The following is a 230,686-nucleotide window of genomic DNA, read 5'->3' as shown; positions in this document are numbered from 1 at the left end:
TCGCGAACATGGCGTAAATTTGCAGCGCTCGTGCACTGGTCGAACTGAAACGCTATTCCTCCCCTTCCATCTGGTATCGACATTGCAATCGGATTAGTTCCAAGAACGGGCTTTGAGCCGCCAGGCGCGGCAACACTTGCCGATGCATTGGTGAATGCGATCCCAATGAACCCGTGCTCGGAAATTCTTTCCGGAAAGTATCCAAGAGCGGTGCAAGTGTAGGCCCTGCTGATAGCCAATACCGCGACGCCTAGAGACTCAACGCCGTTCAACGCCTCGGGCAAGCCGAGGGCGAATGCTGGTTGTGCGAAGCCATCGTCTGCGTTGACTTGAATCAGGCCAGGCCGAATGCGACTCATTTTTGGCACCGCCTTCCCCACTACCCTGCCGCTGAGCAGCTGCGCACAGTCACGTTCGAGGTGGCCGAGTCCGCAGTGAGTGTTTCCTAGCTGCTCCGCACGCCTTAACGCCTTGGCGACTTCGTATGCCGCGAACTTGGAAGCCCCGTGGCGTCGCAGCGCGATGGCCATGACCCTCTCCAGAGTTTCAATAGAAACTGTTGTTGTGTTCATTGGTACAGATTCCAATAGTGCGAGAGTGTGATGATGAATCGACTTACGGTTCACCTCATTCCGTGGGTATGATGAATGAACTGAAACCAAGTGCCTATGAACGACGATATAAGTTTCCACTGCCGAAAACAAAATCTTTTTCTTCTTTTAAATCCAAGGTATGTCAGTCGAATTTAATCTTTTCCGTTTGAATCACATTCGCCCAACGTTTTGTATCTTCAGCCATGAAGCCTGCCATTGCCTGTGGGGTTCCCGGTGTCGCCTCCATTCCGGCTACTGACAATCTCGCTCGAACTTCGGGGTCGAACAGCGCCTGATTCATGGCCCGGTTCAAGAGCGCGACAATCGGCGTGGGGGTGGCTGTTGGGGTCAAAATTCCGAACCAGCTTTGATAGTTGAAGCCAGGTACGCCGGCTTCCGCCACGGTTGGAACGTCAGGGATAGCCTTACTTCGAGTGGAGGAACCGACTGCAATTGCACGGATCTTGCCGGATCTAATTAGTGGCAGTGCGCTCGCGTCGACAAAGGTAAGATCAACCTCTCCGCGAATGAGGCTAGGCATGATCACAGGGGTACCGTGAAATGGGACATGCAGCATATCAATACCGGCCATTTGTTTAAGCATCTCCGTCGCTAGATGCTGTGAGTTACCAATACCCCCGGACCCGTAGATTAACTTGCCAGGCCGCGCCTTCGCCATGGCGATCAATGTCTTGACGTCCGAAATCTGTGACTTACCGCTGGTCACGAGCACCGGAGACATGTAGACGCCCATTGAGATAGGCTGCAGGTCCTTAACGGGGTTGAAGTTCAGCTTTCGATTTGAGGCTGCCAGAATCGTCGTCGATGGTGTTGCGACGAGAAGTGTGTACCCATCAGCAGACGCGTGTGCCACCAACTCTGTCCCAATGATGCTGCTTGCACCGGGCTTGTTCTCGACAATCAATGGCTTCCCTACTATGGTCGACATCTTGTCCGCGAGCACTCGCGCGAAGACATCTGGCGCACTGCCGGGAACAAACGGTACGACGATCCGAATCGGCTTTGATGGAAACGTGTCTTGCGCGTAGGAAACCCCAAAGAGATGCGATGCAGATGCGAGTAGTCCGGCGCAGAGGGCATGGCGGCGGTTCATAAGGCAGCTCCGAATAGTTGGAAAGCTTGAATGATGTGTGCCGTGCAGCAATCCTTACTGCCGCCAACACTTGTCCTCGAGTAGGCACAGCGATCCGCGCCAAGTCTGGCGCGGAAGTCGCGGTACGGTTCCTGCATTGATGCGAATGACATCACCTGCCTTCAACCAGGTTGCCGATGGGAAGCGTTTGGGTTACCGACCTTGCACCGAGGCGGTTTTAGACGAACTAAGCCTCTGGAAGGGAATTGGCCGGCTGATTTGTGTGCCCATAATTGGAACAGTGTTCCGATTAATAAATTATGATGCTTATGAACGCTGGGCGTCAAGGAGCCTGAGGGTGCGGGACGTCCGTGCGCGTGTTGCTGAAGGTGCTGAAGGGAGTGTTCGGCATGGCGACCGAGCGCCTGCGGGCGTGCGGACCCGATTGGGAGGCGCAGGCCGCAGTGCTGGCGAGCGCCTCGGCCCACTGGCTACGCCACACCGCCGGTTCGCACGTGACGGACCTGCAGATCGACCTGCGCTTTGTTCACGACAACTTTGGCCACAACTCCCAGTCGACAACGAGCGGCTACTTGCGCGGCGAAGAGAATGCACGGCACCAGGCAACACAGGAACGGCATCGGATCGGCTGGACTGGGAAGATGTAAAGCGCATCCGCGTGGCAAGCCGCGCGCTCATGCACATGGATATGAGCCGCACATGCGACTCAGCAATTGGGATGTGGCTGCTAAAATCGCCCCACGCAATCGCCACTAGGCACAACTGACAGAGCAGGCAGCAAAGGTCGAAACGGCTGCCAAGCCTCCGAAGAGGTCCAGACCGCCCCGCGCCCGGGAAGCCACGCCAGCCGATCCGGCAAAGCCGGTCGATCCGGTCGTCCACGCGATAGCCCGGCTGCAGCGGCGTTTTCCCCTAACCTTTCCGAAGAAACCGGCACCCAAGGTGCTGCTCAAGATTGGCATCTTCGAGGATCTCGTCCCATGCGCGCAGGACCTCTCCCTGAGCGAAGCCGACTTGCGCGAGGCGATCCGAACATGATGCCACAGCACCCGCTATTGGGAGTGCCTCATCGAAGGCGCATCGCGGGTGGATCTGGCCGGCCAGGATGCAGGGCACGTCCGAGCGGAGGATGCAAAACGTGCGCAGCAACTGCAAACGAGGCGTGCGCCGTGGGCACCATCCAAATCGGCGAAGGCGTCGCACGCCGTTGATGCGGCTCGATAGGTTGAAGTTTTGGCATGGGGGCGCGCTTCTCTTCGTGCACCAAGGTGCATGCGCCTTGGGCACGAAAAGCGGTCAAACCCAGTCTGTCTCGCACACGCAAGGCGTGCTCGAGATTAGTGACGACCTTGCCGTTCCCGAGCTTGAACAGCATGCCGGCAGAGACACCACAATGCCTCGCCGCCTCGCGCCTGGTCTATGGGCATTCCTTCGCCTGCCCGGGTGGCTCGAATGCGGTCACCCAGTTGGTGAATGGTGCAAATCGTCGCGCTCGAAGGTGTCGTCGGATCAGGTAGTGGTCGCGGCATGGAGGCCCGTCCCGTGAAGAAGCCAAACCAGCAGCGCGGGGGCCGCGGGCCATATTATTTCATGATCGTGAAATAATAATCGGAAACGAGATTGGCTTCCTTTCCATGCCGAGGGGGGCTGCCTCATGCCAGTCAGCGCTTGATGGTTGCACGTGCATCTTGCGTGGCACCTAGCATTGCGCAAGATAACAAATGTATTGGGGCCATCCTCTCGCACGTAGGTACTCGCTATATATTTTTTCCGGCATGCTACGGTGCCTGATATGACAAATCATTCTAAGTCATGACGCCTCCACGCATCTATACACTATCGTCACGCGTCGGCCGAGCACGAAGCCGCCCGACGAGAGTGCCGCCCTCCCCGACTGGGAGGCTTCGGTGGTGACCGCCCCATTGGTCGGCTTGATACGGCAGCGATGGGGGGATACTGGTCTCTGTGGGGGAAAGAGTTGAGACGACCAGCACGCGGGCGAAGATAGCGCGTGGCTCGAATGACTGTCGGAGCCATCCAAGCTATGGATGGTAGAAGGATTCCTGCAATATGCTTGCGGGGGCCTTCGGCATGGCCTTCTACCCTAAAGGGAGGATATGCCTGCTGAAACAGTGTGGATATGCTCGATTGAGGATAGAAGGGTTATTCCTGAGCATACGCAAGGGTATGCATCTCGAACCGGAATAACCAGATGCATACCTGCGCTTTTGCGCGGATGAGGGGTGAGCCTATTAATACGTGTGCATGTAGACCGCTTCGCGGTCAGGCAGCCAGGGTGGACGGTATGGAGCGTAGCGCTGCTCAAGCCCGCTTCTAGGGAAGGCGTGTGGGGTGGCGATCTGCGATTCGGTTCTCGCCCCTCCCTACGGAGCCCCTCCCTAAAGGTTTGGTCGCCTGAGGGTCGCCCCTCTCAATACGTTTTACCAATACGTTGCCGGACCGGAGCCCGTGCTCGACATAATCCTCCGAATCCTGCGGCTCCGAGTCCTGGCGAGCTTGAGCGAATAGCGCGCGGTGCCATATGCCCCTCGACCGACTTTCTGGCGCCTCTCCACGCGGACCAGAGCCCGTCCCGACCTCTCGACACACAGTCGGACCGGATCGCCCCTTCCCTATTCCTCGACTGCGATGGCCGCTAGAATCCGGTCATGCCCATATCGGGATGGTGATTTGCTCCGCTGCTGGTCGGGTTGCTGAGGCCATATCCATCCGTGCAGATCGTCCGCGCCACCTCCTGGCTGCAAAGTCTTGCCATCGACAAGGTCATTGCCTATCTGCCCGCAGAGCTTGCCCAGCGGGTGGGCGACCACAAAGGACATCAAGCCACGGTTTGGTGACTTGCAAAGCGGAATCGCTAGTCCATTGCGTCATTGAAAAAGCACCCGTTTGTGATTGAATTAGGTGCATGGAAAAGATGAACTTGACCGAGTCTGAGCGTGAACAGTTGCAGGCGGCGACTCGGAGCCGCACCGTACGTGCGGCAGATGCGCGTCGAGCGAGGCTGATCCTGCTGCTTGACGAAGGCATCGCGTGAGGCGATCATGCAACGGCTCGGTTGCGACTCGCGCTTCATTTCGCGATGGTCGAGTCGGTTGTTGGCCGAGCGACTGTCCGGCTTGTACGCGCGCCACCCTGGACGAGCACCGCTGCAGCCGCCCGAGAAGCTTGAAGCGCGCGTGCTGAACTACACGCTCAAGCGCAAGCCTGCGGATGGGTCCACGCATTGGAGTAGCTACAAGCTTGCGGCGGAATTGGGGGACGTGTCCGTCACGGCCGTACAGCGCATCTGGCGAAAACATGGCGTGCGCCTGCATCGATTGGACAAGCACATGATCTCCAACGATCCGGACTTCGAGATCAAGGCCGCGGACGTCATCGGCCTGTATCTGAACCCGCCAGCGCATGCAGTGGTGTTCTGCGTGGACGAGAAGACCGCAATTCAAACCCTGGATCGCAAGGACCGGATGTTGCCGCTGTCGCCAGGGCGCGCCGAGAGCCACGGCTTTGAATACAAGCGTAACGGCACGCTCAGCCTGTTTGCCGCACTCAATACGACAAACGGGCAGGTGATCGGCAAGACCGCGCCCCGCCATACCAGCGAGCAATTCGTGGCGTTCCTCACTGACGTTGTCGCCAGCCAGGGGCCGAAGCAGGAAATCCATTTGATCTGCGACAACGTAAGCAGCCACAAGACGGATCTCGTACGCACCTTCCTCAGTGAGCATCCCAACGTCCGGTTGCACTACACGCCGACTTACACGTCTTGGCTCAATCAAGTGGAGAACTGGTTCGCGCGCATTCAGCGCAATGTCATCACACGTGGGATCTTCACCTCGGTGAAGGATCTGGCTCGCAAGCTCATGCGCTATATCCATCAACACAACAAGGATCCCAAGCCAATCAAGTGGAAGTACGACGATCCATCGCGACGAATTCGTCCGGTGCCATTTCAATGACGCAGTGGACTAGCGCCGCGATGCGCCCCTCCAGCGCGCGAATGGCGGCTGGCTGCCGCCGCGAGCAGGTCGAGGCGTAATAGCCGCCCCTGGCGGAACTCGCCGCCCAGGGCTAATGCCGTGGCCAGTTCCATGTGCATCCAATTGGTCATGCGGTGCACGGCGCCGCGTGTCGTCAAATACGCCGGCGTCGGGCATGTAGCGCTCCCAGACCGCGCGCGGAGCGAGACCCTGCGCCACGGCACGCAGGTGCGCGAAATGTCCGCCGTGCAACGAAGCGCGCCGGCTGGCCTTTTAACTGATTAAACGGGACCTCAAGCGCGAATGTGGCGTCCATGCCGGCGCTGGACGCGTCCTCTGGTCCGGAGAAAAGATCTGCAATTGGCTGCGGATTTCGGCAAAAGCCGGCATCGCAACGCGCATATACCTTTGGCGGTAACTGAAAGCCCCGAAGCTCCTATGCATGAAGAGCGCCCCCGAAACGTGCGCGTCTAGTCATGTGCTGTATGGTGGGGCGGCGACGGCACATGCCAACTGATGAAGCGCTGTCAATACCCGGCCATTACATAGCTAGCCGGTCGCCACCCTCGCGGGTCAACCAGCATCCCTAGCCAAATTCCTGCGGCAAGTCGGGGCACGGCGGAATTCACGCAGTCAATGGCTGATGCGCTTGACTGAATCGACGAACGAAAGTCTTAAAGCGGTCTGTTACGGGATTCGCGAAGATATCTCTGGGATTTCCATCCTCCAGAATCTTCCCCTGATAAAAAAACAGCAATCTGTCTGCGACGTCACGAGCAAACTGCATCTCATGCGTGACGATAATCATCGTCATCCCCTCTTTGCTCAGGTCTCGAATCGTACGAAGCACTTCCTCCACCAGCTCCGGGTCGAGCGCCGACGTCACCTCGTCGAACAGGATTACCTTCGGATGCATCGCAAGAGACCGTGCGATGGCGATTCGCTGCTGCTGCCCGCCAGAGAGTCTGGAGGGAAAGCTACTGGCCTTGTCCGCAAGCCCCACCTTTTCGAGCAACGCCATACACTCGTCGCGAATCTCGGATTTGCTACGACTGTGGAACATCAAAGGTCCCATCATCACATTATCGAGTGCAGTTCGGTGTGGGAAAAGATTGTAGTTCTGGAACACCATTCCCGCAGTCGTGCGCAGCCGGGAAATCTCTGCCTCGGACTGGCGCCTGCGCACATCAGTCCCATCAACGTGAACGTCCCGATACCCAACCAACTTTCCATCGACGTAGATGTTCCCTTCCTGGAACTCCTCGAGAAAGTTGATACACCTCAGCAGTGTTGACTTTCCTGAGCCACTGGGACCAACCATAACGACAACCTCTCCCTCATTGACATCAAATGATATTTCATCGAGTACCTTGAGGCTTCCGAACCACTTTGATACGTTCTGCACTTGTATCATGGGGCGATTATCATCTTTCAAATCCATGCTTTCTCCTAAAAACCCTGCTTACCATAACTGCATGCTTAGTCTATTAATCAAATTTAAGCTTGTGCTGTAAGTGACTCGCAAACAGAGAGATTGGGTAACAGATGGCAAAGTAAATCAGCATTACACCAAAGAACACCTCGAATGCAGCAAGCGTTCTCTCCACAACTTCGCGAGAGGCGTACGTCAACTCCCAAACACCGACAATCGATGCGTAAGAGGTGCTCTTCACCGCAATAGATGCATTTGTCACCAGCGGCGGGGCAGCCAGCCTGAGGGCCAGTGGTAGCTGAACCTTCCGAAGAATCTGGCCGGGCATCATGCCGATACTCTTAGCCGCCTCGACCTGCAGCTTTGGCACCGCCAGAATTGCACCCCTGACAATATCCGTGACGAAGGCCGCGAAATATAGCGCCAGTGCAATCGCGGCGGCGAATGTTGGCGGCAATGTTACGCCAAGCTTTGGCAAGGCAAAGTAGGCCAGAAATATCAGTACCAGCACCGGTACTCCGCGGACGACGTAGATGTACGGCGTGATAATCCTCGAAGCGAACCGGGGCCCGACCGCTGCGATTGCGCCGAGTACCGTTCCCAGCCCAAAGCTAGCGACTACCGTGAAGACCGCCAACTGCAGGGTGACGGCGGCCCCCTGGAGAAGGTAAGGCAGTGACTCAACTAATGCCGACATTGCCATCACATCTTCTCCCGATAATGAGCTTCCAGTGCACGAAACACCAGACTCACCGTTGTCGTCATAAGTAGGTAGAACAGCGCCACGACGAGGAAGACCTCATACGAAACCGCCGTGCGTTCCATCGTTAGCTTCCCCGTAAGGGTCAGGTCTACAACACCGATGCCGGCAACCAGCGACGTGTCCTTGATAAGCACTGCAACTTGATTTCCAAGGCTCGGGATAACCTTCAATAGCGCCTGTGGAAGAATAGCTCGCAAAAAAACCGCCAACGGCCGCATCCCGATCGCTCGCGCGGCATCCCACTGCGTTCTCGGGATGGATTGAACCCCGCCACGCAGCACCTCCGCGAAGTAGGCACCGCTTTGGATGGCGATAGCCAACGCGCCACAGTAGATCCCGTCCAGGCGCCACCCCAGGAGCGGCAGCCCGTAATACGCAACTAGGATGAGAACAAAAGTCGGCGTATTTCGTAGAAACTCAATGGCGGCATACACCGGCGCGCGCAGCATGACATGCTTAGAGAGCCTCGGGATGAGAGCCAGCGCGCCTACCACCAGCGCCAGCGGCAGGCTTAGTGCAACTATCGACAGCGTAGTGACAAAGCCCTCGCCGAACGGGCCGAGTATTGCCTCTAAAGAACTCATCAACGGAGAGAACATCGGTCGGCCTCGTGATAGATACTTACTTTACGTAGTACTTGGCGTTCGGTGGAGCCTTGCCAAACCACTTCTCGTAAATCGTCGTGTATTCCGGGTAAAGCGAGCCACCACGCATTTCACCGACGTAAGTATCCAAAGCAAGCCACCAAGCAAAGTCGCCGGGCTTCATGAACACAGCGTTGTTAGTTGCGGCGGTCATCTTCTGCGTCAGAAGGCGTACGTCAGGATTCTGCTTCACGTACCAGAGTGCAACGGGTTCGTCCAGTTGCGCCGCATCCACCCGGTTCGCCTTGACCGCCGTGAACTGAGCGCCAGTGGAGTCCAGAACCACTGCCTTGGCCTTAGGGAAAAACTGCTTGGCACGTGCAGCCTGCACAGGGGTCGACAGAATAGCGGTAGAGTACTTAGGATTGTCGAGGTCAGCGAACGTTTTGATGGGAGAGTCCTTCTTAACCACCACGACAATTCCGGAGTCGATATAGCCCTGTGTGAACGCAACGCGAGCAACTCGGTCGGGAAGGATTGTGGCCACGTGGATGCCGAAGTCCACCTTCCCACTATTGACGTTTTCCCACCTGGCGGCTGAACTCTGCTTCACGAACTCGATGCGATTCGGATTGTCATCGCCAAAGAGGGACTTGGCGATAAGCTTGGCGATATCGATATCGAACCCGGTAAGGGCACCCTTCTCGTCGACGAATCCAAACGGTGGAGACTCGCTCGACACACCAACCACGACCTTCCCTTTCGAGAGCACCGCGTCCAGCTTGGAACTCTGCGCGTGGGCCCACCGAGGCGATAGCAGCGCGGTGAATGCGCAGACAATGGTTACAGCAATCAGTTTGAGTACAGATACCATGGCCATACGCTTGCCAGGTGAGACGTCTGTAGCAAAGGTGGCCGTCTTGATTCCGTTCATTGCATTTACTCCGTTGGTAGCTTCCGTCTTGAGCAAGCACCGCACGTCCGCGACAGTTGCGTTGGTGCAGTTCCGAAGGTACAAATACCTGTAGCGCAGTCTCGGTATCCAGCCGACGTGCGCAAAGCAAGGCAGGTCGCTGCATTGGGCGGCCTTGTCCTCTACCAGCTAAATATCGCAACACTCAGTTGTAGCCAAGCACGGCGATGCTCTTCAAGTCCTCATCATCAGTTCCGCAATCCAGCGGACACTGAACGGCGAACGGACGCTGCTTCCTTTCTGACTGCTCGTGCCTTATCGGCATTCGCTCATTACTTTCGAGTTTGCTTCGATCAAAGCTCTCGTTGTTCGAGTTCATTTCTGTTCTACCTATTAAGATGACAATATCAATGCATCTATCGCACTACGGGTCGAACGATTGCGCGAAGCATCTCAACCATCGCAAGATGACTAGAGACGGGAATACCGTCGACATTTGGGTCGATGATGCCGACGACGGAGTTAATCAACCCGACATCGACCCCGCGGCGCAGTAGTTCTGCCTCCAGTTCCGGGGTGTGGAGCAAACGTGCGTCTCCTTGCCGCATGGCCAACGCGGCGGCAATTGCGTAGCAGCCCCAGTTGGAACAAGCAGCGGTCACTAGGACATCCGCACCGGTTACGGCTCCGATTCCGGCGCCGCACTCACATGCACATTTGTCGCCGAATTTCACGTGCTTGCGGACCGCTTCCGCAATGAGGCCCATCCCAATCTCATTGCCACCATCGCCGACGGCAACGGTCGGGATGCCCCTCTTAATGGCTTCATCGAAGACGAAATCAATACGAGCTCTCTTCATGCCATAGTCGATTCCGCGCATGCTGTGATAAATGCCTTGCTCGTTACGGCCGACGCGTTCCGTTGAGAAAAACAAGACAGGTTTCAACTCGTCCAGGACCTGCGTGGCTGCGACCTTTGCTTCGTCGTCCTCAACCGGGAATGCCTGAAGTGACACGACTGCGAGACTGCCATCCTTACTCGCAATCCTCGCTTGCTCAATCGGCAGCACCGTGAGGCCTGCAGACGTCAACACTGCGCCCAGGCTATCCAGCAGTGTCGCTTCTGCCAGTACAACGCACAGGGCTTGCTTCGCGAGCGAGAGGGCGCGCACGATGGCTGCTGCGCCAGCGGGCCCGTCGTTCTCACCAACACTGGGAGAAATCCAGGCGCGGGATACGGAGCCCGTTGTCACCAGCACGGTAGAACCCTTTGGCACTGCCGCCAGTGCATCCGCCGCGGCTCCGACCAGGGGCTTACCAATCAGCGAACGCGCCGCAGCATGTAGGTGCTCAACCCCGCGCCCGCCGATGTCGAGTGAAACCAACTTGTCGAGGCGGTCATCGAACGCAGCGAGGTCAACTTTGGACGTGCTCGTGGTCATTGGGTGCCTCCCAAAATCAGTTTTGCCACTGCGTCCCTGTCGTGAATAATCTTGGCTATGGTGTCTAGCGACTTGTCCAAAGCGTCGATGACGGCTTCGACGCCGCCGACCCGCCGCAGCGCATCCAGCGTCGGCTTCAAGCGAACCGACACGCGGGCGCCCGGCTGACCATGCGTGTTTACGGTCAGCACACCGTGGTCACGGAGCAGGACCATACCCAACGCCGAAGTGGCCTCACACGGAACTACGACGGGCTTCTCATCCGTACGGCCTGCGCGCTCCATGAGAATCGCGAGGATGTCATTCTCGTCGACCATCGGTCCAAGGTCACTACGCTTGACACGCTCGTTCCCGAGTCGCTGCTGCAATGCAGTGACAAGCAGTTGGCCCGATTGCGATTCCTTCTGCAGGTCCTCTGCCGAGTACTTCTGAAGTGAACGCAGGACTGCTGCCGCGATGGGCGCGCGCGCCTCCATACCGAACTCGGACGCCTTGGCGCTGGCAGCGGTGACCAGGTCGGCGCGCCCAACCAGCACGCCAGCACGCGGCCCGGAGAGGCCTGCCTTGTCGCAATTGGTAATCGAGATGTCTGCACCGAGCTGGAGACTGAGCGCCCCCCCATGCAGGACTGGGCGAAGGCGAGCGCCGTAGGCCTCGTCGAGGAGAACAGTCGCATTACGGCGCTTTGAGAAATCCACCACTTGAGTGGTTACGTCGTCGTCCATCCGTTCAAGGCTGCTGGTGACCGTCGTCACGACAACAAGGCCCGGGCCTTCTGCTTCGATAGCCGAGCGCCAGTCCTTATCCCCCTGCACCTCCACGAGCTTCACCTGGGCGATACGCGCACCGCGTAAAACAGACGCATGTGAGCGCCCGCCGGCTGGCACAACTGATACGACGGTCTTGCCTGCGCTGTTCGCCGCGATGGCCGCGATAATGCCGGCGCTGGTCCGGTTGAAGACGGCCACGGTGTCTTCTGGCTTCCCACCCATATGGGCGATAGCGACTCTCCGTAGGTCGTTCGCGGCCAAGCCAGGGCCCACCCACTCCTCGCACAGCGTCAGCAGGTCGTCCGGCGACACGGGGAAGTCACGCTGGTTGCCAGTAAAAATGCCAACCGACTCGGGCCCAAGTTCACGTACGCGCTCCGCCGCTACGGCCTGCCCCTGCTGCAGGCGCCGTGCCTCATCCACGCTTGAGCGAATGATGGTGCCTCGTGCGAACCCCACTACGGGGTCAATAGGGTTTCCGAAACTATCTTTCGCCAGGCTATCGACGTCGGGGCGCTTGCCAGAAGAATTCTGCATACTCAATCCTGTTGTTTCCGATTCCACTGCCGGCATTCGTGCCGGCGAGTTCCGCTTTTCATCTGCTGAGGGGTCGTAGAGGTACACGCCCATAATCGAGAATCCATCCATTACTTCGACACTTTCACGATGCTGTTGAGAATGCCTACAAAGGCTGCATGTCCCTTCCAGTCGATGCCATCGACGGCGTCCTCTGCCAACGACGTGGCGCCATCTCGCGCACCTGATTCCACTGTTGCAGTGATGAGCTCTTTCTCAAGTTCGGGGGTATGAATCAGGTCTGGCATTTCGAGCGCTGAAGCCAGCGCCGCCGCTACCGCATAAGCACCCCAGTTCGACACGGATGCGCTGACAACGACATCCGTCGCAGTCGTTGTGACTACACCTGACGCGCATCCTCGCAGGCACTTTGCACCCAGCGGATGGACCGCGGTGATTTCGTCCCGGACGGCGCCAAATCCGACCTCGTTCCCACCGTCGCCGATCCCGACGGTGAGGATGTGACGGTTGCGAGCCACATTTGCTAGTTGATACACGTGGGCCACAGATTCGGGTTCGCGGCAGTCGCCTCGTACACCGTGGAAATAGCCCTCCACATTGGGGCCATCCCGCTCCACGAACAGGACAGCCGAGGGCTTTGTCTCGCGCACCATCAGTTCGGCAGCCATGCGCCCCATTTGCACGCCTTTGGGGAAGGCCTGCACTTCCACACTTCCCTTGCCCTTGAGTGTTCTGCGCACAACGTCCGCCACGGCAGCGACCGGGGACATATGCGCATCCTCTGTAATGAGTACGGCGCGCGCCCCGAATCCCAATGCAAAGGCCCGGGCGAGTACTGCTGCCCCCGGGGGGCCATCCGTTTCACCCAACGGGAGCTTGGGCGGGACACCAGCCCCGGTAGCAATCAACACCGTGTCGCCAGGTTTGACTGCTGCCAGCAGCTTTCTTGCGGCCAATGTCGTCAGCGGTAACCCGTGGTGCCGACGACATGCTGCATACATAGGCGCAACGTAGCCCGCGGGCAGGCCACCAGTTAAGGGGCGGATTTCGACCGTCATCAACCTGTCAAGGCGCTCGCCGACAATCTCATCATTGGGGGTATTCACAGCAGCATCCTCAAGCGTCAATCGGGTCGCGATACGTTTCTTTCGCGAGGAAGATGCAAATCATCGAAATGACAGCAGCCACCACAACGAACCACGACACGGCATGGGAGCTACCCGTTTGCGCAACCAACCAAGCGGCGATAAGCGGAGTGGGAGCGCTGGAGATAATCCCCGACAGTTGATAGGCCGTTGAGGCACCACTGAAGCGATACCGTGTCGGATACTGCTCCGCGTAGATGACCCCGTGCAGCGAGCCCGTAGCGGCGTGACCGATGCCGAGCCCGAGCGTAATGGCGAGAACAATCAGTACCGGATTGCCAGTGTTCAGGAGCCAGAACAGAGGAAACGCGTAGACACCAAGGAAGAGCGTACCGAAGCCGTACACCTTCAGCCGACCGATTTTGTCCGAGAGCGCACCGAAGACGGGCTGCATGAACAGGTCGACAGCGGCGCCGACCAAAAGCGCCGTGGAAGCGAGGCTCCGAGGCAGGTGCAACGTTTGCGTTATGTAGGTCAGCGCATAAACCGTGATAAGGAAGTAGCCGACGTTTGCTACGCTCTGGAAGAAGACCATTACAAGGGTCTTCTTCTTCTCATTCGCCCAGACTTCCTTAAGCGGCACTTTGCAGACTTCGCCTTTTTCAGCGAGTTTCTCGAATGCCGGCGGCTCGCTTACCTGAAGCCGGATGTACATGCCAACAACGAGGAGTGCGAGACTGAACAGAAACGGCAGGCGCCATCCCCAGGCGTAAAACTGCGCATCTGGCAAAGACGAGACCAGGGCGAATGCGCCAGAGGAAACAAGCAGGCCCGCTGGGACGCCCATCTGCATAGTGCTGCCAAAGAGTCCGCGACGCCCCTCCGGTGCGTGTTCGACGGACATCAGTGCTGCACCACCCCACTCACCGCCGAGCGCGAAGCCTTGCAGGACTCGCAGGAGAATGAGGAGACCCGGGCCCCAGTAGCCGGCTGACTCGAAAGACGGCAGCACACCAATGGCGGCGGTGCACAGGCCCATCAGCACCAACGTGAACACAAGCAGCTTCTTGCGACCCATTTGGTCGCCAAAGTGGCCAATGACCATGCCGCCCAGCGGACGGATGATGAAGGCAACTGCAAACGACGCCATCGAGGCGAAGGTCGCAAATTCTGGGGAAAGCCCATTGAAGAAGACTTTGGGGAAGACCAGCGCCGCCGCAGTCCCGTACAGGAAATAGTCGTACCATTCGACAGTCGTGCCGATGAACGAGCCGAGGGCCGCCTTAGTCGAGGCCGATCGTTCCTTTCGGCTTCCGACGTGAGGCGATGCAGTTGAAATGTGTGCAGTCATACCAAACTCCGCTTCGTGGACTTTCTTTATGCTCGTTGGCCGGCGTTGTAATGGCAGAACACCGGCCAACGGCTACTACGGTTAAACGTTGATGGTCACGCTCTTACGTGCGGTGTAGCTTTCCAGCGCACCCTCAATCGAGTACTCAGCGCCAATGCCGCTTTGCTTGGCACCGCCATACGACATCCCAGGAATCTGGCCACCGGCGCGGTTGACCTGGAGCCAACCCGCGTCAATCTTCTCGGTAACGCGCAGGGCTGTTGTCAGGTCGTTGGTGAATACGTAGGCTGCCAGGCCATACACCGTGTCATTGGCCCACGTCAGAACCTCCTCTTCTGTTGACCAAGGAATGGCGACCAAGACCGGGCCGAACACTTCCTCGCGTGCCACGCGCCAGCTGTTGTCCACACCAGTGAAGATGACAGGGCCAGGGAAGAAGCCCTTCGCGTCCTCGACCGTCGGCGGAACCGAGCCCGTCAGCGTCGTGGCGCCTGCATCAACGGCCTCCAGGATGAAGCTCCGGACTTCTCGGTAGCGCTCCGCATTGATGATTGCCCCGATGTCGGTGCTCTCGTCCAGCGCGTCACCGATGCGCAGGTCATTGACCTTCTGCACGACCTTGCCCATGACCGACTCGAACACGTCCTTGTGGACGTAGAGGCGGGAGCCGGCGGTGCAAGACTGCCCTTGGCGCGCGAATCGCATGGCGGCGATGATGCCGTTCACGGTGGCATCAATGTGTTCAGGCGTGGCAGCGTCCGGGTACACGATGCAAGGGCTCTTGCCGCCGAGTTCCAGGGTGGCGTGTCCAATGCGGTCTGCGACAGCGTGAGCCACCAACTGACCGACTTCCAGCGACCCAGTGAAGGAGACTTTCGCCACGTTAGGATGTGCCGACAAGGGTGCGCCAGCTTCAATGCCGGTGCCGGTCACCACATTGAAGACGCCCACCGGGAACAGGTCGGCGGCGAGTTCCGCAACCTTCAGCACGGCCAGGGGTGCGTCTTCCGCGGGCTTCAGCACCAGCGTGTTGCCGGTGCCCAGCGCCATGCCAATCTTCACTGCGGCCAAGACCAGCGGCGAGTTCCATGGGATGATTGCGCCGACGACACCCAGCGGTTCGCGCGTCGTGTAGCTGAACAGGCCAGGGCCCAGAGGCAAGGTCTCGCCTTTTTGCTCGGCGACCACGCCTCCATAGTATCGGAGTACTTCGGCTGCGCTTTGAACTTCAGGGCGGCTCTGCGTGCGCAGCGCGTTGCCGGTCTCAGCCGCCAGAACGCGGGCGATTTCTTCCACGTTGGCGGTAATACGATTGCCCAGCTCGGTGAGCAAGGCGCCACGCGAGCGCGATGCCAGCCGACGCCACTTCGGGAACGCGGCTGCGGCTGCGGCCACAGCGAAATTTACGTCCTCGGCGTCGCTTGCGCCGATGGTGGCGATAACGGTGCGGCGGCACGGATTCTCAACATCCAGCGTGCGGCCTTTTGCCGGGGTAGTCCATTCACCATTTACCAGGAGGCCGGTCTTGCCGGCAGCCGGAATGACGATTTCGGGTTGATTCGTTGCAGCGGGGCTATTCACGGGAATCCTCGTTCACTTGACAGTGCTTATTGGTTGGCTGCGGGCAGGCTCAGGCGCACGCCCAGCAGCTCTTCATAGAGTTCGTTGACGCTAGTGGAATCCTTGCCGCCCAGGCCCTTGGCTCGCGCGGCGTTGTACGTCTGGCGTACGAGCTGTCCGAGGGGCATCGGGAGGTTCGAGAACTCCTCCAGGCACAGAGTGATGTCCTTGTGCATGAGGTCAATGGCGAAGTTCGCCGGACGCTCTTCGGTGAACAGCGTCTTGGGCAAGTAGTCCAGCATCTTGCTGCCGGCCAGGCCTGCGCCAAACACATCACACAACACTGCGAGGTTGGCCCCAGCCTTCACGCTCGCGGCCAGCACTTCGCCCAAGGCGACGGTGTTGATTGCGGTCAGCAGGTTGTGGCTGAGCTTCGTCAATTGGCCGGCGCCGGTGTCGCCGCAGTGCACGATGCGAGTAGCCAGCACGTCCAGCACGGGGCGCGCCTGCTCAATGACGTCAGCTTTGCCGCCAATCATGATGACTAGCTTGCCATTCGCCGCACCAAGGACCCCGCCGCTCACAGGTGCATCGAGGAATTCAACGTTCTGCTTCGCACAAGTGGCGGCGATGTGTTTCGTCGTAGCCGGGTCGACCGTACTGAAATCGATGATGATGGCGCCGCTCGGAATCGTCTTGAGAACACCTGTGCCTCCGGTCACCGCGTCACGCAGGGTCTTTGGGCTGGGCAGGCTTAGCAGCACCCGTTCCGCGCCTTCCGCTGCTTCAGCGGGCTTGCTGGCTGCAATGGCGCCCTTGGCGACAAGCTCCTGTACCGCTTGCTGATTCGGGTCGAAGACGTGAACCTCATGGCCGGCGTCGATAAGACGATTTGCCATACGCGAGCCCATGCGACCCACACCGATGAAAGCGACCTTCATTTGTTGAAACCTCCGAAAAACTTGAGAGACCGAACTCCAGACTCATAAGCGCAGCAGGCCGGTCCAAGCACCCGCGTGTCGCAGCATTTCGTCGTTCGCCTATGAGTTTTCTGCCTGGTGAACAAACTATAGTTTTCTGGAAAAGGAAAAAAAAGACGACTATATTTGACGCCAAGCGTAATTTTTGATTACTCTTTTACTTGCACATTTTTGGACTGCTGGAATGCCCAGCCTGGGTGCAAGAATTGATGCGTCGCATGAACTTGCCTCTGGAGCACGGTCCGCTCGGGCGGGATGGAACGCGTTACGGTATGCGCTGCATAGGCTTGCTGGCTGTGGGTTTCTGGGGAACACTTTGTCGCGGCGCAGCAAAAACGGGGAAAACTGCGAACGGGATGTGCGTGTTTCGATGCTGGACAGACGCACCAAAGTGGACCGTTTTAACGCGAAAATTTTTTTGTCGTATTCGTCTTCCTAGGGTAAACGTTAGTTACCCAGGGCCTCGCATCCTCTGAGAGAACCATGCTTCACCTTGGCCGCTTGCATCTTCTTCACGAGCTATCAGTGCTCGGAACGATTTCCGCCGTCGCTGATGCCATGCAACTAACCCGTCCTGCAGTTTCACAACAGCTAGCGCTGCTTGAGCAAGAGCTCGCTACGACTCTTTTCGAACGATCCGGACGCAGTGTTGAATTGACGCCGGCAGGCCGGCGTCTAGTTGCCCGAGCGGCAGAACTCTTCGAAATGGTCGAGGACATCGAAGCGGAACTGGCCGCGGCCAACTCGCAAGTGACCGGTGAAATACGATTGGCTGCGTTCGGTTCACTGGCATCCAGCGTGGTGCCACAGGCCATAGCCAGCCTGGCCAAAGAGCACCCTCAACTGAGTGTGACCATCCTTGAACTCGAGCCTGCCGATGGTCTGAAGGCAGCCGCATCCAAGAAAATGGACCTCGCTGTCGTGGACGACCTGGTCAGTGCCGGCAACCTCGCTGCGCTACTCGAGTTCCACCCGTTATGCACGGACCATTTCGAGGCGGTGGTGGCCGCTGACCACAAGTTTGCTGGGAAGCGTTCCATCCAGCTCTCTGAACTCGCGCATGAACGCTGGGCATTGAACCAGTCTGCTGTGACGTATCATACGTTCCTGCTTAACGCGTTCCACGCTGCCGGCTTTTCGCCGCGTGTCATGAGCAGTTGCAGGAATATGGCAGCAACCCTTGAGATGGTCCGCACCGGTTACGCGGTGTCGGTGCTTCCTCAACTCGCCCTAAAAACGATAAGAAATGACCCAGAATTCTCCACGATTCCCATCCGGCCAATTCTCAACCGACGAATCTTCGTCGCATTACCAAAGGGAGCAGCTCAACGTCCGGCGGTCAGAGCAGTACTGACAGCTCTCGAGGCAGCAGTCCCGCCGGAAGCGGCCCTGACGGCACCCTAGTGTCGTTGGAATAAATGGCGACAGAGCGAACGTGGCCATTCGACGATGAGTTGAACTTCGTTAACACCACCATCTATCGTAAGATTTAATTACCCTTACAGTCAGAAATTATCGTCTTTTTCTTTCCTGAAGCCCTCTCTACTATTCCTTAGGAATGAAGCAGGAGGTGTCGTAGCCCTCGTTCGGGACCGACAGCCCGCACATTCCCACGGAGAGCAGCATGAGAGCACTAGTCAAAAGAATTCTTCCCGCCGCCTTGATGGGAATTGCGGGCCTAGCTGTGGCCCAGGATAGCTGGCCGAGCAAGCCCATTCGCCTTGTCGTCCCCTTCCCGCCCGGTGGTGCCGCTGACGCCGTAGCTCGTACGATTTCGGAGAAGCTTTCCAAGGAGTTGGGGCAAGCCGTCGTCATCGACAACAAGGCCGGCGGTGCAACAACAATTGCCTCTACCTTCATTGCACGCGCGACCCCGGATGGCTACACGCTCTACCTGGGCGGCATGAACCTGCATGGCTTAGATAAAGTACTGTATCCGGACATCTCATATGATGGAAATAAGGACTTCACGCCCGTCACGCGATGGGTTAGTTCGCCGCTGGTCATCGTCGCCAATAAGAGCTCTGGCATCAACACCATCGCCGACCTAATCAAGAAGGCTAAGGCGGCCCCCGATAAGGTCGCCTACGCGTCTGCCGGCAACGGCACCGTAACGCACCAAGCCGCGGTGTACTTCGACAGCGTAACCGGGGCGAAGCTCTTTCACGTGCCATATAGAGGTGGCGCACCCGGTGTTCTAGCGACTCTATCGGGCGATACGGCCGTGACGTTTGCAACGCCGCCTTCCGTTCTGCCAATGATTAAGGCGGGAAAACTACAGCCGCTGGCGGTCACCTCATCGCGGCGGTCGAGCCTCTACCCGGAAATCCCTTCGGTCCAAGAAGCTGGCATCAAGGGCTATAGCTACACGTTCTGGTACGGGCTCTATGGCCCGGCGAACCTACCAACCGCCATTGTCAACAAGCTGTTCCACGCAAGCCAGCGTGCTTTGGCCGACCCGAACGTGAAGCAGCAACTTGCGACACAAGGCATGGAGCCCGCACCCTCAGCCTCAATAGCTGAATTCAAGAAATTGATTGCAGAGGACGGTCCCAAAGTCGCCCACATTGCAAGCCTGAAGGGCAGCAAGGATTGACCTGATTGGAGCTGGATTGCCCCAACCAGGAGACTGTGTTCAGTGAAGCTTCACCCGCGGTGCCAAGAAGCGTCGCAACCGGTGGGCCATCAGGTCCAAGAGCATGCGCCGATATCCGGAAATGGTGGATAGATGCATCCGGTACAGCGACGCATACATTGCCCTGGCCATCAATCCTTCCACCAGCATGCTCCGGCCGACGAGGCCGCCCATGAGATTGCCAACCGCTCCGGAGCTGCCAACCGACACGAGTGAACCGAGGTCCCGATAACTGAACGTAGGCAGCGCGTCCCCACGAATCCTGCACTTAATGGCATTCACCATAAACGAAGCCTGTTGATGGGCAGCCTGCGCTCTGGGTGGAACGAACCGCCCCTTTTCCCACAAGCAGCTCGCGCAATCGCCAAGGGCGAATACGTTCGGATCGGTTTCGCTCTGAAGCGATGTGGTGACGTTCAGTTGTACTAGTCGGTTCAACGCAAGACCGTCCAGGAGTTCCATGACAGCTGGACCCTTGATACCGGCAGCCCACACCGTGATGTCAGCGGGAAACGTTGCCCCACCCCGTGTTGAGACGCGGTCTCCATGAACCTCCATCACAGAATCGCCGGTCATGATGTCAACACCAAGTCCGCGCAACAGGCGCGCCGTCGCCTCCGATACGCGTTCGGACAGGGCTGGCAATATCCGCGTCCCGGCCTCGACCAGGGTAATGTGGATGTCGCATCTTTCGTCCGCGCCATGCAGCCTGAAGTCGCGAAAGGCCTTTGCCGTTTTCTTGAGCTCCGCAGCGAGTTCCACACCCGTCGCGCCAGCGCCGATGATGACGACCTTGACCGGGCTTACTACACCTCGTGCCCTGCTGTCACTCTTCTGCGCGCACTTCCGCAACAGCCGACGTCGGAAGCGCTCCGCCTGCCACACAGAATCGAGAGAGATGGCATGCTCCTCAGCACCGGCAATGCCAAAGAAATGTGTCGTGCTACCTACGGCCAAAACCAGAGTGTCATATTCGAGCTCTCGTGCTGGAAAGAGAGGCTCATCGCCACCGTCCACGTCGGGCACCGCCGCGAGACGAATCGAACGCCTGCCTCGGTCAAGGCCAACGAGTTCCCAGCGAGCGAAGGTGAAGTTGTGCCAGTGCGCCTGCGCCGCGTATTCGAGGTGATTGGTCGCGGGGTCGAGACTTCCGGCCGCAACTTCATGGAGCAAAGGCTTCCAAACGTGCGTAGGGCACTTGTCCACCAATGTGATATGCGCTTGCCGCCGTTTGCCAAGTGTATCGCCCAATTTTGTCGCAAGCTCCAGACCTCCTGCGCCGCCGCCAACTATTACAACTCGATGCATGAATTCACCTCTGATTGCAGAAAATTCTTCGCGCCTGGCATTCTTGATGCCACGAGGAGAGCAACACAGATCTTCTGCTCCGCCCCATCATTTTGCGAATCTATAGCCTCATTAAAGAGGCCCCAGCGCGGGGCGTCCAGTTATAAAAAGTTAGGCAGCAGTGAAGCTAATCTTAAGCGTTTCGCCAAATTGGGGGATACGTATTCACACACCGAGTGCGCACGCACCGCCATGGAGCCTGAAAATGCTTGATGTTGGAAAGCTACGGCTTCTGCGTGAGCTATCGCAACGCCAGACCATGAGTGCCGTGGCGGACGCTGTCTGCATCACGGCATCGGCAGTTTCGCAGCAACTTTCAAATCTCGAGCACGAAGCAGGAGTGGCGCTAATAGAGCGTTACGGCAGAGGCGTTCGACTAACGCCTGCAGGAAAGAATCTGGTCGCGTACGCCGATCGTGTCTTCGCGGTATTGGAGGAGGCCGATGCAGAGCTCTCACGCATGCATGGGGTCCTTTCAGGCACTGTCAAGATTGCAGCATTCTCGTCGACGGCCGTTTCGCTGATGCCGCGTATCGTCACTGACCTAAGGGATAAGCATCCCGCTTTAAACATACATCTGCATGACTTCGAGCCTGCCGAAGGACTAGCGGCACTGCGTTCATGGCGCATAGACTTGGCACTCATCGACGATATGTTCATGTCAGCCCCTACCGACGTAGGTAGCATTGAGCGGCACTATCTCTTTACTGATGAGCTCTACGCGATTCTACCTTCTGGCCACAGACTCTCGACATCGCGTACGGTCCAACTTTGCGACCTCGCCTCGGAGAACTGGGCACTCAACGCTCACACGAGCGCCTACTACCAAGCGATTGTCACTGCATGTAGAGCCGCAGGTTTCGAGCCGTCGGTGAACAGCAGCTGTCGCAATGTCGAAGTCACCCTTGCCATGGTAGCGAGTGGCTGTTCTGTTTCTGTCCTGCCGCGACTCCTCACCCAACGGCGACGTGGAGAACTCTGTGTCAAGAGGCTATCCCCCACAATGACGCGGAAGGTCGATGCCGCCATCCGCGCAGGTAGCAGCAGCGACCCTGCCATCTCAACCGTCCTTGAGTCACTACGACATGCAAGCCGGGAGGTCTACGGGTAAACCGGTCAACAGTTTCCCGATTCTTCGCCCGAAGACGCGCAAATTCCGAACACACCGGACACCTCCTATGAAGAACGCATATCGAAAGGCGAAATCCTCACGGCGGAAGCCATTTACAAATGCAAATCTCCCCTCCGTACTCCTTGTTCGTGCGACAAGAAAGCTGCATGAAGTAACGCATCCTATCCATTAAATATCGAGAATGTGACCATGACCAATCAATTCGACCTTTCCAACGTTCGGGGCGAGTTTCCCATTACAAAGCGGATGCTCTACCTAGATTCTGCACACCAAACACCACTGGCAACCAGCGTACGCGCCGCGTTACACGACTTCTACTCGGAAGGCCACGACACGGCAGGTCCGAAGCCGGTGTGGCTTAAGCGCGCCGAACAGACGCGCCAACATGTTGCCAAGTTTCTGAACGCGCTCCCTAGCGAAATAGCGTTCACAAAGAATACATCTGAAGGTCTGAACATCGCGGCGAACGCTGTACCGCTATCCGCCGGCGACAATGTCCTGATGATTGAAGGCGATCACCCGAATAATGCCTATGCGTGGCTAAATCTGAAGCGCAAAGGTGTTGAGGTACGTTTCATCAAGTTGACGGCAGAGGTTGCGACAGCTGAGACGTTCGCACCGCATGTCGACGCACGAACCAAGGTCATCTCGCTGTCTCATGTGACGTTCCATGCCGGACATCGACATGACATTGCCAGCATTGGCGAGCTATGCAAGCAACGCGGCATCTACCTGGTCGTGGATGCCATGCAGTCAGTCGGTGTTATTCCAGTGGATGTAAAGAAGCTTGGCATCTCCGTACTGGCAGCAGGCACCCACAAGGGTCTACTCGTGCCGCAAGGCCTCGGTATCATGTATGTCAAGAGTGGTCTCGACGAACTGCAACCCGCCTACTTGGCAATGTCCGGGTTGGCCAACCCACCTGCCGACTACATCGCACGTACTGAAGACCTGGAGCTTCGCAAGGATGCTGGTCGATTTGAGATAGGCAACCTGAACCTGCCGGACCTGCATGCATTGAGTGCAGCCATCGACCTCATCGGCGGTGTCGGTGTCGCAAAAATTGAAGAGCACGTTCTGTCGCTGGGCGACCGCCTGATTGGACACCTCGACGAGCTTGGTATCCGGCTTGTCGGGCCGCGCACACGTCAGCACCGAACGCATATCTATGTGTTGGACCTGCCGGTCGACGAGTGGGTGGACTACCTTGCCCGTAACCAAGTACGCGTATCGCCAGAACGCGACGGCATTCGTATCTCATTCGCTATGTTCAATACTCTCGAGGACGTTGACCAGGTAGCGGAAATCATCCGGCGCGGCCTGAGCGCCAAGCGGACGCCGGTAGCGGCACAGGCTGGCTAATAAGCTGTTTCAAGTGCGACACGAGTCGCCGTCCGCCGCACGTCAAGCGGCATGCTGTAGAGGATGGCAAGCTCTTTCTTGCCTTGTCACATTCGACAACAATCTGAGTTGAGTATTTGAGGTTGAAGCCGTGACCTGCCGTGCGACCGGCAGTTGCCTACTGGCCACGTCATCTATACGAGTTCGTCGGGAAGCTGGCACCGAGACTCACGCCCGCGGCAACCGAGGGGGCTCTGCTCAATGCCACACCACATAACTGATGGTTAGAACGCGGCCTCGAATCCGCCAGAGCGTCGCTTCCACGTCTCTCCCAGAGTCGCGCAGAAGTGGCGGGAACAGGTTCCCAAACTGCGCAGCCAGCCGGGCTTCGAGGCCGTGTTTCTCCCCGGCGGCGCAGCGCCCGTGGCCGGGGCGCTGTTCCTGCAGCCGACCCTTGCGCAGACGCTCGAACGCGTGGCGCGCACCAACGGCAAGGACTTCTACACCGGCGAGACCGCCAGGCGATTCACCGCGTTCGCCCGCGAAACAGGCGGTGTACTTAGCGCCGAAGACTTACGCCTGCACGCACCCGAGTGGGTCGATGCCATACAGGCGCTGTACGGCGCGCTACAGGTAAGCGAGTTGCCGCCAAACGGCCAGGGCGCGGTGGCGCTTTTTGCGCCGGGCGTGCTCGCGCATCACGATGTCGCGCGCATTCCGGCCGACTGGGCGGCCTCGCTGCATCTCCAGATCGAGGCCATCAAACTGGCGTTTGCCGAAGTCGGGCCGTTGATCGGCGATACGGACTGCGCAATCGGCCACGTCCAGATGATGGTGCGCCTGGACGACTACGCGCAGAGCCCGCAGGCCATCGTCGACGCACCCCGCTTCAAGGTCGGGCCGGGGCGGCAGTTGGTGCTGGAACCCGGTTTTCCTGCCGATACCATCTCGCGCCTCGCCGCCCTGGGCCACGACGTGGTCGCCAGGACCGACAGCACCTGGATCTGCGCTGCGCCCTTCGTGACGGAGTGCTTTTCAACAGCCTGCTAGGGAGGGTGCTAACTCATTCGCCTGCGGGGACGCATCATGAACGTAGTTTCCAGCGACAATAGGTGCATGAAACAAACCGACCTTGGCCTGGACCTGAGCAATCGCCGTACGCGCAAGCGCATGTTTCTTGACGAGATCGAACGCGCGGTGAGCGCAACCGGTACAGCGTGCCGGCCTTGTTTGCCAACCGACCCATCAGCCTGCGCGTGTATGCCTCGCGCCTGGTGTTCGTGGCCGAGGGCCAGGTGATTGCGGAGCATAGTCGACACATCAACCGCAGCCACTGCCCGGGCCGAACCCTCTACGACTGGCGCCACTACCTGGCGGTGCTGCAGCGCAAGCCGGGGGCCTTGCGCAATGGCGCGCCGTTCGCCGAGCTGCCGGAGGGCTTCCGGCGCTTGCAGTCCATCTTGCTCAAGCGGGTCGGTGGTGACCGGGAGATGGTCGAGATCCTGGCACTGGTGCTGCTGCACGATGAGCAGGCAGCATCGTCAAATCCAGCCCGTCCATCACACGCAGGGCGTGCTCGAATGCGGTCACCCAGTTGGTGAATGGTGCGAATCGTCGCGCGCGACGGTGGCGTCGGATCAGGTAGTGGTCGCGGCATGGAAGTCCGCCCCATAAAGCAGGCAAGCTAGCGTGGAGGCTGCTGGCCAGATTATTTCATGATGGCGAAATTATTATCCGAATGCAATTGGCTGTCTTCTATACCTATGGGAAACAGCCTCATACCAAGTCAGCGCTTGATGGTTACACGCAAAGCTCGCGTGGCACCTAGCATTACGCAATGCTAGCAAACGTATTGGGACCATCCTCTCGCACGTAGGTACTCGCTTTATATTTCTTCTGGCGTACTACGGCGCTTGATATGACAAAGCAAGCTAAGCCATGACGCCTCCGCTACCCTATACACTCATGTCACACGTCGGCTGAGCACGAGCCGCCCGACGCTAGGGCCGCCCTCCCCGCCTGGGAGGCTTCGGTGGTGACCGCTCCATTGGTCGGCTAGATACGACAGCGATGGGGGGATACTGGTCTCTGTGGGGGAAGAGTTGAGACGACCAGCACGCGGGCGAAGATAGCGCGTGGCTCGAATGACTGTCGGAATTGCTGCAGTTTTGGCGATGGAAGGCTCCCTGAGCTATGCGTGCCAGGGGGCCTTCGGCTGTCCCTAGCAACTCTAAAGGGAGGATATGTTTCCTTAAAAAATGTTTGGAGATCCTCAATTGAGGATAGTAGGTTATTCCAAAGCTTACACATATGTATACCTCTATCCCCCGGAATAACCAAATGCTTACTTCGGTATTTGTTTGCAATGAAGGATGAGGCTAACTATACGTGTGCGTGAGGACCGCTTCGCGGTCGGGCAGCCAGGGCGGAGTATTGCTATTGTGATGCCGCCCGATATTCCCGCCGATTGCGTTGTGTGTTGCTTGCCCGTGCAGCGGTCCCTGGTAAGCACATAGGTCCGTCAGTCTACAGCTCCGTCGCCCCTCTTCGCCCCCCTTCTCCTTGTCGCCCCGTCCGTGCCCCCCCCCCGCCCCGGCCTGTTGCCAGTTCTCGGCCAAAGCCGCCGGTCGCTTCCTGCCTGCAGGCCGGGGAGACCGCGCGCCGGGCTGACGCCATAGGGTGAATCCGGGCACTTCGCTCGGGTGTGGCAAAGTAACATACCGTAGATGCCAAATTCCACCCAATTCCGAGCCGTTTGTACATGTGGCAAGTTGATCCTACCTCTCTTCGCCTTTTTATCGCGGTTTGCGAAGAGGGCACCATCGCCCGCGCCAGCGAGCGAGAATTTATCGCCCCCTCCGCGGTCAGCAAACGCATCGCCGATATTGAAGACGGCTTTCACACCCCTTTGCTAATCCGCAGTCAACGCGGCGTAACGCCAACGCCGGCGGGAGAAGCATTGCTGCGCCATGCACGCCAGATCATGCGCGACATTGAACGCCTGCATGCCGAGTTGGGCGAGTACGCCGATGGTGTGCGTGGTCATGTCCGCATGCTCGCCAACGTTTCTTCCATGGTTGAATTCCTGCCGGAGGAACTGAACAGCTTCCTCCAGCAGAACCCCGGCATCCAGGTGGACCTCGAAGAGCGCATCAGCCCTGATGTCGTCCGCAGCGTAGCGGAGGGTAATGCCGACCTCGGGATCTGCCGCAGTTATGTGGCAACCGGTGATCTCGAGACTATCCCCTATCGCGCAGATCATCTCGCCGTAGTGGTCAATGCGCATCATCCGCTGACCGCCAGCCACACATTGTGCTTTGAGGACACCCTTGATTACGATCAGCTTGGTCTCTCATCGACTACCTCGCTGCACACGTTGATGACCCGCCTCGCAGCCGAGAAAGGCCGCACCCTCCGAATCCGTACCCATGTATCGACGATAGACGGCGCCTACCGCCTAATCCAAGCCGGGCTGGGACTCGGCATCCTGCCGATTGAAGCCGTAGGGCGTTATGCCGAAATGTATGGCCTGCGCGCCATTCCCCTTAGCGACGCTTGGGCAACCGGCCAATTCGTGATATGCGTGCGCAATACAGATTCACTCTCGCTGGCAGCGCGCAAGCTTTTTGATCATTTGCTGGCACGCGTCCCCGCGCCTTCCTCCCCCACCCCCTCCTTGCCCTGACCGGGCGGGATAGCCACCATCGCGAACCGCGATGGACTCGCTCGCCAACCACGTCTTTCCCCTAGTAGGCACGCCCGGTTAGCCTCGAGTCTCAAAGAAATGCATCAGGAGACTAGGCATGGCCGTTCAAGGAAACACCGTTGTCGTGAATGAAGTTGGTCTGCGCGACGGCTTGCAGGCTGTCGTGCGGACCATGCCGACGATTGGCAAGCAAAAGTGGATTGACGCCGCCTACGACGCAGGCGTACGGCATATGGAGGTGGCTTCCTTTGTATCGCCGAGGCTTCTGCCGCAGATGGCGGACGCAGCTGAAGTGATCGCGCACGCGCGCTCCCTGCCAGGGCTGGTGATTACGGCGCTCGTGCCCAATTTGCGCGGCGCAGAAATGGCAGTGACGGCTGGAGCGCACCGCATCGTTGTCCCGATCTCCGTCAGTATCGAACACAGCTTGGCCAATGTCCGCAAGACACCCCGGCAAATGATCGACGAATTCCGCAGCATACGTGAGTTGCTGGACGGCGATCCTCGCGGCGCTACAACGACTTTAATCGCCGGCTTGTCGACCGCATTTGGCTGCACGCGCCAGGGTCACGTCCCGACTGCCGACGTGTGCGAGATCACGCGGCTGTCGGTCGCAGCCGGATGCGACATGCTCTCCCTGGGCGACACCACCGGCTACGCTACGCCGGGCCAGGTGGGGAGGCTCATCGACGCCGTGCGGGCAGTGGTGGGCGAGATGCCCATGGCCCTGCATTTCCACGACACGCTCGGCATGGGCCTGGCCAACACCATTGTTGCGATGCAGCACGGCATTCGCGAATTTGACGCCTCGCTCGCGGGGCTTGGCGGCTGCCCGGCTGCGCCGGGCGCATCGGGCAATGTCACGACCGAAGATCTGGTCTTCATGTTGGAAAGTATGGGGTATTCCACTGGGATCGACATTAGCCGGCTGGTCGCTTCTCGCGCTCTTCTGGAGGAGTACCTGCCAGGCGAGCCGTTGCACGGCCACATCGCGCGCAGCGGTCTTCCGAAGAACTTCGCAGACGTGCTGCACGACGGGGTAGCAAGCGAGCCCGCGCCTAAACCGGTGGTCGACACTGAGGCCGATCCCGCCAGGCTGCCGCTTGAGGGAATCCGTGTGGTTGAGATGTCGCACATGGTGATGGGACCCACTTGCGGGATGATCCTGGGCGACCTCGGTGCCGAGGTCATCAAGATCGAGCCGCCGCGGGGCGACGGTACGCGCCGCCTGCTTGGCGCCGGCGCGGGCTTCTTCCGCACCTTCAATCGCAACAAGAAAAGCTTGTCGCTCGACCTAGATCAGCCGGCCGGTCGCGAGGCGCTGCAGCGACTTGTGGCTACCGCCGACGTCTTTATCGAGAACTTTAAGCCCGGCCGCATGGCCGAGTTGGGGCTTGACTACGCCACGCTACATCAAGAGAACCCGCGTTTGATCCATGTGTCGCACAAGGGATTCCTTAGCGGCCCTTACGAGGATAGGCTGGCGCTTGACGAGGTGGTGCAGATGATGGCCGGCCTAGCCTACATGACTGGACCAGTGGGCCGGCCGTTGCGTGCAGGCAGCTCGGTCAATGACATCATGGGTGGCATGTTCGGCGCCATTGGTGCCCTAGCCGCGCTCTACGCGCGCGAGCACAGCGGTGTCGGCAAGGAAGTCCAGAGCGCGCTGTTCGAGAACTGCGTTTTGCTATGCGCCCAGCATATGCAGCAGTTCGCCGTAACTGGCCGGCCCGCGGCGCCGATGCCGGAGCGTATCAACGCTTGGGCCGTGTACGACGTATTCCAGTTGGCCGGCGGCGAGCAAATGTTCTTGGCGGCGACTGGCGATGGCCAGTGGAAGTCGCTATGCGACTTGCTCGGACTCGGCGCTTTGCTGGCCGACGGGACCCTGGCGACCAACAATCAGCGTGTCCTAGCCCGTGAGCGCATCTTGCCCATCGTGGCAGGAGCCTTACGTGAGACCGATGTCACCACGCTGGCCTCGCGACTTGAGGCCGCCAAGATACCCTTTGCTGCCATCCGCCGGCCCGAGGAACTCTTTAACGATCCGCATCTACTCACCAGTGGCGGCCTCGCAGACCTGATGCTAGACGATGGCTCCACTACGCCGATGCCGCTACTGCCGTTCTCCCTAGATGGCAGTCGTTTGCTGCCACGCCGGGCAATCCCGACGATTGGTGAGAACACCGGCGAGGTTCTACTCGGCCTCGGCTATAGCGAAGCGCAACTGCGCGAGCTTGTTGCTTCCGGTGTGGCAAAGCTGGGCGACGCGTCGGCTTACACTGCCGATGCTGCCTGAGTTCACCATCCAGCCAAAGGCAAGGAGACGAGCATGACAATCTACCGTTATGGCAACCACACGCCGACCATCCACGAAGGCTGCTACGTGGCCGACGCCGCTACAGTCCTCGGCAAGGTTACTCTACGCGAAGACAGCAGCATTTGGCCGCAAGCCGTGCTACGCGGAGACAACGAAATCATCGATATTGGCCCGGGCAGTAATGTACAGGAAGGCGCAGTTCTGCACACCGACACAGGCTTTCCACTCACACTAGGAAGCCATGTGACAGTGGGGCATCAGGCCATGCTCCACGGCTGCACGGTGGGTGACGGCACCCTGATCGGCATCCAGGCCGTAGTGCTGAACGGAGTGGTTTTCGGCCGCAACTGCCTAGTTGGCGCTGGCGCGGTTGTCACCGAGGGGAAGGTCTTTCCGGACAACTCGCTAATACTGGGCGCCCCGGCCAAGGCCGTGAGGCAGCTTAGCGAGGCCGATATCGCAGGGCTGCGAGCGAATGCCCTCGACTACGTACAACGCGCCCGGCAGCACAAGACTAGCCTTGAGCGCATCGGCTAAACGATCGAACAACGCGGTGCAAACAGCTAGCGCTTTCCCTGGTGCTAGTACGGCAAGGGCAGCAGACCCTCATCAGCCTACAACAACTGCAAATGGAGACAACCATGCATCCCATCCTACTGCGAGCCACTGCTCGCGTTGCCGTCGCCTTTGCGTTGGCCTGCTGCACCTTGCCATCTCACGCCGCGGACAATTACCCAAGCAAGCCAATCAAGATGATCGTGCCGCATTCACCGGGCTCGACCGCAGACATGGTGGCCCGTACCGTTGCAGAGGGGCTGGGCAAGCGGCTGGGCCAACCCATCTATGTGGAGAACAACGCGGGCGCTGCTGGCATCCCCGGCACACGGCAGCTAGCCACTGCCGCCCCGGACGGATACACCATCGCCATCGTATCCTCGAACCACGCCACGAACCCTGGCCTCTATAAGCATCTTCCCTATGACTCGATCAAGGACATCACCCCGATATCCATCGTAGGTACCTCCCCAATGGTCATGGTGGTAGGTGGCAACTCCCCCTACAAAGCCGTGCAGGATCTCGTGGCTGCGGCTAAAGCCAAGCCTGGCGGTATCAGCTTCGGTTCTTCCGGTAAGGGCACCATATTGCATCTGGCCGCGGAGATGTTCCTCGACAAGACCGGGGTAAGAATGCTTCATGTGCCGTACCGTGGCGTCAGCACCATGATGACTGACCTGATGGGCGGGCAGATCCAGATGGCGTTCCTAGGTATTCCTTCCGCACTGCCGCAGATCAAGGCAGGTAAGCTGGTTGCGCTGGGCGTCACCACCACGCGCCGCGCCGAGAGCTTACCAAACGTGCCGACGCTGGGGGAGGCCGGCGTCACAGACTACGACTATGAAGCCTGGGTGGCCTTAATCGGGCCAGCCGGCCTGCCTCCTGCAATCACCGAAAAACTACAAGCCGAAGTCGGAAAAGTGCTCGCGACACCTTCCGCCCGGGAAGTACTTAGTGCACAGGGCTTCGTGCCGGTAGGCAGCACACCTGCGGTTGCTTCGCAAGCAATCAAAAGCGAGATCAGCAAAAGTCTCATCCTGATCAAGCGCGCCTCCATTTCCGCCGAATAGTCCCGACGGGACGGGATCTAGTCTCAGCCTCAGTACATCCCGCTGGCGATGCAGGGATGCGGGGCCCCGTCAAAGCATAACCGTAACTATTCAGCAGCCGGGGATAGGCGAAGTTGGGCAGCCAAAGAAGGTGCAGGTCAACGCCGTGAAGAGCTCACGCTGCTGCTTGCGCAGCGTGGCGAGGTAAGAGCGGATGGTGCAAAACGCCTGCAGCCCATGTATGACGCGGAAGCCTCCGGAGATCTTCTGTTTGAGCTTGGGCATGCGGATATCCCGTGCTTATCCACGTGACAGAATATGGGAGCACTCGCCCGTTACCCGGTAACTGGCGAGCCTACCGGCTCGCCTTGAATTAGAGATCCCATTGCTCCGAATCCGGATCGAGCCGGCGCACGATGGCGTCGTCGGCTCGACCGTGGCTCTTACGCTGAAGCCGGCTTCCCACTTTCTCTTTCATCCTCTGGTCAACTCGGCGACTGTCTCGATCTGCAGCAACGGGCTTTCACGATTTCTGGACGCCATAGACCATCCCCCAGAGTTTGTGGCAGTTCCTCGACGCGCCCTCGAGGTCAGCTAGTCGAGAAAATTGATGGCGCTATGCGCTAGACCTCACCGCGGCGCTCTTCGAGGTCTAGCGCAAGAGCGCTTCAGAACTTCACATAGCCGTTCAACCAGACCGTGTCGGTGCTTGCGGCATTTCGGCTGTAAACGCTACGTTGCCAACTCAGGAAAGCGCCCCATTGCGGGGTGCCGAATCCGACTTGGGGACCTACGGTGATCGACTTGGTGCGATGGCCATCGCCAAACGCCGCAGCCCCATTCTGTTTGTCGTCGGTTAGCTGTGTCGCCAGATAGCCGCCAATTCCGACCAGCCATATCTTGCCGATGTGGTAGTTGATGCCGTAGTCAGCGACTAATTGAACCCCAGACCGATAATCGGTCGCGGGGTTTTCCCCGCTGATGTTCAGGTTGATCTTGGAACTCACTTCAAGCTCTCTGACGGGGAACCACGTAAACGAGTACGCCAGGTAGACGGTGTTTGCATTGTTCCCCGGGTTAAACGCCCGATTCTTGTCGTAGGATCCCGTGCGCGGCACAAGATCAAGCTCAACTGTCTGGAACAGTGCCGGAGACTTCCAGCCAAGCAGTACACCAAACATCGGATCACCGACCCCCCGCCCGCCGCTCGAGAACCCGAACGACGAAAAATTCAGTGTTCCGTCGACATATGGAATTGCGGCCTGCAGGGCCAGATTGCCCCCCAATACGGGTTCCTCAAAAACATGGACCATGCGAATCGCGTGGGCCTGAAGGCTCCCGTCAACACCGGGAGGCGATGCCTCTCCATTCCCGCCGCGTAAGGAGCGGATGCTCTGAAATTTGTTGTAGCTGTATGCGTAGGTCCCCGGATCTCCGAGCAGGCCACTCATTACCGTCATGAGTCCGCTCGGGTAGCTTGTCGTGCCGTTTTCAAGCGCACTCGCGGTATGGGTGTAACAGCATGCCGCGACTGTGCACGCCAGACTGATGCCTTTGATCTTCATGGTTGTCTCCTCCGAATATGTCTTGTTTTGCGCAGCCAGGCAGTCCGGCCACGACACACCAACACCTAAAAGTATTTTATACGTACCGTATCGTATTTAATTTATGCAAAGTGCGACACGCCCATAGTGGCTCCCTAGCTGCCCGGCCGTTCAAAAAGCGCTCGTTGCAGCAAAACGCAGATTCGATCCCCTTCCAGTCTCAACGGTAGCGCAGTCAGCCGCATGCCGACGCACGGTCCCGCGACGCACAGACCGTCGCTGATGTTGAACCGTGCGCCATGACCATGACATGCGATGAACCGCCTGGCGGCATCCAAGTACTCATCCTTCCGCCAGGGCAATGGCGACATCGGCCAGTGCGGGCATGAATTGACATAGGCGTACAAGCCGCTGTCTGCGCGCACGACGAATGCTTGATCTTGCCCCTTGTCCTCGCCCCCTACACCACGAGCGCCACCAACCTGCAAGTCGCTGAGCCGGCAGACAAAGGTCCAGGTGCCCGCGTCATATCCCATCGATTTCTCCGTGGTCTAGTCGATCGGTGCAAAGCTCGCCAAACACCTCACAAACTTCAATTTCGAAACGAAACGTATAGCATCATATTATTTCCATCTCGCAGCAACTACAAGGGTAAGCCCACAGCCAGTCGCGTAGGGACAAACCCTGCCTATTGACAAACGATACGTATCGTATAGATTATAGACCTATCCCCATCCGGCGCAGCGCACCTACTTTGCGCAAAGCGCCTACACCATCCTCTAGGAGTCTGAAGAATGAAGCTTGGCCGAATTGGTGTTCAAGGTCCTGACGGCAATGTGGCCCGTCTCGTACTTGTCCTTCCCGAAGAAGGACGCGTGATTGATCTGAAGAAGGCAAAGAGCCTGGCTTTACGCAGCAACGGCGCAACGCTGGAGGCGGCGAATCGCCTCGCCGAGGCACTTTTTCCCCAGAGCATGTCGGCTGCGATCGCTCTGGGCGATACGTTCCTGCAAGCGGCGCGAGCCGTCGATGCCGAGCGCAGGGACGAGGCGTCGGTCGATTTGGGAAGTGTAAGCTGGCTGCCGGCATCGGACCCCTCGGTCGTCCGCGACGGCCTCACCTTTATTGGTCACATCAAGGGCTTCCACGAGAAGATCGGCCATGCGCCGACCCCAAGCCTTCTGCAAGTTCCGGGCTACTTCAAGGGCACCCCTCACACTGTCATTGGTCATGAGGCCGAAGTTCCGTGGCCTGGCTATATTGAGCACATGGACTACGAGCTGGAACTGGGCTACGTCATTGGCCGCCGAGGCGGCAATCTGCGACCCGAAAGTGCGCGCGATTACCTGTTCGGCATCACGATCTTCAACGATTTCAGCGCCCGAGACCGACAGGCTATCGAGATGCCAATCCAGATGGGGCCGACCAAATGCAAGGACTTCGCCTATGGTATCGGCCCGTGGATTACCACAATTGATGAATTCCCAGATCTCGATGCCATCCCGATGGAAGTCCGGGTCAACGGAGAAATTTGGGGGAAAGGCACCAGCGCCAACAAGCTTTGGACCGTCGAAGAACTGATAGCCTGGTCGAGCCTTGGGGAACAGCTGGAGCCGGGCGATGTCATCGGCTCTGGCACGATGGGCGGCGGATCCGCCCTGGAACTTGGGCGCAAGCTTCAGCCGGGCGACGTTGTCGAGCTTGAGGTTGGTGGCATCGGTACGTTGCGTAACCGCTTTGGTCAGCCCCAACCGGACCTCTGGTGGCCGGAAGAGCGCAAGCCGTTCATGTAACAAGCTGAACGTTCGGAGCGTAGCGGGGGAGCTTTCAGCGGCCCTGGCGCTCCGGACCAAGCTCCGCACTAAGCCGATGCCGTGCATCCCTCGCCAGGGACGCACGGCGGCAACGTATTATGAGACGACTTGACTTATAATTGCCGAATATCTACGACACGACGTGCTCCAGGGACACCCCAATCATGACCGCATCCGCAACCATCGTTCGAAGAAGCGTGGGTCGACCGCGAAGTGAAGCGACGCGCACGGAGATTCTCGCAGCGACAATCCGTCTGCTCGAAACGCAAAGCGTCCAGTCCATTACCATCGAAGGTATTGCGCGTGAAGCGGGGGTTGGCAAGGCAACAATCTACCGCTGGTGGGATTCAAAGGCTTTGGTGGTCATCGACGCCTTCATGGAGCATCACATCGTCAAGACGCCTATGCGCCGCGATCTACCGCCCGGTGCAGCAATCGCGCAGCATCTTCGCTCGCTGATTCACGAGTACGCTGGCTGGTCGGGAAGGATCGTTGCACAGATCATTGGCGAGGGGCAATCGGACCCGTCGGTACTCAGGGAGTTTCGAGAGCGGTTTCACTATGGACGCCGCGCAGTCGTCCGTGAAACGCTCGAGGCTTGGCGCCAGGAATCAAGTATCCCTGTCCCCACGCATATCGAGACCTTGAGCGATCTGCTGTACGGTCCCGTCTACATGCGCCTGCTCCTCGGCCATGGCCCACTTGATGACGATTTCGCCAACGACCACATCAGCTACGCATTTTCGCTTCTTGGCGTAGATCTGAAGCTCCTTGAGGATGGCGCGAAGCGGGCGACACGACCTCGCACGTCGCACAAGGCGACCTCGAAGCGGCCGGCAGCCTGAATCCTACTTCAATTGCCTGACGAGCCAAGGCGGTGCATGCGCCGCCTTGGCTCTCCCGACTCCCTTAGAAGTTCACATCATTGGGACCTTTCAGTCCCAGCATTTCGCGGACGTCGTCAGGCGCTGCTATCTCCATCCCGAGTTCCTCGAGGATACGCCGGATCTTCCGGACCTGATCTGTATTGGATTGCGCGAGCTGGCCACGGCCGATGTAGAGGCTATCCTCCAACCCGACTCGTACATTCCCGCCCATCAAGCTCGACATCGTTGCGATGGGCATCTGATGCCGCCCCGCGGCCAACACCGACCAGTGGTATGCATCCCCGAACAGTCTGTCGGCGGTCCGCTTCTGATGAAGCAAATCTTCCGCGTGCGCGCCAATGCCACCACGCAAACCAAATACCGATTGAATGAATAGCGGTGGCTTTACCAACCCACGCTCCAGGAAGTACTGCAGCGTGTAGAGGTGCCCGATGTCATAGCATTCGAACTCGAACCGGGTGCCGCCTGTATTTCCGATCTTCTCAAGAATCCATTCGATATCGTCGTACGTGTTGCGGAAGACGAGACCTTTCGTGCCGCGCAGGAACGGCTCCTCCCAATCGTACTTCCACTCGCGCTTGCGCTCTGCCATTTCAGACAGAACGAGGTTCAGAGAACCCATATTGAGCGAACACATCTCCGGGCGCAGCTCCACCCCAGCCTGCGCTCGCTCCTCGATCGGCATGGTGGGACCGCCACCTCCTGTCGAAATGTTGATGACCGCATCAGATGCGTCTTTGATCGCTCCGACGAACTGGCGGAAGATTGCCGGATCCCCGGTGGGACGGCCATTTTCCGGATTCCGCGCGTGCAAATGCACAATGGACGCCCCGGCTTCGATTGCCTCCAGCGATTGAGACGCAATCTGCCCCGGGGTGACAGGCAGATAATCGGACATCGACGGTGTATGAGCGCCACCCGTGACCGCACACGTGATAATGACCTTCTTCATAGCGGCTCCCCTTCTACCAGGTCCAGCAGCACGAACGCCATACGGCACGGCCTGTCGGAGCGGTTAGCCCAACTGTGATTTGTGGCACGCTGGATGAGGACGTCGCCTGCCACCATGAGCTTTTCGCCGTCATCCATCAGTGCCCAGATCTCGCCCTCAAGAACGAAAGCGTAGTCAAGCGATGCCGTCTTATGGAACCAGATGTGGCGTGCATTTTCGTCCTTATCTCGCACACCATTCTTGTCCAGGAACTGGCGCAGCTCATTCTCGTCGTACGTGGCGTCAGGCGGAAAGTCGACGATACGCAGCAGCGAGCCGCCCTTCGAATGAAAGCCGCAGTCGTGCCCAGGAGGCGCCGGCTCCTCGCCAGGCGCCCGCCCCTCTCCCGTGATCCATACCACCTGAGCGATCGGTAGACCCGGTCTCATCACAACATTCGGGGTTGGCCCGTCTGAAATGAAACACGACTTACCTTGTGCGTTCTCGCCCGTCACAATCCGACGCACGGGTTGGGCGTGTTGACGTTGCGACACTGCTTCCATATCCGACATTGAGTTCATCATCAATCCTTTACGAGTCGTATCGTATTGTATGATGGTCGCTCAGATGGATCGCTGTCAACCTCTGGATTTCACGGAGTCGCCACCAAGAGCGTGTATCCTCATCTTGACAAAACGATACGCATCGTCCTTTAATGTGCAGGAGTTCAGAACAAAGAGGATGCGATGGAGACACAAACCTTGCGAGCCATGTGGTTCGTTACGCCGGCGCTTGCAGCCATCGCTGCCGCCATGCCGGCGGCCCAGCAGAGCACATTGCAGGCCATTCGAAACACTTCATCGGACGCTCAGTACGACGCGCTAGTGGCTGGCGAAGTGGACGTCGTTGTCACCGCCATGGACAACGTTCTAGCCTGGAACCAGCGCCCGGGTCCGCGTGACTTCTGCATCGTCGCGCAGATTGAATCAACGACGCCCCTTACGCTCGTGGCTCAACCGAACATCAACCAGATCGGCGCATTGGCCGGCTCCAACATACTCGTCGACTCGCCGGACAATGGTTTTGTGGTCGCCCTCAGAGCGATGCTGAAGGACCATGGGCTGGATGAATCCGACTACCGGCTCACCCCCGTTGGCGGCGTGAAGGAGCGGTTTGATGCGTTACTGGAGCGTCAGGGCGAAGCAACGCTCCTGGGTCCGCCATTCGATTCCGTCGCGGTCACCAAAGGGCTGTCGGCTGTGGCAGCGATTCAGCAGCACTACCCGGTTTTCCCGGGCCAGGGTGTCGTCATTCGCCGCGGCAACAAGGCGGCACGCCCGCATGTCGCGGTCTGGCTGCAAGATATTGAGAAGGCACGTATTGCCCTCGTCCAGAACACCGGGTGGGCCCGCGAGGTGCTGACAACCTCTGGCCTCCCCGAGGCTGCCGCCCAAGCCATGGTTGATGCAGTGCCCACGACGCTGCGCCCGGCCGAAACCGGTGTCGCCCTCTTGATCGCACATCGAAAGTCTCTCGGTCTGCCTGGTTCGCACGAGTCGTATGAAACCATGGTGGACGAGTCTCTGTTGCCAAACTCCTCGCAGGACAACGCATGAAAAATTACGCGCTTGGGACGTTCTCTCATGATCAAGGGCCCCGTTTCGCTGGCGTAGTGGTAAACCAGCGAGTTCTGCCGCTCAGTGAGCTGTCCAGATACAACGCATCGGCAAACGTGTTCGCAGGAAGAAGCGTACTCGGCTTACTGGACGACTGGGACACACTGCTGCCTGTCCTGAATAGCGTCGTCTCCGATCTGCCAGAGACCGCGCCATGGCTGTCGCTAGACAATGTCGAGACATGGGCTCCGGTCGACTTGCCCCGTCAGATCTTCTGTACTGGTGCGAACTATCGCAAGCACGTGGTGGATCTGACCATCGACATGAAAGTGGGTCCGGAAGGCCTAGACGAAGCAGGCTTGCGTGCCTGGGCAGAAAAGATGATGGACGACCGTCTGGCCAACGGCGAACCCTATGTCTTCACCAAGCCGGTTTCGGCCGTATCCGGCCCCTTTGACGACCTGATGCTGCCGCGGACAACCAGCCAACCCGACTGGGAACTAGAACTGGCGGTTGTCATCGGCCGCGGCGGTTACCGCATTCCGTTGGAACGCACTTGGGAACACGTCGCAGGGTTCACGATCGTCAATGACATCTCAGCACGGGATCTGATTGCCCGCACCGACTACAAGATGCTTGGCACCGACTGGCTTCGGTCCAAGGGGCAGCCAGGCTTTCTCCCTATGGGGCCCTACCTGGTACCACGCCACTGCGTGCCCGACCCACATCAGCTCTCCATGCGCCTGACGGTCTCCGGCAAAGTCATGCAAGACGAGACGACGGCAGACATGCTTTTCGGGATCGAGCGTCAGATCGAGTACATTTCCCGGTACACTAGGCTGCTTCCAGGGGACATTATTTGTACTGGTTCCCCTGCAGGCAACGGCACGCACCACAACCGGTTCCTCCAGGAGGGTGACGTCATGGAAGCCAGCATCGAAGGGCTGGGTTCGCAACGCCAACGCTGTGTCGCCCAACGTGACCACGATGCTTGATACCGAGGTGGTCACGGACAATGCGGACCGCGTTCTGATTCACGAACTCATTGCGTCCGCACGACGCAACGTTCCGCTGCGGACCAATCCTGCACTGGACGCACTGCAGACGGTGTTTGCTCATGGCAGCCCAGGCGCCGTCACGCTACGTTTCTCCGCTAGCGTCCATTCCGTCCAGGGAAATGGCGTCATTGCGGGTGGAACGCTCACGTCAATGCTGGACTTTGGCATGGCGTTTGCCGTCCTGTCCAAGCTGCCGCCGGCAAAGACATGCGCCACAATCAGCCTCACTGTAAACATGCAGGCGCCGGCGCGGGTCGGAGACTTTCTGGTTGAAGCGAATGTATCCCGGGTTGGCGGCCGTGTGGCGTTCGTTCGCGCTGAACTCTATGACACCGAAAGGACACGGCTGATCGCGGAGGCTGTCGCGTCTTTCGCGGTCCTCGATGTCCTCGGATAGCCTCGCCCAGCACTTTGGCACACCCTTTGGTCGGCCGCGGCTCCCTTCTGGTGCCGCGGCCAGACGCGTCTTCAGCGCAAACCGAACAGATGCATTCTGACGGACTGCAAATGCTCGCGCATCGCCTGCTCCGCCCGTGAAGGGTTGTGACCGCGAATTGCGTCAGTGATTTGCACATGCTCGCAGTCCGTGGTCGCTTTGGGACTGGACGCTTGACCGAAGACCTCCTCCACCCTGCTGTCCAGGCTTGCCTTTACCTGCGCACGCAGCATGTCATACAGCATCACCAACAGCACATTGTGGGTCGCCTCGGCAATGATCCGATGAAGGCGCTCGTCCAGCCGCTTCCACTGCGGGAATGACACGGTTTCTGCCATCTGAGCAAGACACGCATCCATCTTTGCCACGTCCGCCGGCGTAGCATGAATCGCCGCTTGCGCAGCGAGCTGCGGCTCGAACAGCAAGCGGGCATTCATGATGTCATCGACGCTAATTGAAGTTGCCAGGCTTTGTTCACCTGGCGTGGCTTCTCGCGGCCCCACGAATGTTCCCTTTCCCACGTGCCGCCAAATCACCCCTTCCTCCTCCAGGTGCTTCAACATCGTTCGGAGACGCCCTCTGGACACGCCAAGAAGCTCACTGAGTTTTGGTTCAGGCGGCAAACGCAAATCGTCGCCTTGAGATACCACATGTTCGACGTATTCGCGCAGCCGCGTCACTTCGTCCTCGATCATTGCATTCCTCGTCTTGGATAGCTGCCAGTTGTGCAGAATTGTATCGCCAGCGTCGCAGTGTGCGCCACCACAATCCGACTCAATCAGAGCATTGATGCAATCAATTGTACATTGATGAATCGGCATGACCAAGCCCATCAAGAGGCTCGGCATGGACGCCGCACCGGCAGATTAAGTGCTTTTAACGCCGCAACCCTGCCATTCAACGATCCCAACCACGAGCAGAGTCACCGGTCACCCACCGCGTCCACCTCCCCCACCTGCTTCCCTGAGCAACTCATTTTTCGTATTGACATGCATCAATTTCGCGCTATGATTCACATCAATGCTGAACATATACGTCCCCCATCTTAGGGATGACGCAGCAGTGCTCAACTAAGGAGACAGGCCAATGACAACATCCATTGAAGGCCCCGTATTCGTGTCCAGCGACGCCGCCCGCAGCGTATTTCGTTGGGAAGACGCCATTCGGGCGGTTCAGGCAGCCTATGCAATGCCCATTGCCGCATCGGCAACGCCGCCACGGACGATTGCCACCGCCAATAAGACGTGGCTACGCACCCTTCCTGCGATTCCCACGGGCGGCCGCTACTACGGCGCCAAGCTGATGGGCATGGCCGCTGGAGCGCCGGCCCCCGGCGTGGAGTACGTCATCGTGCTGTTTGACCAGGAGACAAGCCGAATTGCAGCGTTCGTCGATGGCAATCTGGTGACTGGGTTTCGCACGGCTGCAACGTCGGCTGCAGCCCTCGACCGCCTCGCGTCTCCCGGACCAGCCCGCCTGGCAGTACTCGGAAGCGGTCTCGAGGCAACGATGCACACTCGGGCCATCGCCAGTATTCGCCCACTTACCGAGGTCACCGTATTCAGCCCGACTCAAGAACGGCGCGACGCCTTTGCGAACGACGTCTACAAACAACTCGGCATCAAGGCCACGGGCGCGTCCTCCGCACAGGCAGCGGTCGAAGGCGCCGATATTGTCCTGGCTGCAGCCCGCTCACGTGGTGAGCAACCCATCCTGTACGGAGATTGGCTTGCGCCGCATGCCTCGGTGGTGTCCATCGGCTCCACCATCCCGCAGCAACGCGAAATCGATGTGTCTGTCGTTGAACGAAGCGATCTGATTGTTTGCGACACGCTCGAAGAGGTCCTTGAAGAAACCGGCGACATGATTGCAGCCCGAGAAGCGGGCATCGACTTTCATCACAAAGCAATCAGCCTCAGCGACTTGATGCGCGAAACCCGCAGCGATCAAGTGAGGGCAGCGAAGGCCCCCTTATTCAAATCTGTGGGTGGCGGACTCCAGGACATTGTCGTCGCCGGGATGATCCTCGAGAAGGCCCTTCAGGCGGGCCTGGCGATGCCGCTGCCGTTCACTTTTGAAACCAAACACTAAGAGAAAGGAGTTCCAGATGGCTAGCTATAGCAAAAAGGAAGCAAGGGAGTGGGGCCGACAGCATCTCGTCGGCGTTGCTAACGTGACGACGCCCACCATGACCGCTGATTTCAAGCGGATCAACGAAAAGGCAATCCGTCATGATGTGGAGATGAGCATCTCGCACGGATTCGTCGGTTCTCTTGCTTGCTCCGAACTCGCGATTTCGCTCGAACAGTACCGGCAGGTTTGCGAAATCATGGTAGACCAGGCGGCGGGTCGCCTCATCACAATCCATCATGCAGTGTTCAACACACTCGAGGAAAACATTGAGGCAGTGAAACTGGCTGAAGACGCCGGCGCCGAGCTTGTATTGGCGGGCTATCCCCCGTTCTTTCACCCGAAGTCGCTCGACGAAGTGTATGACTACACAAAGGCGTTGTGCGATGCAACCAATCTCGCGGTGATGTTGTTCCCCGTTCCCGCCTGGGGTTTCTCGCGTCTGCATCCGGCGGACATGCCAGTTCCGCTGCTGCGCCGCCTTGTGGACGATTGCCCCAACGTCGCTGCGATCAAGGCCGAGGGTGGCATGCCGTACATCATGTCGGCCATCGAAGTGCATCGGGAGTTCCACAAGGAAGTCGTCATCTCGTCGCCCATCGAATACGAATACGTGCCCCTTGCACAGGTGATCCCAATCCCGTTCTGCGGCACAAACTACTCCGCCTACTACGGCCCCTACCTGCCGCGCATTCACAAGCTGATTCAGGAAGGCAATTTTGATGAGGCTACCCGTCTGTGGTACCAGCTGGATCCGGCCCGTAAAGCGTTCGCCGGTGTGCCAATGGCATCCAGCGGCCTGATTAACCGCACGATCTGGAAGTATCAGTCCTGGCTGCAAGGGTACAACGGCGGTCCCATTCCCCATCCAACCCCACGTATCTACAGTCGCGACATGGCTGCACTCCGACGCGGGCTTGAAGCGGCAGGGCTGAATCCGACCAGCGATCCGGACGAGGCGTTCTTCGTGGGACGCAATCCCGATTGAGGGCATCATCATGAGCGAACCGACCAAACTTCCTTTAAAAGACCCGAGCCTACTTCGCCAGGCCATGCTAATTGATGGCGCCTGGATCCAGGCCGACAGCGGCGAAACCATCGAGATTCGCAACCCTGCGACGGGCGCATTGATTGCACGCGTACCGAATGGGGGCGCTGCCGAGACAAAGCGCGCCATCGCGGCTGCCGAACGTGCCATGCAGGCGTGGCGCAACGCCTTGCCAGCCGAACGCGCCAAGGTTCTGCGTCGTCTCTATGAACTCATGCTCGAGCACATCGATGACCTCGCGACCATCATGACCGCCGAGCAGGGAAAACCTCTCTCGGAATCGCGCGGTGAAATCCTCTACGCAGCAGGATTCATCGAGTGGTTCTCCGAAGAGGCAAAGCGCATCTATGGTGACATCGTTCCGCACAATGTGGCTGGCCGGCGCATCCTTGTCCAGAAAGCGCCAATTGGCGTTTTTGCTGCCATCACGCCCTGGAACTTCCCATCGGCAATGATCACGCGCAAGGCGGGGCCGGGTTGGGCCGTTGGCTGCGCCGGCGTGATCAAACCAGCGAGCCAGACACCACTGTCCGCCCTGGCTCTTGGCGTTCTCGCCGAACGAGCAGGTTTGCCGCCAGGTGTCTGCAATATCGTCACCGGTTCGGCGAGGGCAATCGGGGGGGAACTGACAAGCAGCCCGGTTGTGCGCAAGCTTTCGTTTACCGGCTCCACAGAGGTGGGGGCTCAGCTCCTGGCACAATGCGCACCCACCATAAAGAAGACGAGCATGGAACTCGGCGGGAATGCGCCCTTTATCGTGTTCGACGATGCGGATGTGCATGCCGCCGTGCGCGGCGCACTGATGGCGAAATATCGCAACACAGGCCAAGCGTGTGTTGCGGCTAACCGCTTTCTCGTGCAGTCCGGGATCTACGATGCCTTCGCCCAGAAGTTGGCCGATGAATCGGCACGCCTTCGAGTCGGAGACGGCATGGAAGCCGGCGTCGTGCAGGGCCCGCTCATCAATGAGGAGGCGGTCATTAAGGTGGAAGAGCACATCGCCGACGCAGTGGCCAAAGGGGCTCAGGTGGCAGCGGGCGGCCGGCGCCACCCGCTCGGGGGGACTTTCTTCGAACCCACGGTACTAACTAACGTTCCCCACGAGGCCTTGGTCTTTAGCGAAGAGACGTTCGGGCCAGTGGCTCCGCTCTTCAGGTTTGAGACGGAAGAGGAAGCGATCTCCCTCGCCAACGACACACCGTTCGGCCTGGCTGCCTACGCCTACACCCGAGACATTGGACGGATCTTTCGCGTAGTGGAAGGGTTGGAGTTCGGGATGGTTGGCGTCAATGAGGGACTTATCTCAACGGAGGTTGCCCCCTTCGGAGGTGTGAAGACGTCTGGCCTGGGTAGGGAAGGTTCGAAGTATGGAACCGACGAGTACCTCGAAATCAAGTACGTGGCATTGGGCGGTCTCTAATCGAGAGTGACATCAATGCGGAAAGCGAGGTGTATGGCACATGCATACACCTCGCTTACCAATTCTTGAATACACGAGTCTGCTGAGCTACCGAGATCCCCCTAGCCTCCCGAATCGGCATAGGGAGCGGCCCATCAGGGCTGCATCCCCTGCCACACCTCCCGGCATGCGGGTCCGCACCGGGCGGTTCGAGAGGTTGAGGTCAGGCGAGTCGGGGTAGTCCCAGGCTGTCGAAGTAGGCAGTGGTCCGTATCCGGTGAATCGCCGATAGGCTGCCACCAGCGACGGCTTAACGCCGCCGCCGACTGCGCCACCCGTGGTGGAGCCCCCAGGCGAAGCAGTTCGCGGTAGATCGTCCTGCCCCTGCGCCACTGTTTGAGTTGCAAGGCCCGAAGCCGACGCCTCAACCATTCGTCCAGCGAACGCCAGATTCTGGAGGTTTGCGCCAGTCCGAAGTGAGCTTTCCAACCCATCAGCCAGGGATGCAACTGATCGACCACGGCCTGTAGACTACGTCCGCCGCTGCGGCGCGTCAGTTTCCTGCGCTTCACTTCATTCGCTGTTATCAACTTACGGCGGGACTTGCACCCGCAGGAGTGCGCCCTGCCGGGCGCACCACAAAAAAGGCCCACAGATGCGGGCCACCTACTTCGTTAGGCTCTGTCCAGTTGCGACACTGGACTTCAGAATGGCTGCGCGAGAATGCCGTAACCTTCCATCAGAAGCTCGACGGCACGGGTTCCATCGGCATGCGGGTCTTGCTCTGCCTGGCAAATGGCAAGCGACGTTTCGTAGATGCGTTGGACACGATCGAACCGTCGCGCGCTGTACGCAGCAAGTGCCTCGTCAATATCTGCACGGACTGAAAGCTCTTCGGACAAAACTACCGCATCCTCGATGGCCATCCCGCCACCTGAGGTCAACTGCGGCGTGACGGCATGCGCGGCATCGCCCAATAACGCGACTCGCCCCTTGTACCAGGGCGCCGGCATAAGCAAGATGTCGAAAGGTCGATAGCTGACGTAGCGGCTACCGTCGCAGCGCGCAATCGCTTCGCGAAGCTCTGGCGCCGAGAAGCCCTCCAGGCGTTGCCTGAACATGCCGCTCAGCTCCGCTTCAGGCATGTGCATGTGTTCCTTCGCATTCTCCAGGAAGAAGTAGTAGCACAGCTCTTCTGACAACGGCAGGCAGCCAACTGTTCGACCATCGTTGTGCTTGTACAGTGCAAATCCATCGAATGACGTCAAACGCTCGACGGTAAAGCGCCACGCACCCTGGCCAGCATAGGTGGGCTTGAATTCGTCACCAAATACTTGGGTGCGGGTCTTGGAATAGGTTCCATCGGCTGCGACCAGAAGGTCGCAGCGCCCGGTCTCGCCGCTCGACAACCGGTATGACACGCCGTCCGGGACCTGCTCAAAGTCTTCTACGGTGGTATGGTAGTCGATCTGCACTCCGCCGGCCAAAGCGTGCGACTCCAATACTTCAGCCAGCTTCGGACGCATGACGCCGATGGCGCCAGGTGCATCCGGACGAAAGGTGCGCGGTGGTCGCTGAACTTTTGTCTCGTGCCCTGCTTCGTTGCGCACACTGACGGTATCCCATCCCGTCCCGACTGCGATGCAGGCATCCGCGAGTCCGAGCTTGTCCAGAGCGCGTAGGGAATTCCCAAGGAGGAAGATGCCAGTGCCCTGCTGCTCACACCTTCGGCTCGCCTCGATCACTCGCACTTGCATCCCCGCTTGCGCCAGGCCATGTGCAAGTGTCATACCGCCGATGCCACCGCCAACTACCAACACACTGTATTGAGATTTCACATTGTCTCCATGTTTTCTATTCGCCCCGAGAAGCGCCGATGGCGTCCTCAAGGCCTGGCTGTTCCCGCGCCTCGCAGCAGCGCCACATCCATGACGTAGATACCTATAATATACGCCGCGTATCGTTTTTATGATCAGGGTTTCCACCCATGATTGGCAAGCAAAATCGGAGCAGGTACCGTCTTGATTGCGTCGGTCTTCGGTCGTATTATGATACTTCACGTATCGGTATTGTTAGGCACCGGTATCATGTGACCAAATCTACCCACAGGACATGAAGCGATGAAGATTCTTGGACCAGACACTCTCGTATTCGGCGTCGAAGACGTCGCGAGCTGCACGCAGTTTCTGACTGACTATGGGCTGACGCCTACGGGCGACGGACGATTCGAAGCATTGGATGGCACCGGCGTCCTCATTGCTTCAAAGGATGACCCTTCGCTGCCCTCGTGGCCGTTCGAGACGGCCAACCAATTGCGCAAGACGGTGTATGGCGTCCAGGACCAAGCCACGCTGGAAGCCATCGCGACGGAACTGAGCCGTGACCGCGAAGTAAAGCCGCTCCCAGATGGCTCCATCGAGTCCGTCGATGACGTCGGCTTTGCTCTCGGTTTTCAGGTGACTGTGCGCCGGCCGCTGGATTTGCCAGCGGAAGCCGTCAATGCACCTGGCGATTCGCGACGCGGCGTCAACGTGCCCGGCGCGCCGGCGGACAAGGGCTCGCCCGCGCCTCGGCCACGGTCACTGTCGCACGTCGTTTACTTCGTCCCCGACGCCGAGAAGGCGGAGGCGTTTTATGTCAATCGCCTCGGCTTTCGCATCAGTGATCGCTTCATCAACATGGGGCCGTTTCTCCGCCCCGCCGGTACGCTGGACCACCATACCCTCTTCTTGATTCAGACTCCCGCTGTCATGCAAGGGTGTGATCATTTCACTTTTCATATGGGAGGCCCCTCCGAAGTCCTTCAGGCAGGTTACGCGTTCGCTGAAAAGGGCTACGAAACGTTCTGGGGTCCGGGCCGACACCGCTTCGGTTCCAATTATTTCTGGTACTTCAACTCGCCAATGGGCTGCCACATCGAGTACGACGCGGACATGGACCAACACGACGACTCATGGGTACCGCGGGTGGCTCCGGCAGTTGCAGACAACGCTCAGGTCTATCTCTTCAACCGACGCGAAATCTGGGCACCTGGCGGCCCGCCCCCCGCAAAGGTGCCCCTGTAAGCCTTCATACGGTTTCGATGACCGGCCAGCGGCCGCAACGCGTGCCGGTTGCAGCCACTTCTCCCACCTTGCTGCGGAAGTAGGCATCTTCGCCAGAAGACCGTTCGGCAAATCGCGTCGCACTACCGCAGCAGGTCTCCGACATTTGGGGTATATGGCGGACGTCCCGACTAACGCCACCTTCTGAGTGAAGCTGATCCGATCTCCACCGCTTCCTACTCAAGGCGCGGCGCCACAACCCTCCAAAGCACGCTCACGACGCGTACGTGCCTGACCGTTCCAGCTTCGGCCACTAAGCATTTGCCGTTCATGCATCTGGCGACGGTCTAACGTCCCCCTCCCGCATAGCACTGCCTCAACACACCCGGCTCGCTACACCGGGTTTCACCCAATACGTAGTTTGCGACAGCCATCTATCATTAGATTTAATTACGAAACACAACGTTTCGTATTATTTTGGATGGAGGCAACGGTGAATAGATCTGCTGATAGTCTGGGTGGCCGCGCAGCGCTCGTAGTGGGACATTGTGCTGGAATGATAGACATTGTTGCCCTGCCGGTATGGGTGGGGATCGTCCTGATCGGACAATATGGGCTTGACCCCCAAGGCGCTGGCACATTGGCCACACTCTTTCTTGGCGCAGTGGTAGCCAGTAGTCTGTTCTTCTCACCTCGCATCAGGAGCATGCGCGGCACGGTAGCCGCACCTGTCGGCTTCGCGATTGCGGCCGCAGGCTTCCTCGCGTTGTCCACAACGAGAGACTACGGCGCAATGGTTGCGCTGCATCTGCTATGTGGACTGGCGGTCGGCTGCAGCCTTTCATTCACGCATTCAACAATCGGGGCGAGCGCCAATCCGCATCGCCTCATCGCGGTAGGATTCACCGCTCTTAGCGTCGTTTCGCTGGGCTTTCTGGGCGGTGTGCCACGCTTGGTAAACGCCACGGGCGGCGCATCGCTGTTCCTCGTTCTGGCCGCCATCATGCTTGTCGCAGCTCTAGTCGCAGCCTTGGGTTTTCCGACTCAGCGCGGTTCAGGCTCACACGGAGGCGGCTTCGCCGTGCATGCCCCTCTAACGCGTGGGGTGTGGTTCGCCATGGTTGGCACGAGCTTCATGACGATGAACAACGCGATGATGCTCAGCTTTCTCGAACCGGTTGGCGCCGCGCGCGGCTTCGGTCAGGGGCAGGTCATGGCGGTACTGCTTGCTGTCGGCCTCGTGAATCTCTTTCCGGGCATGCTCGCCGCCATCTTCGAAAGCCGTATCTCTGCTCGGGCCGTGATGCTTACCGGCCCTGTTCTGCAGGGCGCGCTAGGCGTACTGCTGACGCATTCGACCCTGTTTCCCGCATATGCAGTCGCCGGTGCACTTTGCCCGGCGGTGCTGATCTTTGCCCACACCTTTGTGTTCGCCTTCCTGGCGCGCAATGATCCGTCGACACGGGCAGTAGCAGCGACACCGGTGATGGCCATGGCGGGATCAGCGCTTGGACCCATTGTTGGCGGCGTCGCGGCACAACATTTGGGGTACGAGAGCATCGGCATGGTGGCTGCCGCTGCCGCTGCCCTGGGGACAGTATGCTTCTGGCAAGCTTGGCGCAGCACGCCGGCCACGCTGCCTACCACCACGCCGGCAGTGTGATCTCTTCACGCTCGACCATTTATCCTGACCGCTGAATTCTGAAGCCTAGGAGTCCCCTTCCCCACCGGAGAACTATGCTGCAGTACAAATGCGATGACGTTGCGGCTCAGTGTTTGCAGCTTAACATCTCGCAGTCGGAGGCCTTTAGGCCGGAGAACTTCAAGCCACTGGCGCGCAACCCTTCGCCTGCAGCTACCGGCTACGGCTCCGAGACTTGCGTTGCACCAGTCGGTGCCGCAGCAGGCGAGTGGTTCGAGGAAGTCGAGGAAGCGTGTTCCACCCAGACCTGCTCGAGCCGCGGTTCGCCCACGGCGCCGAAAAGTGTCGCAGGTCTTCGGATAAGAGGATGGAAATGCGGCGCATGCGGAACGGTCCACAACCGCGACGTCAACGCCGCCAAGAACATCCTCGCCCGCGGACGCGCGGGTCTGGCAGCAGGAATCCCTGTCCTTCCCGCGCTCAGCGCCGCAGCCGTGGACCGAGGGCAGGGAGGCAATGCTGCGGAAGGCGTTGTCCCTGATTGGCGAAGCCAGCCGCCAGGGCGCCCAGTCGATCGCGTTTCCCGAGTCGTTCAATCCCGGCTTTCCCGTCTGGGCCGCTCTGTGGTCGCCCATCTACAACCATGACTGGTTGCGTAACGCTCTCAAGCGAGCCACGACGGATGGCTTTGTCGGAAATCAGTGCAAAGAAGCGCTCGACGGAAGTCCACGACAGCTCAGAGTCCTTTGAGGGCGTGACGCACCAGCAGAGCCGACAGGACGAACATGGTCGTACCGATAAGACCATCCAGCACCTGCCAGGCCCTCGGTCGGGCGAACCACGGCGCCAGCCAGCGCGCGCCAAAGCCCAGAAGCCCGAACCAGAACAGGCTAGCTGAACTCGCTCCCGCCACGAACCAGCCCCGTAGCGCTGCTGGTTGCTGGGCACCGATGCTGCCCACCAGCAGCACAGTATCCAAGTAGACATGGGGGTTCAGCAGCGTGAAAGCCGCCGCCTGCGCCAATGCGGCACCCCGGCTGAGACCCTTCCCACCGTCAGATGCTTTCAACTGGTGAGCATGCCGCGCACGGCGCAGTGCCTGCCATCCATATACCGCCAGGAAGACGGCACCGGCCAGTGCCAGGACACGCGCGAGGCCGGGGCGCTCCCCCAGTGCCTGGGCCATGCCCATGACACCCGCTGCAATCAGCAACGCGTCCGCCATGGCGCACAACAGCACCACGCTGCCCACATGCTCACGACGCAGGCCCTGGCGCAGTACGAATGCATTCTGTGCGCCGATGGCCACGATGAGCCCCAGGCTCAGGGCCAGGCCTTGGAGGGAAACAGATAAGGCAAGCGAAGTATTCATGCATCCAGCTTGCCTGCATTGGCGGATGAAGACAAACTACCTTTTCTTCATTCAATTTAGCCAAACTTATCTGATGCTTGACTACTCCGCCCTATCCGCATTGGCTGCCGTGGTTCGGGAGGGCAGCTTCGAGCGTGCAGCCCGCGCTCTCCATGTGACGCCGTCGGCAATTTCGCAGCGCGTTCGGGTGCTGGAGGAGCGCGTAGGCTGCGCGCTGGTGGTGCGCGATCAGCCCTGCCGGGCCACGGAGACGGGCCGCCGGCTTTGCCAACACATTGACCGTGTGCGGCTGCTCGAGCAGGAATTGCAAGGGGCTCTGCCGGCGCTTGCCCCGGAGGGCATGGCACGGGTAGCGCTGCCCATTGCGGTGAATGCCGACAGCCTGGCCACCTGGGTAGCGCCGGCCATCGCCGCCTTCGCTGCAGAAAGTCCCGTGCTGATGGAGGTGGCCGTGGATGACCAGGACCACACTACGGAGTGGCTGCGCAGCGGCGCGGTGCTCGCCGCCGTAACGGCCACAGCCCGTCCTGCCGCTGGCTGCAACAGCCATCCGCTGGGCTCCATGCGCTACCTGGCGGCCGCCAGCCCGGCTTTCAGCCAACGCCATTTCGGCGATGGAGTGGGCGCTGGCAGCCTGGCGCTGGCGCCCAGCCTAGTGTTCAACACCAAAGACGAGTTGCAGGCGCGGTGGGTGCGGCGTTTGTGCCATCGGCACGTGGAGCTTCCCCGGCACACGCTGCCTTCGTCCCACGCCTTCGTGACCGCGGCATTGGCTGGCATGGGCTGGGGCTTGCATCCGGAGGCACTGATCGCCCCTCATCTCGAGGACGGTTCGCTCGTCGAGTTGGTGCCGAACACCCCGCTTGATGTACCGCTTCACTGGCAACACGTACGTGCGGCGTCAGGATTGCTCGAAGGTTTGAATCGCGAAGTTCTCGCCGCCGCCCGCGCCGCGCTGTTACCGCCCTGAGTTGCGTCGGGTCAAACGCGCGTTGTCTGAATGGGATATATGCCCGCTTTTGGCTGAACTCGTCCGAATTGCAGGCGCGGGCTGTCTTGGAGCGCAGTCAAGCGGACTAGCCAGCGCCACTCGACGACGAAATTGCACTCATCCGAGCTGAACAGGGCTGAGCGCAGTCGTGGCGGGAAACCGTGGACGGCTTCATAAGGAAGAGCCTGAACCGCCTGCCAGAATTGAGCAACGTGAAGAATTGTGCACCTCTGCAGACACTCCCAATGGACACAGAGCATCATTTTGGTCCATCACGTCGGTAGGTGCCCCGACTCTTGGCCTGCGCTCACGCATTTCCACGCGCCGGTGCTTTTGCTGCCGAGAGCACGCCAGCCCAGAGCTTCCGTGGCGCTCGCGCGCGCTTAGGCCGGTTCGCTAGCCCTTCCCCGCGCTGATAAGATCTAGTAGTTAAGTCTTCCAGATCCTGGAAGGGATAAGCCCCATGCGCTGCGCAAGCTGCGGGTTCGAGAATCCGGCAAGCGTCAAATTCTGTGAGGAATGTGGCGCAAAGCTTGTTCGCGTCTGCCCGGCCTGTGGGCAAAAGGCCAGTGCCAGAGCCAAATTCTGCAGCGAATGCGGCGCGCCAATGAGCGCGACGTCCCCTATCACGGCACCTGCGCCGAGCGCCCCCATCGACTACACACCCCCATACTTGGCCGAGCGCATTCGAGCGGCACAGACGGGCATGGAAGCTCGTGGCGCGGCGGATGGCGAGCGCAAGACGGTAACGGCCCTGTTCGCCGACATGGCCGGCTCGACCGCGCTGATCCACGACCTCGATCCGGAAGACGCACGGCGACTGATTGACCCTGTGCTAGCGCTGATGATGAACGCCGTGCATCACTATGAAGGCTATGTAGCCAAGTCGATGGGCGATGGCATCCTGGCGCTGTTTGGCGCGCCAATCGCGAACGAAGACCATCCGCAGCGCGCTCTGCTTGCGGCGCTACGCATGCAGGAAGCGATGCGTCGGTACGCCGACGAGGTGCGTCTCACCCAAGGGATCGCGCTGCAGATCCGCGTCGGCATCAATTCCGGTGAAGTGGTAGTGCGCACAATTCGCATCAAGGATTTGCACACCGACTACGATCCTGTTGGCAAATCGATCCATATTGCTTCGCGGATGGAGAGCATCGCGTTGCCCGGCTCAATTGTTGCGAGCGAACACACCCACAACCTGACCGAAGGCTATTTCGCGTTCAAGGCCCTCGGCGCGACGCCAATCAAGGGGCTGCCCGAGCCGCTCGCGGTCTTCGAAGTCCTCGGCCTCGGCCCGCTGCGCACCCGGCTGCAGGTGTCGGCCAGCCGCGGGCTGGCGCGCTTTGTCGGCCGCACGCGTGAACTCGAGCGGTTGCGCGAAGCGCGGGCGGGGGCGCAGGCCGGCCATGGTCAGATCGTCAGCGTGGTCGGTGAGCCGGGAGTCGGCAAGTCGCGGCTATGCCACGAGTTTAAGCTTCTTGCGCCTCGCGCTTGCCTCGTGCTGGAAACCTTTTCGGTTTCTCACGGCAAAGCTTATCCGTATCTACCATTAATCGAGTTGCTGAGGAACTACTGCCAGATCACGGCGCAGGACGATGAGCGCCGGCGGCGTGAAAAGCTCACCGGCAAGGTCCTGACCCTTGACCGCGCGCTGGAAGACAACCTGCCCTATCTGCTTTACCTGCTGGGAGCCGCCGAGCCGGGCTCGGCGCTGGCTCAGATGGATGCCCAGATCCGCCAGCAGCATACATTCGAGGCTGTCAAGCGGCTGCTGGTGCGTGAGAGCCAAGCCCAGCCGCTGGAGCTGATCGTTGAGGATTTGCCGTGGCTCGACAGCGAAACCGAGGCTTTCCTAGACTTTCTCGGCGAAAGCCTGGCTGGCGCTCGCATCCTGCTGCTAGTGAATTGCCGCCCCGAGTATCGGCACCATTGGAGCTCCAAGAGCTATTACACCGAGTTGCGGCTATATCCTCTGCGCGAAGCCGAAGCTCAAGAACTACTGCGAGCCCTGCTGGGCGACGCAGCCGGGCTCGCCCCCCTCGAGCACCTAATCTTGGAGCAGACCCAGGGCAATCCGTTTTTCATCGAGGAGGTGGTGCAGACGCTGGTCGAGGAACAGGTTCTACGTGGTGAGCGTGGCCATTACCGTCTAGAACGTATCCCCGGAAAACTGCACATCCCGCCCACCGTGCAGGGGGTGCTCGCAGCCCGCATCGACCGCCTGCGGCCAGCCGAGAAGGCACTCCTGCAGACCCTGGCCGTGATCGGCAAGGTGTTTCCCTGGAGCCTGCTCGCGCGAGTCGTCGGGCAGCCCGAAGACACGACGAAGAGACTGCTGACGCGGCTGCAAGAGGGGGAATTCATTTACGAGCAGCCAGCATTTCCAGAGGTGGAATACAGCTTTAAGCATGCATTAGCACAGGAAGTAACCTATGGCTTGCTGCTGAGTGAGCAGCGTCAGGCACTGCATGAGCGCATCGCTCAGGCGATTGAGGCTCTCTTTGGCGCCCAGATAGAGGAGCACTGCAGCGAGCTGGCGCATCATTTCAGCCGCAGCGGCAACGCGCCGAAGGCGGTGGAATACTTGCACTGCGCCGGGCGCCAAGCAGTGCAACGTTCCGCCGATGCCGAAGCTGTCACCCACCTCACCATGGCACTGGCCTTGCTCGCAACGCTGCCTGATACTCCTGAGCGCGCACGGCACGAACTCGTCATTCAAATCACCCTCGGCCCGGCCTGGATGGCTACCAAGGGATTCGCTGCCCCGGAAGTGGAGGCGACTTACACGCGCGCTCTGGCGCTATGTCACCAACTCGGGGAGACGATCCAGCTCTTCCCCGCCCTACTGGGGCTGCGCACGTTTTACATAGTCCGCGCGGAACTCCAGACCGCGCGCGAGTTGGCGGAGCAACTGCTGGCGCTAGCCGAAAAGGCGCGGGACCCCGCATTGCTCGTACAAGCGCGGCGGGCGTTAGCGGCCAGCTTATTCTGTCTCGGCGAGCTGAACCCCGCCCGCGCACAGTTAGAGGAAGCCATTGCGCTCTACAACCCCGGGAAACATCGGTCACACGGCTTTTTTTATGGACTCGAACCCGGTGTGCAGGGGCTGGCCCTCGTAGTCATGGACCTGTGGCTTCTCGGCTATCCGGACCAAGCTCTCGCACGCAGCCATGAGGCGCTCGCCTTGGCCCTGACCCCATCCCATCCTCCTGACTCGGCTGATGCCCTTATCTTCGCCGCTGAGGTCCGTCTGTTCCGCCGCGAAGTGCAGCCTGTACATGATCTGGCGCAGGCACTCCTCACCCTCGCAACCGATTACGGCTTACCGTTCGGCTCGGCTTGTGGGACCATCCTCTCAGGCTGGGCACTGGCTCACCTGGGCCGTGCAGCGGAAGGCGTTGACATGATACAGCGGGGATTGAGCGCGTACCGCGCCACCGGAGCCGAGCTTTGGCGGACCCATTTCTTAGCCCTGTTGGCCGAAGCTTGCACAAGAGCAGGACAAGCCAAGCTAGGCCTTGCGGCGCTGGCCGAAGCATTGGCGCTGGCGGACCGGACCGAGGAACGTGTGTACGAAGCGGAACTGTACCGGCTCAAGGGGGAATTAACGCTTCTGGTGCCAAGCTACGGAGGCCAAGGGAACAACGGCCGGCCCGACGCCGAAGTCTGCTTCCTTCAGGCTATCGCGATTGCCCGCCGCCAAGGCGCCCGATCTCTGGAGTTGCGTGCGGTGGTCGCTTTGAGCCGGCTGTGGCAGCAGCTGGGCAAATCCCCTGACGCCCGCCAGATGCTGGCTGAGTGCTATGGCTGGTTCACCGAAGGTTTTGACACGGTGGACCTGCGGGCAGCTAGGGCTCTGCTCGTCGAGTTCGATTGAAAACAGCGGCGCGCTGCGTTTACTGCACTGCCGTAATGACAGTAGCACTGACGAAGTGGGAATGGTTAACCCTCCACAGCCTCAACATCCAGCCCACCTCGGCGGATGGAGCAATGAATGGCGCCTCTCGCCAGACCTAGTTCACGAATGCAGACCCATGATCCAACGCATCCGACCCAGTTTGACCGTATGCTGCCTACGTAGTCGGATAATGCGTAGACAGAGCGAAAGCTCGGTTCCGGCATAGACCCTTACTTTACTAAAATAAAAACCATGCCCTACAAGCGAGGGCATGGTCACTTCTCTCGGCGTCACGCAGCAGCTTTCAACATTCCGTGAGGATCGATAACGAACTTCTTGGCCACACCTGCATCGAATTGTGTGTAGCCTTGTGGTGCGTCCTCCAATGAGATCACCTGCACATTGACGACATTGGCGATATCAATCCGGTCCCAGAGAATCGCCTGCATGAGGTTTTTGTTGTATTTCATAACCGGCGTCTGCCCAGTAAAAAAGCTGTGCGATTTTGCCCAGCCCTGCCCCAGACGCAGAGACAGGCTGCCGCGCTGGGCAGCAACGTCAACTGCACCAGGGTCGTCAGTCACGTACAGCCCCGGGATACCGATCTGTCCGGCCACACGCGTGACTTCCATCAGTGAATTGAGAACGGCAGCTGGCGCCTCCCGCTGGGAGCCGCTATGTCCGTGGCCGCGAGCCTCAAACCCAACGCAGTCGATAGCGCAATCCACCTCCGGTTCGCCTACGATCGCTGCAATCTGCTCCGAAAGGGAGACATCAAGCGACAGGTCAACCGTCTCGAAGCCGACCTTACGAGCATGTTCGAGTCTAGCCTTGTTGACGTCCCCAATGATTGTGACCGCCGCGCCCAGCAATCGCGCCGACGCAGCCGCTGCCAGTCCGACGGGACCAGCACCGGCGACATAGACCGTCGTCCCTGGCTTCACTCCCGCGGTGACTGCGCCATGATAGCCGGTTGGAAGAATATCCGAGAGGCAGGTCAGGTCACGTATCTTCTCCATTGCCTGGTCATGGTCCGGAAACTTCAGCAAGTTGAAGTCCGCGTACGGCACCATGACGTACTCGGCCTGCCCGCCGATCCAGCCACCCATGTCGACATATCCATAGGCACCACCGGGACGTGCAAGGTTGACGGTCAAGCAAACCCCCGTGTTCATTGACTTGCACATCGGGCATCGACCGCACGCAACATTGAACGGAACCGACACCAAATCTCCCTTCTTGAGGGTAACAACATCGGAGCCAACCTCGATCACCTCCCCCGTAATCTCGTGACCGAGGACAAGTCCAGCGGGAGCAGTCGTTCTACCACGAACCATATGCTGGTCAGAACCGCAGATATTCGTGGAGACTACACGAAGGATCGCCCCGTGATTGGCCTTCCTTCCATTAGGTTCAACCAAATCTGGGAAGGGAATACTCTGAATTTCGACGATTCCCGGCCCCACATAGACCACCCCACGGTTATTCGACATATGTTTCTCCTAATGTGACTAAAGATCCAAGACCAGGTGTCGCCCCTTGCACCCGGAAACGCAAACCATCATTATCCTGTTGGAGTCGCGTTCGCTCTGGCTCAAAACGCTGTCGCGATGGTCGGGACAGCCTTCGAGTACCGCCGTCTCGCACGACCCGCATACGCCCTCCCGACACGAGTATTCAACCTGCACTTCGGCTTCTAATAGTGCATCCAGTAACGATTTTCCCGAGGGCACAAGTACGCTTTTTCCAGAACGCCCCAGCGCGACGCTGTACTCACCTTCCTGCACTGCCTCAGTGGCGGGATCAGCGGCAAAGCGCTCAACATGTACGTTGGGATAACCATGCTCCTTGCATGCGTCCTCGAATGCGCTCAGCATTGGCCCCGGACCGCAGCAGTAGAAATGCGTGTCGACGTGCCTGCCGGCCAACATGGTCTTGATATCTGGGGGAACCCCTTCTTCTTCATCGAAGTGGAAGCGTACGGCGTCACCGTAACCGGCCAACTGCTCCACAAATGCAGCCTCGGCGCGGAATCGCGCACAGTACAACAGCGTGAACGTGCGACCACGCTCGGCCAGGCGTCGCGCCATGCAAAGGATGGGGGTCACTCCGATACCACCCGCCACTAGTACCGACTGCATGGCGTCCTCATCCAGAGCAAAGTGGTTGCGCGGCGGCGCTACCTGCAGCATTTGCCCAACAAGCAATTCCTCATGAACGAAGCGGGAGCCACCGCGGCTGTTGCGGTCCAGCAGTACCCCTACCGTGTAGCGATCGCGGTCTTCTGGCGCGCCACACAGGGAATAGCTGCGGGTCAAGCCATTGGCAAGATGCAAGTCGATATGTGCGCCGGGACTGAACTCGGGCAATGTCTCTCCACCGGCACCCTGCAGTTCCAGGCTAACGACGCCACGTGCCTCGTAGCGGATCGCCTGCACCCTCATCATCAATAAGCTGCCTTGCTTCATCTTTGTATTTCCCTTCTTACAACCCTATTCCTCGGGCGCGTGTCTTCTATACGGCCCCACCGTTTGCGCCCACATGCCTGGAATCGAAGTCCCGTTCGTCAACTAAGCAAGATAAGTCTGCGGCTGCTTCTCGCATCTTGGCAGTCAGGCGCTCCATCTCTTCGCCGTTCGGACACGTCGGCTTGACAATGACGCCCAAGGCCGCAACTATTGTTCCCAGCGAATCCCGGACCGGAACGGCGACCGCCGCAACGTCTACTTCGAACCCGTTTTCATGCATCACATAGCCGCGCTGATAGTCCCGTCGCACTTCTTCAAAAAGATCCATGACAGTTTGCGACGCTTGACCGGTCCGCGCCCGCAGTTCCGTCTCGGGGTAGAGTGAACGCAATTGGGATAGCGACAATTCTCCAAGCAGAACGCGACCTGGCATAGTGGCGTATGCGGGCAAACTGGTGCCAACGGCAACGTTGCCGAAAAGCCAGCTATTGGGATCGGCTTTCGCCACATACACTATCCACGGCCCATCGCGTACCGCCAGGTGGCAAGGGTATCCAACCTCGTCGCTTAGTCGTTTCAGCAAAGGACTGCCCAGCTCGGTAAGGTCCATCGATGCAAGTTGACCGAAGCCAAGCCGAAGCACCCCCACGCCAGCTCGGTACCCACGGCCCACACCGGCACGTTCGACGAAGCCTGTGGCTTCCAGCGTGGCGAGCAAACGGAACACCGCAATGCGCGACAGATTCAGCCGTCGCGAGATTTCTGGTGCCGTCATTGGCGCACGATGCCTGACCAATTCCATGAGAAGACGAAGGCCACGTTCCAGGCTAGGGGCCGGCCCTTCGCCCTTTGCATATCTGGCAGTACTAATGTCAACAATCATATTTTTCGACTTGACGTCTTCGTCACAGATTCCTACGATCGTTACCTGCACTGGTTGTTGACGTAGTATCGTTGTACCTCAACAGCGTCTCGTTATATGTCAGCCAATTCTCGCTGTAGATTGAGGCAACGAACTTTCAATCTGCAAATTGGATACGGCAAGGCGAAATCGCGAGCAACGGACTCCGCCTTACCATTCCACATAGCCTTTAGAAGCGATGTCTCATCCCGACCCGCACCGCGGTCTGGCTGGATCCGGACGACGGCCCACCAATTGCCGCCACCACCTGCGAGCCGAAGCCACGATCGCGCCCATACGCACCCACCAGATACACATCCGTCCGCTTGGAAAGCTGGTAGTCAAGACTCAGCGTAAGCTGTTGAGCGTCGCCGACATCATTATTCCGGCTTTGGTACTGGTAGCCGAGACCAATCGACAGCGGCTGTGTCACCGTATATACAGCACCAAGCTCATAGGTCGTGGCTCTGGGCCGCACAGCGCTTGAGATGCGAACGTCGGAGACTAGTCCAAATAGTCGTACGGACTTGAAGCTATACGCCGCACCACCGATGATGATGCGCTTTGTGTCACTGTCTACAGCATTCTTCTGCGTGTAGTAAGAGACCGACGCACCAAATGGACCATTGTTGTAGTTCGCAATAACGCTGGTGGTGGCGCTCTTCCCGAGTGAGCCGGCTACTTCGCCAAAGCCGTACATCGCGCCGAAATCGAATCCCCCGAAATTCGGAGAGACATACTTGACCGAGTTATCGACCCAATCGCCCCAAACCCGGTTGTCCAGCGAATATCCTCCGGCGCTATACGAAGGCAGACTCCAGGCAAGCAGGCCCGCCGGTGTATTGGAAGCGACCGCATAAGCCGGGAAGTACCAGCCAATGAAATCATATTGCCGGCCCATGGTCAGGGTCCCCCATCCTCCCTGAGCTCCCACATAAGATCCGTAGCCGAAAAGACGTCCACCAGCGCTGAGCACGCCGGTGTCCAACTGGAATCCACTCTCCAACTGGAAAATGATCTTGTTGCCCCCACCGATGTCTTCGGTGCCTCGCATCCCCCAGCGACTACCTTGCGCTACACCTGTCATGAGCTCTACTGACGAACCCTGCACTCCGTTCTTAACGACATCATTGGTGTACGTCAGACCGGCATCGAGCAACCCGTAGAGCGTCACGGACGATTGTGCGAATGCGGTTCCTGTCAATAGCGACAGCCCTACAAGAAAAAATTTCTTACGTCCCACAACTCCTCCCCTACCATCGAATATTATGAATCAGCAAGTTGCGACTAGATTGCAATTTGCTTTTCTATTCCTTTATCACCGGCTATGGTTGATCTCGCCCTGGCTACTGCTTTAGACCAGAATGTTTGCCATGTTTGGCAGCATTCCGTCAGAAAAGTCAGCGTGACCCGTACAGCGCCTTACGCGCATCCGGCGAAATCCACTGTTCGATCGTCTTCTTGTTCTCAGTGATGTAGGTTCGTGCCGCCGTGCGTGCGGGGACTTTCTTATCGGCCATCTCTGCGATGACACGATTGATATCTTCCATGGGAACGCTGACATTGCGCATGAAAGCTACAATCGTCGGAGCGCCATTTGCAAAATCCTTGGACACTGCAGTCGTCAGATTCGTAGCTGGGGAAGCCGACCCACAGGGGTTCGCGGCGGGATTTTCATGGATAGTCTTCCAGCATTCGGCGTTGAACTCCGGCTCCTGGAGCTGGATCGACCGATACTTGCCAAGGATGTTCGAAGGCCCCCAGTATGTGAAGAGGATCGGCTTTCCTCGCTGAAACGCCGACGCAATGGCAGCATCGAAAGCGGCACCCGTTCCGGGTCGGAAGTTGTTGTAGGCAGCTGCCAACTTGTAGGCTTTCAGGCGTTGCGTGTTATCTTTTTCGCAGGCCCAGCCCGTCGGGCAATTGTAGAATCGTCCCTTCGTGGGATCCTCGTCATCACGGAATACTTCTGCGTAGGCTGCGAGGTCTGAGACTGACTTGAGGTTGGGGGCGATCGGTTTGATTCCTCGTGCCGCATCGCCGCGAACAACATATTCAGGCACGAACCAGCCTTCCCGACCACCTCCCTTGACGAGTGAGCCTACAAGTTGAATGCTGCCACGTTCGGCCGCGCGCTCGAACGATTCTGTGCGACCCTGCCAATATTCAACAAATACCTGGAGATCATTGTTCAACAATGCCGCCTGGGTGATTGGGCTAGACCCGACCACCGCTTCAGTTTTGCAGCCATAGCCTTTTTCGATGATCTCACGCATCAGCTCCGAAAAGAACTTTCCGCTATCCCAGCCAATCTCTGCGAACTTGATGGGGCGACTGGCGTCACACCATGCCGTGTCGCTCGCCATTGCGGCGTGCGCAAAAAGAAGCGACGCGGCAGCAACCACGGCTCGTGCCGTTTTTTTAGCTTTGCCTTTCATTATTTCCTCCAGTTAATCTGACGTACCCTGCTGGGGTGGGGCGATTTAATTAGGCTGATACGCGCTTACTTCTTCGTCGCGCGTGGCATTTGCAGAACAGCGACTTCGCCGTGCAAGATCGAAGTCTGCAGCACGGGCCAACAGTCACGTTGGTAAGTCATATGTTTATGTGGGCACGTACATTTGACTCAATCAATCCTATGTCGCAGCGCAACATAGGCGCGCGAAAGGACAGTTCGGAGGGTACGGCCGCTCATCAGGCGGCACGCTGTGCGGAGGAATGCACCAAATCGGAACGTCGAGGTGGCGCTAGAGGCTGGTGGATAAGTCCAAACCGGACTATCGCGTGAACCCCGTGGCTGGGTCAGATGTTCGTCCGTCGGTCAGGCAGATCGCCTTTCGAACGCGGCGCCAGGGTGCATCGCGACTATCCTGAGATCGCACGTAAAGGTGCATATCTTGGCCTGGGCGCGCGCACGCTCGAAAGTCGCGCGAACAATGGCGCGTCGGGATGCTGCCTGCCTGATCAGCTTCTGGGCTTCGCGTTGCGGAGCACCACCTCGAGTGGCGAGCCGTCTCCCTTGAACTCTTCCAGCACGATGTTCGATTTCACTTCCAGCACTCCAGAGGTCTTATAAAGACGGCCAATCACGAAATCAGCGTATTCCCTGAGCGAGCGCGCACGCACCAGCAGGATGTAGTTGCTTGACCCCGTGATCACGTACGCATAGGCGACTTCCGGCCAATCAGCCACCATCATCTTGAAAGCTTCGTGCCAGCCCTCGCCGTCCGGGCGCATGGTGACCTGCACGATCGCCTGCACCTCTAAACCAAGGTTAGTCGGATCCAACTGCACCTTGTACGCCTTGATGATCCCGCTATGTTCAAGGAGCTTCACTCGGCGCAGGCAAGCAGACTGTGAAAGGCCTACCTGTTTTGCCAGGTCCAGGTTTGTGATCCTCCCGTCCAATTCCAGTGTGCGAAGAATTGCGATGTCGATTGAGTCCAGATCGAGTTGCATAAAGTTATAAAAATTCCTTGTTTCATCGAAACTTCTTGCGCCACGATGCGGCGACGTCGCAGCAAAACGAAGCACATTTCGCAACTAGCCGCGTAATATTCTCCGCAGATCGTATCGGAACGGAGGCCTCATGCAAAGTCATCGTTATGCCGCGGCAGGCATCTGGGACATCTCACCATTGATACATGCGGGAACGCCGGTGTGGCCGGGTGACACAACCTTCAGTCATGAGCACATCTGGCGCATGGAAGCAGGCAGCCCTGTCAATGTTGGCCGCATTACGCTATCCCCGCATACAGGCGCACATGCCGACGCGCCGGTCCACTATGAACGTGAAGGGCTCGGGATCGCGGCAGTGGACTTGACCAGATATATCGGGCCGTGCCGCCTTGTCCGGGTATCGGATCACGGTGGCTTTATTGAGCCAGAGTGCCTTCCGAGATCATTCTGGGAGGGGCCATTGCCTTCCCGCGTCTTGTTTCGTACTTACGAGACGTCTCCCGTCGCCTGGGATCCGCACTTTGTCGCCGTGGCCCCCGCAACCGTCAACCGACTGGCTGCGCTGGGGGTCCAACTGTTGGGCATTGATACACCATCACTCGATCCCCAAGAGTCAAAAACGATGGATGCGCATCGGCGCATTGCGGCGCACGATATGGCCATCCTGGAAGGCCTAGTGCTCGACGACATCCTCGACGGCGATTACGAACTGATCGCTTTACCGCTGAAACTGGCTGCGCTCGACGCCAGCCCTGTGCGCGCCATCCTACGGCAAGCGCCACACCCCCCACAACATTCTTAATTGGAGTATGACGATGAGCTGCCCAATGTCCGCCGGTCGCACCGCGACCGAAACCGCCGGGGCTGATCAATGGCACGGTGCACAGATGAATTTTGCCAAGGACATGAGCTACGGCGACTATCTCAGCCTGGCGCCAATTCTGTCAGCACAGCATCCACTGTCCCCCGACCACAATGAGACGCTGTTCATCATTCAGCATCAGACTTCTGAGCTCTGGATGAAGCTGATGCTTCACGAGCTCCACGCGGCCCGAACTGAGGTACGCACCGATAAACTGGCGCCGGCGTTCAAGAAACTCGCTCGCGTATCCCGCATCATGGATCAGCTGGTGCAGGCATGGAGCGTATTGGCCACCATGACACCGTCCGAGTACTCGGCGATGCGACCGTACCTGGGAATGTCCTCGGGGTTCCAGTCGTTCCAGTACCGCGAGATTGAGTTTCTGCTTGGCAATAAGAACGCAGCGATGCTACGTCCACATGCACATCGCGAGGACCTCCTCGTGCCTTTGGAGGCAGTTCTCAATAGCCCTTCGATCTATGATGAAGCGTTGAAACTCATGGCACGAAAAGGGCTGTCCGTTGATCCGGCGTGCCTGGAACGGGATTGGACACAGCCACTGTCTTATCAGCCTTCGGTTGAAGCTGCCTGGGCCGTCGTCTATCGCGATCCCGAAGGGTACTGGGATCTGTACCAGCTCGGAGAGAAGCTCGTCGATATTGAGGACTCTTTCCGCCAATGGCGCTTCCGCCACGCTACCACTGTTGAGCGCGTCATCGGCTTCAAGCGCGGCACCGGTGGCACGGAAGGAGTTTCCTACCTTCGCAAGATGCTCGATGTCGAGCTCTTCCCTGAACTGTGGCGTGTCCGCACTGCGTTGTAAAAAACACCCCACCTGACAAATTCATAGCCCACCATGTTTCATAACGTCGAGGCCTACCCAGGCGACCCCATCCTTTCATTGCTCGAAGGATTCCTTGCTGACCCCCGCGAACAGAAGACCAACCTGAGCATCGGTCTCTACTACGACGAACATGGGCGTATTCCCATTCTTGAAAGCGTCCAGGAAGCCAAAGCGCAGCTCCAAGCCAACCCTACGCCGCATACCTATCTGCCGATGGAGGGGGTTGCTGCTTACCGGGAGGCAGTTCAACACCTGGTTTTTGGCCCTGACGCTCCTCAGGTCACCAGCGGTCAGATCGCAACGATCCAAACCATTGGTGGGTCGGGGGCAATTCATGTCGCCGCGCACTTCATCAAGCAATACCTGCCGGGCAGCGCCGTGTGGATCTCTAACCCCACGTGGGACAATCATCGCACCCTGCTGGAGTCCGCTGGACTGACAGTCCACACGTATCCCTATCTAAATGCGGCGGGAAATGGGGTCGACTTCGACGCAATGCTGAGTACGCTGCAGACGCTCCCGCCGCACAGCGTAGTGCTCTTGCAGCCCTCGTGTCACAACCCTACTGGGTGTGACTTGACTCCTGAGCAATTCGATGAAGTGATTGCGATTCTTGAGACACGCAAGCTGGTTCCGTTCATGGACATGGCATATCAGGGCTTCGGCAGAGGGCTCGACGAAGATGCCGCGCCAATCCGAAAGATTCTTAAGAAAGGCCTGCCACTGTTTGTGAGCAACTCCTTCTCGAAGAACTTCTCCCTGTATGGCGAGCGCGTGGGAGGTCTTTCTATCGTTTGCGATAGCAAGCAAGTTGGCGACAATGTTTTGGGCCAGCTCAAGGCCATCGTCCGCAAGATCTACTCGAGCCCCCCGGCTTTCGGCGGCCAACTTGCGGCCACGGTTTTGTCGTCATCCGGACTCAAGGCCAAATGGGAAGATGAGGTCGCGTCCATGCGAGCACGAATGGTCTTGATGCGACTTGCCCTGCGCAGCGCGCTTGAGACCCAGGCTGACTACCCGGCCGAGTTCCTGACCCGTCAAGCGGGTATGTTTAGCTATACCGGGCTAAGCGCCGGCGAAGTCGACTATATGCGTGAAGCGCACGGTATCTATCTGGTTCGTTCGGGTCGCATCTGCATCGCTGGGCTGAACTCCGGCAACGTTGACGCGGTCGCGAGCGGCCTCGCGGACGTCATCGCGCGCCGACGCCGCGGCTAACCCACATCGCTCAGCCGGCCAAGTGTCGGCTGGAAGAAGATTTCAAGGATACTTTGATGGTTGAAGTCATCGATACCGGTCTGAAGTCAATGGCTCAGCCATTCTCGTGGGCCACCCGCGCGAATGGCATCATATTCACGGCCCACGGACCGGTGGACAGTACAGGAAGCATCGCTGGCGAGGATATCGAGCAGCAAGCCCATCTGACGTTCAGCAACCTCAAGCAAGCCCTGGCAGCCACGGGCTCGACCTCTTCTGACGTTGCTCAAGTGCTGATCTACATGAAAGAAGCGACACATATGGCCTGCATTGACAATGTGTACCGCAAATTCTTCACGGCGCCGTACCCGAATCGCTCCAGCGTGGTCGTGAAGGATTTCGTGCATCCGGACATGCTGATCGAGATCGTGGCCTACGTGGCCACGAACGCTCCTTAACAGGGCAAGCGTTGCGCCGGCCCGCGGGGCGTGAGAAGAACAGTCTCGCGGCACCGGCGCCGCCGATTCGTTTCCTATTGCGGTGTTGATGCAAACACCGCCGGTATCGCGCTACAGGCGACTGCGGCAGTAGGCCGGCCCGATCTCCTCTCCACCGCGACAATTCAGCCGTCAATCCGCTCCCCGCAATGCCCAACCGCGGCATTTTCAGACCATCGATCCTGCCCGACTCAAAGGTGTAAGATCCAGGGCAATAGTCGCGGCGTTCCCGCCTGAGTCCAGTCAATACGCGCCAGATCATCGTGACACGCGTCGTCCGCGCTGATTTTACGTATCGCATACCAAGGCTTGTTGCCAATGAGCTCGCTTCATCTACGCTTGCCCTCGCTGAACACAATCGCTGCGTTCGAAGCATCCGCGAGGCATTTGAGTTTCACCCGCGCTGCTGAAGAACTGCATCTTTCCCAAGCCGCGGTCAGTCGCCAGGTGCAGTCACTTGAGGCAAGGCTGGGCACACCGTTGTTTGTCCGCCGCCACAAGGAGATCATCCTGACACCCGCAGGCCTGGAATTCCAGGAAGCCATCGCCGAGGGACTACTGGCTTTGCGCAGTGCCATTGCCAGAATACGGAACCTGAGCGACAAGTCCGTTACCGTGTCCGCCAGCCTTGCCATGTCCAGCTTCTGGCTGATGCCCGCTATTCTGGATTTTCAAACCGCGCATCCGGACATCCCTATTCGCGTATTGGCCAGTGACAGTGTCATAGAACCGGGAGCCGCCTCAGGGGACCTCGCCATTCGCTACGGCAATGGGGCGTGGGAGGGTGTCAGCGCCATCAAACTGTTTGATGAGGTGATACTGCCGGTGTGTTCCCCGGCATTCATATCGGGCCGTTCCCCCCTGGATACTGCGGGCCTGGCTAATGAGCCACTCATCGAACTAGATAGTTCGATCACCACAAACTCCACTTGGAGAACCTGGTTCCGAAATCGGGGAATCGCTCAGGATTCCCTGAATATCGCGTTGCAGCTAACAAATCACGATCTCGTGCATCGCGCGGTTTGCGCCGGCAAGGGCATCGCGTTGGGATGGTCGTATGGTGTGTTGCGAGATCTTCGGGATGGTACGCTCATTAGACCTGTGCTTGACCAGGTGACCACCGGCAACGGGGAATTCCTAGTCCACACAAACGACTCCCCTTTGAGTGAATCCGCTGAACTCTTCAAAGCATGGATCCTCGACTACGCAGCCAGCGAGCGCTTGGAAATCGATACCTTTCTTGGCGGACAGCACGCAGTCTGATGTCCGACCCGCGGTCAAGCGCGTCGGACACGCCTTCTTTAAGGACGGCGCGCGGACATGACAGCTGTCGGGAACGATACAGCGCCAGCTTGTCCGGTTCGCATGTAGCGTGCAGCCACATGAAAGTGCCACGCCGCCCACAGGCCCGTCAGGGATACCGCCATCAGGACATAACGAAGCGACTCGGCTGGATTTGCGGTACGCGATGCGATGATATCCGAGAAAAAACCGACAACCTGCGGTGCTATGACGAGGTTTGCAACGTTCGTGGCAAACACAATAATACCGACGACCTGCCCTCGCATCGCCGCAGGCGTGAGATTCTGCGCCATGGAAGCGGAAGGACCAATGTACACATAGATCGTCGGTATGAAGACCCAGAGCATCACGTGAGTCAGCGTCAGTGAAGATGACGCGTAAGCAACGAACGAAGGCACTGTTGCTACTGCCGTAATCAGTGCCACAAGCCGGGCCTGAGCGAAGTCCGACCTTGCGAAAGGCCGGCTCAGCACATACGCAGTGCACAGCATCGCAATGATCCCTCCGATGCCATGAATCGCGCCTAGAGTTTCTCCTGCGCCCCCGACACTCAAATGGAAGCTCCGCGCAAGGAACGAAGGCGTCCACCAGACCAGTCCCCATCCCCAGAACGTAAGAACGGTTGTTCCCGCAATCACGTGCAGGAGTGCCTTGCAATGTCGAATGTGATGCAAGGTTTCCCGGAAGGTCGAACGAATTGCTTCGCTTCCTGACTTATCGAACACGCCACGTCTTGGCTCTTTAAAGCCCAGCATCACGATGACTGCCAGCGGAAGTCCGATGGCCCCGAATGCGAGCAGCACTGCGCGCCACCCATGGTGTTCCGCAATCCATCCTCCACCGGCCGAACCCATCAATGCGCCTATCGCGGCTCCGACAGAGAACAGGCTCATTGCCGTCCCGCGTAAAGACGGACGGAACTTGTCCGCCAGCAACGAGACTGCCGGCGGCATACAGCCTGCTTCGCCCACGCCCACGCCGAGCCGGGAGATGAAAAATGTTAGCGCGGTACTACTCGCTCCACACAACATGGTGAAGCCAGACCAGACCGCCAACGCAATGCCGATCATCCGCTTACGGTTCACCCTGTCCGCCAGAATACCTAACGGCAAGCTTAGCGTGACATAAAACAATGCGACGGCGGTGCCCGTCATGAAACCCACCTCGCTATCGGTGAGCTTGAACTCATGCTTGATCGGTTCGATGAGGGTCGATACCACGTAGCGGTCTGCGATGTTGACGGCGTAAACCATCGTCAGAAGGAACAGTACCCACCACTTCGTGATGCCGCTACCTGCGTCCTTCCCTGTTCCTTGATAGTGTGTCTCGCTGCTCATAATTATGTTTTGTCTCACCCACGTATTTTCTACTTCTCGGACCGGCCCGCCCACTTCTGGGCGGCCAGATAGGTTCGCACTCCGACATCCAGGAACGGACGACGCGGCAGCATATCTGGCGATCCCAGCGCCATCATGTCGCTAATCAATGGGTGGCCGGTGTCGCATGCCAGTTCAGCTATAAGCGCGCCTGCGGCGGTTTGTTTCGCGATCCCTACACCATTGCAATTGACTGCAGCATAGACGTCTTTCGACAGTTGGCCCCAGCCTGGCGCGCCATTCTGACTTAACGACAGATAGCCGGCCCAGAAGTGCTCTAGCTTTACCTGATCCAGCATTGGGAAACGAGCCTTGAATAGCACTTCGTGGGAACGCTTCATACGCTCGCGCAACGAATCCGAACAACGCAACGTCGGCGCGAATTGAAATCCGTAGCGGAACAGGATGCGGAAATCCTGGGTGTACCGCAATGTGGCGCCGGCAATTCCGTGCGCAGGCGTGATGCCCCAATCGAGAGTGCCGCCGAGCTGCTTTCGCTCCTCGAGCGTCAAAGGCCGCGAAAGGCTCGCAAACAGCACAAAGGGCAGAAGCTGCCTCTTGAAGCACCCGAAGCGGCTGATGAACGCATTGTTTGTCAGCACAGCCTTCCGCGCGGATATGCGCACACCACCCGGCAGGGTAGCCGCGACCGTAGGTTCGGCCTCCAGTTCCAGCACGGGGGAATTCTCGAACAAGTGCACGTTCGAAGGCAGCGTATCGGCAAGACCCCGCGACAAGGCGGCTGGATTCACAAGTCGCGTCCCGGGCGTATAGACCGCCGAATCGTAGTATCGGGTGCCGATCCGCTCATGGAGCGCCTCCCCGCGCACGATCTCATAGGGTTCCCCTAGTGCGTCCAGCTCAGCTGCAGTGGCACCAAGAAGCCGGCGTGAAATCTCAGGCGAAACCGCACAGTCATATCGACCGCTTCTGCTCCACTGGCAATCTATGGCGTGGGCACGGACCAGCTCATCGAGAGAATCGATCCCATAGCGACTCAGCCGGATGTGCCGAAAACCCTTCTCCGTATTGTCCGGATTGTGATCGTTGTTGTGCGGAAGATCGATGGCAAAGCCTGCGTTTCGCCCTTGCGCGCCTTCCCCTGCCTGCTGGGCCTCGAGTAGCGCAATGGATTGGGACGGGTTCAGCATCGCCAGTCGTCTGGCGGCAGACACGCCGGCGTAGCCTGCGCCGACCACAAGCCAGTCGAAGCTGGCTGATTTTTGCGCCGGCGCGCGAGGATTCCGCCTCGGAAGGATCGCCGACCAGCCATTCGTCTTGTCGTCCGCCGGAAGCAATTTGTCCGAGTGTAGTGGAGCGTTCATGCTGCAGCCTGGTTCATGAGGTTCGTATGCGTGCATCATGCGGCTGTCACGACAAAGAAGAACTCTGCGTCGCTACCGAAATAGGCCACGGTCGAGCCCCGGTTGATGGATAGAACTCCCCCAGCCTCGGCAACCACCTCGGCGCCGTTGCAAATGACACCGAATGCACCTTTAAGCACATAGATAACTTCATCGTAGTCCAGCGTCTTTGGCGGTGTACGGCCAATCCTCAGACGGCCAAATCCCGACGCAAGCGAGTTCCTCGCTGAGCGGGACACCCAGGCGATGCCGCCGCCACTGTCTTCGGCTCCATCACGCAGTTCCCAGACAACGTCCCCAGAGCGGGTCAGCGCAATCGTTTCTGATTCATTCATACAGATACACCGCGAATGGCTATTGGAGTCGGAATTCTAGGAAGCGCGACCTGCGGGCGAAAGCGGGAATCTCGCATGCATTGCATGCAGAAATGTCAGGCACTCCAATGCGGGGCCCAATTGGCACATCCGGGGTCTAGGGTTTCCCCCTAGCCCCCCATGAATTGACTGAATCAATCGTGGATCCCGCGATTAATGTGCCACCAGAGGTCGAGCGAGAGCGGAACTAGCACTCTCCCTCGCCTAAGTCGGACCCCACTGGAGACCATAATGTCTGGAGCTATTACCCTGCACCGCGACGCCTTAGGCGCAGAGGTCAGGGAACTATTGGATATCTATCGCCCCGGCGTCGGGCTTCAACAAGGCTTCTATACGAGTGAGTCGATCTTCGAGGCTGAGATGGAAGCCATCTGGTATAAGACCTGGCTTTTCGCTGGAATGACTTGCGACTTGCCCGAGGCGGGTAGCTGGTTCACCGTGAATATTGGCCGCGCTTCCGTGGTCGTCGTTCGAAGCAACGACGGCGAGATCAACGCATTTCACAACACCTGCCGTCATCGCGGCTCGAAAATCTGCCTAACAGAACGCGGCAAGTCTCGAAATCTGGTCTGTCCATACCATCATTGGACGTATAACACCAAGGGCACACTGATCCATGCGCGCGACATGGGCGATTCCTTCGACAAGGAAGCCCATTCCCTGCGGCCGATCAAGGTGGGCGAAGTAGCTGGCTATATCTTCATTTGCCTATCCGAGGACGGGCCGGACTTCACGGAATTCCAGCAAACCATGTCGCCCTACCTCCTGCCGCATGGTTTGCAGGACGCGAAGGTCGCCTACGAGTCCACGCTCATCGAACAAGCCAACTGGAAGCTTGTCATCGAGAACAACCGTGAGTGTTACCACTGCAAGTCCGGTCACCCGGAACTTATGCGGACCATCGCAGACGTAGAAGCGACGGACGATCCTCGTTGTTCGCCTGAGTTTGTCCAGAAAGCACAAGACGACAAAACGCGTTGGGACACACAAAGCCTGCCTTACGCTCATCAAACCAAGCCGAAGGAGGGTTGGCAGATTATCCGCGTGCCAATGACCCACGGGCTTTCTTTCACCATGACCGGAGAGCCTGCCTCCCGTCGCCTCATGGGTTCATTGCCAGACTTCGACGTCGGCTCGGTCCGTCTCCTGCGCTTCCCAAGCACCTGGAATCATGCGCTTAGCGATCACGCTATTTCATTCCGTGTCACGCCAATCGACGCCAAAACCACTGCAGTCACAACAAAATGGCTCGTCCACAAGGATGCAGAGGAAGGGGTAGATTACGACCTCGACGCTCTGACAACGGTATGGAAGGCGACAAACGACCAGGACAGGACGCTAGCCGAAAACAACCAACGTGGCATTAACTCGCCGGCATACCAGCCAGGCCCGCTGTCGCCGTCCATGGAGTATGGCGTCGTGGCCTTCCTAGACTGGTATATCGATTCAATGCGATCCCATTTCGGCAAGTAACGTTTGACAAGAACAATGGCAGGTGCCGCATCGCAATGCAGCCCTGCCAGAATATGTAAGCGGACAGTGATTCGCGGCGTCTTCGCACCCATGTAGCATGGGTCGGAAGCATCGCATCCGAACGCCCGCGCGGTGAACTCCCACTCTTGACCCTTTGTACTCATCAGCAGGCCCCTTGAGCTGAAGGCCAAATATCCATCGCTGACCGGTGAAATCGCTCGCCCCTCAGCCTGCTTGCGAGGGCGTCTCCTCGCAGCGCATCGCCCATACGGGATGCTTACTCCCGCGCACTTACGAAAAATGTAAGTACCTCGCGCCGACCGTGGGTTCCCAAGGCACGCCATCACGCACTAATCGCGTCCTGCAACACCTGACGTTCTGCATCGGTTAGTGCTAGACGCCCGACCTGGCCGCTTCCTGACTCCGCTGATGCTCGATTTGCTCACACGCCCAATTGACTTCAGTGAATTGACCATGCGCATGGTCACAGTCATCGGGTCAACTCCCCGGAACCGGTGTGATAAAGGACGCCATCTTGCTGACACTTTCGACATCCACATCCCCGGCTATCATTCCATCCGGCAGACAATTTATGCCGACGTCAATGACGACTAACCCGGTCTTGACCATCGTACCGACAATCATCCCCGGCGCCCCCCGCGGCCACGATGAGGATATCGGCCAGAATGGTGACTTGGCCGAGGCATCGTGTTCTGCCATGACACACCGTCACTGTCGCCTTATCCCGCCTCAGCATGAGCGCCATGGGCTTTTCGGAATGAGAATATCGCGAGCCGTTATGCTTTCAGATTCGCACGCCTTTTTAGAAACAAACGCCCGCTTGACCGGCGGGCGTTTATACCTACGTTGGAATGCAGGTGACTTTAATTCAGGGAACTCCAACGGCACGATGTTCCACAAATTTCCTCACATAGTCATTGGCCGGCGATTCGATAATCTCTTGAGGCCTACCTTCCTGCATCACCATACCGTCCTTCATGATGACAATGCGGGTACCTATCTTCAACGCCTCATCAAGATCATGAGTAATGAAAACAATCGTCTTCTTCATTTCCCGTTGGATTTGCAAAAGGAGATCCTGCATTTCACAGCGAATCAAGGGATCCAGCGCGCTGAACGCTTCATCGAGGAGAACGATGTCGGTTTCCGCGACAAGTGCCCGAGCTAGCCCAACGCGTTGGCGCATACCACCGGAAAGTTCGTCGGGATACTTTTCCCCGAAACCTTTCAGGCCCATCTTTCCACTGACCCACGCGGACGCCTTCTCGCGGCTGGTCTTTGGATCGTCGCCGCGCAATAGAAGTCCAAAGGCGATATTCTCGCACACCGTCTTGTGCGGAAGAAGAGCAAAGCTCTGAAATACCATGCTGATCTGCCGTCGCCTGACTTCACGAAGCTCATTGTCGCGTAGCTTTACGATATCCCGATTGTTAATCAAAATCTCGCCTGCTGTTGGCTCGATCAGCCTGTTGAAATGTCGGACCAACGTGGATTTGCCGGAGCCTGACAGCCCCATGATGACAAAGATCTCACCCTTTTCAACCCGAAGAGAAACATCGTTGACGCCTAAAGTACAACCGGTCCGCGACAGAATCTCGCCTTTCGCATGTCCGCTTCGTGCAAGCTGAAGTGCTTCGTCAATGGACTTCTTGTTCGGACCGAATATCTTGTAGACGTTCTTCACATGTAGTGCAGCAGCCATCTCCTGTCTCCCTCCCCTATCACGCGAGCGCAACGCGCTTGCTTCTTTTTGCCATCACAGCTCGATGACGCCGCCCTTTGCCAAATGCCTGGCTGATTCGGTCGATGACGATTGCAAGAATGACGATGGCCATCCCCGCCTGAAGGCCCCTTCCGATGTCCAGATTGTTGATGCCTGCCAACACGTCTTCGCCGAGCCCGCGAGCGCCGATCATCGATGCGATGACAATCATGCCGAGCGCCATCATCACGGATTGATTGATACCAGCCATGATGCTTGGCCGGGCAAGCGGCAACTGAACCTTCAGAAGAAGTTGCGTCTGCGTGCAACCGAAAGACTTTCCCGCTTCAACGATATCCTCGGAAACCTGCCTGATACCCAGGTCGGTAAGACGAACGAGAGGCGGCAAAGCGTAAATGACTGTAGCGATGATTGCCGGCACCTTGCCAAGTCCAAACAGCATCAGTACGGGAATCATATAAACGAAGGTCGGCAAGGTTTGCATCATGTCCAATACCGGACTGACTCCGCTCCTTAGCCAGGCGCTTCGCGACATCAGTATCCCCATCGGCAATCCCAGAACGACGGCCAGGGTAGTCGACACCAACATGATTGCGAGCGTTTGTAGCAGCTTGTCCCAGAGGCCGAAGCTGCCGATGAGATAAAGCAGTGCGACCAGGATAGCTGACGTCGTCAACTTCTTCGATCCCACCCACGCGAGCCAGCCGACGATCCCAAGAATCACAATCGCCGGGGTGCCTTTCAGGCCCGTTTCGATCGGCACCAGCACCCATCTCAGAACGAAAGCGCTGAAGCCCTGAAAATAATCTCCGTATCTTTGCACCAGATCGTTGAAGAAAACGTTTATCGCGTTTTCAATCGACAGATGAAGAAAGATGTCCATGTTAATTCCAACCACTGCCATATAGTTTCACAAGTGCACACAGGTCCGGTCAGCTATACCCGTAATTGCGCGCCGCCACGGATTGCATCAGGGCAAGGGCCTTGGTCCGGTGAACTTGTCGGGCTGGCATTCCCTGATTACGATGCAGAATCAGCATAGTCATGGTCAGGAGAGTTGACTAAATCAATCGTTGGCCAGAAGCAGAAAACCTTTCGCACAGACGGCTTCCACAGACGATTTACTTCACGTTTTCACATTGGAACGACAAAAGGGCACCGAAGTGCCCTGATTTTCCAATGGAATTTCAAGATGGAGAGGCCTTGACCTTACATCATTGATTAATCAATGATTTTTCCCGAATGAATTCGCAGCAGCCCTTAATTTGTTGATTATCTTGTCCAACTGCTGGATTTCCTCTACCGTCAGGGCGTCGACCAAAGCAAGGTTCATCTCGCGATAACGAATAAGGATTTTGTCGTACAGTTCGCGCCCCTTATCCGTGAACACGATTTTTGCAAAACGAGCATTGTCGGGATTGGAGAGCCGCTTCAACAAACCTTCCCTGACCATCGTGCCCACCGTCCTGGATGCTTGCGCCTTGTCCAATTCTGCATGCTCCGCGATATCGGACAGTGTTGCCCCCTCCATGTCGTGGACGGTGGCAATGAGACGCCAGCGCCTCCGGTTAATCCCAAATTCGTTGTTCAGCATGCGCTCGTGATGGTCCCCGAACTCCCGATACACCAGATACAGGCGGTAATCGAGCATGTCCTTCAGATTTCGGGGGTCCAGCGATGGCGTGCGTGGAGAATCGTCCACTTTAGGAGTGACAACACTGGGGTCAAAAGGGCGCATGACGGGGTTCCTTCTTCCTTACCGGAGCCATCAGCAAGCCCTACGCTGGCCCCCAAAATGTCCCCGGCGCATAGTTTGCGCACTAGGCCCAGCCATTGCTAGTCGGGAAGACCCGGCCCTCGCCCCCGCTAGGGTGGATTGCCTCGGGCGTTTGGGTCACCTGACGACGATTGATTATCTCAAGTTTGGCTCCGGCTGCTATGCTTGCAGACGCCCAAGAAATACCGGTCCCGCTACGAGAGGCGTTGTCGGATCCATAGGGCAAAGCTCACACTCCGGAATGCCGCCAGTGCAAGTTCTGCCTGTCGCGCAAGACCGACCTGTGCCAGGCGATTCGCGCCACGCAGGGCACGTGGCCGATGCCGGACGGCACCCCGCGCTTCTAGCTCGAAAAGCCGATCTCTACTACATGGGCACATCGACCTTTGCCAACCACATCGTGGTGCCTGAGAGCGCGCTGGCTAAGATGCGTTGACACGCGACCTCACGATGCGGTTGGTGGGCTGCATACGCGAACAATGGTCTCGACCAAGGCCTGCAGTTCCTCGCCTCGCGCCGACGGGCGCGACATTGCACAGTTCAAGCACCCCAGCCCCGCCTAATGATGCAAATACCAGCCAGGTCACGCCTTTTGGATACGGATGGTGCTCGGCCACCTCAGGAAAGACTTCGAGGAACCGAGCAAAGAACGCCTCGTCCTCATTCGCCCGCGTGGCCCCGATACGACTGAAGATCGATGGTGTCGTTTTGCATCCAAAGAAAAGGCTCCACGCTGTCAGGTAGTTTTCGGCCCCGAAAATCTGGTTCCATGCCTGCATAACGAACGTCTCGACCCACTCCCGCAACTGCAATGTCCGGGTCTGGCCATATACGGCCCTAGTCGCGGCGCGTGTCGAGGGGAACTGCCATCCAGACAGCCAGCTTAAAGATCATGGCACCTGGCATTACGCAAGCTAACAAACGTATTGGAGGCATCCTCTCTCACGTAAGTACTCGCTTTATATTTCTTCCGGCGTACTACGAGGTTTGACATGACGAATGATTCTAGTCCATGACATGCTCGCGAACGTATACTGTCTTGTCACTCGTCGGCCGCGCACGAAGCCGCCCGACGATAGGGCCGCCCTCCCCGCCTGGGAGGCTTCGGTGGTGACCGCTCCCTTGGTCGGCTAGATACGGCAGCGATGGGGGGATACTGGTCTCTGTGGGGGAAGAGTTGAGACGACTAGCACGCGGGCGAAGATAGCGCGTGACTCGAATGACTGTCGGAGCTATCCGAGCTGGATAGCAGAAGGCTCCCTGCTCTATGAGTGCCAGGGGGCTGCGGCATTCCCTAGCATATCTAAAGCGAGGATATGCTTACTAAAGAATAGTGTGGAGATCCTCGATTGAGGATAGAAGGTTATTCCAGCTTCTACACAAAGGTGTGCATCTTCATCCGGAATAACCAGATGCATACTCCACATTTGTGAGGATGAAGAACGAGAGTATCAATACGTGTAGATGTGGACCGCTTCGCGGTCGGGCAGCCAGGGCGGACAGGTATGAAGGCGAACCTTTTCTCGTTCCCGGTAGCGATTGCTCCCGAAGCTGCACGGCCCCCTGCTCGGGTAAGGACATCCACAGAAATCCAGTGGCTGCCCCGGCCTGATTGGGTCGCTTGATGTCTGAGTTGCTACGGCGTGCTCAGCCCAGCGTTTTCACCCCTGGTTTCTGCCGGCGAACAGCCGGTTCAGCGAGCAACGGTCAGGCTTGTTTCACAACTCCGCGGCGGTCGCCAACGGGGGGGTGAAATTGCGAGGATTTCGCCTGGTACTGCTCCGTAGTCCTCGGGTGAGAGATTCCACCGAAATTCAGCGTCTGCTGCCTTGGGGGCCATTGGGACGGTCGATGCCGCTACGGCTTCCTCCGGCAAGTTCCTTCATTCCTGGTTGCCGCCGGCGAAAGGCCTGTTCGAAGGGAGGCGATGTCGGCATAGTTTCGCGTGGCACCCGACCATACCCAGATCGTCTTGTCTACCCGCGCTCACCCGCCGCCCTACGTCCGTTACTGGTCACCGAGACCACGCCGTCGTCGAAAGGCCCGCACGGCCTCAGTCCTCAACGCTCGCTTGGCCGCCATGTTGTTGATCCTCGAGCGAACATCCTCGGCAGCAAGTATTGCTAACAGATGAGGATCGCTGCGCCGCGCAGAGCGATGACCTCGGCATCGGGCCATCCCTTGGCAAAGGTGCGCATAGCCATCAAGTGGTAGCGCGACTGCCTGCTCATCTGAGGCATCGGGTAGTGAGGATCCGAGAGGTCCGACTCAGTATCGAGAAGCACCGCATCTTCGGAATTCATCGTTAGATATCCGTATTGCTTCGTTCCTTGGCGGCAGGATCATACATATAGCGTCCTCACTTGTCATGACACGATATGTCGATCCGATGACGGTCCCCTCCCTTTCCAGCGCGTCCTCCCCTGAATTGAAGCACAAGTTGTGATGCGGAGAGAACCTCCCCGGCTAGCTTAGTACATCTGCAGTCGATGGCGCATCCGGGCGGCAAGGCGCGAGTACTCTTCCTCGTTCTGAGACCCTAGCTGCAATCCAAAAGGCTTCGATCCCAGTCTTCGACAACTAAGCGAAGAAGCGCGCCGCCACCGTCCGGGGTGGCGGCGTCTCTGTTCAAACCTCCAAAGTCCAATGTTTGCCAAGAAAGATATCCTGCAACTCCTGTCCGAGAAAGGGCTCCCGTTCGGCTACGAAGAGCATGAGCAGGTGCTTAATATGGCGGAGTCGAGCGAGCTGACGCTCTCGCTAGACGGCGCCCGCTGCAAGAACCTGCTGCTGCAAGACAGGCTAGGCCAGTGTTATTTAGTGGTGACTACGGCGGACAAATCGCTGGACTTGGCTGCCCTAGCGAAAACTATCGGTAGCAAGCGCCTTTCGTTCGTACCTTCTGACCGTATGTACGAGCTCCTCGGAGTCCGGCCGGGTTCTCTTAGCCCCTTGGCGCTGGTCAATGATCTTCACGCGCGTACCAAACTGGTGTTTGACATCGACTTGGCGTCTGAGACGACGTTTCTGTTCCACCCGCTCGACAGTTCTGCCACAGTCGCGCTTTCCCAGCCTGAACTCATCACCTTCTTGACAAGCATCGGCTATTGCAGCACGTGGACACATATCTCGGCTCGGGAGACTGCATAGTCTGCTGCGGCCCCCGAGGCCAATGTCCCCGCCCTGCGACGCACTCCAGGTCAACCAGTCCTAAGCGGCCCCTGCAGCCTCATAACATGCGACTACGCCTGGGACCGACTGCCTCAAAGCTGTTGCTCAGATAGAAATCGAGAGTGCGCTTCCATTTGGGCTGAGCCGGTGCGACCTTCGGTCCGCAGTCAGGGCAGTTGGCCGCCATCGCGCTAACGGACGTCCTGGTTCAAGCAGCCTCCCTATTGCCCCGCCACGTCACCGTCTTCACTTCATTCCGGCTTGACATTGGCGGCCTTCGCCACTTGTGTCCACGTAACAGTGTCTTGCTTGATTAGCTGTGCAAATTCCGCGGATGGGATGCCACCGGGCTGCGCCCCCATGCTCGCCAGTCGCTCCTTGATGTCGGCGCTCTGCACGCCCTTCTGCACTTCGCTTTGGAGCTTCTTCACCAGCTCTGGCGGCGTCCCCTTCGGCGCAGCCAGGCCAAACCAATTTGTCACCTTGTAGTCCTTCAGTCCGGCTTCTTCGAAAGTGGGAACATCCGGAAGCGTAGGGACACGGCTACCGCCGGTGACGGCCAGCGCGCGCGCTTTGCCTCCCTTGACCTGCGGGATTGCTGTCGGGGTAGCGGTAATCAGCAAGTCGACATTTCCGGCAATCAAACCCATCAGCGCTTCACCGGCGCCCTTGTATGGAATATGCGTCAGAGCGGCGCCGGAGTTCTTCTCGAAGACTTCCGCGGCCAGATGCGTGGAGCTGCCCGCGCCGCCAGACCCGAAGTTAAGCTTGCCGGGGTTCTGTTTGGCGAATGTAATCAGTTGCTGCAAGTTCTTGAACTTCGACCCGGCGGGAACGATGAGGATCACCGGCGTTTGGGCGATGGTGGTGACCGGCACGAGGTCATGCTCGTGGTCCCAAGGCAGCGTCTTGAAGAGCGACGGCAGCATCGTGTACGTCGTGTCGTTGGCCAGCAAGGTGTATCCGTCCGGTGCGGCTCGCGCGACCTGCATCGTGCCAATCGTACCGCTGGCACCCGGCTTGTTCTCGACGAAGAACGATTTGCCTGTGCTCTCCGTCAGCTTTTGCGCTACCTGCCTTGCGACAAAGTCGGTCGTACCGCCGGCCGAATATGGCACGATGACACGCACGGGCTTGGTAGGCCATGTTTGCGCATGGCTGGGAAGGCTCGCACTAACCAGTGCAACAGTTGCAATCAGTCGGGTCAACATACTAGTCTCCTTGGTATTGGCTCGTCCATGCATGAGTGCTTGCGGCGTTTTCTCGGGCGAGCGAAGTCCTAGCGGGAGGATGGATACCTCCCGCGCTTTCTCGATAAATGCGAAAGCGTTGTCTCGCCAGTGGCGAGACGTAGTCAATGCTTCAACACTTCTGCACGTCCGGCACGTCGCGCTGCGGCGTGCCGTCATAGGTCCAAAGGAACTGGCGCGGGATGGGCCCCTTGTTGCGGCCGCCCTGATTGGTCTGCTCCCACACATGTGCCAGGATGCCGACCGAGCGCGACAGGCAGAACAGCCCCCGCGCCAGCGGTGCCGGGAAGCCGAGCTCGGCATAGATGACGGCGGTGGCGCCATCGATATTCATTGGGATCGGCTTGCTGCGGCCCGCCGACAGTGCGTCCTCGATGGCCAGCGCGATCGCCGCGTAGCGCCCGTTCACTACGCCATCGGCCGCGGCCTGCTCCACCAATGCGAGCAGGCGCGGAGCGCGCGGATCGACCGGATGGAAGCGGTGGCCGAAGCCCGATACGAACTTGCCGTGCAGGTCGCGATAGTGCTGCAGCGCGGCGGCGACGGCATCGTCCAGGGCGCTGCCCGCGTCGACGCGGGCAGCGACGTCTTCATACAGCGCCACCGCCTGCTCGCCGGCGCCGCCATGCACATCGCCCAGCACGTTGACGGCCGAGGCCATCGCATTGTTCAGCCCCACGCCGCAGGTCGCGGCCATGCGTGCGATGGCGATGCTGGGCGCCTGCGGCCCGTGGTCGACGGCGGCCATCAGCGCCGCGTCGAGCAGCTCGCCCTGGCCCGGGCCTGGCAGTTCCCCGACGGGCTCGCGGTCATGTTCTCGTTGCCCATCGGCACCGGGTCCTTGCCCGCGATCAGGTGGTTGGACACCACCCAGCCCATGGTGGCAAGCGTGGCCTCCAGCATCGACACGTCGATGAAATAGCCCTCGGTGCGCTGGTGGTCCGCCAGCGACGCCGCCACGGCAAAGGCCTCGGTCAGGCCGCCGATGGTGTCCGACACCGGATACCCCACGCGGTAGGGCGCGGTCTGCGGATCGCCGGTGATGCTCATCACGCCCGACATGCCCTGGATGATCTGGTCATAGGCCGGCAGTTCCGCCAGCGGTCCGTCCTGGCCGAAGCCGGAGATTGCGCAGTAGATCAGGCGCGGGTTCTCCTGCTTGAGCGTTTCGTAGCCCAGACCGAGCCGGTCCATCACGCCGGGCCGGAAGTTCTCGACCAGCACGTCGGCGCTGCGCACCAGCTTGCGGAACACTTCCTTGCCGCGCGCATGCTTGAGGTTGATGGTGATCGACTGCTTGCCGGGGTTCTGCGCCAGGAACGACACCCCCATCAGGCGCTGGTTCAGCTCGGCATCGGCGCCGAGCTGGCGCGCCAGGTCACCAGTGCCGGGGGTCTCCACCTTGATGACCTCGGCGCCCATATGGGCAAGCTGGTGGCAGCAGAAGGGCCCGGCCAGCACGTTGGTGAGGTCGAGCACGCGGATATTGCGCAGGGGCTTTTGCATGACGGATTCCGATAGGATGGCTTATTCGACACGCGCGCCAGACTGACGCACGATGTCGCCCCAGCGCGTGTTCTCGCTCTGGATAAAGGCGCCAAGGTCCTTGGCCGAGCCGCCGCGCGGCTCGCTGCCTTCTTCACGCAGCTTGCTGACGGTGTCCGGCTGCGCCAGCGCCTTGTTGACCTCGGCATTCAGCCGCGCCACCACTTCCGGCGGCGTGCCGGCCGGTGCCACCAGTGCCTTCCAGTCTTCTGCCTGGAAGCCGGCGTAGCCTGACTCTGCAATGGTAGGCACCGCCGACAGCAATGGCATGCGCTTGGCCGAGGTCACCGCCAGCGCGCGGACCTTGCCCGCCTTGATCATGGGCATGGCAATCGGCGGCGTGGCGAAATAGGAATCGGTTTGCCCGCCCATCAGGTCGGTCAGTGCCGGCGAGGCCCCCTTGTACGGCACGTGTAGCATCTTGATGCCGGCGCGCCGTGCGAACATTTCGCCAGTCAGGTGGCCGACCGTGCCGGTGCCGGCGGACGCCATCGACAGTGGCTTGGCCTTGGCCGCTGCCACCAGGTCGGCAACGTTTTTGTAGGGCGCGTCATTGCGCACGATCAGCACCACCGGCTGTGCCGCCACCAGCGCCACCGGCGTGAAATCCTTCTGCGTGTTGTAGGGCATCTTTGGGTACAGCGTCGAGTTGATCGCCAGGTTGGCGGTCTGTCCCATTCCCAGCGTGTAGCCGTCGGGCTTCGCCTTGGCCACGCTATCCAGACCGATATTCCCGCCAGCGCCGGCGCGGTTCTCCACCACGACGTTCCACTTGGTGGCCATGCCAATTTTGTTGAACACCAACCGCGACAGCACGTCGGTACCGCCCGCGGGCGGGAATGGCACGATCAGGCGAACCGGCTTCGAGGGGTAGGCCTCGGCTGCAATGGCTCCCGTGGCGCCAACGGCGAGCAGCGCCGATAAGACGCAGCCGAGCACGGCGTGGCCCAGAGTTTGCCCGGGCGTTGCGGCGATCCGGCTAGTGGCGAATGCGTGATTCATGTCGTCTCCTGTTCAGACGGCAACAGGTGTCCGTCCGATGAGCTGTCGCTCTGTTTGCGAAAATGGGAAAAGTGGCGTGCAGCGCCGTTGGCTCAGCCAACGTGTGTCAGATTCGTGCGTCGAGCCGGTAGACGGCAGTGGCAGTCCCCCGGAAAAGCGCATCGCGCTCAGCCGGGCTAGCCTGTGAAGTCAAGCGCTTGAAGGCGTTCCAGCCATTGCTATAGGGGTACGAACCCTTGTCGACCGGAAAATTGCTTTCGAACATGCAACGATCCGCGCCGAACGCCTCTATGCATGTGAGCATCCATGGCTTCCACGTCTCGGCGAGTTCGATCGACGAAGGGGGCCGCTCATCCTGTTCAAAATCAAAGCCGTTGATGCGCATCCCCAGTCCACCCAGCTTGACATGCACGTTTGGCAAGCGGGCCAGTTCGCGCATGTCGCGCGACCAGCGTTCGAAGACTTCGGCTTGCTTGTCACGGTATTGGCCGATTCGAACCACGCCGCCGCAATGGTTGACGATGACGGTGATGTCCGGATTGGCTTTCGCCAGGTCAAATAATTCCGGCAGTTGCGGAAAGAACAGCCAGGCGTCGTAGGAAAGGCCGAGCGTACCCAACTCCGAGACCCCAGCGCGATACTGAGGATCCAGCAACAAGCCTTTGGGCGCCGCGGTGAGCGGATTGGCCAGCGACGGGTCGGCATCCCAGGTAGTGAGGTGTCGGACGCCACGAAAACGGCCATGACGGCCATGCCCGGCCTCAATGTGTGCCTCTAGGACGTCGCGCACGGCAGCGCCCTGCCGTAGGTCTGCATATCCAACAATCCCTTTGGCTACCTCGGGTTCGCCTGCCAGGGTCGCCGCGGTCGTTGCTATTGCAAACTCGGTCTCGCCGACTGGACGTAGCGTGTCGGGGCCCGCCGTCCGGTAACGGGTCAGCGCCTGCATGTAGACGGACGCACGGATGTTGTGTCCGGAGCGCAGGTCCTCCATGTAGTCGCCTAGCAGGTAAGTCCAGCCCGGGCGCTCGTAGAAATGGTGATGCGCATCGACGATAGTCAAGTCCGGCTCAAGGGCCGGTTCGGTCGCGGATGCCAGCCATTCCGGGCGAACGGGAAGATAGTTGCTGACGGTATTCATATGACTCTCCTAGCCGGCCTTGGCAGCGCCAGTGCCACAGCAGACGCGGCGAGCGTGGCGCGGGCCGCAACGACCAGTCACCGGCGTTTGGCATTGATAACGGATTCATGTCATTCGTCACGAATGAGCACGAACAACGAAAGCGTGAGGACTGTCGTAATAGCCAGCACGGCCGCAAGGCCGAGCATGCCAGCGGTGAAGGTGCCGTAACTATCCTTCAGGTAGCCAACCAGATAGGGCCCCGCAAATCCGCCAAGTGCGCCAATCGAATTGATAAGCGCAAGTCCACCTGCTGCTGCGTGCCCGGACAGGAAGCGCGCCGGCAGCGTATAGAAAATGGTACGCGCGGAAATCGTGCCGATGAGCGCCAGGGTGATTCCAACCATCGCAGGCGTCAGCGTCTTGAAGTAGGTTGACACCCCCAAGGCGACCGCCCCTATTGCCAAAGCAAGGGCAAGGTTGGCGATGCGGCGCCCGTTCCGATCCACATGCTTTGCCCACCAGAGTAGCCCGATGGTGGCAAAGAAGTAAGGCAGCGCTGAAAGCCAGCCGGTCTCTATCATGCTCATGCCGTTAGCCCTGAGCATCTGCGGCAGCCAGATACCGATGCCGTACGACCCCATGGTGAAGCCAAAGGAAATCATGGCCAGGAGATAAACTCGCGCGTCCTTCAGGGCCACACGGAAGTCTTTCTTCTTGCCGCTGGAAGCTCCTTCTCGCTCAAACGCATTCTGAAGTGCGTCCCGTTCCTCCTGCGATAGCCATTTGGCCTCGGCTGGTGTGTCTGCGAGCATGCGCAATACGAGCAAGCCTAGCAAGCAGGCCGGCAGCCCTTCGATAATGAACATCCACTTCCAGCCGGCCAAGCCCAGTACACCGTCCATCTGCAGCAGCCACACCGAGAGCGGGCCGCCGATGAGGGAGGACAGCGGCGTGGAGACAGTAAACCATGCCAGCACGCGCGTACGGTAGCTTGCCGGAAACCAGACCGCCAGGAAAAAGATCACGCCAGGGAAGAAGCCTGCCTCTCCAATACCGAGTAGGAGCCGGATGACGTAAAAGCTGGTCGGCCCGGTAGCAAGCGCGGTGGCGGCTGCCATCAAGCCCCAGGTGATCATGATGCGGGCAATCCATCGGCGCGCGCCAAAACGGTAGAGGGCGAGATTGCTCGGCACCTCGAAGAGGCAATAGCCAGCAAACATGATTCCCGCCCCCCATCCGAATTGCGTGGCAGTCAGCCCCAAGTCCTGGTTCATGGTCAGGGACGCAAATCCGACGCTGGTTCGGTCGAGGTAGTTGAAGAAGTAGGCTAGCGCCAGCAGCGGAATGAAGCGCCAGGCAGCCTTCTTCACTGCTCGCGCCTCAACTTGTGAGGCGACGGCAATCTCGCTATTCCCCGTTGCGGATGTTGGTGTCATCGATGTCTCCAAGTGGTCGTGTTGCCTTACAGAGCTGACGCTCACGGAAGACTCCGCTGAGTAATTTGACGCCTTTTCGCGCTGTTAAAGTTTTGCCAAGCAGAACAACGTTCCGCCAGAAAGAACTCTACGAGCTATATCGGCCGAAAATAATGAGGGTTTACCCGCACATTTGGCTGGAACGCGGAGTTGTGTTCTACTACGCAGAACTTTTATAACAGCCGCACACGCGACTTTCTGCTAAAGAAGAGAACATGCCTTCACCTGAATTCGAGGCCTCTGAAACCTCAAGCGGTGTCGCCGTCCTGGATCGCGCGTTTGCCATCCTTGCCGCGTTTGACCCCACCGACGAGCGGCTAACCTTGACCGAACTGTCGCGACGCACAGGCCTGTACAAGAGCACTGTGTTACGTCTCCTGGCTGCCCTGGAGCACGGCGGCTTTATTCGCAAGCTGGAGGACGGGCAGTATGCGATTGGCCCGCAGCCACTACGGCTCGCGGCCATCTACCAGCGCTCGTTCCGCGTTGGGCCTGTCATCGAGAAGTTGCTCGAGCAAATCAGCCTGGAACTCGGCGAGACGGCTTCGTTCTACGTCAGACAGGGAGACCGGCGACTTGTGCTGTATCGTGTGGAGCCGGCGCGCGCTGTGCGTGTGTCCATCGGTGTCGGCGATGAATTCCCCGTTGACCGCGGCGCCTCGGGGAAGGTGCTGCTCGCCTTCAGCGAGCCCAACGATCAGCGTTGGCAAGAGGTGCGCGAGCGACTTTGGGCAGTGTCATATGGCGAACGGGAGGCCGAAACCGCTGCTGCCTCAGCGCCTGTATTCGGTGCCCTGGGAGAACTAGTAGGAGCCCTGACATTGTCTGGGCCGAAGCAGAGGCTCAGCGCTGCGCCGACAATGTTCGCCGCAGTAGCGGCGTTGCTAAAGGCTGCCGGGCAGGCAACCGAAATTTTGGGCGGCAATCGAGCCCGCTTCGATGCAGGCATTTCGAAGCTCCATATGGAGCAGATCATTGCCAGCGGTGCCGTCAACGCTTAGAACGATGTGCTCGGGGCGTTGTATCTGCAGGCATGCGGCAAAAGACCGGCTTTCCAGAGTTGCGACCACGCCCGCGCTGGGAACAAAAGCTATCGAGACCAAAGGAATGCGCTTCGCGCCGAACGCCTATAATCGCTACCCCTGCCACAAGTCACCGAGCGCCTGGACGCCCATGGAACCGAAACCGCAATCCGGCTCCTGGCGCACCAGCGACCGCATCCTCGACGTCTCGCTGCGCCTGTTTAATGAAGTCGGCGAACCCAACGCCGCCGCCATAACAACCAGTTCGCACAGCGTCGGCGCCAGTACAACGATCCTGAGCAGACCAGCGGTTATCCGTACGACCCGCGCTATCTCATCTTCTCGATCCCGGCCCCAACCTGTGCGGCCGGTCCCGTGAAGCGTTCGACCAGCTGGCGCGCGACTACGCGCCAGTCAAAGCAGCCGCCGAAGCGGCAAAGGATAAAAGAAGTGCAATCCGTTTGTGTGTATTGCGGCTCCAGCGCCGGCAATCGTCCCGAATATGCCGAGGGCGCGCGCCTGCTCGGACGCATGCTGGCCGAGCGTGGCCTGGCGTTGGTCTATGGCGGCGGCAACGTTGGACTGATGGGCATCATTGCCGATACCGTGCTCGAGCATGGCGGCACCGTTGTTGGCATCATCCCCGAAGCACTGATGCAGAAGGAAGTCGGCCATCGCGGGCTTACCGAATTGCACATTGTGGGAAATATGCACGAGCGCAAGCAGATGATGGCCGACCGCGCCGACGCCTTTATCGCTATGCCGGGCGGCGTGGGCACCTTCGAAGAGCTGTTCGAGACCTTTACCTGGCTGCAGCTGGGCTACCACGACAAGCCGGTGGGTCTGCTCAATGTCGGCGGCTTCTATGATGGCATGCTGGGCTTCCTAGCCCATGCCGTTCAGGAAGGTTTCCTGAAGCGCGTGCATGCCGAGCTGCTGCATGTGGCCGACACGCCCGCGGCGTTGCTTGAACAGCTGGCCGCAGCACCGCGCGTGCGCGTGGACAAATGGCAGCAGGCACGCGACAAGACCTGAACGCCCTACTATTCAAACCTGGGCGGAGTGTCTGCGCGCTCGGAACGGCCGCAGTGCTACGCATCTTGCAGCCAGCGGGAAACGTCAGTCTGGCGCCAGCGAAGTAGGAAGTTCGGCCCAAGATATGCCGGAGGAGGCAAGCTCTCGGGTCTAGTCCGAGCACGGCGAAGAATGGTGGCCAGGCTGACCCGCAGGACCGCTGCCAGGTCGTGAGCGTCAAGATAGATTGATGATGGTTGCATGCTGAGTATAGCGACGTCGAAGCCTCGCCGATGGCACTGCCGGAAAGCTAGTCCCAGGACACGAATTCCTGCGATCCTCGCTCCAAACACATGCAGCCACCTCAGGGCAACATCACGATCGCGGCACGCTGACCGCCTGTTCGCTGGCAGTGATCAACCACGCCTTGCGGTTATGGAGGGCGTCACAGTGCAATAAGAACTCCCACGCAACACTGATGCGTTGCGTGAGCGAGCAGACAGCAGCCCCGGTTGCGCCCGGGCCCGGGCCCGGGGCTTTGCCGATAGCCAGTTTTTCTCCGCTGATGAAGCCCTGGCACTCTCGCTTGAAGGAGCCCTGGACCTATCGGTCCGCAGCCAGGGCACGGTCACCTACTGCGTCATCGCGAGAAGGTATACAGATCGCAGCGACGTGGAACGTGTTCCCGTGCCGTCGCCAACGACCGCTGAAGGTATAGCTCGGTCGAGCGAGCATGAAGCGCTCGAAGAATTCCCCATCCGGAGCGGAGTATTCGGGTCAGCCGTGAAAACTCACCGGCGAGCACGGAGATTTCAGGGCTGGGGAACTTTCGGAGAGAACGAAATATGGAGAAGCTTTTCACGCCCGCTCGGCGCTACGGTGGTTGCTGCCAACAGCCCCGTGCTTGGTTTGGGATCGCCCTGCCCAACCACGCGGCGAAGACGCGAGATGCGGAGGAAGAGGAGATCGTGGCCTGTGCCTCGCTCCGTCGCGCCACATCGGCAAGGGGACGCGGCCGGAAAGCTGCAGGCGAGCAGCCGCTCAAGGTGGGACGCAGGCACACCGAAAGCCGAAGACCAGCCCGGCTACAAAGAAGGCGGGCATCAGCAAACGAGCCGATGACGCGGTCTTTCGCACATACTGTGCAGTACCCAGCAAGCTGATGACGGGGGTCGTAGGCCGCCGCCCAAAAAAGAACTCGCGTTGCCAGGGTGGAACGCGGGGGTAGCAAAGAACCTAACAGACCAAGCCTAGCCGCGAATTAAACTTTTCTTACATCCAGAGATAAGTGGTGTTTCTCCCGCTTTTCGTTGTTGTGCTGAAAGCGCCTCACGGGCGCCATCCCGCTCCCTCGCAGTGCCGCGCCGCCGGCGCTGGGTGCTATCCCCGGCGCCAATGCCGGCAGCATCTCCATCGCGGCATGGCGGTCAGCCCGTTCACTTCGGGCGAGCAACCGCACATTGCGGTCATAGGCGCGCCACAGTGCAATACGAGTTACCAACGCACCGGATCGCCGGCGACTTTCCACCGGCCCTGGCTGCCCACGGCTTTGCCGATGGCAAATTCTTGCAGCAGGCGAGCGCTGCAATCTTGCGGGGTCGGTTTGAAGCTTTATGGTCATGCCGCGTGAGACTTCGGCATATCGAGCATCGTCCCGTTGAACTTTGTCCGCGCCCCCTGAGGCATTCCACCGCTGGTCGCCACGCCGCATTCGATGCGGCCTTCCGCGGGTGTCACATACTTGGATTCCATGATGTCGGCCTGCTCGGTGCAGGCTCCTGAGGCTTCCTACTCAGGGAATTGCAGAACCCTCGTCACGACGGTTCAAATAAGCCAGCCACCGTCGCGTCAATAGCACTCTGAATAGACTGAATCGAAGCGGTACGGTGGGAATCTCGTACACCTCCCCGCTGACCTCGTCGTATTGCCAGTTCCTGTTTTCAGCCAGGGCTGTCAGGCACGTCCACATGTGAGTTGTTGGCTCGTCCCCACCATGAGAACGTGGTTCGCCGAAGGGGCGGATGTCTGGCGGCATGCTCGCCGTAGAGATGAGGTACCTCGCTTGCCCCGCTCCGGCAATTTCAAACCTTATCGGGACTCGTCCCGCACGCTTCCACTTGTAGACGGCTTCCCAAACTTCCGGGTCGAAGTAGTCGATGAGCCAGTAGATTTCGACGTCACGGTAAGACCACCGGATAAAGTGTGGTTCGCGCGTCTCGAAGAATCCAAAAGACAAGCGGCCGCCTTGTTCACACGACGCGACGTATTCCGACAGTCTGGCATTAATCGAGCAATTCAAGACAGGGGTACCGTCCGACAACCCGGCCAACGCAGGCTCTTTCTTCGCGAGCGCCCAGAGCGGTAACAAGGAACCAAATTTGACTGTTCCACCACGCACATCAATTTCGTCCATCTCTTCTTTCTGCATATTAGTTCTTGGGTTCATCGCCACGGCGCATCGGTCGTGGGCATCCAGGCAGGTCGCCGATGACCGGGACCGCCGTCAGGCGGTATAGCCAGATCTAAGCGTGATGACGAACTAAGAGAACTCACGATGCAGAGTGGAATTTTCGTGAGAGCCGCGAGAACTGCCTCATATACTGGGAGTTTCCGCAGCCGGTAATTTCTCGGAACGCGCAGGCCGGAGCGCTTCACGGCTAGCGAATACGGGCATGGTTCCTTGCCGGCCAGTCCCTATAAAAGAAAAAGGCACTGCATGGAGCGCTGCTCGCGAGAGTGGGTGGCCTCTGCAGTTAGCTTCGTGCCATGCCTTTTGGACTCTATAGCAGATCGTCGCGACCACTGTGGGCGCACCCGACCTAGTTGGTGCCTCAGGGTAAGGCCGCCGCCCGCGCTTATGCCAATATCCGCTCCGCAATGTGCCAGGCCGCAGGCCCGTCGGCGGCATGTTCCCCGAATCCCAAGCCCTGGTCGTTGCAGTTCAGTCCCGTACGGCAGCAACCAGCCGCGGAACCCGCACAACCTTCCGTGCCTCGCACATCGGCGCCACGTACTCATCTGACATGAGCTTTTTTGTCAGCAATGGGCAAGCAAAGATGTGCTGCAACGGGACACCGTCGATTCTGGTCTTTACAAACTGGCGCACGAAGAACCCGGAGACCCCCGACGTCACCTTCTTCCATAGGTCCGTTGGCGGCATAGGATCAAACTGAGGTAAGTGATCCTCCATTGCTAGCGTTCCACTTGGCATCTCAACGACGTGTGTGCAGTACTCCCAGCTACCACCACTCTCAATTCCGAGCACAATCGGGACGACCTTCTCGAGCCGCCATCTCTCAATAGCCTGCCAGATTTTCATGTCCTTAAAATCCACGAACCAGATAAACTGTGTACCTCCGATTTGAATATTGATGGTCATTATCATGCCATCAATACAATCGATTCCCTGAAAGAAGATGGTTGAAGGTCCACATAGATTCGGTACACAATGCGCGCAAGTGGCTGCAACTGGGAAAACCAGCACAGGCGTGTCACCCTTCACTGGAACCTCCGCTTCCCACGCGCTGGCGTACAAGCGCAACGGGGATAAGGTTCCCGCCATTTCCGTGTTTTCATAGAATCTTTCTGCGTCAAACATCCTGGTTTTCCGTTGAATTGAATGTAGGCAAGTCATGGCCACGTATGGAAATCTATTGACCCTCCGTGACGACCGCCAGAGGTATAGCTCGATCAAAGCAGCGTGACGTGCTCAAAAAGCTCGCGATGCTGAGGGGGAGCTTTTGGGGTAGCCGCAAAAACTGCTTCATGTGCGCGGGGGTTTCGGCGCCGGAATAAATTCCTGTGGCGCGGTCGTAGGGGCATAGCGATCCTTCCATGTAGCCTGCCTGGGTGCTACCGCTGGCGTGGCCTATGTATCTGCGCCAGCGAAGGCGTAGAGCTGCAAGCCACTGTCCGCAGCCGTTTGTTCGCGACCGGCATGTGTTGCGACTGGTCCACGTAGAAAATGCGCGACCACGACGGCCGCGCATTTGAGAGTACTTAGATTTTTTTCCCTTCTCCAGGACCTACCGTCGCCGACTTGTCAATGAACTTGCGCACCCGTTCCGTGACCAGAACATTCACGAACACATGTCGCAGCGGCATTCCTTCGATGTCGGTGGTCGCTTGCTCCTGCAGAATTCCGCTTGAAACGAGACCAAGCATTTGAGTCACCGCCCTCGCGGAAGACTCCGGATTCGCGCCACGCCGAAATACTTCGTTGCGAAGTGGTCCGGTTATGGCGTCTACTACGCAAAACGACGCATCCCAGAAATCGCCATTCTCGATGCGGAACAAGAATGGCATACGCCCCACCGTCCTCCACATGTCGATTGCTGCCCAGACCTCTGGGTCGACCATGTCCGCTACCCAATAGAACTGCAGCCCTCCCATCTGGAGCCGGATTGTTTGCAGCTTGCTTCCATCGGCCAGGTTGATGCATCCGAAGCCGAGATTGCTTCTCCCGCCCTGGGACCCGAGCAAATGCTTTTGCTCTTCGGAAATCGGGCACGTCAACACAGGGAGATTTCCTGGCAAGCCACGAGCCTGCTCGAACTGGGCACCCAACGACTGGAGTGTCTCCAATTGGCCGATTGGCAGAAATTCCGACGTGTTGGAGAGAATGAAACTAGCTTGCATTTCTTTGTCCTAATGAAGTTATGTTGACAGGTATGCGCGCCATCTCAGAAGCGCAGCAGATCAGTTCCTGCGGCACCGAGGCACCGACAAGGAAATCAAGATCTGATATTTGGTATAGCGCGCGGAAGATCTGTTTCTGCGTTGGCCCGCAACCAGCGGGATGCGGGCGATTTCCTGTCGCGAATGGGCGCATATTAATGGGCGAGCCACGCGAAAAAAAGAGCTCCGGCGCCACCGCTGGGAAGCGTCGCAAAGCTGTTTGGAAAAACTCGTCCGAAATAAGCGCGAAGTTTTCGATTAGAGAAATCCCTCTAATTTTCAGATTTTCGAGGCCGTTGGGACTATATGGCGACGCTTCGCGCCTTGCCTGGCTGCCTTCAAGAGCTCGCTCGCTCGGACAGCCATGCATTGACGTCCGTCCTGCGCCAGCGAAGCGGGAAACGTGGGCCGAGGTGCGCAGGTGCCGGCAGCGTATGCGGCTGTCGGCGGGAGCGGCGGACGATTGTGGCGGGACTGACCTGCAGGAGGGCAGCGAGGTCGTCGGCGTCGAGATATTGGTACATGCACAGATATAGCTTCAAATAGCGCGGTGCTGGAAGCCGGCGTGCTGGAGACGGTTGGCGGTAGGAAGGACGGATGCGCAGGCGGCGGGCAGCATCTCGATCGCGGCGCTCCGACCGGCTGTCCTACAGCAGAAAAAGCGTGAGGTTATGGCGGCCTATCAGCGCAATACGAGTTCCCACGCCAAGCCGATTTGCGCGAAGACAAACTGGACTGCGGCCCTGCAGGGCAGTATTGCGGAAGCGCAATGGAAAGCGAGCACAGCAAAATGCAGTGCTCGCGCGAGTTTTCGGTTTACCTCGTGACCTGCTCAGGCCGGGTCGATTCCAAGCAGTGGTTGGTCGTCTGACTCGCTGTCTTGGAACCAATGTGGTTTATAACAGTAGACGAGCCCCTTTCCGTTCGGATAGGCAAAGCACTCGCGAAGACGGCCATACAGCCAGTAGAATTCTTCGTGGCCGTGTGCTTTGGCAACCTGCTCCCATTCGTCGAAATCGCGGACGAGCTTCGCGCAAACTGCCGGACCGAATGTCACGCCTCTGAGTCCATAGCGAACCAGCTCCCAGAAAGGACCTCGCCCGCCTGTTTCGGGATACTTTTCTTTGTCCTCCAGGGCGCCGGCGACCTGCGCAACCCACTCATCTAGGGAACATTCCTTGATGAACTTCGCGTTCCTCGCAACGATAATTGTGAGGATTCGGCACCAGTCCAAGAAGATGAGATTGTGGTACTTCCCTTCGACGCGGCATGTAAGTTCCTTTTTTTCCTCGTGTTCGTACACGGCGCCGATTTCCAACCCTTCGGCCAACCCAGGGTACGAACGCGGTGCCACGGCCAAAACCACGTTCTTCAGTGGTTCGTTGGTGACTGCGCACAGGTCAAACTGCTTAGGATGTCGAGGTACTTCGCGCTTTTTCACGTCTGTCAACGCGACAAGAAAGCTTGATTGCATGGATACTCCAAATGCGTTAAGTTCAAAACGAAAATGGCGTGTCTCTGTCACGAGCTACAAAGCTGATAGTAGGACCTCACTATCCCATTCGTAGTCGCGTTCGCGAAACACGAGCGCAGCCACCAATACGTCAAGTAGAACGCGTCGTCGTTGAAGATGTTGTCGCCGATAAGCATCGGCGGCCAGTCCACCCTTTCCATAACCTTCGATGCCCGGTCATTCCACGCGTCGAAGTCGGCGACAATCTTCCTGGCTGCACTTGGGCCGAACGCCTCCATCGAATAGTCGTTGTGAAGCAACTCAATAAAGGGTCCGTCAGCGGGATATGCGTCCGGATTTTCTCGGTCGAAGCCAACCAGTTTTGCCAAGACGTCGAGCCAGTCCCACTTGAGTTCCAGCGAGTATTCGTGCCGTAGCTCGTAGGTGTAGATGGAGGAGCTCTTCAGTCCATCCGACCCGTACCGACGAGGTGCCGCGTCGATATACGTCGCGTTTTCCAACCTGTGCCCGGTCTTCGGGTCTATCCACCAGCCAAGCAGGCTCACCCCCTCTTCCAGGAGCTTCAGGCCCTTGCACAGCTCATACACATACATTTCTGTTTCCTACATCTTTGGTTGCGAGCGGGACGGAAGACCCACCTGCGCAGCATCGAACTAGCTGCAAGAACGTATATCTCCAAAATGGGGGGATGATTTGGGCGGAAGGGCAAGTTCTGAGGCTCTCAGACGCCGCGAGCAAAAGCGGGAGCCGAAAAGAGGAAGGGGGAGCAGGTTGTTTTTGGAATGCTCGCGAAGCCAAAATCCTGTGCGTTAATCGCACAGAGCCGGCGTGTCATCAAGATAGGAACTGCAGCCTGGCGAGGAGACGCCCTCAGCCAACCACGAAGCTATGTCGGCCCGGCGCCAACGAAGCGGAAAATGGGGGCCCAGATGCGCGGACGGCGGCAACGTGTGCGGCTGTCTTTTGGCGCGGCGGAGAATGGTGGCAGGGCTGACCTTGAGGATGGCCGCAAGGTCGTGGGCGTCGAGGTAGGCGTTCGAGGGTAGGTGCATGTCGAGTATAGGCTCGACCATAGCTGGAACTGCCCGGGGTGCAATGCAGTCGGAAGCAGGCGGCGACCGGGGACGGACCTGGGGGAGCCTCGAAGTGTCTCATTGAGCTGAGGCAAGACACTTTGATGCACGCGAGTCTGGCGATTGGGCAACCAGGGCGGACGCGCTGGCTGTGCGGACCGCTGCGCGTCTTGGACACGCAGCAAAAACGAGGACTGTACGGTCTGCAGCCAGAAAGCACGAATGTTGCGTGTCACTGGGCCGTCATGATTCGCGTGCGCGAAGGCTCAGCGGAACCACCTTGGAAACGCGGTCAACGTGGAACTCTCGTGCGCGCGCGCCCCTGCATTGGTCGTTCTCCACGCAGGAGAACTTGCGATAGCCGACCTGGGCCCGTCCAGCAGAATTCTTTGCGATGCATGGAGGGCACCGCAGGCCTGCGGCCTTCCACCACTAAGGCCTTTGCTTTTTGCTTGGCTTCGACTTGCGGGCAATCTTTTTCTGTGCCGCAAGGGTCGCTGCCATGGCGGCCTCGAAGGTGGCGAGTTGGACTTCGACCCTTTCCATGAGTTCGCTTACTGTCGTGCCGAGTGCCAGGCACCATTTGCGAAATTCGAGCACGTCAAGCCGACGCCCTCCTCGTTCGCACTTGCTCACAAACGTCTGCTCGACTCCAAGTCTTGAGGCGAGTTCAACCTGCGTTATCTCTCTCAGCTCTCTTTCGACACGAAGCGCTTTGAGAAGAATGGTGTACTCCTCCTCAGGAATTGAAGTTTTCATTGCCGGCGCGGCGAGTGACGAACACGCTAGCTTGCAGCCAAAAGTCGAATAGTGTTAAATTCGCATAGTACAAAATCGCATATTACAAAACAGCGAGACCGCACTTCTGGACTGCTCGTGGCATTCGGCGAGGTGGACGATGCGGCTCACAACGGTCTGTAGGGACCTCGGGATTCCTCAATGAAACACCTAGGCAAAGGATTGACTGCATTGCTAGGCGATAAGCCAAACAAGCCTTCTTCCATCAATCCAGCCACGGCCGGCAGAGGCATCGACGAGATGAACGAGCTCGAGCTGATGTATCAGATTTGCATCGGAGACGGGCTCGAACTGACGGGCGATCCAACGCGGGCGTTCGCTGCCTATGACCCCACCGCGCAGAAGTTGCACGTCTACTCAACAAACAACGCTCATGTCCACATGGCCACTTTTGACTCCACGAGCAAGATGGCCATACTCGAATGCGCTCAGGGGGAAGGCGCTAGCTTCATGGCCAGCGGCAATGAAGTACTTTGTGTTCTGAAGGGCATCACCGCCAAAGGAAGGACTTATGCCGAAGCAGCACTCAGGGCAATAGCCAAACACCAGCTGACCATCAAACCGGAATAGCGCGCCCATCATGCCGATACGAGCCGGGTTATCAGCACGGTACAAGCGGCAAGAGTTTGCCGCTTGTATGCCGAAGCCACCGTCGAGCGGCAGATTTACGCCGGTTGTTCCGACCACATTCTCGTCTCAAGAGGTAGCAGAGTGGCTGGCATAGACCCCTCTCGTTCATACACGCTTGAGGAGCTCGAATGCGAGATAGGCAGCAGCCTCCGGCGGCTCCGCATCAATCGCAACCTGGAGCAGGCCGTTCTGGCCAAGCGTGCCGGCGTGAGCGTCCGCGCCTTGCGGAATCTCGAGCTGGGAGACGGTTCGACGCTGCACACCTTCATCTGCGTTGTTCGGGCACTCGGCCGACAGGAGTGGTTCGCCACGATTGGGCCTGTTCCCACCATCAACCCCCTGATGCTGACTAGGACTGCCGAGCCCCGCCAACGTGCAAGCAAGCCTAGGTCGAGGACCAAGCATGAATCTCAGTGACGTACCCGCGGACTTCCCGCGAATCAAGATTCCGGCCGTCGTAACGGGCGCTCAGCCCAAGATATGCGTTCGGGAGATAGACGGGCGTTATGTCGCTGGCCAGACCGAGGAAGAGCGGTTTGAGCGCTGGGACATCTGCGAAGACCTGGCGCAACAACTTCTTCCCGTCGCGCAGAAGGATGCCGGTATGCATCCGGAGCACTCATGCGAGCAGACGCTGAGCCGGGTGCGCATCTCCGTGTTTCAGAAGGGCTGGTGTTCAGAGGACGAGCTGGATTGGCTCATCCGGCGTCTCGGCACGCTGCTGCAGGCAAAAGCAGAGGGCTAGGAGGGAAGCGTGCCGCTCCAACTGAAGGATGCAATCGACAAGCTGTACCGCCCGCCGAAGGACGGAACACGCCAGGCGTTGGCCGTGTCGAGGGGCGTGGCCGAGAGGCTGCCGCGATTGGGCTCGGTCGCGGTCATCTCCGTGACTGCGCCTGGAAGCCCGCCGGCTAGCCTAGATGGTTTCGAACGCGTTCTGCGGCTAAGTTTCGCGGATGTGGACTTCATGAACCCGGACCTTTCGGCTAGGGCCAAGGAGAAGCTCGCATATGCTTTCCGGCCCGAGCATGCTGAAACGATTCGGCAGTTCGTGCGGGTGCTACCGGCGGAGGTGGCAACTATCGTCGTGCACTGTGAAGGCGGGTATTCGAGGTCGTGCGCGATCGCGCTGGCTCTTCATCAGTTGTACAGGTATTGGATCGATGTCAAACATGTTGCAGAAGCTAATCCGTCGGTTGTATGGCAGATGATGCGCACCGGTGGTGCAAGGGAATCGAGCAGTCATTAGCATAAACGCTGTGCCGTGGGCTTCGCAGAACGCAATCATGTGTAATAGCTCGTCGCACCCCCGGCTCGTCCGTCACATGCACATTGGCGGGCATCTGAAGGGGGTTAGCCTTTCACACAAACAATCTGTTTGAGCGTGTGAACCACTTCCACCAAATCATCCTGTGCGCGCATGACAGCATCGACGTCCTTGTACGCCTTGGGCGCTTCGTCTATCACCGCAGAATCCTTCCGGCACTCGACGCCAGCTGTCTGTTTGGCCAAGTCTTCCAACGTAAAACGGCGCCGAGCTTCGGTACGACTCATTGCACGCCCCGCGCCGTGCGAACAGCTTTCGAAACTCTCTGGATTACCCTTCCCACGCACAATGAAGGATCTTGTTCCCATACTTCCCGGAACTATACCCATATCACCTTTTCCGGCCCTCACCGCGCCCTTCCGCGTGACGTAGACTTCTTGCCCAAAGTGCACCTCTCTCTGGACATAGTTGTGGTGACAGTTGACTGCCTCGAGATGCGTTTGAAATGGCTTTTCGACGACGCTGCGTAAAGCACCAACCATTCTTCGCATCATCAGCTCACGATTCAGTCTAGCGAATTCCTGCGCCCATTCGACTGCCCGCACGTAATCACGGAAATAATTCGCCCCCTCCTCAAAATAGGCCAGATTTTGGTCGGGAAGATGTACATCATGCCGCATTGCATCTTTTTTTGCCAACTCAATAAACAGTGTACCTATTGCATTTCCTACCCCACGCGAACCAGAATGAAGCATCAACCAGACATAGTTCTCCTCATCCAGACACACTTCTCCGTAATGATTGCCCGTGCCCATTGTTCCCAAATGAATTCTGTTATTTGTCTTTCTTAGGCTTGGATAAGCGTTACACAATTCACGAAAAATAGGCTCAATTACCAACCAGGCTTTATCGACATCCTCCGGCACGTTTCCCCACGCACCTGGATCGCGCCCTCCGGCCCCACGCCCATGAGGAATTGCACGCTCTATAGCTGACCGTAAAGGACCCAGATTAAGCGGTAAGTCTTCAGCATGGAGACTGGTCTTCGCTGCAATCATTCCGCAGCCGATATCGACTCCCACCGCCGCTGGAATTATGGCCTTAACAGTAGGAATAACCGACCCGACGGTGGCGCCGATTCCCACGTGTACATCTGGCATTGCCGCTATGTGTTTAAAGACAATGGGCAGGCGTGCGGCGTTTGCAAGCTGATCTCGCGCCTCCGCCTCAACCGGAACACCTCGGGTCCACATCTTGATCGGCACGCCACCCAACACCTTTTCGACTGTGTAGAGCGTTTCCATATCGACTCTCCATACCCCGTGGATTTCGCTCGACGGACGGAGCAATCTGGCTCGTCCCGCCTGCGCTAGCTCCCTCCCCGAGCAGCTTGACCCCTTCCCGTTTGGGAAGCGGGCCACACATGCCGTTACGCTGGTACCATGGCGCCTGAGGTTGACAAAAATAGACCCAGAAAGTTTGCAATCCGGGAAACGGTACCCAGCGTGCCCAGGTGGTTGCGGTTGTTGGTGCGCGCCAGCTTCGGGTACTTCTGCGTGATGCGCTCGAAGCCACCTGCCAGCGCGGCCCAGCTCGCGTCCACCGCATGCGGCACCTCGCCCCAGGCACCCTTGTCGCGCCCGCTGCGGTTATTGGAGCGGCCGTGCGGCACGGCCTTCTCGATGGCGCTGCGCAGCGGGCCGAGGCTATCGGGCAGGTCGCTGGCGGTTAGCGTGGTCTTGACGGCGATCATGCCGCAGCCGATATCCACGCCCACCGCCGCCGGGATGATGGCGCCGCGCGTGGGGATCACCGAGCCGATGGTGGAACCCTTGCCCAGGTGTACATCCGGCATCACGGCCAGATGCTTGAAGATGAACGGCATCTGTGCGGTGTTGGCGAGCTGCGCGCGCGCGCCGTCATCGACGGGCACGCCATGGGTCCACATCTTGACGGGGCGGCCGGTGCCGGACTGGAATACGTCGTAATTCTCCTTGCTCATGTCTTCATCTCTCTTTGCCTTGCGGCGGGACTACGCTGGCGTTGGCCAGCAAGATACCAAATAAGGTGGACGGCTAATGGTTGTGGAACCGGCACTCTAATCGTAGGGCAATGCGGCATCGCCACGACAAGGATCGGCAGGATTTACGCTGCATAGGCCGCAGCGGCCGGAATTGAACCGGCAATCACCAGATGTCATCCTGGCCAGCATTCGTGGCGAGTCCGCATACCGCAGGCGCCACGCGCGGCGGCTGGGGTATGCCGGCTCGGGGGCGGTAACCAGCGACAAGGGATAGGACAGACAAGCCTTGGATGTAGTCTGCCCGGCATTCGCCAGTCACCGCCGAACTTCACAACTTCACAACTTCACAACTTCACAACGCCGTGGCCGAGATCTCGCCCACCCAGTGGCCGGCCTGCAGCTGCCCGGCGGCGAAGGCGGCGACGATCTGGAACACCGAGTCGGAGAAGCCCCCGATGTTCAGGATGTCGTCGCGATCCGGTGCCTGGCTGGACACGTAGGGCTGCATATCCAGGCACACCAGCCGCGCCTTGGGATTGCGCTGCCTGAAACGCTCCCACTCCCGCAACGTGGTCCCTATTTCGCAATCGGCGTGCCAGGGGCTGCAGGCAAGCATCAACAAATACACAACCTTATGATTCATAACGATTTTTATTGAATTTCACCAGGAAACGCGCCAATCTCCAGCTTGTTAGCCTCGCCTAATATCTATATATTTATATAGTCTTCTATAAATATAAAGAATATGAAAAAGGTCGTCATCGGCTTCATCGGCACACAGCTCGACCGGGGCAAGGGCTCCGCGCGCTGGGAAAAATGGCGGCCCAGCGTGGCGCTGTGCCAGCACGAAGACCTGCTGCTGGATCGCTTCGAGCTGCTTTATACCGGCCGCCACCGGGCGCTGGCCGAGCAGGTCGCAGCCGACATCGCCAAGGTCTCGCCGCAGACGGAGGTCAGGCTGAACCTGCTGGCGCTGGAGGATCCCTGGGATTTCAGCGAGGTCTATGCTTCGCTGCATGAGTTCACGCGCGGCTACCGCTTCGATACGGAGCGCGAGCAGTACTGGGTACACATCACCACCGGCACCCACGTGGCACAGATCTGCCTGTTCCTGCTGACCGAGGCGCGCTACCTGCCGGCCTGCCTGTTGCAGACCTCGCCGCCCTTGCGGCAGGCCAGCGGCCAGCCGGGCCACTACGCCGCCATCGATCTCGACCTGTCCCGCTACGACCAGCTGGCCGCGCGCTTCTCGCGCGAGCAGCAGGATGCGGTGTCGTTGCTCAAATCCGGCATTGCCACCCGCAACGCCGCCTTCAACCAGATGATCGACGAGATCGAGCGCGTGGTGCTGCGCTCGCGCGCGCCGGTGCTGCTGACCGGCCCGACCGGCGCCGGCAAGTCGTTCCTGGCGCGGCGCGTGTTCGAGCTGAAGAAGGGCCGCCACCAGCTCAGCGGCGGCTTTGTGGAAGTGAACTGCGCCACCCTCCGCGGCGACGGCGCCATGTCGGCGCTGTTTGGCCACGTCAAGGGTGCCTTCACCGGCGCGCAGGGCGAGCGCACGGGCTGGCTGCGCTCGGCCCATCAGGGCTTGCTGTTCCTGGATGAGATCGGCGAGCTGGGGCTGGACGAGCAGGCGATGCTGTTGAAAGCCATCGAGGAGAAGCGCTTCTTTCCGGTAGGCGGCGACAAGGAAGTGCAGAGCGACTTCCAGCTGATCGCCGGCACCAACCGGGACCTGCGCGCCGAGGTGCGCGCCGGACGCTTTCGCGAGGACCTGTTTGCCCGCATCAACTTGTGGACCTACCGGCTGCCGGGGCTGGCCGAGCGCCCGGAGGACGTGGAGCCCAACCTGGACTACGAGCTCGTGCGCCAGGCGCGCGAGCTCGGCAGCCAGGTGCGCTTCAACAAGGAAGCGCGCCAGGCCTGGCTGGATTTTGCGGTATCGCCGCAGGCCTGCTGGCGCGGCAACTTCCGCGACCTCGCCGCGTCGGTGACGCGCATGATGACGCTGGCCGACGGCGGGCGCATCGATACCAGCGTCGTGGACGCCGAAATGGCGCGGCTGAACGACGCGTGGCAGGACGGCGCCCAGCAGGCGGTGGCGCAAGGCCAGGCGCTGGCGCAAGTCATTCTGGATCCCGCCGTGCTGGCCGCCACGGACCCGTTCGACCTGGTGCAGCTCGACTATGTGCTGGGCGTGTGCCGCCGGAGCAAGAGCCAGGCCGAGGCCGGGCGCACGCTGTTTGCCGTATCGCGGCTGGGCAAGAGCAGCAGCAACGATAGCGACCGGCTGGCCAAGTACCTCGGTAAATTCGGCCTGACCTTCGCGGCCGCGAGCCAGTCCTAGCTGAGCGCCTCGGCCGCGATCCGCGCGGCGGATGCCAGCACATCGTTGCGATAGGCGGCGTCCTTGCCGGGTTGCGTGAAATAGATGGCCAGCACGATGGGCGGTTTTCCGGGCGGCCATGCCACACCGATGTCGTTGGCCGTGCCGTAGTCGCCGGAGCCCGTCTTGTCCGCCACCTGCCAGTCCGCCGGCACGCCGGCGCGGATCCGCGTGGCGCCGGTGGTATTACCGCGCATCCATGCCACCAGCTGTTCGCGCTCTGCCACGCCCAGCGCATCGCCCAGCGTGAGCCGTTGCAGGCTAGCCGCCATGGCCGCGGGAGTCGACGTATCGCGCGGGTCGCCAGGCAGCGCGGTGTTGAGCTCGGTCTCCCAGCGGTCGAGCCGGAACTGGTCGTCGCCGATCGCACGGGCAAACGTGGTCACGGCGGCGGGGCCGCCGAGCAGCTTCATCAGCAGGTTGGCGGCCGTGTTGTCGCTGTACTGAAGGGCGGCCGCGCACAGTTCGGCTACCGTCAGGCCGTCGCCAACGTGCTTCTCGGTGATCGGCGAATAGGCAACCAGTTCGTCCTTCTTGTAGGCAATGCGCCGTTGCAGCAGCCCGTCCTGCGTTGCGCTGCGCTGCAGGACGGCGGACGCGGCGATCACCTTGAATGTGCTGCACAGCGCAAAGCGTTCGTTTGCGCGGTGACTGAGCCGCGCGCCGCTGGCGGTGTTCAGCGCAGCGATGCCAAGGCGCCCGCCTGCTGCGGATTCGAGCGCGGCCAGGCGATCTTGCGCCGCGACGCGCCCTTCGGCCCTGCCGGCCCATGGCGTACAGGCGGCGGCAAAGGGGGCCGTCGCGGCGGCGAGCAGCAGCGTGCGGCGAACGGGGCAATGTGTCATCGGTCCTTTCCTGTGATTGAGCGGCTGCATCAAAGCGATCCCAACAGTCCCGGCAATGCCTGCATGAAGGCATCGCGCGCGCGCAATCCTGCGCTGACAGGCTCTTTCTTCTCATCCTGGATCATGCGCGCAAAGACGACGTTCCGGCCGTCCTTTGCCGCCCAGCCGACAAACCATCCATAGCCGTGGCTCCAGTCCTCGGCGCCATTGGCCAGGCGCGGGGCGCCGGTGCCCGTCTTGCCGTAAACGGCCCATCCGTTTGGCAACTCGCCGAGCGCCATGATCCGGCTTGTCATGTCATAGGCATGCGCGGTCACGGGCAATTTGCGATTGACCACCTTTTGCAGGAAAGCGACCTGCTCCAGCGGCGAGATCTTCAGCGACGAGCTAAGCCATGCGTGCGTCAGCCCGTTGTGCTTGCCGGGGTCGCCGGAGAGGTCGCCGTTGCCGTACTGGAACGCACGGATGTACCGCGCGAAGCGCGCTTGGCCAAGCTGTTGCGTCAACTGCTGCGAGTACCACACGACCGAGGTCTTCATCCAGCTCTGCGGGTCCGTGGTGACGCGCTTGGCCGGGTTGCTCTCGCGATACGCCTCGCGATACGGCATGGCTGGCGCGTGCTCATCCGCCAGCAGCCCCGCGTCGAAGCTCATCAGGCTGAGCGGGACCTTGAATGTCGATGCCGCGGTCACGCGTTGGTCGCAGGTGCCCTCTTGCTTAAGCAGCTTGCCGCTACTGGCATCCGCCAGGACCGTGCACGTGAGCTCGGCACGGGCGGTTGAGAAGGACAGCGCCGCGCAAAGCGCGGCAAAGATGGCGATTGGCTTCAAGATGATCTCCGTGAATTCTATGAGCGCGATCGATTTGGCTGGCCAGGCCGGCGCACGAAACGGAGCATAGGAGCGCGGCGGCATGACGCCAAGCCCGCTGGCTGTAACCTGCGTAACATGGCATCCTCAGCACACACGCTGATGGCACAATTCCCACACGTCCCGCTAGAAGGTGTCGCTAGAAGGTGTCGCTAGAAGGCGCCGCTAGAAGGTGCCGCTAGCAAGTGCCGCTGCAAAGTCCTGTTTCAACGTCCCGCACACAACAGTCCCGCATGCGCCAGTCCGCCCTTGCCATCGAGCTATCCGCTCCCTATCTCGTCAACGGCGAGCCCGCACGCTACCAGAGCCTGTGGCTGCTCGCCGCCGTCTGCGCGGCCGCGCGCAACCGCGGGGGCAGCCTGCCGGCGGTGCATTTGCAAACCCGCTTCCCCGAGGCCGCCAATATCCGCATGATGGTCTCGCGCGCCTTTGCCGACTTCGCACGCTGGGGCGTGCCGGTGGGCTGGGGACCGGACCGGGGCCGGGGCATCGCGGGCCTCAACCCGGCGCGCCGCAGCCGCGGGCCGTTCTGGATCGAACCGGCGGCGGGCAAGCGCGTGCGCTTCACCGTGGATGGCCGCAGCGCTGGCGATGCGGCATTGGCGCGCTTTGTGGGGCTGGGCACTGCCGCCGCGAAGCACGCCGCCCGCCAGGGGGACGAGGCCCACCCCGCGGTCGACTATGTGATGCGCGACATCAGCTACTGGAGCCACCTCACGCAAGCCATGCGCGGCATGCAGGACGGCGTGGGCGTTGCCGGCGTTGCGGGTGGTGGTGCCAGCAACGGGGTAGCGGACGCCCTGCGCGCCGCACAGCGTTGCGCCACCGACGATTTCCAGCACGCCTTCGCGCTGCTCAAGGAGAGCCTGGCCTGGCGGCGCGGCGACGACCTTGCGCGCAGCCGCGCGGCGCTCCAGCGCTTTGACCGCATCGTCGGCACCGGCACCGTGGACACGGCCCTACCCACCTTCGCCGCCATGGCGCGCGTGGTGCGGGCCTGGGAGCGCTATGCAGGCAACCAGATGGAGGCGGCGCAGGCAGAACTGGAAGGCCTTGCCGCCGATCCGGCGCTGCAGCCCGTGGTGCGCTACAACCCGCGCGTGCGCTTCGAGACTCTTAATCTCGGGGCGCTGATCCACAAGACGGTGGCGATCCGCGACATGGCAACGCAGCCAGAGGCGGCGCGGCAAGCGGCCGAAGCGGCCGTGGCAGGCTTCTCCGGCGCCCTGCAGGCAGCCTATGAGGCGGACTCGGTGGATGCCGCGCAGCACGTGGCGGCCAACCTTGGCCTTTGCCTGTGGCTGTTCTGGAACCACGCGCTGATCGATCCCCGGCGCGCATGGCCCGCGGGCCAGGTGCAGCGCCAGGCCGTGCGCTGGCTGGGCTTGTCGGAATGGATCTGCGACCGCTTTGGCGTGGGCGGCGGCTCGGCGTGGAACATCATCTTCCTGCTGCGCATCGCGCGCGGCAACTGCGCGCAGGACGGCGGCGGGGCGCTCAAGGCGTTTCGCGCGCAACAGCCGCTGCTGCTGGATGAAGCGGTGGACGCGCTGCGCCCCTTCCACGCGCCCTTTGCGCGGGCCAAGGGCTTTATCAGCTGGTCGTCGCTGGCCAGCTTTGCGCTCGACGAGCACGACACCGGCCACGTGCATTACGGCGCCCTGCCACTCGCCAACCTGCTGCTGGAAGCGAGCTGGTTCCACGCCTTCGAGCACGGCGCCACGCCTGCCGCGTTTGCCACGGTGGAGCGCCTGGCCGGGCTGCTCGGCAAGCTGCGCCCGGCGGAGCGCCGCTTCTTCATCTCAGCCATCACCGCGCTGCCACGCGAGCTGCAACTGGCCGCCGCCGAAGCCATCCGGGCCGCACCACGCCACGCCCGCAAGGCAAAAACCACGCCACGCCGGACAAGCTGACACATAACGTTCATCGTGCCGAAACATCCCATCCGTATATTTCCGCCTCGCAATCAGGGATAACAGGGAGATATAAGAATGGATAACCACAACACCAACCGGCAAGCCGGTCCCGCCATGCGCGTGGGCGCTTGCGCCATCCTCGCCATGCTGGCTGCGGCCGTCGTGCTGCACGGCTGCGGCAGCGACAGCACGGACGCGGCGCCAGCCGCCGCCGCGCCGGTCACGCCGGTTACGCCGTCCGGCGATGCACCCAGCGCCAGCGCCAACATCCAGGCCGCGTGGGTCGAGATCGGCGACAGCAACCAAGCCATCGCTCGCGTCATCACCAACTATGCGGCGCCAACCGCCGCCGCAGGCAGCGCGTTGCCCTCGAACGCCCTTTGCCCGCTGCTGACGGTGGACGGCGTGCAGCAGCGCATGGCGCTGCGGGTCGGCGCCGGCACGATGGCACAGCGCACCACGGCCAGCGCCGCGGCTGACTCCAAACCGTCGGATTTCCCGGTCTCCGTATGCGAGGCCACGCTGCCGGCCGGCGCCGCCGCCGCCAGCGTGGCAGGCCAGACGCTGCCGCTGCCCAAGGCCCAGCCGCAACGCGTGCTGGTGCTGGCCGACACCGGCTGCCGCCTGAAGAAGGCGGATAACGCCTACCAGCCTTGCAGCGATGGCACCGCCTGGCCGTTTGCCGCGCTGGCCACCACCGCCGCCGGCATGAACCCGGACCTGGTGCTGCATATCGGCGACTACCACTACCGCGAAAACCTCTGCCCGCCCGACATCGCCGGCTGCCAGGGCACGCCGTGGGGCTATGGCTGGGATACGTGGCAGGCCGATCTCTTCAAGCCCGCCGCGGCACTGATGGCCAAGGCGCCGTGGGTGGTCGTGCGCGGCAACCATGAGGAATGCGCGCGTGCCGGCCAGGGCTGGTTCCGCTTCCTCGATCCGCGTCCGTACTCGGACGCGCGCTCCTGCAACGACCCCGCCAACGACAGCAACGCCAACTACTCGGATCCCTATGCCGTTGCGCTGGGCACCGGCTCGCAGGTCATCGTGTTCGACTCGGCCAAGGCCGGCAAGGCCGCCCTGCCGACCACCGACCCGCAGTTCATCGCCTACCAGAAGCAGTTCCAGACGGTGGGCTGGCTGGCGGCCAAGCCGGGCATGACCACCACCATGTTCACCAACCACCATCCGATCCTGGCCTTTGCGCCGGTGGCGGGCAGCAACCCGGCGCCGGGCAACCTCGCCCTGCAGTCGGTCATGAGCAACGCCAACGCCCAGGCCTACTACCCGCCCGGCGTGCAAGTGGCGCTGCACGGCCACGTGCATGACTTCCAGGCCATCAACTTTGCCTCCAGCCACCCGGCCACCATCGTGTCCGGCAACGGCGGCGACAACCTGGACGTAGCGCTGCCCGATCCGCTGCCGCCCGGCACGATTCCCGCGCCTGGCACCGTGATCGACAAGATCACGCACAGCGCAAGCTTTGGCTTCGTGATGATGGAGCGCAACGCGTCGCCCGCCACCGGCTGGACCTTCAAGGCATACAGCGTGGCCGGCAAGCTGATGGCGACCTGCGTGCAAACCTCCAATACGCTGGCTTGCGACAAGACCGGCTTCCTGGCGCCGTGACCGGGGCCATGCGCGCCGCCGGCGCCATCGCCGCCATCTGTCTGGCGGCTGGCGCCGGCGGCGCGGCGCTTGCCGCGCCCGCGCCGGGTGTGGTGCTGATGCCCGGCGCCCCGCCCGCCAGCGTGGTGGACACCATCGGCAAGGGCACGCCCAAGGTCGCCGCCAAGGTCGACCCCACCGCCGCCGTGTTCCGTCCCGATCCGGCGCTGGCCGCGCTGGGCAAGCGCATCTTCTTCGATGCGCGCCTGTCCGAGCCGCGCGGCACGTCCTGCGCCGGCTGCCACGACCCCGCGCGCGCCTTCGCGCCGACACTATCGCCCGCGTCGCTGGCAGGCCCGCACGTGCCCCAGGGCAGCCGGCCCGGCCGCTTCAGCCTGCGCAACGCGCCCTCGCTGCTGTACGTGCGCTACATCCCGCGCCGGCACTTCTACCAGGACGACGACGCGCCTTACGCCTCGCCCTTCGGCGGCCTGTTCGCCGACGGCCGCGCCGATACGCTTGCCGAACAGGCGCGCGGGCCCTTGCTCGATCCCAACGAGATGAACAACGGCACGCCGGCCAGCCTGCTGCGCAAGGTCAAGGGGACAGAGCTGGCGCCCGCGCTGGCGGCGCGTTTCGGCCCCGCCGTGCAGACCGATCCCGAGCAAATGCTGCTGGCACTCGGCAAAGCGCTGGAGGCCTACCTGCAGAGCGACGAGATGGCGCCGTTCAGCTCCCGCTTTGACGACTACCTGCGCCACCGCACGCCGCTGGCGCCGGCGCAAGCCCGCGGGCTGGCCTTGTTCAAGAACCCGGACAAGGGCAACTGCATGACCTGCCACACGCTCTCGGACACCGCCAGCCGGCCGGAGCGCTCGCTGTTCACGGATTTTGGCTATGACGCGATTGCCGTGCCCCGCAACCGGGCACTAGCCGCCAACCGCGATCCCAAGCGCTTCGACAATGGCCTGTGCGACACCGCCCGCCACCTGCGCTGGCCCGAGCCGGAGCAATGGTGCGGGTATATCCGCACGCCCGGCCTGCGCAATGTCGCGGTGCGCCAGAGCTTCATGCACAACGGCGTGTTCACCTCGCTGCGCGATGCCGTGGCCTTCTACAACACGCGCTCGACCGACCCGGGCAAGTGGTATCACGGCGGCAAGACCTTCGATGACGTGCCGGCGGCGTATCGGGGCAATATCAATATCAACTCGACGCCGATGAACCGGCGCGCGGGCACCACGCCAGCCATGACCGACGCGGAGATCGACGATCTCGTGGCGTTCCTGCGCACGCTGACCGATGCGCCCTATGTGGGCATCATGCCGGCAGTGGAGGCCGCCAAGCCCTAAGGACCCCGCGCCGCACAGACGGCATCGGTCTCGAACCCGCGAAAGGCCAGCTGCGTGGGATCCGGCTCAGGCTCGATCTCGCGGCCATCCTTACCGGCCAGCCGCAACACCTGCCCGGTGCAGCTCTTCGCCGCTGCGTTGCGCTGGTAGCGCAACTCGTACTGCCAGCCCGGCAGCGGCACGAAGGAAACCCCCACCGCGCACCGATAGGGCTGCTCGCCAGCGGCAACCGCCGCTGCCGTGAGGTAGATGCGCTGGCCAGCCACCAGCCACCGCTCGCGCGTGCGGCCGGGCGGCTCCGGCGATATCCCCACCATGGCCAGGTCGCGCTCCGCGCCCATCGCGGGCAGCTGCTTGCCCGTGCCGCCCAGCAGGAGCGGCTTGGGCGGCTTCGGGCACCTGGTGGCGTCCACCACGTTGAAGGTCGTGTTGTCGTCCGTATTGGTCACCAGCCGGATGCGGGCGGCGGGCGTGCCTGTCTCGACCCGATAGTGGGAGATGCAGCCGGACAGGGCAAGCGCCAGGATGCAGAGCGAACCGGGCGGGATGGCAGCTTTGCAGACTTTCGACATGGGGATGCGGGAAAGTTGGCCATCGGCAAAGCATACCTGCTTTGATTTCATGACGGTTTTCCCCAAGAGGCCAATTGCGTGTGCCATGGCACAATGATCGCGAACGTGCGCGTTCGGTCTGTCAGGTGGCCAGTCAACCAATACCGCCCGCTCAACATGATAAATATCAATCACATCTACGCATTCCTTGAGCTGGTGGAGCAGCGCAACTTCAACGCCGCCGCGGAGAAACTGCACCTGACCCAGTCAGGCCTGTCGCGCAAGATCAGCGCCATCGAGGAACGGGTCAATCAACGGCTGTTCGAGCGCACCACCCGCTTCGTGCGTCCTACGCGCGCTGCCATGGTGCTGGCGCGCCACTGGCGCGAGGCGCTGGTCAGCTATCAAGCGGGGCTTGCGGAGATTGGCGCAACGGACGCGGACCTGGCCGGCTCGCTGTTGATTGGCGTTAGCGCCACCTCCCGGTTTGGGGAGTGGCAGAAGTTCAGCGACCTGTTCTTTCAGACCTTTCCCAGCGTGAACGGCCGCATCGAGTCGATGCCTTCGCAAGACGTGGTGTTCTATGTGCGCAACGGCGACCTGGACGTCGGTTTTTGCGGCGGCCCGATCGCGGACGACAGCCTGGGGGTCATCCAGATCGAGCAGATCCGCTACCGCGCGCTCCTGCCTGACGATCATCCGCTGGCACAGCGCGCATCGCTGGCCATGGCGGACCTGGAGGGGGAGGGGTTGAGCCTGGTGAACGCCAAGACCTGGCCACGGGTGCGCGAGAACCTGGATGCCCTGCTGGCGCAACGCGGCCTGCTCGGCGCGGTCGCCTACGAGTCCAACTTCATCGACCTGGTCCTGCGGGACATCATCGACAACGGCCACGTTGGCATCCACCCGCTGGCCGAGAACTACCTGCTGCCCAGAGGCGTGACGTTGCGCGAGATCGATGACCTGACGCTCTGCCTGGAGAATATGTTCGTGTGGCGAAAATCCACCACGTCGCCCCTGGTTCGCAGCATGGTCAGCATGCTGACGCGGTACTGCGACGGCGCTGCGGCAAGGGCGTGAGTGCAGGCCTTCGCCCGCACCCACGGCTCCTATCGTCCTGCGAAATTCGCCTTGCGTTTCTCCGTGATGCTGCCCATGCCTTCCTTCAGGTCATCGCTTTCCAGCATGAAGGACAGCTCTTTCTGCAGGCGATAGGCCTGCATGGCTGGGCTGTCCGGCACCACCGCATTGACCAGCCGCCGCAGCCGCGCGATGACCAGCGGCGAGTTGTCCGCCAATGCCCTCGCATACTCGAGCGCTGCGCTCAGTTGTTCGCCTTCGGGCACCAGCCGGTTGACCAGCCCGACCTCATAAGCGCGCCGGGCCGGTAGCACACCGCCGAGCAGCATCACCTCCATTGCCACCTTGTGCGGAATCCGCGCGGCCAGACCGGCGATCATGCCCATCGACACGCCCAGCCTGGCTTCCGGGTACATGAACCTGGTCGTCTCCGTGGCCACGCACAGATCGCACATCTGGACCAGTGTCATCGCCGCACCGAGACACCAGCCGTTGACGGCGGCCACGAGCGGCTTGCCAGACGGTGCGCCCGCGCCGGGAATGCTGCGAGCGATATCCTTGGGGAAGGCCCGGAGATCGGCGCCCATCGTGAAGTTCTCGCCGTTGGCGCAAATGACGCCTGCCCGCGCACTGCCCTCGTTGAGCCGGCACAGCGAGTCGTGCAGCCTCTGCACGACCTCATCGCTGAACAGGTTCTTGCCTGGACGGTTCAGCGTGATGATCGCGACCCGATCCTGCTCCTCATACAACACGACCTGATCTGACATATGCCTCCTTGGAATGGGTCAAACTAGTAGAACTAGCGTCTCGCGTCTAGCGTCTCGCGTATCGCTGTTGCAGCGGCAGCTTGTAGAGCTTCCCGTTGGGCTCACGGGGCAGCGCGGGATCGAAATCGATTGTCTTTGGGCATTTGATCGCCGAGAGCTTGCTGCGGCACCACGCAATCAGCTCCCGGCCAAGCTCGGGGCCCGCGTCGTGCGGCGCGACGGTCTGCACCACCGCCTTGACCTGCTCGCCGAGGTCCTCGTCCGGAATGCCAAACACCGCGCAGTCCGCAACCGCCGGATGGGCACCCAATACATCCTCCACTTCCTGTGGATAAACGTTGACCCCGCCCGTAATGATCGTGAATGACTTGCGGCCCGTCAGGTACAGGTAGCCTTCAGCGTCGACGTAACCCAGGTCGCCATAGGTCCGCCAGCCTTGCGGGCTCGTCACCTTTTCGGTCTTTGCGGCATCACCGTGATAGCTGAAATTGCCCGTGCCCTCGAAGAAGATCATGCCGACCTGCCCCGCCGGCAACTCATGCCATTCGTCGTCAAGGATGTGGATTGGCGCCTGCGTGGAGCGCCCGACCGAGCCCTTGTGCAGCAGCCACTCCTCGGACGTGATGCCGCATGTGCCGACGCCTTCGGTGCCCGCATACACCTCGTAGAGAACCGGGCCCCACCACGCGATCATGGCCTCCTTCACATAGACCGGACAAGGCGCAGCGCCATGGACCGCGAAGGTCATCGACAAGAGCTGGTAGCGCCGTTTCACGGCATCGGGCAGGCGCAACATGCGGGAGAACATGGTTGGCACCCACAAGCTGGCCGTGCATTGGTATCGCTCGATCAGTGCCAGCGCCTGCTCCGGGTCGAAACGCTTCATCACGATCAGCGTCCCCCCCGTTGCCAGGATGGCACACGCATACCGGAACGGCGCGCTGTGGTAGAGCGGTGACGTGGAGAGGAAGACCGTGTCGCGGGTGCAGGTTTGCATCAGCGCTGCCAGGCGAGGATCAGCGCTGTCGTATGGGCGGGTCATCGTGGCACGCTTGACGCCCTTGGGCTTGCCCGTGGTGCCGGACGAATACAGCAACACCTCCCCGCAAGCCGGGTCGGAGAGTTCGCTGCCGTCAAATCCCGCGGCGGCGCGGTCCCAGTCCAGGTAACCTGCCACTTCTCCCGCGCAGGCAATGCGGTGTACACCGGGATCGAGCAGGCCAGGCAGGCCCGGCATTGCCGCGACCTTGCTGGCCGCGATGACCAGCACGCTGGCACCGCTATCCGCCACGATGTACGCGAGTTCTTCCGCCGTCGCCCGTGTCGAAACCGGCGTGAAGTAGACGCCGATACGTTGCGCGGCGAGACAGACCGCCAGGAATGCTGCGTCGTTTTCCAGGCAGAAGACCAGCGTATCGCCCGCACGAAGTCCCTGGCTCATCAACAAGCGTGCGCCGCGATTGGCTCGCCGCTCCAACTCGCCATACGTCAACGAAGAATTGTCGTCTGCAAAAATGGCGCACACGTCTTGCGGCGCAGTCTTTCCAAAAAGGGATGGATGCATGATTCAGTTGGCTGGTCGGCTTGATGCCTTTGCGGATTGCATGGCTTCTATTCTTCGATCGAGATGCCGGAATGGCGAACCGCGTCCGACCAGAATTTCAGCTCCGTCTTGAAGTACCGCGCGGATTCCTCCACGCTGAGGTTGAGCGGCTGGAGGTTGTAAGCCAGCGACTTCGCCTTGATCTCTTCGTCGACCGCTTCGCGAAACGCCAGGTTCAGCTTGCGCAGGACCGCCACTGGCGTACCCGCCGGCGCGTACAGGCCTACGTGGAATTTCAGGGAGAACTTCTCCATGCCCGGTGTTTCGGAGGCCAGCGGTATGTCCGGCATCGAAGGACTGCGGTGCGGGCCCGTTTGCGCGATCACCTTGACCCTGCCGGTAGGCAGCAGCGGCGCCATCCCCGTGTAGCCATCGAAGGCCATGTCGATGACGCCGGAGCCCAGGTCGTTGAGCAGGGTCGGCCCACCTTTGTAGGAAACCTGCGTCAGCTTGATCCCCGCCATCTGTTCGAGCAGCACCGGGCCCAGGTGCGTCGTGCCGCCTACCGTCGATGTTCCATATGTGAGGCCACCCGGCTTGGTCCTGGCCAGGGCGAGAAAGCCCGCGAGGTTGGTCACGGGCAGCGTGCCGCTGACGGCCACCGCGAAGCCGTCTTCGCCCAGGTAGGTGACGGGAACCAGATCGGTTGCCGTGTTGTAGGGCAGCTTGCGGTAGAGCGCGGAGTTGGTCAGCAGCGTGTTGACGGCGATTAACAGGGTGTAGCCATCGGCAGGGCTCTTCGCCACGGCGCTGGTCGCAATGATCGTGTTGCCGCCCGGGCGGGGCTCGATCACGACGGGCTGGCCCAGGATCCTGGCGACCCGGATGGCAAGCGGGCGAAGAAAGTTGTCGGTCGACCCGCCCGCGGGGAACGGCGTGATGACCCGGACGGGACGCGATGGAAATGCATCGGGCTGCTGCGCCGACGCACCTGGCCCCAGGGCCGCAAGCCCCAGCAAGACGGCAGGCGCTGCCGCAAGCCGCGCACGGCGCGTCCATGACAAAGCTGGGAACCGGCTATTCGAGATCATGTTCATACACTCCTCTTGGGATGCGCGCAGCATCAGAATTTGTGACGGATGCCGACGGCCGCGCCCAGCATGCTGTCCTTGCCCGCGCCCAGGACATAGCCATTGGCGAAGCTGATTGCCGAGGTATCGAAATCCAGGCCGGCGTTCTTGGCATAGGCCGTGGTCAGGTACACATCCGTGCGCTTGGACAGGTTGTAGTCCACCATGAACGATACCTGCCACGGGTTCTTGATGTTCGCGCCGCCCAGGCGCTTTACGTCGTCGTAGTAGTAGGCCAGCGTGAGGCCAAGCGCCGGCGTGACCTGATAGTTGGTGCCGAGCCAGTAGTAGTCGTCGCGCAGGATCGCAGCGCCGCTGGCGTCGGTGTTCTTGCCCCAGCGGTAGCCGCCCATGAGCTTTGCGGCGCCCACGGTGTAACTAGCGGCGGCGCCGACCTTCTTGAACGTCCCGGTGCCGCCCGCCGCGTTCAGCGTGGGGTTGAACTGGTCATAGGCAAGGCTCGCGCCGAACGGGCCGGCTGCATAGGACACGCCCGCCCCGTAGCCGGTATCGCGGCGGAATTGCCCTGGCACCTCGCCACCACCGGCAACGCCGTTGCCGAAGCTCCAGTGCGCGATCGCCGTGACAGGCCCAAAGACACCGTTGTACTTGACCGTGTTGTCCGATCTGACGTTAAGGCCAAGCAACGCCACGAATGGCTCGTACTGGCTCGCGTAGCCCGTGGGGGAGAAATCAGCGAGCATGCTGAACAGCGTGGAGTACTGGCGGCCGAAGGTAACGCGGCCGAAGCTCGCGCTCTCCAGGCCCACGTAGGCCTGCCGCCCGAACAGGCGGCCACCTTGCTGCAGCTTGCCATCGTCGGAGCCAAAGCCGTTCTCCAGCACGAACAAGGCTTTCATGCCGCTGCCGAGCTCCTCCACGCCGCGCAGGCCCCAGCGCGAGCCGGACAACCCACCCGCCGTCATCCGTGCCACGTTGCTGGCCGGGCCGGCGGCAAAGCCATTGGCCGCGGACGGCGTGACGCCGGAAAAATTGGTCACGTACTCGATATTGGTATCCACCACGCCGTACAAGGTCACACTGGAATCGGCCTGCGCCACACCAGCGAACAGGCTGAATGCAGCCAACGCGAAAAGCGATTGCTTCATGCTCGAAATCTCCTCCTGCCATCGTTATTGTTCTGATCCGTGGGAGCATCGCGTCCGGCGAGATGTCCTGCCGCAAACTATTTCATATCGCCCCGGGAGCGTCCAATGACGGTTCCGGGTTTATTGATGTGAGAGTGGAATCAATGCGAAAGAGACGGGGAAGACGGGGCAGACGGCATGGAGCGTTTCATGCGAAGTTCGCATCATTAAAGCCCGAACGCGCATTGGACGTGGCCGGCGCGCGCCTCGTATAGTTTTTCGAAGCACGCCCCCCCTACCTCTATCCCACAAGGAAATTCCATGGCCATTCCGTCGGCGCTGAACGATGCGCTTCGTCTGCCAATCATCGGGTCACCCATGTTCATCAGCTCGGGCATCGAACTGGTGGTCCAGCAATGCATAAACGGCATTGTGGGGGCCTTCCCGGCGCTCAACGCGCGCCCGCAGGCGCAGCTTGCCGACTGGATCGCGGAGATTCGCGAGCGCCTGGCTACCGCGCGGCGGGCTGACCCGGTGCGCAAGGTCGCGCCCTTCGCCGTGAACCAGGTCATGAGCAAGCTCAACACACGCTGGGAGCAAGACCTCGTCACCATCGTCGAGCATCAGGTTCCCATCATCATCACCAGCCTGAAGGCCCCGCCAATGGAAGTCATCCAGGAAGTGCATGCCTACGGTGGCCTGGTCTTGCATGACGTGACCAATGTGCGGCATGCCAGGAAAGCCGCATCGATGGGCGTGGATGGCCTGATCCTGGTGGCCGCCGGCGCCGGCGGCCAGGGCGGGGACCGCAGCCCGTTCGCCCTGATCAACGAGGTGCGGCGCTTCTTCGATGGCGTTATCGTGCTGGGCGGCGCCATATCCACGGGTGGCGACGTGCTGGCCGCGCAGGCCATGGGCGCTGATCTCGCGTACATGGGCACGCGCTTCCTCGCCGCGCAGGAGTCGTGCGTGAGCGATGTCTACAAGGAAGAGATAATCCAGAGCACGGCGGCCGACATCGTCTACAGCAACACCTTTACCGGGGTGTACGGCAACTACCTGCGGGCCAGCTTGGTCAAGGCAAACCTGGACCCCGACAACCTGCCGCCGTTCAGCCAGGAAACCAGCAAGTACCGCAGTACCGGGGACGGCAACGTCAAGGTCTGGCGCGATGTTCGCGGCGCCGGCCACGGATGCGGCTCCATCGATGCGAGCGAGCACGTGGCGGACATCATCGCCACGCTTGAGGCCGGGTATCACCGCGCCGCCGATGAGATGCAGCGCAAGCGCTTCGCCCCGGCGGCCGAAGCGGCCGCATCAATGTCCTGAAGTTTGACATGCTGCTGCCGCGGTCCGTATAAAAGAGGGGCAGAGGGGCGCGCGCATCCCGGTGCGTCCCGACAACCTCCACGGACCACTATGCAAACGCCTTCCCTTGCCGATGCCTGGCCCACCATCCGCGCGCTGATCGAGCGCGGACAGCGATCCTCCCTTTACTGCGCCCTTGCCACCGTCGGCGCCGACGGCATGCCCACGGTCACGCCCATCGGGACCGTGTTCGCGCGCGCGGACCAGACGGCATTCTTCTTCGACCGCTACACCAGCACGCTGGCCGCCAACCTTGCGCACAACGACCAGGTTTGCCTGATGGCCGTCGACTCTGGCAAAGGCTTCTGGTTTCGTTCACTGCTGCGCGGCCGCTTTCACCAGCCGCCAGGAGTACGCCTCTATGGCACCGTCGGGCCGCTGCGCCCGGCAACGGCCGCAGAGCTTCAGTTGATCCAGGCCAGGGTAAAGGGGTCTCGCTGGCTCAAGGGGACCCGGCTGCTGTGGTCGAGCTTCACCCACGTGCGGGATATCCAGTTCTCTGCCTTCAGGCCAGTGGCCTACCCGGTCATGATGGAGGGGCTGTGGGAGACGGCGCGCAAGCCCTGACCTTGCCCGCCAGCCGAACCCAGCCTTTGCCAACTCCAGATTGACAGCGCTTGCGCTCGGACTTACCCTCGGCCGGGTTATCCGATCGGCCCGCATTGTATTTGACGGCCACATGGCTTGACGGCTGCCCGTAGTGTGCCGATCAGGTCACGACAAAGAACAAAAACAATAACAACAATAACAACAATACAAAGACAGAGACCGTTCCACCGTGCCCCCTCGCCTGTCCGACCTCCGCCCCGTCCTGCCGATCCTCGTCGGCGCTTCCGTCATGCTGAGCCTGGCCATGGGCCTGCGCCAGAGCCTTGGCATCTTCATGCCCCCGCTGACCAGGGACATCGGCATCTCGGTGTCGGATTTCACGATTGCGATCGCGGTGCAGAACCTGGCCTGGGGACTGCTCCAGCCCATGGCCGGCGCCTGGGCCACGCGGGTGGGGTTCCGGCCGTTGATGATGAGCGGCTCGCTGCTCTATGTGCTGGGGCTGGCGCTGCTGGCCACGGCGCACGGCATCGCAGGCGTGACGCTCGGCGCGGGCGTGGCGATCGGCGCATCGATGGCTTGCACGGGCAGCGCCATTGCCATGGCGGTGGCCGCGCGGCCGGTGCCGGCGGCGTTGCGCAGCGCCGTGCTTGGCATTGTGTCCGGCGCCGGCTCGCTCGGGGCGCTGGTGGCGGCGCCGATCGGGCAGGTGATGGCGCAGTCGTTCGGCTGGCGCGTGGGGCTGGCGGCCTTTATCCTGCTTGCGCTGGTGATGCTGCCGGCCGCGTGGTACGCGGGCAAGGTGGATCGCCTGCCGCTGCCCACGTTGCCCGGCGCGGCGCAGCAGAATGCGCGCGAGGCGCTTGGCACGGCCCTGCGGAACAAGGCGTTCCTGGTGATGGGCGCCGCGTATTTCGTGTGCGGCATGCAGCTGGTCTTCCTCACCACGCACCTGCCTTCGTATCTCGACATCTGCGGCATGGACCCGATGCTCAGCGCCAAGGCGCTTGGCGTGATCGGCGGCTTCAATGTGCTGGGCAGCCTGTTCTTTGGCTGGGCCGGCGGGCGGGTCAACAAGCTGGTGCTGCTCGGCATCATCTACAGCGTGCGCTCGCTGGCGCTGGCCTGGTACTTCTCATCCGCGCCCACGCCGGGCAGCACGCTGGTGTTTGCCGCCGTGATGGGCTTCCTGTGGCTGGGCGTGGCACCGCTGGTGGCGGGCTGGATCGCGCAGACCTTCGGCCTGCGCTGGCAGGCCATGCTGGGCGGCGTGGCGTTCTTCAGCCACCAGATCGGCAGCTTCGTCGGTGCGTTTGGCGGCGGACTGGTCTACGATGCGCTAGGCTCCTACACCCTGGCGTGGCGGATCGGAGTGACACTTGGGCTGGCCGCCGGGCTGGCGCAGATCGCCTTCGCGGTGGCCACGCGCCCGCGGCCGCCGCAGCTGATGACCACCTAAGCGGGCACTACGGCAAGGAGCAACCATCATGGCCCTGACTCTGCATTACCATCCGCTGTCTTCGTTCTGCCACAAGGTGCTGATCGCGCTCTACGAGAACCAGACGCCGTTTTCCAGCGTTGTGGTGCACCTTGGCGAGAAGGACTCGCGCGCCGCGTTCCTGGCGCTCTGGCCCGTGGGCAAGATGCCGGTGCTGCGCGACGACAGCCGCGACGTGACGCTCCCGGAATCCACGATCATCATCGACTACCTCGATCAGCACTACCCGGGGGCGCGCGCGCTGCTGCCGGCCGATGATGACGAGCGCCGCGAGGCGCGGCTGTGGGATCGCATCTTCGATCTCTACGTGCACCTGCCGGTGCAGAAGATCGTAGGCGACCGGCTGCGGGCGGAGGCAGAGCGCGACCCGTGCGGCGTGGCGGACGCGCAAGCCGCCCTGCGCACCGCCTACGACATGATCGAGCAGCGCATGGCCGGCCGCACCTGGATGGTCGGCGAGCACTTCACGCTGGCGGACTGCGCCGCGGAGCCCGCGCTGTTTTACGCGGGCGTGGTGGTGCCTTTCGCGCCAACGCATCCGCGCCTCGCCGCCTATTTCGAACGGCTGGTGGCTCGTCCCGCGGTTGCGCGCGTGCTGGCCGAGGCCCGCCCCTACTTCTCCATGTTCCCGATCAAGGACGCCATCCCGGCGCGTTTTCTCCAGGACGGGCCGCCGGCTGCCTGATCCTGTTTATGCCGGCAGCAAGTGGCATGGCCGCGGTGGTCTGCGACACGCGGCGCTATGGCTACCTGCGGTACGTCGGCGAGAATGGGTTGCACCCGTTGCGGCCCTGCGACAAGTCTTCCTGGCCAGCCTGGCGCAATGAATGCCTGCGTGTTGAAAGGCATGACAACATTGCGCGGCGTGTGCGCCGGCCTATGCACCAAGATGCGGCGAATTGCCGCGTCAATCGCCCGGCAGGTGACGCACGCGGCAGTTCATCCGCCCGCCTCGCCCCCCGCCTGGCCGGCCACGGGCAGCGCCGCCGTTCCTAAAGCCGGGATAAAGCCGCAATGGCCCTGCTCCTCCTCGCATTGATCCCTCTTCCCGCTGCTTAATATGCCCCCGCACGTCGCGAAACGCGACGAGGTGCCACAACGTTGCAACCCCTCAGGGAAGAAGGATCCGGCCCGCGCCGGTGCAGCAGACATGGAACAAGCCATGATTGCTGGCGGCCGGCATGCTGACCGTCTTCCCCGTGCTGCGCGTGGGCATCAGCTACACATTCCGAGGCGCCTTGCGCGCAGCGCGCTGACTGAACTGGAACCCCGAACTTTGAAGATCTGAAGATTTGCTGGCCCGGCAGCGCCCTTGCGGGTGCCGCCATTTCGTCCTGGTCGCCCCGCGTGTGCTCCCGCCGCGCGGGGTGCTTTTTTTCAGGCTGCGGCAAAGTCTGCGCGGCCCGGGCAGGCGCATCATGTTGCGCTCGCGGCCTCGGCGACAAGCGCATCGATCAGCGCCGCCATCGACGCGCGCTTGAGCGACGACTGCCTGACCAGCACGCCGATCTCGCGGAATATGGGCTCGCCGGGCAACGGTATTTCCACAACGTTACGGGCGGCCCGCAGCGGCACCAGCGCGGCCGGAATGATCGCGCAGCCCAGCCCTTCGTCGACCATCTGCAGGATCACCGCGGGTTCGTCCAGCTCCATGCCCTCCTCGACCCACAGCCGGTGCCGGCGCAGATAGCGGTCCACCAGTTGCCCGCCCATGGAATGCCGGTTGTAGCGAATGAAGGGCATGGCCGCCAGCACCGCCTTCAAGTCGCGCGGCGAGCCCGCCGGCGCCACGCCGACAAAGCGCTCGCGCATCAGCGGCACCCATTTGAGTTCCTGCGGAATGCCGAGCCTTGGCTTGATCAGCACCGCCACGTCGAGCTCGCGGGCATCGACCTGGGTCAGCAACTGGGTGGACATGCCGGGGACGATGTTGACGTGCGTCTTGGGAAATCCGGCGCGAAAGCGCTTCATGGCCCCGGGCAGTAGCGCCGCCTGCACGGTGGAGACCGCGCCAAGTTCCAGCGGCGTGGTGTCGGAGGCGGAATGCGCGCGGCCCTTCATGGACTCGTACAGCTCGACAAAGCGCACGGCTTCCGGCAGCAGCTTGCGGCCCTCCTCGCTCAGCGCGACCGATTTGCCGGCCCGGTCGAACAACGTGCAGCCAAGGTCCTCCTCCAGCCGGCGTATCTGGGTGCTCACCGCTGACTGGGTGAGGGCAAGGCGCGTGCCGGCGGCGGAAAAGGACGAGGTCTCCGCCGCCACAAGGAAGGTGCGGAAGTAACGGATCATGTGGGGATCATGTGGGGATCATGTGAAGTTCATGTGGGGATCACAGGCGGCATGGCGTGATTCATATCGAAATCTTTGATGCTGAGCACAGAAATCATTCGTTTCATATTACGACTTCTGCTGATTACAATCAAACGCGGCAGCACACCGACAACCCCCACGCACAAGAGCCCCTTTGATGAGCGCAACCCCGTTGTTCCACCTGGCCTTTCCCGTCAACGACCTGGAGGAGGCCCGCCGCTTCTACGGCGAGCTCCTCGGCTGCCCTGAAGGGCGCAGCTCGAACGCCTGGATCGATTTCAATTTCTATGGCCACCAGGTCGTCGCCCACCTCGCGCCGGAAGAATGCGGCCACCGTGCCACCAGCGCCGTCGACGGCGACGAAGTGCCGGTCCGCCACTTCGGCGCGATCCTGTCCATGGATGCCTGGGAGGCACTGGCCGAGAAGCTGCGCGCCGCCGGTACGCAGTTCGTGATCGAGCCGCATGTGCGCTTCAAGGGGCAGGTCGGCGAGCAGGCGACGATGTTCTTCCTGGATCCGTCGGGCAACGCGCTGGAGTTCAAGGCGTTTGGCGACATCAGCCAGGTCTTCGCAAAGTAATCCCTCCCCGCTTTCGTCACAGACGGACCCAGACATGACCGAATTCGTTATCCAGCCCGCCGAACAGGCAAGCGTCGCCGTAGCCGGCAGCAGCGCCCGCTTTCCCATCCGCCGCGTGTTTTGCGTGGGCCGCAACTACGCCGCGCACGCCCGCGAGATGGGCAATGACCCGGACCGCGATCCGCCGTTCTTCTTCACCAAGCCGGCCGATGCCGTCGTGGCCGCCGAAGGCACGGTGCCATATCCGCCGCTCACGGAGAACCTGCACCACGAGATCGAACTGGTAGTGGCGATCGGCAAGGGCGGCGCGGACATCCAGCCCGAGCAGGCACTCGACCTGGTCTGGGGCTATGCCGTGGGCGTGGACCTGACCCGCCGCGACCTGCAGGACACCGCCAAGAAGATGAGCCGTCCCTGGGACTGGTCCAAGGGCTTCGACGCCTCCGGCCCGTGCGGCCCGCTGCACCCGGTGGCCAGCATCGGCCATCCCGGCGCAGGCCACGTGTGGCTCAAGGTCAATGGCGAGACGCGTCAGGAGGGCGACCTGAACGAGCTGATCTGGCCCGTGGCCGATGTCATTGCCTATGTGTCGCAAAGCGTGACCCTGGCCCCTGGCGACCTGATCTTCACGGGCACGCCGGCCGGCGTCGGCGCGCTGCAGCCCGGCGACGAAGTGACCGCCGGCGTGGCGGGTGTCGGCGAAATCGCTTTCCGCGTGGGCAAGCGTTAAGACGCATTGCATTAGCAAGACTTCAAGACATACTATGACATGGCTCATCGCGAGCCATGTCATGCCCTCAGCGCGATTCCCGCCTGCCCCGGGCCTCTCAGCGCGCACTAACTTTCCCCAAACCAGCCGAAACCGCGCCGCTTCGCTTGACGGCGGGCGTGCGGGGGTTATACTTGCCCGATGTTGTACGATAACTTATAAGTCAAGCTACAGGAGACACAATGCGCGAGAACCGGATACGGAACATGTGGGCGAACGGGCAAGCCGTCGTCAATGGCTGGCTGTCCATCCCCAGCAGCTTTGCCGCGGAGACCATGGCCCACCAGGGCTGGGACTCCCTGACGGTGGACCTGCAGCACGGCGCGCTGGACTACCGCGATGCCCTCAGCCTGTTCACCGCGATCTCCACCACCGACACCATGCCGGTGGCGCGCGTGCCCTGGAACGAGCCAGGCATCCTGATGAAAGTGCTCGACGCCGGCGCGTACGGCGTGATCTGCCCGATGATCAACACGCGCGAAGACGCGGAGCGCCTGGTCGCGGCCACCCACTACCCGCCGATGGGCACGCGCAGTTTCGGGCCGATCCGCGGCATGCTGTATGGCGGCCCCGACTATCCCGAGCGCGCCAACGAAACCATCGTCGTCTTCGCGATGATCGAGACCAAGCAGGGGCTGGATAACCTGGACGACATCCTCTCGGTCAAAGGGCTCGATGCGGTTTATATCGGCCCGTCCGACTTGTCGCTCGCGCTCGGCTGCCGCCCGACCTTCGACGATGTCGACCCGCCCGTCGCGGAGGCAATCGCGCACGTGGTGGCCCGTGCCAAGGCGCACGGCGTGGTCGCCGGCATCCACAACGGCGCGCCGGAAGCGGCGTTGCGCAGGATCGAGCAAGGCTTCCAGTTCGTCACCGTTGGCTCCGATGCGCGCCTGATGGCGGCCGGTGCCCGGCAGGTGGTGACGCAGATGCGCGACGGGCAGGCAGCAGGCGGCGAAACATCGGGATACTGAGCCGGCCCCGTTTCGGGACAAGGATTTCAGACAGCATTTCAGACAGTATCGAGACCAGAGATCTAAGAGATTTGAGGCACCGGCATCGCGGTGCCCGCTGCGCAGGCGTCCGGCGGCAAGCGATGCCATTGAGATCGACTAACGGAGAACGAAAGTGAAGCTTGGATTTATTGGCCTTGGCATCATGGGCACCCCGATGGCCGCCAACCTGATCGCAGGCGGGCACGAAGTCAGCCTGTCCAGCCGCAGCGGCGTGCCGCAATCCCTGCTGGACAGCGGTGGCGTGGCTTGCCACTCCGGCAAGGAAGTGGCCGAACGCGCCGACGTGATCTTCCTGATGGTGCCGGACACCCCGCATGTGGAAGCCGCGCTGTTCAACGACGGCGGCATTGCCGCCGGGCTGAGCGCCGGCAAGATCGTGGTCGACATGAGTTCGATCTCGCCCATCGCCACCAAGGGCTTTGCCGAGCGCGTGAACGCGCTTGGCTGCCAGTACCTGGATGCGCCGGTGTCCGGCGGCGAGGTCGGCGCCCGCAATGCCACGCTGTCGATCATGGTCGGCGGCCCGGAAGCGGCGTTCGAGGCCGTCCGCCCGCTGTTCGAGCTGATGGGCAAGAACATCACGCTGGTGGGCGACAACGGTGCGGGGCAGACCGCCAAGGTGGCCAACCAGATCATCGTGGCGCTGAACATCGAGGCGGTTGCCGAGGCCCTGCTGTTCGCCTCCAAGGCCGGCGCGGATCCGGCGCGCGTGCGCCAGGCGCTGATGGGCGGCTTTGCGTCGTCCAAGGTGCTGGAAGTGCATGGCGAACGCATGATCAAGCGGACGTTCGACCCGGGCTTTCGCATCGGGCTGCACCAGAAGGACCTGAACCTTGCACTGTCGAACGCGCGCGAGATGGGCGTGTCGCTGCCGAACACGGCCACCTGCCAGGAGTTGTTCAATGCCTGCGCGAGCCATGGCGGCTCGGACTGGGATCACTCCGCGCTGGTCCGCGCACTTGAGCTGATGGCCAACCATGAAGTCGCGGCCAGGAAGGATTGAGGGTACGACTTAGCCGGCAGTCTTTGCCATCGGGCGGCACCTGCTGCCGCCCGGCCGCCCTTCCCCCGTTTTCTCTTTTTCTCTTTTCCTCGGTATGGCGTTTGCCCTGCGGTGAGCGCCGCTCACCCCGCCTCGCCCTATGCCTAGCCTTCCCGATCCCCTTATCGTCATTGCCCCCGATTCATTCAAGGGCTCCCTTGCGGCCGACCAGGTCGCCGCCGCCATCGCAGCCGGGATCCTGCGCGCGCTGCCCGGGGCGACCATCCGGCAACGCCCGATGGCGGACGGCGGCGAAGGCACCATCGACGCGATGCTGGCCGCCGGCGGCCAGCGCGCCGGCATCAAGGTGCGCGGCGCGGACGGCGCCACGCGCATTGCCACGGTAGCGCTGCTCGCGGGCGACCGCGCCGTGATCGAGTCCGCGGAAATCGTCGGCATCACCGATCCGGCGGGCATGGCATGCCCCGTGGCGCAGCGCTCCACCGCCGGCCTCGGCGATGCCATCAAGGCCCTGCTCGACCTGGGCGTGCGCGAGATCTTCGTCGGCCTTGGCGGCAGCAGCACCAACGACGGCGGCGCCGGGCTGCTGCATGGCCTGGGGCTGCGCTTGCTGGATGCGCAGGGCCGCGACATTGCGCCAACACCCGCCGCGCTGCCGCAGCTGGCGGCGGTCGATACCAGCCAGCTCGACCCGCGGCTGGCCTCCACCAGGCTGGTGGCGATGTGCGATGTCACCAACCCGCTGACCGGGCCGCGGGGCGCCACTGCCGTGTTCGGCCCGCAAAAGGGCGTGCAAGCGCAGGATGTGGATGCCATCGATGCCGCGCTCGCCGGCTACGCAAGCTTGCTGGAGCCGGCGCTCGGGCGCTGCGCCAGGGACGCGGCAGGCGCGGGAGCGGCAGGCGGCCTCGGCTACGCCTTGTTGATGCTTGGCGCGCAGATGCGCCCGGGCGCCGACATCGTGGCGGACTGCGTAGACCTCGATGGCGCGCTCGCGGGCGCCGACTGGCTGATCACCGGCGAGGGACGCAGCGATGTGCAGACGCTAAGTGGCAAGGCGCCGTTGATCGCCTGCCAGCGCGCCCATGCCTGCGGGGTGCCCGCCTCACTGCTTTGCGGCGCCATCGACCCCGCCGCGCTGCCGGCCCTGGGGACACATTTCACGGGCTGCTTTTCCCTGGCGCCCGGCCCGATCACGGTCGAGCAGGCCATGGCCAACGCGAGCGCTTTGCTATCGGATGCGGCGGAGCAGATGGCAAGGCTGCGCTTCACCAGCAACCACCCGCTCGAACATGGGCGCGCCCGGCCTGCAAATCCAGAAATTTCTTAAGGGTGAGCGACCGCAGAAGCAGTATGCTTTTACGAGTCCGCCACGCTCGCGTTAAAGCAGGCGGCCTGGTCTTGCCCCCATAGCCTCCCCCTCTTTAAGGAGCTTGCATGCATCCTAGCGCCCGAGCCGGCCCCAATTCGATCACGCGCGGCGGCAGGCCCACCGACCCGCTCCTCGCCATCAGCAGGCAAGGCGATCTCATCGCCGAGCTGATCGGCATGACGCGTCCTGCCAATGCCGAGGAACAGCCCCTCGTATCCGCACTGATCGACCGGATCGAAACGCTGGATCGCGGTCTGCGCGAACGCATCGCCAACGGTTGCGCGGAGTTGCAAAGCGTCAGCGCCGGGATGGATAGCCTGCTGCAACTGGCGGAACTGCAGAGCGAGAAGACGGAGGAGGCTTACGGCTTGTATTGCTTGCTCAAGCTGCTGAAGCTGCAACTGGATGACGCCGTGGAGGACGTGGCCCGACTGGTCTGAGACGCCGGCGGCCGGGCTGCAACCGCGACTGCCATTCCACAATGGCCGCGCCTTCAAGCGTCTTTTGGCGGCGCCGGGGTAGAGAACTCCAGGGGTTTTGGATGGGCTTGCCGCCCGCCTTCAACGATCGACGAGCGTGCCCAGGTTTTGCCGCACGCGCTGGAGCAGGCCGATCAGTTGCTCCCGCTCCGGCTCGCTGAGGCCGGCCAGCGCCTCCGCCGCAACCTCGTCGCCAACGCGCCGGGCCTTGTCCAGTGCTCTTTCCGCCTTGGGTGTCATGCGCACCACACGCTCACGGCGGTCTTCCGGGTTGGGCACCCGCTCGATCCAGCCGCCCTCTTCCATCCGGTCAAGCAGGCGTCCCGCCGAAATCGGCGCGACTTCCAGCAGCTCGGCCAGCCGCACCTGGTTGACTTCGCCGTAGTGCGACAGGTAGGCGAGTGCGCGGCATTGCGCCCGGGTGAGGTCGAGGGACGACTTGGCCAGTTCATCGAACCGCTTGCCGTTGAGGCGGCCAACGTCCGAGACCAGGAAGCCAAAGCGCTTTTCCAGTTTCGTTTCCATGGCGCGATTGTACAAAGATCTCCTTCGGGCACGCCGCCACGCCTGCAAAAAGCGCCTTGCCACGCTTTGGTGTGATCGTATAATAAGCATGCTTATTATCTAACCCCACCCCTCCAGGTTGTTCAATCCATGTCTTCCGAAGCGGTAGCCGGGCGCGTAGCAATGCCGCTCAACCGGCCCATGATCACCATCGCGATCATGGCAGCGACCCTGATCCAGACGCTCGACAGCACCATCGCCAACGTGGCGCTGCCGCACATGCAAGGCAGCCTGTCGGCGTCGCAGGACGAGATCACCTGGGTGCTGACCTCGTACATCGTCGCTGCCGCGATCGCCACGCCGCTCACCGGCTGGCTGTCCGACCGGCTCAGCGTCAAGCGTCTGCTGGCCATCTCGATCACCGGTTTCACCATTGCCTCGGCGTTCTGCGGGATGTCCGACACGCTGGCGCAGATCGTGGCGTCGCGGCTGCTGCAGGGCATTTTCGGGGCGTCGCTGGTGCCGCTGTCGCAATCCATCCTGCTGGATATCAACCCCCGCGAAAAGCAGGGACAGGCGATGGCGGTATGGGGCATGGGCGTGATGGTGGGGCCCATCCTGGGCCCGACGCTGGGCGGCTGGCTGACCGACAGCTACAACTGGCGATGGGTGTTTTTCATCAATGTGCCGATTGGCGCATTCGCGTTGTTTGGCGTGCTGTCCTTCCTGCCCAACCGGGCGCCGGCGCGGGCCGTGAAGTTCGATGCGTTCGGCTTCATCACGCTCGGCCTGGCCATCGGCGCGCTCCAGGCCATGCTCGACCGCGGCGAACAGCTCGACTGGTTCGGCTCGCTGGAGATCCGCATCGAGGCCATCCTGGCGGGGGTCAGCTTCCTGTATTTCCTGGCGCACACCGCCACGGCCGGGCCCAGGTCATTCTTCCGGTACCAGTTGCTCAAGGACCGCAACTTTGCCACCGGTGCCTGCTTCATCTTCGTGATCGGCGCGGTCATGTACGCCACCCGCGCCCTGCTGCCGCCGATGTTGCAGAACCTGATGGGCTATCCGGTGGCCACCACCGGGCTGGTCACCGCGCCAAGCGGCGCCGGCACCATGCTCTCCATGCTGCTGGCCGGACGCCTGCTCAAGCGGATCGACGCTCGGGTGCTGCTGTTTGCGGGCTTCCTGATTTCCGCTTTCGCGCTGTGGCAGATGATGCAGTACACCGTGGTGCTGTCGGTGTCCGATATCGTGTGGCCCGGCATCATCCAGGGCTTCGGCCTGGGGCTGGTGTTCGTGCCGCTGAGCGCGCTGACGTTTTCCACGCTCGCGCCGGCACTGCGCGCGGACGGCACGGCTACCTACAGCCTGATGCGCAATATCGGCAGCAGCATTGGCATCTCCGTGATCCAGACCTTGATGACGCGCAACACGCAGGTGGCCCACGCTGACCTGGCGGCCAATGTGAGCGTGTACAACCCGGCCCTGCAATCCCTGCTGGCAAGCGGCTCGCGCTACGACCTGGCCATGCTCAACCAGTCGATCAACCAGCAGGCCGCGATGATCGCCTACCTCAACGATTTCAAGGTCATGTTCCTTGCCACGCTGCTGGTGGTGCCGCTCATCCTGCTGATCAAGCCCACGCGCCACGTCGACGGCGATGCCGTCGCGCACGCGGCCATGGATTGACGCGCTTTTAGCCTACCTTTGGCTGACCTATGGCTAACCGCTAGCTGGCGGCCCCGGCGATGCGCTGCCGGGCATCAAGGTACTCCGCCACAGCGCGCTGGAACACCGGCAGCTTGCCGGTGAAGAAATGGTTGGCGCCGGGCACCACCACGACCGGCAGCTCCTGCGGGCGCGCCCAGTCGAACACCGCTTGCAGCGGCACATTGGCGTCGTTCTCGCCATGGATGACAAAGGCATCGGCCGGCACCGCTGGCGTGTCGTAGGTACGCCCGCCGGCCGCCGGCCCGGCCGGCATGCCGGCCAGGATCAGGTGCGCGACAGGCTCGCCGCCGCCCAGCAAACGCTGCGCCACGCGCGTCTGCACATAAGCGCCGAACGAGAATCCCGCCAGCGCCAGCGGCAGGCCCGGGTGCGCTGCCTGGATCTGCCGGACCACGGCAAGCACATCGTCCGTCTCGCCCTCTCCCGCATCGTGGCTGCCTTGCGTGCCGCCCACGCCCCGGAAATTTGGCCGCACGGCAAGGAAGCCGCGCGCCTGGAAGATCCTGGCCAGCGCCACCGGGATCTTGTGTTCCGCGCTGCCGCCCAGCAGCGGATGCGGGTGCGCCACGACGGCGATCGCACGGATCGGGCCTTGCGGCGCATCCGCCAAGGCTTCGATGCTACCGGCGGCACCATCGAACCAGATGCGATTATCTGAGGGGGAAAGCGAGGACATAACGAGGTAGGGGATTAGGCGTAGGCAAAAAAACAGGCTGGCCAGCTTTGCGGGCAACGCGGCGGCTTTGAAGCCGCATTGTAATGCCGGCGGAGGGTGGATGACGGCCGCCGATGATCCGATACAAAGGGCCATCGCGCTGCTGATCGGATTGTTCGGCGCCATGCTGGATGCAGCCATGGCGGGATAGGCGCCCGGAGGGCGCGCCCTGCAGCCTGCATCGCGGCCAAGTAGAATGCACCCCGCCATACAGGAAACACAAACAACAGGAGATAACGCCTATGCAGATTCCCGCTACGTTGGAATGCCTTTGCGGCCAGGTGCAGCTGCGCATTGCCGGAGAGCCGGTGGCGAAAGCCAATTGCCATTGCCAGGCCTGCCGGGATTTCTATGCCACGCCGGTGTTCGCCGCCACGGCCTGGGAGCCGGCCAGCGTGGTGGTCGCGCGCGGCGCGCAGCACCTGGCCACCTATCACCATGCGACCCGGCAGCTCCAGCGCCAGTTTTGCCCGCAGTGCGGCGAGACGCTCTTTGGCATCAACCGGCTGGGCATGTCGGTGATCCCGAACACCCTCTTCGCGCGGGCCTGCGGCGGTGCGCTGCCGGATGCGCTGCAGCCGGCCATGCACCTGTTCTATCGCCATCGCGTGCTGGAAGTCGACGACGCCCTGCCCAAGTACCTCGACGGCTGGGATGGCCCGATGCACAAGGCCGGGTTCTGAGCCAGTAGCCGGCCTATTCCCGTTGCGGGACTGGCCGGTGCCGCGCAGGCATCGTCATGGCGGCTACCCCCGCGACGACACACGCCAGGCCGGCCCACGCCCCCGCAGCCAGCGATTCCCCAAGAAACACGATGCCGATGGCCACGCCGATCGGCACCCGCAGATAGGCTTGCGCCGTGGTGCCCACCGGCCCCAGCGTGCGTACCAGGCGGAAGTAGATGACAAAGGCCAGCGCGGTCGAAAACACGGATAGCGCCAGCAGCGCGGCAAGCGATGACAGCGACGGATGCAGCGTCCAGGGCCGGTCGATGGCCAGGCTTGCCGGCACCAGCAGCGCCGCCCCGACGAGCATCGAGCCCGCGGCGGGCGCGGCGGCGGGCAGGTCCTTGAACGCGCGCCCGTAGATGGCCGCGCCGGCGTAGCACACGGTAGCGGCAACGATCGCCAGTTGCGCGAGCAGTTGCTGCCCAAGGCCGCCCAGCGCGCTGGTGCCGACGATCAGGCAGATGCCCGCAAGCCCCGCCGCCACGCCGAACAGCTTGCGTGCCGTGATGCGCTCATGGCGCGTGACCAGCCAAGTGCCCAGTACGGCGATCACCGGCGACGTGGAGTTCAGGATCGTCGCCAGCCCCGCCGGCACCGATTGCTCCGCCCACGCGATGAGCGTGAACGGCACCACGCTGTTGAGCATGGCCTGCACCGCAAAGCGGCGCCAGACTGCCGCGCCGCGCGGGATCTGCATGCCTCTTGCCGCCATCCACGCCACCAGCAGCGCACCGGCGATCAACGTCCTGGCGGCAATCAGCGTGACCGGGGGAATCGTGGCCACGCCAAGCCGTATGAAGGTGTAAGACGCGCCCCAGAGCGTGGACAAAGCCAACAGCAGGGCCATGTCCAGCGCGCGGCCGCTGGCGCCTTGGGCGTGGTTGGCGCGTGCATCCGCGCTGGGCAGGGCTGGCATGGGGTTCTCTCCGGAGGGGCTCGCCGCCATTGTGGGCGCGCGCTGGGGGAGAACGTTTCAGCTTGTGGCGAAGCATGGATTGCAGGCCATGCCAGCGCACATCAGTGCGCCCTGCTGGAATCCCCACCCAGCGGATCCTGCGTGATCTGCACCTGCCTCAGGATGCCCTGCTTGTCGAAGTAGCAATTGAACAGCGAGGACAGGTTGCCGTCCTGGCGGAAGCGATAGGACCAGACATCGCGCTGCATCAGCGGGTAGTACTGCACCGGATCGAGCGGCTTGCCGAAATGCTCTTCCACGTCGCGCTTGGTCCAGCTATCGACCTTGGCCTGGTAGATCTCGGAATTGACCAGCATCTGCCGGAAGTTCGTGAGTTTTCCGCCCGCATCGAAATCGGCCGCGTAGGCCTCATAGCCCAGCGGTTGCTTGGAGTAGATCCAGCGCACGGAGCCATCGGCCAGCCGGTAGACACCGCTGGGCTCGCCGAAGGTCGCGCGCACCGCGCTTTCCGGGGAGCCGATCAGTTTCTGGCCTTCTTGCACCGGTTGCAGGATGGCGCAGGCTGGCAGCATCAGCAGCGCAGCCGCGCAGATCAGCCAGCCGCCCACGTATTGCGAGGGTGATTTCATAGCGTTCCAGAGTGGAAGCCGCCATGCCCGGCATGGCGTCCAAGGCTGAAATATATAGCATCCCCCGCCAGCACGCCGTAGCGCGACAATACGGCATTGCCACGCCTTTCCGCCTTGCCCATGGCCATCCGAACCGCCGCCCCCGCCCTGGCCGCCGCCCTGCTGTTTGGGGCAAGTACGCCTCTTGCAAAGGCCCTGGCCGGGTCGATCCCGCCGTTGCTGCTGGCCGGCCTGCTTTACCTGGGCAGCGGGCTGGGGCTTGGCATCCTGCTGGCGCTGCGGCGCAGCATGACCGGCGCCGCAGCAAGCCCGCTCACCGTGCCGCGCCACGAGACGCCATGGCTGCTGGGCGCCATCCTGGCCGGCGGCGTGGCGGGGCCGGCCCTGCTGATGACCGGCCTGGCCAGCACCAGCGCGGCATCGGCCTCCCTGCTGCTGAACGTGGAAGGGGTATTCACCGCGCTGATCGCCTGGCTGGTCTTCAGGGAAAACGCCAGCCGCCACATCGTCCTTGGCATGCTTGCCATCGTGGCGGGCGGCCTGCTGTTGTCCTGGCAGCCGGGCAGCCTGCGGTTGTCCGCCGGCGCCTTGCTGATCGTCGGCGCGTGCCTGTGCTGGGCCATCGACAACAACCTGACGCGCAAGGTGTCAAGCAACGACGCCATGCTGATCGCCTGCATCAAGGGGCTGGTTGCCGGACTGTGCAACACCGGGCTGGCACTGGCCGGCGGTGACCACCTGCCGGCGCTGCCCGCGCTGGGCGCGGCCATGATCATCGGGTTCCTCGGCTACGGCGTGAGCCTGGCGCTGTTCGTCATCGCGCTGCGGCTGCTGGGGACCGCCCGCACCGGCGCGTATTTCTCCGTAGCGCCGCTGTTCGGCGTGGCGATCGCGTTCGGCATGTGGCCGCAGGCTCCGCAGCCGGTGTTCTACGTGGCGGCGCTGCTGATGGCGCTGGGCGTATGGCTGCACCTGCGCGAGCATCATGAGCACGAGCACAGCCACGAGGCGACCGAGCACACCCACGCGCATCGCCACGATGCGCACCACCAGCACGAGCACGCCTTCGACTGGGACGGGCAGGAGCCGCACCGGCACCTGCACCGGCACGAGCCGCTGGTGCACAAGCACCCGCACTATCCGGATACGCATCACCGGCACTCGCACTGAGGCCAACACGGCCCTGAGCGAGGTTGCCGTTGTTGAAATCGGTGATCCGCGGCTGTGGTGTGTGGTGTGTGGTGTCTTTCAATCTCGCCCGAATTCAATGCCAAGAAACGGAGTTCTTGCGCCTCAAGAGGCAGGCAGACTGGCGGCTGATCGATTTGAACATAGGAAAGAAGCATGAATACGCTTGCGAACAAAGTCGCCATCGTCACCGGCGCCAGTTCCGGGATTGGACGCGCGACCGCGCTACTTTTCGCTCGTGAGGGCGCGGCGGTGGTCGTTGCCGCTCGTCGCAAGGCTGAGTTGGAAGACCTTGTGAGGGAAATCACTGAAAATGGCGGAACGGCTGCATACGTCGCAGGCGACGTCAGAGAGGAGGCATATGCACGGACTTTCGTGCAGACGGCCGTTGACCGTTTCGGCGGATTGGACATCGCGTTCAACAACGCGGGGACACTCGGCGAAATGGGGCCCACGCCGGGCATCTCGGCGACGGGCTGGGGCGAGACCATTGACACCAACCTCACCAGCGCGTTCTTTGGCGCGAAGTATCAGATCCCCGCGATGGAGCTTCGCGGCGCCGGAAGCCTTATCTTCACTTCGACGTTTGTTGGGTACACCGTCGGCTTCCCCGGCGTCGCAGCCTATGCCGCCAGCAAGGCAGGATTGATCGGGTTGACGCAATCACTCGCCGCAGAGTTTGGACCGAAGGCCATTCGCGTCAATGCCATCCTTCCTGGTGGAGTGGACACGCCCATGGGACGCACAATGAGTGCGTCGCCCGAAGCCATGGCGCATGTGGCAGGACTACACGCGCTCAAACGCATCGCTACGCCGGAGGAACTTGCGCAGTCGGTCCTCTACCTGGCGTCCGGCGCCTCGTCATTCATGACCGGCGCAGCGCTGCTGGTTGACGGAGGCGTGTCGATCAATCGCACCTGATGTTGCTGGGGCTTGGGCTGCCAGAGGAAATGCTGGCCTGACGCGACCTACCACGCGACCTACCACCTATTCAGTCGTTTCGACCCTCGATGCCTGCCGAACTGCAGGGCGTTCTCGTTCTCTATCGGCTTCAAATAGGGGGCGATGGATGGCGGTATAGTACGACCAGACGCTGACGGCTGCGATCGGGCCAAGCGCAGACATTCAACCTGTCAGCGAGAGTCGTAACCACGCTTGATTCTTCGGCATCAACCCATGAAGCTCAAATACCTGTTGCTCGGCATCACCCTGACGTGCGTTGCGCTGCCGGCGGCCGCGCTTGCCTTCATCAAGCCATTGCGCGTGGTCGCTCCCACGCTGATGCCCGGCGTCGCCTGCCCGCTCCCGGACATCTGCATCGACGACCTGGCCAGGCTCGCCGACGCGCAGGCGCTGTATCGGGAGGGGTATGCGAAGACGGCCAGCGCAGTTGGCCCCTTCCGGCAATCGCCGCGTATGGTGTTCTGTTCGACGCGGGCATGCGCCGATACCTTTGGGCTGGGGCGGCGTGCAGCGGAAGCGATCGGGAACTTCGGCACAGTGGTAGCCCCGCGGGGGTGGCAGGCGTTTTATGTCGCGCATGAGCTGATTCACCATCGGCAGGCAGAGGTGCTGGGCAATATCGCCGTGGCGACGCGACCCGGGTGGCTGATCGAAGGCATGGCGTACGCGTTGAGCGGCGACCCAAGGCATCCGCTGGGCGAGCCGTTCGAGCAGTGGCGATCGCAGTTTGAGGCCTGGTATGCCGGCGTGGGTGCGAGCAAGCTATGGGCGTCGGCGCGCGAGGTCCGCTGACGTCTTTACGTCGTCAGACACAGAGCCTCGTTGTTGGCGGGCTGTCAATCGTGATGCTGACGCCAGCAAACGCAGATATCGTTGCGGCTGCCAAGTAGCGAGGACACTATAGTCCTCAATTCGATCGCAAGAACTCCGTTTCTTGCGATCGAAACACCTCACGGCGTGCACTGCTACAAGTACCCGAAGTACCCGAAGCGATTCCCGCTATCCGGAGCTGCCGAGGCCGTTCCTAGGGCGCGACGCCGCCGTCCAGCGTGGCCAGCGCCGCCGCGTAGTCGTAGCGCTCGACCTGTGCCTGCAGGCGCTCGCAGCCTTCGGTGGACAGCAGGCGGGTAAAGACGTCCCGGTGACGGGCAAAGGTGTGATTGGCCGCGCTGTCGCCCTCTTCCAGCTGTTCGCGCAGGAGCTTGAGCACGGCCTCCTGCGTGGCATCGGGATCCGCAGGCGGGCCGCACGCGTCCGGCGCGCCGGCATCCAACGCTGCGGGCCCGGTTGGCAGGTGCGTGCGCAAGGTCGCCAGCAATGGCAGGAAGGTGGTGCGCAAGGCGGCCAGCAGCGTGGCGGGATCGGGGCGCACGGGCGCGTGAGGAAGTTGCAGGCTCGCCTCCAGCGTGGCCGCCGCGCGCGAGACCGACATGGCGCCGAGATTGGCGGCCAGGCCCTTGAGCGAGTGCGCGAGCGACAACGCGCCGTCGCGGTCGCCGCGGGCCAGGCGCTCGCCGATCCGGTCCGGCATGTCGGCGTAGCCGCTGGCAAAGCGCTCAAGCAACTGCCGGTAGACTTCCGCGCGGCCGCTGACACGGCCCAGGCCGCCGCCGACGTCAAGATGCGCGGAGCTTGCCAGCGCGTCCACCCAGGCCGGCCGGGACCCGGCTGGCGGGGCCGCGTCATCGCCGCCCGGCACCGCCAGCCACTGGCGCAGCATGGCATAGAAGGCCGGCGGGCTGATCGGCTTGGCGATATGGTCGTTCATGCCGGCCGCCAGGCAGCGCGCCCTGTCTTCCGGCAACGCGTTAGCCGTCATCGCCACCACCGGCAGGCTTGCGAACTTCTCTTGCTCGCGGATGTGCCGGGTGGCTTCAAACCCGTCCATCACGGGCATCTGCACATCCATCAGGACCAGGTCGTAAGCGCCGGCCTGGAGCAGGTGCAGCGCCACAGCGCCGTTCTCGGCCGTATCGGGGTAGATGCCCGCGGCCTGCAGCAAGTGGACCGCGACCTCGCGGTTGATGTCGTTGTCTTCTACCAGCAGCACGCGCGCGCTCGGCAGCGCCGGCGTGGCGTCGAGCGCCGCCGAATGCGGCTCCGCCACCTCCGGTGGCGCGTCATTGTCCGGGGACAGCGTGCGCACCGTCGCCTCCAGCAGCAGGGACGCGCTCACCGGCTTGATCAACGTGGCGTCAAAGCCCGATCGCTCGCCCTCGCGCAAGACTTCCTCGCGGCCGTGGGCGGTAATCATGACGCGGCGCGGACGCGGATGGCGCAGGCGCATGGCGTCGATATGGCGAGCGGTCTCGATGCCGTCAAGGCCGGGCATCTTCCAGTCGATGAACACGGCCTGGTAGGGATCGGCGGCTTCGTCGGCCTGGGCGATCCTTGCCAAGGCGGCCCGGCCTGAGGCGGCCTCGTCCACGCGGAAGCCAAAGTTGCGCAGCATGGCAATGATGACCTGGCGGGCGTAGTCGTGATCGTCCGCCACCAGCAGGCGGCAGCCCGCCAGCTGTGGCGCGACCATGGCGCTGGCAGGCCGCTTCTTGCCCGCCAGCAGGTCCAGCTCGAACCAGAAGCTGCTGCCCTGGCCCGGGGTGCTTTCGACCCCGAGGGTGCCGCCCATCAGCTCCACCAAACGGCGGCAGATGGCCAGGCCCAGGCCGCTGCCGCCGTAACGCCGGGTGGTCGAGGTGTCGGCCTGCTCGAAACTCTGGAACAGGCGCGAGCGGATCGCGGGATCGATGCCGATACCGGTGTCGCGCACCTCGAAACGCAAGCGGATGCGGGGCTGGCATTGCCCGGCGCCGCAGCGCTCGACGCGTATGACGATTTCACCCTGGTGGGTGAACTTCACCGCGTTGTTGGCGAAGTTGATCAGGATCTGGCGCAAGCGCAGCGGATCGCCGCGCAGCGAGTCCGGCACGTCCGGTGCGACTTCGACGATCAGCTCGAGGTGCTTGGCCACGGCCCGATCGGCCACCAGGTCGCTCACCGTGCGCAGCATCCGCTCCAGCGAAAAATCGATCCGTTCGATCTCCAGCTTGCCGGCCTCGATCTTCGACAGGTCGAGGATGTCATCGATGATCTCAAGCAGATGCTGGCCCGAATGCTGGATCTTTTCCAGGTAGCCGCGCTGCTTGTCGTCGAGCCGCGTGCGCAGCGCCAGATGCGCCATGCCGATCACCGCATTCATCGGGGTACGGATCTCATGGCTCATATTGGCCAGGAAGCTGGCCTTGGCATGCGCGGCGCTCTCCGCGGCCTGCTTGGCCACGACCAGCTCGGCATTGGTCTCGGCAAGCTCGCGCGTACGTTCCTCGACGCGGCGCTCCAGCGTCTGGGACAGCGAGGTCAGCCGGTGGTTGGCCTCGACCTGCTCCGTGATATCGATGCCCACCGCGCCAACCCCCACCACCTCATGGGTAGCCGGGTTGCGCACCGGGAAGCGCGTCACCTGGAGATGGCGCTCGCCATGGGGCGTCTCCATCGCGTAGACGTGCTCCTCGGCCTTGCCCGAGGACATCACGCGCGCCTCCATTTCCCGGCGTGCCTGCGCGACATCGGGGTTGGCGCCGAAATCCCAGTCGGACCTGCCCAGGACTTCGCTCTCGCTCGCGCCGAGCAGCGCCTGCATCGCCGGGTTAAGGGCCAGCATGGCGTGATCGCGGTCCTTGAGCGACATGACGGCGGGCGAGTGCTCGAGCATCGCGCGCATCCTTTCCTGGCTTTCAGCCAGGCGCCTGCCGTCGCGCCGCGCGATCCACGTGGCGGTGCCGATCAGCAGCAGGATGATGGCCGTCAGTGCCGCCAGGACGTCGCGGGTAAACAGGTACGGGGCGAACGCTTCGCCCATGTCCTGCTCCACGATCAAACCCATCTCCAGGCCGGGAACCCAGATGCCTGCGCCCGCGGCACGGTGGCCACGGTAGTCGGCGTAGTCGTAGGCAAGCACAGAGGAATGGTCGCGCAGCAAGCGCTCGGCAACCAGCGTCAGCGGGCCGCCCGGCTGGGCGCTGCCCCCGTCCTTGCCACTTTGGCCAGGGACGCGTGCCCATACATTGAGCATGGACGCGGTGCCCGGCGCCAGCCGGCCCTTGGCCTCCAGCTCCGGGCCGAAACGGCTGGGCGACACCAGCCGGCCCCGGGCGTCGATGGCGTAGAGCTCACCGGTGCGGCCGAACTGGCCGGCCGCAATGATCGGCAGCATCACGGCACCGGGATCCAGCCGCAGGCATAGCACGCCAATGGCGCGCCCCGCATCCAGCAGCCGGGCGCACACCACCTGGAACGGCAGGTCCGTCAGCGTGCCCCAGGGGTCCCGGGTTCGCTCCGGGGCAGGATAAGGCGGCGAGGCCGCGCTGCCCTCTTCCAGCGCCCGCCGGGCCGTCTGGGCGGGCTCCGGTAAGAGCAGGCGGCCGGTGCGGCCCGGCAGCTCCGACGCCACGATCTTGAGGTCCGGCGTAGCCAGGACATAGCCGAGGTAGCCATTGCTCTGGAAGACCGGTGTCACCCATTGCTCGAACCTGGCCACAGCCTCGCCATCCGGCAACGGCTGGCCCGGCGCCAAGAGCAGCGGGCGCGCGAGCCTGAGCGCCTCTGGCAGGCGCGCGACCCGCTCGGCCCGCCGCTGTTGCTCGCCGCTCCAGAGTCCCAGCAGCCGCGCGTTCGTCGCCAGCATCGACTCCACCCGCGCGCCCAGGCTGGCCCGGTCGTTCTCGTACACCAGCTGGGTAGCGCCGCCAGCCAGCAGGCAAACGGTCACCGCCAGCAGCACGGGATAGGTGTAGCGCCGGATACCGGCGCGCGTCGCCGCCCGCCTGCGCCAGGCAGCCAGGAATGCAGAGGCAGATGCGGCGATCATGCTTAGGGCGTCGTAGCGATCGTGGCGGTCGTGGCGGTCGTGGCCGGATAGCCATTGGCGGCCAGCAATGCCGCCTCGCGCGCATGGTCGGCGTCGGTGTCCGCGTAGCGCTGCGAAATGGCCAGGAACTCCGGCGCGATGGCCAGGAACGCGTCCACCATGTCCGGATCGAAATGACTGCCGCGCCCTTCGCCGATCATCCTTACCGCCTGCTCGTGGGGAAACGCGGGCTTGTAGACGCGCCGGCTGATAAGCGCATCGTAGACATCGGCGATCGCCATCAGGCGCGCGGAGACAGGAATCGCATCGCCCGATAAGCCGTCGGGGTAGCCGCTGCCGTTCCATTTCTCCTGGTGATAGTGCGCGATCTCGCGGGCGTAGCGCAGGAAGGAGTTGGGGGTGCCGCACTGTGCCTCGGCATGCGCAATGGCATCGCGCCCCAGCGTGGTATGGGTCTTCATGACCTCGAACTCTTCGGGGGTCAGCTTGCCGGGCTTGAGCAGGATGCGATCCGGGATGCCGACCTTGCCGATGTCGTGCAGCGGCGCCGATTTGAACAGCAGCTCGATGGTCTCGTCGTTGAGCTCCTCGCAAAAGCGAGGATGGTGGCGCAGCGCCTGCGCCAGGCGGCGCACGTAGTGCTGGGTGCGCCGCAGGTGGTTGCCGGTTTCGTTGTCGCGCGTCTCCGCCAGGGATGCCATGGCCATGATGGTGACGTCCTGGATCACGGAGATCTCCCGCAGCCGCCGCTGCACCTCCTGCTCCAGGTAAGCCGATTTGTCCCGGAGGAAATCCCTGGCGTTCTTGAGGGTGAGATGGGTAGCGATGCGCGCGTGCATCACCAGCGGGCTGAGCGGCTTCATGATGTAGTCCACCGCGCCCACCTGGAACCCGCGCGTCTCGTCGTGCTCACCGGTACGGGACGTCAGGAAGATCACCGGCACGTCCATGGTGGCCGGGTCCGCCTTGAGCTGCCGGCACGCTTCGTAGCCATCCATGTCCGGCATCATCACATCAAGCAAGATCAGGCTTGGCGGCGCCGCCGTGGCGATGCGCACCGCCGCGCTGCCCGAGGTCGCCACCTTCACCCGATAGCGATCCTGAAGCAACGCGGCCATCATCGCGATGTTTTCTGGAAGATCATCCACCACAAGAATCGTGGGCTGGGCGTCGGCATTATCAGAGCGCATGGGGAGATTCAGGTCGGGATACTTGCCGGGCAGGCAACAAGACGGCGTTTCCGGCGCGCTTCGAAAGACATGCCGTCATATTGCGTTGACATAGCGGATTACTCGCACCGGTTGGCTTTTCGCCCGGGCTTGGCCACAGATTGCACGGGACGCAACAACCCCAGGCGCATCCCGGCCCCTGTCTTGCCATAACGGCCATCTCGCGCCGCAATTCAGCCCCCTCTTGCGGAGGGGATCAAGTATTGGCATCCGCTGCCGTTAACCCCGCTCCGGGCGGCGTGGCAAAAAAAGGTTCTTCAGACATTTGTGTGGGTAGTGCACGCGGGTGCAAGTGGCGGGAAGCGGAACGCTGGTTTGCTCCCCTCTCCGATGAAATGGGAGGTTGGCCGGGGGAGAGGGCGGGCGCTCGCTCAAGGTGATGCGCCTCGCTCTTGCGCAGGCCCGCCCTCTCCCCCAACCCCTCTCCCACAAGTGGGAGAGGGGAGCAAACCAGCGGTAGAGTAAGCGTGCCACTTGGTGTAGCCGTGATTTCCGCCCCCAAGGCGGAAATCACCCACGCGCGATGCGAAGCGAGCCGTCAAGGTTTGAATCTCCCGTTATGCGGCGTCTTTCGCCGCATCCGGGTCGCCTTCTTTGCCTACTTTCTTGGCGAGACAAGAAAGTAGGTCGCCTCCCCGCAGGGGAGGTGAAACTGCCTTTGACGTTAAGCCGTTAAGCCGTTAAGCCGTTGAGCTTTTGACGTTAAGTAGTTGAATTTGCCGCACGGATGGTGAACAAGTAGGCATCCGAGAGCCAACGCCACATCCAACACCCGCCCTCTCCGCCGCCCCCACTCGACACGGTTGCTCTCCCGCCATGCGGGAGAGGGGAGCTACGGCAGCGCAGGATTTAGCCCAGCGATAAATCGACCCACACGAAAGCCGGATGAACCCCAAAAAAAAGCCCACCGAGGTGGGCTTTCCCAAGAGAAACGGACATCGGTCGCATGGCATTGACACTGACACCCCCGCAATCGCTTCAATGCACGCCGACTACGTCAGAAGACGTGTCCGCATTGCCGGCACCGCCACACGCCATGTGCCACACCGGCCTGTTGCCCGGCCAACAGCGAGTCCATGCGGGCATCGAGGCCCGTCTTTCGCTGAACCGAAGCAACGGCCGCATTGTCATGGGTTCCGGCTGGACCAGAAAGAGTAAATATACTCTCCTCCCCCATTTCCCCCCCGGGCAACGGATGCGAATACCGGGTGCGCAACCTGAGTAATTCCACTCTTTCGCGGCAGCCATCGCCAAGCCATCATGAGGCATGGAAACGCATCAACAAACTGTTCGCCATACCCTGCGCATCGACCAATGGATGACGGCGGTGGGCAGCGGCGAAACCTCGCTGGCGTATGACGACTGGTTAAGCGGCGTGCTCAATGCGCTGGCGCCCGAGCCACCGGAGCACGCGATATGGATCGTGACCCGGGAAGGCAAGAACGAGTTCCGGCTCCAACATCGCGCGCGCTATGAGGTACGGCATCCGAGGTACGGCATCCGGCGCTTCGTGTGCGCGGTCGACAGCGACGCGACATTGATCGCCTTCGAGAACACGATCTCCGGTGTCCGCTACCCATGGGTGACGATCGACGGCGCATTCACGCAGGCTGAACTGTGGTCGCTCAGGTTGCTGTCCACCGGACTCGATCTGTGTGCTGCCCCGGTCGGTGTGGAGAGCCGCTGAAACGTTGGCGGTTCCGGGGCACGATGTCATGGCCGCCCCCCTTTTTCCGGTCCAGAGCGTGCCTGGCGCGTGAGGCTTACCAGCATGGCCGATTCTTGCAGGGAAACAGCACTCCCCTGTGTCCCCTCCTGCGGATGAAGCGCCAGATTCACGCGCCGGGATGGCTCTGGACTCTTTTTATACCGCGCCCACGGCGCACGCCGAGCGCAGGTGGGCGATCAGTGCCGGGAAGTCCCGGGCCAGCGTGGAGAGTGCCACGGCATCCGCCCGGTCCTCCTGCAAGCCACGGTCCAGCACCGAACATGCCTGCGCGAGCTCGGCTGCCCCAAGCATGCCGAGCACGGCCTTCATGCCATGGACATGCAGGCTGGCCTGGCCAAAGTCGCCGGCCCCGATGGCCTCATGGATCCGCGTTACCACGTCCGCGCGTTCGGCGCATACGCGCCTGGCCAGATTGATGTAAATATCCTCGCGGCCGAACAAGAGCTTGATCCCCGCAGCGGCATCCAGTCCCGGTACGCCCTTCAGGGCCTGCGTCACCGCCGACGCCTGTGGCCTCGCCTGCGCCGCCATCGCCGTCCCCGCGCCTGCCGGGCCGCAGGCCGCGCCCGATGGCACGGCGTCGGGCGGCAGCCATGCCGCAATGGTGCGGAACATCGCCTGCGCGTCGATCGGCTTTGAAATGTGATCGTTCATCCCGCCCTGGATGCAGCGGATGCGGTCCGCCGACATCGCGTCCGCCGTCAGCGCCAGCACCGGCAGGGCATGAAGACCCAGTCCGTGGCGAATCGCGCCGGTGGTCTCTATACCGTCCATGCCCGGCATATGGATGTCCATCAGCACGATATCGAATGCGTGTTCCTTGAGCGCCACCAGCGCCCGCTGACCGTCGCCGGCAACGTGCACGTCCATGCCTGCCAGTTCGAGAAGATCGCGCGCGACCTCCTGATTGATCGGATTGTCTTCGACCAGCAGCACCCTGCGCCCGTGCAACGCCTGCCACGCCGGCCCGGCGAGCGAGCGGCAATCCGACGGCGCCATGGCCGTATGCGAAAGCGCGGCGCCCGGAGCGGACGCCCGGTCCGCTCCCGCCATCTCCAGCGACACCTCGAACGAGAAGAGGCTTCCCACGCCAGCCTGGCTCCGCGCGAAGACGCGCCCGCCCATGAGTTCCGCCAGCTTCTTGCTGATCACAAGCCCAAGCCCCGTGCCTTCGAAGCGGCGGTTCATCGCGCTATCCAGTTGCTGGAACGGCGTGAAAAGCTCGGGCAACGCATCCGGAGCAACGCCCACGCCCGTGTCTTCGACCTCGAAACACAAGCCGATATGGCTGCCGCGGTTGAGCGTCTCCCTGACTCGGAGGGAGACTTCGCCGCGATCCGTGAACTTCAGCGCATTGCTCAGGAAATTGATCAGGATCTGCCCGACCCGCAGCGGATCGCCGACAAGCCGGAGCGGAATCGCGGGAGACGTGGAAACGGACATCATGATGCCTTTCGCTTCCGCCGTTTCCCAGAACAGGCCAGTGACACGATCCAGCAGTTCAGACAGGTAGAACTCGCGCGCGTCGATGGTGAGCTTTTCCGCCTCGATCTTCGAGAAATCCAGGATATCGTTGACGATCCCCAGCAAATGCCCGGCGGATGTGCCGATGCGCACCAGATAGCGCTCCAGCTTGTCCGCGCGTTCGCGGTTGAGCGGGTCCAGCGCCAGATGCGACATGCCGATGATGGCATTGAGCGGCGTCCTGATCTCGTGGCTCATATTGGCCAGGAACTTCGCCTTGACGCGTGCGGCCGATTCCGCTGCCTCGCGGGCTGCCGTCAGCTGCTGCGTTCGCTCTTCGACGCGTGCTTCCAGCGTGTTGGTCAGCACTTCCAGGGCCTGCCGGGTGCGCTCCTGCTCGGTGATATCGGCAACCACCGTACCGACGCCGATGATGCCTGCATCGTCCGGCCCGCGCACCGGGAACTTGACCACGCGGAAGATGCGCTCTTCGCCGTCTCGCGGGCTGGTCGTATGCACCTGGTTTTGGGTTAGTCCGCTGGCCAGTACCAGCTCGTGCATAGCGCGGCTGATCTGTGCGATGCGGCGATTCGGGATGATGTCCCAGACTCGGCATCCCACGGCAACGCCTGGCGCCACCCCGAGGCCTTCCTCATAAGCGCGATTGGCCATGATGCCCACGCCCTCGGGGCTCATGTAGGCCAGCCCGGTCGGCACATGCTCGCGGAATGCGCGCATGCGTTCCTCGTTCTCGGACACACCGCGGCGCGCGCGCCACTGGAATGCCGCCAGCGCAAGGATCAGACCGATTGCGATCGCGGTAAGGCCCACGATCGCCGAGCGGACCAGGAAGTAAGACTGATGGGCTTCGTCGACCTGCAGCTCGACGACCAGCCCCATGTCCTGGTCAGCCAGCCATCGGCTAGCCCCGATGACCTTGTGTCCGTCATGGCCATCGTAGCCCTCGGCGTCCACCGCCTCCTCGCCTCTATCCATCAGCAGTTGCAACGCAAGTTTCGTCGGGACCCCGCCACTGTGGCCCCGCACCAGCGGATCGGCGGCAGGCCGCTTGCCGGGCACTCTCGCCCACAGCGGCTCAGAGACGTCCCGCCGCGTACGATCGGGCGCCGCATCGCGCTCCGTGGCGCGGGTCGGGGAGAGAATGCGTGCGGAGGAATCGATCACGTAGGCCTCGCCCGTTTCGCCTATCCGGCCCGCCTTGAGAATCTTGAACAGCCTCACGTAGGGATCGATACGCAGGCACAGGAAGCCCGCGATCCGTCCGTCGGCATTGATGCGTGCGCACGCAAGCTGATAGAACATCCCGGCCGGCTGCTCGACGCCTTGCACCATGAGCGGCTGCATCGACACGGTGGGCCGCGAGATGGCAAATCCGAGCTCCCGCGCTCCCCGCAACGTACGTATGGTCGGCTCGGTCAGGTCCGAGGCGTTGATGTAGCGCGGGCTGCTCGCCGCGAGAATGGTGTAGTCCGGCCGGATCAGGGCATAGCCGTCGAAGCCCCGGCTCCGGTAGATCGGGAGGATCCACTGATCGAATTCAGTCAGCAAATCGGCCCGGCCGGGATCGGCCAGGATACGTTTCGCCAGCTTTATCAGGACAGGGTTCTCGGCAATGGTCCCGACTCGCCCCGCCGAATCCTCTCCCATCGTCCGGTTCAGGTCGGATATCGCCTCCAGCACGGCTTTCAGGCGGCTTTCGGCGCTCTGATGAAATTGCTTTTCGAGGCCCCGGAGCACCTCGTGGCTCAAGACCAGCAGCAAGGCGACGGCGACCGCCGTCATGATGAGATTCTGGCGGACCTCTCTCCCGCCTGTCCCTCGCAGACTCCTGAAGTAACGCTTGATCATGATTTCCTGCGACGAGTCGCGATGCATAAAAGCCGGGGCAGCGTGACTGCCCCGCGCCGGCCGCTGACGGGCCCTTGATTTCTGGCTTTCGCGACTTCTATTTCATTGGCGGCCTGGCAGGATGGGTCGATCAGGATGGGTCAATCGAGAAGCAGCGTTGTCAATTCAATCGCGGATTTGACCTGCAGTTTCTCCATCAAGTGCGCCCGGTGATTTTCCACGGTACGAACGCTGATTCCCAGTTCCATGGCAATCGCTTTGCTGGTCTTGCCGGTCGTGACATGCCAGGCAACGACGCGCTCCTTCGGGGTCAGGAGTGCAAGCCGCGTGCTTTTGTCGGCCGAGGCCATCCTCTGCGCGAACATCTGGCGGCTGCGTTCCAGCGCGCCTCGCACCTTTTGCACGAGCATGGCGCCATCGACGGGCTTCTCCAGAAAATCGAGTGCGCCCGCCTTGATCGCCTTGACCACCGCAGGGACCTCAGAGTAAGCGGAAACAAAGATGGTAGGCGGAAGCACGCCCATGCCGGCCAACTCGCTCTGCATCTGCAGGCCGCACATTCCCGGCATGCGCAGATCGCAGACCAGGCATTCAACCGGCGCCGGCCGGTACGATTCGATAAAGGCGCGGGCGGAAACAAATGTCCTGATATCCGTGCCAAGGCCACGAAGCAACTCATGGTATGTCCAGAGCACAATGTCATCGTCATCGACTAAATAAATTACGGGTCGCTCAACTGCCACAGCCTACGTCTCCAATTCCTGGCTCCCTGCGACCGGATGTCGGCCTGCCGGCACGTTCACATACTGTGCGATGCGGCAAGGCGGACCGATGGCGCCGATGGGGCCAATGGGGCACCTGAGAAGCCCGGCACCCACCGGCACAGTAAGCCATCATGAGGGCGAAGTTGAAATTGGGTAATCCCCGATGTAGCTGGCAAAGAACGAAACCGAAGACATCTCAATGCCGGCGCTTCGAATTCCGGCGCTTCGATTTGTCAGGAAGCTGAATAGCGCAATCTATCCCGGCGTGCGGCGAGGTGGAATGTGCGGCCTTGGCCTCCGCCTATGAGGAGCCGGCATTACGATGAAATTCAATGACTGTGAGCCAGCATAAGAATCACGTTTTTCAATGTGCCAGCGGCATCCGGGATGACGCCGGGGCGCTGGCCCACGCCAGCCAAGTTCGGGATCGCACGCGCGCGATCAGGCCACTGCGGCACGGCGCCGCAGGCGTGCTTCCCGGTCGCTCGCCGGTGCATGCGGCAGCCCGGCGCCGCCGGCCCCGGGCAGGCGGAAGAACGCCACCACCTCGTTGAGCTCCTGGCCCTGTTCCTGCAGCGCGCGGGATGCGCTCGCGGCTTGTTCCACCATGGCCGCGTTCTGCTGGGTCACCTGGTCCATCTGCGAGATCGCCTGGTTCACCTGCTCGATGCCGCGGCTTTGTTCCATCGACGCGCTAGCAATGTCTTCCACGATGCTGCTCACGCGTGCGACCGCCTTGGTCACCGAGTTCATGGTCTGCCCGGCTTCGCCCGCCAGCGTGGAGCCGTCCTGGATCTGCTGGAGCGAGCCCGCGATCAGTTCCTTGATCTCCTTGGCGGCGCTTGACGAGCGCTGCGCGAGGCTGCGCACTTCGCTGGCCACCACGGCAAAGCCGCGGCCTTGCTCACCGGCGCGGGCAGCTTCCACCGCGGCGTTGAGCGCCAGGATATTGGTCTGGAAGGCGATGCCTTCGATCATGCCGGTGATGTCGGCAATCTTGGTGGAGCTGGCGCTGATGCCCTGCATCGTATCGACCACGCGGCCAACCGCCGTGCTGCCGCTCTGCGCGATATCGGCGGCCTCCCGGGCCAGTTCGTTGGCTTGCCGGGCGTTCTCGCTGCTCAGGCGTACCGTGGTGGTCAGCTCCTCCATGCTGGCGGCGGTTTCCTCGAGCGAGGCCGCTTGCTCTTCGGTGCGCTGGCTCAGGTCCGCATTGCCCGCGGCGATCTCCGCCGACGCCCCGGCGATGCTTGCGCTGCTCTGGCGCACGCGGGAAACGACCTGCGTCAGGCGCTCGTTCATGTCGCGCAGGGCCGACAGCAGGCGGCCGGTCTCGTCCCGCGCCACCACGGCAATCTGGCTGCCCAGATCGCCGCGCGCTACCGTTTGCGCCACGTCCACGGCCGTTTGCATGGGCCGGGTGATGGAGCGCGTGATCAGCAGGCCGCCCACCGCGGCAAGCACCACGGCAGCCATGGACATGACGATCAGCAGGTCGCGCTGCGCGGCGTAGTCCTCCTCCAGCTTGCGCACCGTATCGACCTGGCGGCCTTTGGTGAACTCGGTATAGGCGTCGGTCGCCTTGACCAGCGTCCCCAGCAGGGGGCGGCATTCGTCGTTCATCTTGAGGGTGGCCTCGTCGCGCTTGGCAGCAAGCGCGAGGTCGACGATGGCGATGGCCACGGGACCATAGCGCGACTCCACGCGGTCGATCTCGCGCACCAGGTTGCGTGCGGTGTCACTGGCGTCGCTGTTGCCCGACACCATGTCCTTGAGCTTTGCCAGCTGCGCTTGCACATCTTCATGCGCGCGCAATGCGGCTGCCTTCTCCAGGGCCAGGTCCTCGGGGCGGGTGACAAGCACCAGGTTGCGCGCCGCGATGGCGCGCCGGTCGACAGCGGTGCGCACCTGCGCGGCGACTTCGGCGCGGGCGTTGATGCCATGCAGGTAGCGGGAAAAGCCGTCCGTGGTCTGGCTCAGCGCGCGTAGCGACAAAGCGGAAATGGATAGCGCGATGATGGCTAGCAGGCTAAAGCTCAGCAGGAGCTTGCCCTTGATGGTCAGGCTGTTGAAATGCACGATTTGATCCCCTTGTCCCATAGGGACGTTGGCGCTGCGGAATGGTCCGTGAGTCATGGCTTGAATCGCCAATGCGAACCGTTGCGCTGCAACCCCGTTCCCGCCTTTCCTATTTGTGATGATCTGGGCGATCGTCTTCGCGTCGCGCCGTCTTGTTATGCTCTAAACAGCACAATTCCGAAAGCATACGGAACCACGCTGCAGAATGGCTAACGGCAAGAAATCGGAAGATATCCCCCCTACTGGAGAGGGGGCAGGTTTTAGGGAATTTGGTGCAAGTAGCGCCAAGGCCGCTATGCGTTGCGCCAGCGGGCGCCGCGTTCCAGCCCAGCAGGCGGCGTGGTGTCGCCCGCCAGTTGCATCCACAGGCTCAAGCGGGCAATGGGGTCGGCCTGGTTTCCGGGGCGGCCTCGGTGACACGGGGACGGTTGTGGCGCCACGCCGCCAACTCACCCGCCCCCAACGGCGCAGCGAACAGATAGCCTTGCGCCCAATGCACGCCGTGCTGCCGCAGGTAAGCGGCCTGCAACTCGTTCTCTATCCCCTCGGCAGTCAGCTCCAGATGCAGCCGCTGGCCCAGGCTGATGATGGTGTCGAGCACCACGGCGTTGACGGAGTCCGTGCCGATGCCCATGACAAACGAGCGATCGATCTTTAGGAAATCGGCGTGGAGCTGTTCAAGGTAGGACAGCGAACTCTGCCCCGTGCCGAAGTCGTCGAGCGCCCAGAGCACGCCCTGCGCGCGCAGGTGCGCGATATTGCGTTGCACCTGCTCGTCGTTCGGCAGCGCTTCGCGCTCGGTCACCTCCAGGACCAGCAGTGGCCCGTGGGGGCCGATCTTGCCCAGGAGCCGCTGCACATCGTCGACAAATCCAGGCGTCGCCAGGTGGGAAGCGCTGACGTTGACACCGATGTGGTCACGCGGCCCCAGTCCCAAGCGTGGCAAGTCGGCCGCCACCAGATCGAAGATATGCCGGGTCAGGTCGCCGATGAGGCCATTGTCTTCCGCCAGCGGGATGAAGATGTCCGGCCGGATATTGCCCCGGCCGGGCCGGTGCCAGCGGACCAGGGCCTCGAGCCCGCTGCACTCCCCCGTGGCCAACCGGATGACCGGCTGGTAGACCATGTGGAACTCGCGCTGGCGCATGCCTCGGTAGATCTCGTTGACCAGGGACAAGCGCCGCCTGCAGAACAGATGCGCCAGGTATCCCGAGAGCAGCGCCACCAGTACCAGGAAAGGCGCGTAGTGACGCCACAGATCATGGCGGTAAGCGGTGATCAGCGCCGGTGCGACCGCGACGCGCACCTCGATGGGAAAGGCGGCGGATTTGGCCAGTTTCATGCTGTTCCGGTAGCGCGGCCCGGTTGACGTCGCCAACGGCGCACCGGTCGGCAGCTGGCGCAGCGAGTCGCTAAGCAGGATCTGGACCTGGAACTGGCCGCTGTACGAGGCGGCGGCCTGAATGTCCAGCAAGTACTGGCCGTCGATCACGGCCAGCACGCCCGAGCCGTTGCCAATGCCTTGCGAAACGATGACCGCGGGCCGGTCCGGGACCAGGGAGGTGCCCGCGCTCGGAGTGATCCGCAGCCCCGGTGGCAAGCTGGTCATCGCGTCGAATGCCAGGGCGAGCGGGATGTCGTTGACCTTGCCCAGGACCGGCGAGCAGTAGAGCTTCTCTTGATGGACCAGGATGAGCGAGCGGAAATACGGATTCAGGGTGCTGGTCCGCGTGAGTTCGCCGATCACCTCCTCGCATGGCTTGCCGAGCATCGCCATGGATTTGTCGACATTGGCGGTGACCACGGTGAGGATGTTGTCCATCTGCTTCTGGATCGCCACCGCCGTGACCAACGCTTCGCCGTCGGCGCGTTGCCTTCCCTGCATGAATACCAGCGGCACCATGACGAGTGCGGGAATCAGCATGGCTGCCAGCACGATTGCCAGGTGCCAGTATTGCTCACGCCGAGGCTTGATGATCTGCACGTACGATGCTCCTGCGCGTGACGTGCTATCGGGAGGCCATGTTTAGGTACCCCATCCCTGGTGACGCGCCCGCGCTACGGTGTGATTGATGTGTACTCGTCCATGCCCGCCATGCGTCCAGGCTTTAGAAGATGGATCTTACAATAAGGCATCGCTTAAGCGGCGAATTCCATGAGCACCGCAACCTCTTTCGCACCGATCCAATCAGCCAGCGCGGTATCCATCGAGGATGGCACCGATAGGCTCCGTCTGATTCGGGAATTGCCGATTCCGCCAGGTAGTTCTTCTGAAAGCCATTCCGCCGTCCGGGCGCATTGATGTCGGTGCAGTGACTGGCCCGGGCATCACGGTCGATTCCGCTCCAAGGGATCGATTGCGGCCGACGCTTGCATTTTAGGACTTGTCCTATTCTATTGACGACGTGCCGCCAGTAAGCTGGCGCCCTGTCTTACCGAGAACCGAAATGAAGCACAACAACACACGCCGTACCTTGACGCTCGGACTCGCCGCCATATCCATGGCCGCGGGCAGCGCCTGGGCTGGAGAGGCCGAGGACCTGTACGCGGCGATGATCGGTGGCAAGTGCGTGCCCGCCACCACCACCTTGCAAGCGCGCGCCAAAGCTGGCGTGGCCGCGGCCCAGGGCCATCTGGGCATTGCCTATATCCGCGGCGCCTGCGTCAAGGAGGACATGAAGGCGGGCGTGGCTTGGCTGCGCAAGGCCGCCGAGCAGGGCGACGCGGATTCGCGCAATGAGCTTGGCAATCTCTATTCGTCGGGCGACGGCGTGCCCAAGGACTATGCGCAGGCGAGGCGCTGGTTCCGCCTTGCGGCCGAGCAAGGCTACGGGCCGGCCCAGTACAACCTGGCGCTCCAGTACCACTTTGGAGAAGGCGGGCCGGTGGATGATCGCGAGACGGTCAAATGGCTGCGCAAGGCGGCCGTGCAGGGCCTTGCGGACGCGCAGGCGAACCTGGGCGGCATGTTGATCAAAGGCGAAGGCGTGGTCTTGAGCAACAAGCGCGAAGGTGTGGAATGGCTGCGCAAGTCCGCCATGCAAGGGCATGCCACCGGCCAGAATAACCTGGCGGCCGCCTACGAGAATGGCTTCGGCGTGGCGCGCAACATGGTGCTGGCCTACGCCTGGGTGCTGCTGTCGACCCGCGAGGCCAAGCCGGGTTCGGAGGACATGGCGCTGCGCACCGGGATGGCCGCGGAACTGAGCGCCAAACAGCGGGCCGAGTCCGAGCGGCTGGCGCGCGAGTGGAAGGTGGGACAAGACCTCACGACGACGATGCCTTGAACGGACGATGAGCCGCGGGAGACCATCGACCATCGTCGAATGGCTTCTGCATCAACGTCTTGGCAAGTTCAACGGGTTCGCCCCCGAGGCCTGCCCGCGGTTCCGACTCGCTCCAACTGCTGACTATCCGTTCAGTCGCGTTGATGAGCGACTGCCCTGGGCCATAGCCAACCGGCTTTTGGCCCCTGTCACGCTTACTCAAAAGATGTGCCTGCTTCCGCTATCGCCATCCCTGGTTGCATTTCACTCGCGCCTGAATCAGCCGGTCATCCACCGATGATCACCGATTGAGTTCCACTTCGCATCAGATTGGGAGCATTCATGCGAAATAGCATTACCCCGGCTGTTCGTTCCGTACGCCGCGTGCTGGGAAAACGAGCCATGAAAGGCAGCAAGAACCTAACGGGCGCACGCGCTTCGCGCAGGCCTGCATGGCAATACCATCTCGACACCGTACGGTTGAACCCATCGGTCGCGGCGTTGGTGCTTGGCCTGCTGCCTGGTATTGCGGCCGCCGATGGCGCACGGGACTGGATGAATCTCCCGATCGACACGAATCTGGTCTATCTCTACTACAACCATGTTCAGTCCAACACGCAGCTGGACACGACCCTTCCCGTGCAGGGGGTCAACGCCACCATGAACATGGCACTGGTCCGTTATGCGTATTCCTTTCCGGTGGCGGGCAAGACCGGCGGCATCCAGTTCCTGCTGCCCTATAGCTGGGCGAGCGCCAACATTGATAGTCCCATTGCCCCGCTGGCGTCGCGCGAGTTCAGCAAGAACGGCACGGGCGACCTGACCGTCGTGCTCGCGGCCAACCTGTTTGGCGCGCCGGCACTGACTCGGGAGGCATTTGCAAGAGCCACACCAGAGACGCTTCTCACCTCGGCTGTCTTCCTTACCGTCCCCATCGGGCAGTATGACCGGAACAAACCGGTCAACTTCGGTGGAAATCGTTGGGTGGTCAAGCCACAGCTTGCATTCAACTACCCCTTTGGCAAGTCGATGCTGTCCGTCAATGGCAATGTCTCGTTCTACACCGAGAACGGCGAGTACTTCCAGCCTGATGGTCGCGGAAAGCTGCAGCAAGCACCATTAGGAACGCTGGAAGCGCACTACAGCTACAGCTTCAACCGCGCGCTGTGGGCGGCGGTGGACATGGTCTATAGCAACGGGGGCCAGACCAGAATCAACGGCGTCAAGCAAGGCAATGCGCAGAACACGCTCAAGCTTGGCGTCAGCGGAAGTTTCAATTTCACCCCTACGGATGCCGTGGCGGTTTCCTTCCTCAAGACCGTCAGCACGCCGGCAGGAGCCGCAGACGTGAAGGTCCTTTCCATCAACTACAACCACGCGTGGTAGTCGTTGACATCCTTGCCGTGAATACCCATAACAAAAGAGAGCGATCAACATGAAGAACAGATTTGGTCCCCCACGACGCCTGCTGGCGATGGCGTTCGCCCTGGCGAGCACCCCGGCACTCCTTTGCGCGCAATCCGCCCCGGCGCCCGGCAAACCTGCCACGGACCAGACCCGGCAAGCCAACGCGGCAGTGCTTAAAGAGCTTCCGTTCAACGACCGGACCGACTTCGAATCGGCCCAACGCGGGTTTATCGGCACCACGCCTAACCTTGTCATACAAGCCGGGAATGGCAGGCACGCTGCCTGGAACTTGCCGGCGTACGATTTCCTCAAGGCCGAGACGGCGCCCGACACCATCAATCCCAGTCTGTACCGTATGGCGCAGCTCAATATGTTCAACGGGCTGTTTGCCGTTGTCGACCGCGTCTATCAGGTACGCGGCTTCGATCTGTCAAACATGACGATTATCGAAGGCGACACCGGACTGATCCTGATCGATCCGTTGATCAGCAGGGAAACCGCGAAAGCCGCCCTCGACCTGTATTACCAGCACCGGCCGCGCAAGCCCGTCGTGGCAGTGATCTACACCCACAGCCACGTGGACCACTATGGCGGCGTCAAGGGCGTCGTGAACGAGGCAGACGTAAAGGCTGGCAAGGTAAAGATCCTGGCGCCCGAGGGCTTCCTGGAAGAAGCGGTCAGCGAGAACATCTACGCCGGCACCGCCATGAGCCGTAGGGCCACGTATATGTATGGGTCGCTACTGCCGCGCGGGCCACAAGGCCAGGTCGATGGTGGACTCGGCAAGAGTACCTCGCTTGGCGAGGTCACCTTGATCGCCCCCACGGATTCGGTGAAGAATACCGGCGAGACCCGCACGATTGACGGTGTGCAGATGGAGTTCCTGATGGCGCCCAATACCGAAGCGCCCGCGGAAATGCTGATCTGGCTCCCTCAGTTCCAGGTGCTCAACATGGCCGAGGATGCCACCCACACGCTCCACAACCTCTATACGCTGCGCGGCGCCCAGGTGCGCGATGCCAGGGAATGGTGGAAGACCGTCAACGAAGCGGCCAATCGCTATGGCGTGCGCGCCAAGGCTGTGATCGCCCAGCACCATTGGCCGACCTGGGGCGACGCCATCGTGCCGTTCCTGGAGAACCAGCGTGACATGTTCAAATACCTTCACGACCAGACGCTGAATCTTGCCAACCAGGGCTACACATCGGTAGAAATCGCGGAGATGCTGAAACTCCCCGACAGCATTGGCAAGCAATGGTACAACCGGGACTACTATGGCTCGGTCAATCACAACGCCAAGGCGGTCTACCAGCGTTACCTCGGCTGGTACGACTCCAACCCCGCAAACCTGTACAAGCTGCCGCCCACCGAGGCAGCCGTGCGTTACGTGGCGTTCATGGGCGGCGCGAAGAGCGTCATCGACAAGGCCCGGCAATCGTTCAAGCAAGGCGACTATCGCTGGGTGGCCGAAGTGATGAACCACGTTGTCTTTGCCGATCCGGATAACAAGGAAGCGCGCGAACTAGGCGCCGATGCGCTGGAGCAGCTCGCCTACCAGACCGAGAGTCCCACGTGGCGCAACGAGTTCCTGATGGGCGCCCTGGAATTGCGGCACGGCACCGTCAAGCTAGCGGGCTCCGGCGTGGCCTCGGCGGATACGCTGAACGCGATGACCGCCGACATGATCCTGGACTACGCCGGCATCCGCCTGAACGGGAAGAAAGCAGCCGGGAAGACGCTCAATGTCAACTGGATCAATCCGCAGACCAACGAGCAGTACGCGATCGAGCTGCGCAATTCGGTCCTGATCTATACCGTCGGGAAACGGCTCCCCAACGCGGATGTCACGATCACAACCAACAAGCTCGGCCTGGCCAGCGTGCTGGGCGGAGCGACCACACTGAGCAAATTGTCGCAAGCGGGAGGGGCAAAGGTGGAAGGCGCTGGCGAGAAATTCGACGAACTCGCCGGCATGCTCGATACATTCAAGCCTGACTTCAATATCGTGACGCCGTAATCCGAGAGGAAACGCAAATGTATTGATGAAAGGTTCTTCAGACTTTCGCGTGGGTAAGTGGCGGGAAGCCACACGCTGGTTTGCTCCCCTCTCCCATGAAATGGGAGAGCAACCGTGTCAAGCGGGCAGTTTGTTTTCCCACGGCTGACCGGTCTTCGCCATGGTATTGAGGACCGTCAGCAGCTTGCGCATGCAGGCAGTCACGGCGAGCTTGAATGGCTTGCCGGTAAGACTCAGGCGCTCATAGAAACTACGGATGGCAGGGTTATGACGAATCGCTGTTACCGTCGCCATGTACAGCACATTGCGCACCTCGGCTCGACCGCCGCGGATGTAGCGTTGTCCCCGGCGCTTGCCGCTGTCGTCGTTAAACGGCGCCACGCCGACCAGCGCTGCGATCTGCTGGCGGTTGAGCTTACCCAACTCGGGCAGTCGCCCCAGCAGGGTGAACACGCTGACTTTGCCAATGCCCGGGACACTGCCAAGCAATTCCACTTTGTGCTTCCATACGTCGCTGGTGCGCAGCTTGTGAGTCATATCGATATCGAGCGACTTGATGCGGGCGTCCAACCATTCGATATGCTCTTTCAGACTCTTGATGGCAAGCGGCGGCGCAGTGGCGACACGAGCCTTCTCTTGCGCCCGCATGACCACCAGCTGGCTGCGCCGATCCAACAGGTCAGCAAATTCGCGCTGCGCCTCATCGGGCAGCGGACGCACTGGCGGCCGGATCTGCTGGGCAAAACGCGCCAGCACGCGAGCATCGAGCCGGTCGGTCTTGGCCAGAATCCCGCAAGCTTTAGCGAAGTCGCGCACCTGCTTGGGGTTGACAACCGCGACCGGCAATCCGGCACCGGCCAGCGCGATACTGACGCTGGTTTCATAACCGCCTGTCGCCTCGAGCACGATGCGATCGATTTGACCTTCATCGTTATGCTCGGCCAGGTATGCCAGCAGCGAAGCGATACCCGCTTCGTCATTGATGAACTGCAAGCTCGCGCTGTCAGGCAAAGAGTCCAGATCCAGCGTGTTCTTGCTAACGTCGATTCCTACAACCTTGATATCCATTCGGCTTATCCCATCCTTGTGACCATTCGGCGTACTGCCATCCAACCGTTCGGGCTTAGGCTAAACGCTATCAAAAAATGGAAGCCTCGATCCTCGCTCTCCCTCGAACTTGGGCTTTCGCCCAGGGCATGGGGCCATCGATCTGAGGCTTCCAGGACATATTGTCCGACATACAAGGGGCCGGGGGAGAGGGTGGGCGCTCGCTCAAGGTGATGCGCCTCGCTCTTGCGCAGGCCCGCCCTCTCCCCCAACCCCTCTCCCGCCATGCGGGAGAGGGGAGCTACAGCAGTGCTGGATTTTGCCAAGCGATGAATCAACCCGCACGAAAATCGGATGACCCTTATGAAAAAACGGTATCCAGCACCGGCGCAACGCCAGCGCCGCGCGTGGGGGCGTGCACAAGGGCGGAAACCATATCCAGGCATGCCAGCGCCTGGCCGATGAGATGCCGCTCCTGATCCAGGTCCCGCGCTGCCTGGACTACCAGCCTGGCGCTCATGCACAGCCGCAAGGCGCTGACCGGGACACCTGCCCGGTGGCCGCTGTCCACAGGCTGGCCAAGCTGGTAGGCCACGCCTGCGTCGGCGCTCCCCGGCGCCTGGACCCGGCGAAAGATGGCGGCCGTCTCCTCCCGGCTGAGCGCAGCCCTGCCGCCTCCCGGCTGGCACCGGTACAGCAGGAAGGGGTGAATGGTCCGGATCTCGTCCCAGTGGGATGGCGTGTTCAGCGCGGTGCGGTCCAGCGCCGGCACCGCCAGCGCGGCAAAGGCGGGATCGCTGCCCAGCCTTTGCTGGATGGCACTGGCAAAACGCCGCAGAATGCCAGCGGCTTGCTCGGCCGGCACCGCGAGGAATTCGCGCAGCTCGTGGATCGCGGCCTGCCAGCGCAGCAGCAGGCCAAAGTTCGCATAGCTACCGAGCGCCTGCGCGCTTGCCCAGCCTTGCGGCCATTCCTCGCGCGCGGAATACAGGCGCAGCTCCGCCGGAACGCCGCGCTCGCGCAGCGTCTTGCCGATTGCCGCTGGCAGCAGCAAGGCGCCGGAAAACGAGGGCCCGGTCACAAACTTGGAGCCGGTCAGCGCCACCATGCAGCCGTTGCGCAGGTAGGCCTGGAGCGTACCCGGCTCAATGCGGAACTGGCAGGCGTCGACCAGGACCTGCACCGCCGAGGGCCAGCGGCGATGCAGCGCGGTCACGCACGCAATGCTCGGCGCAATGCATCCGGTCTTGGAGACGTCGATCAGCACCAGCAGCACCTGGCGCCCGTCTTGCACAGCCTGGCTGACGAGCGCATCGATTTGCGCATCGACCACGCTCGCATCCCGCAAGCTGCCGTCCGCGTTGCGGATCGGCACATCAAGGACGTCGCTGGCGCAGGCCTGGCTCAGGGACTCGCCCGGGATGGTGGTACGGCCCAGTGCGTTGTACGTGCTGAAGTGGCGCCCGGCGAGTGCGGCGGCCACGCCGCTGCCGCTCTCGGCTTCGCCGGCCAGGATCACCAGGGGCCGGCCCGGAATGCCCGCATTGCCCGCATCGCTGCCGCCCCCATTGGCCGCCACCCGCGCGGCAACGCGTGCCGCGAGCAGGTGCACATCGGTGCCGGAAGCCGAAAAGACAAGCCCGGTGCCAAGCCCATCGCCAATGCCGCACAGCGCCAGCAACTCGCCGCGCAGCCGTTCCAGCTCGCGGCAATACAGCTCGGCCGCGCTCTGGTGCGGCAGCGCCGCGGCTAGCCGGTTGCGCAGCGCGTCCACCACGGCGAACGCGGCGGGAGAAATCCCCGAGGACGTGGAGGAGCCAAAGGGAACCAGCCCCGTTGAGGCGAGCGGCTGGCAACCGTACTTGTTGCGGCCGGTCGCCGGATCCAGCGCGATGCGGTGGTCCCCGCCGCTGACCAGCAGGTCAGCCGTCGATGGCAGCGGCATCGTGCGCGTCCACGCGGTCGGCATGGGCCTGGATTGCGTTGATCAGCATGGTCCGGAACGCCGCGAAGATCTTGTGCATCTGCGGCTGCTTGTACGGGAAGAGGTCGACCGGATCGATATCGTGCACCACCATCGCCGTATCGGCCTCGAACACCAGCAACTCCCCATCCGGCGTCTCGGCGCAATCCAGGCCCACGTAGTCAAGGCCCAGCCGCTCCTGGATCAGAGCGAGGGCATCCTTGTGGCGCAGCGCGAAGGTGTCGTCGAAGTCGCGCATGATGGCCGCTTCTTCGTCCCGCTTGGCCGCGCTCTCGGCCATGCCGGCATTGAGATAGTGGATCATCCAGTGCTCGGAGATGCCGACGTGGCACACATACGCGCGCCCTTCGATCAGCACCAGCCGGTATTTGCGGAACTGGCCGTCATCGTTCCGGTAATCGATGAAGTAAGAGACATAGAAAGCCGGCTCATCCGTCTGCGCCAGGTAGCCGGTGAGTTCGGCCGCGTCGCCGATCTTCTCCAAGCCCTTGCCGGCATGCGAGCCGAGCGGCCTGACGATGATCGGGAAAGCGCCCTCGCCCAGCACCGACGAGATCGCTGCCTGCCCGCTGGCGATGCCGGCCAGTACCTGGCGATCCACGCGCAGCGTCGGCGGCATGCACACGCCCGGCGCCGAGGCCAGCAACGATGCCGCCCGGTCCCGCGAGAGCTGTTGCAGGCGATCCGGCTGGTTCAGCACCGGGCGCGGCCAGATTGCCGCCAGCGCGCGCAGGTGCTCCAGCACGGGCTGGGTGCGGTCGGATTCGCCCACGGCGATGAACAGCACGTCGTGCTCCGGCACGGCCTGCGGCAGCGGGTTTTCCGGCGTGACGTAGAGCGCATCGAGCGCCACGTCGGAGTTGCCCAGCAAGCACTCCAGCGGCGTGTTGGCCATCAGGTCGCCCGACACCATGATGGCCAGCACGCGCAGGCGGGCTTCGCCATTGCGCAGGGTCGGCAAGTGATAGAGCTGGCGCGCCTGCAGCGCCTCGGCCTGCATGGTCATGGCCAGCGCGTGATCGCCGATGAGCTGCAGGACCAGCGAGAGATCCATCAACGCGTTGGCATCGTCCGGCTGCGACTGCAGGTGGTTGATCAGCTCGGCGCCGAGCGGGCGCAGGTCCTCGTTCTGATGGGCCGCGCGCAGCAGGTGGCGCAGGCCGATCAGGGTGTCAGGGGCCGGCGTCATGTTGGCGGGATCAAGGATTGCGTTCATTGTGGTAGGCCGCTGGCTTCGGGAACGGGTACGGGTACGGGTACGGGTACGGGTGATTTGGCGCTCAGCGACCGGCCAAGCGCCAGAGTGGCGTTCAGCAGGACATCGATATCCTGCGGCCCGCTGCGATGATTGAACAAAGCAACCCGGATCGCAAAGCGCCCGTCGAGCACAGTCGACGAGGGCGCGGCGAGGCCGGATTCCTGCAGGGCGACAACAAGATCGCGGTTGACCTGCTCGATGGCGCCGCTCGCATCGGCATCGGCACCGATAAAGTGGAAGCAAACGATGTTGAGCGATACCGGCGCCAGCAGCTCAAGCTCCGGCTCGGACTCGATGCGCCGCGCGAGTTCCTGCGCCAGGGTGCAGGTGTGGGCGATCATGCCGCCCAGCCGCTCGGTGCCATAGACCTTGATCGTGAACCAGGTCTTCAGCGCGCGGAAGCCGCGCGACAGGTCCGGCCCGAAATCGCAGGGCCAGGGGGAGCCGGCCGCCATGCCGCGCTCGCCGCGGCTGAGGTACGTGCCCTCGTGCGTGGCAAAGGTGCGCAGGTGCAATTGCCGGTCGCGGACCACGAAGAAGCCGGCGTCATACGGGACCTGCAGCCATTTGTGAAAATCGAAGGCGATCGAGTCCGCCTGCTCGATGCCGCGCAGGCGCGGCGCCAGTTGGGGGCACAGCATGGCCAGGGCGCCAAAGGCACCGTCGACATGAAAATGCAGTTGCTCCCGGCGGGCAATTTGCGCGATTTCGGCCAGGTCGTCGATGGCGCCGGTATCCACGGTGCCGGCGGTGCCCACCACGAGAAATGGCTGGAAGCCGGCAGCGCGATCGACGGCAATGGCAGCGACAAGGCACGCCATATCCATGCGCCCCATCTCGTCAACGGGAATCGAGCGCAGATTGTCCTTGCCGAGGCCGGCCAGGTCCATGCCTTGGGCAATGCAGCCATGCGCCCGGGTGGAGGTGTAAGCCGTCAGGCGCCGCGAAGCCTGCGCCATGCCGGTTGACCGCACCCCCGAGCCGAGCGCCCGGGTCCGGGCGACCAGCACGCCGGACAGGTTGGCCATGGAGGAGCCGGTCAGGAACAAGCCGCTGGCATCCTCGGGAAAGCCGAACAGCTCGATCACCCAGCGCAGCACCTGCCACTCCACCTCGACCGGGATATGGTCGCGCCCACCCAGGTTGGCATTGAGCCCGGCCGCCAACATTTCCGCCAGCATCCCGACCGGCGTGCCACCGCCGTGCACCCAGCCCATGAAGCCGGGATGCGCATTGCCCACGGCAAACGGCAGGATGCTGTCCATGAAGGTCTCATGCACCTGGTCCAGCCCGCTGCCCTCGCGGGGCAGCGGCTCGCGGAAGCTAGCGCGCACCGCGTCGGGAATCGGCTGCCAGACCGGGCGGGCGCGGATGCCCTGGAGGTGGTCCAGCATATCGTCGAGCATGCTGTGCCCCTGCGCCCTCAGCGCGCTCCAGTCGACGGGATCGAGACTGGTGGGGACTGGCTGCCAGCTGCCCTGGGTGGTTGGTGTTGACATGGCTAATGGCGGTCCGGAAAACGCTGCGTCCCCAAGGGAGGTGCGGTTCGCGACCTGGTTTCCGGGACATCGTGCCGGGGATCATAGCGCTGGGCCAGCCGGGCATTTGGTTGAGTACGGCGGGTTTTCCGCCCTATTTCTCTGCGACCGAAAAACAACACTGCCGGCGCTGCCTTACCACATTCCAATCATTTGCGAGTGCCGCTCCACGAGACGATAATTGTGTCGTCAAGCATCTAATGTATTGCTCGCGCCACTCCTTCAGCAGCCGCCCTCCCTCATGCAGCCACACCAAGGCCTACCCTATCCCCAACGCTCCTGGGCCATCCTCACCGTGTTTTGCGGCCTGATCATGGCCGTGCTCGATGGCTCGATCGCCAATATCGCGCTGCCCTCGATCTCGCGCGAGCTGGCGGCCGACCCGTCCAGCACCATCTGGGTGGTCAACGCCTACCAGCTCACCGTCACGGTGTGCCTGCTGCCGCTGTCCTCGCTGGGCGACATCCTTGGCTACAAGCGCGTGTACCGCGGTGGCCTGGCGATATTCCTGGCGGGCTCGCTGCTGTGCGCGCTGTCGCCGAACCTGCCGGTGCTGGTGGCCGCGCGGGTGCTGCAGGGCATCGGCGGCGCCGGCATCATGAGCGTGAACACGGCGCTGGTGCGCTTTATCTATCCGCCCACCAAGCTGGGCCGGGGCATCGGGCTGAACGCGCTGGTGGTAGGCATCACCATTGCCGTGGGCCCCTCGGTGGGCGCGCTGATCCTGTCGGTGGCGAGCTGGCCGTGGCTGTTCGCCATCAACGTGCCGGTGGCGATCTTTGCGCTCGCGCTGGCCCGCACCGCGCTGCCGGCGACGCCGCCCCAGCCGCGCAGCTTCGACTATCGCAGCGCGCTGCTCTCGGCCGTGGTCTTTGCCTTGTTCATCCTGGGCGTGGACGGCGCGGGCCACGCGCAATGGCGCCCCGCCGCCGCCGCCGGCCTGGTGGTGGCAGCGTTGCTGGGATGGTGGCTGGTACGCATGCAGCGCGGCAAGCACGCGCCGCTGGTGCCGGTGGACCTGTTCGCCAGCCGCGCCTTCACGCTGGCGGTGGGCACGTCCTTCTGCTCGTTCATGGCGCAGATGCTGGCCTTCGTAGCGCTGCCCTTCTACCTGGAATACCAGCTTGGCCGCACGCTGCACGAGACCGGGCTGCTGATCACGCCGTGGCCGCTGATGGTGGCCATCATGGCGCCAATCTCGGGACGCCTGTCCGATCGCTATCCCGCCAGCATCCTGGCCGGCATCGGGCTGGCCTTGCTCGGGAGCGGGCTGATCGGCCTGGCGACGCTTGGGCCGGAAGCGTCCAGCTTTGCCGTGTGCTGGCGCATGGCCATGTGCGGATTGGGATTCGGGTTATTCCAGTCACCGAACAATCGCGCGATGATTGGCGCTACGCCGCCGGCGCGCAGCGGGGGCGCCAGCGGGGCGCAAGCTACCACGCGGTTGCTGGGGCAGACCACCGGGACAGCTGTTGTGGCGTTGTTGTTTAGTGTTGATGCCAGCGGGGCGGCCCGGGTGGCGCTTTTTGTTGCCGCGGGGGTGGCTCTGGTGGGGGCTGTGGTTAGTTTTAGCCGGTTACGGAGTGGGAGTGGGAGTGGGCCTGCGGTGCGGGTGGGGGTGCCGGTTGAGGCGGATTTGTGATTTTTTTATTGACGGTAGTTTTTTGGCCCTAAGGGCCGTACGACATCGTCCCTGCGGGGTTGGTCGGTATTTCTTTGATCGGCGATGGCGTTTGCACCCAAGGGCCATACGACATCCCCCTGCGGGGGCTGCCGGTCACTTTTCTTTGACCGGCAAAGAAAACTAACGAAAAGAAAGCCGCCCTGCCGGGAGCAGAGCAATAAGGCTGTTTTTGCCTCGGTGGTTGCGTCGTACGGCCCGGAGTGTTGGCTGGCGTGTCCAACCGACTTGAAGGGCATCGCTATGGCATGACCCAATGGTCACGTGGTGGTGCCCCTGATCGCTTTGCTCGGTGAGCGTTCGGGCATCTGCCGTTCGCGGTGCGTAGCGCCACGATCCTGCCTGTCTTGGTGGTTTCGTGGTTTTGTCTCTGGCGGCTGGCACCGGGGTATTTGATGCCCTGCCGTACCGGCGCGGGCGGCACCTTGCTATCGCCCCCTCTGGTTTCGTGGTGGGCACCGTGGCCCGTCCGCGAGGGCCGCGCTCGCACCTCACGGTGCTCGTCCTCCGAGACAAAACCACGAAACCAGCCACACCCGAAACGGCGCAGCCCCTCGCGCCGCGAACGGCAGATGTGGGAACGGTCACCGCAAACGAGGTCAGGGGCCGCACCACGTAACCCATGGGTCATGCCATTGCGATGTCCTCTGGGCCGGTAGGATCCGCCAGCCAACACTCCGGGCCGTACGACGCAACCACCGAGGCCCAGATAGCCTTATTGCTCTGCGCCCGGCAGGGTCGGTGTACGAGTCAACCACATGGGTAACAAACGAGTTCACTCACATAGGTAACACTTTGAGGGTTAGATAGCCTTTTCTGGCCTGGCGTTCATCGACTTGGCCCAATGCCATTGGGCCGAAGTAGACACGCCACAATCCTTCGCCTATTGCTTCCAGTCCGACCGTTTCGCCATAGAGCAAATGCCCCACATAAATGATCTTGCCAGCCTTGTAGATCAAACCACCACTCGTCACCTTGTGGGGCTCGACGTAGCTCGCATACTCCATTGGCATCAGCCGCTTTGGATACGCTCGGCCTGACTCCACATAGCGGCTCTGCGGTGTGCTCTGGTTCAGCGCTTCATGCGGCCTTTGCTCGTTGTAGAAACGTTGGAACTCGTCCATCCGCCGCTGCTGTGCCCGCAACGTAGTGGCAGGCGGTTGGGCCGTGGCGCGCTTGAGCGTGCCATGCATCCGCTCGTGCCGCCCATTCTGCTCCGGATGCCCGCGGGCTATGCGCTCCGGCATGATCCCCAGCTTCAGCCACCAGATCGACAGCCGCGACAGCCCGCCACAGCCGATGCTCGCAAAGGGCACGCCGTTGTCCGTGCGCAGCCGGTCCGGTAACCCATAGCGGCGAAACAACCGCTCGAACACCGCCTGCGTCGGCACCAGCTGCGTACCGCGCAGGCCCTGGCAGCTCAGCAGATAACGGCTCGCATGATCCATCACCGTCAGCGGATAGCACCACTGCCCATCCCCGGTCAGAAACTGCCCCTTGAAGTCCGCGCTCCACAGCCCGTTGGGCTCGTGCGCCGACCTCAGCACCCCGCCGTGCGGCATCACCCGGCGGCGCACGCGCCGCGAGACAATTCGTCCAGCCTGCTTCAGCACGTTGTAGATGGTCGTGCGCGACGGCACGGCCTCGGCGCCAAAACGCCCTTCCAGCAGCTTCTGGATCTTCTTCGGGCCCTGCTCCAGGCCGCCCTGCGTGCGCAGCTCCAGAATCGCCTGGCGAATCCCATCCGGCAACCGCTCCTGGCAATGCCGATTGCGCCCGCGCTCGGCGAGGCCTTCCAGCCCTTCGCTGTCGTACCGTTCTATCCACTTATAGCCGGTCTTCCGGCTAATGCCATAACGCTCGCACAGGGCGCTGACGCTCTCGAGCTGCCGCAGATGATCGGCGATGAACAGAATTCGTTGGTCCATGGGTCTCAGCTCGCTCCAGGGCATGGGCGTCTCCTTCCAGGCTCGCCCATGCAGGGTAGAAAACTGTCACCTATGTGCTTGAACTCAAGTGTCACCTATGTGAGTGAGTCGTACCTCGGCTTTCTTCTCGTTAGTCTTCTTTGCCGACGCAAAGAAGAGTGACCGGCAGCCCCCGCAGGGGGATGTCGTATGGCACTTGGGTGCAAAAGCCATCGCCGATCAAAAAAATACCGACCAACCCCGCAGGACGATGTCGTATGGCCCCTGGGTCCAAAAACCAACACCTCTATTCCGCCTTAGCCCCCGAATCCCTCACCACCTTCGCCCACTTGGCGATCTCAACCTTCTGATAACCCGCCAACTTCTCCGGCGTACCAAGAATCGGATCCAGCCCCAAGGTCTTGAGCTTGGCTTGCACATCGGGAAGCTGGTAAATCCGGTTGAGCTCGGTGTTCAGCTTGGCGATCACATCCTTGGGCGTATTCGCCGGTGCGAAGATCGCAAACCACGAGTCCGCATCAAACCCGGGCAGCCCTTGCTCTGCCAGCGTGGGTATATCCGGCGCCGAGTGCGAGCGCTTCGCGCTGGTCACGCCAAGCGCCCGCACCTTGCCCTCCTTGATCACCGGCAACGCCGACGGCAGGTTGTCGAACATCATGCTGATATGGCCGCCGAGCAGATCGGGAATGGCCATGGCGCGGCCCTTGTAGGGCACGTGGGTGAGCTTGACCCCGGCCAGGGAGTTGAACATCTCGCCCGCCACATGCGGCGAGGTGCCGATGCCCGGCGTGCCGAAAGTCAGGGCGCCCGGCTTGGACTTGGCCAGCGCGATCAGTTCCGCCACGTTCTTGGCCGGCACGGAAGGATTGACCACCAGCACGTTGGGCGTGGACGCGACCAGGATCACCGGCGTGAAATCCTTGACCATGTCGTATGGCATCTTGCTGTAGAGCGCGCCGTTGATGGAGTGCGTGCCGACCGTGCCCAGCGCCAGCGTGTAGCCATCCGGCGCGGCATGCGCGACGGCCTCGGCGCCGATGTTGCCGCCTGCGCCGGGCTTGTTGTCCACCACCACGGGCTGGCCCCACGAGGGCGAGATTTTTTCGGAGAAGATGCGCGCCAGGATGTCGGGCGCGCCGCCGCTGGGAAAGCCCACCACCATCCGGATGGGCTTGGAGGGATAGGTGTCGGCCTGGGCCGAGGGCACGGCGAAGGCGGCGCATGTGGCCAGGACGGCGGCTGCGAAAGGTTTGCAACGCATGGGGTGTCTCCCGATGATCGGTTTTATTCTGGTGTTGGACTGATCTTGCACGCTGCCGGTGCAAAGGGGCAAAAAGGCAGAAAGGTAAAAAGGCAAAGCCTTGCGCCTGTCCGCCGGCAGCGGTGACTCAACTGACTGTTACGCGGGGTTTCACGCCACGCTTAAACCACCGTGCCGCCGAACTCCGCCATCACTTTATCGTGCAGCCGGCGCATTCCCTTTAGCCAACGATCGTAATCTTGTCCTTTGCGCTGGTAATACTCGAGCACTTCGGGATGCGGCAGGATCAGGAAGCGCTCGTCCTTCACGCCTTCCAGCGTGACCTGTGCCACGTGCTCGGGCGTGACCGAGCCGGCCTGCAGGAAGCCCTTGCGATCGCCATCCTCGCCGAACAGCATGCGCGTCTGCACGCCCTGCGGGCAGATGCAGCTGACCTTGATGCCGCGATCGCCGTAGGTGATCGACAGCCACTCGGCAAAACCGATGGCGGCGTGCTTGGTCACGGCATAGGGTGCCGAGCCGATCTGCGACAGCAGGCCGGCGGCGGACACGGTATTGACGAAATAGCCATCGCCGCGCGCCAGCATCTGCGGCAGCACCGCGCGCGAGGCGTGGATGTGGGCCATGACGTTGATCTCCCAGATGCGCTGCCATTCCTCGGCGCTGGCATCCAGGCCCTTGCGCAGGATGATGCCGGCGTTGGAGCAGAACACATCGATCTGGCCGAAGCGTTGCGTGGCCGCATCGGCCAGCGCCTGCACGGCGGCGGCATCGGCCACGTCGGTTTGCTGCGCGAACACCTGGCAGCCCGGGCTGGCCTTGGCCACTTCCTCGGCCACCGCTTGCGCACCCTTGCCATCCAGGTCGGCCACGGCCACGCCGCGCGCGCCGCCGGCGGCAAACGCCAGCGCCAGCGCGCGCCCGATGCCGGTGGCGGCACCCGTCACCACGACGGTCTTGTTGCGAATCTCCATCTTTGTCTCCTTTGTTTGCTATGTCTGTATTGCCAGCTAGATGTGTGGCCCTGGGGCCGTGAGAAAGCGATACGTGGCGATGGCATCGATGGCGCGCATGGCGCTGCTATCCGCGCCCCTGCCACAGGCGGCTCTGCAGCGCTTCGGCCAGCTCGCGGATGCGCGGGCCGAGATTGCCGTCGAGGATTTCCGGCGTCAGCCGCGTGGCCGCGCCGCCGATGTTGATGGCCAGCACTTCCGCGCCGCCTTCAAGCACCACGGGCGCGGCCGCGCCGCTGACCGTGCGGTCCCACTCCGCGTGGGCCAGGCAGAAGCCGCGCTTGGCGTAGTCGCGCAGCGCGCGCTCGAGCTTGATGCGGATCGCGGGCCAGCGCGCGCCGTAGTGGCGCTCCAGGTCGGCCAGCACGGCGGCGCGCCGCTCCGGCTCCAGCCCGGCCAGCCAGGCGCGGCCGATGGCGGAGGTAGCGGTGGGCAGGCGCGAGCCGGGCGCCAGCCGCATCACCAGCGCGCCGCGCGGCTGGCAGACTTCCAGGTACACCATCTCATGGCGGTCCGATGTGGCAAGCGCCACCGTGCAATCGGTGGCGAACGCCAGCGACTGCATCAGCGGCTGCGCGATCTCGCGGATGCCCGAGCCGGCGAGGTAACGCTGGCCAAGCACCATCGCGCCCTGGCCGAGCCGGTACTTTTCCAGCGACGCGGAATAGATCAGGTAGCCCAGGCTGGTGAGCGTGTAGGTCAGGCGTGAAACCGTGGGGCGCGGGATGCCGGTGCGCCGCGCCAGCTCCGCGTTGCCAAGGTAGTCGTCGTGCGGGCCGAAGGCGCGCAGCAGGTCCAGCCCACGCGCCAGCGCGGTGACGAAATTGCGATCGTCACGGTCGATGTCTGGTTCCGTGCCGTCGCGCGGCGCATCGGCGGCGCGCACGGCCGCGGCATGCGCGCCGCCGGGCAGGGAAGCGGAGGAGGCAGGCGAGAGCGGGATCGACGAGGTGCGCTTCATACGTGGCGATAACGCTTGGCTACTGGGTGCGGGAAGCAGACCTGTGGCCGCCTTTGGCGGGGGCGGGCCGGAGGTAAGCCGGCTATTTCGCTGTGCGGAAGACTATTCCGTATTTCTTGACTGTGCCTCAGGCCGTATGCAACAGTCAATGAAAACGAACGATCGTGCTGGAACATACCTACGCGGACATGCGTAGCGCTTCACGGTACACGACGACACCGCACCCGGGGCCTGCACGGCAGGCCATTCCGCATCGCACAGGAGACCAAGCATGCATCACGCCATTCACCAGGCCGCACCGCCCCGCGGCTGACTCACGCCCCCCTGACCAAGTGGCCCCCGCATCGTTTTTTGCGCGGCGCCGCCATTTCCACGCAGCCCGCAGCCCGGCTTGCGTGCCTTCGTTCGTGATTCGAAAAGTCGCATGAGGTAAGCCCGTGACATTGTTTCTTCAACAAGTCCTCAACGGCCTGACGCTGGGCGGCGTATATAGCCTGGTCGCGTTGGGCCTGACGCTGGTCTACGGCATCCTGCACGTGCCCAACTTCGCGCATGGCGCCTTCTACATGGCAGGCGCCTACGTCTCGTACTACTTGATGACGTCGCTGGGCGTGAACTACTGGCTGGCGATGGGCGCCGCCGCCATCGCCGTGGCGGCGCTGTCGATGCTGGCCGACCGGCTGGTGTTCCATCCGCTGCGCAATGCGCCGGAGCTGCACGACATGATCGCCGCCATCGGCATCATGCTGTTCCTCGAAGCCGGCGCGCAGGCAATGTGGGGCGCGGACTTCCATCGCATGCCCACGCCTTACGGCCAGATGGTGGAAGTGATGGGCCTGACCGCGCCGGCGCAACGGCTGCTGATCATCGCCGCGGCCTTCGGGCTGATGGTGCTGCTGCACCTGTTCCTCACGCGCACGGTGACCGGCTCCACCATCGTCGCGATGGCGCAGAACCGCGAGGGCGCGGCGCTGGTGGGCATCGACGCCACGCGTGTCACGCTGCTGGTGTTTGCCATCTCCGGCGCGCTCGCCGCCATTGCGGCCACGCTCTACGCGCCGATCAACCTGGTCTACCCGAGCATGGGCAACCTGGTCATCACCAAGGCCTTCGTCATCATCATCCTCGGCGGCATGGGCAGCATTCCCGGCGCCATCGTGGGCGGGCTGATCATCGGCATGGCCGAGAGCTTCGGCGGCTTCTACGTCTCGACGGACTACAAGGACATCATCGCCTTTGCGCTGCTGGTGCTCATCCTGTCGATCCGGCCCCAAGGCCTGTTTGCCGGCAAGGCCGCATAAGGAGCGCACACCATGACAAAGACACTGCAAGGCAAGACCGGCTGGGCCCTGTTGCTGGCGCTGGCCATCGCGTTCCCGCTGGTCACGCCCAACAGCTACTACCTGACGGTGATGACGCTGGCCTTCATCTACGCCATCGCCACGCTGGGGCTGAACCTGATCACGGGCTATACCGGCCAGCTCAACCTGGCGCACGGCGGCTTCATGGCCATCGGCGCCTACACGCTGGGCATTCTCACGGTGGATCACCAGGTGCCGTTCTGGGCGGCGTTCGTCCTGTCCGGCGTGGTGTGCATGGTGGTGGGCTACTTCGTCGGCGTGGTATCGCTGCGGCTCAAAGGCCATTACTTCTCGATCTTCACGCTGTGCATCGGCTACATCATCTACCTGCTGATCGAGAAGTGGGAAAGCCTGACGCACGGCACCGTGGGCCTGATCGGCATCGCGGTGCCGGCCTCGGTGGGCCCGCTCGCGTTCGACAACGTGCAGGCGCAGTACTACCTGGTGCTGTTCTTCCTGGTGGCGGGCACCTTCCTGATGCACCGCATCGTCACTTCGCTGCTGGGCCGCAGCTTCATGGCCGTGCGCAACAGCGACGCGCTGGCGGAGGCGCTCGGCATCAACCTGATGCGCACCAAGGTGCTGTCGTTCGTGCTGTCGGTGGGCTATGCCGGCTTTGCCGGCGCGCTGTACGCGGGCCAGGTGCGCTTTCTCGGGCCGGACATCGCGCGCACCGACCTGACCTTCGAGATGGTGATGGCGATGCTGGTGGGCGGCACCGGCACGCTGCTGGGGCCGCTGCTGGGCGCGGTGCTGGTGCCGTGGGTCACGCAGACGCTGCAGTTCCTGCAGGACTACCGCATGCTGGTGTTCGGGCCGGTGCTGGTGCTGCTGATCATTTTCGTGCCGGACGGCATCGTGGGCTCGTGGGCCAAGCGCCAGGCGCGCCGCGGCGCCGCCGCACGCCGCGGCGGCACGAGCCGCGCGCAGCAGGCCGGCGCGCCCGTCGCCGGCAACCCGAATGCAACCGCCACGAACGCTGGGGCCGACCATGCTTGAGATTCGCAACCTGACCAAGAAGTTCGGCGGCCTGAGCGCCGTGCACGATGTCTCGATCACCTTCGAGACGGGCCATATCAACGCCATCATCGGCCCCAACGGCGCGGGCAAGACCACCTTCTTCAACCTGATCGCCGGCACCCATGCGCCCAGCTCCGGGCAGATCCTGCTCAAGGGCCGGGACGTGGCCGGCCTGCGCGCCGACCAGATCGCCCGGCTCGGCGTGGCCCGCACCTTCCAGGCCACGCACCTGTTCGACCGCGCCACCGTGCTGGACAACCTGATCGTGGGCCACCGGCTGCGCACGCAAGCGGGGCTGGCCGACGTGATCTTCAACACGCGCCGGCTGCGCGAGGAAGAACGGCTGTGCCGCGCCAAGGCCGAGGAAGCGCTCGACTTCGTGGGCCTGGCGCACCTCGCGCATGAAGTGGCGGCGGACATCACCCAGGAAGAGCGCAAGCGCGTGGCCTTTGCGCTGGCACTGGCCACCGATGCCGAACTGCTATTGCTTGACGAGCCCGCCGGCGGCGTGAACCCCGAGGAGACCGTGGGCCTGGCCGAACTGATCCGCAAGATGGTCCGCCACGGCAAGACGGTCTGCCTGATCGAACACAAGATGGACATGATCATGCGGCTGGCCGACAAGATCATGGTGCTCAACTACGGCGAGAAGATCGCCGAAGGGTCGCCCGCGCAGATACAGCAAGACCCGCAGGTCATCGAAGCCTATCTGGGAGCCGACCATGTTGCAGCTTGAACGCGTTTCGCTTTCGTACGGGAGCTTCCGCGCGCTCGACAACATCACGCTGAACGCCGCGGCCGGCGAGCTGGTGGTGCTGCTGGGCGCCAACGGGGCCGGCAAGAGCTCGATCTTCATGGCGCTCAGCGGCATCCACCGCACCAGCGGCGGCAGCATGCGCTTTGACGGCCGCGAGCTGTCCGGCATGAAGCCCTCGCAGATCGTGCAGGCGGGGCTGGTGCACTGCCCCGAGGGGCGCAAGCTGTTTCCCGCCATGAGCGTGCAGAAGAACCTGACGCTGGGCGCCTACGTGCACCGCCGCGACTCCGCCGGCATCAAGCGCTCGCTGGAAGAAGTCTTCGAGATGTTCCCGATCCTGCGGCAGAAAAAAGACGATCCGGCCGGCTCGCTGTCCGGCGGACAGCAGCAGATGGTGGCGCTCGGCCGCGCGCTGATGGGGCGCCCGCGCACGCTGCTGCTCGACGAACCATCGCTGGGCCTGGCGCCACTGGTGGTCAAGCAGATGTTCGAGGTGATCCAGCGCATCAACCGCGCGGGCACCACGGTGCTGCTGGCCGAGCAGAACGCCTACGCGGCGCTAGGCATCGCCCACCGCGCGTATGTGATCGAGAGCGGCCGCATCGTGATGCAAGGCGACCGCGACACGCTGCTCAAGGACGAAGGGATTCGGAAGGCGTATATCGGAGGATAGGACGCGCCAAAGCCGTTTGAATTGACAACGGCAGTTACTCCCTCTCCCCCGCCCCCTCTCCCGCAAGCGGGAGAGGGGAGCAAAACCAGAACCAAAACCAGAACCAGCAGGCAAGAACGAACGCAGTGCAAACACAACAGGAGACAGCCAAATGCAGACCAAGATGATCCGCCGCTTGTTCCCCCTCGCCGCCACTGCCGTGGCCGCGCTGATGGCCTCGGGTGCGGCCATGGCGCAGGAAGTCGTCAAGCTGGGCTATACCGGCCCGCTGTCGGGCGGGGCCGCGCTGTACGGCAAGAACGTGCTGTCCGGCATCCAGATGGCGGTGGACGAGATCAATGCTTCGGGCCTTGAAGTCAAGGGCAAGAAGGTGAAGCTGGAAGTGGTGTCGCTGGATGACAAGTACGCGCCCGCCGAGGCCGCCATCAATGCGCGCCGCCTGGTGCAGCAGTACAAGACACCCGCCGTGTTCGTGCCGCATTCGGGCGGCATCTTTGCGCTGCAGGCGTTCAACGAGCAGGAGAAATTCCTGGTGATGGCCTACTCCAGCGTGCCGCGCATCACGGACACCGGCAACAAGCTGACCATCCGCATCCCGCCGTCCTACACCGGCTATATCGATCCCTTCATCAAGGCGCAGATGAAGCGCTATGGCAAGAACGTAGCGCTGGCCCCGGCCGACCACGATTACGCCAAGGCCTGGGTGCAGGCATTTGTGCCGGCCTGGGAAGGCGCGGGCGGCAAGGTGGTGGCCAACAACCCGATGTCCTACACCAAGGCTACCGACTTCTACAGCGGCGTGTCACGCGTGCTGGCCGACAAGCCCGACGTGATGTTTGTAGGCGGCCCGTCCGAGCCGACCGCGCTGGTGGTCAAGCAGGCGCGCGAGCTGGGTTTCAAGGGCGGCTTCATCGTGATGGACCAGGCCAAGCTGGATGAAATGGCCAAGGTCACCAACGGCCTGGCCATGCTCGAAGGCTCCATCGGCGTGATGCCGCTGGCCAACGACGCCCGCCCGGCCGCGCAAACCTACAACAGCAAATACAAGAAGCTGCATGACGGGCGCGACGCCACCACCGAGATGTCGCTCAACTACACCATGGTCTACGCGCTGGCCGGCGCCATGAAACTGGCCGGCACCACCAGCGACGTGGCCGCGATCCGGGCCAGGATGCCGGAGGCGGTGAAGACGCTGGCCAAGGATGCCAACCCGAACGAGATCGAGAGCATCGACGCCAAGGGCGGCACCGTTGCCGACACCGTGGTGGGCTGGGTGCAGAACGGCAAGATCGCACCGGTGCGCCTGTCGGAACTGGCTAAGTAAGCCAGCCAGGCCGGCCACGCAGCCGGCACCCGGGTCGGGTGCCGGCTGCCTGAGCCGGCTCAGTGAACCTCATGCCCGTGCTCTTGCGGATTGCCGCCCTGCCCTTGGGCATGCGGTTGCTGCTGCATCGCCACGTGCTGAGCTGACTGCGGCTGCGCGGCGTGCTGTTGCTGGCGCTGCAACTCCTGCTGCCGGCGCTGCTGTTCCTGCTGCTGGCGCTGTTGCTCCTGCTGCTGGCGTTGCTGCTCCTGCTGCTGGCGTTGCTGGTCTTGCTGCTGGCGCTGTATGACCTGTTGCTGGCGCTGTTGCTCCTGCTGGCGCTGCTGCTCCTGTTGCTGGCGCTGCATGTCCTGCTGGTGGCGCTGCTGCTCTTGCTGCTGACGCTGCATCTCCTGCTGCTGGCGCTGCATGGCTTGCTGTTGCTGCATCGCCTGCTGGGCCCGCTGCTGGTCCGCCGCCTGCCGTTGCTGCTGCTGGCGTTGCATTTCCTGCTGCTGTTGCTGCGCCTGCTGGGCCCGCTGCTGGTCCGCCATCTGCCGTTGCTGCTGCTGGCGCTGCATCTCCTGCTGCTGTTGCTGCGCTTGCTGAGCCCGCTGCTGGTCGCCAGCCTGCCTTTGCTGCTGCTGGCGCTGCATCTCCTGCTGCTGTTGCAGCGCTTGCTGCGCCCGCTGCTGGTCGCCAGCCTGTCTTTGCTGCTGCTGGTGCTGCATGTCTTGCTGCTGTTGCAGCGCTTGCTGCGCCCGCTGCTGGTCACCAGCCTGTCTTTGCTGCTGCTGGTGCTGCATGTCTTGCTGCTGTTGCAGCGCTTGCTGCGCCCGCTGCTGGTCACCCATCTGCCTTTGCTGCTGCTGGCGCTGCATGTCCTGCTGCTGGCGGGCCATGGCTTGCGGGTCGGTTTGCAGGGTCCGTCCGTTCTGCTGCACCATGCCGCGCTGCTCAGCCTGGCGTTGCTGAAGCTGCTGGGCTTGCTGGGCTTGCTGGGCTTGTTGGGCTTGTTGGGCTTGTTGGGCTTGTTGGAGCTGCGCGGCCGACTGGCCGTTTTGCGGCGGCTGGCCGCGCGCCTGCTCCGGCCGCGTGGTCCAGCCGCGCGTGCGCGCATCGCCGCCCTGCACGGGCGGCTGCCCGCCATGCTCGGTACCCACCAGGCCTTGCGGCACGGGCGCACGGGAGCCGCCTTCCGCGCGCTGCGGCCCGAAGGCTGGATTGCCTTGATTTGCCGGATTTGCCGGAATCCCGCCGTTCGGTGTCCCCGGCCCGCCGGGCATCTGGCCTGCTCCGTTGCGCCCGTGGTATGCCGGTGCCGCCTGGCTCAGCCGGACCGGGGCAGGTGCCATGGCCTGGCCGCCGCCCGGGGCATTGCGCCGGCCCTGCCATACCGGGCCAGCGCCGGGCACGGTGCCACCAGCGCGGGCAAAGCGCTGGGCCAGCTCATCGTCGGCCGGGCGGCCGGGCGCACGTGCCGCAATGGCAGGGCGCGCGAAGCCCTGCATGACCGCCGCCGGGGCCGGCCGCGCGGGCGCCGCACCGATCAGGCTGGCCTTGACGGGCGCCAGCGGCGGCGCGCCGTTGGCTTCGCCCTGCGGCAGGTTGCGCCAAGCCATGCCGTGCCCCCCTGGTGGCACGCGCTGGCCTTGCACGAAGGCGCGTGCCGGCATGCCTGTGATGGCGCCCGGCACGTTCCGGTTGATATAGGTATTGCGGATATGGTTCTCGATCACCTCATTGTTGACGGTGAACTGGTTGATGCGGGTGACGTAGGTCGGGCTGGCGCCATAGACCGGGCGATATGCCTCGCGCGGGCCTAGCGGGTACCAGGCCACGCCGGGGCCACTACCCGGCCCGCCACCGATAAAGCCAACCAGCGCGGGGGCGTAGACGGGGCGGCCCACCCTCGGGCCCGGCATCCATCCCCAGCGGTCGCCAACGCGGGCCCAGCGCCCATAGTGGGACGGGGCAAAGCCCCAGGGCGCGTCATCGCACCAGCTCCATCCCCATGGCGCCACCCAGGCCCAGTGGCCGGCGCTATAGGGCGCCCAGTCCGCGGCCACCACGCGCGGAAACCAGACTGCGCCATACCCGGGGTCTTCCTGCCAGTCGCCGTAGTCGTCCAGCGCGGCATAGCCCGTCATTTCAGGCGCCACGTAGCGGGCGGACGGCGAGCGGTCCTCCCGCGCGTCGCGCGCCATGGTCCAGCTATCGAAGCCGTCCATGGGCGGGTTGGTGGTGCGGCCGTCCTCGGCCAGGTCGGTGCCGTCGAAGCGCACTTGCTCGCCGCGCCGCATTTCCAGCGAGCGGTTGTCGCCGTACAGGATGGCCGAGCCGTGGTGCATGGTGACGACCGTGGAGCTGCCATCAGGCGCCACGTCCAGCCGGTAGTCGCCCGGCTCGCGCGGCACGAAGGCCAGGTTGGGCGTATCGATCTCGACCGGCTGGTCGGGCGGCAGCGCGCGCACGCGCAATTGCAGCGTGCCCTGGGTCAGCTTGACCTGGGTAGCGCTGTCGTCGAGATTGAGCACGGTCACGGCGGTGCCGCTACCTAGCCGGATCGCCGTGGAGCCGGCGTGCAGCTCGGCCCGCCCGCCGTTGTCGACCCAGAGGCGGTCGCCGGTGGTGATAGGCCGGTTCAACGCGGCCTGCGCCCAGTCGTCCGACCCCGCGGGGGCAAAGCTCAGGTTGCCGGCGGCATCGGTCACGGTGGCAATGCGGGCGGAGGGATCGACGGATTGCGCCAGCGCCGGCAATTGCCAAGTGACTAAAACGATGCTTGCGGCCAGGAACAGGAAGCGCGCACGCGGGCCAAGCTTGCGGTCAGGGAACATGTGGATACCTCTCGGTCAATATAGGCGCGCGGGCGAACATCTGCCGCCTCTGCTGTCACCATACTTCCGATAACGTCAGGCCGCCGGACTGGCGCACTTGACTTTGTAAGCACATATTTCCCTTGTTTCCCCGCGCAGCCGCGCCGGGAAGGCACGATCTGGCTGCGCGCCGCCCGCCGTGGCCCCCGGCCCGCGCGCAGGCCACGGCGGGCCAGCGCACGCAGGACAAAGCTGGAAACAATTGCGCATCGGCGCCGGACGCCGGCGAGAGGGGAAAGGCACGGCCGGCCCGGCTTAGCGGGCGGCGGACTGCTGCAGGAACTCGGTGAACTTGTCGGCGGACATGGGCCTGCCATACAGGTAGCCCTGCACCTCGTGGCAGCCGTTCTCGGAGAGGAAATCCCGTTGCTCGACGGTTTCCACGCCCTCGGCCACCACGCCGATGCCCAGGCTGCCACCGACGTTCACCATGGCACGCACGATGGCGGCGTCGACCGGGTTCTGCGTGACATTGCGGATAAACGACTGGTCGATCTTGATGCGGTCCACGGGGAAGGACTTGAGGAAGCTGAGCGAGGCGTAGCCGGTGCCGAAATCGTCGCAGGTCAGGGTCACCCCGTCGCGGCGCAGGGTCTGCAGCTGCCCGGAAAACTCGTCGCCCTGCTGCAGGGCGATGGTCTCGGTGATCTCCAGCTCCAGCCGCTCCGGCGCCAGTGCCAGCTCGCGCAGCACGTGACGGACTTCGGTCAGCAGCCGGCTCTCGCTAAGCTGCGCGGCAAACAGGTTGATGGCCACCCGCGGCGCGTCGGCAAACCCGAGCGACCACATGCGCGCCTGGGCGCAGGCGGTGTGCAACAGCCAGACGCCGACGTCCGCCGCCACGCTGCTGGCGGCCAGCGCGTCGATGAAGCTGGCCGGCGTCAGCAGGCCCTGGGTGGGATGGCGCCAGCGCATCAGCGCCTCTGCGCCAACCACGCGGCCATCGCGCAGGTCGATCTGGGGCTGGTACAGCAACTCGAACTGGCGCTGCGCGTAGGCGTCGCGCAGCGCTTGCACCAGCGACAGGCGGGTCGTCACGTCGGTGCGCATCTGCGGCTTGAAGAAGCGGATGGTTCGGCCGCCGTCGCGCTTGGCCCGGCCGAGAGCCAGGCTGGCCGAGGCCAGGGCATCGGAGGCATTGTCGCCGCCGGCCGGCATCACGCAGGCGCCCAGGCTGGCCAGCACGTGGTGGCGCCGGTTGCCGTACTCGTGGGGCTCGGTCTGCAGCGAGAGGATGGCGGCGCTGACGTGGCGCACCAGGGTGGGATCGGCAATGGAGGGCAGCAAGACGGCGAACTCGTCGCCGCCGACCCGCCCCAGGATGGCGTCGCGCGGCGAGGCGTCGCGCAGGCGGCGGGCCACCCGGCGCAGGATCTCGTCGCCCTCGGCATGGCCATGCATGTCATTGAACGCGCGGAAATCGTCGATGCCAAGCAGCAATAGCGCGCAGCGCGGGGAGGCCTCCGTGCGCAGGCGGCCTTCCAGCGTGTTCAAGAATGCCTGGCGCGACGCTACGCCTGTCAGCGAATCAATGTCCGCGTTTGGCGGGGCGCCGGCCTTCGCCTCTGACCTGGCCACCATGCCTGCCCTGTTCGTGATTATCGACATCGGTCCGATCTGTCTATTTGGCAAGTGTGACTAAAACCAGGAAAAAATCAAGCCAAGTTAAACGATATGTTGCGGCAACAAATTGCAACGCATCGAATCCCCTTACCGCCCGGCGGGCGCCATTGAAATGGCCGGGGCCTTACAGTACCCTACGCCGCTATAATCCGGCCGCTCGCGCCCGGCCCGCGCGCGCGCCAATTCCGGCGCGCCCGGCCGGTCGTCGACCGCCCTCCTACAAGAATAAGCAACGGGAAACCGCACCGTGACTCACTGGACCATCCGCACGCGCATCCTGGCAAGTTTTGCCCTCATCCTGGCGGTCATTTTACTCACGGCGGTGGTCGCCTATGACCGCCAGTCGGCCATCCAGACCCATGCGAATGCGCTTCGCGACGATGCGCTCCCGGGACTCTACTACAGCACCGCGATGCGCGGCGCCTGGGGCGAGACCTATGTGCTGGCCTGGCAGAGCGTGACCGCGGCCAATGACGCCGAGCGCCGGCAACACGCCGAGGCCAACATGGCCTTGCTCAAGCGGCTGGACGGCCTGGAGGCAAAGTACGCCGAATCGATCCGGCGCGCCGACGATCGCGAGCGCTTCGACAAATACCGGGAGCTGCGCCGCCACTATGACGAGCTTTCGGCGTCGCTGTTCGCGGCGACCGCCCCGGAGGTCGCCGCCGCCGAGGCCAAGCTGCGCGGACCCATCCACGCAGCCTGGAGCGAAGGCCGCTCGGCCGTGCAAGCACTGTTGGAAGATAACAACAAAGTGGCCGAGGAAGGCGCCAGCAGCATCAACAAGGCCGTGCAAACGGCCAAGATCAGCATCGAGGTCTCCCTGATCGCTGCCCTTCTGGAGTCGCTGGTGGCCGGCTACCTGCTGTTCCGCTCCATTACGGTGCCGATGCGCTCGATCGTCAGGCAGCTCGCCGACATGCGCGGCGGCGATTTCCGCCAGCGCCTGGCGCTAAACCGCAAGGATGAGTTCCTGGAAGTCGAGCAGGGCTTCAACCAGATGACCGGCGACCTCACCGCACTGGTCGGGCAGGCCCAGCGCTCGGCCATCCAGGTCACCACCTCGGTCAACGAGATCGCCGCCACCGCGCGCCAGCAGCAGGCCACCGCCACCGAAACGGCGGCCACCACCACCGAGATCGGCGCCACCTCGCGCGAGATCTCCGCCACCTCGCGCGACCTGGTCCGGACCATGACCGAAGTCTCCGGCGCCGCCGAGCAGACCGCCGGCCTGGCGGGCACCGGCCAGGCCAGCCTGTCGCGCATGGAAGCCACCATGCACCATGTGATGGAAGCCGCCGGCTCGGTCAACGCCAAGCTGGCCACCCTGAACGAGAAGGCGGGCAATATCAACCAGGTGGTCACCACCATCGCCAAGGTCGCTGACCAGACCAACCTGCTATCGCTCAACGCTGCCATCGAAGCCGAGAAGGCTGGCGAGTACGGGCGCGGCTTCTCGGTGGTCGCCACCGAGATCCGCCGCCTGGCCGACCAGACCGCGGTGGCCACCTACGACATCGAGCAGATGGTGCGCGAGATCCAGTCCGCGGTGGCGGCGGGCGTGATGGGCATGGACAAGTTCTCCGAGGAAGTGCGGCGCGGCATGTCGGAGGTGACCCAGGTGGGCGACCAGCTCTCCCAGATCATCGGCCAGGTGCAGTCGCTGGCGCCGCGCGTGCAGATGGTCAACGAAGGCATGCAAGCCCAGGCGGGCGGCGCGGAACAGATCAACCAGGCCCTGATGCAGTTGTCCGAGGCGGCCCAGCAGACGGTGGAATCCCTGCGCCAGTCCAGCCAGGCGATCGACGAGCTGACGCTGGTTGCCAACGACCTGCGCACCGGCGTGTCGCGCTTCAAGGTTTGAGCGCCCCGGGCACCCACGCCACCCCATGAAACTCTTCCTGCTCTTTCGCATCGGGCCCGACCACTACGCGCTGGACGCGAAGGAAATCGTCGAAGTGCTGCCGCTGACCACGCTCAAGCACTTGCCCGAGGCACCGGCCTGGGTCAGCGGACTGCTGGCGCGGGACGGCCAGGTGGTGCCGGTCATCGACATCAATGCGCTGGCCATCGGCACGCCGGTCGCCAGCCGGACCAGTACACGCACCGTACTGGTGCATTACCGCCGGCACGCGGAGGCGCCCGCACGCCTGCTCGGGCTACGGCTGGAGTACGCCACCGAGACGCTGCGCTGCGAGCCCGCCGAGTTTATCGACAGCGGCGTGGACGCCGCCCCGGCCCGCTACCTGGGACCCGTGCGCAGCAGCGGCAGCCAGGGGCTGGTGCAGTGGATCAAGGTCGATGCCCTGCTGCCCGACGACGTGCACGCCAGGCTGTTCCCCGATCTGCCGGCGGCTGACGCCACCGCGCCAGGGCCATGAGGCCATGACCACTGCCTCCCATATCGAAGCGCTGCTCAAGGAGCGCATTGGCCTGGACGCCGCCACCGTCGGCCCCGGCATGATCGAGCGCGCGTTGCGCGAGCGCTTGGCAGCGGCCGCGGTGCCCGACCACCACGCGTACTGGAACCTGCTGCACTCGCACCCGCACGAGCTGCAGTCGCTGATCGAAGCCGTGGTGGTCCCCGAGACCTGGTTCTTCCGCCATCGCGAGGCGCTGCTGGCGCTCGGCCGCCTAGCCGCCATGCGGGTCTTCGGCAGTGATAGCGCGCCGGACGGCGCCGCGCCCTTGCGCATCCTCAGCGTGCCCTGCTCGACCGGCGAAGAGCCTTACTCGATTGTCATGGCGCTGCTGGACGCCGGTGTGCCGGAGCAACGCTTCCAGGTCGATGCCGTGGACGTGAGCGCCCGCTCGCTGGAGCGCGCGCGGATCGGGCAATACGGCAACAACTCCTTCCGGGGCACCCCGCTGGACTTCCGCGACCGGCATTTCACCCCCTGCGCGGGTGGCTACGCGCTCAAGGCCAACGTCCGCGCCAAGGTGCGGATGCTGCACGGCAACCTGCTCGACCCGGGGCTGATGGCCAATGAGCCGCCCTACCACTTTGTGTTCTGCCGCAACCTCCTGATCTACTTCGATCCGCCGACCCAGCGCCGTTCGCTCAAGATGCTGGAACGGCTGAGCCGGCAGGACGCCACGCTCTTTGTCGGCCCGGCCGAGGCCAGCCTGCTCACGCGGCACGGCTTTATCTCGGCGGGCGTGCCGCTCGCCTTTGCCTTCACCCGGCGCAGCGCGCACCAGGCGGGCAGCGCCACGCCGGCAATGCCGCGCTATCCTGCGCACCCGAGTGCGGCGGCCCCGGCCGCCCCGCGACCGTGGCTGGCGCAGCCGCCGCAGCAGCAGCCCCCGAAGCCGCTGGCCGCGCGCAGCCATGCGGGCTCCATCGACATGCCGGCGCCCTCGGCACCAGCGCCTGGCGCCGCCACCACCGGCAAAGCGGCCGAGCGGGCCAAGGCCAGCACCGACGCGCTGTCCCGGATCTCCCGGCTCGCCGATCGCGGCGAACTGGCCGCCGCAGTGACGGCCTGCGTGGCGCACCTGGATGCGCAAGGCCCGTCGGCTGCCGGCTACTGCCTGCTGGGCGTGCTCTACGATGCCACCGGCCGTCCCGCCGACGCGCGCGAGTCCTATCGCCGCGCACTCTACCTCGACCCGGCTCACCAGGAGGCGCTCTACCATATGGCTGCCATCCTGGAAGCGGAAGGCGACGGCGCGGCCTCGGCCCGCCTGAGAAACCGCGCACAGCGCAAGACCCCGATCCGTCATGGCTGAGCTCGCATCGCATCCCCTGGCCGCGCATGGCCAGCCGCCCGGCATGGGCACTGTTACGGTCACGGTCGCCGTGGACGATTGCTGGCGCCGCATCGGCGTGCTGGGCGATGGCAGCTGTCCGCTGCTGGCCGAGCACATCCATTGCCGCAACTGCCCAACCTATTCGCGCGCGGCGCTCACGCTGCTCGACAACCTGTCCACCGGCGAAGTCAGCCTGCCGGACAGCCACGCCGGTCATGCCAATGCCACCGCGCGCGGGCCTGCCATGTCATGCCTGGTGTTTCGCATCGGCGACGAATGGCTGGCGCTGCCCGCGGGCGCGCTGGCGCTGGTCACCGCGCCCTGCCCCGTGCATTCGCTGCCGCACCGCCGCCACGCCGCGGTACTGGGCCTGGCCAGCGTGCGCGGCAACCTGCTGGTCTGCATCTCGCTGGCACGGCTGCTCGGGCAGGACCCTGCCGCCGGCGCCACCTCCAACGCCGCCGCCAACGCCAAAGGCAGCGCCGGGCATGGCGCCCGGCTGCTGGTGCTGGGCCAGGGCCGCACCGCCATCGCGCTGCCTGTGGATGAAGTCACCGGCATCGAACGGATCGCCGAAGCCGACCTGCAGCCTTTGCCGACCACCTTGTCGCGCGCCTCGGCGCATTACACCCGGGCGCTGCTGACAAGCGGCCAACGCACGGTGGGCTTGCTCGACCCGGCCCTGCTGCAACAAGCCTTGAAGCGGAGCCTGGCATGAACCCCGACCAGTTGCGCGACGCCTCGCTGCTCGAGCTGTTCGCGCTGGAAGCGCAATCGCAGGCCGAAGTCCTCAACGCCGGCCTGCTGGCGCTGGAGCGCGACCCCGCCGCGGCCGAACAGCTCGAGGCGTGCATGCGCGCCGCGCATTCGCTCAAGGGTGCCGCGCGCATCGTCGGCCTGGATGGCGGCGTGCGCGTGGCCCACGTGATGGAGGACTGCCTGGTGGCCGCCCAGCACGGCGAGCTCGTGCTGCGGCCCGTGCATATCGACACCTTGCTGCATGGCACCGACCTCCTGCTGCGGCTGGGATGCCCGCCCGGCGGCGATCTGGGCTGGGCCGACCAGGCCGGCAAGGCCGAGGTCGATGCGCTGGTGCTGCGCATGGCCGCGCTGCTGGCCGGCGAGGAGGTGGATGCCGACGCCTGGGCCACGGATCATGCCCCAGCGGCGGCAACGCCTGCGAGTGCATCCGCAGCCGAACCAGAGGCCATGGTGACAGCGGCCGTCCACCCAGCGCCACCCGATGGCTCGGTGGCCGGCATGGTCCCCCATACGGTCTCCAATACGGTCTCCAATACGGTCTCCGATATGGCCGCCGAACTGGTCGCCGAACCGGTCTCCGGCATGGCCACGGCGCCAGCCACGTTCGCGCCCGGCGAAGCCCCCCGCGAGCCGCAAGCCCAGGAGCGCATGCTGCGCGTCAGCGCCGATACGCTGGACCAGCTGCTGGCGCTGTCGGGCGCGGCGATGGTGGAGACGCACTGGCTCAAGCCCTTCGGCAACGCCCTGCAGCAAACCCGGCGCGTACAGATGCGCGCGCTGCAGGCACTCGACGCCCTGCAGGTCACGCTCGCGGCCGGCGCGGCCGATCCCGCCGCCCACGCCGCGCTGGCAGAAGCACAGCGCCTGCTGGGCGAGAGCCACCAGCAACTGTCGCAACGGGTCACGGAGCTGGAACAGTACGACCACCGCACCGGCCAGCTTTCGCACCAGCTCTATGACCGGGCGCTGGCGAGCCGCATGCGGCCGCTCGCCGACGGGCTCACCGGCTACTCGCGCATGGTGCGCGACCTGGGGCGCTCGCTGGGCAAGGCAGTGCACCTTGAACTGGTCGGCGAGAGCACCAAGGTCGACCGCGACATCCTGGAGCAGCTCGAAGCGCCGCTGGCGCACCTGCTGCGCAACGCAGTGGACCACGGCATCGAGATGCCAGAGGCGCGCCGCGCAGCGGGCAAGCCGGTCGAAGGCCGCATCACGCTGAACGCGCGCCACAACGCCGGCCGGCTGATGATCGTGATTGCCGACGACGGTGCCGGCGTGGACCTCGACGCCCTGCGCGCCGCCATCGTGCGGCGCAAGCTGGTGCCCGAGGAAACCGTGGCCAGGCTGTCGCAGGCCGAGCTGCTCGACTTCCTGCTGTTGCCCGGCTTCAGCATGCGCGAAACCGTCAGCGAAGTATCCGGGCGCGGCGTCGGGCTCGACGCCGTGCAGGACATGATCCGCCAGGTGCGCGGCAGCATCCGCCTGACGCAGGAAAGCGGGCGCGGCATGCAGTTCCACCTGGAGTTGCCGCTCACCTTGTCGGTGGTGCGCGCCTTGCTGGTGGAGGTGTCCGGCGAGGCCTATGCCTTCCCGCTGGCCTATGTCATGCAGGCCATCAACCTGGAGCGCGGCAGCATCGAGCAGCTGGAAAACCGCCAGCACTTCCGCTTTGGCGAACGCCAGGTCGGGCTGGTGAGCGCGGCACAGGTCCTGCAGCAGGCGGAGACCCGGCGCGACGAGGACACCGTGCCGGTGGTGGTCCTGGGCGATCACGAACGTACCTACGGCGTGGCGGTGGACCGGCTGCTGGGCGAGCGCATCCTGGTGGTGCAGCCCCTGGTGGCAAGCCTGGGCAAGATCAAGGACATCGCCGCCGGCAGCCTCACCGAGGATGGCACGCCGGTGCTTATCTTCGACGTGGAGGATATGGTCCGCTCCGTGGAGAAGCTGCTCTCGGAGGGCAAGATCGACCGCATCCGCCGCGCAGCCGAGGCAGCCCCGGTACGGCGCAAGCGCGTGCTGGTGGTGGACGATTCGCTCACGGTGCGCGAGCTGGAGCGCAAGCTCCTGTCTAACCGCGGCTATGACGTCACGGTAGCGGTGGACGGCATGGATGCCTGGAACGTGCTGCGCGCGGAAACCTTCGACCTGGTCATCACGGACATCGACATGCCGCGCATGGACGGCATCGAGCTGGTCAGCCGCATCAAGCGCGAGGCCCGCCTGATGCACCTGCCCGTGATGGTGGTCTCCTACAAGGACCGGGAGCAGGATCGCCAGCGCGGCCTGCAGGCCGGCGCGGACTATTATCTGGCCAAGGGCAGCTTCCAGGACGCCGCGTTGCTCGATGCGGTGCAAGACCTGATTGGAGAAGCACGCGCATGAAAATCGGCATCGTCAACGACTCCCACCTGGCGGTGGTCGCCCTGCGGCGCGTCATCGCCCTCGATCCCGCGCTGGAAGTCGCATGGGTGGCCGAGGACGGCGAGAGCGCCGTGCGTATGGCCGCCGTGCGCACACCCGACCTGATCCTGATGGACCTGATGATGCCGGTGATGGACGGCGTCGAGGCAACCCGCCGCATCATGGCCGCCACGCCGTGTGCCATCGTGGTGGTGACCATGGACCTTGGCCGCAACGCCAGCCAGGTCTTCGATGCCATGGGGCAAGGCGCCATCGACGCCGTGGATACGCCCACATTGACCCAGCCGGATTCGCAACTGGCAAGCGGCCCCCTGCTGCGCAAGATCCGCAATATCGGCCGCTTGCTGGAGGGCCGCACCGGACCCGCGCGCGCGGCCGCACCGCCAAGGCGCAAGGCCAGTGCCGAGCGCCTTGTCGCGCTGGGCGCCTCGGCCGGCGGCCCGGCCGCGCTGGCCACCGTGCTGGGCGGCCTGCCGGCCGGCTTCACCGCCGCCGTGGTCGCGGTCCAGCACGTGGACGAGGCCTTCGCGGCCGGCATGGCCGACTGGCTGGACGCGCAGTGCGCGCTGCCGGTGCGCCTGGCCCGCGAGGGCGAGGCGCCGCAGCCGGGCACCGTGCTGCTGGCAGGCACCAACGACCACCTGCGCCTGGTCAGCGCCTCGCGCATGATCTATACCGAAGACCCGAGCGACTACCTGTACCGGCCCTCGATCGATGTGTTTTTCGAGACCGTGGCGCAGCACTGGCGCGGTGACGCGGTGGGCGCGCTGCTCACCGGCATGGGCCGGGACGGCGCGCTGGGCCTCAAGGCCATGCGCGAGCGCGGCTACCTGACCATCGCCCAGGACCAGGCCAGCAGTGCCGTCTATGGGATGCCCAAGGCCGCCGCCGCCATTGGGGCCGCCAGCGAAATCCTGCCTTTGCAGCAGATCGCCGCCCGCATCGTACGGGCATGCAATGCCATCAACAACCCGGGGTAGCACAGAGGCGCTAACAACATGAAGAACAACGCAAACCTGGCCGCGCGCGCTTGCGCCGCGATGCCAGGATCATGCTGTTAGCGTCTCCAGGTCGGAGAGCACGAGGAAGACAATGTCTAAAGATACAAACCTTAGAGCGCCCCAGCGCCCGGATGAATACCTGGCCATGGTGCTGCTGGTGGACGACCAGGCCATGGTTGGCGAAGCGGTACGGCGCGAGCTGGAACCCGAGCACGATATCGATTTTCACTATTGCGCCAAGCCTGACGAGGCCGTTGCCGTGGCCGAGCGCACCCGTCCCACGGTGATCCTGCAGGACCTGGTGATGCCCGGCATCGACGGCCTGACGCTGGTGCGCCGCTACCGGGCCAACCCGGCAACGCGCGATATCCCCATCATCGTCCTATCCACCAAGGAGGACCCGCTCATGAAGAGCGCGGCCTTCGCTGCCGGCGCGAACGACTATCTGGTCAAGCTGCCCGACACCATCGAGCTGGTGGCGCGCATCCGCTATCACTCGCGCTCGTATCTCAACCTGCAGCAGCGCGACGAGGCCTACCGCGCGCTGCGCCAGAGCCAGCAGCAGTTGCTCGAGACCAACCTGGAGCTGCAGCGGCTGACCAACTCGGACGGCCTGACCGGGCTGTCCAACCGGCGTTATTTCGACGAGTACCTCGGGGCCGAATGGAAGCGCGCCAATCGCGAGCAAAGCCAGCTGGCGCTGCTGATGATCGACGTCGACTCGTTCAAGGCTTACAACGACACCTACGGCCACGTGGCCGGGGACGAGGTGCTGCGCCGCGTGGCCGGCGTGATCCGCGAGAACTGCGCGCGCCCGGCGGACCTTCCGGCGCGCTTCGGCGGCGAGGAGTTCGCCATGATCCTGCCGTCCACCTCGCCCGGCGGGGCGCGGCTGCTGGCCGAGAAGGTCCGGCGCGCGATCGAGTCCCTGCAGGTGCCGCATAGCGGATCGCCGGTGGGGCAGCATGTCACTGTCAGCATTGGGGGCACGGCAATCGTGCCGGGTGCGGATTTGCCGTTTAGCCGGATTGTGGAGATTGCTGATGCGGGGCTTTATCAGGCTAAGCGGAGTGGGCGGAATCAGGTTGTTATGACTTCTTGAGGTTTTGGGTTGGGGTTGGGGCTGCAACTGCAACTGCTTAAATTCAACTTCAACTGCAGTTTCACCACGCCTGCGGCGCGGCGACCTACTTTTTTGTCTTGCCAAGAAAGTAGGCAAAGAAGGCGCGCCGGATGGGGCGACTACCCCCTCGGGATTTCACGAAAAGAGCGGCCGGGACCCAAACTCGCATCGCCTTAAGGCGATACTCAGACATGGGTCCCTCTTTTCCGCTCTTTTCGTGAAATCCCGAGGCGCCCCATACGGCCTTGGCACACCTCCACGGCTCGCTGCGCGTCGCGCGTGGGTGTTTCCCGCCTGACAGGCGGGAAACACGGCCGAACCGGTGGCGGGTTTGGTTCCTTCTTCCCTCTCCCTTCTTCCTTCTCCCTGCCCTGGGGCCGCACGGCCCGCCGGCGGTTTGACCGTATCCGGTGCCGGCGCTACGATTAGCCGCCAGACGCCATCCCATGAATATGGAGTATCGCCCCCCGCCAACGCGCGCCATAGTCTTGACTACCTCAGCCCAAATCATGCGCTCACAGAACCTGTCCGCGGCCCCGGAAGCCGATATCCGCGTCCTGCTGGTCGAGGATGACCCCGCCACCAGCGCGCGCCTGCAAAGCGCGCTGGCCAGCTTGCCGGGCATCCGTGTGATGGCGGCCTGCGCGCAGCGCGCCAGCGCCTGCGAGTGGCTGTCCGCGCACGAGCCCGACGTGCTGCTGTGCGACCTCGGGCTGCCGGACGGCTCCGGCATCGATGTCATCCGCCACGCGCGCCGGCTGCACCCGCGCTGCGACTGCATGGTGATCACCATGTTCGGCGACGAGGCCAATGTGCTGGCCAGCATCGCGGCGGGCGCCACCGGCTACCTGCTCAAGGACGAATCGGACGACAACCTGCGCGCCTCCGTCCTGGAATTGCGCGCCGGCGGCTCACCGATGAGCCCGGTGATCGCGCGCAAGGTCATTACCCGGCTGCGCAGCGCCGGCGCGCCTGGCATCCCGGCGCCGGACGCGCCAGGCATCCCGGGCGTGAACGTGACGCTATCCGCCCGCGAGACCGAGGTGCTCGACCTGATCTCGCGCGGGTACACCTATGCGGAAACCGCCGGGCACCTGGCGATCAGCGTGCACACCGTGCAGGCGCATATCAAGAACATCTACGGCAAGCTGGCGGTCAACTCCCGCACCGAGGCCGTATTCGAAGCCCACAAGCTTGGCCTGCTGAAGACCTTTTGAGGCCATTGCCGATGGCTCTGCTGCCCATCCTGCGGCTGATCTGCCTGAGTGCCCTGTGGCTCGCCATGGGCTGTGGGGTCACCGCCTGCGGCGGCGAGCGCCAGCGTCCGTCGCCGCCATCCGCGCCGGACCCGGCAAACCAGGTGCAGGTGCTGCAGCAAGCGCTGGCCGTGGTCCGCCCCGACGGCGCCGGGCAAGGCCAGGCGCCGCAGCCGGCCGAGGTCGCACTGCCCCACGACTGGGACCGCATCTACCCCGGCCTCGACGGCACGGCGACCTACCGCCTGGATTTTCCCTACCGCGGCGCCGGGCAGGACATCCCCGCGCTGTACCTGGCGCGCGCGGCCAACAGCTTCGAAATGCATCTCAACGGCAAGCTGCTGGCCGCCTCCGGCGCCATGGATGCGCCGGCCCTCTACGGCGGCCAGCGCCCCTTGTACATCCCCGTGCCCGAGGCCATGCTGCGGCCGGAGAACGAGCTGACGATCAAGATCGCCGCCCGCGCCAATGCCAAGGCAGGCCTGTCGCGCGTCGAGTTCGGGCCGGGCCGGCTGGTGCATTCGCACTACCAGGGCGCGCTCTGGTTCCGCGTGATCGGGCCGTTGGTGATCACCGCGCTGAGCCTGTTGCTGACGGCGATCTCGCTGCTGATCTGGTGGCGCCAGCGCGATCCGCTGTTCGGCCTCTATGCGCTGGCCGAGATCGCATGGTCGGTCAGCGTCATCGAGCGCCTGCTGGAAAGCGCCCCGTTGCCGCTGCACGCGTGGCAGGTGCTGGTGCTGGCCAGCCGGACCCTGTTCATCGTGGCCACCGCCCGGTTCGCGCTGATCATCATCGACGTTCGCTCCCCGTGGCCGGCATGGCTGGTCACCGCTTTCCTGTGGATCAAGCTGCCGCTGATCGCGGTGATGACATTCGTGCTCAACACCCCCAGCCTCAAGCTGTTCGACTGGGCCATCAACATGCTGATGGCGTGCGGCATCGCCACGACGCTGGCGTGGGCGGCGCTGCGGCGCCCCAGCCGCGAGCGCCTGGTGCTGGCCGCCACGGTGGCGCTGGCCAGCGCGCTGAGCACCGCCGACGTGATCCGCATCCAGTTCAGCAACGATTTTTACTGGGACACCTCGCTGACCAAATACGTCTCGCAGCTGTTCAGCCTCAGCATGGCCTGGCTGCTGGTGGACCGCTATACGCGCACCACCAGCACGCTGGCCGAACTCAACCGCAACCTGGACCACAAGGTTGCGCAAAAGGAGGAAGAGCTGCATCAGCTCTATGCGCACTCACGCGAGATCGAGCGCGAGCAGGCCACCTTGCGAGAGCGCGGGCGCATCATGCGCGACATGCACGATGGCCTGGGCAGCACGCTGGTCGGCGCGCTCAGCCTGCTGCGCTCGGGCCATGGCTCGCCCATGGTGCTGCAGCAACATCTGCAGCAAGCGCTGGATGCCTTGAAGCTCTCGGTGGATGCCATGCAAGACACCGGTGGCGACCTCGCCGTGGTGCTGGGCAACCTGCGCTACCGGCTGCGGGCGCGCCTGGAAGCGGCAAGGCTGCGGGTGGATTGGCAAGTGGAGCGGCTGCCGGCCGTGGCCGGCCTGACGCCGCAGATCGTGCGTGAGCTGCAGTACCTGCTGCTGGAAGCCTTCTCCAACGTCATGCAGCATGCTGGTGGCGCTACGGTGCAAGTGGTGGCGCGCAGCTTCGCGGGCACCAGCGCTGAGGCCGAGGGCATCCTGATCGAGATCCGCGACGACGGGCACGGCTTCGATGCGCAGTCCGGCGCGCAAGGCCACGGCCTGGCCAATATGCGCAGCCGCGCGGCCGCCATTGGCGGCGAGTTGTCGATTGCGTCTTCGGAGCGGGGCACGACCGTCAGCCTGCTGCTCTACCCCGCGCGGTGGGCCGAGGGCGAGGCTGCCTGAGCGATGAGCGATGGCCAGGTGCGGCAGCCCTAGCGCGTCTGCTCGATGTCGCTCTGCAGGACGTCGAGGTGCGACAGGTATTTGTGCAATTCTTCGCGTCCGCTATCGGTAATGCAATAGACGCGGCCACTGCCTTCCACCAGCTCCGCCGTGATCGCGCGTGCGATCATCAGGCTGCGCAGGATGGGCCTGAGCGAGCGGATGTTCTTTTCCACCCCGTGCTCGCGCAGGCGGTCAACCAGCGTCATGACCGTCGACGGGCTCGACTGGACAAGCTTCAGGATGTACAGCTTCGAAACGAAGCCATCTAGTGTTGGCGCTCTCATGCGGCTCCTGTGACACACCTGCCAGCGGTGCGATAGAGCAGATCTACATAGGCAGCCCGGGCGCTGCGAGCGCACCCGGGCGTGTTACCTGCAAGCGGCCCGGCCGGCACCAGGCGCGCCTATTAAAAGAAAAGGGGTGCACGAGGCACCCCATTTCTTGCATTGCGCGCGCCGGCACGAGGCCGGCGCGGGTGGGGCTTGACGACTACTCTTCCTGGAACGCCTCTTCGCGCTTTGCCTTGATGGAAGGCAGGGCAACGATGGCAACCAGCGAAGCCGCTGCGATCAGCAGGCCCAGCGACAGCGGACGGGTCACGAACACGGTGAACTCGCCACGCGACAGCAGCAGGGAGCGGCGGAAGTTCTCTTCCATCATCGGCCCCAGCACGAAGCCCAGCAGCAACGGCGCCGGCTCGCACTTGAGCTTCAGGAACAGGTAGCCGATGATGCCGAAGCCAGCTGCCATGAACACGTCGAAGGTCTGGTTGTTGACCGAGTACACGCCGATACCGCAGAACACCAGGATGGCCGGGTACAGGAAGCGGTAAGGCACGGTCAGCAGCTTCACCCACACGCCGATCATCGGCAGGTTCAGGATGATCAGCATCAGGTTGCCGATCCACATCGAGGCGATCAGGCCCCAGAACAGCGCGGGGTTGCTGGTCATGACCTGGGGACCCGGCTGGATGTTGTGGATGGTCATCGCGCCCACCATCAGCGCCATCACGGCGTTGGGCGGAATGCCCAGCGTCAGCAGCGGGATGAAGGAGGTCTGCGCCGCGGCGTTGTTGGCCGATTCCGGACCTGCCACGCCTTCGATGGCGCCCTTGCCAAACTCATGTGCGTACTTGGAGGTCTTCTTTTCCAGCGAGTAAGCTGCGAACGAAGCCAGTGCCGCACCGCCGCCCGGCAGGATGCCCAGCGCGGAGCCCAGGAACGTGCCGCGAAGCACTGCCGGGATCATGCGACGGAAGTCTTCCCTGGTCGGCCAGAGGTTGGTGACGCTGTCGGTGAAGGTCTCGCGGGCTTCCTTCTGCTCCAGGTTCGCGATGATTTCCGCGAAGCCGAACATACCCATGGCCAGCGCGACGAAGTCGATGCCATCGGTCAGCTCGGGGATGTCGAAGGAGAAGCGTGCGGCGCCCGAGTTCACGTCGGTACCGATCAGGCCCAGCAGCAGGCCCAGCACGATCATCGCCACGGCCTTGGGCAGCGAGCCCGAAGCCAGCACCACGGCGCCGATCAGGCCCAGGCACATCAGCGAGAAGTACTCGGCAGGACCGAACTTGAACGCCAGTTCCGACAGCGGCGTAGCAAACGCGGCCAGGATCAGCGTCGCCACGCAGCCGGCAAAGAAGGAACCCAGGCCGGCGGTGGCCAATGCCACGCCCGCTCGTCCCCGCCGTGCCATCTGATAGCCATCGATGGTGGTCACCACCGACGACGATTCACCCGGCAGGTTCACCAGGATAGCGGTGGTGGAGCCACCATACTGTGCGCCGTAGTAAATACCGGCCAGCATGATCAGCGCGGCCACCGGGGGCAGCGTGTAAGTCACCGGCAGCAGCATGGCGATGGTGGCCAGAGGCCCCAGGCCCGGCAGCACGCCGATCAAGGTACCCAGCACACAGCCCAGGAAGGCGTATGCCAGGTTCTGCAACGAAAGCGCCGTGGAAAAGCCCAAGGCAAGATGGTCAATCAATTCCATATGGCCGACTCCTTAACCAGTAATGAAAGCAGGCCACACCGGCATCTGCAGGTTGATGCCGTACACGAAGGCGCCCATGCTGATCAGCACCAGGACGATCGCGTTCAATACCGCGCCCTTCCAGCTGAACTCATGGCTGGCCATCGACGACACCAGCACCAGCACGAACACCGACAACACCATGCCGAGCGGCTTGAGCAGCAGGCCGAACAGCACCACCGAACCCAGAATCCACAACAGGGTCTTCAAGTCCCAGCGGGCGAGCTGGTCAGCTTCACCCTTTTTCGATACCGAGCCGATCAGCACGAATGCACCGAGCACGGCGAGTACCAGGCCGAGTAGAAACGGAAAATATCCGGGGCCCATCTTGGCGGCTGTTCCCATGGAATAGCCGCGGGCGACCCAGGAAAAGCACAATCCGACCAGAATGAACATCAGGCCGGAGGCAAAGTCCTTTTGGCTGCGTATGCGCAAAACGATTCTCCTCAAAGTACGTGAAAGCAGTGCCCCTCCGCTCGCAGGCTCTTTGCATGCGGAGGTAGTCCGTTCGGCAGGAAAAAATAGTGTCCCTGCAGGATGGAACGAACATTAGAGAGGCGATCTTTCAGCTTGCTTTCATTTGTCTTGGTTTAGGGGTATTCACCGATACGTGATCCGTTTCATCATCGGGAATAAATATCACGTTGTGATGTATTTAAACGAAACGAAGGCACGACAAAAGAAAGCGGGGGGATCGCATGGGTCACTGGCGCGAACGCGCCAGCGTGCCGGCGGCCAACGGACGCGCGCCGGAGCAGAAGAAAATCAGGACAAGAAAGCACGGACGGGAGCGCGTCCGCTTTGCCTACGCACGGCACAATGCCACAGGCAACTTTCGATTGCCTTTCACCTGGGCATCCTGGGCAAATTGCGGCGAGCCGGGCGACCTGCGCATCACCTTGCACCGCCTTGCACCGCCGAAATCGGCAGCGTTCGGCCTCAGTCGGCGCCCTGCTTCGACATCTCGCGGGACGCGTCCGCCAGCGCCTGCTCGCCGGCGGCGGCACCAGCACCGGCCATGCTCAGGGCTTCCTCGCACGGCGTGCCCATGCTGGTATCGGGCGCCTGGGGCGCAAACTCCGTTTCCGGGGCCGGCCAGGGCGCGACCGGCAGGATATGGGCGGCGCGCCAGTTGCCGAAGCGGTAATACGCCACCGCCAGCGTGACCGAGACCACCGAGCCCAGCGGAAAGCTCCACCAGATCGCGTCGGCGCCGATGGTGCGCTCGAGCACCCAGGCAAATGGCAGGCGCACCACCCACATCGACAGGAACAGGATCACCAGCGGGGCCATCACCGCGCCGGTGGCGCGCACGGTGCCGAACAGCACGATGGTGAAGCCGAACAGGATGAAGGACCACAGCACGATGGCATTGATATGCTGCGCAATGCCGATGGCCGTGCCGTCATCGGGCAGGAACAAGCCCAGCGAGTGACGGTTGAACAGGTAGATCAGGGCAACCAGCGCACCGGTCATCATCAGGTTGAACAACAGCCCCACGCGCGTGATGCGTGTCACGCGATCCCACAGCCCGGCGCCCACGTTCTGCGCCACCATTGACGACACGCTGGCGCCAACCGCCAGCGCGGGCATCTGCACGTACGTCCACAACTGCGAGGCCACGCCATAGGCGGCGGTGGTCTGCGAGCCGTAGCGATTGACCAGCGACATCATCACGATCGCCGACGACGAGATCACCACCATCTGCAGCCCCATGGGCAAGCCCTTGGCCACCAGCGCGCGCAGGATCGCGATATCGGGCCTCAGGTAGGCGAGCTGGTGGCGCCGCAGCGCCAGGAAGTGGTGGCGGCGGTAGAGCACGATCAGCATTGCGGCCAGGCTCGCCAACTGCGCGATCAGCGTGGACAGCGCCGAGCCTGCGATGCCGAGCTCCGGGAACGGGCCGATGCCAAAGATCAGCAGCGGGTTGAGCACCACGTCCAGCCCCACCGACAACAGCATGAAATAAAACGGCGTGCGCGAATCTCCCGCGCCGCGCAGCGTCATCATCACGAAGTTGTAGAAATACATGAAGGGCAGCGCCAGGAAGATGATGCGCAGGTAGCTGATGGCAAGCGCCCTGGCATCGGCCGGCGTGCCCATCGCGGCAAGGATGTCGGGCGTGAAGGCGTAGCCCAGCGCCGCCGCCAAGACCGACAGCAGGACGAAGAAGGTGGTGCTGGTGCCCACCACGCGGCGCGCCTCGACCAGGTCGCGCGCGCCCACGGCTTGCCCGATCATGATGGTGTTGGCCATGCTGATGCCGAACACCACGCCGAGCAGGAAGAACAGGATGATATTGGCGTTTGAGGTGGCTGTCAGCGCCGCCTCGCCGAGGAAATGCCCGACCCACACGGAATTGATCGATGCGTTGAGCGACTGCAGGATATTGCTGCCCAGCACCGGTAGCGAAAACAGCAGCAACGTGCGGCCGATCGGGCCCGTGGTCAGCTGGGCATTGGATTTTGTTGGCATGTTCGAGGAGGGTCTCGTGTTCTTATCGCGTTCTTATCGTGCTCTTGTTGCGCCTGGGATCGTCCGGAAACGCGGGGCAATGCAATGCGCAATGCCCACGTTCGCCACTATGTCACACCTTGCTGACAGCCCTTGTCGGTAGCCGTCTGTCAGACAGAAAGCCAATTGTAAGCAGTTGTTTGGATCGGGGCACGGGCTCCGTGCGCGAGGAGTCAAACGTTTACGAAACGCAATACACAAGTGGCCCTTGGTGTCTCCCAGAGCAGCCATCGCGGTGTTCCCACGATGGCGTCCAAGTGCCGTTTTCATCCACAAACCGTGAGGTCCAAGATGACGAAGATGACGAAGACCAAGCCGATTCGCTTTTTGCAAGCGTCCACCACCCTGGCCGCTGGCCTGCTATGTGCGGCTGCCTTTGCCCAGACGCCTGCCGTGCCTGCCATGCCTGCCGATAGCGGCAACGCCGCGGTGCCAGCCGGCACGACACAGATCGAGCCGCCGAAGGACCCGCTGGTCCAGCGCCGCGATGCCAACAAGCAGGCCTCGGACGAATACAAGACCAAGAAGAAGGCTGCCAAGACAGAGTACAAGCAGGACGTGAAGTCCGCCAAGCAGCAAAAGAGCGCCGAGAAGAAGGCCAACAACGACACCATGAAGCAGGAGATGTCGGCCACGCCCACCGACGCGCAGAAGAACTAAGCGCGTACGGCCGCGTACTTGCTGCTTGCCCCTTTACCCCTTTACCCCTTTACCCCTTGCCCCTTACGGGCAACCACGATAAAACGCCCCGCCTCTCCCAAGGAGGCGGGGCGTTTTATCGTGGTGATCGCTTGAACCGCGGCGCCGTTGGGAGAGCCATCGGGCGCAATTTCCGGGTCTGTTGCATCTCCGGGTAGAATCCCGCGTTAGGTGCAAACTAGATCACATTAGGAAAAGATCCGTGGATATCAATGGCAACGCATTGACAGGTGCTCAGCTGGAACAGTTACTGGATCGCCTCGAAGCCGATCTCGAGGAAGGCAATTCAAGCGAAGCCGCTGATTTGCTGGCCAGATTGCGCGCCAAGCCTCTGCGGGCCGATTCCCTTGAGTCCATCGACCGGCTGCATACGCTCTGGATGCGCGCGGGGGATCCGGCGGCTGCGCTGGCGGTGGTCAACGCAGACGGCGCCGGCACGCTGGAAGCCACGCCGCGCGAAGCGCAGGCCGAACTGCGCATGCACCTGGCGCTCTACCGCCTCCAGATAGCCAACCACGTCAACGACGAAGAGAGCATCCAGCGTGCCCTTGCAGAAATGCGCGCCATCGTGGCAGGGATGCCGGAGCTGAATGCGGACCGATACCGGCAGCTTCGCGTGTTCGATAGCCTGGAGCTGCGCAAGCTGGGCATTGCGCTGGAGACGATTGACCTGCGCCATGCATTGAACGTGGCCATCGCTGAACGTGCGCCGTTCCGTGCATGGGACCTCGCCGACTATCAGCGGCGGCGCGCCTGGGCGCTGACGCGCCATGACAGCAACGACGAGGCCCGCGCAGCGGCTGGCGCGGCCATCCTGGCGCTGCAGACGGCCGACGCGGAACAGGACGTCGACGACAACGACTGGCTGCGCCTGGGCAGCGCCCTGATCGGCATCGCGCCCGAGCGCCTTGCCGACTTCCAGCAGGCCGCGAGGGCCCTGACAGCGCAGCAGTCCTTGCCGCAGCGCCGTGAGCTGGAAGTCAGGCTGTCCCGGCTCGCGGCGCGCGCCTTGTACGCGCAAGGCGATTTGCCCGGCGCACTGGACGCCTGCTCCGCCGCGCGCCATAGCCTGTCGTCGAACGGAAGCGATGACTTCATCGAATACGAGCTGCCGTGGCTGATGGAAGCCCAGCGCATTGACGATGCCGGGCGCCGGGCGTTCCTGCACATCTATCAGGTCGAGGACGAGATGTGGGACGGCGCCGCGCAGCTGGTTCACGCGCGGCTGGCCGATGCGGCCGACGGCTCGGCCTGGTGGCCATTGTGCGCCATGCGGGCTTGCAATACGGAAGAAACGCTGGTGGCCTTCCTGTCGAAGGCGCAAGAGGGCGAAGAGGATCTGCGGACCCTCTCCCCGACGCATGAAGCGCTCTTTGGCGCCGTGGGTGAGCAAGTGGATGCGCAGGCCTTGCAAGCGGTATTCGACGCAGCGCGCGCACTGGCCGAGCAGCGTTCGCCGGGCCACCCATGGATCGCGCGATTGGCGGCAGTCCACGACGGCGCGGCGGGCCGCATCGATGCCACTACGCAAGCTGCGCGGCTGTACGCGGCGGCGCAGGAAGGTGGCATGGAGGACAACCGCACGGCCTATGCCCTGTTCGAGGCACGGGTGCAATCGCTTGGGGTCATCCAGACGCTGAAGCTGCCGGCCTTCTCGCTGCCGAGCGGGCTGTGGGCGTACAACTTCGGGGGCGCGCTTGGCGATTTGCTCGCGGAACACCTGGACCGCGTCCCCGCCGAGTCGCGCAACGAAACCTACAGCGATTTCATCAAGCTGCAGATTGCCGCCTACGAACAAGGGCAGGCATGCCTGGAACGCTATTTCGAGAGCGGCGCCGGCCATCCGTACGATGCCTGCGCGCACCTCTACTCCATGCTGTGCAACAACCTGGCCATCATCTACCGGTACGACGAGCGGCGCTATGAGGATGCCGTCGAGTTGCACAAGCGCGGCATCGCTGCCAGCCCGTTTGCCGAACACTACGCCGGCCTGCTGAGCGTGCGGATCGCCGTGCAGGATGCCGAGGGGATCATCAGCGCCGCCGAGCAGCTCTGGCACTACGCCGCCGAGTTTGGCTACAGCCGGCATGACCCCAACGAGTACCTGAGCGAGGTGTCGCAGGCCCTGTACAAGCTCGATCGCGACCGCGAGATTCCCATCTGGGTGGAGCGCCTGGTGAAATGGGAGCGGGAAGAAGGCCAGGACGATAGCAAGCTGTCGAGCAGGGACCTGGGCGTGCGCCTGCAAATGGCGTTCAACCTGGCGCATCACTGCCCGGAGGAAGCCGCGGCCCTGTGGAGCCGCATCGCGCGCCACGTCGATGGTTGCTCGGAATCCTGGATGGTCAGCCTGGCGGCCGACACGCTCAGCGGGCTGAAGCGCCACGCCGAGGCGGCCGCGCTCTACGAGCGTGCCATCGCACTCAATCCGCGCAGCAACGAATACGAGCTCGCCGATGTCAAGGCGATGGAGGAAAAAGTGGCGCTCTACCGCACGCAAGCCAACCCCGCCGGCAAGAGCAAGAGCTGGTGGCAAGTCTGGAAATGAGTACCGCCAGGCGGACGACGGGCTACGCGCCGCGCAACGCGCTCAATGCCGGCGCCCTGAAGGCGGGCATCGCCGCGCGCAGCCAGGCGCGCGGCGACGATGCGGCGGTGCGCGCCTGGCTGCTCAACCACTTCTATCGCCATCTCGTCGCCAACTTCGAGCCGGCCATCAAGATCGATTCGCTCGACGCTGCGCGGCAGGCCCTGAGATCCGAGGCGATGCCGGCGTGGGTGGCGGCGCGCTTTGGCGCGCCGGCCAAGGCGAGCGGCGGCGAGGCAGCAACGCCACCGGCCCCGGTCGTCTGGGTGGATCCTGTCGAGCCGCGCCTGCTGGCGCTGGAAGCGCGGCTCGTCGAGTTCCTGACCTCGCGCCAGGGCACCGCGCTCGACGGCAAGCTCGACCGCATCACCTGCCCGCAAGCGCTGGCGCTGTGGGACAAGGAACATGCCGAGATGGCCACGCGCATCGAGCGCGGCTGGCGCCAGAGCCAGCCCGAAGCGCTGCGCACCTTGCTGTCGACGTCGCATGGCGTGTTCGTGGAATTGCTGCCCGACAGCGCGCTGCTGCGCGCGGAAATGGCCTTTGAAAGCTATGTCATGCGGCATTGCCTGGGGCAGTTTTTCGACCGGCGCGCGCTGTCCGGTGGCTATGGCGAGCGCTATGCCGAAGCCGTGGCGCAGCAGCGCCTGCGCTTGCTGAGTTTCCGCGATGCCGGCGGGCAACCGCATATCACCATCAGCGTGCATGTGCTGGCCAGTGGCGCGCTCACCGTCGACCAGGTCAAGGGCAAGCAGAACCGGCCGCCCATCGCGCGCTACGTGCAAGATGTGCTGGCCTGCCTGAACGCCCTGGGTACCGACGAGCAAACCCCGGACGATTGCATCGCCATCGGCGTGGTGCGCACGCCAGCCGGCTGGGCGCGCATTGAAGACGTCGCCGACGCCACGACGCAGACCCGGTTGGTCGCCCGGTACCCACAACTCTTTGTCAGGCTCCGCGCGCCGACGCCAATGGTGGAGTGGCTGGTCGCCGCGCGCCAGCCTGGCTTGCTGGCGGAGCGGTCGCCGATGGCGGCATCGGTCCGGTATGCCACGCGGCAAACGCCAGGCCCGGGTGACGCCGAGGTGGTTGTCGCCACGGAAGGCGTGCCATGGCCGGACATCTCGCTGTCGCACGCGGCGCAAATCCAGGATTCGCCTTCGCGAGGCATAGCGGAGCGCCAGATCGGATGAATGTCTTCTACCTGCTCCTCGGGGCCTTTGTGCTATGGCGGGTCTACCGCTTCCTCCGCCCCAAGCGTCCCGCCATGTTCACCGGGCGCAAGCAATGGGCATTGACGTTGGCGCAGCCCATGGTCGATGCCACCAACATGACGGGGTTTTTCAACCCCGCCTCGGACCACATGGCCGACGCGGCGCGCGCGTTGTTCCGCGTGCAGTTGCTGCATCAGATGGAGTTCCGCGCCAATGCCACGGATGACGAAGTGCGCCAGCACCTCGCCCAGGTGTTCGAATCGCGGTGGTTTCGCGCCGACCTGCATGCGCTGCTGCCGACCGACGATCCGCGCGCCGCGCTGGCCTTTGCCTGCGTCCGGATGGCATTTTTTGCGCGCAACGTCATGCTGATGGGCTGGATCGAGCCAATGGCCGCTTGGCGCGTGCTCCTGCTCAACGCGCAGCGCGCGCAGGACTGCTTTGCCAGCTGGGAGGATTTCGGCCACGCTTTTATCGCCGGCCGCCAGCAATGGCTTGCCGCATTCCGCGCCGACCCTCTGGGCAAAGCCTTCGATGAAGCCAGCTTGCGCCAGCTGCTGGCACCGCCCAAGGGCGCCTGGGCAGCGTTGGCATGGCCGGACCTGCCGGCGTTCAGCCCGCAGCCGCGCTGAGTCAGCGCTGAGTCAGCGCCTGGACGCCGCCCGGTAGGCGGCGATGCGCGCCTTGAGCCCCGGCCGGGCGGCCGAGCGCACCAGCTCGGCCAGCTGCGCCGCGCGCGCCGCTTCGGCCATGGCGTGGCCGCCCTGCGTGGCGGCCTGGATCGCGGCATGGGTTGGCGCATCCAGCCGGCGCGCACGCTGCGCCAACGTGGCCAGCGCGGCGGCGCGCGCCTCCGGCGCCACCAGATTGCCGGCCATGTCGCAGGCCAGCACTTCCTCGGCCCGGACGGGCCGTCCGCTCGCGATCCAGTCCCGCGCCGTAGCCACACCCACCAGCTGCGCCAGCCGAGCGCTGCCCAGCACCAGGCCGAAGGCCGCGCCGGGGAAAGCCAGCGTGCTGCCCGGCGCGATCCAGTGCTGCTCGCAGGCCGCCATCAGGTCGGCGCCCGCGCCCATGGCGCGGCCCTGGACCAGCGCGACGGTGGTGAAAGGCGCGCCATGCACGCTTTGCAGCAGCAGCTCGACGCGCACGAAACGCGCAAGCAGCGAATCGTCGCTCTCGCTATCCAGCTCACCCAGATCGAACCCCGTGCAGAAATGCGCGCCGGCGCCGTCGATGGCGAGCAAGCGGGTGCCATCGTGGTGGCACGCCAGCACCGCCGCCGCGAGCGCCTCCACCAGCCCGGCTGACAGCGCATTGCCGCGCTCGGGCCGGTTCAGCGTCAATCGGGTGACGTCGCCTTGCTTGTCAATCAGCAGACCGGCTTGTTCCACGTTCACCCCTGCGCCGGCGCTGCCGCCGGCGCCCACAGGTTGGGCACCAGCGCGTTGGAGTAGCCGGATACGAACGGCTTGGTGGCGCCGCTGGCGGCGTCATACACGTGGCGATGGATGCGGCCGATGTTGCCGCCATACAGATGCACGCTGATCGACACCCGGTCGTCATGTGCATTGCGCACGCGGTGCACATCGCCCAGCGTGGGCGAGACCGCGGCCACCTGGCCAGCGCTCAGCACCACGGCATCGCCGTCTTCCACCAGCCGGCCGCCTTCCACGCGGTAGTGCTGGTCCACCTCGGCGCCGCGCAGCATGCCGATCAGGCCCCACACCGTGTGATCGTGCACGGGCGTTTGCTGGCCCGGCCCCCAGACGAAGCTGACCAGCGAAAAACGATCGAGCGGATCGCCATAGAGCAGATGCTGCTGGTAGTAGACAGGATGCGGGCGCGCCATGGCCTCAGGCAGCCAGTCGTCGTGGGCCACCAGTTCGCTCAGCGCGGCGCTGGCTTGCGCGAGGATGTCCGGCTCGCTGCTGCCCTCGCGTTCCGCCTGCGTGACCACGCGGCTGATGGTGGCAACGAACGCGCGCAGCCGATCGATGTTGCCGGTCTTGTCGGTCTTGTCGCTCATGATGATTCCTCTATCTGCCGTTAGCATGACTTGGGGTTTTGTTCCGCGGCTGCGCCACCCGCCTGGTAGCGGGCGCGCACGGCGGCGTTGTGCTCGCCCAGCGCCGGCGGGTCGCGGCGGATCGGCAAGCCCAGCCCGTCGAAACGCAGCGGCGAGGCGAAGGTGCGGGTCTGGTGGCCGCCAGGCAGCGTCAGCGGGCGCACCCACTCCATATGCGCCACCTGCGGATCGTCCAGCGCGGCGGCATAGTCGTTGATGCGCGCATGCGGCACGCCAGCGGCATTGAAGGCGGCAATCCAGTGCGCCACGCCAGCGGTGGCAAAGCGCTCTTCCAGCAGGATCTTCAACGCGGCCTGGTTGGCCGCGCGGTCGCGCGTGGTGGCAAAGCGTGCGTCCTGCGCCAGCGCGGGCAGTGCCACCACGCGCACCACTTCAAGCCACAGCTTCTGGTTGCCCGCGGCGATGGCAAAGTAGCCGTCGGCGGCCTGGAAGGCCTGGTACGGCGCATTGCGCGGATGTGCGGAGCCCAGCTTGGCCGGGCTCCGGCCAGTGCCGAAGTACTCGCTGGTCTGTAGCGCGGCGATGCCGAGCGTGCAGCCGTACATCGGCACATCGATATGCGCGCCCGCGCCGCCGGCCCGCACCCGGGCGAGCGCGCTGGCAATGGCAAAGGCGCCGTACAGCCCCGAAGCAAAGTCCGCCAGCGGCACGCCGCACTTCACCGGCGCGCCATCGGGCTCACCGGTCACGCTCATCACGCCGGCGGCAGCCTGGATGGTGAGGTCGAAGCCGCCCTCGCCTGCGCGCGGGCCGCTCTGGCCGTAGGCGGACACCGAGCAATACACCAGACCTGGCTTTTGCTCGCGAAAGCTGGCGTAGCCCAGCCCGAGCCGGTCCATCACGCCGGGACGGTTGTTCTCGATCACCACGTCGGCATCCAGGATCAGCGCGCGCGCCAGCGCCACATCGGCGCAATCCTTCAGGTTGAGCGCCACCGACTCCTTGTTGCGGTTGAGCGAAGCGAAGTTCTCCGAGAAGCCATCGGACAGCGGCGGCCACTGCCGCAAGGTGTCGCCCTCGGGCGCTTCCACCTTGATCACCTCGGCGCCCATGTCGGCCAGCAGCATGCCGCAAAAGGGCCCGGCGGCAACGGTACAGAATTCCACGACCCGCACGCCTTGCAACGGCAGGTCCGGTTGGGCGAGATCACGCATGGGAAGCATCCACAGGGAAAGAGAGAGGCGCGGCGCCGTGAATCAGCCGCCCTCCTGGGCAGGCTGCCGGCCGCGCTGCGACGACGTGCTGCAACGATTATAGGGAGTTGCAAAATACGATACTATCGTTCCACATTTGAGAACAGGGTTGCGCCATTCGCATTAAGGCATCGCTTCAATGAACCAATGAACAACACCTTGATCAAGGGCCTCGGCGTGATCGAGTTGCTGGCGCACAGCGACCGCCCGCTGGGCCTCACCGAGATCGCCGCCCGCCTGGGCCTGGCCAAGAGCAATGTGCACCGGCTGCTGCAAGCGCTGACCGAGCTCAACTATGTGATCCGCGACGCCTCCGGCACCGGCTACAGCGCGTCCATCAAGCTCTGGGAGCTGGGCTCGGCGGTGCTCTCGCGGCTGGACCTGCGCCGCCATGCCCAGGCGCGGATGGACAAGCTGATGCACGCCAGCGGCGAGAGCGTGCACCTGTCCGTGCTGGACCGCGCCGAGGTGGTCTACGTGCACAAGATCGACAGCCCCAACCCCGTGCGCGCCTATACCCAGATCGGCGGGCGGGCGCTGGCGCACTGCGTGGCCACCGGCAAGGCGATGCTGGCCTTCCAGCCGGACACCGCGTTGCAGCGCATGTTCAGCACGCTGGCGCCGTCCACACCCAACAGCATCGTCGAGCCCGAGCGTTTCCTGCGGGAAATGGCCAAGGTGCGCAAGCAGGGCTATGCGGTCAACCGCGGCGAGTGGCGCGAGACCGTCTACGGCGTGGCCGCGCCGATCTGCGACGGCAACGGGCACGTCATCGCCGCCATCGGGCTGTCGGGGCCCGCCGAACGGTTCAGGCCACACAAGATCAAGGGCTTTGCCGCGCTGGTGCTGAACGCGGCCACGGAGATCTCCGATGACCTGGGCGGCGGCAACCGGCACAATGCGCTAGCGCTGGCTACGCGCAGCATGGTGGCGATGCGGCGCGGGTGAGCCCCGGGGCATCAGCCATGCTTCCTGAGTCCATCAGCGCGCGCGGCCGGTGGCCTTTGCGGCACTTGGCCCCGCCCCCTCGGAAACGCCGGCGCCTGCCGATGCACAAAACCGGCCGACGCGTTAAGCTTGCGGTTTGGCCGCCGCGCCCAGGCGCGGCATCCCCCACCGCGGCGGCACCGGCTGCGCTTGTCGCACGCAACCTTCTTCAGGAGAAAGGCATGTACCAGGATCTCGCCCTCTACATCGACGGGGAATTCGTCAAGGGAGGGGACCGACGCGAGCAAGACGTCATCAACCCCGCCACCCAGGAACTGCTGGGCAAGCTGCCGCATGCCAACCGCGGCGATCTGGACCGCGCCCTGGCCGCCGCGCAGCGCGCCTTTGAAAGCTGGAAAAAGACCTCGCCGCTGGAGCGCTCCAAGATCCTGCGCCGCGTGGCGGAACTGACCCGCGAGCGCGCCAAGGACATCGGCCGCAACATCACGCTGGATCAGGGCAAGCCGCTGGCCGAAGCCATCGGCGAAGTCATGATCTGCGCCGAGCACGCCGAATGGCACGCCGAGGAATGCCGCCGCATCTACGGCCGCGTGATCCCGCCGCGCCAGCCCAACGTGCGCCAGATCGTGGTGCGCGAGCCGATCGGCGTGTGCGCTGCCTTTACGCCGTGGAACTTCCCCTTCAACCAGGCGATCCGCAAGATGGTCTCGGCCATCGGCGCCGGCTGCACGCTGATCCTCAAGGGGCCGGAAGACTCGCCCAGCGCGGTGGTCGCGCTGGCCCAGCTGTTCCACGATGCAGGCCTGCCCCCGGGCGTGCTGAACATCGTCTGGGGCGTGCCGGGCGAGATCTCCACCTACCTGATCGAATCGCCGATCGTGCGCAAGATCTCGTTCACCGGTTCGGTGCCGGTGGGCAAGCAGCTGGCCGCGCTGGCCGGCGCCCACATGAAGCGCGTGACCATGGAGCTGGGCGGGCACTCGCCGGTGCTGGTGTTTGACGACGCCGACATCGAGCCCGCAGCGGAAATGCTGGCGCGTTTCAAGCTGCGCAACGCCGGCCAGGTATGCGTGTCGCCCACGCGCTTCTACGTGCAGGAAAAAGCCTACGACAAGTTCCTGGCGCGCTTTACCGAGGTGATCGGCTCGATCAAGGTTGGCGACGGCCTGGACGACGGCACCCAGATGGGGCCGCTGGCGCACGAGCGCCGCATTGCCTCGATGGAGCAGTTCCTGGACGACGCCAATCATCGCGGCGGCAAGGTGGTGGCGGGCGGCAAGCGCATCGGCGACAAGGGCTTCTTCTTTGCCCCGACCGTGGTCACCGACCTGCCCGACGACGCCAAGCTGATGGTCGACGAGCCCTTCGGCCCGGTGGCGCCGGTGACGCGCTTCAAGGACGTGGAAGAAGTGCTGCGCCGCGCCAACAGCCTGCCGTTCGGCCTGGCTTCGTACGTGTTCACCAACTCGCTGAAGACCGCGACGGTGGTGTCCAACGGCCTGGAAGCCGGCATGGTCAACATCAACCATTTCGGCATGGCGCTGGCCGAGACGCCGTTCGGCGGCATCAAGGATTCCGGCATCGGCAGCGAAGGCGGCCAGGAAACCTTCGATGGCTACCTGGTGACCAAGTTCATCACGCAGGCCTGATAGGCCTGATGTACCGTCCCGGTACCGTCCTGGCCGGGCAACCGCCCGGCCAGGAAAACTTGGTTGGCAACAGCTAGCGAGTGCGCGAACCAGGCCTACTTCCCCCGGGCCTTGTGGTAGTCCTCGGCAAAATCCTTCCACTGCGCCTGCGCCATCTCGCAGCCATGCCGTGCCAGCCGCAGCACCGGCGCGCGCCAGCGCGAACCGGCAGCGAACTCCTGCAATGTCTCGATCCGATCGGCGGCTTCATGTCCGCAGCCGCGCAAGTGCGCCCAGGCTGCCGAGCGCGCCATCGTGAGAAGCACCTCGTTCAGGTTGGCGCGATCGGTGTGAGGCCCAAGGTTGACCCGGTCAGCCGTAGGTTGCAGGCTCTTGACGATGTAGGACGGGTCTCCAGCCCGAGCACCCATCGCAACCGCCGAGAGCAGCGCTGGCGAAGCCGCCTGCATGGCGTGCTGGATATGCGCCACGCGCGACGCATCGCTGCCCCAGGCCGGCTGCTTGCCATAGGGCAAGCCTTGCCAGGCGCTGGGCGCGGCGCGCTTGATGTCGATCAGGCGCTGGGCGGTGGGCGTGTCCGGCCCATGCGCGAGCACCACATAGCGCTCCAGCCCCAGGCTGCCGACGCCCGCCACCCGCCGCGCGGCGTCATCGGCCACGAACCGGCCGTGATGGGACTGCTGCGCGAACTCGCGCAGGATGGCGCCAGCGCGCTTGCGCTCGCCCTTGAGCGGGGCCAGCGCATGGGCATTGTCGATCAGCAGGCGCCGTTCGCCGCCACGCCGCACGGTGCGCGCCGCCAGGACCTCGCCGCGGCGGCGGCGTTTCACGCGGCGCAGCAGCGTCGCCACCATGCCGGTGGCGGTGGCGCGCTCCACCCAGCGCGGCTTGCCGCTGGCCAGCACCGCCGCGTAGGTATCGAGCATGCGCTCGGCACCCGCGCGTGCGTCTGCATCCGACAGGCCGAGCTGCGGCGCCGCGATCATCAGGCTGGACAGCAGGCGCACCAGGTCCACCGTCAGCGGCGCAACCATCGCGTCGTCGAAGTCGTTCAGGTCGAAATAAACCAGGCCGTTGTCGCCCTTGAAGCTGCCCAGGTTCTCCAGATGGAGATCGCCGCAGACATAGGTGGTGGGTGCTTCCATCAGCGCGGCCTCGGTGCCTACTGAAGCCGCGTAGAGGTGGTTGGTGCCACGCAGGAAGGCGAACGGATCGGCGGCGATGGCAGCGAGCTTGCGGGTCAGCCGCTCGGGATCGCGGCCATGGTTATAGATCAGGATGGCTTCCGTAGCTGGGTGCATGGTTTCCTCAGAGTGGCGGGCAACCGGGCAAGTGTACCCGGATGGCGCGCACGGAACATGCACCGCACGCGCGGGCACGCTCAGCGGAAGAAAACGCCGCGCAAGAGGAACGTGTAGTCCGCCTCGGCCGCCATCAGGCCCACCAGCACCAGCAGGCAGAGCGGCGGCAGCAGGATGGCGCAGATCAGCGCCAGCCGCTCCCAGGCCATGTGCATGAACACGGCCACGATCAATCCGGCCTTCATCAACATGAAAAGCAGGATCAGGGTCCAGCGCAGATAGCCCTCGAAATGGAAGTAGTCCACCAGGTACGACATCGTGGACAGCACGAACAACAGTGCCCAGATCTTCAGGTACAGGCCAATGGGATGTTGCTGCCCATGCTGCTGCCCGTGCGCTTGCCCGTGGGGCAGATCGCCGTGCGAGCCGGCAACGGCGGGGGCCTGGGCGGGCACTTCGGGAGATGGGGTCGACGCAGCCATGAGGGGCCTCACCAGAGATAGAACAGCGCGAAGATAAACACCCACACCAGGTCCACGAAGTGCCAGTAGAGCCCGGCGATCTCCACGATCTGGTAGTTGCCCGTGCGCTCGTAGCGGCCCCGCAGCACCTTGGTGGCGACGATCAGCAGGTAGATCACGCCGCAGCTCACATGCAGGCCATGGAAGCCGGTGATCATGAAGAAGGCAGAGCCGAACTGCGGCGCCCCCATCGGGTTGCCCCACGGGCGCACGCCCTCGGTCACGATCAGCTTGGTCCATTCGAAGGCCTGCATGCTGACGAAGGCCACGCCGAACAGCGCCGTGGCAAGCATGAGCAACGCGCATTTCACGCGATCGCGCCGGTAGGCGAAGTTGACGGCCATCGCCATCGTCCCGCTGCTGCTGATGAGCACGAAGGTCATGATGGCAATCAGCAGCAACGGCACCTCGGTGCCACCCACCTTGAGCCCGAATACGATGCTGGGATTCGGCCAGGGCGCCGTGCTGGCGATCCTGACCGTCATGTACCCGGTCAGGAAGCAGCTGAAGATGAAGGTGTCGGACACCAGGAAGATCCACATCATCGCCTTGCCCCACGACACCTTGAAGGCCTGCTGGTCCGAGGACCAGTCGGCCACCAGCCCGCGCAAGCCGGTCACCGCCGGTGCGGATGAAGTGGGTAGCGAAGACATGGGCACGTCTCCTTCGAGAATCAGCCGGGCCGCCTAGCCGCGGCCGCAGATAAAGCGAACAAACTCCGGCGTGAGCCAGCCAAGCGCGGCCAGCAGCACCAGCCACACGGCCAGCAGGAAATGCCAGTAGCGCGCGCACAGGCGAATGCGCAGCGCGCTGCCCGGCCCGGCGCGCATGGCCATCGCCCAGCCGGCCAGGCCGCCCAGCACGTGCAGGCCATGCATCGCGGTCAGCAGGTAGAAGAAGCTGCCGGACGGGTTATTGGCAGGCACCACGTGGATGGCGAGCAGGGCCTGCCATGCCCACAACTGCGACGCCACGAACGCCGCCGCGGCCAGCCCCCCGAAGCACAGCGCGCGGTGCGCCACCGAGACACGCCCGGCGCGGGCCGCGCGCGCGGCCACCAGCATCACCCCGCTCCCCGCAGCCAGCAAGGCCGTGGACAGCCAGACCTGCCACGGCAACGCCACGGCGTGCCAGTCAGGCGAATCCATGCGCATGGCATACGCGGCGATAAACAATGCAAACAGCGAGCTCACCACGCCCATGAACACCCACAGCCCGATGCTGGCCGGCGCGGGCCCCGCGCGCTGCCTGCCCACATCGCCGGGGCCGGGGCCCGGGCGCCGCTCGCCGTCGGCACCGGCGCGATAGACCAGGTTCGCGTTCATGCCACGGCTCCATGGCTGGTATGTGGTTCGGGCTCGGCGCCCCCGGCCTCGGGTGGCGCGTTCTGCGCGATGAAATCCTCGCTTGCGCCCGGCACGCTATAGGCATAGGCCCAGCGATGCACCACCGGCTGCTCCGCGCCCCAGTTGCCGTGCACGGGCGGCGTATCCGGCGTCTGCCACTCCAGCGAGGCCGCGCGCCAGGGATTGGACCCTGCCAGCCTGCCGTGCCTGAGGCTCCAGGCCAGGTTGACGATGAACAGCAACTGCGCCGCGGCCACGACAAACGCCGCCACGGAGATATAGGCGTTCATGGTGTGTGCCGACTCGGGGATGAAGGCGTAGTTGTCATAGGCGTAATAGCGCCGCGGCATGCCAAGGATGCCCAGGTAGTGCATCGGGAAGAAGATGGCATAGGTGCCGACGAACGTCACCCAGAAATGAATGTGCCCCAGCTTGTCGTTGAGCATGCGGCCGGTGACCTTGGGGTACCAGTGATAGATCCCGCCAAACACCACCAGGATCGGCGAAACGCCCATCACCATATGGAAGTGCGCGACCACGAAATACGTGTTCGACAACGGAATGTCCACGCTGACATTGCCCAGGAACAGCCCGGTCAGCCCGCCGATCACGAAGGTGCTGATAAAGGCGATGGCAAACAGCATCGGCACCGAGAAATGGATGTCGCCCCGCCACAGCGTGATGACCCAGTTATAGACCTTGATGGCGGTGGGAATGGCAATGATCAGCGTGGTGGTGGCAAAGAAGAAGCCGAAGTACGGGTTCATCCCGCTCACGAACATATGGTGCGCCCACACCACCACCGACAGCACGCCGATGGCCAGGATGGCCCACACCATGGTGCGATAGCCGAAGATGCTCTTGCGCGAATGCACGCTGACGAGGTCGGAGACGATGCCGAACGCCGGCAACGCGACGATGTACACCTCCGGGTGGCCGAAGAACCAGAACAGGTGCTGGAACAGCAACGGGCTGCCGCCCTTGTAGTTGAGCTGCTGGCCCAGCGACACGATCGCCGGCATGAAGAAGCTTGTGCCCAGCGTGCGGTCCAGCAGCATCATCACGCCCGACACGAACAGCGCCGGAAAGGCCAGCAGCGCCAGGATGGTGGCCATGAAGATGCCCCACACGGATAGCGGCATGCGCATCATCGTCATGCCCTGCGTGCGGGCCTGCAGCACGGTGGTGACGTAGTTGAGCCCACCCATGGTAGCGGCCGCGATGAAGATCAGCAGCGACACCAGCATCAGGATGATGCCCCACTCATAGCCGGGCGTGCCCGGCAGGATGGCCTGCGGCGGATAAAGCGTCCAGCCGGCGCCGGTGGGCCCGCCCGGTACGAAGAAGCTCGACAGCAGCACCAGCACCGAGAGGAAGTAGACCCAGAAGCTCAGCATGTTGAGGTACGGGAACACCATGTCGCGCGCCCCCACCATCAGCGGGATCAGGTAATTGCCGAAGCCGCCGAGAAAGAGCGCCGTGAGCAGGTAGATCACCATGATCATCCCGTGCATGGTCACGAACTGGTAGTAGCGGTTGGCATTGATAAACGTGAAGTGCCCGGGGAAACCCAGTTGCAGGCGCATCAGGTTGGAGAGCACCACGCCGATCAGCCCCACGAAAATGGCAACCAGCGTGTACTGCACGGCGATTACCTTGTGGTCCTGGCTCCAGATGTAGCGGGTAAAGAAGCTCTGCGGTCCGTCGTGGGCGGCCTCGTCGGCGTATGCCATTGCACTCCCTCCTGTAGCCTTCCTTGCAACCTGCGTGCGACCTACCTGGCCGCAGCGCCCGACGCGGCGCCCGCCTGCGTTGCCGCGCCGGGCGCGCCGTTGGCGCGGATGTAGGCAATCAGCGCGCTCACCTCCTCGTCGCTCAAGGCCATCTTCGGCATGAGCGGGCCGAAGCCCTTGACCAGCCGCGCTTGCGGATCGGTGATCTCGACCTTCAGGTAAGCATCGTCGACCTTCGCGCTGCTGCCGTCGGCAAAGGTGCCGATGCTGCCATACAAGCCCTTCCAGCTTGGCCCCACGCCAACGGTGCCATCGATGCTGTGGCAACCCACGCAGCCCTTGCTCTGCGCCAGCGCGCGGCCCTGCTCGACGAGCGTATCGGCTGCCGGCGCGCCAGCGGGCGCAGCCGCCGCCGCTGCCGCCGCGGGGGGCGTCTTCACCATGGTCAGCGCGAACGTCGGCTGGCGCGCGAGCCATGCCTGGAACGCCGCCTCGTCCTCCACCACCACGTGGCCACGCATGTTGTAGTGGCCAACCCCGCACAGTTGCGCGCACAGGATCTCGAACGTGCCCGCCTTGGTCGGCGTAAACCAGAACGACGTGACAGTGCCTGGCACCATGTTCATGCGGGCGCGAAACGGCGGCACGTAGAAGTCGTGGAGCACGTCCTTGGAGCGCAGCAGCACCTTGACCGGGCGATTCAGCGGCAGATGGACTTCCTGGCCGGCAACGATGATGTCGTCCTGCCCGCGCGGGTCGTCCGGGTTCACGCCGAGCGGGTTGGCGGGGGTGACAAAGCGCGGGTCCGAGGTACCGAGCTGGCCGCCCCGGCCGGGGAAGCGAAAGCCCCACTGCCATTGCTGGCCCACCACCTCCAGAACCATGGCGTCGCCGGGTGGGCGCACGTACTCAGCATAGACGAACAGGCCCGGCGCCAGCAGCGCGATCACCCCAAGCGTGGTGCCCGCGATCAGCCACAGCTCCAGCTTGCTGTTCTCCGGCTGATAGGCCGCGCGCGCGCCGTCGCGATGGCGGTAGCGCCAGACGATGTAGGCGACGAACAGGTTGATGATGACGAAGAAGATGCCGGTGATGACCAGCGTGATGGTCAGCGTGTCGTCCATCTGCTTCCAGTTGGAGGCAAGCGGCGTCGCCCACCACGGGCTCACGAAATGGAAGAGCACCGAGGCAACGACGATGATCACGATTGCAATGGCTATCGCCATACCGACCCTCCCGCTTGCGTACAGAAGGTTGCAAACTACACGCAAGCTGAGATAAGACTAGTGCATCTGGTCCGCCACCGGCAAGGCGGCCTTGACAGCGCTTTGGGTGCGATGCCACACATAATCGGCCCCGCCGCGCGCCACTGGCGGCAAAACAAAAAGCGGCGGAGAAAGCCGAAGCTCTCATCCGCCGCCGCCGGCCCGCACGGCCCGTGTAGTGGCAATGCGCGGGTCAAAACCGCTAAGCCGCGCTGGTATCTCCTCCGGTCTGCGTGCTCAGTGAGATACATCCTTGCTTTCGAGCTTCCAGTAGGCAATGGCCGCGGTCATGCCGAAGATCATGTGGCCAACCAGCGTGTGCCAGCCACGCGCATCGGCGAACCAGGTGAAGAAGTGCGTCATGCCGTAGAAGTTGAGCAGGTACACGGCAATGCCGAATACCGCGCCGGTAAGCAATGCCAGGCCCGTGCTCGAGTCCAGGTGAAACGGCGCGATGATGGCCCCCAGGATCATGCCCAGCACCGCGCCGAGCACAAAGTGGATCATCAGCGCCGCGGCCACGGTACCCACGCTGAACAACGAAGTCTGGAGCACGTCCTGCCCCATCAGGATCGCCGCGATCATCCGCGTCGTGCCCCACGGGTTGATGCCCGCCACCATCGTCGACCAGAACAGCTCAATCACCATCAGCAGCGCCCCGGCCGCCAGCCCCGACACCGCTGCCGCGGTCCAGTCTGGCATGCGGCGCACGTAGTGGTGCGATTGCATGTGAAGTTCCATAGCCACCTCCGGATATGCTGTTTCACCGCCGCTTTCGCCGCGGTTGCTCTGCCGTTGCTCTGCTGTTGCGCTTGATATACGCAAGCTGCGACCTGACTGCTGATGCGGCCTGCATATCTGCACAGCATAGGACACGCCGGCCTGATCGTTTGACCGCACACGCGCAAATAAGTGCTGGAGGTGGGACCGGCGCCACGTTGGCGCCGCAACGTGGCGCGCGGGTGGCAGGATCGGTACTTGGCGGGCAGCGAGCCGCTCAGGCGGCGCTGGCCAGCGCACCGGTGGCCGCCGCGAGTGTCGCCAGCACGCCGCGCTCGCGCAGCATGCGCGTATGCGTGGCAAGCGTTTCGACGAACACGCGCGAGGCAGCCAGATCCCCGAACACCGGCGTGAAGGACGCGATGGCCGCGATGCGATCCGCTTCCCGCGCGTGCCGGGCGTCGGCCTCGGCCAGCAAGGCATGGAGCGAAGATGCCAGCGGGTCTTCGATACGGTACTCGGCGCCGTGCTCGTCCCGGCCGCGCAGGAAATGCAGCCAGCCGGCCACGCCCAGCGCCAGGCGCGGAAACGGGGCACCGGCGCGCAAGCGCTCGCGGATCGGCGCCAGCAGGCGTTGCGGGATCTTCTGCGAGCCGTCCATGGCGATCTGGCTGGTCTTATGCTGCAGCGCGGGATTGGCAAAACGCGCCAGCAGGTCGCGCCGATAGGCCGCGGTGTCCAGCCCCGGCAGCGCAGGCAGGGTTGGCAGCATTTCCTGCTCCATCATGCCGGCTATCAGCGCGTGCACCGCCGGCACGGCGATGGCGCGGTCGGTGGTGGCCCACCCGGCCACCATGCCCAGGTAGGCCATGGTCGAATGGCTGCCGTTGACCAGGCGATGCTTGAGCGTCTCGAACGGGTGCGCGTGTTCGACGAACTGCGCGCCGCCCGCCTCCCAGCGTGGCCGGCCGGCCACGAAGCGGTCCTCCATCACCCACTGCAGGAAGGGCTCGCCCACCACGGGCCAGGCGTCCTCCACGCCAAGCGCGTCGCTGATGCGCGCGGCATCGTCCACGGTGGTCTTGGGCACGATGCGGTCGACCATGGCATTGGGAAAGCCGCAGCGCTCGGCCACCCAATCGTGGAGCGCGCCATCCACGCGCGCGCAGAAGGCCAGCAGCAAGCCGCGCAGCGTGTCGCCGTTGGCGGCGATGTTGTCGCAGCTGAGCAAGGTCAGCGGCGGCAGGCCGCGTGCCATGCGCCGTTGCAGGCCGCGCGCCAGATAGCCGATGGCGGTAACCGGGGCGCCGGCATGCAGCAGGTCATGCGCGATGCCCGGATCGCCGAAGTTCAATGTGCCGGTGGCGGGGTCATGGCAGTAACCCTTCTCCGTCACCGTCAGGCTGACGATGCGCGTGTGCGCATGCGCGATCCGCTCCAGCACGGCATCGGGATCGTCGGCAGCCACCAGCACTGCAATCACGGCGCCGATCACCTGCAACTGCGCGAAGCGGCTGCCGTCGTCCCGCACCCCGCGCAGCGCCAGCGTGTACAGGCCTTGCTGCGGCGCCAGCGCGTCGCGCGTGTCGGGCCGGCGCAGCGAGACGCCGACGATGCCCCAGTCCAGCGAGTGCGCGTTGGCGGCATCGGCGTGCAGCGCGGCTTCCGTCGCCGCCGCCTGGTGCGCGCGGTGAAAAGCGCCGATGCCAAGGTGGACGATGCCGCCGCGCAGGCGTTCGCGCGGATAGCGCGGGCGCAGTACGTCATGCGGAAGTTGCGCGAGCGTGTCGGGATGCAGTCTTGGCGTCGTCATGGTGCTTGCCTGTGCTTGCCTGTGCTTGCCTGGCATCAGGACTACCAGTGCCAGAGCGTGCCATCGTGGGCGAGGCGATTCACCGGCAGGTAAGCCCGTTGATAGGGATACCTGGCCGCCAGCGTCTCGTCGATATCCACGCCATGTCCCGGCGCATCGCCCGGATACAGCATGCCGTTGGCAAAGGTGTAGGCGTGCGGGAACACCGCATCGGTCTGCTCGCTGTGGCGCATGTATTCCTGGATGCCGAAGTTAGGCACCCACAGGTCAAAATGCAGCGCGGCGCCCATGCACACCGGCGAGAGGTCGGTCGCGCCATGCGAGCCGGTGCGGACCTGGTGCATGGCGGCGAAGTCAGCGATGCGGCGCAGATGCGTGATGCCACCCGCATGGACCACGGTGGCGCGGATGTAGTCGATCAACTGTTCCTGGATCAGCGTCTTGCAGTCCCAGATGGTGTTGAAGACCTCGCCCACCGCCAGCGGCGTGGTGGTGTGCTGGCGGATCAGCCGGAAGCTCTCCTGGTGCTCCGCGGGCGTGGCGTCTTCCATCCAGAACAGGCGGAACGGCTCCAGCGATTTGCCCAGGCGCGCCGCCTCGATCGGCGTGAGCCGGTGGTGCACGTCGTGCAGCAGGTGCAGATCCCAGCCGGCCGCGTCGCGCACCTTCTCGAACAGGCGCGGCGTGTGGTCCAGGTAGCGCTCCGTGCTCCAGTCGTGCTCCGACGGCAGCGAGGCATCGGCCGGCTCGTAGAACAGGCGGTCCGACGACACGCCATACACCTTGTTGAGCCCCGGCACGCCCGATTGCGCGCGCACCGCGCGGTAGCCCATTTCCTTGTAGCGCAGCACCTCGTCCAGCGTGGCCTCGATATCGCTGCCATTGGCGTGGCCGTACACCATCACGCCGGTGCGGCTTTTGCCGCCCAGCAACTGGTAGAGCGGCATGCCCGCTGCCTTGGCCTTGATGTCCCACAGCGCGGTATCCACCGCGGCGATCGCGCTCATGGTCACCGGCCCGCGCCGCCAGTACGCGCCGCGATACAGGTACTGCCAGATGTCCTCAACCTGGTGCGGGTCGCGCCCGATCAGGCAGGGCGCCACGTGGTCCTCCAGGTAGCTCGCCACGGCCAGCTCGCGGCCGTTGAGCGTGGCGTCGCCGATGCCGGTCAGGCCTTCGTCGGTCTCGATCTTCAGCGTCACGAAGTTGCGTCCCGGGGAACACACGATGACGCGCGCGGCGGTGATCTTCATGCTCTCTCTCCTGCGTGGTTTTTGTCGATGGTTCCCAGCGCCTGCATGCGCTTACATGACCGCGCCCAGCGACCACGGCACGAACTCGTTCTGCCCGTAGCCATGCAGCTCGCTCTTGGTCTTTCGCCCCGACGCGGTCTTCAGCATCAGCCGGAAAATCTGCTCGCCCTTCTGCGCGATGCTGGCGCCGCCATCGACGATGTCGCCGCAGTTGATGTCGATGTCGTCGGCCTGCCTTTGCCACAGTGCATTATTGGTTGCCAGCTTGAGCGAGGGCGATGGCGCGCAGCCGTAGGCCGAGCCGCGCCCGGTGGTAAAGCAGATCAGGTTGGCGCCGCCCGCCACCTGGCCGGTGGCCGAGACCGGGTCGTAGCCAGGCGTGTCCATGAAGACCAGGCCGCGCGCGCGCACCGGCTGCGCGAACTCGTAGACCTCCACCAGGTTGGTGGTGCCGCTCTTGGCCACCGCGCCTAGCGACTTCTCCAGGATGGTGGTGAGCCCGCCGGCCTTGTTGCCGGCCGAGGGATTGTTGTCCATGCTGCCGTGGTTGCGCGCGCAGTAGTCCTCCCACCAGCGGATCCGCGCCAGCAGGCGCGCCGCCACCGCTGGCGACGCCGCGCGGCGCGTCAGCAGATGCTCGGCACCGTAGATCTCGGGCGTCTCGGACAAAATGGCGCCGCCGCCATGGCGCACCAGCAGATCCACGGCCGCGCCCAGCGCCGGGTTGGCAGTCAGCCCGGAGTACCCATCCGAGCCGCCGCATTGCAGGCCCACCGTGATGTGGCTCGCTGGCATGGCTTGCCGGTGCACGCGATTGGCATCGGCAAGCAGGTCCTGCACGATGGCCACGCCGCGCGCCACCGCGCCGGCGGTGCCGCCGCTGTCCTGGATGTTGAATGCATGCAGGCGCGGGCCGCTGGCCATGCCAGCGAGATGCGCCTCGGCCAGCAGGCCATCGATCTGGTTGGCCTCGCAGCCCAGCCCCACCACCAGCACCGCGGCAAAGTTCGGGTGGCGCGCGTAGCCCGCCAGCGTGCGGCGCAATACGCGCAGGTTCTCGCCCTCGCTATCGGTGGCGCAGCCTGCGCCATGCGTGAGCGCCACCACGCCGTCCACATTGGGAAACGCGGCCAGCGCCTCGGGGCGAAGCTCGCGCCGGAAGTGGTCGGCGATGGCGCGCGCCACCGTGGCGGAGCAGTTCACCGAGGTGAGGATACCGATGTAGTTGCGGGTGGCCACGCTGCCGTCGGCCCGCTTGATGCCCTCGAAGCAGGCGGGTGCATCAACGTATTCGGTAGCGCGCGCATCGGCGCCGGCAGCGTATTCGCGTGCGAACTCGCCCATGGCCAGGTTATGCGTATGCACGTGCTGGCCCGGCGCGATCGGCTGGCGCGCAAAACCGATGATCTGGTTGTAGCGCCGCACCGGCGCGCCCGCGGCGATGGCGCGCACCGCCAGCTTGTGCCCGGGCGGCACCAGGCTGGCGACGCTCACGCCCTCGGCGGCGATGACGGTGCCCGGCACCAATTGGCGGCAGGCGATGACGATGTCGTCGGCGGGGTGTATGCGGATGACATTGGGGGCGTTATCGGCTGGCATGCTGGCTCCGGGCGGATGGCTGAGAGGGGACGAACAGGATGTGCCGCCTCAGTTGGACCAGCCACCGTCGATCACCTGCGCCGTGCCGGTGGTGAAGGCCGATTCGTCCGAGCCGAGGTACACCGCCAGCGCGGCGATCTCTGCGGCAGTGCCAATGCGCCCCATCGGCTGGCGGGCGACAAAGGCGGCTTCCACCTCGGCCAGGCTCTTGCCGCCATCACGCGCCTGGTCCGCGATGCGCTGGCGCAGCGAGGGCGACTCCACCGTGCCGGGGCAGATCGCATTGCAGCGGATGCCGTGGCCGATGTAGTCCGCCGCCACCGACTTGGTCATGCCGATCACCGCCGCCTTGGTGGCACCGTAGACGAAGCGGTTGGGCGCGCCCTTGATGCTGCCTGCCACCGACGCCATGTTGACGATCGAGCCGCGGCGCTGCGCCACCATGGCGGGCAGGAAGGCGCGCATCATGCTGTACATGGCGCGCACGTTCAGGTTCATCGAGAAATCGAAAGCCGCTTCGTCGCATTCCAGGATGGTGCCGTGGTGCACGAAGCCCGCGCCGTTGAACAGGATATCGAGCGCGCCGGCCTGCTTGGCCGCGGCCTGCACCGCGGCGCCATCCGTGACGTCCAGCCGCAGCGTGGTGCAGCCGGGCTGGCCGGCCAGCGCCTCGAGCAAGCGCTCGTTGATATCGGCGGCGATCACGCGCGCGCCTTCACGCAGATAGGCTTCGGCGGTGGCGCGGCCAATGCCCTGCCCGGCCGCGGTGACGAGGGCCAGCTTGCCGGCGAGTCGTTGCGTCATCAGTCGTTCTCCATGAGCGGTTCCGGCCACGTTTGCGGGCCGGTGAAATCATCAGGACACCAGCGCGCGCGCCACCGTGCGGCGCCCGATCGCGGCCCAGTCCCATTCGATGCCAAGGCCCGGCGCGTCCGGGGCGATGGCATGGCCGGCCTCGATGCGCACGCTGCTGGCGGCAATCTCATCCAACTGGGGGATGTACTCCACCCAGGCCGCGTTAGGCACCGCAGCGCATAGCGACACATGCAGCTCCATCAGGAAGTGCGGGCAGATCGACAGGTTGTGGGCTTCGGCCAGATGCGCCACCTTGAGCCAGGGCGTGATGCCGCCAATGCGCGCCACATCGGCCTGCACGATGCCGCAGGCGCCCTGGCGCACGTACTCGGCAAACTGGCCAGGCGAGTACAACGACTCGCCCACCGCGATGGGCACCGAGGTGGATGCGGCCAGCCGCACGTGCCCGCCGATATCGTCGGCCGGCAGCGGCTCCTCGAACCACGCGATGCCCAGCTCGGCGTAGTGCGGCGCGCGCCGGATGGCCTCGGCAGCGGTGAAGCACTGGTTGGCATCCACCATCAGCTCGAAGCCGTCACCTACGGCGGCACGCACCGCCGCGAGGCGCGCCACGTCCTCGCTCGCCAGCGCACGGCCCACCTTCAGCTTGGCACCGCGAAAGCCCGCCTCGCGCGCCGCCACGGCCTCGTTCACCAGCGTATCGGCATCCAGGTGCAGCCAGCCGCCTTCGGTGGTGTAGACCGGCACGCGCGGTTGCGCCCCGCCGGCGGCAAGCCACAGGGGCTGGCCGTCGCGGCGGCAGCGCCAGTCCCACAGCGCGGTATCGATGGCGGCCAGCGCCAGGCTGGTGATGGCGCCGACCGAGGTGGCGTGCGTGGCGAACAGCAACTCGCGCCAGATCGCCTCGATCTGGGCGGGATCGCGCCCGATCAGGCGCGGCGCCAGGTGATCGCGCAGCAGCGCCATCACCGATGAGCCGCCGGTGCCGATGGTATAGGCGTAGCCCGTGCCCTCCGAGCCATCGTCGCAGCGGATGCGCACCATGGGTGTTTCCTGCGTGACGAAGGACTGGATGGCGTCAGAGCGCGGCACGCGCGGCGGCAGGTCCACCTGCAGCAGTTCAACCTGGACGATGGTGGCGCTCATTTGCTGCCCACCAGGTTCGGCAGCCACAGCGTGATCGCCGGGAAGTAGGTGATGGCGATCAACGTCAGGAACAGCGGCACCAGCCACGGCAGGATGGCCACGGTAGTGCGCTCCACCGACAGCTTGGCCACGCGCGCCAGCACGAACAGCACCATCCCCAGCGGCGGATGCAGCAGGCCGATCATCAGGTTGAGCGTCATCACCAGCCCGAAGTGGATCGGGTCGATGCCGAGCTTGAGCACGATGGGCAGCAGGATCGGGACCAGGATGGTGATCGCCGCCGTGGTGTCGATAAAGCAGCCCACGATCAGGATCAGCGCATTGGCCAGCAGCAGGAACACCCATTTGTTGTGGGTGAAGCCGAGGATGGCGTCGGACAGCATCTGCGCGGCCTGGCTGGTGGTGAGCAGCCAGGCGAAGATCGATGCCGCGGTGACGATGAACAGCACCGATGCGGTGGTCTCGATGGTGTCGAGCGTGGCCTTGGCCAGCGAGCGCAGCGTCATGGAGCGGTAGCGCACCAGCCCGAGGAACAGCGCCCAGATCACCGCCGCCACCGCGGCCTCGGTGGGCGTGAACCAGCCCAGCGTCATGCCGCCGATCAGGATCACCGGCGCCATCAGCGCCATCACCGCGGAAAAATCGAAGTACCAGTCCAGCGCCAGCAGCACCGCCAGCGCGATCAGCGCGGCCACGTTGGTGGACACGCCGAAGCGCGTCATCAGCCAGATCGCCAGCGGAAAGGCCAGCACCACCACGATCTCGATGCTGGCGTTGCCCAGCAGCTTCCAGGAGAACGCGGTATCGCTGCCCCAGCCGCGGCGGTGGGCAAACCACGCCACCGTGCCCATCATGAACAAGGTCAGCACCAGCCCCGGCACGATGCCGGCCAGGAACAGCGAGCCGATCGACACATTGGCCATCATGCCGTAGATCACGAACGGCAGCGACGGCGGGATGATCGGCCCGAGCGTGGCCGAGGCCGCCGTCACGCCAACCGCGAACTCAGTCTCGTAGCCGTGGTCCTGCATGGCCTTGATCTCGATGGTGCCCAGGCCCGCCGCATCGGCAATGGCGGTGCCCGACATGCCGGAGAAGATCACCGAGCCGATGATGTTGACGTGGCCCAGCCCGCCGCGCATCCAGCCCACCAGCGCCACGGCGAAGTTATAGATGCGCCCGGTGATGCCGGCCACGTTCATCAGGTTGCCGGCGAGGATGAAAAAGGGCACGGCCAGGAGCGGGAAACTCTCCACGCCGGCAATCATGCGCTGCGCCAGGATCACGTCCGGCACGGTGCCGGAGGCCCAGATATACAGCAGCGAAGCCACCGCCATCGCAATGGCGACCGGCAGGCCCACCAGCATCAGCAGCAGGAAGGAAACAATCAGGATCCACATGGCGGCGCGCTCCGGGTTGGTCGTCAGTCGTCGTCAGTCGTCGTCAGTCGTCGCTGGCCTCGAACGCCTCGGGGCGCTCCAGGATGGAAAAGCCCTGCGTCCAGTTCTGCCAGGCCACCTGGCAGGAGCGCAGGCACATCAGGACGAAACCGGCCAGCACCAGGTAGTAGATCCAGCTCTTGTTCCACTCGATGGTGGTCATCGGCTCATCGCCCACCACCAGGATGTAGCGCCAGACCAGCCAGCCGGCGTAGCCAAGAAAGGCGGTGCGCGCAATGTCCACCAGCGTGGACAGCGCGCGTGCCGGCGCATGCGGCAGGTAGCGGTAGATCAGGTCCACCTGGATATGCCGGCTCTTGCGCACACACATCGCCGCGCCGATGAACACCACGCCGATCAGGCAGTACGTGGCCAGCTCCTCGGTCCAGGCCAGTGAGTCGTTCATCACGTAGCGGGTGAAGAACTGCAGGAAGACCAGCACCGTCATGAGCCAGAACAAGCCCAGCGTGATCCAGTCCTCGGCGGCGTAGCCGGCAAGCTCCACCCGCTTGTTGTCGGCCTCCTCGAAGCTGTGCGCCAGCTCCGCGGCGGTGGCCAGCTGCGGCGCACCGCCTGGGGTCTCGCCGGCGACGGCCTGCGCGGGCAGCTCGTCGGCAAGTCGGGAACGCATTTCCATGGTGTTGCTCCGCAAAGACTGCGATCTGCCTGATCTGTCAACTGTGAACTGTCATCGGCCATCCGGCGCCTGCCGCCGGGGTCACTGCACCGCCTGGATCTTGTCCCAGTCGGCCTTGCGATAGCCCTGCGATTCGAAGCTCACGTTCTTCAGCACCGCGTCGCGGTACTCCGGCACATTGATGTCGCTGACCGTCAGGCCCTTTTGCTTGAATACGGCCACCAGCTCCTTCTCGCGCGCCACCACGTCGGCGGTGGCGCGTATGGCGGCTTCCTGCGCCACGTCGCTGAACATCTTGCGGTCGGCCTCGGAGAGCTTCTTCCACAGGCCGCCCGAAATCACCGTGTTGAGGTGGTCGACGATATGGCCCGTGAGCACGATGTACTTCTGCACCTCGTAGAATTTCTTGGCTTCAATGGTGGGCAGCGGGTTCTCCTGCGCCTCCACGGTGCCGTTCTGCAGTGCCAGGTACACCTCGGCAAAGGCAATCGGCGAGGTATTCACGCCGCAGGCGCGCGGCATGGCAAGGTAGGCTGGCACATCGGGCACGCGCATCTTCAGGCCCTTCATCTCGGCGCAGTGCGAGAAGGGCTTGTTCGAGGTGGACTGGCGCGTACCGTAGTAAGTCGTGGCGACGATATGGTTGCCCGATTTTTCCTCGTAGCCGCGCGTGAGCTCCTTGTAGATATCGCTCTTGGTATAGGCCAGCAGGTGGTTGGCGTCGCGGAAGGTGTAGGGGTAGTAGGTCACGCCGATGCGCGGGAACGACTTGGCGGCAAAGCTGGAGCCCGAGATGATGATGTCCACCGACCCCATCGCCAGGCCCTGGTTGATATCGTTCTCCTTGCCGAGCTGGGAGGCGGGGAACACATCGATCTGGTACCTGCCGTTGCTGCGCTTCTTGATCTCATCGGCGGCCCACACCGACCACTTGTGAAACGGCTCCGAGGTCTCGTACACGTGCGCCCACTTGAGCTTCGTCTGCGCCAGCGCGCTGCCGCAGGCCAGGCTGGCCACGCAGGTTGCCAGCACGAGGGCGGCCGGCAGCAACGTTGATGGCAGGCGCAGGGAAAATGGCTTCATGCTTCGTCTCCTTCGGTGTGGTGGGCCTTGCGCTCTCTCGCGGACGCGCTTGCGGCGGTCAGGTGCTGCGGTTTTGGATCTATGCGGCGGTGAGCTGTACCTTGGTGCTGCGCGTCTTGTCCGCGGCCAGCGCGAATGCCTCCACGGCCTGCGCCAGCGGCAGCTGCGCGGACAGCAGCGGACGCACATCAAGGCGGCCTTGCATGAGATAGCGCACGGCCCAGTCGAACTCGCGCCCGAAGCGGAACGCGCCGACGTACTCCAGCTCGCGCGCCATGATGTTGTTGGCAGGAAAGTGCAGCCCTTCGGCCGGCAACGTGCCGATCTGCACGATGCGCGCGCCACGCCGTGCGGCCAGCAGGCAGGTACCGAGCGCCGCGCCGCTGCCGGCAGCTTCCAGGCAGACATCGGCGAGATCCTGCAGCGCCTGCGGCGGCTCCCGGTCGGTGCGGATCACCTGGTCGGCGCCAACCTGCAACGCTACCTCGAGCGGCCGGTCCGCGATATCGCAGGCGATGATGTGCGCGGCGCCGGCCAGGCGCGCGGCCATCACCGCAAGGCTGCCGATGGTGCCGCCGCCAGTGACCAGCACTGTCTTGCCCAGTAGCTCGCCGGCACGGTTCACGCCATGCAGCGCCACCGAGAGCGGCTCGGCAAACGCAAGCTCACCCAGCGAGATATCGCTGTCCACCGGCGTCAGCTGGCGCTCGTGCATCAGGAAGTGCTCGCGGAACATGCCTTGCACATGCGGATAGATGCTGGCGCTGCCGAGAAAACGCATGTTCCGGCAGAGGTTGTCGCGCCCGGCCCGGCAGTAGTCGCATTGCCCGCATGCATGCGAGGGATTGATCGCCACCTTGTTGCCCGGCGCGACGCGCGTGACCGCGCTGCCAACGCGGGAGACGATGCCGGCCGCTTCGTGGCCCGGCGTCAGCGGCTCGCGGATCACGAAGGCGCCGACCTTGCCGTGGAAGTAGTAATGCAGGTCCGAGCCACAGATGCCGGCCGCGCCGAGGCGCACCTCGACCTCGAACGGCCCGGGAGCAGCAGGTTCCACCTGCGTGAAACGCAGGTCTTCGCTCGCATGGATATGGCAGACCAGGGACATCATGACTCCTCGGCAAGCTTGCGCGGCTTGCGCCGCGTTGGGGTTGGCTCGGTTGGCTCGGATCGCTCGGCTGGCTTGCCGGGCTCGGTTGGCGCGCCTGCGGGCCACGCCGCGTAGAAGCGGCCGTGCGAGGCTTCCAGGTGCTGGCACATGGCGTCGCGCGCGGCATCTGGCGAGCCCGAGGCGATGGCTGCCACCACGGCGCGGTGCTCGGCAATGGCCGCATGCCAGCTGGACGCGTTCTCGAAGTGGCTGCCGAAACGGGCAAAGAGCGGGTTATGGCGCTCGTCGAACAGCTCGGCCACCAGGCGCTGCAGCACGGCATTGCCGGAGACTTCGGTGATCCGCAAATGGAACAGGCGATCGCCCTTGACCGGAACCTGTCCCGCGCCGGCCTCCTCCTGCATGATGGCGATCGCTTCTTCCAGCGCGGCCAGCAATGCCGGCGTGGCATGCCGCGCGGCGTTGGCCGCCATCTCACCCTCGATGGTCTGTCGCGCGCGAATCACATCCAGTGGCGGCTCGGCCATCACGCTGCCGGCACGTGCGCGGTCCGGCGGACAGGCGTAGATGCCCGAGCCCATCCGCACCTCCACCAGCCCTTCCACCTCCAGCGCGATCAGCGCTTCGCGCACCGATGGCCGCGACACGCCCAGCTGCACCGCAAGGTCTCGCTCGGGCGGCAGGCGCGCGCCCACTGGAAACTCACCGTTCTCGATCAGCCGGCGCAACTGGTCGGCAATCTGGCGGTACAAGCGGCGGGGTTCGATCTGCTGCAAGGGCATGTCGGCGCGCGATCCCGAAAATGATTTGGGCCAGAAGGTAAAGTGGCCTGACCAATTTTTAGGAAGTTTTTTCGCGCGCTACAAGGGAAATTTATGCAGCGCCGCAGCAGGCGGGCGCCGGTGGCTACCCGGATGCCCGCGCCAGGGGCCGATACGGCATGGGCCGCGGCTGCAGCAAAGAATGTGGCGGGGGGGGGCTTGTGCACGCGTCCCGACAAAATGCAGCTTACGGGACAACCCCAATGTCATCGTCCTTGGACTCCCTGCGACACTTTCTATACTGGAAGCACAAGCAGAAAGACAGGAGACGGCAATGCTGCACTTCACGTCACATGATCTTGTGTTCCTGATTCCGATGGCGCTGGTTGGCATGATTGCCTTCGGCGGGATCCCCTTCACGGCCCGGGCCTTGCGCATCAGTTGCCGCGCGGCGGGTGCGATCTTCGGGGCTCTGCTGGCGGTGGCCTTGCTGGAGGCGCTTCCGTTGCTTATCTGAACGCTTCGAGCGTTCCCGGCTTGCTTGTGAGAATGGGGGCCGCTATGACACTGAGCCTGCTGGCTGTCTTGATGGCGGCGTTCCTGCTGGTCACCGTGGCCACGGCGATCTGGCGCTGTAGCCACCCCTACCGCATGCGCTATCGCCGCTGCGCCGAGCAGCGCAAGCGCGCCGGCATCTGCCGGCAAATGCAGCGGCACTAAGCGCGCTGCACTGTGTGATGCATCGTCATCGGGCCTGAAGCGCCCGGTCGCTGATCGTTTGCGTGGCTGCGTTTGCCCGCCCGGCCGATCAGATCTCGATCATCGCGAATTCGCCCTTGCCCACGTCACATTCAGGGCAGCGCCAGTCTTCCGGAATGTCGTCCCAGCGCGTGCCGGGGGCGATGCCATCATCCGGCCAGCCCTGCTCTTCCTCGTAGACCCATCCGCAAATCAAGCAAACCCAAGTCTTGTAAACAACGGCTTCCTGCTGCAAAACGCACTCCTGTATCGATTCCGGGCGAAATGATACAGCGTTTTTTGCCCGTACCCCGCCGATTGGGCCAAGAGGCGGAGCGCAGGGGATGGCAACGCCACCCCCTGCGCGGGCAAGGCCAGGTTTGCCGGCGCTTCACTGCCGAATGGTGAAGTCGACCCGGTTGGGTGCGCCCTTGTCCTTGATGCCATCGGCGTTGAGCTTCGAGGCGGTCAGGAACAGGCGGCTTTCCGGCACCTTGGCGTCGCGCTCCAGCGCCTGCTTGACCGCCAGCGCCCGCTGCTCCGCCAATTGCCGGAGTTCCACATCGGTCACCGGCGCGTTCTCCAGCAACAGCGTCTCCATCTCCTTGGTGGGCAGGGATTTCGACAGCCCGATCATATTGCGCGGCTTCTTGAAGGAGGCGCGCTTGTAGACCGCTTCCAGGTACTTCGGGTACTCCTGCGGCGACACCGTTACCTTGGCGCCTTGCTCGCCTTCCTCGCTCTCTTCGGCCACGGCACCCGCCTTCGCGCTGGCGCGCATCTCGCGCGATTTTTGCTCAGCCACGCGCGCGTCCAGCCAGGCACGCTTGGCGCCGGCGGTATCGGTGGCGGGATCGATGCGGCCGCTGATCTCCAGGCGCAGCGCCGGGCGGTCAGCCAGGGCCTTGCCCAGCGTCGCGATCTTCTGCGTGGCCGCCGGCGTGAGCGTGGACGTGCCTGGCGCAAACTCCACGTAGCCCAGTTCGTCGCCACCGCCAAAGGCAGAGGCGATCAACGAGAACGGCGAGGTAATGGCCTTGGTCAGCAGGTTGACGATCACCCGCACGATCACGCCACCGATACTGAACTCCGGGTCCGACAACGAACCCGACACCGGCAGGTTGATGTCGATCACGCCATTGCGGTCCTTCAGCAGCGAGACCGCCAGCAGCACCGGCAGCTTGGTCGCGCTAGGGCTGTCGACCTTGTCGCCAAAGGTGAGCTGGTCCAGGTAGAGGTGATTGCGCGCGTCCAGCTTGCCGTTCTCGATCTTGTACGCCACATCGACCGTGAGCTTGCCCTTGGTGATCGGGTAGCCGGCGTACTTGGCCGCGTACGGCGTCAGCCGGGTCAGCTCCACGCCTGCCGCCTTGGCGGCGATATCGAGGTAGAGCGTGTCGGCCAGCGGATTGAGCTTGCCGTCGATGGTGACCGGCGCATCATCGTCGATGCGGCCTGCCAGCGTGAGGTCGGCGGGCGTCGGCTCGGTCGAGGACACCTTGGAGACCGATCCCTTCATATCGGTCAGGTTGGCGCTGTAGTTCGGCTTGACAAAGAAGTCCGAGAAATTGATGTTGCCTTTCTCCACCGTCACGCCGCCAATGCGGATCTGCGGCTTGGCCGCGGCGGAAGCCACAGGCGCGGGCACCGGGGCCGGTGCGCCGGCGGCGCTCGCCGGCGCGGGACTGGCTTGCGTCAGGCTGGTGGTGGGCGCCGCCTCACCCTTGGCAGCGCCGCCGGCCATCACATCCTGCAGGTTCAGGCGGCCGTTGGCATTCAGGATCACCCGCGCGTAGAAGTCCGACAGCGCGACGCCGGCCACGCCGACCTTCATCGGCCCCTTGGCCTCATCCATGGCGAAATCGATGCCGCTCACCGCGAGCGAGCGCCAGCGCAGGAAGTCGTCACCGGTCACCCGGTCGACGCTGCGCACATTGCCGAGCAGCGCATTGCCGGTAAAGCGCGCGGCGATTGGCTTGCCGGCGGGGGCTTCCACGCCGAGGCGGCCCTTGACGGTAGCGGCGCCGCCACGCAACGCCGCGTTGAAGCGGTCGGCCAGGTAGGGCTGCAGCGGCGCGAGGTCCAGCTCCCGGAGGTCGACCTGCAGTTGCGCCGCGGGCCCGCTAGGCAGCACGGTGCCGTCGAGCGCCATCGCGCCACGCCGGCCCACGTCGGCCTTGAGCTTCACCGGGATGGCCCCGGCCGCCATCGGCCAGTTGAGCGCGCCCGTGCCGAGGCTGATATTGCGGAATTGATGAACCACGGGGCGGTCGCGGTTGGCGGCCGCGGGCGCATAGTCGGTCACGCGCAGGCTGCCCCCATCGAGCGTGAACTTGCCGAGCTGTGCCTTCCATGGCAATGGCTTGGCGGCAGCCGCGCTCTCGGGCTGGACAGCCTTGGCCTGGACGGCGGCGCTGCGCTGGGCGGATTTCTGCCTGGATTGCACAGCCCACAGGCGCGCGCTTTCGAGCAATTCGCCGTGGAAGTCACGCGTGATGGCGATTTGCGGCTTGGCGACCACCAACTGGCCGGCCTGGAAGGAATGCGCGCCAAGATCGAACGCGATATCCTCCAGCGCCACGCGCTCGGCGAGCATCAGCGGCAGGTTGGCGGTGTCGCTGTCGTCGCGGGTACGCGCGCGGCGCGCATCGCGCCGGCGGTCGCTATCGGCAGCGGCAGGTTTGCTTGCGCCAGTCGTGGCGGCTGCCACTTGCGCCACCGTCACCGGCTCCCGGGTGGTCAGGTAGAGGGGCGCCAGTTCGACGCGGGACTTTTCCAGCGAGAAAGCAAACGCGGGGCCGCCCCACGCCATCTTGTAATGCAGTTCGGCATGGATGGCCGTGTCGCCAAGGCGGGTCTGGAGCTCCGCCGGCCACCATGCGGCAAACCCTTGGGGCTTCAGGCCGCTGGCTTGCAGCGTGCCGTCCATGGTACCGCCACGCAGGGACAGCTCGCCCTCATGGCTAAGCGTCTGGCCTTCGCCGATCGTCAGCTTGGCCTGCACCTTGGCTGGCTTGTCGCTGTCGCCGGAGAGGCCGGCCACATCGGCGTCAAGCGGCCCGAGCGCGAGCGTGCCGGGCCCGGAAGGCGCCGAGTCGTCGCGCAGGCCCAGGCGGGCCTCTTTGACGGTGATCTGGTCGATCGCATAGCGCCAGGGCTTTTCAGGCACCGGTGCAATGCCGGCGGCGGAGGGTGCCGATGCCGGGCCAGCCTTGGCCACCACAGGTGCGGAAGCCGGGCCAGCCTTGGCTACGGCCGGCGCGGATGCGGGCGCCGCTGCTGCTGCCGATGCGGCGGCAGCCGGCGCGTGAGCCGGCTTTTCTACCTTGGCGGCTTCCGGCAGGAACGCGCCGGCCAGGTCGAGCGAGCCATCGGCGCGCCGCACTGCCTGCACGGCCAGGCCATCCACGGAGAGGCTGCGCAGGTGGGCCATCCGCCCCAGCGGTTCAATGCGCGCGATGTCCACCGCTATCCGCCCGGCCTTCACCAGCGGCGAACCATCATGCTTGCGGATATCGGCGTCGCGCAGCGCCGCGGTGCCTGCCAGGAAGACGTCCTGCTTGTCCTTGTCCTGGATAAAGCCCAGCGTCAGCCGTGAATCCAGCAGCCCACCCTTGATATCCGCATCCTTGAGCTTCGGCGCGAACGGCATGTAGCGCGCCAGCTCCAGGGCATCGAGGTTGATATTCAGGTGGGTCTCGCGCGATGCCGCGAACGGCAGCATGGTGCCGTCGAGCGCCAGCGCGGAGCCGTTGATGTTCGCGCTCAGCGTGGGCCGGGTGACGATCTCCACGTCATGCGGCAGGTTGGACAGGAACGGCAGCGTGATGGTGAGGTTGTCCACGCGCTGCGTCTGGTCGAGCAGCTTGTCGTCGAACACCAGGCTGCCGCTGGTCAGCGCGATATTGTTGACCGAGAAGCGCGCCGGCTCGGATTTTGGCGCGGGCGGCTTGGCCGCGAAGCGCTCCACGATGTCGGCGTAGTTCATGCGGCCGTTGGCGTCGCGCGCAAGATGCAGCGCGGGCCGGTCGATATGCACGGCATCCACCACCGGGGCGAAGTGCCACAGTGACGCGATGGCGCCATCGATCTTGGCTTCGCCCACGGTCAGCATGGGCGTGGTGCCATCGGGCTCGTAGATGGTAATGTCGGAAACGTCGACGGCCAGCGAGAACGGATGCACCTCGGCGCCCCCGAACGTGACCTTGCGCCCCAGCGCTTCGCTAGCCTGCTTGGCTGCGAACGATTTGATCAGCGGTGGCCCGCCAAAATACCCGGCCAGGCCAAACACCGCCAGCGCGGCCACAATGCCGCCGGCTACCCGCAGGCCGGCCCTGCGACGTGGCGTTGCAGTTGCTGCCTGCATGGAGAACTTGATTGCCATGTGATCCCAGAAGATTCGACCCCAACTACCCGCGTCCGCTATCCGAACCCGCTGGAGAACACGATGTAGCAAGCATTCCACACAGTGTCGCCAGACGGATCGGCCACTTTGTGGCCCGGATTTCACTTTTTAACGACATTATCGCAACGCTTGAGGGCAAAGCAAAGGCATTCAAAGGGATTTAAAAAGGATTTCAGGACGATCCCAAAGGGAATTCAAGCGCGCTGGCTCGAGCCGGCTCAACGCCGATCTGGTATCGTCACGCCTTTGCGAAGCGTCCCGTCGCATGCCAGCGGCTTATCCGCCACTTAGTGCCTGCTTCTCCCGCGCTGTACCCTCCGGCCAGAACCCTCCACGTCAACCGTGTTGCGCGCTTCGCATGCGAACCATTTCCATGCGAGTCTCCTCATGTCTACCATCAGCAGTACTGCCGGAGCAGATAGCGCGCACAGCCAACAAGCGCGCCCGCTGACCGGACAGGATTACAAGACGCTTGCCCTTGCCGCCCTCGGGGGGGCGCTCGAGTTCTACGACTTCATCATCTTTGTCTTCTTCGCCACCGTCATCGGGCAGCTGTTCTTCCCGCCGTCGGTGCCGGACTGGCTGCGCCAGCTGCAGACCTTCGGCATCTTTGCCGCCGGCTACCTGGCTCGCCCGCTGGGCGGCATCATCATGGCCCACTTCGGCGACCTGCTTGGCCGCAAGAAGATGTTCACGCTTTCCATCCTGCTGATGTCGGTGCCGACGCTGCTGATGGGCCTGCTGCCGACCTACCATGCGATCGGCCTGCTGGCGCCCGTGGCGCTGCTGCTGCTGCGCGTGATGCAGGGCGCGGCGGTTGGCGGCGAAGTGCCCGGCGCCTGGGTGTTCGTCTCCGAGCACGTGCCCGCGCGCCGCACCGGCTATGCCTGCGGCACGCTGACCGCAGGCCTGACGGCCGGCATCCTGCTGGGCTCCCTGGTGGCCACCGGCGTCAATACCATCTTCACCCCGGCCGAGCTTGTCGACTGGGGCTGGCGCATGCCTTTCCTGCTGGGCGGTGTGTTCGGCATCGGCTCCATGTACCTGCGCCGCTGGCTGCATGAAACCCCGGTGTTCGCCGAGTTGCAAAAGCGCAAGGCGCTGGCCGCGGAAATGCCGCTCAAGACGGTGGTGCGCGATCACCGCGGCGCCGTGGCGGTATCGATGCTGCTGACGTGGATGCTGTCCGCGGGCATCGTGGTGGTGATCCTGATGACGCCCACCTTCCTGCAGAAGATCTATGGCTTCGATGCGCGCACCGCGCTGGTAGCCAATAGCGTGGCGACGCTGTGCCTGACGGTCGGCTGCGTGGTGGCCGGCCTGATGGCCGACAAGGTGGGCCCGCGGGTCACCCTGTTCGTTGGCGGCCTGCTGCTGGCGATCAGCTCGTACGTGTTCTACAGCACGCTGCACACACGCCCCGACCTGCTGATCCCGCTGTACGCGGTGGCCGGCTTCTTCGTGGGCACCATCGGCGCGGTGCCATATGTGCTGGTCAAGGCGTTCCCGGCCCAGGTGCGGTTTTCCGGGCTGTCGTTCTCGTACAACCTGTCGTACGCGATCTTCGGCGGGCTGACCCCGATGATCGTGACGCTGATGCTCAAGAACGATCCGCTGGCCCCCGCCTACTACGTGGTGGCGCTGTGCCTGCTGGGCATGGTGACGGCGCTGTTCGTCAAGGACCGCTCGCTCGCCTGAGCCTGATGGCAACCGCTGCGCCTGCGTTGAGCCACACGCCGGCCATGAAAAAAGGAGGGCCGCATTCGCGCCCTCCTTTTTTACGCCCATGCGCTGGCCAGCGCTAGCGGCGATGCTGCTTGAAAAATTCCCACATCAACGCGCTGGCATCGGGGCCGATCGGCGCATGGTAAGGGTAGTCGCCATCGCCGCCGCTCCAGGCGTGATCAAGGCCGGCAACCTCGCACAGCTCGACCAGCTCGCGGTTCCAGGTGCCAAAGCTGGCTTCCAGGTAGTCCCCGGCCGGCAGCAGGGCACTGGCTGGCTGGCCGTTGGCGCTGTCAGCCTGCGCCACATCTGAATCCGCATCTGCATCCGCCGCGGCGGCTTCCTGCTCCGCGCCGGTGAGGTGCCTCACCGCGGCGCCGTTCATCCGCTCCTCGACCCGGTCGTTCATGCCGTTGTAGGCCAGGAACTGACGCGCGAGCAAGCGGGCGTTGACGGGATGCACCGCCCCGTCGTCCATGCCGTGCAGCACGATGGCCGGCATCTTCGGTCCGCCCGGCGTCACGCCGGCGGCATCCAGCAACATCGCCGGGTCGGCTTGCGTGCCGTGCTGCATGGCCCGCAGGCCGTCGCTGGCCGTGTGGCCCGCGCCAATCACGACCCCGGAATGCAAGCCCACGGCGGCGATCTTCTCGGGATAGCGCAAGGCCACCACCGCCGCCATGCTGGCGCCCGCGGACAAGCCTGCCAGATACACCTGGTCGGCACGGACGTCCCGCCTGGCCGCCAACGCGTCGATCAATACCGCCAGTGCCTGCGCCTCGCGGCCGCCTTCCGTGGCGCCCAGGTCGAACCACTGCCAGCAGCGCTGCATCTGGCGCCGCAGGGGCTGCTGGGGATAGGCCACCATGAAGCCTTCGCGCTCAGCCAGGGCGTTCATCCGCGTGCCCGCCGCGAGATCTTCCGGCTTCTGCCGGCAACCATGCAGCATCACCACCAGCGGCATGGGCCGCTTGGGCGCGCCGGAGGGCACGTATAGCCAGTAGGGCAAGCGAGGCACCAGCTCGCCAGGCAGCGGCGCGAGGCGGTGGTGGTGGGGAGCCCATTCTCCGGGCAAGGGGTGGCGCGGTGGCAAAGGCAGCGGCGCCGGCGAGCGCGCCCGAAGACGGGGCGCTGCGGGATTCAGTGTAGCGATACGGTTGAACCACGTTTTGAGATGGTGCGCGGACTGGGGCTGCGCCCGGCTGATCTGCCGGAGCTGCGCATGCCAGTCCGCCGAAAGGCTCTTGGTCATGAAGACTCCTGCTATCAAGATTGTTGCGATGCAGCATAGCACACGACAACCCGGCGCTCGCTGCCGCTTTTCCACCACATGTTATGAAAGACAGACATTAGATTCTTTCATCTAATGCACCATGCGCCCGCAGATGCACTTCCGTGAGTGCCCACAATGACTAAAACACTGAATTCAGCCGACGAAAGAATGCAGATCACTAAGAGATAGCGGCAAAAGGCGCGCGGTTATACTGCGTTTGCGTGTATCGCAGGCAAACGGAGAATGTCATGACCACGCCCGATGCAGCGTTTCCAAGCTGCTCGCTGTGCTTGTTCCAGCCAATCTGCCGCAACGCGGAGGCGCCAGCCGCAAACGATCGGCAGCGCAGTCTGGCCCCGGCCAGCATGCTCTGGCGCGCCGGAGAAACGGTGCACCGCCAGGGCCGGCCCGTGATGGCCATGTTTCCCGTGCGCGGCGGCAGCGCCAAATCCGTATTCGAGTCTCCGCTTGGCTGGCGCCAGGTGACCGCCTTCGCGCACCCGGGCGAAGTGCTCGGGCTGGAGGATCTCGATGGCCGGGCCCATTGCACCAGCGCGGTGGCCATGCAGGACACGCACTGCTGCGTGGTGCCGGTGGAGGCGGCGCGCGCGCACCTGCTCAGCGCCGAATACCGCGAGACAATGCTCAGCACGTTGCGCCGCAATGCCGAGCGCGAGCGGACGCTGCTGGTTGCGATCGGGTCGATGAAAGCCGCCCAGCGGCTGGCTATGCTGCTGCTCGACCTCGCTGGCGAGCAACGCCGCCGGGGCAATACCGGAGCGGCGCTGACCCTGGCGATGTCGCGCAACGATATTGCCAGCTACCTGGGACTGACGCTCGAAACCGTATCCCGCCTGCTGGCGCGATTTGCCACGGTCGGGCTGATCACCGTGCGGCAGCGGCAACTGCGCATCGTCGATCCGGCGGGGCTGTGCTCCGTCTACGAAGACCCCGAGCGGGTGCCGCTACGCCCGCCCCAACCGGCGACGGATAACCCGTCCGCTTCCGCTCCCGGCCAGGCCCGGCTAGACACCGCCAGAGGCATCCACGCCGCGGGCGCCTCGGTTGCGTAGGACGGACGCTGATAGCAAGGCCGTGCAAACGCCGCTATGTTCAGACCATGTCGCCGTGTGCGGGGTAGCCCCCGGGAACATCACCCTGCGGCCATGCCGCTGGCGCTCGATATCGCTTCCGGTGCCTGTATCTCTATGCGGGACTTCCCTTTCGCCGTGCGCGCGGGCCTGGCGCCACTTGGCTTCCTGATGATGACCGGACTGGTGCCGGCGGCCCCCGCGCCGGCCTCGCTGTCAACGCTGGCGAGACTGCTGCTAGGCACGGTAGATGGCAGGAGCACCGGCATGAGTGGCGTGACACGCCTTACCGGCGGTGTGGCCAGCTCAGACACAGAACTCGACACGGCTTGCCAGGAACTGACGCGCGCCGGGCCATTCATGCTGGACGCCGCAACGCGGATGGAGGGATGCAGCGTCTCGCCCGGCAAGCGCGTGCAGTTCCGCCTCAGCCTGGTTGGCGTGGATGCGACCCGCGAGGGCACCGCGGCGTTCATGGCGAGCGCCCGCCCCGTGCTCGAGCGCGGCATCTGCCGCAACCCGGACGTGCCCGTGCTGGGCCAGTTAGGCATCACGCTGAGCTATCGTTACGCGGGAATCGGCAACCGGCCGCTGGGAGACGTCACGATTACGCCAGACCGCTGTGGCCCGAAGTAAAGACGCGAAGTAAAGACTATTTTCTTTCCTGCGCGCATTCCTGGCGATACGCCTCGTCGAGCTTCTTGCGCTCCGCTTGCCGCTCGATATTGGGATGGGTGCTGCCATCCGCGCTGGTCACGGTGGCTTTGCCGGTGGTCCATTGCGCTCCCCTGGGCAGTGCATTGATCTTGTCGAGCAAGCCCTGGCAACGGGTGCGCTGGGATGGCGTGAGGGTGCCGTCCGCCGCCGGCCCGACATTGTCGCTGGCGGTATCCAGCAAGAGCCGCGGCGGCGGCGGCGCGACCATCGGCGCGGGCACTTCCAGCTCGGCGGCAGTGGCAGCCTGGCCCGCAAGCAGCCCCAGGCCCAGGGCGGCAGCCACGATGATCGAAGCCCGTTTCATGTTCAGTTCTCCACAGCGGGGGCGCATTGCGCCTTCCATGACGATGTTCCAGGGGTCGCCCTGCCGGCTGGTACCGAAAAACCCGATG

General features: G+C 63.1%; 192 protein-coding genes and 11 pseudogenes (1 of these 203 running past the window's edge). 93 read left to right on the top strand and 110 right to left on the bottom strand.

Annotation, left to right across the window (positions count from 1 at the left end; all coding sequences use genetic code 11):
* Positions 1–530, bottom strand: partial view of an Ldh family oxidoreductase gene (locus ACX12D_RS33185; RefSeq protein ID WP_459376602.1) — the 5' portion only. It extends 430 nt beyond the left edge of the window; only the first 530 of its 960 coding nucleotides appear in the window; its start codon is at positions 528–530; its stop codon lies off the left edge, out of view.
* Positions 531–735: 205 nt separating this feature from the next.
* Positions 736–1,707, bottom strand: a complete 972-nt coding sequence (locus tag ACX12D_RS33180; RefSeq protein WP_459375190.1) for a Bug family tripartite tricarboxylate transporter substrate binding protein — start codon at positions 1,705–1,707, stop codon at positions 736–738.
* A 368-nt stretch (positions 1,708–2,075) separates the two neighbouring features.
* On the opposite strand from ACX12D_RS33180, the pseudogene ACX12D_RS33175 reads away from it, so the two are divergent.
* The 4 genes and pseudogenes from ACX12D_RS33175 to ACX12D_RS33160 form a co-directional block, all read left to right on the top strand.
* Positions 2,076–2,354: pseudogene (locus ACX12D_RS33175) on the top strand (tyrosine-type recombinase/integrase); the annotation flags it as partial.
* 115 nt (positions 2,355–2,469) lie between these two features.
* A pseudogene (locus tag ACX12D_RS33170) lies at positions 2,470–2,931 on the top strand (ProQ/FinO family protein).
* A 1,508-nt stretch (positions 2,932–4,439) separates the two neighbouring features.
* On the top strand, positions 4,440–4,565 hold the full coding sequence (locus tag ACX12D_RS33165) for a hypothetical protein (RefSeq protein ID WP_459375189.1): 126 nt from the start codon (positions 4,440–4,442) through the stop codon (positions 4,563–4,565).
* A 59-nt stretch (positions 4,566–4,624) separates the two neighbouring features.
* Positions 4,625–5,684, top strand: a pseudogene (locus ACX12D_RS33160) (IS630 family transposase).
* A 646-nt stretch (positions 5,685–6,330) separates the two neighbouring features.
* Here the strand turns inward: ACX12D_RS33160 and ACX12D_RS33155 are convergent.
* The 11 genes from ACX12D_RS33155 to ACX12D_RS33105 form a co-directional block, all read right to left on the bottom strand.
* Positions 6,331–7,119: an amino acid ABC transporter ATP-binding protein gene (locus tag ACX12D_RS33155; protein WP_459376600.1), complete on the bottom strand. Its 789-nt coding sequence runs from the start codon at positions 7,117–7,119 to the stop codon at positions 6,331–6,333.
* Between the two features lie 73 nt (positions 7,120–7,192).
* Entirely contained in the window at positions 7,193–7,840 is a 648-nt protein-coding gene (locus tag ACX12D_RS33150; RefSeq protein WP_459375188.1) for an amino acid ABC transporter permease, read from the bottom strand.
* Complete coding sequence (locus ACX12D_RS33145; RefSeq protein WP_459375187.1) at positions 7,840–8,499, bottom strand: amino acid ABC transporter permease; 660 nt, start codon at positions 8,497–8,499, stop codon at positions 7,840–7,842. The genes ACX12D_RS33150 and ACX12D_RS33145 overlap by 1 nt, the downstream gene beginning before the upstream one ends.
* 22 nt (positions 8,500–8,521) lie before the next feature.
* On the bottom strand, positions 8,522–9,418 hold the full coding sequence (locus ACX12D_RS33140) for a transporter substrate-binding domain-containing protein (protein ID WP_459375186.1): 897 nt from the start codon (positions 9,416–9,418) through the stop codon (positions 8,522–8,524).
* Positions 9,419–9,602: 184 nt separating this feature from the next.
* Positions 9,603–9,776, bottom strand: coding sequence for a hypothetical protein (locus tag ACX12D_RS33135; protein ID WP_459375185.1), 174 nt, complete (start codon positions 9,774–9,776; stop codon positions 9,603–9,605).
* Positions 9,777–9,813: 37 nt separating this feature from the next.
* Positions 9,814–10,839 (bottom strand): glutamate cyclase domain-containing protein, encoded by a 1,026-nt coding sequence (locus ACX12D_RS33130; RefSeq protein WP_459375184.1) that lies wholly within the window; start codon positions 10,837–10,839, stop codon positions 9,814–9,816.
* Positions 10,836–12,146 (bottom strand): aminotransferase class I/II-fold pyridoxal phosphate-dependent enzyme, encoded by a 1,311-nt coding sequence (locus tag ACX12D_RS33125; protein WP_459375183.1) that lies wholly within the window; start codon positions 12,144–12,146, stop codon positions 10,836–10,838. Before ACX12D_RS33125 ends, ACX12D_RS33130 begins: the two co-directional genes overlap by 4 nt.
* Before the next feature lie 110 nt (positions 12,147–12,256).
* Positions 12,257–13,252 carry a glutamate cyclase domain-containing protein gene (locus ACX12D_RS33120; protein ID WP_459375182.1) on the bottom strand — a complete coding sequence of 332 codons (996 nt, stop codon included), beginning with the start codon at positions 13,250–13,252 and terminating at the stop codon, positions 12,257–12,259.
* Positions 13,253–13,262: 10 nt separating this feature from the next.
* Entirely contained in the window at positions 13,263–14,582 is a 1,320-nt protein-coding gene (locus tag ACX12D_RS33115) for an MFS transporter (RefSeq protein WP_459375181.1), read from the bottom strand.
* 81 nt (positions 14,583–14,663) lie between these two features.
* The gene (locus tag ACX12D_RS33110; protein WP_459375180.1) at positions 14,664–16,163 is read right to left on the bottom strand and encodes an aldehyde dehydrogenase family protein; all 1,500 of its coding nucleotides are present in this window, start codon (positions 16,161–16,163) and stop codon (positions 14,664–14,666) included.
* A 26-nt stretch (positions 16,164–16,189) separates the two neighbouring features.
* Entirely contained in the window at positions 16,190–17,083 is an 894-nt protein-coding gene (locus ACX12D_RS33105) for an NAD(P)-dependent oxidoreductase (RefSeq protein ID WP_459375179.1), read from the bottom strand.
* Between the two features lie 522 nt (positions 17,084–17,605).
* Here ACX12D_RS33105 and ACX12D_RS33100 point away from each other — a divergent pair.
* Both ACX12D_RS33100 and ACX12D_RS33095 read left to right on the top strand, forming a co-directional pair.
* Positions 17,606–18,526: a LysR family transcriptional regulator gene (locus tag ACX12D_RS33100; RefSeq protein WP_459375178.1), complete on the top strand. Its 921-nt coding sequence runs from the start codon at positions 17,606–17,608 to the stop codon at positions 18,524–18,526.
* 220 nt (positions 18,527–18,746) lie between these two features.
* Complete coding sequence (locus tag ACX12D_RS33095) at positions 18,747–19,718, top strand: Bug family tripartite tricarboxylate transporter substrate binding protein (RefSeq protein WP_459375177.1); 972 nt, start codon at positions 18,747–18,749, stop codon at positions 19,716–19,718.
* Positions 19,719–19,757: 39 nt separating this feature from the next.
* Here the strand turns inward: ACX12D_RS33095 and ACX12D_RS33090 are convergent, their stop codons facing one another.
* Positions 19,758–21,065 carry an NAD(P)/FAD-dependent oxidoreductase gene (locus ACX12D_RS33090; RefSeq protein WP_459375176.1) on the bottom strand — a complete coding sequence of 436 codons (1,308 nt, stop codon included), beginning with the start codon at positions 21,063–21,065 and terminating at the stop codon, positions 19,758–19,760.
* A gap of 244 nt (positions 21,066–21,309) precedes the next feature.
* Between ACX12D_RS33090 and ACX12D_RS33085 the strand changes: the two genes are divergently transcribed.
* The 9 genes and pseudogenes from ACX12D_RS33085 (at position 21,310) to ACX12D_RS33045 (ending at position 31,228) form a co-directional block, all read left to right on the top strand.
* On the top strand, positions 21,310–22,215 hold the full coding sequence (locus tag ACX12D_RS33085) for a LysR substrate-binding domain-containing protein (protein WP_459375175.1): 906 nt from the start codon (positions 21,310–21,312) through the stop codon (positions 22,213–22,215).
* Between the two features lie 210 nt (positions 22,216–22,425).
* Positions 22,426–23,598, top strand: coding sequence for an aminotransferase class V-fold PLP-dependent enzyme (locus tag ACX12D_RS33080; protein ID WP_459375174.1), 1,173 nt, complete (start codon positions 22,426–22,428; stop codon positions 23,596–23,598).
* Between the two features lie 348 nt (positions 23,599–23,946).
* Entirely contained in the window at positions 23,947–24,627 is a 681-nt protein-coding gene (locus ACX12D_RS33075) for a gamma-glutamyltransferase (protein ID WP_459376599.1), read from the top strand.
* A 149-nt stretch (positions 24,628–24,776) separates the two neighbouring features.
* Positions 24,777–25,112: pseudogene (locus tag ACX12D_RS33070) on the top strand (Mu transposase domain-containing protein); the annotation flags it as partial.
* Positions 25,113–26,338: 1,226 nt separating this feature from the next.
* Positions 26,339–27,262 (top strand): LysR family transcriptional regulator, encoded by a 924-nt coding sequence (locus ACX12D_RS33065; protein ID WP_459375173.1) that lies wholly within the window; start codon positions 26,339–26,341, stop codon positions 27,260–27,262.
* A 118-nt stretch (positions 27,263–27,380) separates the two neighbouring features.
* A pseudogene (locus ACX12D_RS33060) lies at positions 27,381–28,184 on the top strand (hydroxymethylglutaryl-CoA lyase); the annotation flags it as partial.
* A 165-nt stretch (positions 28,185–28,349) separates the two neighbouring features.
* Positions 28,350–29,582, top strand: a complete 1,233-nt coding sequence (locus ACX12D_RS33055) for a CaiB/BaiF CoA transferase family protein (RefSeq protein WP_459376598.1) — start codon at positions 28,350–28,352, stop codon at positions 29,580–29,582.
* A gap of 33 nt (positions 29,583–29,615) precedes the next feature.
* Entirely contained in the window at positions 29,616–30,140 is a 525-nt protein-coding gene (locus tag ACX12D_RS33050; RefSeq protein WP_459375172.1) for a gamma carbonic anhydrase family protein, read from the top strand.
* Between the two features lie 104 nt (positions 30,141–30,244).
* The gene (locus tag ACX12D_RS33045; RefSeq protein WP_459375171.1) at positions 30,245–31,228 is read left to right on the top strand and encodes a Bug family tripartite tricarboxylate transporter substrate binding protein; all 984 of its coding nucleotides are present in this window, start codon (positions 30,245–30,247) and stop codon (positions 31,226–31,228) included.
* Between the two features lie 90 nt (positions 31,229–31,318).
* On the opposite strand, the gene ACX12D_RS33040 is transcribed toward ACX12D_RS33045, so the two are convergent.
* The 3 genes from ACX12D_RS33040 to ACX12D_RS33030 form a co-directional block, all read right to left on the bottom strand.
* Positions 31,319–31,492 carry a hypothetical protein gene (locus ACX12D_RS33040; RefSeq protein WP_459375170.1) on the bottom strand — a complete coding sequence of 58 codons (174 nt, stop codon included), beginning with the start codon at positions 31,490–31,492 and terminating at the stop codon, positions 31,319–31,321.
* Between the two features lie 383 nt (positions 31,493–31,875).
* Positions 31,876–32,772: a SphA family protein gene (locus ACX12D_RS33035; protein ID WP_459375169.1), complete on the bottom strand. Its 897-nt coding sequence runs from the start codon at positions 32,770–32,772 to the stop codon at positions 31,876–31,878.
* Positions 32,773–32,906: 134 nt separating this feature from the next.
* Positions 32,907–33,287: a Rieske (2Fe-2S) protein gene (locus ACX12D_RS33030; RefSeq protein WP_459375168.1), complete on the bottom strand. Its 381-nt coding sequence runs from the start codon at positions 33,285–33,287 to the stop codon at positions 32,907–32,909.
* Between the two features lie 258 nt (positions 33,288–33,545).
* Here ACX12D_RS33030 and ACX12D_RS33025 point away from each other — a divergent pair, with 258 nt between their 5' ends.
* Both ACX12D_RS33025 and ACX12D_RS33020 read left to right on the top strand, forming a co-directional pair.
* Entirely contained in the window at positions 33,546–34,544 is a 999-nt protein-coding gene (locus tag ACX12D_RS33025; protein WP_459375167.1) for a fumarylacetoacetate hydrolase family protein, read from the top strand.
* A 185-nt stretch (positions 34,545–34,729) separates the two neighbouring features.
* Entirely contained in the window at positions 34,730–35,410 is a 681-nt protein-coding gene (locus ACX12D_RS33020) for a TetR/AcrR family transcriptional regulator (RefSeq protein WP_459375166.1), read from the top strand.
* Positions 35,411–35,474: 64 nt separating this feature from the next.
* On the opposite strand, the gene ACX12D_RS33015 is transcribed toward ACX12D_RS33020, so the two are convergent.
* Positions 35,475–36,404, bottom strand: coding sequence for a beta-keto acid cleavage family enzyme (locus tag ACX12D_RS33015; RefSeq protein ID WP_459375165.1), 930 nt, complete (start codon positions 36,402–36,404; stop codon positions 35,475–35,477).
* Positions 36,401–36,955, bottom strand: coding sequence for a cupin domain-containing protein (locus ACX12D_RS33010; RefSeq protein ID WP_459375164.1), 555 nt, complete (start codon positions 36,953–36,955; stop codon positions 36,401–36,403). The genes ACX12D_RS33015 and ACX12D_RS33010 overlap by 4 nt, the downstream gene beginning before the upstream one ends.
* A gap of 174 nt (positions 36,956–37,129) precedes the next feature.
* On the opposite strand from ACX12D_RS33010, the gene ACX12D_RS33005 reads away from it, so the two are divergent.
* The 3 genes from ACX12D_RS33005 to ACX12D_RS32995 are packed head-to-tail and all read left to right on the top strand — an operon-like array spanning position 37,130 to position 39,454.
* Positions 37,130–37,999: an ABC transporter substrate-binding protein gene (locus tag ACX12D_RS33005; protein ID WP_459375163.1), complete on the top strand. Its 870-nt coding sequence runs from the start codon at positions 37,130–37,132 to the stop codon at positions 37,997–37,999.
* Complete coding sequence (locus ACX12D_RS33000; RefSeq protein ID WP_459375162.1) at positions 37,996–38,994, top strand: fumarylacetoacetate hydrolase family protein; 999 nt, start codon at positions 37,996–37,998, stop codon at positions 38,992–38,994. The genes ACX12D_RS33005 and ACX12D_RS33000 overlap by 4 nt, the downstream gene beginning before the upstream one ends.
* Positions 38,987–39,454, top strand: a complete 468-nt coding sequence (locus tag ACX12D_RS32995; RefSeq protein WP_459375161.1) for a PaaI family thioesterase — start codon at positions 38,987–38,989, stop codon at positions 39,452–39,454. The genes ACX12D_RS33000 and ACX12D_RS32995 overlap by 8 nt, the downstream gene beginning before the upstream one ends.
* Before the next feature lie 71 nt (positions 39,455–39,525).
* Here the strand turns inward: ACX12D_RS32995 and ACX12D_RS32990 are convergent, their stop codons facing one another.
* Entirely contained in the window at positions 39,526–40,188 is a 663-nt protein-coding gene (locus ACX12D_RS32990) for a FadR/GntR family transcriptional regulator (RefSeq protein ID WP_459375160.1), read from the bottom strand.
* Between the two features lie 391 nt (positions 40,189–40,579).
* Between ACX12D_RS32990 and ACX12D_RS32985 the strand changes: the two genes are divergently transcribed.
* From ACX12D_RS32985 to ACX12D_RS32975, 3 genes are read left to right on the top strand one after another with little or no spacing between them, the layout of a single operon-like run.
* A complete protein-coding gene (locus tag ACX12D_RS32985) occupies positions 40,580–41,584 on the top strand; it encodes an ornithine cyclodeaminase family protein (RefSeq protein ID WP_459375159.1) in 1,005 nt (334 codons plus the stop codon).
* Between the two features lie 16 nt (positions 41,585–41,600).
* The gene (locus tag ACX12D_RS32980) at positions 41,601–42,611 is read left to right on the top strand and encodes a dihydrodipicolinate synthase family protein (protein WP_459375158.1); all 1,011 of its coding nucleotides are present in this window, start codon (positions 41,601–41,603) and stop codon (positions 42,609–42,611) included.
* A 10-nt stretch (positions 42,612–42,621) separates the two neighbouring features.
* Complete coding sequence (locus tag ACX12D_RS32975; RefSeq protein ID WP_459375157.1) at positions 42,622–44,091, top strand: NAD-dependent succinate-semialdehyde dehydrogenase; 1,470 nt, start codon at positions 42,622–42,624, stop codon at positions 44,089–44,091.
* A 134-nt stretch (positions 44,092–44,225) separates the two neighbouring features.
* On the opposite strand, the gene ACX12D_RS32970 is transcribed toward ACX12D_RS32975, so the two are convergent.
* Both ACX12D_RS32970 and ACX12D_RS32965 read right to left on the bottom strand, forming a co-directional pair.
* Positions 44,226–44,591: a group II intron maturase-specific domain-containing protein gene (locus ACX12D_RS32970; RefSeq protein WP_459376597.1), complete on the bottom strand. Its 366-nt coding sequence runs from the start codon at positions 44,589–44,591 to the stop codon at positions 44,226–44,228.
* A gap of 183 nt (positions 44,592–44,774) precedes the next feature.
* The gene (locus tag ACX12D_RS32965; RefSeq protein ID WP_459375156.1) at positions 44,775–45,908 is read right to left on the bottom strand and encodes an FAD-dependent monooxygenase; all 1,134 of its coding nucleotides are present in this window, start codon (positions 45,906–45,908) and stop codon (positions 44,775–44,777) included.
* Positions 45,909–46,190: 282 nt separating this feature from the next.
* Here ACX12D_RS32965 and ACX12D_RS32960 point away from each other — a divergent pair, with 282 nt between their 5' ends.
* From ACX12D_RS32960 to ACX12D_RS32945, 4 genes and pseudogenes are all read left to right on the top strand, one after another.
* Positions 46,191–47,135 carry a VOC family protein gene (locus ACX12D_RS32960; protein ID WP_459375155.1) on the top strand — a complete coding sequence of 315 codons (945 nt, stop codon included), beginning with the start codon at positions 46,191–46,193 and terminating at the stop codon, positions 47,133–47,135.
* Positions 47,136–47,670: 535 nt separating this feature from the next.
* A complete protein-coding gene (locus tag ACX12D_RS32955; RefSeq protein ID WP_459375154.1) occupies positions 47,671–48,777 on the top strand; it encodes an MFS transporter in 1,107 nt (368 codons plus the stop codon).
* Between the two features lie 74 nt (positions 48,778–48,851).
* Positions 48,852–49,124: pseudogene (locus ACX12D_RS32950) on the top strand (hypothetical protein); the annotation flags it as partial.
* Positions 49,125–49,272: 148 nt separating this feature from the next.
* Positions 49,273–49,338: pseudogene (locus tag ACX12D_RS32945) on the top strand (hypothetical protein); the annotation flags it as partial.
* Between the two features lie 154 nt (positions 49,339–49,492).
* Here ACX12D_RS32945 and ACX12D_RS32940 read toward each other — a convergent pair.
* Positions 49,493–50,128 (bottom strand): LysE/ArgO family amino acid transporter, encoded by a 636-nt coding sequence (locus ACX12D_RS32940; RefSeq protein ID WP_459375153.1) that lies wholly within the window; start codon positions 50,126–50,128, stop codon positions 49,493–49,495.
* Between the two features lie 73 nt (positions 50,129–50,201).
* Here ACX12D_RS32940 and ACX12D_RS32935 point away from each other — a divergent pair, with 73 nt between their 5' ends.
* Both ACX12D_RS32935 and ACX12D_RS32930 read left to right on the top strand, forming a co-directional pair.
* Positions 50,202–51,098 carry a LysR family transcriptional regulator ArgP gene (locus tag ACX12D_RS32935; RefSeq protein WP_459376595.1) on the top strand — a complete coding sequence of 299 codons (897 nt, stop codon included), beginning with the start codon at positions 50,202–50,204 and terminating at the stop codon, positions 51,096–51,098.
* A 484-nt stretch (positions 51,099–51,582) separates the two neighbouring features.
* Positions 51,583–54,996 (top strand): adenylate/guanylate cyclase domain-containing protein, encoded by a 3,414-nt coding sequence (locus ACX12D_RS32930; protein ID WP_459375152.1) that lies wholly within the window; start codon positions 51,583–51,585, stop codon positions 54,994–54,996.
* A 311-nt stretch (positions 54,997–55,307) separates the two neighbouring features.
* Here the strand turns inward: ACX12D_RS32930 and fdhA are convergent, their stop codons facing one another.
* The 6 genes from fdhA to ACX12D_RS32900 all read right to left on the bottom strand — a co-directional run bounded on the left by fdhA (position 55,308) and on the right by ACX12D_RS32900 (position 61,845).
* Positions 55,308–56,510 carry a formaldehyde dehydrogenase, glutathione-independent gene (fdhA, locus tag ACX12D_RS32925; protein ID WP_459375151.1) on the bottom strand — a complete coding sequence of 401 codons (1,203 nt, stop codon included), beginning with the start codon at positions 56,508–56,510 and terminating at the stop codon, positions 55,308–55,310.
* An 18-nt stretch (positions 56,511–56,528) separates the two neighbouring features.
* Complete coding sequence (locus ACX12D_RS32920; RefSeq protein ID WP_459375150.1) at positions 56,529–57,485, bottom strand: PDR/VanB family oxidoreductase; 957 nt, start codon at positions 57,483–57,485, stop codon at positions 56,529–56,531.
* Between the two features lie 46 nt (positions 57,486–57,531).
* Positions 57,532–58,260, bottom strand: coding sequence for an IclR family transcriptional regulator (locus tag ACX12D_RS32915; protein ID WP_459375149.1), 729 nt, complete (start codon positions 58,258–58,260; stop codon positions 57,532–57,534).
* 316 nt (positions 58,261–58,576) lie between these two features.
* On the bottom strand, positions 58,577–59,629 hold the full coding sequence (locus ACX12D_RS32910) for a porin (RefSeq protein ID WP_459375148.1): 1,053 nt from the start codon (positions 59,627–59,629) through the stop codon (positions 58,577–58,579).
* A 157-nt stretch (positions 59,630–59,786) separates the two neighbouring features.
* Positions 59,787–60,824, bottom strand: coding sequence for a glycine betaine ABC transporter substrate-binding protein (locus tag ACX12D_RS32905; protein ID WP_459375147.1), 1,038 nt, complete (start codon positions 60,822–60,824; stop codon positions 59,787–59,789).
* Positions 60,825–61,350: 526 nt separating this feature from the next.
* Positions 61,351–61,845 (bottom strand): Lrp/AsnC family transcriptional regulator, encoded by a 495-nt coding sequence (locus ACX12D_RS32900; protein WP_459375146.1) that lies wholly within the window; start codon positions 61,843–61,845, stop codon positions 61,351–61,353.
* A 130-nt stretch (positions 61,846–61,975) separates the two neighbouring features.
* On the opposite strand from ACX12D_RS32900, the gene kynB reads away from it, so the two are divergent.
* From kynB to ACX12D_RS32875, 5 genes are all read left to right on the top strand, one after another.
* Entirely contained in the window at positions 61,976–62,647 is a 672-nt protein-coding gene (gene kynB, locus ACX12D_RS32895; RefSeq protein ID WP_459375145.1) for an arylformamidase, read from the top strand.
* A gap of 25 nt (positions 62,648–62,672) precedes the next feature.
* Positions 62,673–63,530 carry a tryptophan 2,3-dioxygenase gene (gene kynA / locus ACX12D_RS32890; protein ID WP_459375144.1) on the top strand — a complete coding sequence of 286 codons (858 nt, stop codon included), beginning with the start codon at positions 62,673–62,675 and terminating at the stop codon, positions 63,528–63,530.
* 33 nt (positions 63,531–63,563) lie between these two features.
* Positions 63,564–64,769: an amino acid aminotransferase gene (locus ACX12D_RS32885; protein WP_459375143.1), complete on the top strand. Its 1,206-nt coding sequence runs from the start codon at positions 63,564–63,566 to the stop codon at positions 64,767–64,769.
* Between the two features lie 56 nt (positions 64,770–64,825).
* A complete protein-coding gene (locus ACX12D_RS32880) occupies positions 64,826–65,206 on the top strand; it encodes a RidA family protein (RefSeq protein ID WP_459375142.1) in 381 nt (126 codons plus the stop codon).
* Positions 65,207–65,632: 426 nt separating this feature from the next.
* The gene (locus tag ACX12D_RS32875; protein WP_459375141.1) at positions 65,633–66,508 is read left to right on the top strand and encodes a LysR substrate-binding domain-containing protein; all 876 of its coding nucleotides are present in this window, start codon (positions 65,633–65,635) and stop codon (positions 66,506–66,508) included.
* 38 nt (positions 66,509–66,546) lie between these two features.
* On the opposite strand, the gene ACX12D_RS32870 is transcribed toward ACX12D_RS32875, so the two are convergent.
* Genes ACX12D_RS32870 through ACX12D_RS32860 form a run of 3 tightly spaced genes read right to left on the bottom strand, consistent with a single transcriptional unit; the run spans position 66,547 to position 69,622 of the window.
* Entirely contained in the window at positions 66,547–67,884 is a 1,338-nt protein-coding gene (locus ACX12D_RS32870) for an MFS transporter (protein WP_459375140.1), read from the bottom strand.
* A 29-nt stretch (positions 67,885–67,913) separates the two neighbouring features.
* Positions 67,914–69,248, bottom strand: coding sequence for an NAD(P)/FAD-dependent oxidoreductase (locus tag ACX12D_RS32865; protein ID WP_459375139.1), 1,335 nt, complete (start codon positions 69,246–69,248; stop codon positions 67,914–67,916).
* 35 nt (positions 69,249–69,283) lie between these two features.
* Entirely contained in the window at positions 69,284–69,622 is a 339-nt protein-coding gene (locus ACX12D_RS32860; RefSeq protein WP_459375138.1) for a hypothetical protein, read from the bottom strand.
* Between the two features lie 270 nt (positions 69,623–69,892).
* Between ACX12D_RS32860 and ACX12D_RS32855 the strand changes: the two genes are divergently transcribed.
* Positions 69,893–71,134 (top strand): aromatic ring-hydroxylating oxygenase subunit alpha, encoded by a 1,242-nt coding sequence (locus ACX12D_RS32855; protein WP_459375137.1) that lies wholly within the window; start codon positions 69,893–69,895, stop codon positions 71,132–71,134.
* 498 nt (positions 71,135–71,632) lie between these two features.
* On the opposite strand, the gene ACX12D_RS32850 is transcribed toward ACX12D_RS32855, so the two are convergent.
* From ACX12D_RS32850 to ACX12D_RS32830, 5 genes are all read right to left on the bottom strand, one after another.
* The gene (locus ACX12D_RS32850; RefSeq protein WP_459375136.1) at positions 71,633–71,764 is read right to left on the bottom strand and encodes a hypothetical protein; all 132 of its coding nucleotides are present in this window, start codon (positions 71,762–71,764) and stop codon (positions 71,633–71,635) included.
* Positions 71,736–71,891 (bottom strand): hypothetical protein, encoded by a 156-nt coding sequence (locus ACX12D_RS32845; RefSeq protein ID WP_459376594.1) that lies wholly within the window; start codon positions 71,889–71,891, stop codon positions 71,736–71,738. Before ACX12D_RS32845 ends, ACX12D_RS32850 begins: the two co-directional genes overlap by 29 nt.
* A gap of 132 nt (positions 71,892–72,023) precedes the next feature.
* The gene (locus ACX12D_RS32840; protein WP_459375135.1) at positions 72,024–72,857 is read right to left on the bottom strand and encodes a quaternary amine ABC transporter ATP-binding protein; all 834 of its coding nucleotides are present in this window, start codon (positions 72,855–72,857) and stop codon (positions 72,024–72,026) included.
* A gap of 19 nt (positions 72,858–72,876) precedes the next feature.
* Entirely contained in the window at positions 72,877–73,761 is an 885-nt protein-coding gene (locus ACX12D_RS32835) for an ABC transporter permease (RefSeq protein ID WP_459375134.1), read from the bottom strand.
* A gap of 342 nt (positions 73,762–74,103) precedes the next feature.
* Positions 74,104–74,616 carry a MarR family winged helix-turn-helix transcriptional regulator gene (locus ACX12D_RS32830; RefSeq protein ID WP_459375133.1) on the bottom strand — a complete coding sequence of 171 codons (513 nt, stop codon included), beginning with the start codon at positions 74,614–74,616 and terminating at the stop codon, positions 74,104–74,106.
* 269 nt (positions 74,617–74,885) lie between these two features.
* Here ACX12D_RS32830 and ACX12D_RS32825 point away from each other — a divergent pair.
* Positions 74,886–75,088, top strand: a pseudogene (locus ACX12D_RS32825) (S-(hydroxymethyl)glutathione dehydrogenase); the annotation flags it as partial.
* Positions 75,089–76,778: 1,690 nt separating this feature from the next.
* On the opposite strand, the gene ACX12D_RS32820 reads toward ACX12D_RS32825, so the two are convergent.
* A complete protein-coding gene (locus ACX12D_RS32820) occupies positions 76,779–76,958 on the bottom strand; it encodes a hypothetical protein (protein ID WP_459375132.1) in 180 nt (59 codons plus the stop codon).
* 343 nt (positions 76,959–77,301) lie between these two features.
* Here ACX12D_RS32820 and ACX12D_RS32815 point away from each other — a divergent pair, with 343 nt between their 5' ends.
* A complete protein-coding gene (locus ACX12D_RS32815; protein ID WP_459375131.1) occupies positions 77,302–77,805 on the top strand; it encodes a YbaK/EbsC family protein in 504 nt (167 codons plus the stop codon).
* 272 nt (positions 77,806–78,077) lie between these two features.
* Here ACX12D_RS32815 and ACX12D_RS32810 read toward each other — a convergent pair whose 3' ends face one another.
* The 6 genes and pseudogenes from ACX12D_RS32810 to ACX12D_RS32785 form a co-directional block, all read right to left on the bottom strand.
* Positions 78,078–79,037, bottom strand: a complete 960-nt coding sequence (locus tag ACX12D_RS32810; protein ID WP_459375130.1) for a Bug family tripartite tricarboxylate transporter substrate binding protein — start codon at positions 79,035–79,037, stop codon at positions 78,078–78,080.
* Between the two features lie 151 nt (positions 79,038–79,188).
* Positions 79,189–79,872: pseudogene (locus ACX12D_RS32805) on the bottom strand (citryl-CoA lyase); the annotation flags it as partial.
* Positions 79,869–80,582 (bottom strand): annotated as a pseudogene (locus ACX12D_RS32800) (CaiB/BaiF CoA transferase family protein); the annotation flags it as partial. The pseudogenes ACX12D_RS32805 and ACX12D_RS32800, both read right to left, overlap by 4 nt.
* 21 nt (positions 80,583–80,603) lie before the next feature.
* Entirely contained in the window at positions 80,604–81,623 is a 1,020-nt protein-coding gene (locus ACX12D_RS32795) for a Bug family tripartite tricarboxylate transporter substrate binding protein (RefSeq protein ID WP_459375129.1), read from the bottom strand.
* A gap of 106 nt (positions 81,624–81,729) precedes the next feature.
* On the bottom strand, positions 81,730–82,764 hold the full coding sequence (locus ACX12D_RS32790; RefSeq protein ID WP_459375128.1) for an amidohydrolase family protein: 1,035 nt from the start codon (positions 82,762–82,764) through the stop codon (positions 81,730–81,732).
* A 110-nt stretch (positions 82,765–82,874) separates the two neighbouring features.
* On the bottom strand, positions 82,875–84,182 hold the full coding sequence (locus ACX12D_RS32785; protein WP_459375127.1) for an MFS transporter: 1,308 nt from the start codon (positions 84,180–84,182) through the stop codon (positions 82,875–82,877).
* 254 nt (positions 84,183–84,436) lie between these two features.
* On the opposite strand from ACX12D_RS32785, the gene ACX12D_RS32780 reads away from it, so the two are divergent.
* Positions 84,437–85,222, top strand: coding sequence for an IclR family transcriptional regulator (locus ACX12D_RS32780; protein WP_459375126.1), 786 nt, complete (start codon positions 84,437–84,439; stop codon positions 85,220–85,222).
* 471 nt (positions 85,223–85,693) lie between these two features.
* Positions 85,694–86,278 carry an LOG family protein gene (locus tag ACX12D_RS32775; RefSeq protein ID WP_459375125.1) on the top strand — a complete coding sequence of 195 codons (585 nt, stop codon included), beginning with the start codon at positions 85,694–85,696 and terminating at the stop codon, positions 86,276–86,278.
* 1,771 nt (positions 86,279–88,049) lie between these two features.
* On the opposite strand, the gene ACX12D_RS32770 is transcribed toward ACX12D_RS32775, so the two are convergent.
* The 6 genes from ACX12D_RS32770 to ACX12D_RS32745 form a co-directional block, all read right to left on the bottom strand.
* Entirely contained in the window at positions 88,050–88,685 is a 636-nt protein-coding gene (locus tag ACX12D_RS32770; RefSeq protein WP_459375124.1) for a hypothetical protein, read from the bottom strand.
* Between the two features lie 513 nt (positions 88,686–89,198).
* A complete protein-coding gene (locus ACX12D_RS32765) occupies positions 89,199–89,855 on the bottom strand; it encodes a hypothetical protein (protein WP_459375123.1) in 657 nt (218 codons plus the stop codon).
* Between the two features lie 401 nt (positions 89,856–90,256).
* Positions 90,257–90,895: a hypothetical protein gene (locus ACX12D_RS32760; RefSeq protein WP_459375122.1), complete on the bottom strand. Its 639-nt coding sequence runs from the start codon at positions 90,893–90,895 to the stop codon at positions 90,257–90,259.
* An 871-nt stretch (positions 90,896–91,766) separates the two neighbouring features.
* A complete protein-coding gene (locus tag ACX12D_RS32755) occupies positions 91,767–92,408 on the bottom strand; it encodes a hypothetical protein (RefSeq protein ID WP_459375121.1) in 642 nt (213 codons plus the stop codon).
* Positions 92,409–92,455: 47 nt separating this feature from the next.
* Entirely contained in the window at positions 92,456–93,001 is a 546-nt protein-coding gene (locus ACX12D_RS32750; protein WP_459375120.1) for a hypothetical protein, read from the bottom strand.
* Positions 93,002–93,913: 912 nt separating this feature from the next.
* Positions 93,914–94,240, bottom strand: a complete 327-nt coding sequence (locus ACX12D_RS32745; protein WP_459375119.1) for a helix-turn-helix domain-containing protein — start codon at positions 94,238–94,240, stop codon at positions 93,914–93,916.
* Positions 94,241–94,420: 180 nt separating this feature from the next.
* On the opposite strand from ACX12D_RS32745, the gene ACX12D_RS32740 reads away from it, so the two are divergent.
* Positions 94,421–94,849: a hypothetical protein gene (locus tag ACX12D_RS32740; protein ID WP_459375118.1), complete on the top strand. Its 429-nt coding sequence runs from the start codon at positions 94,421–94,423 to the stop codon at positions 94,847–94,849.
* A gap of 165 nt (positions 94,850–95,014) precedes the next feature.
* On the opposite strand, the gene ACX12D_RS32735 is transcribed toward ACX12D_RS32740, so the two are convergent.
* Positions 95,015–95,170, bottom strand: coding sequence for a hypothetical protein (locus tag ACX12D_RS32735; protein WP_459376619.1), 156 nt, complete (start codon positions 95,168–95,170; stop codon positions 95,015–95,017).
* On the opposite strand from ACX12D_RS32735, the gene ACX12D_RS32730 reads away from it, so the two are divergent.
* From ACX12D_RS32730 to ACX12D_RS32720, 3 genes are read left to right on the top strand one after another with little or no spacing between them, the layout of a single operon-like run.
* Positions 95,099–95,326: a hypothetical protein gene (locus ACX12D_RS32730; protein ID WP_459376592.1), complete on the top strand. Its 228-nt coding sequence runs from the start codon at positions 95,099–95,101 to the stop codon at positions 95,324–95,326. The two genes, ACX12D_RS32735 and ACX12D_RS32730, sit on opposite strands and share 72 nt — an antisense overlap.
* Positions 95,313–95,654: a hypothetical protein gene (locus ACX12D_RS32725; RefSeq protein WP_459375117.1), complete on the top strand. Its 342-nt coding sequence runs from the start codon at positions 95,313–95,315 to the stop codon at positions 95,652–95,654. Before ACX12D_RS32730 ends, ACX12D_RS32725 begins: the two co-directional genes overlap by 14 nt.
* A gap of 9 nt (positions 95,655–95,663) precedes the next feature.
* A complete protein-coding gene (locus ACX12D_RS32720; RefSeq protein WP_459375116.1) occupies positions 95,664–96,158 on the top strand; it encodes a hypothetical protein in 495 nt (164 codons plus the stop codon).
* 104 nt (positions 96,159–96,262) lie between these two features.
* On the opposite strand, the gene ACX12D_RS32715 is transcribed toward ACX12D_RS32720, so the two are convergent.
* The 3 genes and pseudogenes from ACX12D_RS32715 to ACX12D_RS32705 all read right to left on the bottom strand — a co-directional run bounded on the left by ACX12D_RS32715 (position 96,263) and on the right by ACX12D_RS32705 (position 98,842).
* Positions 96,263–97,480 carry an RtcB family protein gene (locus ACX12D_RS32715; protein ID WP_459375115.1) on the bottom strand — a complete coding sequence of 406 codons (1,218 nt, stop codon included), beginning with the start codon at positions 97,478–97,480 and terminating at the stop codon, positions 96,263–96,265.
* 191 nt (positions 97,481–97,671) lie between these two features.
* Positions 97,672–98,178: pseudogene (locus ACX12D_RS32710) on the bottom strand (RtcB family protein); the annotation flags it as partial.
* 373 nt (positions 98,179–98,551) lie between these two features.
* The gene (locus ACX12D_RS32705; protein WP_459375114.1) at positions 98,552–98,842 is read right to left on the bottom strand and encodes a hypothetical protein; all 291 of its coding nucleotides are present in this window, start codon (positions 98,840–98,842) and stop codon (positions 98,552–98,554) included.
* Positions 98,843–98,944: 102 nt separating this feature from the next.
* Here ACX12D_RS32705 and rtcR point away from each other — a divergent pair, with 102 nt between their 5' ends.
* Entirely contained in the window at positions 98,945–100,546 is a 1,602-nt protein-coding gene (rtcR, locus tag ACX12D_RS32700) for an RNA repair transcriptional activator RtcR (protein ID WP_459375113.1), read from the top strand.
* Here the strand turns inward: rtcR and bla are convergent.
* Both bla and blaOXA read right to left on the bottom strand, forming a co-directional pair.
* Positions 100,543–101,430 (bottom strand): class A beta-lactamase, encoded by an 888-nt coding sequence (gene bla, locus ACX12D_RS32695; protein ID WP_459375112.1) that lies wholly within the window; start codon positions 101,428–101,430, stop codon positions 100,543–100,545. The two genes, rtcR and bla, sit on opposite strands and share 4 nt — an antisense overlap.
* A gap of 29 nt (positions 101,431–101,459) precedes the next feature.
* Positions 101,460–102,260 carry a class D beta-lactamase gene (gene blaOXA / locus ACX12D_RS32690; protein ID WP_459375111.1) on the bottom strand — a complete coding sequence of 267 codons (801 nt, stop codon included), beginning with the start codon at positions 102,258–102,260 and terminating at the stop codon, positions 101,460–101,462.
* Positions 102,261–102,532: 272 nt separating this feature from the next.
* Here blaOXA and ACX12D_RS32685 point away from each other — a divergent pair, with 272 nt between their 5' ends.
* The 3 genes from ACX12D_RS32685 to ACX12D_RS32675 all read left to right on the top strand — a co-directional run bounded on the left by ACX12D_RS32685 (position 102,533) and on the right by ACX12D_RS32675 (position 107,175).
* Positions 102,533–104,212, top strand: coding sequence for a hypothetical protein (locus tag ACX12D_RS32685; RefSeq protein ID WP_459375110.1), 1,680 nt, complete (start codon positions 102,533–102,535; stop codon positions 104,210–104,212).
* A gap of 78 nt (positions 104,213–104,290) precedes the next feature.
* Positions 104,291–105,844: a metallophosphoesterase family protein gene (locus ACX12D_RS32680; RefSeq protein ID WP_459375109.1), complete on the top strand. Its 1,554-nt coding sequence runs from the start codon at positions 104,291–104,293 to the stop codon at positions 105,842–105,844.
* An 8-nt stretch (positions 105,845–105,852) separates the two neighbouring features.
* A complete protein-coding gene (locus ACX12D_RS32675) occupies positions 105,853–107,175 on the top strand; it encodes a cytochrome-c peroxidase (protein ID WP_459375108.1) in 1,323 nt (440 codons plus the stop codon).
* On the opposite strand, the gene ACX12D_RS32670 is transcribed toward ACX12D_RS32675, so the two are convergent.
* On the bottom strand, positions 107,172–107,798 hold the full coding sequence (locus ACX12D_RS32670; protein ID WP_459375107.1) for a hypothetical protein: 627 nt from the start codon (positions 107,796–107,798) through the stop codon (positions 107,172–107,174). The genes ACX12D_RS32675 and ACX12D_RS32670 overlap by 4 nt on opposite strands.
* Before the next feature lie 105 nt (positions 107,799–107,903).
* Between ACX12D_RS32670 and ACX12D_RS32665 the strand changes: the two genes are divergently transcribed.
* The gene (locus tag ACX12D_RS32665) at positions 107,904–108,806 is read left to right on the top strand and encodes a LysR family transcriptional regulator (protein WP_459375106.1); all 903 of its coding nucleotides are present in this window, start codon (positions 107,904–107,906) and stop codon (positions 108,804–108,806) included.
* A gap of 29 nt (positions 108,807–108,835) precedes the next feature.
* On the opposite strand, the gene ACX12D_RS32660 is transcribed toward ACX12D_RS32665, so the two are convergent.
* The 4 genes from ACX12D_RS32660 to ACX12D_RS32645 are packed head-to-tail and all read right to left on the bottom strand — an operon-like array spanning position 108,836 to position 113,355.
* Positions 108,836–109,573 carry an enoyl-CoA hydratase/isomerase family protein gene (locus ACX12D_RS32660; RefSeq protein WP_459375105.1) on the bottom strand — a complete coding sequence of 246 codons (738 nt, stop codon included), beginning with the start codon at positions 109,571–109,573 and terminating at the stop codon, positions 108,836–108,838.
* 46 nt (positions 109,574–109,619) lie between these two features.
* Positions 109,620–111,137 carry an AMP-binding protein gene (locus ACX12D_RS32655; RefSeq protein WP_459375104.1) on the bottom strand — a complete coding sequence of 506 codons (1,518 nt, stop codon included), beginning with the start codon at positions 111,135–111,137 and terminating at the stop codon, positions 109,620–109,622.
* A 47-nt stretch (positions 111,138–111,184) separates the two neighbouring features.
* Complete coding sequence (locus ACX12D_RS32650; RefSeq protein ID WP_459375103.1) at positions 111,185–112,207, bottom strand: Bug family tripartite tricarboxylate transporter substrate binding protein; 1,023 nt, start codon at positions 112,205–112,207, stop codon at positions 111,185–111,187.
* Between the two features lie 32 nt (positions 112,208–112,239).
* On the bottom strand, positions 112,240–113,355 hold the full coding sequence (locus tag ACX12D_RS32645; RefSeq protein ID WP_459375102.1) for a porin: 1,116 nt from the start codon (positions 113,353–113,355) through the stop codon (positions 112,240–112,242).
* A 300-nt stretch (positions 113,356–113,655) separates the two neighbouring features.
* Between ACX12D_RS32645 and ACX12D_RS32640 the strand changes: the two genes are divergently transcribed.
* The 4 genes from ACX12D_RS32640 (at position 113,656) to ACX12D_RS32625 (ending at position 117,434) form a co-directional block, all read left to right on the top strand.
* Positions 113,656–114,663 (top strand): NAD(P)H-dependent flavin oxidoreductase, encoded by a 1,008-nt coding sequence (locus ACX12D_RS32640; protein ID WP_459375101.1) that lies wholly within the window; start codon positions 113,656–113,658, stop codon positions 114,661–114,663.
* 90 nt (positions 114,664–114,753) lie between these two features.
* Positions 114,754–115,269, top strand: a complete 516-nt coding sequence (locus ACX12D_RS32635) for a pyridoxamine 5'-phosphate oxidase family protein (protein WP_459375100.1) — start codon at positions 114,754–114,756, stop codon at positions 115,267–115,269.
* Positions 115,270–115,540: 271 nt separating this feature from the next.
* Positions 115,541–116,710 (top strand): MFS transporter, encoded by a 1,170-nt coding sequence (locus ACX12D_RS32630; RefSeq protein ID WP_459376591.1) that lies wholly within the window; start codon positions 115,541–115,543, stop codon positions 116,708–116,710.
* A 28-nt stretch (positions 116,711–116,738) separates the two neighbouring features.
* Positions 116,739–117,434, top strand: coding sequence for a glutathione S-transferase family protein (locus tag ACX12D_RS32625; protein ID WP_459375099.1), 696 nt, complete (start codon positions 116,739–116,741; stop codon positions 117,432–117,434).
* A 731-nt stretch (positions 117,435–118,165) separates the two neighbouring features.
* On the opposite strand, the gene ACX12D_RS32620 is transcribed toward ACX12D_RS32625, so the two are convergent.
* Positions 118,166–119,038 (bottom strand): LysR family transcriptional regulator, encoded by an 873-nt coding sequence (locus tag ACX12D_RS32620; RefSeq protein WP_441639475.1) that lies wholly within the window; start codon positions 119,036–119,038, stop codon positions 118,166–118,168.
* Between the two features lie 178 nt (positions 119,039–119,216).
* On the opposite strand from ACX12D_RS32620, the gene ACX12D_RS32615 reads away from it, so the two are divergent.
* The 6 genes from ACX12D_RS32615 (at position 119,217) to ACX12D_RS32590 (ending at position 124,239) form a co-directional block, all read left to right on the top strand.
* On the top strand, positions 119,217–119,639 hold the full coding sequence (locus tag ACX12D_RS32615; RefSeq protein WP_441639476.1) for a VOC family protein: 423 nt from the start codon (positions 119,217–119,219) through the stop codon (positions 119,637–119,639).
* A 34-nt stretch (positions 119,640–119,673) separates the two neighbouring features.
* Positions 119,674–120,369: a fumarylacetoacetate hydrolase family protein gene (locus tag ACX12D_RS32610; protein ID WP_459375098.1), complete on the top strand. Its 696-nt coding sequence runs from the start codon at positions 119,674–119,676 to the stop codon at positions 120,367–120,369.
* Between the two features lie 221 nt (positions 120,370–120,590).
* Positions 120,591–121,382: an HpcH/HpaI aldolase family protein gene (locus ACX12D_RS32605; RefSeq protein WP_459375097.1), complete on the top strand. Its 792-nt coding sequence runs from the start codon at positions 120,591–120,593 to the stop codon at positions 121,380–121,382.
* 184 nt (positions 121,383–121,566) lie between these two features.
* Positions 121,567–122,427, top strand: a complete 861-nt coding sequence (locus ACX12D_RS32600; protein ID WP_459376590.1) for a 2-hydroxy-3-oxopropionate reductase — start codon at positions 121,567–121,569, stop codon at positions 122,425–122,427.
* Between the two features lie 139 nt (positions 122,428–122,566).
* Positions 122,567–123,757, top strand: coding sequence for a glycerate kinase (locus ACX12D_RS32595; RefSeq protein WP_459375096.1), 1,191 nt, complete (start codon positions 122,567–122,569; stop codon positions 123,755–123,757).
* Between the two features lie 107 nt (positions 123,758–123,864).
* Positions 123,865–124,239, top strand: coding sequence for a hypothetical protein (locus tag ACX12D_RS32590; protein WP_459375095.1), 375 nt, complete (start codon positions 123,865–123,867; stop codon positions 124,237–124,239).
* A 120-nt stretch (positions 124,240–124,359) separates the two neighbouring features.
* Here ACX12D_RS32590 and ACX12D_RS32585 read toward each other — a convergent pair whose 3' ends face one another.
* The gene (locus ACX12D_RS32585) at positions 124,360–124,803 is read right to left on the bottom strand and encodes a MarR family winged helix-turn-helix transcriptional regulator (RefSeq protein WP_459375094.1); all 444 of its coding nucleotides are present in this window, start codon (positions 124,801–124,803) and stop codon (positions 124,360–124,362) included.
* A 129-nt stretch (positions 124,804–124,932) separates the two neighbouring features.
* On the opposite strand from ACX12D_RS32585, the gene ACX12D_RS32580 reads away from it, so the two are divergent.
* Positions 124,933–126,471: a DHA2 family efflux MFS transporter permease subunit gene (locus ACX12D_RS32580; protein WP_459375093.1), complete on the top strand. Its 1,539-nt coding sequence runs from the start codon at positions 124,933–124,935 to the stop codon at positions 126,469–126,471.
* Between the two features lie 40 nt (positions 126,472–126,511).
* On the opposite strand, the gene ACX12D_RS32575 is transcribed toward ACX12D_RS32580, so the two are convergent.
* The gene (locus ACX12D_RS32575) at positions 126,512–127,189 is read right to left on the bottom strand and encodes an alpha/beta hydrolase (protein ID WP_459375092.1); all 678 of its coding nucleotides are present in this window, start codon (positions 127,187–127,189) and stop codon (positions 126,512–126,514) included.
* 281 nt (positions 127,190–127,470) lie between these two features.
* Between ACX12D_RS32575 and ACX12D_RS32570 the strand changes: the two genes are divergently transcribed.
* Positions 127,471–127,911 carry a GFA family protein gene (locus ACX12D_RS32570; RefSeq protein WP_459375091.1) on the top strand — a complete coding sequence of 147 codons (441 nt, stop codon included), beginning with the start codon at positions 127,471–127,473 and terminating at the stop codon, positions 127,909–127,911.
* A 13-nt stretch (positions 127,912–127,924) separates the two neighbouring features.
* On the opposite strand, the gene ACX12D_RS32565 is transcribed toward ACX12D_RS32570, so the two are convergent.
* Both ACX12D_RS32565 and ACX12D_RS32560 read right to left on the bottom strand, forming a co-directional pair.
* Complete coding sequence (locus ACX12D_RS32565) at positions 127,925–128,872, bottom strand: DMT family transporter (RefSeq protein ID WP_459375090.1); 948 nt, start codon at positions 128,870–128,872, stop codon at positions 127,925–127,927.
* 101 nt (positions 128,873–128,973) lie between these two features.
* Positions 128,974–129,501 (bottom strand): hypothetical protein, encoded by a 528-nt coding sequence (locus ACX12D_RS32560; RefSeq protein ID WP_459375089.1) that lies wholly within the window; start codon positions 129,499–129,501, stop codon positions 128,974–128,976.
* Between the two features lie 120 nt (positions 129,502–129,621).
* Between ACX12D_RS32560 and ACX12D_RS32555 the strand changes: the two genes are divergently transcribed.
* The 3 genes from ACX12D_RS32555 (at position 129,622) to ACX12D_RS32545 (ending at position 132,444) form a co-directional block, all read left to right on the top strand.
* On the top strand, positions 129,622–130,671 hold the full coding sequence (locus tag ACX12D_RS32555; RefSeq protein WP_459375088.1) for a DMT family transporter: 1,050 nt from the start codon (positions 129,622–129,624) through the stop codon (positions 130,669–130,671).
* A gap of 174 nt (positions 130,672–130,845) precedes the next feature.
* On the top strand, positions 130,846–131,610 hold the full coding sequence (locus tag ACX12D_RS32550; RefSeq protein WP_459375087.1) for an SDR family oxidoreductase: 765 nt from the start codon (positions 130,846–130,848) through the stop codon (positions 131,608–131,610).
* A 255-nt stretch (positions 131,611–131,865) separates the two neighbouring features.
* Positions 131,866–132,444 (top strand): hypothetical protein, encoded by a 579-nt coding sequence (locus tag ACX12D_RS32545; RefSeq protein WP_459375086.1) that lies wholly within the window; start codon positions 131,866–131,868, stop codon positions 132,442–132,444.
* A 232-nt stretch (positions 132,445–132,676) separates the two neighbouring features.
* Here the strand turns inward: ACX12D_RS32545 and ACX12D_RS32540 are convergent, their stop codons facing one another.
* Together ACX12D_RS32540 and ACX12D_RS32535 are read right to left on the bottom strand one after the other, a co-directional pair.
* Positions 132,677–136,519 carry a response regulator gene (locus ACX12D_RS32540; RefSeq protein WP_459375085.1) on the bottom strand — a complete coding sequence of 1,281 codons (3,843 nt, stop codon included), beginning with the start codon at positions 136,517–136,519 and terminating at the stop codon, positions 132,677–132,679.
* A gap of 2 nt (positions 136,520–136,521) precedes the next feature.
* On the bottom strand, positions 136,522–137,709 hold the full coding sequence (locus ACX12D_RS32535) for a response regulator (RefSeq protein WP_459375084.1): 1,188 nt from the start codon (positions 137,707–137,709) through the stop codon (positions 136,522–136,524).
* A gap of 1,306 nt (positions 137,710–139,015) precedes the next feature.
* Between ACX12D_RS32535 and ACX12D_RS32530 the strand changes: the two genes are divergently transcribed.
* Positions 139,016–139,435, top strand: coding sequence for a hypothetical protein (locus tag ACX12D_RS32530; RefSeq protein WP_459375083.1), 420 nt, complete (start codon positions 139,016–139,018; stop codon positions 139,433–139,435).
* A 177-nt stretch (positions 139,436–139,612) separates the two neighbouring features.
* On the opposite strand, the gene ACX12D_RS32525 is transcribed toward ACX12D_RS32530, so the two are convergent.
* The 4 genes from ACX12D_RS32525 to ACX12D_RS32510 all read right to left on the bottom strand — a co-directional run bounded on the left by ACX12D_RS32525 (position 139,613) and on the right by ACX12D_RS32510 (position 147,637).
* Complete coding sequence (locus tag ACX12D_RS32525; RefSeq protein ID WP_459375082.1) at positions 139,613–142,744, bottom strand: response regulator; 3,132 nt, start codon at positions 142,742–142,744, stop codon at positions 139,613–139,615.
* Positions 142,745–142,950: 206 nt separating this feature from the next.
* Positions 142,951–143,553, bottom strand: coding sequence for a response regulator transcription factor (locus ACX12D_RS32520; protein WP_459375081.1), 603 nt, complete (start codon positions 143,551–143,553; stop codon positions 142,951–142,953).
* A 462-nt stretch (positions 143,554–144,015) separates the two neighbouring features.
* Positions 144,016–145,674 carry a methyl-accepting chemotaxis protein gene (locus tag ACX12D_RS32515; RefSeq protein WP_459376589.1) on the bottom strand — a complete coding sequence of 553 codons (1,659 nt, stop codon included), beginning with the start codon at positions 145,672–145,674 and terminating at the stop codon, positions 144,016–144,018.
* Positions 145,675–146,023: 349 nt separating this feature from the next.
* Positions 146,024–147,637 (bottom strand): EAL domain-containing protein, encoded by a 1,614-nt coding sequence (locus ACX12D_RS32510; protein WP_459375080.1) that lies wholly within the window; start codon positions 147,635–147,637, stop codon positions 146,024–146,026.
* Positions 147,638–148,100: 463 nt separating this feature from the next.
* Here ACX12D_RS32510 and ACX12D_RS32505 point away from each other — a divergent pair, with 463 nt between their 5' ends.
* The 3 genes from ACX12D_RS32505 to ACX12D_RS32495 all read left to right on the top strand — a co-directional run bounded on the left by ACX12D_RS32505 (position 148,101) and on the right by ACX12D_RS32495 (position 152,343).
* Positions 148,101–148,940 carry a tetratricopeptide repeat protein gene (locus ACX12D_RS32505; RefSeq protein ID WP_459375079.1) on the top strand — a complete coding sequence of 280 codons (840 nt, stop codon included), beginning with the start codon at positions 148,101–148,103 and terminating at the stop codon, positions 148,938–148,940.
* Positions 148,941–149,321: 381 nt separating this feature from the next.
* Positions 149,322–150,305, top strand: coding sequence for a transporter (locus ACX12D_RS32500; RefSeq protein ID WP_459375078.1), 984 nt, complete (start codon positions 149,322–149,324; stop codon positions 150,303–150,305).
* A 49-nt stretch (positions 150,306–150,354) separates the two neighbouring features.
* Positions 150,355–152,343 carry an alkyl/aryl-sulfatase gene (locus ACX12D_RS32495; RefSeq protein ID WP_459375077.1) on the top strand — a complete coding sequence of 663 codons (1,989 nt, stop codon included), beginning with the start codon at positions 150,355–150,357 and terminating at the stop codon, positions 152,341–152,343.
* Between the two features lie 117 nt (positions 152,344–152,460).
* On the opposite strand, the gene ACX12D_RS32490 is transcribed toward ACX12D_RS32495, so the two are convergent.
* The 4 genes from ACX12D_RS32490 to ACX12D_RS32475 all read right to left on the bottom strand — a co-directional run bounded on the left by ACX12D_RS32490 (position 152,461) and on the right by ACX12D_RS32475 (position 158,131).
* Positions 152,461–153,411, bottom strand: coding sequence for an IS110 family transposase (locus ACX12D_RS32490; RefSeq protein WP_459371816.1), 951 nt, complete (start codon positions 153,409–153,411; stop codon positions 152,461–152,463).
* A gap of 340 nt (positions 153,412–153,751) precedes the next feature.
* Complete coding sequence (locus ACX12D_RS32485) at positions 153,752–155,335, bottom strand: hypothetical protein (protein ID WP_459375076.1); 1,584 nt, start codon at positions 155,333–155,335, stop codon at positions 153,752–153,754.
* Complete coding sequence (locus ACX12D_RS32480) at positions 155,313–156,590, bottom strand: ATP-grasp domain-containing protein (RefSeq protein ID WP_459375075.1); 1,278 nt, start codon at positions 156,588–156,590, stop codon at positions 155,313–155,315. Before ACX12D_RS32480 ends, ACX12D_RS32485 begins: the two co-directional genes overlap by 23 nt.
* Entirely contained in the window at positions 156,587–158,131 is a 1,545-nt protein-coding gene (locus ACX12D_RS32475) for a pyridoxal phosphate-dependent decarboxylase family protein (RefSeq protein ID WP_459375074.1), read from the bottom strand. The genes ACX12D_RS32480 and ACX12D_RS32475 overlap by 4 nt, the downstream gene beginning before the upstream one ends.
* 280 nt (positions 158,132–158,411) lie before the next feature.
* Between ACX12D_RS32475 and ACX12D_RS32470 the strand changes: the two genes are divergently transcribed.
* Entirely contained in the window at positions 158,412–159,812 is a 1,401-nt protein-coding gene (locus ACX12D_RS32470; protein ID WP_459375073.1) for an MFS transporter, read from the top strand.
* Positions 159,813–160,630: 818 nt separating this feature from the next.
* Here the strand turns inward: ACX12D_RS32470 and ACX12D_RS32465 are convergent.
* From ACX12D_RS32465 to ACX12D_RS32450, 4 genes are all read right to left on the bottom strand, one after another.
* Positions 160,631–161,803: an integrase core domain-containing protein gene (locus ACX12D_RS32465; RefSeq protein WP_459372795.1), complete on the bottom strand. Its 1,173-nt coding sequence runs from the start codon at positions 161,801–161,803 to the stop codon at positions 160,631–160,633.
* Positions 161,804–162,065: 262 nt separating this feature from the next.
* On the bottom strand, positions 162,066–163,040 hold the full coding sequence (locus tag ACX12D_RS32460) for a Bug family tripartite tricarboxylate transporter substrate binding protein (protein ID WP_441639503.1): 975 nt from the start codon (positions 163,038–163,040) through the stop codon (positions 162,066–162,068).
* 161 nt (positions 163,041–163,201) lie between these two features.
* On the bottom strand, positions 163,202–164,014 hold the full coding sequence (locus ACX12D_RS32455) for an SDR family oxidoreductase (RefSeq protein ID WP_459375072.1): 813 nt from the start codon (positions 164,012–164,014) through the stop codon (positions 163,202–163,204).
* Between the two features lie 106 nt (positions 164,015–164,120).
* Positions 164,121–165,014: an IclR family transcriptional regulator gene (locus ACX12D_RS32450; protein ID WP_441639505.1), complete on the bottom strand. Its 894-nt coding sequence runs from the start codon at positions 165,012–165,014 to the stop codon at positions 164,121–164,123.
* Between the two features lie 437 nt (positions 165,015–165,451).
* Here ACX12D_RS32450 and ACX12D_RS32445 point away from each other — a divergent pair, with 437 nt between their 5' ends.
* From ACX12D_RS32445 to ACX12D_RS32425, 5 genes are all read left to right on the top strand, one after another.
* Positions 165,452–166,315 carry a branched-chain amino acid ABC transporter permease gene (locus ACX12D_RS32445; RefSeq protein ID WP_441639506.1) on the top strand — a complete coding sequence of 288 codons (864 nt, stop codon included), beginning with the start codon at positions 165,452–165,454 and terminating at the stop codon, positions 166,313–166,315.
* Between the two features lie 12 nt (positions 166,316–166,327).
* The gene (locus ACX12D_RS32440) at positions 166,328–167,374 is read left to right on the top strand and encodes a branched-chain amino acid ABC transporter permease (RefSeq protein ID WP_459375071.1); all 1,047 of its coding nucleotides are present in this window, start codon (positions 166,328–166,330) and stop codon (positions 167,372–167,374) included.
* On the top strand, positions 167,367–168,131 hold the full coding sequence (locus ACX12D_RS32435; protein WP_459375070.1) for an ABC transporter ATP-binding protein: 765 nt from the start codon (positions 167,367–167,369) through the stop codon (positions 168,129–168,131). Before ACX12D_RS32440 ends, ACX12D_RS32435 begins: the two co-directional genes overlap by 8 nt.
* Positions 168,118–168,825, top strand: coding sequence for an ABC transporter ATP-binding protein (locus ACX12D_RS32430; protein ID WP_459375069.1), 708 nt, complete (start codon positions 168,118–168,120; stop codon positions 168,823–168,825). The genes ACX12D_RS32435 and ACX12D_RS32430 overlap by 14 nt, the downstream gene beginning before the upstream one ends.
* 151 nt (positions 168,826–168,976) lie before the next feature.
* Positions 168,977–170,149 carry an ABC transporter substrate-binding protein gene (locus ACX12D_RS32425; protein WP_459375068.1) on the top strand — a complete coding sequence of 391 codons (1,173 nt, stop codon included), beginning with the start codon at positions 168,977–168,979 and terminating at the stop codon, positions 170,147–170,149.
* Positions 170,150–170,208: 59 nt separating this feature from the next.
* On the opposite strand, the gene ACX12D_RS32420 is transcribed toward ACX12D_RS32425, so the two are convergent.
* Both ACX12D_RS32420 and ACX12D_RS32415 read right to left on the bottom strand, forming a co-directional pair.
* Positions 170,209–172,968 carry a DUF6600 domain-containing protein gene (locus tag ACX12D_RS32420; RefSeq protein WP_459375067.1) on the bottom strand — a complete coding sequence of 920 codons (2,760 nt, stop codon included), beginning with the start codon at positions 172,966–172,968 and terminating at the stop codon, positions 170,209–170,211.
* Between the two features lie 294 nt (positions 172,969–173,262).
* Positions 173,263–174,588 carry a putative bifunctional diguanylate cyclase/phosphodiesterase gene (locus tag ACX12D_RS32415; RefSeq protein ID WP_441641514.1) on the bottom strand — a complete coding sequence of 442 codons (1,326 nt, stop codon included), beginning with the start codon at positions 174,586–174,588 and terminating at the stop codon, positions 173,263–173,265.
* A 289-nt stretch (positions 174,589–174,877) separates the two neighbouring features.
* Here ACX12D_RS32415 and ACX12D_RS32410 point away from each other — a divergent pair, with 289 nt between their 5' ends.
* The 9 genes from ACX12D_RS32410 (at position 174,878) to ACX12D_RS32370 (ending at position 186,835) form a co-directional block, all read left to right on the top strand.
* Positions 174,878–176,494 (top strand): methyl-accepting chemotaxis protein, encoded by a 1,617-nt coding sequence (locus tag ACX12D_RS32410; RefSeq protein ID WP_459375066.1) that lies wholly within the window; start codon positions 174,878–174,880, stop codon positions 176,492–176,494.
* A 25-nt stretch (positions 176,495–176,519) separates the two neighbouring features.
* The gene (locus ACX12D_RS32405; RefSeq protein WP_459375065.1) at positions 176,520–177,011 is read left to right on the top strand and encodes a chemotaxis protein CheW; all 492 of its coding nucleotides are present in this window, start codon (positions 176,520–176,522) and stop codon (positions 177,009–177,011) included.
* 4 nt (positions 177,012–177,015) lie between these two features.
* On the top strand, positions 177,016–178,362 hold the full coding sequence (locus tag ACX12D_RS32400; protein ID WP_459375064.1) for a CheR family methyltransferase: 1,347 nt from the start codon (positions 177,016–177,018) through the stop codon (positions 178,360–178,362).
* Complete coding sequence (locus tag ACX12D_RS32395; RefSeq protein WP_459375063.1) at positions 178,355–179,101, top strand: chemotaxis protein CheW; 747 nt, start codon at positions 178,355–178,357, stop codon at positions 179,099–179,101. Before ACX12D_RS32400 ends, ACX12D_RS32395 begins: the two co-directional genes overlap by 8 nt.
* Positions 179,098–181,530: a hybrid sensor histidine kinase/response regulator gene (locus tag ACX12D_RS32390; RefSeq protein WP_459375062.1), complete on the top strand. Its 2,433-nt coding sequence runs from the start codon at positions 179,098–179,100 to the stop codon at positions 181,528–181,530. Before ACX12D_RS32395 ends, ACX12D_RS32390 begins: the two co-directional genes overlap by 4 nt.
* A complete protein-coding gene (gene cheB, locus ACX12D_RS32385) occupies positions 181,527–182,549 on the top strand; it encodes a chemotaxis-specific protein-glutamate methyltransferase CheB (protein ID WP_459375061.1) in 1,023 nt (340 codons plus the stop codon). Before ACX12D_RS32390 ends, cheB begins: the two co-directional genes overlap by 4 nt.
* Before the next feature lie 112 nt (positions 182,550–182,661).
* Entirely contained in the window at positions 182,662–183,672 is a 1,011-nt protein-coding gene (locus ACX12D_RS32380) for a diguanylate cyclase (RefSeq protein WP_459375060.1), read from the top strand.
* A 530-nt stretch (positions 183,673–184,202) separates the two neighbouring features.
* On the top strand, positions 184,203–184,910 hold the full coding sequence (locus ACX12D_RS32375) for a response regulator (protein WP_459375059.1): 708 nt from the start codon (positions 184,203–184,205) through the stop codon (positions 184,908–184,910).
* Positions 184,911–184,921: 11 nt separating this feature from the next.
* Entirely contained in the window at positions 184,922–186,835 is a 1,914-nt protein-coding gene (locus ACX12D_RS32370; RefSeq protein WP_459375058.1) for a sensor histidine kinase, read from the top strand.
* A 29-nt stretch (positions 186,836–186,864) separates the two neighbouring features.
* On the opposite strand, the gene ACX12D_RS32365 is transcribed toward ACX12D_RS32370, so the two are convergent.
* The 4 genes from ACX12D_RS32365 to ACX12D_RS32350 form a co-directional block, all read right to left on the bottom strand.
* Positions 186,865–187,161 (bottom strand): helix-turn-helix transcriptional regulator, encoded by a 297-nt coding sequence (locus tag ACX12D_RS32365; protein ID WP_043356716.1) that lies wholly within the window; start codon positions 187,159–187,161, stop codon positions 186,865–186,867.
* A gap of 205 nt (positions 187,162–187,366) precedes the next feature.
* On the bottom strand, positions 187,367–188,869 hold the full coding sequence (locus ACX12D_RS32360) for a tripartite tricarboxylate transporter permease (protein WP_150987429.1): 1,503 nt from the start codon (positions 188,867–188,869) through the stop codon (positions 187,367–187,369).
* Positions 188,870–188,881: 12 nt separating this feature from the next.
* Complete coding sequence (locus ACX12D_RS32355) at positions 188,882–189,343, bottom strand: tripartite tricarboxylate transporter TctB family protein (protein ID WP_150987427.1); 462 nt, start codon at positions 189,341–189,343, stop codon at positions 188,882–188,884.
* Positions 189,344–189,847: 504 nt separating this feature from the next.
* Complete coding sequence (locus tag ACX12D_RS32350; protein WP_459375057.1) at positions 189,848–191,383, bottom strand: MATE family efflux transporter; 1,536 nt, start codon at positions 191,381–191,383, stop codon at positions 189,848–189,850.
* 339 nt (positions 191,384–191,722) lie between these two features.
* Between ACX12D_RS32350 and ACX12D_RS32345 the strand changes: the two genes are divergently transcribed.
* The 4 genes from ACX12D_RS32345 to ACX12D_RS32330 all read left to right on the top strand — a co-directional run bounded on the left by ACX12D_RS32345 (position 191,723) and on the right by ACX12D_RS32330 (position 196,554).
* Positions 191,723–192,082 (top strand): hypothetical protein, encoded by a 360-nt coding sequence (locus tag ACX12D_RS32345; RefSeq protein WP_459376588.1) that lies wholly within the window; start codon positions 191,723–191,725, stop codon positions 192,080–192,082.
* A 241-nt stretch (positions 192,083–192,323) separates the two neighbouring features.
* Positions 192,324–194,669 carry a hypothetical protein gene (locus tag ACX12D_RS32340; RefSeq protein WP_459375056.1) on the top strand — a complete coding sequence of 782 codons (2,346 nt, stop codon included), beginning with the start codon at positions 192,324–192,326 and terminating at the stop codon, positions 194,667–194,669.
* Positions 194,666–195,901, top strand: a complete 1,236-nt coding sequence (locus tag ACX12D_RS32335) for a PcfJ domain-containing protein (RefSeq protein WP_459375055.1) — start codon at positions 194,666–194,668, stop codon at positions 195,899–195,901. Before ACX12D_RS32340 ends, ACX12D_RS32335 begins: the two co-directional genes overlap by 4 nt.
* Positions 195,898–196,554, top strand: coding sequence for a DUF1266 domain-containing protein (locus ACX12D_RS32330; RefSeq protein WP_459375054.1), 657 nt, complete (start codon positions 195,898–195,900; stop codon positions 196,552–196,554). The genes ACX12D_RS32335 and ACX12D_RS32330 overlap by 4 nt, the downstream gene beginning before the upstream one ends.
* A 12-nt stretch (positions 196,555–196,566) precedes the next feature.
* Here the strand turns inward: ACX12D_RS32330 and ACX12D_RS32325 are convergent, their stop codons facing one another.
* From ACX12D_RS32325 to ACX12D_RS32315, 3 genes are read right to left on the bottom strand one after another with little or no spacing between them, the layout of a single operon-like run.
* A complete protein-coding gene (locus ACX12D_RS32325) occupies positions 196,567–197,316 on the bottom strand; it encodes an enoyl-CoA hydratase/isomerase family protein (protein WP_459375053.1) in 750 nt (249 codons plus the stop codon).
* A 2-nt stretch (positions 197,317–197,318) separates the two neighbouring features.
* Complete coding sequence (locus ACX12D_RS32320; RefSeq protein ID WP_459375052.1) at positions 197,319–197,951, bottom strand: cysteine dioxygenase family protein; 633 nt, start codon at positions 197,949–197,951, stop codon at positions 197,319–197,321.
* A 20-nt stretch (positions 197,952–197,971) separates the two neighbouring features.
* Positions 197,972–199,165 (bottom strand): CaiB/BaiF CoA transferase family protein, encoded by a 1,194-nt coding sequence (locus ACX12D_RS32315; RefSeq protein ID WP_459375051.1) that lies wholly within the window; start codon positions 199,163–199,165, stop codon positions 197,972–197,974.
* A 186-nt stretch (positions 199,166–199,351) separates the two neighbouring features.
* Here ACX12D_RS32315 and ACX12D_RS32310 point away from each other — a divergent pair, with 186 nt between their 5' ends.
* Together ACX12D_RS32310 and ACX12D_RS32305 are read left to right on the top strand one after the other, a co-directional pair.
* Entirely contained in the window at positions 199,352–200,152 is an 801-nt protein-coding gene (locus ACX12D_RS32310) for an IclR family transcriptional regulator (RefSeq protein ID WP_441640013.1), read from the top strand.
* Positions 200,153–200,373: 221 nt separating this feature from the next.
* Positions 200,374–201,801, top strand: coding sequence for an NAD-dependent succinate-semialdehyde dehydrogenase (locus ACX12D_RS32305; RefSeq protein WP_459375050.1), 1,428 nt, complete (start codon positions 200,374–200,376; stop codon positions 201,799–201,801).
* Positions 201,802–201,896: 95 nt separating this feature from the next.
* Here ACX12D_RS32305 and ACX12D_RS32300 read toward each other — a convergent pair whose 3' ends face one another.
* The 17 genes from ACX12D_RS32300 to ACX12D_RS32220 all read right to left on the bottom strand — a co-directional run bounded on the left by ACX12D_RS32300 (position 201,897) and on the right by ACX12D_RS32220 (position 220,366).
* Entirely contained in the window at positions 201,897–203,102 is a 1,206-nt protein-coding gene (locus tag ACX12D_RS32300) for a DUF2252 family protein (RefSeq protein ID WP_459375049.1), read from the bottom strand.
* Positions 203,103–203,182: 80 nt separating this feature from the next.
* The gene (locus ACX12D_RS32295) at positions 203,183–203,584 is read right to left on the bottom strand and encodes a cytochrome C oxidase subunit IV family protein (protein WP_459375048.1); all 402 of its coding nucleotides are present in this window, start codon (positions 203,582–203,584) and stop codon (positions 203,183–203,185) included.
* A gap of 8 nt (positions 203,585–203,592) precedes the next feature.
* A complete protein-coding gene (locus ACX12D_RS32290) occupies positions 203,593–204,276 on the bottom strand; it encodes a heme-copper oxidase subunit III family protein (RefSeq protein WP_459375047.1) in 684 nt (227 codons plus the stop codon).
* A gap of 33 nt (positions 204,277–204,309) precedes the next feature.
* Positions 204,310–204,948, bottom strand: coding sequence for a cytochrome c oxidase subunit 3 family protein (locus ACX12D_RS32285; protein ID WP_459375046.1), 639 nt, complete (start codon positions 204,946–204,948; stop codon positions 204,310–204,312).
* Positions 204,945–206,702 (bottom strand): cytochrome c oxidase subunit I, encoded by a 1,758-nt coding sequence (gene ctaD / locus ACX12D_RS32280; RefSeq protein ID WP_459375045.1) that lies wholly within the window; start codon positions 206,700–206,702, stop codon positions 204,945–204,947. Before ctaD ends, ACX12D_RS32285 begins: the two co-directional genes overlap by 4 nt.
* Before the next feature lie 41 nt (positions 206,703–206,743).
* Entirely contained in the window at positions 206,744–207,928 is a 1,185-nt protein-coding gene (locus ACX12D_RS32275) for a cytochrome c oxidase subunit II (protein ID WP_459375044.1), read from the bottom strand.
* 276 nt (positions 207,929–208,204) lie between these two features.
* Entirely contained in the window at positions 208,205–208,708 is a 504-nt protein-coding gene (locus tag ACX12D_RS32270; protein ID WP_459375043.1) for a hypothetical protein, read from the bottom strand.
* A 256-nt stretch (positions 208,709–208,964) separates the two neighbouring features.
* On the bottom strand, positions 208,965–210,500 hold the full coding sequence (locus ACX12D_RS32265; protein WP_459375042.1) for a mannitol dehydrogenase family protein: 1,536 nt from the start codon (positions 210,498–210,500) through the stop codon (positions 208,965–208,967).
* 41 nt (positions 210,501–210,541) lie between these two features.
* Positions 210,542–211,753, bottom strand: a complete 1,212-nt coding sequence (manD, locus tag ACX12D_RS32260; protein ID WP_459375041.1) for a D-mannonate dehydratase ManD — start codon at positions 211,751–211,753, stop codon at positions 210,542–210,544.
* Positions 211,754–211,804: 51 nt separating this feature from the next.
* Positions 211,805–213,352 carry a UxaA family hydrolase gene (locus ACX12D_RS32255; RefSeq protein ID WP_459375040.1) on the bottom strand — a complete coding sequence of 516 codons (1,548 nt, stop codon included), beginning with the start codon at positions 213,350–213,352 and terminating at the stop codon, positions 211,805–211,807.
* A gap of 48 nt (positions 213,353–213,400) precedes the next feature.
* Positions 213,401–214,156 carry an SDR family oxidoreductase gene (locus tag ACX12D_RS32250; protein ID WP_441640025.1) on the bottom strand — a complete coding sequence of 252 codons (756 nt, stop codon included), beginning with the start codon at positions 214,154–214,156 and terminating at the stop codon, positions 213,401–213,403.
* Positions 214,157–214,207: 51 nt separating this feature from the next.
* Complete coding sequence (locus ACX12D_RS32245) at positions 214,208–215,314, bottom strand: mandelate racemase/muconate lactonizing enzyme family protein (protein ID WP_459375039.1); 1,107 nt, start codon at positions 215,312–215,314, stop codon at positions 214,208–214,210.
* A complete protein-coding gene (locus ACX12D_RS32240; RefSeq protein WP_459375038.1) occupies positions 215,311–216,714 on the bottom strand; it encodes a TRAP transporter large permease in 1,404 nt (467 codons plus the stop codon). Before ACX12D_RS32240 ends, ACX12D_RS32245 begins: the two co-directional genes overlap by 4 nt.
* 43 nt (positions 216,715–216,757) lie before the next feature.
* Positions 216,758–217,390 (bottom strand): TRAP transporter small permease, encoded by a 633-nt coding sequence (locus tag ACX12D_RS32235; protein ID WP_459375037.1) that lies wholly within the window; start codon positions 217,388–217,390, stop codon positions 216,758–216,760.
* A gap of 81 nt (positions 217,391–217,471) precedes the next feature.
* Positions 217,472–218,473, bottom strand: coding sequence for a sialic acid TRAP transporter substrate-binding protein SiaP (locus tag ACX12D_RS32230; protein ID WP_459375036.1), 1,002 nt, complete (start codon positions 218,471–218,473; stop codon positions 217,472–217,474).
* A 79-nt stretch (positions 218,474–218,552) separates the two neighbouring features.
* A complete protein-coding gene (locus ACX12D_RS32225; protein WP_459376587.1) occupies positions 218,553–219,581 on the bottom strand; it encodes an L-idonate 5-dehydrogenase in 1,029 nt (342 codons plus the stop codon).
* Positions 219,581–220,366 (bottom strand): FadR/GntR family transcriptional regulator, encoded by a 786-nt coding sequence (locus ACX12D_RS32220; RefSeq protein ID WP_459375035.1) that lies wholly within the window; start codon positions 220,364–220,366, stop codon positions 219,581–219,583. Before ACX12D_RS32220 ends, ACX12D_RS32225 begins: the two co-directional genes overlap by 1 nt.
* A gap of 313 nt (positions 220,367–220,679) precedes the next feature.
* Here ACX12D_RS32220 and ACX12D_RS32215 point away from each other — a divergent pair, with 313 nt between their 5' ends.
* Entirely contained in the window at positions 220,680–220,862 is a 183-nt protein-coding gene (locus tag ACX12D_RS32215; RefSeq protein ID WP_006163669.1) for a hypothetical protein, read from the top strand.
* Between the two features lie 44 nt (positions 220,863–220,906).
* Positions 220,907–221,065 carry a hypothetical protein gene (locus tag ACX12D_RS32210; RefSeq protein ID WP_170301920.1) on the top strand — a complete coding sequence of 53 codons (159 nt, stop codon included), beginning with the start codon at positions 220,907–220,909 and terminating at the stop codon, positions 221,063–221,065.
* Between the two features lie 88 nt (positions 221,066–221,153).
* On the opposite strand, the gene ACX12D_RS32205 is transcribed toward ACX12D_RS32210, so the two are convergent.
* Both ACX12D_RS32205 and ACX12D_RS32200 read right to left on the bottom strand, forming a co-directional pair.
* The gene (locus ACX12D_RS32205) at positions 221,154–221,339 is read right to left on the bottom strand and encodes a rubredoxin (protein ID WP_459375034.1); all 186 of its coding nucleotides are present in this window, start codon (positions 221,337–221,339) and stop codon (positions 221,154–221,156) included.
* Between the two features lie 135 nt (positions 221,340–221,474).
* Positions 221,475–225,467: a DUF748 domain-containing protein gene (locus tag ACX12D_RS32200; RefSeq protein ID WP_459375033.1), complete on the bottom strand. Its 3,993-nt coding sequence runs from the start codon at positions 225,465–225,467 to the stop codon at positions 221,475–221,477.
* A 408-nt stretch (positions 225,468–225,875) separates the two neighbouring features.
* Between ACX12D_RS32200 and ACX12D_RS32195 the strand changes: the two genes are divergently transcribed.
* Positions 225,876–227,186 (top strand): MFS transporter, encoded by a 1,311-nt coding sequence (locus ACX12D_RS32195; RefSeq protein ID WP_441640033.1) that lies wholly within the window; start codon positions 225,876–225,878, stop codon positions 227,184–227,186.
* A gap of 103 nt (positions 227,187–227,289) precedes the next feature.
* Here the strand turns inward: ACX12D_RS32195 and ACX12D_RS32190 are convergent, their stop codons facing one another.
* The gene (locus ACX12D_RS32190) at positions 227,290–228,465 is read right to left on the bottom strand and encodes an extracellular catalytic domain type 1 short-chain-length polyhydroxyalkanoate depolymerase (RefSeq protein WP_459375032.1); all 1,176 of its coding nucleotides are present in this window, start codon (positions 228,463–228,465) and stop codon (positions 227,290–227,292) included.
* A 269-nt stretch (positions 228,466–228,734) separates the two neighbouring features.
* On the opposite strand from ACX12D_RS32190, the gene ACX12D_RS32185 reads away from it, so the two are divergent.
* Together ACX12D_RS32185 and ACX12D_RS32180 are read left to right on the top strand one after the other, a co-directional pair.
* Entirely contained in the window at positions 228,735–229,559 is an 825-nt protein-coding gene (locus ACX12D_RS32185; RefSeq protein WP_459375031.1) for a Crp/Fnr family transcriptional regulator, read from the top strand.
* Between the two features lie 135 nt (positions 229,560–229,694).
* A complete protein-coding gene (locus ACX12D_RS32180; RefSeq protein WP_459375030.1) occupies positions 229,695–230,213 on the top strand; it encodes a hypothetical protein in 519 nt (172 codons plus the stop codon).
* Between the two features lie 16 nt (positions 230,214–230,229).
* Here the strand turns inward: ACX12D_RS32180 and ACX12D_RS32175 are convergent, their stop codons facing one another.
* Positions 230,230–230,598 carry a hypothetical protein gene (locus ACX12D_RS32175; protein ID WP_459375029.1) on the bottom strand — a complete coding sequence of 123 codons (369 nt, stop codon included), beginning with the start codon at positions 230,596–230,598 and terminating at the stop codon, positions 230,230–230,232.
* Positions 230,599–230,686 lie beyond the last annotated feature (88 nt).

It is taken from the genome of Cupriavidus sp. PET2-C1 (assembly GCF_054515855.1).
This window is presented reverse-complemented; position numbering and strand designations above follow the sequence as displayed.

Excerpts from the sequence above, each read along its gene's own strand:
- ACX12D_RS33180 (WP_459375190.1), bottom strand. The coding sequence starts at position 1,707 with ATGAACCGCCGCCATGCCCTCTGCGCCGGACTACTCGCATCTGCATCG.
- ACX12D_RS33155 (WP_459376600.1), bottom strand. The coding sequence starts at position 7,119 with ATGATACAAGTGCAGAACGTATCAAAGTGGTTCGGAAGCCTCAAGGTA.
- ACX12D_RS33150 (WP_459375188.1), bottom strand. The coding sequence starts at position 7,840 with ATGGCAATGTCGGCATTAGTTGAGTCACTGCCTTACCTTCTCCAGGGG.
- ACX12D_RS33145 (WP_459375187.1), bottom strand. The coding sequence starts at position 8,499 with ATGTTCTCTCCGTTGATGAGTTCTTTAGAGGCAATACTCGGCCCGTTC.
- ACX12D_RS33140 (WP_459375186.1), bottom strand. The coding sequence starts at position 9,418 with ATGAACGGAATCAAGACGGCCACCTTTGCTACAGACGTCTCACCTGGC.
- ACX12D_RS33135 (WP_459375185.1), bottom strand. The coding sequence starts at position 9,776 with ATGAACTCGAACAACGAGAGCTTTGATCGAAGCAAACTCGAAAGTAAT.
- ACX12D_RS33130 (WP_459375184.1), bottom strand. The coding sequence starts at position 10,839 with ATGACCACGAGCACGTCCAAAGTTGACCTCGCTGCGTTCGATGACCGC.
- ACX12D_RS33125 (WP_459375183.1), bottom strand. The coding sequence starts at position 12,146 with ATGCAGAATTCTTCTGGCAAGCGCCCCGACGTCGATAGCCTGGCGAAA.
- ACX12D_RS33115 (WP_459375181.1), bottom strand. The coding sequence starts at position 14,582 with ATGACTGCACACATTTCAACTGCATCGCCTCACGTCGGAAGCCGAAAG.
- ACX12D_RS33105 (WP_459375179.1), bottom strand. The coding sequence starts at position 17,083 with ATGAAGGTCGCTTTCATCGGTGTGGGTCGCATGGGCTCGCGTATGGCA.
- ACX12D_RS33100 (WP_459375178.1), top strand. The coding sequence starts at position 17,606 with ATGCTTCACCTTGGCCGCTTGCATCTTCTTCACGAGCTATCAGTGCTC.
- ACX12D_RS33095 (WP_459375177.1), top strand. The coding sequence starts at position 18,747 with ATGAGAGCACTAGTCAAAAGAATTCTTCCCGCCGCCTTGATGGGAATT.
- ACX12D_RS33090 (WP_459375176.1), bottom strand. The coding sequence starts at position 21,065 with ATGCATCGAGTTGTAATAGTTGGCGGCGGCGCAGGAGGTCTGGAGCTT.
- ACX12D_RS33085 (WP_459375175.1), top strand. The coding sequence starts at position 21,310 with ATGCTTGATGTTGGAAAGCTACGGCTTCTGCGTGAGCTATCGCAACGC.
- ACX12D_RS33080 (WP_459375174.1), top strand. The coding sequence starts at position 22,426 with ATGACCAATCAATTCGACCTTTCCAACGTTCGGGGCGAGTTTCCCATT.
- ACX12D_RS33065 (WP_459375173.1), top strand. The coding sequence starts at position 26,339 with ATGTGGCAAGTTGATCCTACCTCTCTTCGCCTTTTTATCGCGGTTTGC.
- ACX12D_RS33050 (WP_459375172.1), top strand. The coding sequence starts at position 29,616 with ATGACAATCTACCGTTATGGCAACCACACGCCGACCATCCACGAAGGC.
- ACX12D_RS33045 (WP_459375171.1), top strand. The coding sequence starts at position 30,245 with ATGCATCCCATCCTACTGCGAGCCACTGCTCGCGTTGCCGTCGCCTTT.
- ACX12D_RS33040 (WP_459375170.1), bottom strand. The coding sequence starts at position 31,492 with ATGCCCAAGCTCAAACAGAAGATCTCCGGAGGCTTCCGCGTCATACAT.
- ACX12D_RS33035 (WP_459375169.1), bottom strand. The coding sequence starts at position 32,772 with ATGAAGATCAAAGGCATCAGTCTGGCGTGCACAGTCGCGGCATGCTGT.
- ACX12D_RS33030 (WP_459375168.1), bottom strand. The coding sequence starts at position 33,287 with ATGGGATATGACGCGGGCACCTGGACCTTTGTCTGCCGGCTCAGCGAC.
- ACX12D_RS33025 (WP_459375167.1), top strand. The coding sequence starts at position 33,546 with ATGAAGCTTGGCCGAATTGGTGTTCAAGGTCCTGACGGCAATGTGGCC.
- ACX12D_RS33020 (WP_459375166.1), top strand. The coding sequence starts at position 34,730 with ATGACCGCATCCGCAACCATCGTTCGAAGAAGCGTGGGTCGACCGCGA.
- ACX12D_RS33015 (WP_459375165.1), bottom strand. The coding sequence starts at position 36,404 with ATGAAGAAGGTCATTATCACGTGTGCGGTCACGGGTGGCGCTCATACA.
- ACX12D_RS33010 (WP_459375164.1), bottom strand. The coding sequence starts at position 36,955 with ATGTCGGATATGGAAGCAGTGTCGCAACGTCAACACGCCCAACCCGTG.
- ACX12D_RS33005 (WP_459375163.1), top strand. The coding sequence starts at position 37,130 with ATGGAGACACAAACCTTGCGAGCCATGTGGTTCGTTACGCCGGCGCTT.
- ACX12D_RS33000 (WP_459375162.1), top strand. The coding sequence starts at position 37,996 with ATGAAAAATTACGCGCTTGGGACGTTCTCTCATGATCAAGGGCCCCGT.
- ACX12D_RS32995 (WP_459375161.1), top strand. The coding sequence starts at position 38,987 with ATGCTTGATACCGAGGTGGTCACGGACAATGCGGACCGCGTTCTGATT.
- ACX12D_RS32990 (WP_459375160.1), bottom strand. The coding sequence starts at position 40,188 with ATGATCGAGGACGAAGTGACGCGGCTGCGCGAATACGTCGAACATGTG.
- ACX12D_RS32985 (WP_459375159.1), top strand. The coding sequence starts at position 40,580 with ATGACAACATCCATTGAAGGCCCCGTATTCGTGTCCAGCGACGCCGCC.
- ACX12D_RS32980 (WP_459375158.1), top strand. The coding sequence starts at position 41,601 with ATGGCTAGCTATAGCAAAAAGGAAGCAAGGGAGTGGGGCCGACAGCAT.
- ACX12D_RS32975 (WP_459375157.1), top strand. The coding sequence starts at position 42,622 with ATGAGCGAACCGACCAAACTTCCTTTAAAAGACCCGAGCCTACTTCGC.
- ACX12D_RS32960 (WP_459375155.1), top strand. The coding sequence starts at position 46,191 with ATGAAGATTCTTGGACCAGACACTCTCGTATTCGGCGTCGAAGACGTC.
- ACX12D_RS32955 (WP_459375154.1), top strand. The coding sequence starts at position 47,671 with ATGATAGACATTGTTGCCCTGCCGGTATGGGTGGGGATCGTCCTGATC.
- ACX12D_RS32940 (WP_459375153.1), bottom strand. The coding sequence starts at position 50,128 with ATGAATACTTCGCTTGCCTTATCTGTTTCCCTCCAAGGCCTGGCCCTG.
- ACX12D_RS32935 (WP_459376595.1), top strand. The coding sequence starts at position 50,202 with ATGCTTGACTACTCCGCCCTATCCGCATTGGCTGCCGTGGTTCGGGAG.
- ACX12D_RS32930 (WP_459375152.1), top strand. The coding sequence starts at position 51,583 with ATGCGCTGCGCAAGCTGCGGGTTCGAGAATCCGGCAAGCGTCAAATTC.
- fdhA (WP_459375151.1), bottom strand. The coding sequence starts at position 56,510 with ATGTCGAATAACCGTGGGGTGGTCTATGTGGGGCCGGGAATCGTCGAA.
- ACX12D_RS32920 (WP_459375150.1), bottom strand. The coding sequence starts at position 57,485 with ATGAAGCAAGGCAGCTTATTGATGATGAGGGTGCAGGCGATCCGCTAC.
- ACX12D_RS32915 (WP_459375149.1), bottom strand. The coding sequence starts at position 58,260 with ATGACGGCACCAGAAATCTCGCGACGGCTGAATCTGTCGCGCATTGCG.
- ACX12D_RS32905 (WP_459375147.1), bottom strand. The coding sequence starts at position 60,824 with ATGAAAGGCAAAGCTAAAAAAACGGCACGAGCCGTGGTTGCTGCCGCG.
- ACX12D_RS32900 (WP_459375146.1), bottom strand. The coding sequence starts at position 61,845 with ATGCAACTCGATCTGGACTCAATCGACATCGCAATTCTTCGCACACTG.
- kynB (WP_459375145.1), top strand. The coding sequence starts at position 61,976 with ATGCAAAGTCATCGTTATGCCGCGGCAGGCATCTGGGACATCTCACCA.
- kynA (WP_459375144.1), top strand. The coding sequence starts at position 62,673 with ATGTCCGCCGGTCGCACCGCGACCGAAACCGCCGGGGCTGATCAATGG.
- ACX12D_RS32885 (WP_459375143.1), top strand. The coding sequence starts at position 63,564 with ATGTTTCATAACGTCGAGGCCTACCCAGGCGACCCCATCCTTTCATTG.
- ACX12D_RS32880 (WP_459375142.1), top strand. The coding sequence starts at position 64,826 with ATGGTTGAAGTCATCGATACCGGTCTGAAGTCAATGGCTCAGCCATTC.
- ACX12D_RS32870 (WP_459375140.1), bottom strand. The coding sequence starts at position 67,884 with ATGAGCAGCGAGACACACTATCAAGGAACAGGGAAGGACGCAGGTAGC.
- ACX12D_RS32865 (WP_459375139.1), bottom strand. The coding sequence starts at position 69,248 with ATGAACGCTCCACTACACTCGGACAAATTGCTTCCGGCGGACGACAAG.
- ACX12D_RS32860 (WP_459375138.1), bottom strand. The coding sequence starts at position 69,622 with ATGAATGAATCAGAAACGATTGCGCTGACCCGCTCTGGGGACGTTGTC.
- ACX12D_RS32855 (WP_459375137.1), top strand. The coding sequence starts at position 69,893 with ATGTCTGGAGCTATTACCCTGCACCGCGACGCCTTAGGCGCAGAGGTC.
- ACX12D_RS32850 (WP_459375136.1), bottom strand. The coding sequence starts at position 71,764 with ATGGTCAAGACCGGGTTAGTCGTCATTGACGTCGGCATAAATTGTCTG.
- ACX12D_RS32845 (WP_459376594.1), bottom strand. The coding sequence starts at position 71,891 with ATGCTGAGGCGGGATAAGGCGACAGTGACGGTGTGTCATGGCAGAACA.
- ACX12D_RS32840 (WP_459375135.1), bottom strand. The coding sequence starts at position 72,857 with ATGGCTGCTGCACTACATGTGAAGAACGTCTACAAGATATTCGGTCCG.
- ACX12D_RS32835 (WP_459375134.1), bottom strand. The coding sequence starts at position 73,761 with ATGGACATCTTTCTTCATCTGTCGATTGAAAACGCGATAAACGTTTTC.
- ACX12D_RS32830 (WP_459375133.1), bottom strand. The coding sequence starts at position 74,616 with ATGCGCCCTTTTGACCCCAGTGTTGTCACTCCTAAAGTGGACGATTCT.
- ACX12D_RS32820 (WP_459375132.1), bottom strand. The coding sequence starts at position 76,958 with ATGAATTCCGAAGATGCGGTGCTTCTCGATACTGAGTCGGACCTCTCG.
- ACX12D_RS32815 (WP_459375131.1), top strand. The coding sequence starts at position 77,302 with ATGTTTGCCAAGAAAGATATCCTGCAACTCCTGTCCGAGAAAGGGCTC.
- ACX12D_RS32810 (WP_459375130.1), bottom strand. The coding sequence starts at position 79,037 with ATGTTGACCCGACTGATTGCAACTGTTGCACTGGTTAGTGCGAGCCTT.
- ACX12D_RS32795 (WP_459375129.1), bottom strand. The coding sequence starts at position 81,623 with ATGAATCACGCATTCGCCACTAGCCGGATCGCCGCAACGCCCGGGCAA.
- ACX12D_RS32790 (WP_459375128.1), bottom strand. The coding sequence starts at position 82,764 with ATGAATACCGTCAGCAACTATCTTCCCGTTCGCCCGGAATGGCTGGCA.
- ACX12D_RS32785 (WP_459375127.1), bottom strand. The coding sequence starts at position 84,182 with ATGACACCAACATCCGCAACGGGGAATAGCGAGATTGCCGTCGCCTCA.
- ACX12D_RS32780 (WP_459375126.1), top strand. The coding sequence starts at position 84,437 with ATGCCTTCACCTGAATTCGAGGCCTCTGAAACCTCAAGCGGTGTCGCC.
- ACX12D_RS32770 (WP_459375124.1), bottom strand. The coding sequence starts at position 88,685 with ATGCAGAAAGAAGAGATGGACGAAATTGATGTGCGTGGTGGAACAGTC.
- ACX12D_RS32765 (WP_459375123.1), bottom strand. The coding sequence starts at position 89,855 with ATGTTTGACGCAGAAAGATTCTATGAAAACACGGAAATGGCGGGAACC.
- ACX12D_RS32760 (WP_459375122.1), bottom strand. The coding sequence starts at position 90,895 with ATGCAAGCTAGTTTCATTCTCTCCAACACGTCGGAATTTCTGCCAATC.
- ACX12D_RS32755 (WP_459375121.1), bottom strand. The coding sequence starts at position 92,408 with ATGCAATCAAGCTTTCTTGTCGCGTTGACAGACGTGAAAAAGCGCGAA.
- ACX12D_RS32750 (WP_459375120.1), bottom strand. The coding sequence starts at position 93,001 with ATGTATGTGTATGAGCTGTGCAAGGGCCTGAAGCTCCTGGAAGAGGGG.
- ACX12D_RS32745 (WP_459375119.1), bottom strand. The coding sequence starts at position 94,240 with ATGAAAACTTCAATTCCTGAGGAGGAGTACACCATTCTTCTCAAAGCG.
- ACX12D_RS32740 (WP_459375118.1), top strand. The coding sequence starts at position 94,421 with ATGAAACACCTAGGCAAAGGATTGACTGCATTGCTAGGCGATAAGCCA.
- ACX12D_RS32725 (WP_459375117.1), top strand. The coding sequence starts at position 95,313 with ATGAATCTCAGTGACGTACCCGCGGACTTCCCGCGAATCAAGATTCCG.
- ACX12D_RS32715 (WP_459375115.1), bottom strand. The coding sequence starts at position 97,480 with ATGGAAACGCTCTACACAGTCGAAAAGGTGTTGGGTGGCGTGCCGATC.
- ACX12D_RS32705 (WP_459375114.1), bottom strand. The coding sequence starts at position 98,842 with ATGAATCATAAGGTTGTGTATTTGTTGATGCTTGCCTGCAGCCCCTGG.
- rtcR (WP_459375113.1), top strand. The coding sequence starts at position 98,945 with ATGAAAAAGGTCGTCATCGGCTTCATCGGCACACAGCTCGACCGGGGC.
- bla (WP_459375112.1), bottom strand. The coding sequence starts at position 101,430 with ATGACACATTGCCCCGTTCGCCGCACGCTGCTGCTCGCCGCCGCGACG.
- ACX12D_RS32685 (WP_459375110.1), top strand. The coding sequence starts at position 102,533 with ATGCGCCAGTCCGCCCTTGCCATCGAGCTATCCGCTCCCTATCTCGTC.
- ACX12D_RS32680 (WP_459375109.1), top strand. The coding sequence starts at position 104,291 with ATGGATAACCACAACACCAACCGGCAAGCCGGTCCCGCCATGCGCGTG.
- ACX12D_RS32675 (WP_459375108.1), top strand. The coding sequence starts at position 105,853 with ATGCGCGCCGCCGGCGCCATCGCCGCCATCTGTCTGGCGGCTGGCGCC.
- ACX12D_RS32670 (WP_459375107.1), bottom strand. The coding sequence starts at position 107,798 with ATGAAATCAAAGCAGGTATGCTTTGCCGATGGCCAACTTTCCCGCATC.
- ACX12D_RS32665 (WP_459375106.1), top strand. The coding sequence starts at position 107,904 with ATGATAAATATCAATCACATCTACGCATTCCTTGAGCTGGTGGAGCAG.
- ACX12D_RS32660 (WP_459375105.1), bottom strand. The coding sequence starts at position 109,573 with ATGTCAGATCAGGTCGTGTTGTATGAGGAGCAGGATCGGGTCGCGATC.
- ACX12D_RS32655 (WP_459375104.1), bottom strand. The coding sequence starts at position 111,137 with ATGCATCCATCCCTTTTTGGAAAGACTGCGCCGCAAGACGTGTGCGCC.
- ACX12D_RS32650 (WP_459375103.1), bottom strand. The coding sequence starts at position 112,207 with ATGATCTCGAATAGCCGGTTCCCAGCTTTGTCATGGACGCGCCGTGCG.
- ACX12D_RS32645 (WP_459375102.1), bottom strand. The coding sequence starts at position 113,355 with ATGAAGCAATCGCTTTTCGCGTTGGCTGCATTCAGCCTGTTCGCTGGT.
- ACX12D_RS32640 (WP_459375101.1), top strand. The coding sequence starts at position 113,656 with ATGGCCATTCCGTCGGCGCTGAACGATGCGCTTCGTCTGCCAATCATC.
- ACX12D_RS32635 (WP_459375100.1), top strand. The coding sequence starts at position 114,754 with ATGCAAACGCCTTCCCTTGCCGATGCCTGGCCCACCATCCGCGCGCTG.
- ACX12D_RS32630 (WP_459376591.1), top strand. The coding sequence starts at position 115,541 with ATGCTGAGCCTGGCCATGGGCCTGCGCCAGAGCCTTGGCATCTTCATG.
- ACX12D_RS32625 (WP_459375099.1), top strand. The coding sequence starts at position 116,739 with ATGGCCCTGACTCTGCATTACCATCCGCTGTCTTCGTTCTGCCACAAG.
- ACX12D_RS32620 (WP_441639475.1), bottom strand. The coding sequence starts at position 119,038 with ATGATCCGTTACTTCCGCACCTTCCTTGTGGCGGCGGAGACCTCGTCC.
- ACX12D_RS32615 (WP_441639476.1), top strand. The coding sequence starts at position 119,217 with ATGAGCGCAACCCCGTTGTTCCACCTGGCCTTTCCCGTCAACGACCTG.
- ACX12D_RS32610 (WP_459375098.1), top strand. The coding sequence starts at position 119,674 with ATGACCGAATTCGTTATCCAGCCCGCCGAACAGGCAAGCGTCGCCGTA.
- ACX12D_RS32605 (WP_459375097.1), top strand. The coding sequence starts at position 120,591 with ATGCGCGAGAACCGGATACGGAACATGTGGGCGAACGGGCAAGCCGTC.
- ACX12D_RS32600 (WP_459376590.1), top strand. The coding sequence starts at position 121,567 with ATGGGCACCCCGATGGCCGCCAACCTGATCGCAGGCGGGCACGAAGTC.
- ACX12D_RS32595 (WP_459375096.1), top strand. The coding sequence starts at position 122,567 with ATGCCTAGCCTTCCCGATCCCCTTATCGTCATTGCCCCCGATTCATTC.
- ACX12D_RS32590 (WP_459375095.1), top strand. The coding sequence starts at position 123,865 with ATGCATCCTAGCGCCCGAGCCGGCCCCAATTCGATCACGCGCGGCGGC.
- ACX12D_RS32585 (WP_459375094.1), bottom strand. The coding sequence starts at position 124,803 with ATGGAAACGAAACTGGAAAAGCGCTTTGGCTTCCTGGTCTCGGACGTT.
- ACX12D_RS32580 (WP_459375093.1), top strand. The coding sequence starts at position 124,933 with ATGTCTTCCGAAGCGGTAGCCGGGCGCGTAGCAATGCCGCTCAACCGG.
- ACX12D_RS32575 (WP_459375092.1), bottom strand. The coding sequence starts at position 127,189 with ATGTCCTCGCTTTCCCCCTCAGATAATCGCATCTGGTTCGATGGTGCC.
- ACX12D_RS32570 (WP_459375091.1), top strand. The coding sequence starts at position 127,471 with ATGCAGATTCCCGCTACGTTGGAATGCCTTTGCGGCCAGGTGCAGCTG.
- ACX12D_RS32565 (WP_459375090.1), bottom strand. The coding sequence starts at position 128,872 with ATGCCAGCCCTGCCCAGCGCGGATGCACGCGCCAACCACGCCCAAGGC.
- ACX12D_RS32560 (WP_459375089.1), bottom strand. The coding sequence starts at position 129,501 with ATGAAATCACCCTCGCAATACGTGGGCGGCTGGCTGATCTGCGCGGCT.
- ACX12D_RS32555 (WP_459375088.1), top strand. The coding sequence starts at position 129,622 with ATGGCCATCCGAACCGCCGCCCCCGCCCTGGCCGCCGCCCTGCTGTTT.
- ACX12D_RS32550 (WP_459375087.1), top strand. The coding sequence starts at position 130,846 with ATGAATACGCTTGCGAACAAAGTCGCCATCGTCACCGGCGCCAGTTCC.
- ACX12D_RS32545 (WP_459375086.1), top strand. The coding sequence starts at position 131,866 with ATGAAGCTCAAATACCTGTTGCTCGGCATCACCCTGACGTGCGTTGCG.
- ACX12D_RS32540 (WP_459375085.1), bottom strand. The coding sequence starts at position 136,519 with ATGATCGCCGCATCTGCCTCTGCATTCCTGGCTGCCTGGCGCAGGCGG.
- ACX12D_RS32535 (WP_459375084.1), bottom strand. The coding sequence starts at position 137,709 with ATGCGCTCTGATAATGCCGACGCCCAGCCCACGATTCTTGTGGTGGAT.
- ACX12D_RS32530 (WP_459375083.1), top strand. The coding sequence starts at position 139,016 with ATGGAAACGCATCAACAAACTGTTCGCCATACCCTGCGCATCGACCAA.
- ACX12D_RS32525 (WP_459375082.1), bottom strand. The coding sequence starts at position 142,744 with ATGACGGCGGTCGCCGTCGCCTTGCTGCTGGTCTTGAGCCACGAGGTG.
- ACX12D_RS32515 (WP_459376589.1), bottom strand. The coding sequence starts at position 145,674 with ATGGGACAAGGGGATCAAATCGTGCATTTCAACAGCCTGACCATCAAG.
- ACX12D_RS32505 (WP_459375079.1), top strand. The coding sequence starts at position 148,101 with ATGAAGCACAACAACACACGCCGTACCTTGACGCTCGGACTCGCCGCC.
- ACX12D_RS32500 (WP_459375078.1), top strand. The coding sequence starts at position 149,322 with ATGAAAGGCAGCAAGAACCTAACGGGCGCACGCGCTTCGCGCAGGCCT.
- ACX12D_RS32495 (WP_459375077.1), top strand. The coding sequence starts at position 150,355 with ATGAAGAACAGATTTGGTCCCCCACGACGCCTGCTGGCGATGGCGTTC.
- ACX12D_RS32490 (WP_459371816.1), bottom strand. The coding sequence starts at position 153,411 with ATGGATATCAAGGTTGTAGGAATCGACGTTAGCAAGAACACGCTGGAT.
- ACX12D_RS32485 (WP_459375076.1), bottom strand. The coding sequence starts at position 155,335 with ATGCCGCTGCCATCGACGGCTGACCTGCTGGTCAGCGGCGGGGACCAC.
- ACX12D_RS32480 (WP_459375075.1), bottom strand. The coding sequence starts at position 156,590 with ATGAACGCAATCCTTGATCCCGCCAACATGACGCCGGCCCCTGACACC.
- ACX12D_RS32475 (WP_459375074.1), bottom strand. The coding sequence starts at position 158,131 with ATGTCAACACCAACCACCCAGGGCAGCTGGCAGCCAGTCCCCACCAGT.
- ACX12D_RS32470 (WP_459375073.1), top strand. The coding sequence starts at position 158,412 with ATGCAGCCACACCAAGGCCTACCCTATCCCCAACGCTCCTGGGCCATC.
- ACX12D_RS32465 (WP_459372795.1), bottom strand. The coding sequence starts at position 161,803 with ATGCCCTGGAGCGAGCTGAGACCCATGGACCAACGAATTCTGTTCATC.
- ACX12D_RS32460 (WP_441639503.1), bottom strand. The coding sequence starts at position 163,040 with ATGCGTTGCAAACCTTTCGCAGCCGCCGTCCTGGCCACATGCGCCGCC.
- ACX12D_RS32455 (WP_459375072.1), bottom strand. The coding sequence starts at position 164,014 with ATGGAGATTCGCAACAAGACCGTCGTGGTGACGGGTGCCGCCACCGGC.
- ACX12D_RS32450 (WP_441639505.1), bottom strand. The coding sequence starts at position 165,014 with ATGAAGCGCACCTCGTCGATCCCGCTCTCGCCTGCCTCCTCCGCTTCC.
- ACX12D_RS32440 (WP_459375071.1), top strand. The coding sequence starts at position 166,328 with ATGACAAAGACACTGCAAGGCAAGACCGGCTGGGCCCTGTTGCTGGCG.
- ACX12D_RS32435 (WP_459375070.1), top strand. The coding sequence starts at position 167,367 with ATGCTTGAGATTCGCAACCTGACCAAGAAGTTCGGCGGCCTGAGCGCC.
- ACX12D_RS32430 (WP_459375069.1), top strand. The coding sequence starts at position 168,118 with ATGTTGCAGCTTGAACGCGTTTCGCTTTCGTACGGGAGCTTCCGCGCG.
- ACX12D_RS32425 (WP_459375068.1), top strand. The coding sequence starts at position 168,977 with ATGCAGACCAAGATGATCCGCCGCTTGTTCCCCCTCGCCGCCACTGCC.
- ACX12D_RS32420 (WP_459375067.1), bottom strand. The coding sequence starts at position 172,968 with ATGTTCCCTGACCGCAAGCTTGGCCCGCGTGCGCGCTTCCTGTTCCTG.
- ACX12D_RS32415 (WP_441641514.1), bottom strand. The coding sequence starts at position 174,588 with ATGGTGGCCAGGTCAGAGGCGAAGGCCGGCGCCCCGCCAAACGCGGAC.
- ACX12D_RS32405 (WP_459375065.1), top strand. The coding sequence starts at position 176,520 with ATGAAACTCTTCCTGCTCTTTCGCATCGGGCCCGACCACTACGCGCTG.
- ACX12D_RS32400 (WP_459375064.1), top strand. The coding sequence starts at position 177,016 with ATGACCACTGCCTCCCATATCGAAGCGCTGCTCAAGGAGCGCATTGGC.
- ACX12D_RS32395 (WP_459375063.1), top strand. The coding sequence starts at position 178,355 with ATGGCTGAGCTCGCATCGCATCCCCTGGCCGCGCATGGCCAGCCGCCC.
- ACX12D_RS32390 (WP_459375062.1), top strand. The coding sequence starts at position 179,098 with ATGAACCCCGACCAGTTGCGCGACGCCTCGCTGCTCGAGCTGTTCGCG.
- cheB (WP_459375061.1), top strand. The coding sequence starts at position 181,527 with ATGAAAATCGGCATCGTCAACGACTCCCACCTGGCGGTGGTCGCCCTG.
- ACX12D_RS32380 (WP_459375060.1), top strand. The coding sequence starts at position 182,662 with ATGTCTAAAGATACAAACCTTAGAGCGCCCCAGCGCCCGGATGAATAC.
- ACX12D_RS32375 (WP_459375059.1), top strand. The coding sequence starts at position 184,203 with ATGCGCTCACAGAACCTGTCCGCGGCCCCGGAAGCCGATATCCGCGTC.
- ACX12D_RS32370 (WP_459375058.1), top strand. The coding sequence starts at position 184,922 with ATGGCTCTGCTGCCCATCCTGCGGCTGATCTGCCTGAGTGCCCTGTGG.
- ACX12D_RS32365 (WP_043356716.1), bottom strand. The coding sequence starts at position 187,161 with ATGAGAGCGCCAACACTAGATGGCTTCGTTTCGAAGCTGTACATCCTG.
- ACX12D_RS32360 (WP_150987429.1), bottom strand. The coding sequence starts at position 188,869 with ATGGAATTGATTGACCATCTTGCCTTGGGCTTTTCCACGGCGCTTTCG.
- ACX12D_RS32350 (WP_459375057.1), bottom strand. The coding sequence starts at position 191,383 with ATGCCAACAAAATCCAATGCCCAGCTGACCACGGGCCCGATCGGCCGC.
- ACX12D_RS32345 (WP_459376588.1), top strand. The coding sequence starts at position 191,723 with ATGACGAAGACCAAGCCGATTCGCTTTTTGCAAGCGTCCACCACCCTG.
- ACX12D_RS32335 (WP_459375055.1), top strand. The coding sequence starts at position 194,666 with ATGAGTACCGCCAGGCGGACGACGGGCTACGCGCCGCGCAACGCGCTC.
- ACX12D_RS32330 (WP_459375054.1), top strand. The coding sequence starts at position 195,898 with ATGAATGTCTTCTACCTGCTCCTCGGGGCCTTTGTGCTATGGCGGGTC.
- ACX12D_RS32320 (WP_459375052.1), bottom strand. The coding sequence starts at position 197,951 with ATGAGCGACAAGACCGACAAGACCGGCAACATCGATCGGCTGCGCGCG.
- ACX12D_RS32315 (WP_459375051.1), bottom strand. The coding sequence starts at position 199,165 with ATGCGTGATCTCGCCCAACCGGACCTGCCGTTGCAAGGCGTGCGGGTC.
- ACX12D_RS32310 (WP_441640013.1), top strand. The coding sequence starts at position 199,352 with ATGAACAACACCTTGATCAAGGGCCTCGGCGTGATCGAGTTGCTGGCG.
- ACX12D_RS32305 (WP_459375050.1), top strand. The coding sequence starts at position 200,374 with ATGTACCAGGATCTCGCCCTCTACATCGACGGGGAATTCGTCAAGGGA.
- ACX12D_RS32300 (WP_459375049.1), bottom strand. The coding sequence starts at position 203,102 with ATGCACCCAGCTACGGAAGCCATCCTGATCTATAACCATGGCCGCGAT.
- ACX12D_RS32295 (WP_459375048.1), bottom strand. The coding sequence starts at position 203,584 with ATGGCTGCGTCGACCCCATCTCCCGAAGTGCCCGCCCAGGCCCCCGCC.
- ACX12D_RS32290 (WP_459375047.1), bottom strand. The coding sequence starts at position 204,276 with ATGTCTTCGCTACCCACTTCATCCGCACCGGCGGTGACCGGCTTGCGC.
- ACX12D_RS32285 (WP_459375046.1), bottom strand. The coding sequence starts at position 204,948 with ATGAACGCGAACCTGGTCTATCGCGCCGGTGCCGACGGCGAGCGGCGC.
- ctaD (WP_459375045.1), bottom strand. The coding sequence starts at position 206,702 with ATGGCATACGCCGACGAGGCCGCCCACGACGGACCGCAGAGCTTCTTT.
- ACX12D_RS32275 (WP_459375044.1), bottom strand. The coding sequence starts at position 207,928 with ATGGCGATAGCCATTGCAATCGTGATCATCGTCGTTGCCTCGGTGCTC.
- ACX12D_RS32270 (WP_459375043.1), bottom strand. The coding sequence starts at position 208,708 with ATGGAACTTCACATGCAATCGCACCACTACGTGCGCCGCATGCCAGAC.
- ACX12D_RS32265 (WP_459375042.1), bottom strand. The coding sequence starts at position 210,500 with ATGACGACGCCAAGACTGCATCCCGACACGCTCGCGCAACTTCCGCAT.
- manD (WP_459375041.1), bottom strand. The coding sequence starts at position 211,753 with ATGAAGATCACCGCCGCGCGCGTCATCGTGTGTTCCCCGGGACGCAAC.
- ACX12D_RS32255 (WP_459375040.1), bottom strand. The coding sequence starts at position 213,352 with ATGCCAGCCGATAACGCCCCCAATGTCATCCGCATACACCCCGCCGAC.
- ACX12D_RS32250 (WP_441640025.1), bottom strand. The coding sequence starts at position 214,156 with ATGACGCAACGACTCGCCGGCAAGCTGGCCCTCGTCACCGCGGCCGGG.
- ACX12D_RS32245 (WP_459375039.1), bottom strand. The coding sequence starts at position 215,314 with ATGAGCGCCACCATCGTCCAGGTTGAACTGCTGCAGGTGGACCTGCCG.
- ACX12D_RS32240 (WP_459375038.1), bottom strand. The coding sequence starts at position 216,714 with ATGTGGATCCTGATTGTTTCCTTCCTGCTGCTGATGCTGGTGGGCCTG.
- ACX12D_RS32235 (WP_459375037.1), bottom strand. The coding sequence starts at position 217,390 with ATGGAAATGCGTTCCCGACTTGCCGACGAGCTGCCCGCGCAGGCCGTC.
- ACX12D_RS32230 (WP_459375036.1), bottom strand. The coding sequence starts at position 218,473 with ATGAAGCCATTTTCCCTGCGCCTGCCATCAACGTTGCTGCCGGCCGCC.
- ACX12D_RS32225 (WP_459376587.1), bottom strand. The coding sequence starts at position 219,581 with ATGTCCCTGGTCTGCCATATCCATGCGAGCGAAGACCTGCGTTTCACG.
- ACX12D_RS32220 (WP_459375035.1), bottom strand. The coding sequence starts at position 220,366 with ATGCCCTTGCAGCAGATCGAACCCCGCCGCTTGTACCGCCAGATTGCC.
- ACX12D_RS32215 (WP_006163669.1), top strand. The coding sequence starts at position 220,680 with ATGCTGCACTTCACGTCACATGATCTTGTGTTCCTGATTCCGATGGCG.
- ACX12D_RS32210 (WP_170301920.1), top strand. The coding sequence starts at position 220,907 with ATGACACTGAGCCTGCTGGCTGTCTTGATGGCGGCGTTCCTGCTGGTC.
- ACX12D_RS32200 (WP_459375033.1), bottom strand. The coding sequence starts at position 225,467 with ATGGCAATCAAGTTCTCCATGCAGGCAGCAACTGCAACGCCACGTCGC.
- ACX12D_RS32195 (WP_441640033.1), top strand. The coding sequence starts at position 225,876 with ATGTCTACCATCAGCAGTACTGCCGGAGCAGATAGCGCGCACAGCCAA.
- ACX12D_RS32190 (WP_459375032.1), bottom strand. The coding sequence starts at position 228,465 with ATGACCAAGAGCCTTTCGGCGGACTGGCATGCGCAGCTCCGGCAGATC.
- ACX12D_RS32185 (WP_459375031.1), top strand. The coding sequence starts at position 228,735 with ATGACCACGCCCGATGCAGCGTTTCCAAGCTGCTCGCTGTGCTTGTTC.
- ACX12D_RS32180 (WP_459375030.1), top strand. The coding sequence starts at position 229,695 with ATGCGGGACTTCCCTTTCGCCGTGCGCGCGGGCCTGGCGCCACTTGGC.
- ACX12D_RS32175 (WP_459375029.1), bottom strand. The coding sequence starts at position 230,598 with ATGAAACGGGCTTCGATCATCGTGGCTGCCGCCCTGGGCCTGGGGCTG.